General features: G+C 64.2%; 233 protein-coding genes and 2 tRNA genes (1 of these 235 cut by a window edge). 102 read left to right on the top strand and 133 right to left on the bottom strand.

Going from position 1 to position 221,822, the window contains the following annotated elements; translation table 11 throughout:
• Positions 1-455: 455 nt before the first annotated feature.
• Positions 456-689, top strand: coding sequence for a hypothetical protein (locus tag K1X15_RS20960; protein WP_220305458.1), 234 nt, complete (start codon positions 456-458; stop codon positions 687-689).
• A 196-nt stretch (positions 690-885) separates the two neighbouring features.
• Entirely contained in the window at positions 886-1,623 is a 738-nt protein-coding gene (locus K1X15_RS20955; RefSeq protein ID WP_220305457.1) for a hypothetical protein, read from the top strand.
• A gap of 150 nt (positions 1,624-1,773) precedes the next feature.
• On the opposite strand, the gene K1X15_RS20950 is transcribed toward K1X15_RS20955, so the two are convergent.
• From K1X15_RS20950 to K1X15_RS20925, 6 genes are all read right to left on the bottom strand, one after another.
• Entirely contained in the window at positions 1,774-2,829 is a 1,056-nt protein-coding gene (locus tag K1X15_RS20950) for an ABC transporter ATP-binding protein (protein ID WP_220305456.1), read from the bottom strand.
• A gap of 20 nt (positions 2,830-2,849) precedes the next feature.
• Complete coding sequence (locus K1X15_RS20945) at positions 2,850-3,929, bottom strand: Gfo/Idh/MocA family protein (protein WP_220305455.1); 1,080 nt, start codon at positions 3,927-3,929, stop codon at positions 2,850-2,852.
• Positions 3,926-4,945, bottom strand: coding sequence for a Gfo/Idh/MocA family protein (locus K1X15_RS20940; protein WP_220305454.1), 1,020 nt, complete (start codon positions 4,943-4,945; stop codon positions 3,926-3,928). The genes K1X15_RS20945 and K1X15_RS20940 overlap by 4 nt, the downstream gene beginning before the upstream one ends.
• 4 nt (positions 4,946-4,949) lie before the next feature.
• Positions 4,950-5,723: a carbohydrate ABC transporter permease gene (locus tag K1X15_RS20935; protein ID WP_420828385.1), complete on the bottom strand. Its 774-nt coding sequence runs from the start codon at positions 5,721-5,723 to the stop codon at positions 4,950-4,952.
• Between the two features lie 112 nt (positions 5,724-5,835).
• Complete coding sequence (locus tag K1X15_RS20930; RefSeq protein WP_220305452.1) at positions 5,836-6,777, bottom strand: carbohydrate ABC transporter permease; 942 nt, start codon at positions 6,775-6,777, stop codon at positions 5,836-5,838.
• A 3-nt stretch (positions 6,778-6,780) separates the two neighbouring features.
• Positions 6,781-8,055 (bottom strand): ABC transporter substrate-binding protein, encoded by a 1,275-nt coding sequence (locus K1X15_RS20925; protein ID WP_220305451.1) that lies wholly within the window; start codon positions 8,053-8,055, stop codon positions 6,781-6,783.
• A gap of 434 nt (positions 8,056-8,489) precedes the next feature.
• Between K1X15_RS20925 and K1X15_RS20920 the strand changes: the two genes are divergently transcribed.
• Entirely contained in the window at positions 8,490-9,437 is a 948-nt protein-coding gene (locus tag K1X15_RS20920) for a LysR family transcriptional regulator (protein WP_220305450.1), read from the top strand.
• Between the two features lie 57 nt (positions 9,438-9,494).
• Positions 9,495-12,410, top strand: coding sequence for an FAD-binding and (Fe-S)-binding domain-containing protein (locus K1X15_RS20915; protein WP_220305449.1), 2,916 nt, complete (start codon positions 9,495-9,497; stop codon positions 12,408-12,410).
• 190 nt (positions 12,411-12,600) lie between these two features.
• On the opposite strand, the gene K1X15_RS20910 is transcribed toward K1X15_RS20915, so the two are convergent.
• From K1X15_RS20910 to K1X15_RS20900, 3 genes are all read right to left on the bottom strand, one after another.
• Complete coding sequence (locus K1X15_RS20910; RefSeq protein ID WP_240549594.1) at positions 12,601-13,521, bottom strand: hemolysin family protein; 921 nt, start codon at positions 13,519-13,521, stop codon at positions 12,601-12,603.
• A gap of 200 nt (positions 13,522-13,721) precedes the next feature.
• Positions 13,722-14,198, bottom strand: coding sequence for an rRNA maturation RNase YbeY (ybeY, locus tag K1X15_RS20905; protein ID WP_220305447.1), 477 nt, complete (start codon positions 14,196-14,198; stop codon positions 13,722-13,724).
• Between the two features lie 35 nt (positions 14,199-14,233).
• Entirely contained in the window at positions 14,234-15,295 is a 1,062-nt protein-coding gene (locus K1X15_RS20900) for a PhoH family protein (protein WP_240549593.1), read from the bottom strand.
• 249 nt (positions 15,296-15,544) lie between these two features.
• Here K1X15_RS20900 and K1X15_RS20895 point away from each other — a divergent pair, with 249 nt between their 5' ends.
• Together K1X15_RS20895 and K1X15_RS20890 are read left to right on the top strand one after the other, a co-directional pair.
• On the top strand, positions 15,545-15,820 hold the full coding sequence (locus K1X15_RS20895; protein WP_220305445.1) for a BrnT family toxin: 276 nt from the start codon (positions 15,545-15,547) through the stop codon (positions 15,818-15,820).
• Positions 15,789-16,067, top strand: a complete 279-nt coding sequence (locus tag K1X15_RS20890; protein WP_220305444.1) for a helix-turn-helix domain-containing protein — start codon at positions 15,789-15,791, stop codon at positions 16,065-16,067. The genes K1X15_RS20895 and K1X15_RS20890 overlap by 32 nt, the downstream gene beginning before the upstream one ends.
• Positions 16,068-16,108: 41 nt before the next feature.
• Here K1X15_RS20890 and miaB read toward each other — a convergent pair whose 3' ends face one another.
• On the bottom strand, positions 16,109-17,518 hold the full coding sequence (gene miaB / locus K1X15_RS20885) for a tRNA (N6-isopentenyl adenosine(37)-C2)-methylthiotransferase MiaB (protein ID WP_220305443.1): 1,410 nt from the start codon (positions 17,516-17,518) through the stop codon (positions 16,109-16,111).
• 94 nt (positions 17,519-17,612) lie between these two features.
• Here miaB and K1X15_RS20880 point away from each other — a divergent pair, with 94 nt between their 5' ends.
• The 7 genes from K1X15_RS20880 to K1X15_RS20850 all read left to right on the top strand — a co-directional run bounded on the left by K1X15_RS20880 (position 17,613) and on the right by K1X15_RS20850 (position 24,724).
• Entirely contained in the window at positions 17,613-17,807 is a 195-nt protein-coding gene (locus K1X15_RS20880) for a hypothetical protein (protein WP_220305442.1), read from the top strand.
• A gap of 48 nt (positions 17,808-17,855) precedes the next feature.
• On the top strand, positions 17,856-19,562 hold the full coding sequence (locus tag K1X15_RS20875) for a sensor histidine kinase (RefSeq protein WP_220305441.1): 1,707 nt from the start codon (positions 17,856-17,858) through the stop codon (positions 19,560-19,562).
• A 145-nt stretch (positions 19,563-19,707) separates the two neighbouring features.
• Positions 19,708-19,977: a 30S ribosomal protein S15 gene (rpsO, locus tag K1X15_RS20870; protein ID WP_220305440.1), complete on the top strand. Its 270-nt coding sequence runs from the start codon at positions 19,708-19,710 to the stop codon at positions 19,975-19,977.
• A 314-nt stretch (positions 19,978-20,291) separates the two neighbouring features.
• Complete coding sequence (gene pnp, locus K1X15_RS20865; protein ID WP_220305439.1) at positions 20,292-22,436, top strand: polyribonucleotide nucleotidyltransferase; 2,145 nt, start codon at positions 20,292-20,294, stop codon at positions 22,434-22,436.
• A gap of 126 nt (positions 22,437-22,562) precedes the next feature.
• Entirely contained in the window at positions 22,563-23,144 is a 582-nt protein-coding gene (locus K1X15_RS20860; protein WP_220305438.1) for a dihydrofolate reductase family protein, read from the top strand.
• Positions 23,145-23,335: 191 nt separating this feature from the next.
• Entirely contained in the window at positions 23,336-24,028 is a 693-nt protein-coding gene (locus tag K1X15_RS20855; RefSeq protein WP_420828384.1) for a L,D-transpeptidase, read from the top strand.
• 171 nt (positions 24,029-24,199) lie between these two features.
• Positions 24,200-24,724 carry an AAA family ATPase gene (locus K1X15_RS20850; protein ID WP_220305437.1) on the top strand — a complete coding sequence of 175 codons (525 nt, stop codon included), beginning with the start codon at positions 24,200-24,202 and terminating at the stop codon, positions 24,722-24,724.
• A gap of 172 nt (positions 24,725-24,896) precedes the next feature.
• Here K1X15_RS20850 and infB read toward each other — a convergent pair whose 3' ends face one another.
• From infB to K1X15_RS20825, 5 genes are all read right to left on the bottom strand, one after another.
• Positions 24,897-27,674 (bottom strand): translation initiation factor IF-2, encoded by a 2,778-nt coding sequence (gene infB / locus K1X15_RS20845; protein WP_220305436.1) that lies wholly within the window; start codon positions 27,672-27,674, stop codon positions 24,897-24,899.
• Between the two features lie 5 nt (positions 27,675-27,679).
• The gene (locus tag K1X15_RS20840) at positions 27,680-28,369 is read right to left on the bottom strand and encodes an RNA-binding protein (protein ID WP_276315284.1); all 690 of its coding nucleotides are present in this window, start codon (positions 28,367-28,369) and stop codon (positions 27,680-27,682) included.
• Positions 28,370-28,397: 28 nt separating this feature from the next.
• On the bottom strand, positions 28,398-30,005 hold the full coding sequence (gene nusA / locus K1X15_RS20835) for a transcription termination factor NusA (RefSeq protein ID WP_220305434.1): 1,608 nt from the start codon (positions 30,003-30,005) through the stop codon (positions 28,398-28,400).
• Positions 30,006-30,632 carry a ribosome maturation factor RimP gene (rimP, locus tag K1X15_RS20830; RefSeq protein ID WP_220305433.1) on the bottom strand — a complete coding sequence of 209 codons (627 nt, stop codon included), beginning with the start codon at positions 30,630-30,632 and terminating at the stop codon, positions 30,006-30,008.
• A gap of 113 nt (positions 30,633-30,745) precedes the next feature.
• Positions 30,746-31,411: a ferredoxin reductase domain-containing protein gene (locus K1X15_RS20825; RefSeq protein ID WP_220305432.1), complete on the bottom strand. Its 666-nt coding sequence runs from the start codon at positions 31,409-31,411 to the stop codon at positions 30,746-30,748.
• Positions 31,412-31,654: 243 nt separating this feature from the next.
• Between K1X15_RS20825 and K1X15_RS20820 the strand changes: the two genes are divergently transcribed.
• Entirely contained in the window at positions 31,655-31,918 is a 264-nt protein-coding gene (locus K1X15_RS20820) for a PepSY domain-containing protein (protein ID WP_220305431.1), read from the top strand.
• A gap of 58 nt (positions 31,919-31,976) precedes the next feature.
• Here K1X15_RS20820 and K1X15_RS20815 read toward each other — a convergent pair whose 3' ends face one another.
• From K1X15_RS20815 to metK, 5 genes are all read right to left on the bottom strand, one after another.
• Entirely contained in the window at positions 31,977-32,333 is a 357-nt protein-coding gene (locus K1X15_RS20815) for a winged helix-turn-helix transcriptional regulator (protein ID WP_220305430.1), read from the bottom strand.
• A gap of 97 nt (positions 32,334-32,430) precedes the next feature.
• A complete protein-coding gene (gene trmB / locus K1X15_RS20810) occupies positions 32,431-33,141 on the bottom strand; it encodes a tRNA (guanosine(46)-N7)-methyltransferase TrmB (RefSeq protein ID WP_220305429.1) in 711 nt (236 codons plus the stop codon).
• A gap of 10 nt (positions 33,142-33,151) precedes the next feature.
• Positions 33,152-33,481 (bottom strand): DUF5615 family PIN-like protein, encoded by a 330-nt coding sequence (locus K1X15_RS20805; RefSeq protein ID WP_220305428.1) that lies wholly within the window; start codon positions 33,479-33,481, stop codon positions 33,152-33,154.
• A complete protein-coding gene (locus K1X15_RS20800) occupies positions 33,481-33,723 on the bottom strand; it encodes a DUF433 domain-containing protein (protein ID WP_220305427.1) in 243 nt (80 codons plus the stop codon). The genes K1X15_RS20805 and K1X15_RS20800 overlap by 1 nt, the downstream gene beginning before the upstream one ends.
• A gap of 68 nt (positions 33,724-33,791) precedes the next feature.
• Positions 33,792-35,048: a methionine adenosyltransferase gene (metK, locus tag K1X15_RS20795; protein WP_220305426.1), complete on the bottom strand. Its 1,257-nt coding sequence runs from the start codon at positions 35,046-35,048 to the stop codon at positions 33,792-33,794.
• 221 nt (positions 35,049-35,269) lie between these two features.
• Between metK and K1X15_RS20790 the strand changes: the two genes are divergently transcribed.
• The 7 genes from K1X15_RS20790 to K1X15_RS20760 all read left to right on the top strand — a co-directional run bounded on the left by K1X15_RS20790 (position 35,270) and on the right by K1X15_RS20760 (position 40,762).
• A complete protein-coding gene (locus K1X15_RS20790; RefSeq protein WP_220305425.1) occupies positions 35,270-35,884 on the top strand; it encodes a ribonuclease D in 615 nt (204 codons plus the stop codon).
• Between the two features lie 17 nt (positions 35,885-35,901).
• Positions 35,902-36,555: a hypothetical protein gene (locus tag K1X15_RS20785; RefSeq protein WP_220305424.1), complete on the top strand. Its 654-nt coding sequence runs from the start codon at positions 35,902-35,904 to the stop codon at positions 36,553-36,555.
• On the top strand, positions 36,552-37,010 hold the full coding sequence (locus K1X15_RS20780) for an LptA/OstA family protein (RefSeq protein ID WP_220305423.1): 459 nt from the start codon (positions 36,552-36,554) through the stop codon (positions 37,008-37,010). The genes K1X15_RS20785 and K1X15_RS20780 overlap by 4 nt, the downstream gene beginning before the upstream one ends.
• Entirely contained in the window at positions 37,007-37,762 is a 756-nt protein-coding gene (gene lptB / locus K1X15_RS20775) for an LPS export ABC transporter ATP-binding protein (protein ID WP_220305422.1), read from the top strand. The genes K1X15_RS20780 and lptB overlap by 4 nt, the downstream gene beginning before the upstream one ends.
• A gap of 122 nt (positions 37,763-37,884) precedes the next feature.
• A complete protein-coding gene (gene rpoN, locus K1X15_RS20770; protein ID WP_420828355.1) occupies positions 37,885-39,417 on the top strand; it encodes an RNA polymerase factor sigma-54 in 1,533 nt (510 codons plus the stop codon).
• 252 nt (positions 39,418-39,669) lie between these two features.
• The gene (hpf, locus tag K1X15_RS20765) at positions 39,670-40,248 is read left to right on the top strand and encodes a ribosome hibernation-promoting factor, HPF/YfiA family (RefSeq protein WP_220305421.1); all 579 of its coding nucleotides are present in this window, start codon (positions 39,670-39,672) and stop codon (positions 40,246-40,248) included.
• Between the two features lie 46 nt (positions 40,249-40,294).
• Positions 40,295-40,762, top strand: coding sequence for a PTS sugar transporter subunit IIA (locus K1X15_RS20760; RefSeq protein WP_220305420.1), 468 nt, complete (start codon positions 40,295-40,297; stop codon positions 40,760-40,762).
• Between the two features lie 171 nt (positions 40,763-40,933).
• Here the strand turns inward: K1X15_RS20760 and K1X15_RS20755 are convergent, their stop codons facing one another.
• Entirely contained in the window at positions 40,934-41,218 is a 285-nt protein-coding gene (locus tag K1X15_RS20755) for a DUF1150 family protein (RefSeq protein ID WP_220305419.1), read from the bottom strand.
• Positions 41,219-41,246: 28 nt separating this feature from the next.
• Positions 41,247-41,666 carry an Hsp20 family protein gene (locus K1X15_RS20750; RefSeq protein WP_220307648.1) on the bottom strand — a complete coding sequence of 140 codons (420 nt, stop codon included), beginning with the start codon at positions 41,664-41,666 and terminating at the stop codon, positions 41,247-41,249.
• Between the two features lie 118 nt (positions 41,667-41,784).
• Here K1X15_RS20750 and K1X15_RS20745 point away from each other — a divergent pair, with 118 nt between their 5' ends.
• The 7 genes from K1X15_RS20745 to K1X15_RS20715 all read left to right on the top strand — a co-directional run bounded on the left by K1X15_RS20745 (position 41,785) and on the right by K1X15_RS20715 (position 49,774).
• On the top strand, positions 41,785-42,630 hold the full coding sequence (locus tag K1X15_RS20745; RefSeq protein WP_220305418.1) for a glycosyltransferase family 2 protein: 846 nt from the start codon (positions 41,785-41,787) through the stop codon (positions 42,628-42,630).
• A gap of 140 nt (positions 42,631-42,770) precedes the next feature.
• Entirely contained in the window at positions 42,771-42,971 is a 201-nt protein-coding gene (gene rpmI / locus K1X15_RS20740) for a 50S ribosomal protein L35 (protein WP_035084480.1), read from the top strand.
• Between the two features lie 21 nt (positions 42,972-42,992).
• On the top strand, positions 42,993-43,397 hold the full coding sequence (gene rplT, locus K1X15_RS20735) for a 50S ribosomal protein L20 (RefSeq protein WP_220305417.1): 405 nt from the start codon (positions 42,993-42,995) through the stop codon (positions 43,395-43,397).
• A 111-nt stretch (positions 43,398-43,508) separates the two neighbouring features.
• Entirely contained in the window at positions 43,509-44,639 is a 1,131-nt protein-coding gene (gene pheS, locus K1X15_RS20730) for a phenylalanine--tRNA ligase subunit alpha (protein ID WP_220305416.1), read from the top strand.
• A 195-nt stretch (positions 44,640-44,834) separates the two neighbouring features.
• Positions 44,835-45,872 (top strand): ASCH domain-containing protein, encoded by a 1,038-nt coding sequence (locus K1X15_RS21540; protein WP_220305415.1) that lies wholly within the window; start codon positions 44,835-44,837, stop codon positions 45,870-45,872.
• A 12-nt stretch (positions 45,873-45,884) separates the two neighbouring features.
• On the top strand, positions 45,885-48,305 hold the full coding sequence (gene pheT / locus K1X15_RS20720) for a phenylalanine--tRNA ligase subunit beta (protein ID WP_220305414.1): 2,421 nt from the start codon (positions 45,885-45,887) through the stop codon (positions 48,303-48,305).
• Positions 48,306-48,484: 179 nt separating this feature from the next.
• Positions 48,485-49,774 carry a bifunctional folylpolyglutamate synthase/dihydrofolate synthase gene (locus tag K1X15_RS20715; protein WP_220305413.1) on the top strand — a complete coding sequence of 430 codons (1,290 nt, stop codon included), beginning with the start codon at positions 48,485-48,487 and terminating at the stop codon, positions 49,772-49,774.
• A 140-nt stretch (positions 49,775-49,914) separates the two neighbouring features.
• Here K1X15_RS20715 and K1X15_RS20710 read toward each other — a convergent pair whose 3' ends face one another.
• Positions 49,915-51,588, bottom strand: a complete 1,674-nt coding sequence (locus K1X15_RS20710; protein WP_220305412.1) for a glycoside hydrolase family 3 protein — start codon at positions 51,586-51,588, stop codon at positions 49,915-49,917.
• Between the two features lie 146 nt (positions 51,589-51,734).
• Between K1X15_RS20710 and K1X15_RS20705 the strand changes: the two genes are divergently transcribed.
• The gene (locus K1X15_RS20705; RefSeq protein ID WP_220305411.1) at positions 51,735-52,532 is read left to right on the top strand and encodes an alpha/beta fold hydrolase; all 798 of its coding nucleotides are present in this window, start codon (positions 51,735-51,737) and stop codon (positions 52,530-52,532) included.
• A gap of 27 nt (positions 52,533-52,559) precedes the next feature.
• Here the strand turns inward: K1X15_RS20705 and trxA (K1X15_RS20700) are convergent, their stop codons facing one another.
• The 15 genes from trxA (K1X15_RS20700) to K1X15_RS20630 form a co-directional block, all read right to left on the bottom strand.
• Complete coding sequence (trxA, locus tag K1X15_RS20700; RefSeq protein ID WP_420828383.1) at positions 52,560-52,886, bottom strand: thioredoxin; 327 nt, start codon at positions 52,884-52,886, stop codon at positions 52,560-52,562.
• A gap of 181 nt (positions 52,887-53,067) precedes the next feature.
• On the bottom strand, positions 53,068-53,391 hold the full coding sequence (gene trxA, locus K1X15_RS20695) for a thioredoxin (protein ID WP_220305409.1): 324 nt from the start codon (positions 53,389-53,391) through the stop codon (positions 53,068-53,070).
• Positions 53,392-53,561: 170 nt separating this feature from the next.
• On the bottom strand, positions 53,562-57,002 hold the full coding sequence (gene addA / locus K1X15_RS20690) for a double-strand break repair helicase AddA (protein ID WP_220305408.1): 3,441 nt from the start codon (positions 57,000-57,002) through the stop codon (positions 53,562-53,564).
• A complete protein-coding gene (addB, locus tag K1X15_RS20685; RefSeq protein WP_220305407.1) occupies positions 56,999-60,022 on the bottom strand; it encodes a double-strand break repair protein AddB in 3,024 nt (1,007 codons plus the stop codon). The genes addA and addB overlap by 4 nt, the downstream gene beginning before the upstream one ends.
• Positions 60,019-60,711, bottom strand: a complete 693-nt coding sequence (locus K1X15_RS20680) for a nucleotidyltransferase family protein (RefSeq protein ID WP_220305406.1) — start codon at positions 60,709-60,711, stop codon at positions 60,019-60,021. Before K1X15_RS20680 ends, addB begins: the two co-directional genes overlap by 4 nt.
• A 60-nt stretch (positions 60,712-60,771) precedes the next feature.
• Positions 60,772-61,752 (bottom strand): acetyl-CoA carboxylase, carboxyltransferase subunit beta, encoded by a 981-nt coding sequence (gene accD / locus K1X15_RS20675; protein ID WP_220305405.1) that lies wholly within the window; start codon positions 61,750-61,752, stop codon positions 60,772-60,774.
• A gap of 113 nt (positions 61,753-61,865) precedes the next feature.
• On the bottom strand, positions 61,866-62,690 hold the full coding sequence (gene trpA / locus K1X15_RS20670) for a tryptophan synthase subunit alpha (RefSeq protein WP_220305404.1): 825 nt from the start codon (positions 62,688-62,690) through the stop codon (positions 61,866-61,868).
• Positions 62,690-63,904, bottom strand: a complete 1,215-nt coding sequence (gene trpB, locus K1X15_RS20665; protein WP_220305403.1) for a tryptophan synthase subunit beta — start codon at positions 63,902-63,904, stop codon at positions 62,690-62,692. Before trpB ends, trpA begins: the two co-directional genes overlap by 1 nt.
• Before the next feature lie 44 nt (positions 63,905-63,948).
• The gene (locus K1X15_RS20660) at positions 63,949-64,596 is read right to left on the bottom strand and encodes a phosphoribosylanthranilate isomerase (protein WP_220305402.1); all 648 of its coding nucleotides are present in this window, start codon (positions 64,594-64,596) and stop codon (positions 63,949-63,951) included.
• Positions 64,597-64,653: 57 nt separating this feature from the next.
• Entirely contained in the window at positions 64,654-65,016 is a 363-nt protein-coding gene (locus K1X15_RS20655; RefSeq protein WP_220305401.1) for a lipopolysaccharide assembly protein LapA domain-containing protein, read from the bottom strand.
• A 53-nt stretch (positions 65,017-65,069) separates the two neighbouring features.
• Positions 65,070-65,351, bottom strand: a complete 282-nt coding sequence (locus K1X15_RS20650) for an integration host factor subunit beta (RefSeq protein ID WP_035099264.1) — start codon at positions 65,349-65,351, stop codon at positions 65,070-65,072.
• Positions 65,352-65,384: 33 nt separating this feature from the next.
• A complete protein-coding gene (gene sppA / locus K1X15_RS20645; RefSeq protein ID WP_220305400.1) occupies positions 65,385-66,323 on the bottom strand; it encodes a signal peptide peptidase SppA in 939 nt (312 codons plus the stop codon).
• A 72-nt stretch (positions 66,324-66,395) separates the two neighbouring features.
• Positions 66,396-66,908: a GNAT family N-acetyltransferase gene (locus K1X15_RS20640; RefSeq protein WP_220305399.1), complete on the bottom strand. Its 513-nt coding sequence runs from the start codon at positions 66,906-66,908 to the stop codon at positions 66,396-66,398.
• 70 nt (positions 66,909-66,978) lie between these two features.
• Positions 66,979-68,685, bottom strand: coding sequence for a 30S ribosomal protein S1 (gene rpsA, locus K1X15_RS20635; protein WP_220305398.1), 1,707 nt, complete (start codon positions 68,683-68,685; stop codon positions 66,979-66,981).
• 180 nt (positions 68,686-68,865) lie between these two features.
• The gene (locus K1X15_RS20630; RefSeq protein ID WP_220305397.1) at positions 68,866-69,519 is read right to left on the bottom strand and encodes a (d)CMP kinase; all 654 of its coding nucleotides are present in this window, start codon (positions 69,517-69,519) and stop codon (positions 68,866-68,868) included.
• 229 nt (positions 69,520-69,748) lie between these two features.
• Here K1X15_RS20630 and K1X15_RS20625 point away from each other — a divergent pair, with 229 nt between their 5' ends.
• The 3 genes from K1X15_RS20625 (at position 69,749) to K1X15_RS20615 (ending at position 71,457) form a co-directional block, all read left to right on the top strand.
• The gene (locus K1X15_RS20625) at positions 69,749-70,147 is read left to right on the top strand and encodes a TIGR02300 family protein (protein ID WP_220305396.1); all 399 of its coding nucleotides are present in this window, start codon (positions 69,749-69,751) and stop codon (positions 70,145-70,147) included.
• Between the two features lie 175 nt (positions 70,148-70,322).
• A tRNA-Ala gene (locus K1X15_RS20620) sits at positions 70,323-70,398 on the top strand.
• A gap of 285 nt (positions 70,399-70,683) precedes the next feature.
• Complete coding sequence (locus K1X15_RS20615; RefSeq protein ID WP_240549591.1) at positions 70,684-71,457, top strand: LEM-3-like GIY-YIG domain-containing protein; 774 nt, start codon at positions 70,684-70,686, stop codon at positions 71,455-71,457.
• A gap of 65 nt (positions 71,458-71,522) precedes the next feature.
• Here K1X15_RS20615 and K1X15_RS20610 read toward each other — a convergent pair whose 3' ends face one another.
• A complete protein-coding gene (locus tag K1X15_RS20610) occupies positions 71,523-71,738 on the bottom strand; it encodes a hypothetical protein (RefSeq protein ID WP_220305395.1) in 216 nt (71 codons plus the stop codon).
• Positions 71,739-71,787: 49 nt separating this feature from the next.
• Here K1X15_RS20610 and K1X15_RS20605 point away from each other — a divergent pair, with 49 nt between their 5' ends.
• Positions 71,788-72,993, top strand: coding sequence for a PAN domain-containing protein (locus K1X15_RS20605; protein WP_220305394.1), 1,206 nt, complete (start codon positions 71,788-71,790; stop codon positions 72,991-72,993).
• On the opposite strand, the gene K1X15_RS20600 is transcribed toward K1X15_RS20605, so the two are convergent.
• A complete protein-coding gene (locus tag K1X15_RS20600; protein WP_220305393.1) occupies positions 72,974-73,192 on the bottom strand; it encodes a hypothetical protein in 219 nt (72 codons plus the stop codon). The genes K1X15_RS20605 and K1X15_RS20600 overlap by 20 nt on opposite strands.
• A 197-nt stretch (positions 73,193-73,389) precedes the next feature.
• Here K1X15_RS20600 and K1X15_RS20595 point away from each other — a divergent pair, with 197 nt between their 5' ends.
• The 3 genes from K1X15_RS20595 (at position 73,390) to K1X15_RS20585 (ending at position 76,444) form a co-directional block, all read left to right on the top strand.
• Positions 73,390-74,484, top strand: a complete 1,095-nt coding sequence (locus tag K1X15_RS20595; RefSeq protein ID WP_220307646.1) for a winged helix-turn-helix domain-containing protein — start codon at positions 73,390-73,392, stop codon at positions 74,482-74,484.
• 262 nt (positions 74,485-74,746) lie between these two features.
• Entirely contained in the window at positions 74,747-76,054 is a 1,308-nt protein-coding gene (pncB, locus tag K1X15_RS20590; RefSeq protein WP_220305392.1) for a nicotinate phosphoribosyltransferase, read from the top strand.
• Positions 76,055-76,186: 132 nt separating this feature from the next.
• Positions 76,187-76,444: a hypothetical protein gene (locus K1X15_RS20585; RefSeq protein ID WP_220305391.1), complete on the top strand. Its 258-nt coding sequence runs from the start codon at positions 76,187-76,189 to the stop codon at positions 76,442-76,444.
• Between the two features lie 101 nt (positions 76,445-76,545).
• Here the strand turns inward: K1X15_RS20585 and K1X15_RS20580 are convergent, their stop codons facing one another.
• The 5 genes from K1X15_RS20580 to tsaB form a co-directional block, all read right to left on the bottom strand.
• Positions 76,546-76,806, bottom strand: a complete 261-nt coding sequence (locus K1X15_RS20580) for a hypothetical protein (RefSeq protein WP_220305390.1) — start codon at positions 76,804-76,806, stop codon at positions 76,546-76,548.
• 97 nt (positions 76,807-76,903) lie between these two features.
• On the bottom strand, positions 76,904-77,704 hold the full coding sequence (locus K1X15_RS20575; RefSeq protein WP_220305389.1) for a lysophospholipid acyltransferase family protein: 801 nt from the start codon (positions 77,702-77,704) through the stop codon (positions 76,904-76,906).
• Positions 77,701-78,099 (bottom strand): Fur family transcriptional regulator, encoded by a 399-nt coding sequence (locus K1X15_RS20570; protein WP_220307645.1) that lies wholly within the window; start codon positions 78,097-78,099, stop codon positions 77,701-77,703. The genes K1X15_RS20575 and K1X15_RS20570 overlap by 4 nt, the downstream gene beginning before the upstream one ends.
• Positions 78,100-78,189: 90 nt before the next feature.
• A complete protein-coding gene (gene rimI, locus K1X15_RS20565) occupies positions 78,190-78,669 on the bottom strand; it encodes a ribosomal protein S18-alanine N-acetyltransferase (RefSeq protein ID WP_220305388.1) in 480 nt (159 codons plus the stop codon).
• Positions 78,666-79,277 (bottom strand): tRNA (adenosine(37)-N6)-threonylcarbamoyltransferase complex dimerization subunit type 1 TsaB, encoded by a 612-nt coding sequence (gene tsaB / locus K1X15_RS20560; RefSeq protein ID WP_220305387.1) that lies wholly within the window; start codon positions 79,275-79,277, stop codon positions 78,666-78,668. The genes rimI and tsaB overlap by 4 nt, the downstream gene beginning before the upstream one ends.
• A 276-nt stretch (positions 79,278-79,553) precedes the next feature.
• On the opposite strand from tsaB, the gene lnt reads away from it, so the two are divergent.
• Both lnt and K1X15_RS20550 read left to right on the top strand, forming a co-directional pair.
• On the top strand, positions 79,554-81,170 hold the full coding sequence (gene lnt, locus K1X15_RS20555; protein WP_220305386.1) for an apolipoprotein N-acyltransferase: 1,617 nt from the start codon (positions 79,554-79,556) through the stop codon (positions 81,168-81,170).
• 18 nt (positions 81,171-81,188) lie between these two features.
• Positions 81,189-81,566 carry a VOC family protein gene (locus tag K1X15_RS20550; RefSeq protein WP_220305385.1) on the top strand — a complete coding sequence of 126 codons (378 nt, stop codon included), beginning with the start codon at positions 81,189-81,191 and terminating at the stop codon, positions 81,564-81,566.
• A gap of 57 nt (positions 81,567-81,623) precedes the next feature.
• Here K1X15_RS20550 and K1X15_RS20545 read toward each other — a convergent pair.
• Positions 81,624-81,708, bottom strand: a tRNA-Leu gene (locus tag K1X15_RS20545).
• A gap of 58 nt (positions 81,709-81,766) precedes the next feature.
• A complete protein-coding gene (locus K1X15_RS20540) occupies positions 81,767-82,120 on the bottom strand; it encodes a GFA family protein (protein WP_220307644.1) in 354 nt (117 codons plus the stop codon).
• A gap of 166 nt (positions 82,121-82,286) precedes the next feature.
• Between K1X15_RS20540 and K1X15_RS20535 the strand changes: the two genes are divergently transcribed.
• Both K1X15_RS20535 and K1X15_RS20530 read left to right on the top strand, forming a co-directional pair.
• Entirely contained in the window at positions 82,287-83,276 is a 990-nt protein-coding gene (locus tag K1X15_RS20535; protein ID WP_220305384.1) for a complex I NDUFA9 subunit family protein, read from the top strand.
• Positions 83,277-83,565: 289 nt separating this feature from the next.
• Complete coding sequence (locus K1X15_RS20530) at positions 83,566-84,273, top strand: PadR family transcriptional regulator (RefSeq protein ID WP_240549590.1); 708 nt, start codon at positions 83,566-83,568, stop codon at positions 84,271-84,273.
• Positions 84,274-84,370: 97 nt separating this feature from the next.
• Here K1X15_RS20530 and K1X15_RS20525 read toward each other — a convergent pair whose 3' ends face one another.
• The 4 genes from K1X15_RS20525 to K1X15_RS20510 form a co-directional block, all read right to left on the bottom strand.
• Positions 84,371-85,060, bottom strand: a complete 690-nt coding sequence (locus tag K1X15_RS20525; RefSeq protein WP_220305383.1) for a TetR/AcrR family transcriptional regulator — start codon at positions 85,058-85,060, stop codon at positions 84,371-84,373.
• Positions 85,008-86,534: a tripartite tricarboxylate transporter permease gene (locus K1X15_RS20520; protein ID WP_220305382.1), complete on the bottom strand. Its 1,527-nt coding sequence runs from the start codon at positions 86,532-86,534 to the stop codon at positions 85,008-85,010. The genes K1X15_RS20525 and K1X15_RS20520 overlap by 53 nt, the downstream gene beginning before the upstream one ends.
• 14 nt (positions 86,535-86,548) lie before the next feature.
• A complete protein-coding gene (locus K1X15_RS20515; protein WP_220305381.1) occupies positions 86,549-87,100 on the bottom strand; it encodes a tripartite tricarboxylate transporter TctB family protein in 552 nt (183 codons plus the stop codon).
• Positions 87,101-87,292: 192 nt separating this feature from the next.
• Positions 87,293-88,345, bottom strand: coding sequence for a Bug family tripartite tricarboxylate transporter substrate binding protein (locus K1X15_RS20510; RefSeq protein WP_240549589.1), 1,053 nt, complete (start codon positions 88,343-88,345; stop codon positions 87,293-87,295).
• Between the two features lie 221 nt (positions 88,346-88,566).
• On the opposite strand from K1X15_RS20510, the gene K1X15_RS20505 reads away from it, so the two are divergent.
• The 4 genes from K1X15_RS20505 (at position 88,567) to K1X15_RS20490 (ending at position 92,735) form a co-directional block, all read left to right on the top strand.
• Positions 88,567-89,313, top strand: a complete 747-nt coding sequence (locus K1X15_RS20505) for a sulfite exporter TauE/SafE family protein (protein WP_220305380.1) — start codon at positions 88,567-88,569, stop codon at positions 89,311-89,313.
• A gap of 120 nt (positions 89,314-89,433) precedes the next feature.
• Positions 89,434-90,585, top strand: a complete 1,152-nt coding sequence (locus K1X15_RS20500) for a Gfo/Idh/MocA family protein (RefSeq protein ID WP_220305379.1) — start codon at positions 89,434-89,436, stop codon at positions 90,583-90,585.
• A gap of 156 nt (positions 90,586-90,741) precedes the next feature.
• Positions 90,742-91,911, top strand: coding sequence for a dihydrodipicolinate synthase family protein (locus K1X15_RS20495; protein ID WP_220305378.1), 1,170 nt, complete (start codon positions 90,742-90,744; stop codon positions 91,909-91,911).
• Positions 91,908-92,735 carry a sugar phosphate isomerase/epimerase family protein gene (locus tag K1X15_RS20490; RefSeq protein WP_220305377.1) on the top strand — a complete coding sequence of 276 codons (828 nt, stop codon included), beginning with the start codon at positions 91,908-91,910 and terminating at the stop codon, positions 92,733-92,735. The genes K1X15_RS20495 and K1X15_RS20490 overlap by 4 nt, the downstream gene beginning before the upstream one ends.
• Before the next feature lie 65 nt (positions 92,736-92,800).
• Here the strand turns inward: K1X15_RS20490 and K1X15_RS20485 are convergent, their stop codons facing one another.
• The 3 genes from K1X15_RS20485 to K1X15_RS20475 form a co-directional block, all read right to left on the bottom strand.
• A complete protein-coding gene (locus tag K1X15_RS20485) occupies positions 92,801-93,190 on the bottom strand; it encodes a hypothetical protein (RefSeq protein WP_220305376.1) in 390 nt (129 codons plus the stop codon).
• 138 nt (positions 93,191-93,328) lie between these two features.
• Positions 93,329-94,522 carry a class I SAM-dependent RNA methyltransferase gene (locus K1X15_RS20480; protein ID WP_220305375.1) on the bottom strand — a complete coding sequence of 398 codons (1,194 nt, stop codon included), beginning with the start codon at positions 94,520-94,522 and terminating at the stop codon, positions 93,329-93,331.
• A gap of 245 nt (positions 94,523-94,767) precedes the next feature.
• A complete protein-coding gene (locus K1X15_RS20475; RefSeq protein WP_220305374.1) occupies positions 94,768-95,334 on the bottom strand; it encodes a NifU family protein in 567 nt (188 codons plus the stop codon).
• Between the two features lie 114 nt (positions 95,335-95,448).
• Between K1X15_RS20475 and K1X15_RS20470 the strand changes: the two genes are divergently transcribed.
• Complete coding sequence (locus K1X15_RS20470; protein ID WP_220305373.1) at positions 95,449-95,859, top strand: MAPEG family protein; 411 nt, start codon at positions 95,449-95,451, stop codon at positions 95,857-95,859.
• A gap of 86 nt (positions 95,860-95,945) precedes the next feature.
• Here K1X15_RS20470 and K1X15_RS20465 read toward each other — a convergent pair whose 3' ends face one another.
• The 8 genes from K1X15_RS20465 to K1X15_RS20430 form a co-directional block, all read right to left on the bottom strand.
• Positions 95,946-96,419 carry a universal stress protein gene (locus tag K1X15_RS20465; protein WP_220305372.1) on the bottom strand — a complete coding sequence of 158 codons (474 nt, stop codon included), beginning with the start codon at positions 96,417-96,419 and terminating at the stop codon, positions 95,946-95,948.
• 18 nt (positions 96,420-96,437) lie between these two features.
• Positions 96,438-97,478: a tryptophan--tRNA ligase gene (trpS, locus tag K1X15_RS20460; protein WP_220305371.1), complete on the bottom strand. Its 1,041-nt coding sequence runs from the start codon at positions 97,476-97,478 to the stop codon at positions 96,438-96,440.
• 85 nt (positions 97,479-97,563) lie between these two features.
• Positions 97,564-99,123, bottom strand: a complete 1,560-nt coding sequence (gene murJ / locus K1X15_RS20455; RefSeq protein WP_220305370.1) for a murein biosynthesis integral membrane protein MurJ — start codon at positions 99,121-99,123, stop codon at positions 97,564-97,566.
• Positions 99,124-99,306: 183 nt separating this feature from the next.
• On the bottom strand, positions 99,307-102,117 hold the full coding sequence (locus K1X15_RS20450; protein ID WP_220305369.1) for a [protein-PII] uridylyltransferase: 2,811 nt from the start codon (positions 102,115-102,117) through the stop codon (positions 99,307-99,309).
• Entirely contained in the window at positions 102,098-104,812 is a 2,715-nt protein-coding gene (gene mutS, locus K1X15_RS20445; RefSeq protein WP_240549588.1) for a DNA mismatch repair protein MutS, read from the bottom strand. The genes K1X15_RS20450 and mutS overlap by 20 nt, the downstream gene beginning before the upstream one ends.
• Positions 104,813-104,948: 136 nt before the next feature.
• Complete coding sequence (locus K1X15_RS20440; protein WP_220305368.1) at positions 104,949-105,764, bottom strand: DUF2189 domain-containing protein; 816 nt, start codon at positions 105,762-105,764, stop codon at positions 104,949-104,951.
• A 140-nt stretch (positions 105,765-105,904) separates the two neighbouring features.
• Positions 105,905-107,176, bottom strand: a complete 1,272-nt coding sequence (locus K1X15_RS20435; RefSeq protein WP_220305367.1) for an O-acetylhomoserine aminocarboxypropyltransferase/cysteine synthase family protein — start codon at positions 107,174-107,176, stop codon at positions 105,905-105,907.
• A gap of 110 nt (positions 107,177-107,286) precedes the next feature.
• Positions 107,287-108,909 carry a glycoside hydrolase family 43 protein gene (locus K1X15_RS20430; protein ID WP_220305366.1) on the bottom strand — a complete coding sequence of 541 codons (1,623 nt, stop codon included), beginning with the start codon at positions 108,907-108,909 and terminating at the stop codon, positions 107,287-107,289.
• 86 nt (positions 108,910-108,995) lie between these two features.
• On the opposite strand from K1X15_RS20430, the gene K1X15_RS20425 reads away from it, so the two are divergent.
• Positions 108,996-109,154, top strand: a complete 159-nt coding sequence (locus K1X15_RS20425) for a hypothetical protein (RefSeq protein WP_220305365.1) — start codon at positions 108,996-108,998, stop codon at positions 109,152-109,154.
• 151 nt (positions 109,155-109,305) lie between these two features.
• Here the strand turns inward: K1X15_RS20425 and xylA are convergent, their stop codons facing one another.
• From xylA to K1X15_RS20410, 3 genes are all read right to left on the bottom strand, one after another.
• On the bottom strand, positions 109,306-110,613 hold the full coding sequence (gene xylA, locus K1X15_RS20420; RefSeq protein ID WP_220305364.1) for a xylose isomerase: 1,308 nt from the start codon (positions 110,611-110,613) through the stop codon (positions 109,306-109,308).
• Entirely contained in the window at positions 110,610-112,073 is a 1,464-nt protein-coding gene (gene xylB / locus K1X15_RS20415; RefSeq protein WP_220305363.1) for a xylulokinase, read from the bottom strand. The genes xylA and xylB overlap by 4 nt, the downstream gene beginning before the upstream one ends.
• 90 nt (positions 112,074-112,163) lie before the next feature.
• Positions 112,164-113,207 (bottom strand): LacI family DNA-binding transcriptional regulator, encoded by a 1,044-nt coding sequence (locus tag K1X15_RS20410; protein WP_240549587.1) that lies wholly within the window; start codon positions 113,205-113,207, stop codon positions 112,164-112,166.
• 136 nt (positions 113,208-113,343) lie between these two features.
• Here K1X15_RS20410 and K1X15_RS20405 point away from each other — a divergent pair, with 136 nt between their 5' ends.
• Positions 113,344-114,354 (top strand): aldose epimerase family protein, encoded by a 1,011-nt coding sequence (locus tag K1X15_RS20405; RefSeq protein WP_220305362.1) that lies wholly within the window; start codon positions 113,344-113,346, stop codon positions 114,352-114,354.
• 99 nt (positions 114,355-114,453) lie between these two features.
• Positions 114,454-115,161, top strand: coding sequence for a helix-turn-helix transcriptional regulator (locus K1X15_RS20400; protein WP_220305361.1), 708 nt, complete (start codon positions 114,454-114,456; stop codon positions 115,159-115,161).
• Between the two features lie 100 nt (positions 115,162-115,261).
• On the opposite strand, the gene K1X15_RS20395 is transcribed toward K1X15_RS20400, so the two are convergent.
• A complete protein-coding gene (locus tag K1X15_RS20395; protein WP_220305360.1) occupies positions 115,262-116,671 on the bottom strand; it encodes a helix-turn-helix domain-containing protein in 1,410 nt (469 codons plus the stop codon).
• A gap of 150 nt (positions 116,672-116,821) precedes the next feature.
• Between K1X15_RS20395 and K1X15_RS20390 the strand changes: the two genes are divergently transcribed.
• The 3 genes from K1X15_RS20390 (at position 116,822) to cfa (ending at position 119,716) form a co-directional block, all read left to right on the top strand.
• Positions 116,822-117,049, top strand: a complete 228-nt coding sequence (locus K1X15_RS20390) for a hypothetical protein (RefSeq protein ID WP_220305359.1) — start codon at positions 116,822-116,824, stop codon at positions 117,047-117,049.
• A 143-nt stretch (positions 117,050-117,192) separates the two neighbouring features.
• Positions 117,193-118,488, top strand: coding sequence for an isocitrate lyase (gene aceA, locus K1X15_RS20385; protein ID WP_220305358.1), 1,296 nt, complete (start codon positions 117,193-117,195; stop codon positions 118,486-118,488).
• Positions 118,489-118,600: 112 nt separating this feature from the next.
• Positions 118,601-119,716: a cyclopropane fatty acyl phospholipid synthase gene (cfa, locus tag K1X15_RS20380; protein ID WP_220305357.1), complete on the top strand. Its 1,116-nt coding sequence runs from the start codon at positions 118,601-118,603 to the stop codon at positions 119,714-119,716.
• Between the two features lie 44 nt (positions 119,717-119,760).
• Here cfa and K1X15_RS20375 read toward each other — a convergent pair whose 3' ends face one another.
• The 5 genes from K1X15_RS20375 to K1X15_RS20355 all read right to left on the bottom strand — a co-directional run bounded on the left by K1X15_RS20375 (position 119,761) and on the right by K1X15_RS20355 (position 122,818).
• Positions 119,761-120,285, bottom strand: coding sequence for a DUF1294 domain-containing protein (locus K1X15_RS20375; RefSeq protein WP_220305356.1), 525 nt, complete (start codon positions 120,283-120,285; stop codon positions 119,761-119,763).
• Positions 120,275-120,424, bottom strand: a complete 150-nt coding sequence (locus K1X15_RS20370) for a cold-shock protein (RefSeq protein WP_220305355.1) — start codon at positions 120,422-120,424, stop codon at positions 120,275-120,277. The genes K1X15_RS20375 and K1X15_RS20370 overlap by 11 nt, the downstream gene beginning before the upstream one ends.
• 93 nt (positions 120,425-120,517) lie before the next feature.
• Entirely contained in the window at positions 120,518-120,973 is a 456-nt protein-coding gene (locus K1X15_RS20365; RefSeq protein WP_220305354.1) for an NUDIX domain-containing protein, read from the bottom strand.
• A 9-nt stretch (positions 120,974-120,982) separates the two neighbouring features.
• Positions 120,983-122,509 (bottom strand): YifB family Mg chelatase-like AAA ATPase, encoded by a 1,527-nt coding sequence (locus K1X15_RS20360; protein WP_220305353.1) that lies wholly within the window; start codon positions 122,507-122,509, stop codon positions 120,983-120,985.
• Positions 122,510-122,584: 75 nt separating this feature from the next.
• A complete protein-coding gene (locus K1X15_RS20355; protein WP_276315330.1) occupies positions 122,585-122,818 on the bottom strand; it encodes a winged helix-turn-helix transcriptional regulator in 234 nt (77 codons plus the stop codon).
• A gap of 144 nt (positions 122,819-122,962) precedes the next feature.
• Between K1X15_RS20355 and K1X15_RS20350 the strand changes: the two genes are divergently transcribed.
• From K1X15_RS20350 to K1X15_RS20335, 4 genes are all read left to right on the top strand, one after another.
• Positions 122,963-123,799 carry a glycoside hydrolase family 25 protein gene (locus K1X15_RS20350; RefSeq protein WP_220305351.1) on the top strand — a complete coding sequence of 279 codons (837 nt, stop codon included), beginning with the start codon at positions 122,963-122,965 and terminating at the stop codon, positions 123,797-123,799.
• Positions 123,800-123,885: 86 nt separating this feature from the next.
• Positions 123,886-124,893 (top strand): SPFH domain-containing protein, encoded by a 1,008-nt coding sequence (locus K1X15_RS20345; protein WP_220305350.1) that lies wholly within the window; start codon positions 123,886-123,888, stop codon positions 124,891-124,893.
• Positions 124,894-124,905: 12 nt separating this feature from the next.
• Positions 124,906-125,355, top strand: coding sequence for an NfeD family protein (locus K1X15_RS20340; RefSeq protein ID WP_220305349.1), 450 nt, complete (start codon positions 124,906-124,908; stop codon positions 125,353-125,355).
• A gap of 109 nt (positions 125,356-125,464) precedes the next feature.
• Positions 125,465-126,730 (top strand): outer membrane beta-barrel protein, encoded by a 1,266-nt coding sequence (locus K1X15_RS20335; RefSeq protein WP_220305348.1) that lies wholly within the window; start codon positions 125,465-125,467, stop codon positions 126,728-126,730.
• Positions 126,731-126,753: 23 nt separating this feature from the next.
• On the opposite strand, the gene galU is transcribed toward K1X15_RS20335, so the two are convergent.
• Entirely contained in the window at positions 126,754-127,638 is an 885-nt protein-coding gene (gene galU / locus K1X15_RS20330; RefSeq protein WP_220305347.1) for a UTP--glucose-1-phosphate uridylyltransferase GalU, read from the bottom strand.
• Positions 127,639-127,746: 108 nt separating this feature from the next.
• Here galU and galE point away from each other — a divergent pair, with 108 nt between their 5' ends.
• The 3 genes from galE to K1X15_RS20315 all read left to right on the top strand — a co-directional run bounded on the left by galE (position 127,747) and on the right by K1X15_RS20315 (position 131,192).
• Positions 127,747-128,733, top strand: a complete 987-nt coding sequence (gene galE, locus K1X15_RS20325) for a UDP-glucose 4-epimerase GalE (protein ID WP_220305346.1) — start codon at positions 127,747-127,749, stop codon at positions 128,731-128,733.
• A 14-nt stretch (positions 128,734-128,747) separates the two neighbouring features.
• A complete protein-coding gene (locus tag K1X15_RS20320) occupies positions 128,748-129,944 on the top strand; it encodes a lytic murein transglycosylase (protein ID WP_220305345.1) in 1,197 nt (398 codons plus the stop codon).
• 72 nt (positions 129,945-130,016) lie between these two features.
• Complete coding sequence (locus K1X15_RS20315) at positions 130,017-131,192, top strand: SGNH/GDSL hydrolase family protein (RefSeq protein WP_220305344.1); 1,176 nt, start codon at positions 130,017-130,019, stop codon at positions 131,190-131,192.
• Here the strand turns inward: K1X15_RS20315 and K1X15_RS21485 are convergent.
• The 6 genes from K1X15_RS21485 to rsmI form a co-directional block, all read right to left on the bottom strand.
• Positions 131,186-131,308, bottom strand: a complete 123-nt coding sequence (locus K1X15_RS21485) for a hypothetical protein (RefSeq protein WP_276315283.1) — start codon at positions 131,306-131,308, stop codon at positions 131,186-131,188. The two genes, K1X15_RS20315 and K1X15_RS21485, sit on opposite strands and share 7 nt — an antisense overlap.
• Before the next feature lie 123 nt (positions 131,309-131,431).
• A complete protein-coding gene (locus tag K1X15_RS20310) occupies positions 131,432-132,058 on the bottom strand; it encodes a MarC family protein (RefSeq protein WP_220305343.1) in 627 nt (208 codons plus the stop codon).
• A 68-nt stretch (positions 132,059-132,126) separates the two neighbouring features.
• Positions 132,127-132,498, bottom strand: coding sequence for a DUF2568 domain-containing protein (locus tag K1X15_RS20305; protein ID WP_220305342.1), 372 nt, complete (start codon positions 132,496-132,498; stop codon positions 132,127-132,129).
• 97 nt (positions 132,499-132,595) lie between these two features.
• Complete coding sequence (gshB, locus tag K1X15_RS20300; protein ID WP_220305341.1) at positions 132,596-133,540, bottom strand: glutathione synthase; 945 nt, start codon at positions 133,538-133,540, stop codon at positions 132,596-132,598.
• Positions 133,541-133,548: 8 nt separating this feature from the next.
• Entirely contained in the window at positions 133,549-133,935 is a 387-nt protein-coding gene (locus K1X15_RS20295) for a YraN family protein (RefSeq protein WP_220305340.1), read from the bottom strand.
• Positions 133,904-134,791 (bottom strand): 16S rRNA (cytidine(1402)-2'-O)-methyltransferase, encoded by an 888-nt coding sequence (gene rsmI, locus K1X15_RS20290; RefSeq protein WP_220305339.1) that lies wholly within the window; start codon positions 134,789-134,791, stop codon positions 133,904-133,906. The genes K1X15_RS20295 and rsmI overlap by 32 nt, the downstream gene beginning before the upstream one ends.
• Positions 134,792-134,897: 106 nt before the next feature.
• Between rsmI and K1X15_RS20285 the strand changes: the two genes are divergently transcribed.
• Entirely contained in the window at positions 134,898-136,106 is a 1,209-nt protein-coding gene (locus tag K1X15_RS20285; RefSeq protein WP_220305338.1) for a penicillin-binding protein activator, read from the top strand.
• On the opposite strand, the gene hemW is transcribed toward K1X15_RS20285, so the two are convergent.
• The 3 genes from hemW to rph all read right to left on the bottom strand — a co-directional run bounded on the left by hemW (position 136,103) and on the right by rph (position 138,759).
• Positions 136,103-137,263: a radical SAM family heme chaperone HemW gene (hemW, locus tag K1X15_RS20280; protein ID WP_220307659.1), complete on the bottom strand. Its 1,161-nt coding sequence runs from the start codon at positions 137,261-137,263 to the stop codon at positions 136,103-136,105. The genes K1X15_RS20285 and hemW overlap by 4 nt on opposite strands.
• Entirely contained in the window at positions 137,250-137,897 is a 648-nt protein-coding gene (locus K1X15_RS20275; protein ID WP_220305337.1) for a non-canonical purine NTP pyrophosphatase, read from the bottom strand. The genes hemW and K1X15_RS20275 overlap by 14 nt, the downstream gene beginning before the upstream one ends.
• A 145-nt stretch (positions 137,898-138,042) precedes the next feature.
• Positions 138,043-138,759 (bottom strand): ribonuclease PH, encoded by a 717-nt coding sequence (gene rph, locus K1X15_RS20270; RefSeq protein WP_220305336.1) that lies wholly within the window; start codon positions 138,757-138,759, stop codon positions 138,043-138,045.
• A 140-nt stretch (positions 138,760-138,899) separates the two neighbouring features.
• Here rph and hrcA point away from each other — a divergent pair, with 140 nt between their 5' ends.
• Together hrcA and grpE are read left to right on the top strand one after the other, a co-directional pair.
• Complete coding sequence (gene hrcA, locus K1X15_RS20265) at positions 138,900-139,985, top strand: heat-inducible transcriptional repressor HrcA (RefSeq protein WP_220305335.1); 1,086 nt, start codon at positions 138,900-138,902, stop codon at positions 139,983-139,985.
• A gap of 64 nt (positions 139,986-140,049) precedes the next feature.
• The gene (gene grpE / locus K1X15_RS20260) at positions 140,050-140,649 is read left to right on the top strand and encodes a nucleotide exchange factor GrpE (protein ID WP_220305334.1); all 600 of its coding nucleotides are present in this window, start codon (positions 140,050-140,052) and stop codon (positions 140,647-140,649) included.
• 202 nt (positions 140,650-140,851) lie between these two features.
• Here grpE and pncA read toward each other — a convergent pair whose 3' ends face one another.
• Together pncA and pabB are read right to left on the bottom strand one after the other, a co-directional pair.
• Positions 140,852-141,487: a bifunctional nicotinamidase/pyrazinamidase gene (gene pncA, locus K1X15_RS20255; protein WP_220305333.1), complete on the bottom strand. Its 636-nt coding sequence runs from the start codon at positions 141,485-141,487 to the stop codon at positions 140,852-140,854.
• Positions 141,484-143,280 (bottom strand): aminodeoxychorismate synthase component I, encoded by a 1,797-nt coding sequence (gene pabB / locus K1X15_RS20250; protein WP_220305332.1) that lies wholly within the window; start codon positions 143,278-143,280, stop codon positions 141,484-141,486. Before pabB ends, pncA begins: the two co-directional genes overlap by 4 nt.
• Positions 143,281-143,403: 123 nt before the next feature.
• Between pabB and K1X15_RS20245 the strand changes: the two genes are divergently transcribed.
• The 3 genes from K1X15_RS20245 (at position 143,404) to dnaJ (ending at position 147,562) form a co-directional block, all read left to right on the top strand.
• Positions 143,404-143,736, top strand: a complete 333-nt coding sequence (locus tag K1X15_RS20245; RefSeq protein WP_220305331.1) for a hypothetical protein — start codon at positions 143,404-143,406, stop codon at positions 143,734-143,736.
• A 220-nt stretch (positions 143,737-143,956) separates the two neighbouring features.
• Entirely contained in the window at positions 143,957-145,870 is a 1,914-nt protein-coding gene (gene dnaK / locus K1X15_RS20240) for a molecular chaperone DnaK (RefSeq protein ID WP_220305330.1), read from the top strand.
• A gap of 549 nt (positions 145,871-146,419) precedes the next feature.
• On the top strand, positions 146,420-147,562 hold the full coding sequence (gene dnaJ, locus K1X15_RS20235; protein WP_240549586.1) for a molecular chaperone DnaJ: 1,143 nt from the start codon (positions 146,420-146,422) through the stop codon (positions 147,560-147,562).
• Positions 147,563-147,694: 132 nt separating this feature from the next.
• Here the strand turns inward: dnaJ and K1X15_RS20230 are convergent, their stop codons facing one another.
• Positions 147,695-147,904 carry a hypothetical protein gene (locus K1X15_RS20230; RefSeq protein ID WP_220305328.1) on the bottom strand — a complete coding sequence of 70 codons (210 nt, stop codon included), beginning with the start codon at positions 147,902-147,904 and terminating at the stop codon, positions 147,695-147,697.
• 21 nt (positions 147,905-147,925) lie between these two features.
• Entirely contained in the window at positions 147,926-148,333 is a 408-nt protein-coding gene (locus tag K1X15_RS20225) for a VOC family protein (RefSeq protein ID WP_220305327.1), read from the bottom strand.
• Positions 148,334-148,448: 115 nt separating this feature from the next.
• Between K1X15_RS20225 and K1X15_RS20220 the strand changes: the two genes are divergently transcribed.
• Together K1X15_RS20220 and K1X15_RS20215 are read left to right on the top strand one after the other, a co-directional pair.
• Entirely contained in the window at positions 148,449-148,994 is a 546-nt protein-coding gene (locus K1X15_RS20220; RefSeq protein WP_220305326.1) for an NADPH-dependent FMN reductase, read from the top strand.
• Between the two features lie 2 nt (positions 148,995-148,996).
• The gene (locus K1X15_RS20215) at positions 148,997-149,602 is read left to right on the top strand and encodes a histidine phosphatase family protein (RefSeq protein ID WP_220305325.1); all 606 of its coding nucleotides are present in this window, start codon (positions 148,997-148,999) and stop codon (positions 149,600-149,602) included.
• A gap of 21 nt (positions 149,603-149,623) precedes the next feature.
• Here K1X15_RS20215 and K1X15_RS20210 read toward each other — a convergent pair whose 3' ends face one another.
• A complete protein-coding gene (locus K1X15_RS20210) occupies positions 149,624-150,061 on the bottom strand; it encodes a MarR family winged helix-turn-helix transcriptional regulator (RefSeq protein WP_220305324.1) in 438 nt (145 codons plus the stop codon).
• 152 nt (positions 150,062-150,213) lie between these two features.
• Here K1X15_RS20210 and pyrF point away from each other — a divergent pair, with 152 nt between their 5' ends.
• Positions 150,214-150,915 (top strand): orotidine-5'-phosphate decarboxylase, encoded by a 702-nt coding sequence (gene pyrF, locus K1X15_RS20205; protein ID WP_220305323.1) that lies wholly within the window; start codon positions 150,214-150,216, stop codon positions 150,913-150,915.
• Here pyrF and K1X15_RS20200 read toward each other — a convergent pair.
• Positions 150,912-151,916, bottom strand: coding sequence for an adenosine kinase (locus tag K1X15_RS20200; protein WP_220305322.1), 1,005 nt, complete (start codon positions 151,914-151,916; stop codon positions 150,912-150,914). The two genes, pyrF and K1X15_RS20200, sit on opposite strands and share 4 nt — an antisense overlap.
• A gap of 116 nt (positions 151,917-152,032) precedes the next feature.
• A complete protein-coding gene (locus K1X15_RS20195) occupies positions 152,033-152,593 on the bottom strand; it encodes a TetR/AcrR family transcriptional regulator (protein ID WP_220305321.1) in 561 nt (186 codons plus the stop codon).
• A gap of 60 nt (positions 152,594-152,653) precedes the next feature.
• Here K1X15_RS20195 and K1X15_RS20190 point away from each other — a divergent pair, with 60 nt between their 5' ends.
• Positions 152,654-153,109 (top strand): DUF2214 family protein, encoded by a 456-nt coding sequence (locus K1X15_RS20190; protein ID WP_220305320.1) that lies wholly within the window; start codon positions 152,654-152,656, stop codon positions 153,107-153,109.
• Between the two features lie 151 nt (positions 153,110-153,260).
• On the opposite strand, the gene nth is transcribed toward K1X15_RS20190, so the two are convergent.
• Entirely contained in the window at positions 153,261-153,935 is a 675-nt protein-coding gene (nth, locus tag K1X15_RS20185; protein ID WP_240549585.1) for an endonuclease III, read from the bottom strand.
• Positions 153,936-153,984: 49 nt separating this feature from the next.
• On the opposite strand from nth, the gene K1X15_RS20180 reads away from it, so the two are divergent.
• Positions 153,985-154,464: a DUF2244 domain-containing protein gene (locus K1X15_RS20180; protein ID WP_240549584.1), complete on the top strand. Its 480-nt coding sequence runs from the start codon at positions 153,985-153,987 to the stop codon at positions 154,462-154,464.
• A gap of 62 nt (positions 154,465-154,526) precedes the next feature.
• Positions 154,527-155,411: a methylated-DNA--[protein]-cysteine S-methyltransferase gene (locus K1X15_RS20175; RefSeq protein WP_220305317.1), complete on the top strand. Its 885-nt coding sequence runs from the start codon at positions 154,527-154,529 to the stop codon at positions 155,409-155,411.
• A 230-nt stretch (positions 155,412-155,641) separates the two neighbouring features.
• Here the strand turns inward: K1X15_RS20175 and K1X15_RS20170 are convergent, their stop codons facing one another.
• Complete coding sequence (locus K1X15_RS20170; protein WP_220305316.1) at positions 155,642-156,256, bottom strand: 2,3-bisphosphoglycerate-dependent phosphoglycerate mutase; 615 nt, start codon at positions 156,254-156,256, stop codon at positions 155,642-155,644.
• A gap of 55 nt (positions 156,257-156,311) precedes the next feature.
• Complete coding sequence (gene dapB, locus K1X15_RS20165) at positions 156,312-157,124, bottom strand: 4-hydroxy-tetrahydrodipicolinate reductase (protein ID WP_220305315.1); 813 nt, start codon at positions 157,122-157,124, stop codon at positions 156,312-156,314.
• A 176-nt stretch (positions 157,125-157,300) separates the two neighbouring features.
• Here dapB and K1X15_RS20160 point away from each other — a divergent pair, with 176 nt between their 5' ends.
• Entirely contained in the window at positions 157,301-157,651 is a 351-nt protein-coding gene (locus K1X15_RS20160) for a VOC family protein (RefSeq protein ID WP_220305314.1), read from the top strand.
• Here K1X15_RS20160 and coaA read toward each other — a convergent pair.
• The 8 genes from coaA to hisB all read right to left on the bottom strand — a co-directional run bounded on the left by coaA (position 157,648) and on the right by hisB (position 163,034).
• Positions 157,648-158,598, bottom strand: a complete 951-nt coding sequence (gene coaA, locus K1X15_RS20155) for a type I pantothenate kinase (protein ID WP_220305313.1) — start codon at positions 158,596-158,598, stop codon at positions 157,648-157,650. The two genes, K1X15_RS20160 and coaA, sit on opposite strands and share 4 nt — an antisense overlap.
• Positions 158,598-158,915 carry a phosphoribosyl-ATP diphosphatase gene (locus tag K1X15_RS20150; protein ID WP_220305312.1) on the bottom strand — a complete coding sequence of 106 codons (318 nt, stop codon included), beginning with the start codon at positions 158,913-158,915 and terminating at the stop codon, positions 158,598-158,600. Before K1X15_RS20150 ends, coaA begins: the two co-directional genes overlap by 1 nt.
• Before the next feature lie 59 nt (positions 158,916-158,974).
• The gene (hisF, locus tag K1X15_RS20145; RefSeq protein WP_220305311.1) at positions 158,975-159,784 is read right to left on the bottom strand and encodes an imidazole glycerol phosphate synthase subunit HisF; all 810 of its coding nucleotides are present in this window, start codon (positions 159,782-159,784) and stop codon (positions 158,975-158,977) included.
• Between the two features lie 94 nt (positions 159,785-159,878).
• Complete coding sequence (locus K1X15_RS20140) at positions 159,879-160,199, bottom strand: hypothetical protein (protein ID WP_220305310.1); 321 nt, start codon at positions 160,197-160,199, stop codon at positions 159,879-159,881.
• Positions 160,200-160,512: 313 nt separating this feature from the next.
• A complete protein-coding gene (hisA, locus tag K1X15_RS20135; RefSeq protein ID WP_220305309.1) occupies positions 160,513-161,241 on the bottom strand; it encodes a 1-(5-phosphoribosyl)-5-[(5-phosphoribosylamino)methylideneamino]imidazole-4-carboxamide isomerase in 729 nt (242 codons plus the stop codon).
• Positions 161,238-161,891, bottom strand: coding sequence for an imidazole glycerol phosphate synthase subunit HisH (gene hisH / locus K1X15_RS20130; protein ID WP_220305308.1), 654 nt, complete (start codon positions 161,889-161,891; stop codon positions 161,238-161,240). Before hisH ends, hisA begins: the two co-directional genes overlap by 4 nt.
• Positions 161,888-162,244, bottom strand: coding sequence for a DUF2628 domain-containing protein (locus tag K1X15_RS20125; protein WP_220305307.1), 357 nt, complete (start codon positions 162,242-162,244; stop codon positions 161,888-161,890). The genes hisH and K1X15_RS20125 overlap by 4 nt, the downstream gene beginning before the upstream one ends.
• Before the next feature lie 202 nt (positions 162,245-162,446).
• Positions 162,447-163,034: an imidazoleglycerol-phosphate dehydratase HisB gene (gene hisB, locus K1X15_RS20120; RefSeq protein ID WP_220305306.1), complete on the bottom strand. Its 588-nt coding sequence runs from the start codon at positions 163,032-163,034 to the stop codon at positions 162,447-162,449.
• 323 nt (positions 163,035-163,357) lie between these two features.
• Between hisB and hslV the strand changes: the two genes are divergently transcribed.
• The 3 genes from hslV to hslU are packed head-to-tail and all read left to right on the top strand — an operon-like array spanning position 163,358 to position 165,743.
• Positions 163,358-163,918: an ATP-dependent protease subunit HslV gene (gene hslV / locus K1X15_RS20115; protein WP_220305305.1), complete on the top strand. Its 561-nt coding sequence runs from the start codon at positions 163,358-163,360 to the stop codon at positions 163,916-163,918.
• Complete coding sequence (locus K1X15_RS20110; RefSeq protein ID WP_220305304.1) at positions 163,915-164,436, top strand: GNAT family N-acetyltransferase; 522 nt, start codon at positions 163,915-163,917, stop codon at positions 164,434-164,436. The genes hslV and K1X15_RS20110 overlap by 4 nt, the downstream gene beginning before the upstream one ends.
• On the top strand, positions 164,433-165,743 hold the full coding sequence (hslU, locus tag K1X15_RS20105; RefSeq protein WP_220305303.1) for an ATP-dependent protease ATPase subunit HslU: 1,311 nt from the start codon (positions 164,433-164,435) through the stop codon (positions 165,741-165,743). Before K1X15_RS20110 ends, hslU begins: the two co-directional genes overlap by 4 nt.
• A gap of 153 nt (positions 165,744-165,896) precedes the next feature.
• On the opposite strand, the gene K1X15_RS20100 is transcribed toward hslU, so the two are convergent.
• From K1X15_RS20100 to K1X15_RS20090, 3 genes are read right to left on the bottom strand one after another with little or no spacing between them, the layout of a single operon-like run.
• Positions 165,897-166,265 (bottom strand): helix-turn-helix domain-containing protein, encoded by a 369-nt coding sequence (locus tag K1X15_RS20100; RefSeq protein ID WP_220305302.1) that lies wholly within the window; start codon positions 166,263-166,265, stop codon positions 165,897-165,899.
• Positions 166,262-166,843 (bottom strand): Smr/MutS family protein, encoded by a 582-nt coding sequence (locus K1X15_RS20095; RefSeq protein WP_220305301.1) that lies wholly within the window; start codon positions 166,841-166,843, stop codon positions 166,262-166,264. Before K1X15_RS20095 ends, K1X15_RS20100 begins: the two co-directional genes overlap by 4 nt.
• Positions 166,844-166,863: 20 nt before the next feature.
• Positions 166,864-167,592 (bottom strand): Tim44/TimA family putative adaptor protein, encoded by a 729-nt coding sequence (locus K1X15_RS20090; protein ID WP_220305300.1) that lies wholly within the window; start codon positions 167,590-167,592, stop codon positions 166,864-166,866.
• A gap of 165 nt (positions 167,593-167,757) precedes the next feature.
• Here K1X15_RS20090 and K1X15_RS20085 point away from each other — a divergent pair, with 165 nt between their 5' ends.
• Both K1X15_RS20085 and secB read left to right on the top strand, forming a co-directional pair.
• Positions 167,758-168,219: an FxsA family protein gene (locus K1X15_RS20085; protein WP_220305299.1), complete on the top strand. Its 462-nt coding sequence runs from the start codon at positions 167,758-167,760 to the stop codon at positions 168,217-168,219.
• Positions 168,220-168,305: 86 nt separating this feature from the next.
• On the top strand, positions 168,306-168,824 hold the full coding sequence (gene secB, locus K1X15_RS20080; RefSeq protein ID WP_220305298.1) for a protein-export chaperone SecB: 519 nt from the start codon (positions 168,306-168,308) through the stop codon (positions 168,822-168,824).
• A gap of 63 nt (positions 168,825-168,887) precedes the next feature.
• Here the strand turns inward: secB and dnaQ are convergent, their stop codons facing one another.
• Genes dnaQ through K1X15_RS20060 form a run of 4 tightly spaced genes read right to left on the bottom strand, consistent with a single transcriptional unit; the run spans position 168,888 to position 171,645 of the window.
• Entirely contained in the window at positions 168,888-169,592 is a 705-nt protein-coding gene (gene dnaQ / locus K1X15_RS20075) for a DNA polymerase III subunit epsilon (RefSeq protein ID WP_220307639.1), read from the bottom strand.
• Positions 169,593-169,594: 2 nt separating this feature from the next.
• On the bottom strand, positions 169,595-170,188 hold the full coding sequence (gene coaE / locus K1X15_RS20070) for a dephospho-CoA kinase (protein WP_220305297.1): 594 nt from the start codon (positions 170,186-170,188) through the stop codon (positions 169,595-169,597).
• Positions 170,189-170,190: 2 nt separating this feature from the next.
• A complete protein-coding gene (locus tag K1X15_RS20065; RefSeq protein ID WP_220305296.1) occupies positions 170,191-171,021 on the bottom strand; it encodes a shikimate dehydrogenase in 831 nt (276 codons plus the stop codon).
• Positions 171,022-171,024: 3 nt separating this feature from the next.
• Entirely contained in the window at positions 171,025-171,645 is a 621-nt protein-coding gene (locus K1X15_RS20060; protein ID WP_240549583.1) for a Maf family protein, read from the bottom strand.
• A 422-nt stretch (positions 171,646-172,067) separates the two neighbouring features.
• On the opposite strand from K1X15_RS20060, the gene hemE reads away from it, so the two are divergent.
• The 8 genes from hemE to K1X15_RS20020 all read left to right on the top strand — a co-directional run bounded on the left by hemE (position 172,068) and on the right by K1X15_RS20020 (position 180,691).
• Positions 172,068-173,102, top strand: coding sequence for a uroporphyrinogen decarboxylase (gene hemE / locus K1X15_RS20055; RefSeq protein WP_220305295.1), 1,035 nt, complete (start codon positions 172,068-172,070; stop codon positions 173,100-173,102).
• Between the two features lie 11 nt (positions 173,103-173,113).
• On the top strand, positions 173,114-173,539 hold the full coding sequence (gene hemJ / locus K1X15_RS20050; protein ID WP_220305294.1) for a protoporphyrinogen oxidase HemJ: 426 nt from the start codon (positions 173,114-173,116) through the stop codon (positions 173,537-173,539).
• 211 nt (positions 173,540-173,750) lie between these two features.
• On the top strand, positions 173,751-175,016 hold the full coding sequence (gene rho / locus K1X15_RS20045) for a transcription termination factor Rho (RefSeq protein WP_198877763.1): 1,266 nt from the start codon (positions 173,751-173,753) through the stop codon (positions 175,014-175,016).
• A 22-nt stretch (positions 175,017-175,038) separates the two neighbouring features.
• Complete coding sequence (gene mnmE, locus K1X15_RS20040; RefSeq protein WP_220305293.1) at positions 175,039-176,331, top strand: tRNA uridine-5-carboxymethylaminomethyl(34) synthesis GTPase MnmE; 1,293 nt, start codon at positions 175,039-175,041, stop codon at positions 176,329-176,331.
• A 146-nt stretch (positions 176,332-176,477) separates the two neighbouring features.
• Positions 176,478-178,340, top strand: a complete 1,863-nt coding sequence (mnmG, locus tag K1X15_RS20035) for a tRNA uridine-5-carboxymethylaminomethyl(34) synthesis enzyme MnmG (protein ID WP_220305292.1) — start codon at positions 176,478-176,480, stop codon at positions 178,338-178,340.
• Positions 178,340-178,987: a 16S rRNA (guanine(527)-N(7))-methyltransferase RsmG gene (gene rsmG / locus K1X15_RS20030; RefSeq protein ID WP_220305291.1), complete on the top strand. Its 648-nt coding sequence runs from the start codon at positions 178,340-178,342 to the stop codon at positions 178,985-178,987. Before mnmG ends, rsmG begins: the two co-directional genes overlap by 1 nt.
• Positions 178,988-179,005: 18 nt before the next feature.
• On the top strand, positions 179,006-179,806 hold the full coding sequence (locus tag K1X15_RS20025) for a ParA family protein (RefSeq protein ID WP_220305290.1): 801 nt from the start codon (positions 179,006-179,008) through the stop codon (positions 179,804-179,806).
• A gap of 9 nt (positions 179,807-179,815) precedes the next feature.
• Positions 179,816-180,691 (top strand): ParB/RepB/Spo0J family partition protein, encoded by an 876-nt coding sequence (locus K1X15_RS20020; protein WP_220305289.1) that lies wholly within the window; start codon positions 179,816-179,818, stop codon positions 180,689-180,691.
• A gap of 60 nt (positions 180,692-180,751) precedes the next feature.
• Here K1X15_RS20020 and holA read toward each other — a convergent pair whose 3' ends face one another.
• A complete protein-coding gene (gene holA / locus K1X15_RS20015; RefSeq protein ID WP_220305288.1) occupies positions 180,752-181,774 on the bottom strand; it encodes a DNA polymerase III subunit delta in 1,023 nt (340 codons plus the stop codon).
• A gap of 3 nt (positions 181,775-181,777) precedes the next feature.
• Positions 181,778-184,387: a leucine--tRNA ligase gene (gene leuS / locus K1X15_RS20010; protein ID WP_220305287.1), complete on the bottom strand. Its 2,610-nt coding sequence runs from the start codon at positions 184,385-184,387 to the stop codon at positions 181,778-181,780.
• A gap of 136 nt (positions 184,388-184,523) precedes the next feature.
• Between leuS and K1X15_RS20005 the strand changes: the two genes are divergently transcribed.
• The 4 genes from K1X15_RS20005 to K1X15_RS19990 all read left to right on the top strand — a co-directional run bounded on the left by K1X15_RS20005 (position 184,524) and on the right by K1X15_RS19990 (position 187,170).
• On the top strand, positions 184,524-185,222 hold the full coding sequence (locus K1X15_RS20005) for a YggS family pyridoxal phosphate-dependent enzyme (protein ID WP_220305286.1): 699 nt from the start codon (positions 184,524-184,526) through the stop codon (positions 185,220-185,222).
• A 214-nt stretch (positions 185,223-185,436) separates the two neighbouring features.
• The gene (locus K1X15_RS20000) at positions 185,437-186,120 is read left to right on the top strand and encodes a response regulator transcription factor (RefSeq protein WP_220305285.1); all 684 of its coding nucleotides are present in this window, start codon (positions 185,437-185,439) and stop codon (positions 186,118-186,120) included.
• A gap of 110 nt (positions 186,121-186,230) precedes the next feature.
• Positions 186,231-186,683: a Crp/Fnr family transcriptional regulator gene (locus K1X15_RS19995; RefSeq protein WP_220305284.1), complete on the top strand. Its 453-nt coding sequence runs from the start codon at positions 186,231-186,233 to the stop codon at positions 186,681-186,683.
• Between the two features lie 28 nt (positions 186,684-186,711).
• Positions 186,712-187,170 carry a GNAT family N-acetyltransferase gene (locus K1X15_RS19990; protein WP_220305283.1) on the top strand — a complete coding sequence of 153 codons (459 nt, stop codon included), beginning with the start codon at positions 186,712-186,714 and terminating at the stop codon, positions 187,168-187,170.
• On the opposite strand, the gene K1X15_RS19985 is transcribed toward K1X15_RS19990, so the two are convergent.
• The 5 genes from K1X15_RS19985 to K1X15_RS19965 all read right to left on the bottom strand — a co-directional run bounded on the left by K1X15_RS19985 (position 187,167) and on the right by K1X15_RS19965 (position 190,966).
• Positions 187,167-187,979, bottom strand: coding sequence for an exodeoxyribonuclease III (locus K1X15_RS19985; protein WP_220305282.1), 813 nt, complete (start codon positions 187,977-187,979; stop codon positions 187,167-187,169). The two genes, K1X15_RS19990 and K1X15_RS19985, sit on opposite strands and share 4 nt — an antisense overlap.
• Positions 187,980-188,302: 323 nt before the next feature.
• Positions 188,303-188,851, bottom strand: a complete 549-nt coding sequence (gene rplS / locus K1X15_RS19980) for a 50S ribosomal protein L19 (protein WP_220305281.1) — start codon at positions 188,849-188,851, stop codon at positions 188,303-188,305.
• Positions 188,852-189,096: 245 nt separating this feature from the next.
• Positions 189,097-189,774 (bottom strand): tRNA (guanosine(37)-N1)-methyltransferase TrmD, encoded by a 678-nt coding sequence (trmD, locus tag K1X15_RS19975; protein WP_420828354.1) that lies wholly within the window; start codon positions 189,772-189,774, stop codon positions 189,097-189,099.
• Positions 189,774-190,310, bottom strand: a complete 537-nt coding sequence (rimM, locus tag K1X15_RS19970) for a ribosome maturation factor RimM (RefSeq protein ID WP_220305280.1) — start codon at positions 190,308-190,310, stop codon at positions 189,774-189,776. The genes trmD and rimM overlap by 1 nt, the downstream gene beginning before the upstream one ends.
• Before the next feature lie 56 nt (positions 190,311-190,366).
• Entirely contained in the window at positions 190,367-190,966 is a 600-nt protein-coding gene (locus tag K1X15_RS19965) for a DUF4893 domain-containing protein (RefSeq protein WP_220305279.1), read from the bottom strand.
• An 80-nt stretch (positions 190,967-191,046) separates the two neighbouring features.
• Here K1X15_RS19965 and K1X15_RS19960 point away from each other — a divergent pair, with 80 nt between their 5' ends.
• The gene (locus K1X15_RS19960; RefSeq protein ID WP_220305278.1) at positions 191,047-191,370 is read left to right on the top strand and encodes a hypothetical protein; all 324 of its coding nucleotides are present in this window, start codon (positions 191,047-191,049) and stop codon (positions 191,368-191,370) included.
• 26 nt (positions 191,371-191,396) lie between these two features.
• On the opposite strand, the gene K1X15_RS19955 is transcribed toward K1X15_RS19960, so the two are convergent.
• From K1X15_RS19955 to htpX, 8 genes are all read right to left on the bottom strand, one after another.
• Complete coding sequence (locus K1X15_RS19955; RefSeq protein ID WP_220305277.1) at positions 191,397-192,710, bottom strand: GGDEF domain-containing protein; 1,314 nt, start codon at positions 192,708-192,710, stop codon at positions 191,397-191,399.
• Positions 192,711-192,787: 77 nt separating this feature from the next.
• Positions 192,788-193,222: a metallopeptidase family protein gene (locus K1X15_RS19950; RefSeq protein WP_220305276.1), complete on the bottom strand. Its 435-nt coding sequence runs from the start codon at positions 193,220-193,222 to the stop codon at positions 192,788-192,790.
• Positions 193,213-194,619 (bottom strand): 3-isopropylmalate dehydratase large subunit, encoded by a 1,407-nt coding sequence (gene leuC, locus K1X15_RS19945; RefSeq protein WP_220305275.1) that lies wholly within the window; start codon positions 194,617-194,619, stop codon positions 193,213-193,215. The genes K1X15_RS19950 and leuC overlap by 10 nt, the downstream gene beginning before the upstream one ends.
• 107 nt (positions 194,620-194,726) lie before the next feature.
• Complete coding sequence (locus tag K1X15_RS19940; protein WP_220305274.1) at positions 194,727-196,088, bottom strand: lipopolysaccharide biosynthesis protein; 1,362 nt, start codon at positions 196,086-196,088, stop codon at positions 194,727-194,729.
• Between the two features lie 124 nt (positions 196,089-196,212).
• Entirely contained in the window at positions 196,213-197,814 is a 1,602-nt protein-coding gene (purH, locus tag K1X15_RS19935; protein ID WP_220305273.1) for a bifunctional phosphoribosylaminoimidazolecarboxamide formyltransferase/IMP cyclohydrolase, read from the bottom strand.
• A gap of 81 nt (positions 197,815-197,895) precedes the next feature.
• The gene (locus K1X15_RS19930; RefSeq protein WP_220305272.1) at positions 197,896-199,509 is read right to left on the bottom strand and encodes a heparinase II/III family protein; all 1,614 of its coding nucleotides are present in this window, start codon (positions 199,507-199,509) and stop codon (positions 197,896-197,898) included.
• A 111-nt stretch (positions 199,510-199,620) separates the two neighbouring features.
• Entirely contained in the window at positions 199,621-200,895 is a 1,275-nt protein-coding gene (locus K1X15_RS19925) for an RsmB/NOP family class I SAM-dependent RNA methyltransferase (protein ID WP_220305271.1), read from the bottom strand.
• Positions 200,896-200,966: 71 nt separating this feature from the next.
• The gene (gene htpX / locus K1X15_RS19920; RefSeq protein ID WP_220305270.1) at positions 200,967-201,950 is read right to left on the bottom strand and encodes a zinc metalloprotease HtpX; all 984 of its coding nucleotides are present in this window, start codon (positions 201,948-201,950) and stop codon (positions 200,967-200,969) included.
• A gap of 93 nt (positions 201,951-202,043) precedes the next feature.
• Between htpX and K1X15_RS19915 the strand changes: the two genes are divergently transcribed.
• Positions 202,044-202,259, top strand: a complete 216-nt coding sequence (locus K1X15_RS19915) for a DUF1674 domain-containing protein (RefSeq protein WP_220305269.1) — start codon at positions 202,044-202,046, stop codon at positions 202,257-202,259.
• 9 nt (positions 202,260-202,268) lie between these two features.
• Here K1X15_RS19915 and K1X15_RS19910 read toward each other — a convergent pair whose 3' ends face one another.
• The 6 genes from K1X15_RS19910 to ccmA form a co-directional block, all read right to left on the bottom strand.
• Positions 202,269-202,415 carry a Flp family type IVb pilin gene (locus K1X15_RS19910; protein ID WP_220305268.1) on the bottom strand — a complete coding sequence of 49 codons (147 nt, stop codon included), beginning with the start codon at positions 202,413-202,415 and terminating at the stop codon, positions 202,269-202,271.
• 69 nt (positions 202,416-202,484) lie between these two features.
• The gene (locus K1X15_RS19905) at positions 202,485-203,018 is read right to left on the bottom strand and encodes a DsbE family thiol:disulfide interchange protein (protein ID WP_220305267.1); all 534 of its coding nucleotides are present in this window, start codon (positions 203,016-203,018) and stop codon (positions 202,485-202,487) included.
• Positions 203,018-203,164, bottom strand: a complete 147-nt coding sequence (gene ccmD, locus K1X15_RS19900) for a heme exporter protein CcmD (protein ID WP_220305266.1) — start codon at positions 203,162-203,164, stop codon at positions 203,018-203,020. Before ccmD ends, K1X15_RS19905 begins: the two co-directional genes overlap by 1 nt.
• Complete coding sequence (locus K1X15_RS19895) at positions 203,161-203,931, bottom strand: heme ABC transporter permease (protein ID WP_240549581.1); 771 nt, start codon at positions 203,929-203,931, stop codon at positions 203,161-203,163. The genes ccmD and K1X15_RS19895 overlap by 4 nt, the downstream gene beginning before the upstream one ends.
• 9 nt (positions 203,932-203,940) lie before the next feature.
• The gene (gene ccmB / locus K1X15_RS19890) at positions 203,941-204,606 is read right to left on the bottom strand and encodes a heme exporter protein CcmB (RefSeq protein WP_220305265.1); all 666 of its coding nucleotides are present in this window, start codon (positions 204,604-204,606) and stop codon (positions 203,941-203,943) included.
• The gene (gene ccmA, locus K1X15_RS19885; RefSeq protein WP_220305264.1) at positions 204,603-205,229 is read right to left on the bottom strand and encodes a heme ABC exporter ATP-binding protein CcmA; all 627 of its coding nucleotides are present in this window, start codon (positions 205,227-205,229) and stop codon (positions 204,603-204,605) included. The genes ccmB and ccmA overlap by 4 nt, the downstream gene beginning before the upstream one ends.
• Positions 205,230-205,389: 160 nt before the next feature.
• On the opposite strand from ccmA, the gene acnA reads away from it, so the two are divergent.
• From acnA to K1X15_RS19870, 3 genes are all read left to right on the top strand, one after another.
• Positions 205,390-208,074: an aconitate hydratase AcnA gene (gene acnA / locus K1X15_RS19880; RefSeq protein WP_220305263.1), complete on the top strand. Its 2,685-nt coding sequence runs from the start codon at positions 205,390-205,392 to the stop codon at positions 208,072-208,074.
• Between the two features lie 218 nt (positions 208,075-208,292).
• Positions 208,293-208,994 carry a DUF1223 domain-containing protein gene (locus tag K1X15_RS19875; RefSeq protein ID WP_220305262.1) on the top strand — a complete coding sequence of 234 codons (702 nt, stop codon included), beginning with the start codon at positions 208,293-208,295 and terminating at the stop codon, positions 208,992-208,994.
• A gap of 331 nt (positions 208,995-209,325) precedes the next feature.
• Positions 209,326-209,709, top strand: a complete 384-nt coding sequence (locus K1X15_RS19870) for a DUF2794 domain-containing protein (RefSeq protein ID WP_420828353.1) — start codon at positions 209,326-209,328, stop codon at positions 209,707-209,709.
• A 36-nt stretch (positions 209,710-209,745) separates the two neighbouring features.
• On the opposite strand, the gene K1X15_RS19865 is transcribed toward K1X15_RS19870, so the two are convergent.
• The 3 genes from K1X15_RS19865 to K1X15_RS19855 all read right to left on the bottom strand — a co-directional run bounded on the left by K1X15_RS19865 (position 209,746) and on the right by K1X15_RS19855 (position 211,598).
• Entirely contained in the window at positions 209,746-210,216 is a 471-nt protein-coding gene (locus K1X15_RS19865) for a P-loop nucleotide/nucleoside kinase family protein (RefSeq protein WP_240549580.1), read from the bottom strand.
• Positions 210,217-210,220: 4 nt separating this feature from the next.
• Positions 210,221-210,718: a GNAT family N-acetyltransferase gene (locus K1X15_RS19860; protein ID WP_220305261.1), complete on the bottom strand. Its 498-nt coding sequence runs from the start codon at positions 210,716-210,718 to the stop codon at positions 210,221-210,223.
• Between the two features lie 154 nt (positions 210,719-210,872).
• Positions 210,873-211,598, bottom strand: a complete 726-nt coding sequence (locus K1X15_RS19855) for a Bax inhibitor-1/YccA family protein (protein WP_220305260.1) — start codon at positions 211,596-211,598, stop codon at positions 210,873-210,875.
• Between the two features lie 259 nt (positions 211,599-211,857).
• Here K1X15_RS19855 and thpR point away from each other — a divergent pair, with 259 nt between their 5' ends.
• The 6 genes from thpR (at position 211,858) to K1X15_RS19825 (ending at position 215,880) form a co-directional block, all read left to right on the top strand.
• Positions 211,858-212,397 carry an RNA 2',3'-cyclic phosphodiesterase gene (thpR, locus tag K1X15_RS19850; RefSeq protein WP_220305259.1) on the top strand — a complete coding sequence of 180 codons (540 nt, stop codon included), beginning with the start codon at positions 211,858-211,860 and terminating at the stop codon, positions 212,395-212,397.
• 222 nt (positions 212,398-212,619) lie between these two features.
• A complete protein-coding gene (locus K1X15_RS19845) occupies positions 212,620-213,141 on the top strand; it encodes an invasion associated locus B family protein (protein ID WP_220305258.1) in 522 nt (173 codons plus the stop codon).
• Positions 213,142-213,228: 87 nt separating this feature from the next.
• Positions 213,229-213,735 (top strand): invasion associated locus B family protein, encoded by a 507-nt coding sequence (locus tag K1X15_RS19840; protein ID WP_220305257.1) that lies wholly within the window; start codon positions 213,229-213,231, stop codon positions 213,733-213,735.
• A 222-nt stretch (positions 213,736-213,957) separates the two neighbouring features.
• The gene (gene rlmN, locus K1X15_RS19835; protein ID WP_220305256.1) at positions 213,958-215,166 is read left to right on the top strand and encodes a dual-specificity RNA methyltransferase RlmN; all 1,209 of its coding nucleotides are present in this window, start codon (positions 213,958-213,960) and stop codon (positions 215,164-215,166) included.
• 79 nt (positions 215,167-215,245) lie between these two features.
• Positions 215,246-215,482 carry a type II toxin-antitoxin system Phd/YefM family antitoxin gene (locus K1X15_RS19830; protein WP_220305255.1) on the top strand — a complete coding sequence of 79 codons (237 nt, stop codon included), beginning with the start codon at positions 215,246-215,248 and terminating at the stop codon, positions 215,480-215,482.
• Entirely contained in the window at positions 215,479-215,880 is a 402-nt protein-coding gene (locus K1X15_RS19825; RefSeq protein ID WP_220305254.1) for a type II toxin-antitoxin system VapC family toxin, read from the top strand. The genes K1X15_RS19830 and K1X15_RS19825 overlap by 4 nt, the downstream gene beginning before the upstream one ends.
• Here K1X15_RS19825 and K1X15_RS19820 read toward each other — a convergent pair whose 3' ends face one another.
• The 3 genes from K1X15_RS19820 to K1X15_RS19810 all read right to left on the bottom strand — a co-directional run bounded on the left by K1X15_RS19820 (position 215,881) and on the right by K1X15_RS19810 (position 217,957).
• The gene (locus tag K1X15_RS19820; RefSeq protein ID WP_220305253.1) at positions 215,881-216,729 is read right to left on the bottom strand and encodes a 23S rRNA (adenine(2030)-N(6))-methyltransferase RlmJ; all 849 of its coding nucleotides are present in this window, start codon (positions 216,727-216,729) and stop codon (positions 215,881-215,883) included.
• A gap of 14 nt (positions 216,730-216,743) precedes the next feature.
• Positions 216,744-217,421: a LysE family translocator gene (locus tag K1X15_RS19815; protein WP_240549579.1), complete on the bottom strand. Its 678-nt coding sequence runs from the start codon at positions 217,419-217,421 to the stop codon at positions 216,744-216,746.
• A gap of 71 nt (positions 217,422-217,492) precedes the next feature.
• A complete protein-coding gene (locus tag K1X15_RS19810) occupies positions 217,493-217,957 on the bottom strand; it encodes an Lrp/AsnC family transcriptional regulator (protein WP_220305252.1) in 465 nt (154 codons plus the stop codon).
• 126 nt (positions 217,958-218,083) lie between these two features.
• On the opposite strand from K1X15_RS19810, the gene K1X15_RS19805 reads away from it, so the two are divergent.
• The 3 genes from K1X15_RS19805 to typA all read left to right on the top strand — a co-directional run.
• Entirely contained in the window at positions 218,084-219,307 is a 1,224-nt protein-coding gene (locus K1X15_RS19805) for an argininosuccinate synthase (protein ID WP_220305251.1), read from the top strand.
• A gap of 135 nt (positions 219,308-219,442) precedes the next feature.
• Positions 219,443-221,569, top strand: coding sequence for a putative bifunctional diguanylate cyclase/phosphodiesterase (locus K1X15_RS19800; RefSeq protein ID WP_220305250.1), 2,127 nt, complete (start codon positions 219,443-219,445; stop codon positions 221,567-221,569).
• 247 nt (positions 221,570-221,816) lie between these two features.
• Positions 221,817-221,822, top strand: partial view of a translational GTPase TypA gene (typA, locus tag K1X15_RS19795; RefSeq protein ID WP_220305249.1) — the start only. Its footprint extends 1,809 nt past the window's final position; the window shows 6 of its 1,815 coding nt (coding positions 1-6); the start codon lies at positions 221,817-221,819; its stop codon lies beyond the right edge, outside the window.

Genomic DNA, 221,822 nt, shown 5'->3' with positions numbered 1-221,822 from the left:
AACCATAACCTGCCGCCTCCCCACCCACCGCGCGTCACCCTCGGCCTTGAGCCGAGGGCTCTTCACTTGACGATCTCGTCACAGAGGTCGCGCCCATTCAGACTTGTGTCGCTTCACAGCGCCCCTGCCAAACCCCCAAAGTACAGGGCCCTCGGCTCAAGGCCGAGGGTGACGACCTGAGGGGTGGAGACAATGAGGCAAATCGGGAGGACGGCTCACGACCTCGTTTCGGCCGTTAGCACCAACGACGCGGTTGCCCGAAACCTGCCATTGCGATCGGTGACGCAGACGGCCGGTTGCTGCTTGGCTGTCCAACTATGAAGGGGCCATTAAGCATGCGTTTGCCCGTCACTAGAAAGCTACTGCTAGGGTGTTACAACAATAGGCTTGAGGGACACCGCTTTCTGGGTGCAGGATCAACAGAAGTTTTTCATCAGTTTGGCACCGGAGGCGGCATGAACAAGGCCAGCTTTCCGTGGAATTGGTACTGGTTAACCTTAGGCGTTATCGCAGTCATCACGTTTGGACCAGCGGCCCTCTTTTTGGTTGCCATTCCAACTAATCGAATAGACTGGGCTTATACGGGGTTCTTTGGCTTCTTTTGGTACAGCTTACCGATTGGACTTACCCTTTCCGGAGTCTGGTTGGCTGCGCTGTGCCTCCACTTGGCACGAAGCCAACCAAAATGAGCCGAGAGCTCAGAATGCTCCGCTTTCCACGAGTTAACAGCCTAAAGCCGACGGCCGCTTCCGACCCCATGTCGGTCGATTCCTGCATGGCTACCCGACCATAAAAGCAGTCATTAAGCATGAGTTTGCACGTCACTAGAAAGGTATCGCCAGGGTGACGATAAGAAGCTTGAGGGCGCTGGTGCAGGTTCGGCAGATGTATTTCATCAGATACTTTGGCGTCATTCTGACGTTGGCCATCGGCTTCGTTGTTGCGACCGGCTTTCTGGTGGTCAATTTGGGCCTGCCGATCCTACGGCTCGCTGCAGACCGGGTAACTGTCACCTACGAGGTGACTGCGACGGTCCGAGTAAATGGCGAGCTGCGAAGCGGCTCCTCGCTGCAGCAGGGCATCATCTCCCGCAATGATTTCTTCGGTTCGCAGCGCTTGAACACCACCACTCGCATCCTAGGAGAAGCGGTTGCGGTGCCAATCACCGATCACAACTACCTGCTTTTCACTTTACACACCGTGCCTGGCAACAGATCCTATGAAGGGGTCATGACCTCACCGTGTCGGGATATCTTCGCCTATAGCGGTTCGGAAAGACCTACGGCAGATGCAATCTTGGCGAATGCTGCGAATTTCACGGGCCCTTGCGACCTATCTCCGGATAGAGTGCCGCTGATGCTGGCGGTAACAAACTCGTCAGAGCCAGTCGGATTTCAAGTTGCCACTCCCTCGACTTTGGCAGACGTGTTTGGTCGGCCTGTAGAGTTCGTCTCCCTTTCGTTCCGTCGGACCGAAGATCCGTTGCGGTTCGATCTAGATAAGGTCTTTCCGTGGCTGAAGACGGCACTAGGCCGGAAGGTCAACATGCCTGTTCCGTTAAAGCCCAACGGTCAACTTTCATCATTCTATATCTCATACATCAGCACCGGATCGGGCGAATGAACTGATCGAAGCTTCGGAATTGGTCAGCTTTTCGTCATCTCGAGCCGAAAACCGCCAGTCCGCTCTCCACCCCATTCCTGCCAAAGCAAAACACCCCCGGGCTGGGCCCGAGGGTGACGATGTCTGGTTGCGATGGGGTCTCACCCTGCCCTATCGCAGGGCCATGCCCTCGGCGTCGAAGATGTGGGCCTTGGCGGGGTCGACATAGGCGGCGACTTTCGAGCCGATTTCGACATTGCGCTGGCCTTCGAGCACGATGGTGAGCGCCTGCCCGTCGGTGGTGGTGGCATAGACCACGGTCTGGCCGCCGAGATTTTCGACCAGGTCCACCGTGACATCGGCGAATTTGACGCCCGAGCCATCGGCGATGGTGATGTGTTCGGGGCGGATGCCGAGCGTGGTGGCGCCGGCGACATTGCGCCCCAGATCGAGGTTGAGCCCACCGGTCTTGAGCGTGCCGCCCTCGGCGCTGGTGGTCATGAAATTCATCTTGGGCGAGCCGATGAAGCCGGCCACGAAGAGATTGCGCGGATTGTTGTAGAGCTCGAGCGGGGCGCCGGCCTGCTCGATGACGCCGCTACGGAGCACCACGATCTTGTCGGCCATGGTCATGGCTTCGACCTGGTCGTGGGTCACATAGATCATGGTGTTACCCAGATCGTTGTGCAGCTTGGCGATCTCGACGCGCATGGCGACGCGCAGTTCGGCGTCGAGATTGGACAGCGGCTCGTCGAAGAGGAAGATTTTCGGTTCGCGCACAATGGCGCGGCCGATGGCGACGCGCTGGCGCTGGCCGCCGGAAAGCTGCTTGGGCTTGCGCTTCAGAAGCGGCTCGATCTTCAAGATTTCGGCGGCGCGCTGGACGCGCTCGGCGATCTCGGCCTTGGGCATCTTTGCCGTTTCGAGGCCGAAGGCGAGGTTCTGGTAGACACTCATATGCGGATAGAGCGCATAGGACTGGAACACCATGGCAATGCCGCGGCGGGCCGCCGGCACCTCGTTCATGCGCTGCCCGTCAATCAGGAGGTCGCCACCGGTGATCGGCTCGAGCCCGGCGATCATGCGCAAAAGGGTGGACTTGCCGCAGCCCGAGGGGCCGACAAAGACGGTGAAGTCACCCGGCTCGATGGTCAGGTCCACACCGTGGATCACCTGCACATCGCCATAGGCCTTCTTGATCTGTCTGAGCTGGATGGAGGTTGCCATGGTCTTGTCTCCTGGCAGGGTCAGCGGAACTCGGCCGGGACCCAGCTCTCATAGAGCGGGTGATCGGGGCCGAGGGGCAGCGTGACTTCGGAATGGGTGGACGAGGAGTGATAGAAGGCGGTGACCAGCTCCAGCGCCCGGCGGCTGTCGGCGCTGGTGACGGGCAGTTCGCCCTTGCCGAAAATGGCATCGTGGAAGCGGGCCATCTGCGTCTGGAAGCGGCTGGGCACGTGCTGCCAATTGGCGAGCAGCGTGTCGATGCGGTCGCGCACCTCGTCATTGCGCGGCAGGATCTTCCAGAGTTCCTTGCCCGGATTATAGGGGGCGTGGTCGCTCTCGATGGTGACGTTCTCGAACTGCAGGCGGATGCGGGTGATCTCGTCGACCGAGCCCAATGTGGCGGTGAAGCTGGCCAGCGCCCCGGACTTCATTTCCAGCGAAGCGGAAATGGTGTCTTCGACCTCGATCGGGTTGACGCGGGTGGCGACGCGGCCAAAGACGCGGGCGATGTCGCCCATGAGATAGGTGAAGATGTCATGCGGGTGGATGGCGTGGCCCATGAGCACGCCGCCCAGCTCGGTCTTCCACTTGCCGCGCCAGGGCACGGCATAATAGGGGGCCTCGCGGCGCCACATGGTTTCCACCGTGCCGCAATAGGGCTTGCCGGCAATACCGGCATCGATGACGGCCTTGGCCTGCTCGATGCCATTGCCGAAGCGATACTGGAAGACCGGCATCAGCTTGCCCTTGGCGGTCTTTTCGACCTCGAGGATGGCATCGACATCCTTGAGCGAGCCGACCAGCGGCTTTTCGCAGACCACATGCTTGCCGGCTGCCAGTGCCTGGGTCACCATGGAGAAATGCGCACCGGGGGGCGTGCAGACGTCGATGATGTCGATATCGTCCATGGTGAGCAGATCGTCGAAATTGACGATGCGGCGCTCGATGCCGAATTCCTCGCCGACCTGGTCAAGCCGTTCGGGATTGAGGTCGCACAGGGCCAGGACCTTGAACTTGTCGGCATTGGGCAGATAGCCCTCGACGATATGGCTGCGACCAATGCCGCACCCGACGACGGCGACGTTCAATACCCGGCTCATTGTGCCCACTCCGTACCCTGTTCGGCCATCTGCTGCGCCGTCAGCGCCAGTTTCATGGCGTTGAAGCAGCGCTCCTGCGGCATGGCCGTCTCGGTGCGGTTGCGAACATCGTCCAGGAACTGGCGGCCGAACGGCAGGTCGACCCCGGAGCAGTCAACATGGCGGACACCCTGCCTGTCCACCAGGAAGAGGTGGTTTTCGCCGGGCCGGCCGGCGATATCGACATATTTGCGCAATTCGATATAGCCCTCGGTGCCCAGAATGGTCAGGCGACCGTCGCCCCAGGTGGGCAGGCCTTCGGGGGTGAACCAGTCGACCCGGATATAGCCCGAGGTGGTGGCGGTGCGAATGTGAGCGTCGCCCACATCCTGCAGGCCCGGCTTTTCCGGATGGCCGCGATTGGCGACGCTGGCCGAGACCACTTCGCCATCCATGGCGCCCGAGAAGAACAGGAACTGCTCGAACTGGTGGCTGGCGATGTCACACAGAATGCCGCCATAGCGCTTGCGGGTGAAAAACCATTCGGGGCGGTTGTTGAGCCGGAGCGAATGGGGGCCGAGGCCGACCGTGTTGACCACCTGGCCGATGGCCCCGCTGGCGATGAGATTACCGGCTTCCACGGCCGCAGGCACTTCGAAATGCTCGGAATAGAGCACCGAGAAGATGCGGCCGGTTTCCTTCTGGACGCGTTTGATCTCGTCGAACTGGGCAAAGGTGGTCATGCCAGGCTTGTCGGTCAGCACGTCCTTGCCGTGGCGCATGGCGGCCAGGCAGATATCGGCGCGGTCGCCGGGGATGGCGGCGGTAACCACCACGGCGATCGAGTCATCCTCGAGGATCGCGGCCGGGTCGGAAACCCTCCTGGCTTCGGGGAAGCGCTCGGAGAAGGTCTTGGCGAGATCGTCCTCGATGGCATGGAAGGCGACGAACTGGGCGCCGGCGCGCTTCAGGCACTCCACCTGGCCATAGATATGGGCGTGGTTGATGCCGATTGCGGCAAACTTGATGTCAGACATGGAATTAGCGTTTCATACCGGTCGTTGCGATGCCCTCGATGAGCAATCGCTGGAAGAGAAGGAAGAAGACGAAGATCGGCACGATCGAGAGCACGCTCATGGCAAACAGGCCGCCAAAGTCGCTCTCGCCGGTGGAATCCACGAAGGTCCGAAGGCCGAGCATGACGGTGTAGTCCTGCATGCGGTTGAGATAGATCAGCGGGCCAAAGAAATCGTCCCAGGTCCAGATGAAGGTGAAGATGGCGGCCGTCACCAATACGGGGACTGACAGCGGCAGCATGATCTTCCAGTAGATGCGCCAGGCACCGGCGCCATCCATCATCGCCGCCTCGTCCAGCTCGCGCGGAATGCCGCGGAAGAACTGCACCATGAGGAAGACGAAGAAGGCGTCGACGGCGAGGAACTTCGGCACCACCAAGGGCAGGATGGTGTTGACCCAGCCCAGGTCGCGGAACAGCACATATTGCGGGATGAGCGTGACCTGGCCGGGCAGCATCAGCGTCATCAGCATCAGCGCGAACCAGACATTGCGGCCCTTGAACTGCAGGCGGGCAAAGGCATAGGCGGCCATGGAACAGGCAATGAGATTGCCGACCACGCAGAGGAAGGCGATCACGAAGGAGTTCATGAAGAACACCGAGAAGCTCACCCGCATGGCGTTCCAGCCACGGAAATAGCTTTCGATGTCCCAGCTCAGGCTCGGCCAGATGCCGGACATGAAGATCTCGTTTTCCGGCTTGAACGACGCCGCGAGCAGCCAGAGCAGCGGATAGAGCATCAGGATCGACGCGGCGATCAGCACTATATGGGCGAGCACCGAGAAGATGCGCTTGCGCAGGCGAGCCGCCGGATCGTTTTCCGCGCCCGTCACCACGGTTAGTTTTGGGGCATCAATCGTCATAGTGCACCCAGTATTTGCTGGTGAGGAAGGAGAAGGCGGTGAAGCACGCAATCAGCAGCAGGAGGAACCAGGCCAGTGCCGAGGCATAGCCCATGCGGAAATAGCTGAAGGCCTCGTTGTAGAGATAGAGCGTGTAGAACAGGGTCGAATTGATCGGCGAGCCGGTGCCATTGGAGATGATGAAGGCGGGGGTGAAGCTCTTGAAGGCCTCGATGGTCTGGATGATGGCGTTGAAGAACACCACCGGGGTCAGCAGCGGCAGCGTGATCTTCCAGAACTGGCGCCACTTGCTGGCGCCGTCGAGGCTGGCGGCCTCGTACATGTCCTGGGGGATCTGCCGAAGGCCGGCCAGGAAGATGATCATGGGCGAACCGAACTGCCAGACCGAGAGGATGATCAGGGTCCAGAGCGAGAATTTCGGGTTGGAGATCCAGCTCGGGCCGATAATGCCGAAATTGGCCAGGAACTGATTGACCAGGCCGTCGCCGGCAAAAATCTGGCGCCACAGAATGGCAATGGCCACCGAAGCGCCCAGCAGGCTGGGCAGGTAGAACATGGCGCGATAGAGCGGGAGGCCCTTCATGCCCCGATTGAGCAGGATGGCGATGGCCAGGGCGAAGGCCAGCTTCAATGGCACCGAGAAGAGCACGAAGGTGAAGGTGACCTGCATGGACTGCGCAAAGCTGCGGTCATTGGTGAACATGCGCTGGTAATTTGCCAGCCCAACCCAGTCGGGGGAGGTCAGAAGGTCGAAATCGGTGAAGCTGAGATAGAAGGACGAGATGATCGGCCCGAGTGTGAGACCGAAAAACCCGATGAACCAGGGCAACAGGAAGAGATAGCCGGGGGCGTGGTTTTGCCACGCCCTCGACCATTTCGACGTGCCGGATGCGGCGTCTTGCGGAGCCGCTTCTGCCGCATGCACAGTCATTTGTTATGCGTTCGCCCGTGCGAGGATGGCGGCGGCTTCTTCGACGAAGTACTTGCCGGCGTCTTCGGCGGAACGGGCACCGAAGGCCACTTCCTGGCTGATCACGCGGAGCAGGTTGAGGTCGATTTCACCCGCAGCGGCCGGCGGCGACGGGGGCAGCGCGCCCACCAGGTCACCCAGATTGGCCACGAAGTTCAGAGCGATCTGGCTCTGTTCGTCGAGCGTCGGGGTGATGGCTTCACGCACGGCCGAGTTGCACGGAATACCGCGCTCGACGCCGAGAATCTTGCCGGCCTCTGCGTCAGTGACGAAGTAGTTGATGAAGGCCGCTGCCGCTTCCTTGTCGGCCGAGGAACCACCAACCGAGAAGAACATGGACGGCTTGCGATAGTGACCGCCACCCACACCGGGCGCGATGCGCGGATAGGAGGTGATGGTCAGCTCGTCGTCGTTGATCGACTGGTGAATCACCAGCTGGTTGGAATTGGAGGGCATCATCGCCGCCTTCTTGGTGGCGACCATGCTCGATTCCGGGGTGCCGGTATCGAGGGCCTGGGTTTCCGCGTCGACAATATAGCCCTTTTCGCGGAAGCCGTTCCACATGGCGAACCATTCGATCATGTCGTCGGCGCCGAAGCCGAGCTTGCCGTCGGCGGTATAGAGCGCCTGGCCGCGCTGGCGGAGCCAGTTGTCGAGCATCGGCTCGGTGCCCGAACCGTCGGAGAAGGCCTTCATGGTACCGGCGGCCTTGAAGGCTTCACCGAGGCGTTCAAGATCGGCATAGGTCCAGGAATTGTCCGGGGTCGCTTCGCCAATGGCCTCGAAGGCCGCCTTGTTGACCAGGGTTGCCACCGAGTTGGCGCCCAGCGAGATGCCGTAGAGCTTGCCGTCGACCTTGCCGCCTTCGAGCTGGTCGGCGTCGAATTCGCCCAGATCACCGATCACGTCGTCGAGCGGGGCAATGGCATTGCGGGTCGCGTATTCGACGATATAGCGGTAGTCCATCTGGATGATGTCGGGGGCGGTGCCACCGGCCGTCTGGGTCGCCAGCTTGGGCCAGTAGTCGTTCCAGCTCAGGAACTCACCGGCGATGTCGCCATGACCGCCTGACGCGTAAAGGTCGGTCACCGCATAGGTGCGGTCGGCGCGGGCCTGGCCGCCCCAGAAAATCAGGCGCAGGGCATTCTGGGCCCAGGCCGGGCTGATGCCAGCCGCACCCGCGGCCAGAAGAGCCGAAGATCCCATCAGGAACTGACGGCGTCCGAGTCGAATTGTCATGTCTTTCCTCCCATGAACAGTTGCCGTTCCGGTGTCCGGAACGAAGAGTGGCCAGCGGCCTCCCCGCCGCTAAATCACCAACTGGTTACTACGTTAGGGACCGTGTTGTGATTGTCAATCACTACAGACCCCGGGTTTTGTGCGGATGACGGCAATGCCAGTGCACAAATAACCAGCCAGTTACGCCCTTACCATACAAGCCGCGCCGGCGGCAACAATCTTGTATGGAAGTTATTCCGACACGGTAACCAGCATCTTCTCCTCTGTGGAGCCTGGTGGAACCGTGGGGAAATTGGGGGCTGGCCAGCGTGACCTGGCGGATGCCGTCTCCTCTCTCATAATCAGACTGGCGCAAAAATGACGATTGGAAAACTACGAAATTTCGGAGACATTATAGAAAATTTCTATAGGCAAAGTTCCGGAGGATCCGCGTCATGGACAAGCTACTGACCCAATTCCTGGCCGTTGCCGATGCCGGCTCGCTGAGCGGGGCGGCCACTGCGCTGTTCGTCACCCAGCCGACGCTGAGCTTCAACATGAACAAACTCGAACAGAGCGTGGGGGCGCCGCTGTTCGAGCGCTCGTCACGCGGCATGCAGCTGACCCGCTATGGCGAAACGCTCTACGAGAACGCCCGGCTGATGCAGCGGCTCTACGATAATACGCTCAACGCCATCGCCGCCCAGAAGCGCGGCACCGAGCGGGGCATCTCCATCGGCTCGGGCTATTCGTGGTGGACCATGTTCCTGCGCGACATGGTCATCCAATATCAGCGCGAATTCCCCAAGGCGCCGGTGCAGATCAGCCTTGGCAACCAATTGCGGCTGATGGACCAGATGCTTTCGGGCGACATTTCCATGTTCCTGGCCCATGAGATCGACGGGCTGAGCGGCGCCATCGGCACCGATTTCGTCCCCCTCACCCGGGTCTACAATGCCTTTTTCGTGCGCGAGGACCATCCGCTGCTCGGCCGCGCCCACAGCCTTGCCGAGATCGACAGCTACCCGATCGTCATCAGCTCGCTGGCCGAGAGCCGGCATGAGCGGTTTTTCGATCCGGCGCGGCGGCGCGCGCGGGTGGAAACCGTGTTCGACCGGACCAGCGTCGCCTTCCGCACCAATTCGCTGGCGGCCTGCGTGGACTATGCGCTGGCCACCGATGCGGTGCTGGTGCACACCCATGTGATGCGCGACGATTTCCGCCGGCGAGGGTTGTTCGAGGTCGAACAGCGCGACGAGCCGCGGCGGGCAGTGACCGGCATCTATGTGCTCAAGGAAAGGCGGGGCGAAGAGCGGGTAGAGGAACTGATCGGACGCATCACGGTGGCCTGCCAGGCGGTGCTGCCGGCCTGGCGGCAGGCTGAATTTGCCACGGCGGATTGAATAGAATCAGGCCTTATTCCGCTCCCATTCCATTTGCTAACATGTTAGCAAATGGACATGCAGCAAGCCTCTTTTTCGTCCCTACAGCCCCATGCTCCCACACCGGACCGTCTCGCCGCCGGCGAACGCGTTGCCGCCCGTCTCAAGGGCCAGGTGCGGGGCGCCATCCACACCGATCCGCTGATGACCTATGCCTGGAGCGGGGATGCCAGCTCCTACCGGCTGATCCCGGCGGTGGTGGTGTTCGTCAATTCCGAGGACGATGTGCGTGCCGTGTTCAAGGCGGCGCGGGCCGAGGGCCTGCCGGTGACCTTCCGGGCCGCCGGCACCTCGCTATCGGGCCAGGCGGTGACCGATGGCGTGCTGGCAGTGCTGGGCGATGGCTGGCGCAGGCTCGACATTCACCCGGGCGCCGACCAGATCACGCTGGGGCCGGCGATCATCGTGGCCGAGGCCAACAGGGCGCTGAAACCCTTTGACCGGAAGATCGGGCCCGATCCGGCCAGCCAGGCCACCTGCAAGATCGGCGGGGTGGTCAACAATAATTCATCGGGCATGTGCTGCGGGGTGGCGCAGAACACCTATCACACCATGGCGCGATTGCGCCTGGTGCTGACCGATGGCACGGCGCTGGACAGCGGCAATGCGGCCAGCCGCGACGCCTTCCGCGTGACCCATGCCGGCATGCTCGAGGCCCTGCACCAGCTGCATCACGAGGTGATGGACGACGCCGAGCTGGTGGCGCTGATCCGCAAGAAATACCGGATCAAGAATACGGTGGGCTATTCGCTCAATGCGCTGGTCGATTATCACGACCCGCTCGACATCCTGATCCACCTGATGGTCGGCTCGGAGGGGACGCTCGGCTTCGTCTCCGAGGTGACCTACAACACGGTGCCCGAGCACCCGTTCAAGGCGACGGGGCTCATCCCCTTCCCCGATCCGCAATCGGCGGGCCGGGCCATTATCGAAATGGCCAATGGCGGGGTGCAGGTGACCACCGGCATCACGGCGGCCGAATATATCGAGCGGCGGGCGCTGGCGACGGTCGAGCACCTGCCGCCCATGGCCCCGCTATTGCCCTGGCTGACCGAGACGTCGCCCGCCGTGCTCATCGACGTCACCGCGCCAGACGAGGCGACGCTGCTGGCCGAGATCGCCAAGACCGAAGAGCTGCTCAGGCGCCATGGGGCCACCCATATCGACCTCAGCCGCGACGAACATCGCAGCCATGCGCTTTGGGACATCCGCAAGGGCTTCTTCACCTCGGGCGGCGCCGCCCGGCCCAAGGGCACATCGATGCTGACCGAGGACGTCGCCGCGCCGATCGAGCGGCTGGCCGAGTTCGTGGTCGACATGCGCAACCTGCTCGACGCCCATGGCTATGAAGACGCGATCATTTTCGGGCATGCGCTGGCGGGCAATCTGCACTTCCAGATGAGCGACAATTTTGCCGAGGACGGGGCGGCCGAAAAATTCGACCGCTTCAACCAGGAGCTCTCGGAACTGGTCTCGGTGCGCTATGGCGGTTCGCTAAAGGCCGAGCACGGCACCGGCCGGGCCATTGCCGCCTTTGTCGAGGCGGAATGGGGCGCCAAGGCCTATGCGCTGATGCACCGGATCAAGGCCATCTTCGACCCCGAAAAGCTGCTCAATCCGGGCGTGCTGCTCAATGACGACCCCAAGATCCACGTCAAGAATCTCAAGGTCATGCCGCTTTCGGACGAGCTGGTGGACCTTTGCATCGAATGCGGGTTCTGCGAGCCGGCCTGCCCCAGCCACCACATGACGCTGACGCCGCGCCAGCGCATTGCCGTGACCCGCGAGCGGGCCCGGTTGCGCGCGACAGGCGAGGATCCGGCGCGGCTGGCCCGCTTCGAGGCCGATTTCCAATATGCCGGCATGGATACCTGCGCGGCGTGCAACCTCTGTTCCCTCAGATGCCCGGTGGGCATCGAGACCGGCACCATGATCATGGGCGAGCGCGCGAAGCGGCGCGGATCGACGGCCCATTCGGTGGCGCGGTTCGCGGCCGATCATCGCGGCGCGGTGGAAACGATGATGCGCGGCGGGGTGGCGCTGGCCGATGCGGCGCGTACGATCATCCCCGCGCCGGCGGTTGAAGCGATGACCGAGACGGCGCGTCGCCTGACAGGAAAGCGCGTGCCGCGGGTGTCGCGCGCGCTGCATCACGGCCCCGGCGCGGTCAAGGCCCGCGACAACCGGCAGGATCCGCGAAAGAGCGGCTTTCCGGTGCCCATTGCCCAGAGCGGGCGGTCCGGCATTGTCTATTTCCCGGCCTGCCCGAGCCGCATGTTCGGCGCGCCGAAAACCAGCCACGGCCTGCTCGATACGCCGGCAGCCATGATCGCCCTGCTCGAACGGGCCGGCTATGAGGTGATCGTGCCGGAGCACCTCAACGGCCAGTGCTGCGGGCAGCCCTTTCAATCGAAGGGGTTTCCGGAGCAGGCGGCCGAAGTGGGCGGGGCGCTGAAGTCCGACCTGTCAGCGCTCTCCGATGCCGGACGGTTGCCGGTGGTGACCGATGCTTCGACCTGTGCCAAGCATCTGAAGGAATTTCCCGGCGATGCGGTGGTGGCGGATTCAGCGCAGTTCCTGGCCGAGCATGTGCTGCCCAGGCTGACCATCACGCAGAGGCTGCAATCGGTGGCGGTGCATCACAATTGCTCGGCGCAGCGCCTGTTCGAGCAACCCATGACCGAAGCCATTGCCGCGGCCTGCGCCGAGACGGTTGCGGTGCTGTCCTCGATCACCTGTTGCGGCTATGCGGGCGACAAGGGGCTGTTCGTGCCCGAGCTCAACGCCCATGCCACGCGGCGGGTGGGCAGGGATGTGCCGCCGGGATGCGAACTGGGGGTCTCGACCGTCTCCACCTGCGCCTCGGGGCTGACCGAGCATGCCGGGGTGCCGTTCGTCAGCCTCGCAAGCCTGCTCGAATGGGCGAGCCGGTAGACTAGTCCCACCCTTGCGGACAGTCCGGCACCCCCACCCTTGATCCCTCCCCACAGGGGGGAGGGAGACGATGAACACGGACACGACGGCCCTGCGCCTCCCTCCCCTTGATGGGGAGGGAATGAGGGTGGGGTGACGGGCAGGTGCCAGCGCTCAAGGCGGGCGCTCGGCACTATTTTGGTCGGCCGCGCTATTCCGCCGCCAGTTTTTCCCCGAGGGAGCGCTGGTCGGTGATGGCCAGCGGTTCGATGGCAACGATCTGGTCGCGCTTGCGGTGGATGCGGAGCCGTTTGACGCGGCGACTGTCGGCGGCCAGCACTTCGAACTCGAAACCCTTGATGCCGTTGATCCGCTCGCCGCGCTTGGGCACGTGGCCAGCCAGGTCGAAGACCAGGCCACCAATGGTATCGACATCCTCGGCATGTTCGCCGGGGTCGAAATCCGGCCCGATCATGGCCTGGACGTCCTCGAGCTCGGCGCGTGCATTGGCGACAAAGACATCCTCGCCGACCTTGCGGATCAGCGCCGCCTCGGTCACGTCGTGTTCGTCCTCGATCTCGCCGACAACGGCTTCGAGCAGATCCTCGATGGTGACCAGCCCGTCGGTGCCGCCATATTCATCGACCACGATGGCCATGTGGGTGCGGCTGGCGCGCATGGATTGCAGGAGGTCTGCCGCCGGCATGAAGGTGGGCACGAACATGGCCGTGCGCATGATGCCGAGCTTGCCGATCTTCTGCCTCAGGGCCGTCGAGAGCAGTTTGACCGGCACGTCCTTTTCGGGGTCGGTCACCGGCTCGGTGATCTTTTGCAGCGCGTCCTTGATGTGGATGAAGCCCACGATGTTGTCGAGGCCATCCTCATAGACCGGCAGGCGCGAGTGCCCGACCTGGCGGAAGCGGGCCAGAAGCGTGCCCAGATTGATGTCGGAGGGCACGGCTTGGATGTCGGAACGCTCGACCATGACGTCGTCGATCGACACCTTGGAGAGCTTGAGCACATTCTGCAGGATCAGCCGCTCGCTTTCCGAGAAGTCGGCGGTTTCGGGGCTCCGGCTATCGTCCAGCGCCACCTGCAGATCATCGCGCAGGGAAACCGTGGTCCGGGCCATCAGGCTCCGGATGCGGTTCCACAGGCTCGGCCCCCGCGTTGCAGCGGAGGCGGGACTAGAGGGAGGCTCGGGGTTTTCGGCCACCCGGGGGGCACTTGTGTCGCTATCGTTCATTCATCTCGTGCCGCGCAGCTTGCGGCTTCTGTCTTTCCCATGAGACCGGAAATGCCCCAAGTGATGTGGGGGTTCCTGGCAGAAACTCAATCGGCATAGGGGTCATCAATCCCCAATCCTGCCAGTATCTGGGTTTCCAGCCCCTCCATTTGAAGGGCCTCGGCCTCATCGAGATGATCATACCCCAAAATGTGGAGAAATCCATGCACCATAAGGTGGGTGAAATGATCCTCGAGGCTCTTGCCCAGCTCGGCGGCCTCGCGCTCGAGCGTTTCACGCGCCAGGGTGATATCGCCCAGAAGGCCGATGACCGGATCGAAAGGCTCGATCTGGGGAAAGCTCAACACATTGGTCGAACTGTCTTTTCCGCGCCATTGCGCATTGAGTTCGCGCTGTTCGGCATCATCGGTCAGCAGCACCGAAATCTCGGCGGCGCCCTTGATCTTCGGCTTGGCGCCCGCCAAGGCCGCCAGCACGGCCTTTTCGGCCAGGGCGTCGAAATGATCGGGCCAGCCCTCCGCATTGCGGATGACGGCGATTTCCAGGGGCGGGGCTACCGGCATGGCGTGTTCTTCACCTCTTGAAGCTGAGCGCGGGCTCAGCTTCGCGGTGCAATGCCCAGTGTACGCGCCAGCCCTTCCTTGTCGCCGTCCTTCTGAGCCAGACGTCGTGCAGTGTCTGCCTCATAGGCCCGAACGATGCGGCCGACAAGCGCATGGCGCACCACGTCCTTGTCGCCGAAGCGGGACACATGGACCCCCTCGACCCCATCGAGCAGGCTGACGGCCTCGACCAGGCCCGATTTCTCGCCGCGCGGCAGGTCGACCTGGGTCGGGTCGCCGGTGACGATCATCTTGGAGTTCTCGCCCAGGCGGGTGAGGAACATTTTCATCTGCATGGAGGTGGTGTTCTGCGCCTCGTCGAGGATGACCACCGCATTGGAGAGGGTCCGGCCGCGCATGAAGGCGAGCGGCGCCACTTCGATAATGCCCGAGGTGATGCAGCGCTCGACATTTTCGGGCTTCATCATGTCGTAAAGCGCGTCATAGAGCGGCCGCAGATAGGGGTCGACCTTTTCCTTCATGTCGCCGGGAAGGAACCCCAGGCGCTCGCCGGCCTCGACGGCGGGCCGCGAAAGGATGATGCGGTTGATGTCGCCGCGCTCCAGCAGGCTCGCGGCATGGGCCACGGCCAGATAGGTCTTGCCGGTACCGGCCGGGCCGGTGCCGAAGACCAGCTCGCTCCGCTCCATGGCCCGCATATAGGCGTCCTGCGCCGGGGTGCGGGCGACAATGGTGGATTTGCGGGTGGCGATCTGGGCCATGCGCACCTTGCCCTTGCGCTCGAGCGTTGGGAGGGTGAGCTGGCTGTCCTCGGTCTCGATCATGCGGATGACCGCATCGACATCGGCAATGTCGATGGCGCGGCCCTCTTCGAGGCCGGCATAGAGCGATTCCAGCACCCGGCGCGCCTGATCGACCTTGGATGCCGCACCCTTGAGCAACACATGATTGCCGCGCGGCGTGGCGCTGACGGCAAGGCGCTGTTCGATGAGGGCGAGGTTCTGGTCGAAATCGCCATAAAGCTGGGCAGCCAGGCGATTGTCTTCAAAGGCGAGTTCGAGTTGCGATGCGAGGGCGTTATCGGCGGTGGGTGGCAAGTGCCTGCTCAAACTTTCTCGGCTCCCGAATGGGGCGCCGCGGAGCGCGTCGCCCTGACCACAACGAGGCTAGGCTGATTTGGGTTCGTTGTCTGTAGCAATATTGTGACGCTTGCCGCCGTCGCCAAGGGCGCAAATCGCTCCAGTGGAGCGATTTGAGGCGGCAAGGCCATGAGAGCTAAGCTCGAATGGCGGGCGAGTGATCGCATCGCGATTGCGGTTTATACGGAAATCCCGTATATATGAACGATGACGTCTGACAGGTTCGACCCCACCAAGGACGCGATCAACCTTGCCAAGCATGGGGTGTCACTGGCCTTTGGCGATCGAATTTTCGAGGACGAAAGCCACATGATTATGCCCTCGATCCGCGAAATAGACGGCGAAGAGCGGTTCAAGGTGGTGGGCCTGGTTGGCGGCAAGTTGTTTACCGGGGTCTTTGTCTGGAGAGTCGACCTGCCCCGCTTCATGTCGGTGCGAAGGAGCAACAGGAATGAAGAACGAAACTATAGTGCTGCCGGCTGATCCCAACGATCCCGAGGACTTCGACGTCACGGCCCAGGGATTAGAGCGTGGCCAGCGCGCCCGCCTGATCCGCAAGACGCGGACCGATCTGGGTCTGTCCCAGACTGAATTTGCCACCCGCTTCCGCGTGCCAGTTGGCACCTTGCGGGACTGGGAACAGGCGCGGGTCACGGCGCCTGATTTTGCCGTGGCCTATGTGAAGGTGATCGGGCGGCATCCTGAAATGGTGGCGCAGGCGGTGGCCTAGAGTACGGCGCTCGAAGCGTTGTTGATTGCTCCAGATTCCTGCTAAGCCGCCACGGCCTGCTTCAGCCGCCCGACCAGCGAATTGGTGCTGGTGCCGACAATCTCCACCTCATGGATGGCGCCGATGAGGTCGGGCGAACCATCCAGATGCACGGCCTGGAGATAGGGCGAGCGGCCACCGACCTGGCCCGGCATGCGGCCCTCGCGCTCGATCAGCACCGGCAGCGTCTTGCCCACGCAGGAGGCGTGGAAGTCGGCGGTCTGCTGGTTGACCAATTCCTGCAGGCGATAGAGGCGCTCGGTCTTGACCTCTTCGGCGATCTGGTCGGTGAGATTGGCGCCCGGCGTGCCGGGGCGGGCGGAATACTTGAAGGAATAGGCCGAGGCATAGCCGGTTTCGCGGATGATGCTCAGCGTATCCTCAAAATCCTGGTCGGTCTCGCCGGGGAAGCCGACGATGAAATCGCCCGACAGCGCCATGTCGGGGCGCGCGGTCTTGATGCGCTCGATCAGCGCAAGATATTCGGCGGCCGTATGCTTGCGGTTCATGGCCTTCAGAATCCGGTCCGAACCGGACTGCACCGGCAGGTGCAGATAGGGCATGAGCAGAGGCAGGTCGCGATGGGCGGCGATCAGCGCGTCATCCATGTCACGCGGATGGCTGGTGGTGTAGCGCAGGCGTTCGAGGCCTGGGATTTCGGCGAGGAGGAAAGCCAGTTCCCCCAGCCCCACATCGCGGCCGGCAGCGTCGATGCCGTGATAGGCGTTGACGTTCTGGCCGAGCAGGGTGATTTCCTTCACCCCAGCCTCGACAAGGCCCCGCGCTTCAGCCAGAACCTGGGCTACCGGACGGCTGACCTCGGCGCCACGGGTATAGGGCACCACGCAGAAGGAACAGAACTTGTCGCAGCCTTCCTGCACGGTGAGAAAAGCGGTCAGACCACGCTTGATGGTCACTTCCTTCTTCGCCGCCGGCAGATGCTCGAACTTGTCTTCCTCGGGGAAGTCGGTGTCGATCACGGCGCGCTTGAGCGCGGGATGCATGTGCCGGTTGGCCTCGGCCTTTTCCAGCATGTCGGGCAGGCGATGATAGGCCTGCGGCCCGAAGACCAGGTCGACCACCGGCGCGCGGCGCGCAATTTCCTCGCCTTCGGCCTGGGCGACGCAGCCGGCTACGCCGATCATCATGTCGCCGCCCGAAGCGCGCTTTTCGCCCTGCAATTCCTTGAGCCTTCCGAGCTCGGAAAACACCTTTTCGCTGGCCTTTTCACGGATATGGCAGGTGTTGAGCAGCACCAGGTCCGCCTCGCCGATTTCCTGCGTCGGCATATAGCCGTGCGGCGCCAGCGCGTCGGCCATGCGATCGCTGTCATAGACGTTCATCTGACAGCCATAGGTCTTGATGAAGACGCGTTTGGGCGCAGTCTGGGGCACGGTTTCGGTCTTGGTCATGTCGGGCTGTTTACCAGAGCCTGCAGACGGATTCCATGCCCCTGCAACCCGCTTGCCTCTCGTGTGTTGTACAAGTTCACAGGATGGCAAGCCCATGAGCAAAAAGCACAGCAATTCGGACGATGCAGCGGCACTGCGCAACGGGCGCAAGCCCGGCCCCAAGGATTCACCCGTCCAGGTCCGCAATTCAGGGCCGGACAGCATGAAGGACAAGCCCGACAACTGGGACGAAACCGACGAAGCGGTGGACGAAAGCTTCCCGGCCAGCGATTCCAGCGCCAAGTATTGAGTATAAGGCCGCAGTTGACGCAGCGGCCCAGAAGGAAAGCTGGGGCAAATGGTGGAGTCTGATGTCCCGAGGGGGGCACAAGCACCGCTGCGGCGCGGCAGGCCCATTGCGGTCTATCTGATCGCGCTGGTGCTCGTCATTCTCATTCCCGCGCTGATCGCGGCATTGGTGCTGCTCAACAGCACCAGTGCGGCCCAGCAAAAGGTGCTGGCGGCCCTGACCAATACGACAGTGCAGGCCATGGGCCACTCCGTCGATCGGGAAATCGCCGGCATGGCCACCACCTTGAGGGTGCTGTCCACGAGCCAGTCGCTGCTGGATGGCGATCTCGCTTCGTTTCACGACCGCGCCCTCAGCGCGCTGGCGGGAACCGGATCCTATCTGATTGCGGTAGACGAGACTTACACGCAATTGCTCAACACCCGCGTGGCATTCGGCACGCCGCTGGACGTCAGCTCGGATGCCGAGACGGCGGCGCGCGCCCTGGAGCGGGGCGTGGCGACCATTTCACCCCTGTTCTTCGGTCAGGTCGCGCAGGCCTATGTGTTCAATGTCTGGCTTCCGGTGAGCGATGCCGGCCGGGTCAAGCTGGTCACCATGACGCAGAACGCGCGCAATCTGGTGCCATCGCTGCAATCGCGGCAATTGCCGGAGGGCTGGCACGCCGCGCTCGTGGACAGCCACAACGCCATCATCGCCGCAACCAGCGACGCGGCCCTCGACATCGGCGACATCCTGCCGATCCGGCAGGCAAGCACGGATGTGCCGGGCGATGTGTGGGTTGAGGAAGAACTCAATAGGGAGCCGGTGGTGACGGCCGAATGGCGCTCGGGCTATACCGGCTGGCGCATCATCGCCTGGGCCTCGGCGGCCCAGGTGCAGAAGCCCTTGCAGGAATCGGTGGTCAAGCTGGGGGTCTGGGGCCTGGTAATCGCGCTGCTCGCCTCCGCAGTCGCGGCCATGATCGCCAGGCGCATCGGCGGCTCGGTCAAGGGCCTGCAGATGGATGCAATCCGGCTCGGGCGCGGCGAAGCGGTCTATCCCCGAAGCTATCCGATCGCGGAAATCGCGGAAGTCTCGCGGGCTCTCGCCGAAGCCTCCGAGCAAAGGCAGATTGCCGACCGCGACATCCGGTTCCTGATGCGCGAACTGGCCCATCGCTCGAAGAACCAGATGGCGGTGATTGCTGCCATGGCCAAGCAGACGGCGCGGGGCGCCACCGATATTTCCAGCTATGTCTCGGCGCTGGAGCGCCGCATCATGGGGCTGGCGCGCTCCACGGACCTGCTGCTGGCCCATGGCCGCGCCGGCGTCATGCTGGGCGAGCTGGTCAACCAGCAACTCGCGCCCTTCCGCCCGCCCGAAGCCGATCGCGTGACCATTTCGGGGCCGGATCTGCGCGTCAACCCGCAAGGGGCGCAGATCCTGGGCATGGCGCTGCATGAACTGGCCACCAATGCCACCCGCTATGGCGCCTTTGCCGAGGCCGAAGGACGGCTCGAGCTCCGCTGGCAGGCCGGGCCGGAGGCGCTGTCCATGCGCTGGCGCGAGCATCTGGGCCGGCCCCTGGTGGTGGGCGAGCGCTCGGGCTTCGGCACCATCGTGCTGCGCACCATGGTGGGCGGCGCGCTGGGCGCCCAGGTCGACCGGGTGACCCATGAGGACGGGGTGGAATGGCTGTTCGAGGTGCCGCTCTCGGCGCTCGATCCGGATTTTGCCGCGGCCCGTCCGGACGAGCCGGCCTCCAGCCAATAAATTCTGGCATTTCGCCCTCGATTGCCCTATAGCAGCGCCAGCCGGTTTCCGGGCCCTGTGCCTCGAGCCTGCCTTTACACGGCCCCACCTGGACGACATCCCGGCTGGGGCGGCCAACATCCTCAATTTCGAAAGGATATGCCCGATGTCGATTACTGCGGAACGCAAGACCCAGCTCATCAAGGAATACGCCACCACGGCCAATGATACCGGTTCGCCGGAGGTCCAGGTTGCGATCCTGTCCGAGCGCATTGCCAACCTCACCGAGCACTTCAAGGGCCACAACAAGGATAACCATTCCCGCCGTGGCCTGCTGAAGCTGGTTTCGACCCGTCGGTCGCTGCTCGACTACCTCAAGAAGGTGGACGAGAACCGCTACAAGACGCTGATCGAAAAGCTCGGTCTGCGTCGCTAAGGCGAGACGTTTCCGGCGCGGGAGGCAAGCCTTCCGCGCCGGTTGCCCTTTATGGGCCCGCCGGTCCCGAGGACCGGTGCCATAGGCCGGCGCCGCCGGGGCATGGCAGGATTATCGGCCTCTTCCGCCGCTGGAGAGGCTCATTGTCTTGTCCATGTTCTGTCTGTGCCAGACATGAACCCGTGCCTGATTTTGAGCCCGGCGCGCACATAGGGTGCGTTTGCCGAGTGCGGGCACACCGGAAACGTTCGTGGGGCGTTAGCCTAAGCCCCGCGTTCCCGCGCTTCCGGCAGAATGGAAAGACGAAACAAGAAATGTCGATCAAGTTTGATCACCATAAGGTCGAGCTCAACTGGGGCGGCCAGCCCCTGACGCTCGAGACCGGCAAGATGGCCCGCCAGGCCGATGGCGCCGTGCTCGCCACCCTGGGCGAAACCGTCGTGCTCGCCACCGTTGTCAGCGCCAAGTCGCCCAAGCCGGGCCAGGACTTCTTCCCGCTGACCGTCAACTACCAGGAAAAATACTTCGCCGCCGGCAAGATCCCGGGCGGCTATTTCAAGCGCGAAGGCCGTCCGACCGAAAACGAGACGCTGACCAGCCGCCTGATCGACCGTCCGATCCGTCCGCTCTTCCCCGATGGCTACAAGAACGAGACCCAGGTCATCGTCACCGTTCTCCAGCATGACATGGAGAACAATCCGGACGTCCTCGCCATGGTCGCCGCCTCGGCTGCGCTGACCATTTCGGGCGTGCCCTTCATGGGCCCGATCGGCGCCGCCCGCGTGGGCTATGTCGATGGCGAATACGTGCTCAACCTGCCGGTCGACCGCCGCGCCGACAGCAAGCTCGACCTCGTCATGGCCGGCACGCAGGACGCCGTGCTGATGGTGGAATCGGAAGCCAAGGAGCTGTCCGAAGAGGTGATGCTGGGCGCCGTGATGTTCGGTCACAAGGCTTCGGCCCAGGTGATCGAGGCCATCATCAAGCTGGCCGAGCTGGCCGCCAAGGAACCGCGCGACTTCACCGCCCCGGACTATTCCGAGCTCGAAAAGGAAGTCCTCGCCATTGCCGAGGCCGACCTGCGCGCTGCCTACAAGCTGACCGACAAGGCCGCCCGCTACGCTGCCGTCGACGCTACCAATGCCAAGGTCAAGGAAGCCTACGCTGCCAAGATCGAAGCCGGCGAAGTCTCCAAGGAAGACCTGGGCGAGGTGGTACACAACCTCCAGGCCAAGATCGTGCGCTGGAACATCCTGGACACCGGCAGCCGCATCGACGGCCGTGATCTCAAGACCGTCCGCCCGATCCTGGCCGAAGTCGGCGTCCTGCCGCGCACCCATGGTTCGGCTGTGTTCACCCGCGGCGAGACCCAGGCGCTGGTGGTGGCCACCCTCGGTACCGCCGAAGACGAGCAGTTCATCGACTCGCTGGAAGGCACCAAGAAGGAAAACTTCCTGCTGCATTACAACTTCCCGCCCTATTCGGTGGGTGAAGCGGGCCGCATGGGTTCGCCCGGCCGCCGTGAAATCGGCCATGGCAAGCTCGCCTGGCGCGCCATCAACCCGATCCGTCCTTCGATGGAAGAGTTCCCCTACACGATCCGCGTGGTCTCCGAGATCACCGAATCCAATGGCTCGAGCTCGATGGCAACCGTCTGCGGCACTTCGCTGGCGCTGATGGATGCCGGCGTGCCGATGAAGAAGCCGGTGGCCGGTATCGCCATGGGCCTGATCCTGGAAGGCGAGAAGTTCGCCGTTCTTTCGGACATCCTGGGTGACGAAGATCACCTCGGTGACATGGACTTCAAGGTGGCCGGTACGGAAGAGGGCGTGACCTCGCTCCAGATGGACATCAAGATCGCCGGTATCACCGAAGAGATCATGAAGCAGGCCCTGGCCCAGGCCAAGGACGGCCGCATCCACATTCTGGGTGAAATGGCCAAGGCGCTGTCGGCCTCGCGTGGCGAAGTGGGCGAGTTCGCCCCGCGCATCGAGACCCTCAAGATCCCGACCGACAAGATCCGCGAAGTGATCGGCACCGGCGGCAAGGTCATCCGCGAAATCGTGGAAAAGACCGGCGCCAAGGTGAACATCGAGGATGACGGCACCGTCAAGGTCTCGTCCTCGGACGGCTCGCAGATCGAAGCCGCCATCAAGTGGATCCGCTCGATCACCGACGAGCCGGAAGTCAACGCGATCTATCAGGGCACCGTGGTCAAGACCGCCGATTTCGGCGCCTTCGTCAACTTCTTCGGCGCCAAGGATGGCCTCGTGCACATCAGCCAGCTGGCAGACCAGCGCGTTGCCAAGACCACCGACGTGGTCAAGGAAGGCGACAAGGTCTGGGTCAAGCTGCTCGGCTTTGACGAGCGCGGCAAGGTCCGCCTGTCGATGAAGGTCGTCGACCAGGAGACCGGCAAGGAGATTGCCCGGGAAGCCAAGGACGACGCGGCCGAGTAAGGCGCCGTCTTCCCCGCAAAGAACTGCAGAGGCCCGGAGCGATCCGGGCCTCTTTTTTGCGCGCCCTGTCGAACTGGCCGCCGGTGTTCCGTCATCTGATAAGAACATCGGACGCGGAGGACTGGCATGGCACGGATCATATGGGACGTCTCCATGTCGCTGGATGGGTTCACGACCGGTCCCAATGTGCGCCCTGAGGCCCCCATGGGTGACGGGGGCGAGGCCCTCCATAGCTGGATGGCCGGCGAGGGACCCGGTGGCGCCACGGACCGGGCAGTTCTGGACGCGGTGAACGCCGATCTCGGCGCCACGATCATTGGCCGGCACACCTTCGACCTGGCCCTCACCATCTGGGGCGGCACGCCCTGGGCCGGCATTGACTGTTTCGTCATCACCAACCGCCCCCGCGCCGCGCTGGCAGGCGACAATGGCGGCACGTTCTTTTTCGGGGCGCTTGAGCAGGCTGCGGGAGGCGCCAGGGACATGGCGGGCGAGGACAATATCAATATCCTGGGCGCCAGCGTTGCCCGGCAATTGCTGCGCGCCGGACAGGTCGACCTCATCAGGCTGCACATCGTGCCGATCCTGCTCGGGGGCGGCACGCCGGCATTTGCCGGAGAGCGGGTTAAGCTGGTGCCAGAAGGCCCCCCGGCAAGCGGGTCGGTCATCCATCAGCTGCTGCGGGTCGAGAACGCAAAGGCGCGCTGAGGCGGCTTCGAAGACCCGAGGACCGGCGTCGCCGGTCCCCGGGGCGTTGCCAAACCGCAACACCTGTCCGCGCATCACATTGCGGCGAGGAACCGCCCCATTCAGGCCACGTTAAGGCCACGAAACGTTACTCAATGGCGTGACGCAAATTGGCGTCTGCCCGTCTCCCCGTTTGCCAGAGGTTGTTGCCTGTGATTTCCCGCCGCCTGTTCCTGCTCGGCCTTTCGGCCACCGCGCTTTCGGCCTGTTCCACCACCCGCCAGCCCGTGGTGCAGGAACCCATGATCGATCCCTATTACCAGCGGATGTATGGTCCGGTCACGGGCGAGCCCTATATGGTGGCCGCCATGGATCTGCGGCGCGTCGATCCCAAATGGTGGCGCCAGGAAGTGCCCTATTTCACCTCCGAGCGGCCCGGCACGCTGGTGGTCGATACCCCGGCGCACTATCTCTACCTCGTCATGGAGAACAACCGTGCCCTGCGCTACGGCATCGGCGTGGGCAAGGACGAGGCGCTGGTGTTCCGCGGCAATGCCACGATCGGCCGCAAGGCGACCTGGCCGCGCTGGACCCCGACCCGCTCGATGATCGAGCGCGAGCCGGACCGCTACGGCCCCTATGCCGATGGCATGGAGCCCGGCCCGCAAAATCCGCTTGGTCCTCGGGCGCTCTATCTCTACAAGGATGGTCGCGATACGCTGTTCCGAATCCATGGCACCACCGAGCCCTATACGATCGGCACCAATGTGTCCTCGGGCTGCATTCGCCTGATGAACCAGGACATTATCGATCTCTATGCCCGCGTGCCTGTGGGCACGCGCGTGACGGTGATCAATGCCGCGCCGGGTCTCGTGGCCACGCCGGGCTTTGCTCCCGCGGCCTGATCGCAATGCCGGGCAGGCCCCTGCCCGGGTAACAGATTCACGAATTGCTGGCGGCGGACCCCCACCGTAGTCACCCGCTTCCAGCAACACCAAGGCCCGCTTCGCAAGAGGCGGGCCTTTTGTTTGCCAAATTGAGCGCCAAGACTGCGGCAGAGACGCGCAGGGGGAGGCATGTTCATTCTACTCAACGGGTCCTTCGGGGTCGGCAAGACGACCACGGCCAGATTGCTCGCGCGGCAGCTGAGGGATGCGGCCATTTCCGATCCGGAACAGGTGGGCTATGTGCTGCGGCGCCTGCCGGCCTGGATGCTGGGTCTCAGGCAACAGCTCGGCGACTATCAGGATATGGCGCTGTGGCGCCGCCTGATCGTCACCCAGGCCCGGCTGGCGCATCTGCGCGCCGAAACGGTCATCGTGCCCATGGCCTTTACCAATCTTGCCTATCTCAGGGCCTTTGCCGCGGCGCTTGAGGAGACCGCACCGGTCCGGCGCATCTGCCTGGTCGCGCCGCTGGAAGTGGTGCGGGCGCGGCTGGGGGAGCGGGTCGCGCGGGAAGGCCGGGCGCTCAACGAATTCGAGTGGCGGCGGTCAGCCGAATGCGTTTCCGCCCATGCCGATCCGGCTTTCGGCGAACAAGTGGACGCGACGGGATCGCCGGAGACTGTCCTGGCGCGGATCGGTCGGCTGGTCGGCTGAGCCCGGATATGGATCTGAGCCCGGACCGCCGCCGCAGTCTGTGGCCATGCCCCTCCCTCGGTCGTTGTCCATAATGGTGGACAGGAGCGGAAAGTCCGGGCGTTGCATTGTTCGAAACAAAAAGGGCGCGACCTGCGCCGCGCCCTCTTCAATTTTCTGACTGGCGAAAGCCTTACAGCGAGCGCTGCACGGTCTCGACGCGGAAGCATTCGATGACGTCGCCGGCGCGGATGTCTTCGTAATTCTCGAAGGCCATGCCGCATTCCTGGCCGACGGCCACTTCCTTGACTTCGTCCTTGAAGCGCTTGAGCGTCTTGAGCTTGCCTTCGTGGATGACCACGTCGTCGCGCAGCAGGCGCACGCCGGCACCGCGTTCCACGATGCCTTCGGTGACCTGACAGCCGGCAACCTTGCCCACCTTGGTGATCTGGAAGACTTCCAGGATCTTGGCGTAGCCGATGAAGGTTTCGCGGCGTTCCGGCGCGAGCAGGCCCGACATGGCGCTCTTCACGTCATCCACGAGGTCGTAGATGATGTTGTAGTAGCGGATTTCGATGCCGTCGCGGGTGGCCAGGTCCTGCGCCTGCTTGTTGGCGCGGACATTGAAGCCGATGATGATGGCGTTCGAAGCCGAGGCCAGGGTGACATCGCTTTCGGTGATGCCGCCCACGCCGCTCATCAGGATCTGGGCCGAAACCTCGTCGGTCGAGAGCTTGTTGAGCGAAGCCACGATGGCTTCCACCGAACCCTGCACGTCGCCCTTGATGACCAGCGGGAACTTGGAGATGCCCGAGGCCTTGAGCTGGTTCATCATCTGCTCGAGGCTGGTGGCACCGCCGCCAGCGGTCTTTTCGCGGATGGCGCGCTGACGATATTCGGTCACTTCGCGGGCACGGGCTTCGCTTTCGACGACCGAGAAGCGGTCGCCGGCGCTCGGCACGCCCGAAAAGCCCAGCACTTCCACCGGCACGGAGGGGCCGGCTTCCTTGACCTGGTCGCCCTGGTCGTTGATCAGCGCGCGGACGCGGGCCATTTCGGTCCCGGCCACCACGATGTCGCCGACCTTGAGCGTCCCGCGCTGTACCAGCACGGTGGCCACGGCGCCGCGGCCCTTGTCGAGCTTGGCTTCGATGACGAGGCCCTCGGCGCGGCCGTCATGGGGCGCCTTGAGCTCGAGCACTTCGGCCTGCAGCAGGATGGTTTCGAGCAGCTTGTCCAGACCCGCCTGGGTCTTGGCCGACACTTCCACGTCCAAGACGTCGCCGCCCATGGATTCCACGAAGACTTCGTGCTGCAGCAGTTCGGTGCGGACGCGCTGCGGATTGGCTTCCGGCTTATCCATCTTGTTGATGGCCACGATGATCGGAACACCGGCCGCCTTGGCATGCTTGATGGATTCGATGGTCTGCGGCATGACGCCGTCATCGGCCGCCACCACCAGAACCGCGATATCGGTCGCCTGGGCGCCGCGGGCACGCATGGCGGTGAACGCCTCGTGGCCCGGGGTGTCGAGGAAGGTGATCTTGTTGCCGTTCTTTTCGACCTGATAGGCGCCGATATGCTGGGTGATGCCGCCGGCTTCGCCACTGACGACATTGGCTTCGCGGATGGCGTCGAGCAGGCTGGTCTTGCCGTGGTCGACGTGACCCATGATGGTCACGACCGGGGCGCGGTTGGCCAGGTCCTCTGCCTTGTCGTCGGACGGCAGGTCGAACAGGCCCTCTTCCACGTCGGATTCGGACACGCGCTTGACCGTATGGCCCAGTTCGGTGGCGATCAGCTCGGCGGTGTCGGCATCGATCACGTCGGTGATCTTGGCCATTTCGCCCTGCTGCATCAGCATCTTGATGACGGTTACCGAGCGCTCGGCCATGCGGTTGGCCAGTTCGCCCACCGTGATGACTTCGGGAATGATCACTTCGCGGCTCAGCTTGGGCGCATCCTGCTGGTTGCGGCCCATCTTCTTGTCGCGACGACGGCGCATGGCGGCCAGCGAGGGACCCCGATCGCGATCGTTCTCGGTGGTGGCGCTGGCAACGGTCAGGCGACCGCGGGAAGAGCCGTCATCGGCACGGCGCGTGGGGCGCTCGGGCTGGGCGCGCGAGGCGCGGCGGGCATTTTCCAGTTCCGCCTCGGTGGTCGGGCGATGCTGGGGCGCGCCGGTCCGGATCTTGCGGCCATCGGCTTCGCTGGGCGGGGCCGGCGGCACATTGCCGATCGGGGCCATGCCCGAACCAGGACGACGGTCACCCGTGGGACGACCGGCCGTACCGGCCGGGCGACGCTCGCCGGCCGGGCGGGCGCCGGCGGGGCCGCGTTCGCCATCGGGGCGACCCGTGGGCCGTTCGGTCCGCTGCGGACGCGGCGGCTGGCCGGGACGACCGGCCACGGTGCGCACGGTCGAGGGGCCGGGATTGCGCTGGCTGGCGGGCACGAATTCCTCGCGCTGAGCCGGTGCAGGCGACTGCTCGGGCTCGGCCTGGGGCGCGGCGGCCTGTTCGGCCTGGCGGGCCTCCTCGGCCCTGCGGCGTTCTTCCTCGGCGCGGGCGGCTTCCTCGCGGATCTGCCGGCGGCGATTGTCATCCTCGATGCGGCGCGCTTCCTCGGCAGCGAAGCGCTCCTTGTCCTCGGCCTGGCGGGCACCGGCCAGAGCCAGCGCCTGGCGGCGGGCCTCGGCTTCGGCCGCGCTCAGCCCCAGGGGCGCGCGGTTCTGCTGCTGCATCGGGCGTCCCTGCGGACGGCCACCCTGTGCACCCGGGCGGCCGCTACCGGCCGGCGCGGTGCCGGCGGGCTTGGGCACGATGCGGGTGCGTTTTTCCACGACCACGGTCGAGCGCGAAGGCCCGCGCGACATCCCGCCGGGGCGATTGCCCAGCCCGGCGCCACCCTTGAGGGTCAGAGTCTTCTTGGCGCCAGTGTCGTCGGAACGCTTGTCGTCGTTATCAGCCATACTTCCTATCGTCTTTCGTCCTGTTCCGCGGGCAAAAGCACACCGGACGCCGCGGAGCGGTCGGTGTGGTCTTGCATCGCTGGGGCGGTGTATCGGGCCAGTCTTCTGGCCTTCTCCACCGCCGATTGGGCAGCTGCCCCGGTCGTCAGGGCTGCATGTATCACATTTTCCAGCCCAAGTGCCAAACCCATTTGCGCACTTGAGAGCAATTCGAAATGCGGCACGTCCGGACCGGTTATCCCGGCCTCGCGGCGCGCATGGTTGAGGGCCTTGAGAGTCCCCAGCATCTTGTTGCGGCCGTCCTCGGCCGCATCGGTCGCCGTGAGCAGGGCCAGCGCCTGGCCGGACTGCAGGACGGTCTTGACCTTGGTGGCGCCGGTGACGAACTGGCCGGCCTTGCGGGCCATGCCCAGCGCCGAAAGCAGGCGCTGTTCCAGCCGCAGCCGGGTCAGGTCCGCCAGGTCGGGCGGCACGGTCACCGGCGCCTTGAGGCTGCGCGCAAACGCCTTTTTCTTCACCGCCTCGGCCACCGCCTCGTGGCTGAGCGAAATCCACACGCCCCGCCCTTCGGCACGCGCATCGACATCGGGCACGATAGACCCATCGGGCCCAAGCACGAAACGCACCAGCGCCTCGACCGGCTTTTCGAGCCGGGTCAAGGCACAGGTTCTAACCATGTCCGCGCTCCGGGCCATAAGCCGGTGCTCCCGAAAGGGGCGGTCCTTAGACCGCCGCCTCCTCGGAATAGCCCTCGCCATCGCCGTCATCGCCGGCGGGCAGGTCCTCGGCACTGATCCAGCCGGCCCGGATGCGGGCCTGCATGATCATGTCCTCGGCTTCCTCGCGGCTCACGGGGAAGTCCTTGAAGGTGCCGTCAAAGCGCTTGGTCTCACCATCCTTGCGTTCGGTCCAGCCGACCAGATCATCGGCGGCACAGCCGGCGAAATCCTCGACCGTCTTGATATCTTCCTTGCCCAGCGCCACCAGCATGGCGGCATTGAGGCCGGCGATCTCGTAGAGCTCGTCCTCGACGCCGAGCGCCTTGCGCTCTTCGTCGAACTTGGCGTCGATCTCGGCCAGGTATTCAGCGGCGCGGTTCTGGATTTCGGCCGCGGTTTCCTCGTCGAACCCTTCGATCGAGGCAATTTCGTTGGGTTCGATATAGGCCAGTTCCTCGACCGAGGAGAAGCCTTCGGAAGCCAGTAGTTGGGCAACCATCTCGTCAACGTCAAGGGCCTGCATGAACAGGGTCGAGCGTTCGGTGAATTCCTTCTGGCGCCGTTCGCTCTCTTCCTGCTCGGTCAGGATGTCGATATCCCAGCCGATGAGCTGGCTGGCGAGGCGCACATTCTGGCCACGGCGGCCGATGGCGAGCGAAAGCTGCTCGTCGGGCACCACGACCTCGATGCGCTCGGCCTGCTCGTCGAGAACCACCTTGGCGACGTCGGCCGGCTGCAGCGCCGAAACCACGAGGTCGGCAATGCTGTCGGTCCAGGGGATGATGTCGATCTTTTCGCCCTGCAGCTCGGCCACCACGGCCTGCACACGGCTGCCGCGCATACCCACGCAGGCGCCGACCGGATCGATCGAACTGTCATTGCTGGTCACGGCAATCTTGGCGCGCGAGCCCGGATCGCGGGCGATCGAGCGGATGGTGATCACGCCATCGTAGATTTCCGGCACTTCCTGCATGAACAGCTTGGCCATGAACTGCGGATGGGTGCGCGAGAGGAAGATCTGCGGGCCGCGCTGCTCGCGGCGCACGTCGTAGATATAGGCGCGGACGCGGTCGCCATAGCGGAACATTTCGCGCGGGATCAATTCATCGCGACGGATGATGGCTTCGCCACGCCCCAGGTCGACGATCACATTGCCGTATTCGACGCGCTTGACGGTGCCGTTGACGATCTCGCCGACGCGGCCGGAATATTCCTCGAACATGCGATCGCGCTCGGCGTCACGCACCTTCTGGACGATGACCTGCTTGGCCGACTGGGCGGCGATGCGGCCAAATTCCATGGGCGGCAGGGGCTCGGTGAGGAAGTCGCCGACCTTGGCGGTCGGGTTCTTGACCTGGGCGAGCTTGAGATTGACCTGGCGGGAGGGTTCCTCGACCTCGTCGACGATCTCGAGCAGGCGCCACATGCGGGTTTCGCCCGAGCGCGGATTGATCTCGACCTTGATCTCGGTCTCGGCGCCATAGCGGCCCTTGGCGGCCTTTTCCATGGCGTCCTGCATCGCCTCGATCACGACCATGCGGTCGATATTCTTTTCGCGGGCGACGGAATCGGCGATCTGCAACAGCTCGAGGCGGTTCGCGCTAACGGCCATTTATTTGGTCTCCTCGGAGATCGTTTCGTCATTGTCGGCGTCGGCATATTCGACCGTTTCGGTCTCGTCGTCGTCGATGGGATGCAGCTCCTGGTCGGCGCGCGCCATATCCATGAGCTTGTCGGTCATGACCAGCTTGGCTTCGGCGATATCGGCGAAGGCGAGCTTGTGGTCGGGGTCGGTGCCGCCGGGGGCGTCGGGCAGGTGGATGGTCACGCCCTGGTCGTCGACGGCGGCAATGTCGCCGCGGAAGCGCTTGCGGCCATTGATCATGTCGGAAAGCTCGACCTTGGCCTCGTGGCCGATGAAGCGCTCATAGTCGCGCTTGCGCACCAAGGGGCGGTCGATGCCGGGGGAGGACACTTCCAGGTGGTATTCGCGGTCGATCGGGTCCTCGACGTCCAGCACCGGGGAGAGGTCCTTGGAAAGGGTCTCGCAGTCGGTGATGGTGAAGCGCCCGTTCTCGTCCTCGGCCATGATCTGCAGGGTGCAGCCGTTTTCCGGAGTGATCTTGATGCGCACCAGGGAATAGCCCAGATCGTTGGCCACCGGCTCGACAATACGGGCGATGCGGGCTTCCAGGCCCGTTTCCTTGATGTAGCGCTTTTCGGTCAGGTCGAAAGCCATGAAGGTCCAGATAACAAAAAGAGCGGGGGCCGGTCAGGGCACCCACCCTCGTAAGAGAGCAATGATGTTGGCCCTCCTATAGACCCGCGAACCGTGAAAGGCAAGGGAGGGGACTATTTCTCCCAGGTGACGTTCGCCACGTCTGCCCCTGCCTCATCGAGCAGGCCGCGCAGGTCCTTGACCATGGGGTCCGGCCCGCAAAGGTAGAAGTTCTGCTTGAGGTCCTCGACATGCCGCGCAAGGAAGCCCCTGTCGATCCGCTCCTGGAGCAGCGATGACTTGGGGTCGTCGGTCAGCGTCCAGAGCACCTCCAGCCCCTCCATGGCCTCGAACTCGTCGCGCAGGATGATGTCCTTTTCGGTGCGGTTGGAGACGATCAGGCGGTTGCCGGAGATCTTTCCGGTGGCATTGAGGTGCCTGAGGATGGCGATGAAGGGGGTGACCCCGGCCCCGCCGGCAATGAAGGTCCCCGGACCCCGGTACTGGATGGTGCCCCACACATCGCGCAGGATCAGCCGGTCGCCGGCGCCAAGCGACCAGAGTTCGTTGGTGACGCCATTGTGGTCGAAATAGCTCTTGATGGTGAACTCGAGCGTTTCGGCATCGGGCAGGCAGGTGAAGGTGAACGGACGCTTCTTGTCCTGCCAGCCCTCCCGGTCGATGCTGACCTCGGTCGCCTGGCCGGGGGTGAACGAATAGCCACGGGGGCGCTCGACCCGGTAGTGGCGGACATTGTGGGTGACGGGGATGGTGTCGAGAATAGTGACGCTGGTCTGCATGTCGGCGCTCCTTTTCCAGCATCAACCGCCGGGCCCGCCACAGGGTTGCAGGGACCGGTCATCGGGGTGTGCGCTGGTTTCCCGGAAGAAACCGGGTTTCCTTCAAAGCCCTTGATTTCCCTGGACAAACCGTCGGTGGTCGAACCCGGGTTTCAAGGGCAAAAATCTGCAATTCGCCCGCTTGCAGGGTCGAAGGCGGGTGATCATTTCCGGTTCGTTCAAACCAGAAAGGATCATCCTCCCATGATCAAGAACACTGTTATCGCTTTCGCCACCGCCGCCGTTCTCGCCGGTTCCGCCCTGCCTGCCATGGCCAGCTCGCTGACCGCGACCACCGATTCCGACTTCGATGCGGACTACGTGCTGACGCAGGTCCAGGCCAAGGGCATCAATGCCGATTCCGTCGAGGAATGGGGCGACTATATCGTGGCCCAGGTCACCACCGAAGACGGCAAGCAGGCCGTGGTCTTCCTGCAGCCCACCACGCTCGAAGTGGTCAATCTCTGATCGACCCCAAGCCCGGCGCCGCCCCCAAGGCGGCGCCCGAACCGCGGCCTGGCGGCGTTCAGCCGGTCGTGGCGTCGAACAGCCGCCGTGCCTCTTCCACCGCCTGGCGATTGCGCAGGGCAAAATGCTGGAACTGCTCGGCCAGCACCAGAAGCTCCCGCCCCAGATCGGTGAGGTCGTAGTCCACCCGCGGCGGAATGGTGGCATAGGCGGTGCGGGTGACGAAACCGTCGCGCTCCAGCTCCCTCAGGGTCTGGCTCAGGGATTTCTGCGGCACGCCGCCCATATTGCGGCGCAACTCGTTGAACCGCATCGTGCCAGCGCGCAATTGCACAATCACCACCAGGGTCCACTTGCTCGGCCGCAGGACCAGCAGGTCGGCATCGGCCTCGGCGGCAGACAGGGCGTTTGGCATGAGACGGCTCCGGGACGCTTAAGCACCCGATATGGGGCATTGCGCGCCAAGGTCCAGAGACGAGACCGGCAAAAGTTTTTTCAGAGTGACCGCGAGGTTACGCGCCGCGCCGGGTGAAGCTGAAATAGAAACTGATCAACCGGCCCTCGCGCCGCGCCTTCTGCTCGTAGCGGGTCGGCTGCCAGCCGGGATAGGGTTGATGCCAGCTGCCCGGGGCCTCCGGCTCGAAGCTGAAACGCGGTTCGCGCACGATATGCGCCAGGGTCCAGTTGGCATAATCCTCGATATCGGTGGCGAAATGGAACTGCCCGCCGGGCCGGATCACCCGCGCCAATTGATCGAGCGTGGTCGGCGAAACGAAACGCCGCTTGTGGTGCCGCGTCTTGGGCCATGGATCGGGATAGAGCAGATAGACCGCGTCAACCGAGGCCTCGGGCAAGGCCATCAGCAGTTTCAGCGCATCATCGGTATAGAGCCGGACATTGGTGAGCCCCCGCGCCTCGATCGCCTGCACCATCTTGCCGATGCCGCCGGTAAAGACCTCGCAGCCGACAAAGCCGGTCTCCGGCTCCTCCGCGGCCTTGCGCGCCAGATGCTCGCCGCCGCCATAGCCGATCTCGATGACGATTTTCCGTGCATCGGGAAAGAGCGCCTTGGGGTCCAGCCTCTCGGGCAGGACGATCTCGACCTGCGGCAACAATTCGGCCACCTGCGCCTTCTGCCCACCATGCAGCTTCTTGCCCGAACGGCGGCCGAAAAAGGCGCGCGGTTCGCCGGTGCGGGTCTTGGGGAGTTCGTGGTCGGTCAACTACATGGTCCTAGCGGATTTCGACGATGCGGGCCTTGCGGCGCACCGCCGATACAACGTCATCCCAGGCTAGGTCCACCCTCAAGAGCAGTTCAGGCTTTTTGAGATTGGGGAGACGCACCTGCACCAGAGTGTGGTCAAGCAGGCCGCGATCGACCAAAGCGACAAAGTCCGCATCCTTGCTGACCACGCAGCATCCAAGCACATTGGCGAGGCGGGCAATCTCAACGTCCGCGGCCTGCGGATCAAGGTGCTCGAAGATATGCGTTGCCGGACAGCCTTTGGCCGATAGATGGGCGGCCAAGTGTGTGGGGAGTTGGGCATCAATCAAGAAGCGCACTATTCAGCGGCCTGAATGGCGGCACTTTCAGCGCTGTGAGCCGCATAAAGCAGTGCGGCCTTGATGTCGTCGTGAGTGAGCCACGGCAGAGATTCGACAATCTCGTCAGCGGTATCGCCAGCCGCCAGAGCCTCAAGAATATGAGACACACCCACGCGAGTTCCGTCCACGCGCGGGCGTCCACCCAGAATTCCGGGCGTCTGCACGATCCGCTTGAGCAGCAGCATGTCTTCTTCGGTCATGGCGAAACCTCCGGGCGGCATCGACCGCCCGGAGGATATACGATCTGGTGGCCAGAGATCAAACAGGCTCAGGCGACCGCGGCCTTGAGCGCCTTGACCAGGTCGGTCTTCTCCCAGGAGAAGCTACCATCGCGCCCGGCCTTGCGACCGAAATGGCCATAGGCCGAGGTCTTGGCATAGATGGGCTTGTTGAGGTCGAGATGGGTGCGGATGCCCCGCGGGGTCAGGTCCATGACCTCGGCCAGCGCCTTTTCCAGCACCGCCTCATCCACCTTGCCGGTGCCGTGCAGGTCGACATAGATCGAGAGCGGCTTGGCGACGCCAATGGCATAGGACAGCTGGATGGTGGCGCGATCGGCCAGACCGGCGGCGACCACGTTCTTGGCGAGGTAACGCGCCGCATAGGCCGCCGAGCGGTCAACCTTGGTGGGGTCCTTGCCCGAGAAGGCGCCGCCGCCATGGGGGGCCGCGCCGCCATAGGTGTCGACAATGATCTTGCGCCCGGTCAGGCCCGCATCGCCATCGGGACCGCCCACGACGAATTTTCCGGTGGGGTTGACGTGCCAGATGGTGTCATCCCCGATCCAGCCTTCGGGCAGGGCCTGGCGGATATAGGGCTCGACGATCTTGCGCACGTCGGACGAGGTCAGGGTCTCGTCCAGATGCTGGGTGGAGAGCACGATCTGGGTGACCCCGACCGGCTTGCCGTTTTCGTATTTCACCGTCACCTGGCTCTTGGCGTCGGGGCCAAGCTTGCCGGCCGGGCCATGATTGGCCTTGCGCGCCTCGGTTAGGGTTTCGAGGATCTTATGGGCATAATAGATCGGGGCGGGCAGCAATTCGGGGGTTTCCCGCGCCGCATAGCCGAACATGATGCCCTGGTCGCCAGCGCCCACATCCTTGTTGCCGGCTTCGTCCACGCCCACGGCAATGTCGGCGGACTGGCCATGCAGCAGCACGTCGATGCGGCAAGTCTTCCAGTGGAAGCCGGACTGTTCATAGCCGATGGCGCGGATGGCCTTGCGGGCGGCGGACTTGAACTTGGCCGGGTTGACCACGGGGTGGCCGGCGGCGTCGGTGACGATCTGGCCGTCCTTGCCCTTCTTGAGCAGGGTCTCGGGCACGCGCACTTCACCGGCGATGATCACGCGATTGGTGGTGGCCAGGGTTTCGCAGGCAATGCGCACGGCGCCTGCGTCCATGCCGGCCTTCTTGGCTTCCTTGAAGACCAGATCGACGATCTCGTCGGAAATCCGGTCGCAGACCTTGTCGGGATGGCCCTCGGAAACGGATTCCGAGGTGAACAGATAGGAGGATCGGGCCACGTTAAACCTCTTTGCAAGTGGCGAGGGCGCACGCGGTAGTGCGCGTGTGCGGACAGGATTCCACACACTTTCGGCGCTGTTTCTCGCAGGTCCGGGGACGGAAAGCAATAGCGATATAAAGAAAGCTTTATGTCGGACCGGAAGCCGCCTTGCGGCGCATGCCTTTTCTTGGCCACCGCTCTGTGCCAAGGAAGGGACAGTTTCAAAGCGGGACCAGATTCATGGCCATCCGAGTGCATCGCGGCGACTTGCCCAATCTTTCCAATTACGGCCGCGAGGTGGCGATCGACACCGAGACCATGGGGCTCCATCCCCATCGCGACCGGCTCTGCGTGGTGCAGCTGTCACCCGGTGATGGCAGCGCCGATGTGGTGCAGATTCCCCAGGACGCCAATGAAGCCCCCAATCTGGTGAAGCTTCTCTCCGATCCGGGCGTGACCAAGATCTTCCATTATGCGCGCTTCGATGTCGCGGTGCTGCAGAACCGGTTCGGGGTGGTGACCGGGCCGGTCTATTGCACCAAGATCGCCTCCAAGCTGGTGCGCACCTATACCGACCGGCACGGCCTCAAGGACCTGGTGCGCGAATTGCTCAATGTCGATCTCAGCAAGCAGCAGCAAAGCTCGGACTGGGGCGGGGAGAAATTGAGCGACGCCCAGCTCGACTATGCCGCGTCCGACGTGCTTTACCTCCACGACCTCAAGCGCCATCTCGACCGCATGCTGGCCCGCGAAGGCCGCACCGAACTGGCCCGAGAATGCTTCGACTTCCTCAAGACCCGCTGCGCGCTCGACCTGATGGGCTGGGAAGAAACCGACATCTTCGCCCATAGCTGACGGGTCGGACGGGAGCCATGCCAGCCCTAGCCGGCCCGCGCCAAAGCTATCAGCAACTCGCCCGCCGCAATGGCCGCGTGGCGATGCTGCGGCTGGCCGTGCCCTTGCTGGGCGCGCTGGTGCTGGGCGGGCTGATGGCACAGATCTACCTGGCCAGCCTTACCGGCCGGTTCGACATTGCCCATGTTACGGTCACCCCCGATGCCGTCGCCATCGAGGCGCCCGTCTATGTGGGGACGCTGGCAGACGGGTCATCCTACCGGGTCTGGGCGGAGCGCGCCCGGGCGGCCAGCACACAGAGCGAGCTGATCGATCTCACCGATGCGCATCTGGTGATCAACCGGATCGACGGCGTGCAATTGACCATGGAGGCCGCCGAGGCGCAGCTCGATACCGCCAGGCAGCTCACGCTGGTGCCGGGCCTGGCCGATGTCGCCGATTCCACGGGAACCGTCGGGACCTTGCGCGATTCCATCTTCGATTGGCAGGCCCAGCTGTTGACCACCCGCGGTCCGGTGGCCATCGACTATGCCGATGGCTCGACGGTGCGGGCCCAGGGCCTGGTCTATGACGCGGCCGCAGTCGACTGGACGTTCGAGCGCTCCGTGGTCACGCTGCCCTCGACCCCGGGCGAGGGTGACCCCGGGGCCATTGGAGACGAAACGCAATGAAGCGCAGCGCGATTGCCCTTGCGGTGATGCTGTTCCTCGGCATCGGCCCTGCCCTGGCGCAGAACCCGGTGGAGATCACTTCCGACCAGTTCGTGATGAACGAGACCGCGCATGAAGCGGTGTTCACCGGCAATGTCGTGGTGGTGCATCCCACTGTCACGGTCTGGGCACCCAAAGTGGTGGCGACCTATGGCGAAGGCGGCACCACCGACATCGAGACCTTCATTGCCTCGGGCGGCAATGTGCGATTGAAGACCAAGGACCAGGACGCCACCGGCGACCAGGCGGTCTATACGCCGGGCGACCAGCTGATGCGCCTGACCGGCAATGTCACAGTGGTCAATGCCAGCGGCACGGTCAATGCGACCGAGCTGGTGGTGAACATGGCGACCGGGGTTTCCACCTTCACCAGTGCCGGCGGCGGCAGGGTCACCGGGGTGTTCACCTCGCAATGACCCCCGATCCCCGCCCGCGCATCGACCAGACCGGCTGGCTGGTGGCCCACAACCTGGCCAAGAGCTTTGGCAAGCGCACCGTGGTGCGCGACGTGTCGCTGGCGGTCCGCCGCGGCGAGGCGGTGGGCCTGTTGGGTCCCAATGGCGCGGGCAAGACCACGGTCTTCACCATGATCATGGGGCTGGTCAAACCCGATGCCGGCAAGATCCTGCTCGACGGGCAGGACATCACCCGCCTGCCCCTGTTCCAGCGCGGGCAATTGGGCATCGGCTACCTGCCGCAGGAGCCCTCCATCTTTCGCGGCCTGTCGGTCACCGACAATATCATGGCGGTCTTAGAGAACACCGTGCGTGACAAGGCCGAACGCCAGCGGCGGCTGTCGGCGCTGCTGGAGGAGTTCTCCATCGGCCATATCGCCAGATCCAATGCGCTGGCGCTGTCGGGCGGGGAACGCCGGCGCGTCGAGATCGCCCGGGCGCTGGCGGCCGATCCGGGCTTCATGCTGCTCGACGAACCCTTTGCCGGCGTCGACCCGATCGCGGTGGCTGAGGTCAAGGGCCTGGTGCGGCAGTTGACGCGGCGCGGCATTGGCGTGCTGATCACCGACCACGCGGTGCGCGAGACGCTGGGCCTGGTGGACCGCGCCTATCTCATCCATGGCGGCAAGGTGATGATCCAGGGCAAGCCCGAGACCATCTCCGCCGACCCCGAAGCACGCCGCGTCTATCTGGGCGAGAGTTTTTCCATCTAGGGCATTGCACCAGTCGCTGGATTGCCGGTTCCATTGCCTCTGGAGCGCAATTGGCACGAAACTTGCCGCGCGCCGGAAATTGAGTCATGGTCCCGGCCGGGAAGCAGCCGTTCGCGGCTGAAATGTTTGCATCCAAGGGCCAATTACGCATGGCGCTATCGCCACGGCTGGAATTTCGTCAGAGCCAGAGCCTGACCCTGACCCCGCAGCTGATGCAGTCGATCCGGCTGCTGCAGCTCAGCCATCTCGAGCTCAACGACTTCGTCGATGCCGAATTGCTGCGCAATCCGCTGCTGGAACGCGAGGAAGGCGGCGGGGACGATGTGGGGCCCGAAGAGCCGCAGCACGTGCCGGCGGAAATGAGCGCCTATGAGGACACCGTCGCCTCGGGCGAACGCACCAAGGACGCCAGCGAGATTGCCGAGGGCTATGACACGGCCGTCGAGAACGTCTTTCCCGATGCCGGCCCGCAGGATCACGCCCAGGCCTCGGGGCCGGACCGCAATGGCAGCTTCGAAGGCGGGGAAGCCCCCGATCTCGACCAATATGTCGCCAGCCGCCCGCGTCTCTCCGACCATCTGGAGGCGCAGGCGCATATGCTGCTGCGCACCCCGGCGGACCGGCTGATTGCCCAGCATCTGATCGACGGGCTCAACGAGGCCGGCTATCTGGTGGTGGAGCCCGAGGCCGTGGCCGAACTGCTCGGCGCCGAGCTGGCCGATGTCGAGGCGGTGCTCGAAGTGCTCCAGACCTGCGATCCCATTGGCATCTTCGCCCGCAACGTGGCCGAGTGCCTCGCCATCCAGCTGCGCGAACGCGACCGGTTCGACCCGATCATGCAGAAGCTGATCGCCAATCTGCACCTCTTGGCCGAGCACAACATGGCCGGGCTGCTCAAGGCCGTTGGCTGCGACCGCGAGGACCTGGCCGACATGCTGGCCGAACTGCGCCAGCTCGATCCCAAGCCGGGGCTGGCCTTCGACAGCGCCCCGGTGGAAGCGGTGGTGCCCGATGTGTTCGTGCGCCCCGGCCCCGATGGCGGCTGGCAGATCGAGCTCAATACCGAGGTGCTGCCCAGGGTGCTGGTCAACCGCGTCTATTACGCGACGGTGACCAGGAAGACCCGCGACACGGCCGAGAAGAGTTTCCTCAGCGACTGCCTCAATACCGCCAATTGGCTGACCAAGAGCCTCGACCAGCGCGCCCAGACCATCACCAAGGTCGCTGCCGAAATCGTGCGCCAGCAGGACGGGTTCCTCACCCATGGCGTGGCGCATCTCAAACCCATGACGCTCAAGACGGTGGCCGAGGCCATCGACATGCACGAATCGACCGTCAGCCGGGTCACCGCCAACAAATACATGGCGACCCCGCGCGGGCTCTATGAGATGAAGTATTTCTTCACCACCGCCATTTCGTCCTCGGATGGCGGCGGAGACCATTCGGCCGAAGCGGTGCGCCATCGCATCCGCCAGCTGATCGATGCCGAGCCGGCCAATGACATTCTCTCCGACGATACGATCGCCGAGATGCTGCGCAAGGAGCAGGGAATCGATGTGGCGCGGCGCACCGTCGCCAAATATCGCGAGGGCATGAACATCCCCTCATCGGTGATCCGCCGGCGGCAGAAAAAGGGCCTCGAGCGCATCGCCTGACCACCGCCCGCGCCGGGACGACCACCCGTGATTCATGGCGCGCTAACGGTAAGTGGCAGGCTTGTGGCTGTCACCTGCTTATTCACGCCTATCCGCCCAGTTGCGCATGGACAGCCCCCCTCGGCCGGGACTAGCATCCCAGGTGTCGGCACCCCACATCTGGGGGGTCGGCAGACGCAGGTCCCGTTACAGCCGGGAAGCGGCTTTTCGGAACTCTCGCGTCGCGCCCAACGACCGAAAGGAACAAGAGCCATGACCCTACGCGTTTCGGGAAAGAACATGGATGTCGGCGATGCCCTCCGGGGCAAGGCGGAGGAGCATTTCGCATCCGTTGTCGGGAAATATTTCGACGGCGGCTATGACGGCCATCTCACCCTGACACCGGACGGCATCGGTTATCGCGCCGACTGCGTGGTTCATCTCGATTCTGGCGCCGTGCTGCAGGCCAGCGCCCAGGCGGGAGACGCGACCAGCGCCTTCGAGGTGATGGCGCTCAACATCGAAAAGCGGCTGCGCCGCTATAACCGCAAACTCAAGCAGCACCGCAAGGGCAATGGCGCCAATGGCGTGGACGGCGTGACTGCCCAATATACCGTGTTCGGCGCCTCGGACGCCATTGACGAGCTGGACGAGGACTATGCGCCGCCGGTCATTGCCGAGACGACCAAGAGCCTGCGCCAGATGAGCGTCGAGGAAGCCGTGATGGAACTCGATTTCTCTGGACAACAGGTCGTGATGTTCCGCCATGCTGGACATGGCGGGCTGAATGTGGTTTACCGCCGCGCAGACGGCAATATTGGCTGGATTGATCCGGCCCTGAGCGCGAATTGATCGGCGCTGGCAATGCCAAGACTTGGATAGATCCTAAGGCAGATTTATGGAATTGGCCGATATTCTGGCGAAGCACGCGGTGCTGACTTGCACCGGCGTGACCAATAAACGCCAGCTATTTGAAATCCTTGCACAAAAAGCTGCAGAGCTGACCGCATTCCCCAAGGAGGAAATCCTCTCGACCCTGACGGGCCGGGAGGAACTGGGCTCGACCGGCCTGGGCAATGGCATTGCCATTCCGCATGGCAAGATCAAGGGGCTCAAGGGCGTGACGGCAGCGTTTGCCCGCCTCGACCAGCCGATCGACTTCGACGCCGTGGATGATCAGCCAGTGGACCTGGTGGTCATGCTGCTGGCGCCCGTGGGCGCTGGTGCCGATCACCTCAAGGCCCTGTCGCGTGTCGCACGCCTGCTGCGCACCGAAAGCGTCACCGATCAGCTGCGCCGGGAGACGGACCCCGAACGCCTGCATGCCATCCTGACGGCGCCGCTGGAAACGACCTACGCGGCCTGAGCGATCGGGACATTGACGGATATGCAAACCCCTGCGGCCCGGCTGCGGGGGTTTTTGCTGGCATTGCCGGATCAGGCAGCCGTTGGGGAGGGGAGCAAAAAGCCTCCTCCCCTTTGCAGGGGGAGGAGGCGTCGCAATTCGTCCTGTCTTCAGCTGCCGAGCCAGCAGGGGTCAGTGCAGCGTCGCCAGCCCGATATTCTGGTCGCCCAGCCATTCGGTGACCGCCTCGGTGGTATCGGCCACCATCAGCGGCGTGCCATCGGCGGACATCACCAGCTGGTACTGGGTGGCCCCATCGAACTCGGCATCATGGATCATGGTCGACAGCACCAGGCCCGAGACCGGCTTGATATAGGCAACCGCGTCACCGCCGAGCGCCGCGAACTGAGCGCGCGTCAAGTGCTTGAGCGGGTTTGCGGCATCGATCATGTCTTCGGTATTGCGCTTATCCATCATTTTTCGGCCCTTTCTTTGTTCTCTTTCCTCACAAGGAGCGAATGTCGATCTGTCGGGCGATTTTGGGCGCGCGGGGGCGCTCAAGAGCAATAACGAGCATACCATGTCCCAAAGTTGCATCTTTGACCTGCATGCCGTCGGCAAGCAGAAAGTTGCGCTGGAACTGGCGCGCGGCAATACCGCGATGCAGGAAGTCCCGTCCGGGCTCGTCGGCCTGCCGGCCGCGCACCAGGAGCTGGTTGTCTTCCACGCTCACCTCGAGGTCGGTGCGGGCAAAGCCGGCCACCGCAATGGAGATCAGGAACCTCTCGGTCCCGTCCTCATCCAACGAGCGCTCGATATTGTAGGGGGGATAGCCTTCCGCCGATCGGGCCAGCCGGTCGATGCGCTCTTCAAAGCTGTCGAAGCCGAGCAGAAACGGGGCGGAAAACACCGAGATACGCGACATAATCAAAGCGTCCTTGATCATCAAGCAACGTCCACTGCGCGACCCGAACTCAGTGGCATCGCGCGTCTGGCCAAGATATGGGTCAGGCATAGCCAAGGTTCAAGCCAGAGGTCAAACCGTGCCCCAGACTGTCGCCATCATCACCCCGGCCTACAAGGCCCAGCCCACGCTGGCGGCGACCGTGCGCAGCGTGCTCGACCAGACCCATGCCGATTGGCAGCACTGGATCATCGCCGATGACGGCTTCGACTATGGCGCTTTCCTCAGTGAACAGGGGCTGAATGACCCGCGCCAGGTGTTCCTCACCAGCGGCGGAGTGGGCCGCGGCGCCTCGGTCACCCGCAATGTGGCGCTCGACCGGCTCGAGACGCCTTATGCGGCCATTCTCGATGCCGATGACCGGCTGAAGCCGCAAAAGCTCGAAAAGGCCGTTCTGGCATTGGAGCAATATGGCATCGTCACCACCGCGCTCGACGTGATGACCGAGGATTTCCGCCATCTGCGCTTTGTGGGCGACGGGCCGGACCGCGTCCTCGGCCCGGGCGCGCACAAATGGGTGAACCTGTCCATGGACGCCATGGTGGTCTGGGACCGGCGCCGCGGCGACGGGCGGTTCGACCCGGACATGAGCAACATGACCGATCTCGAATTCCTTTTGCAGCTCTACCGGACCATCCCCGAAAGCGTTCATATCGGCACGCCGCTGCACGACTACATCAAGCGTGACGGCTCGATGAGCAATTCGAAAGACGTCGCGGCCGGCATGATCGCCAGCAAGACCGAAATCCACCGCCGGCTCCTGGCCGGCCATTACGGTCTGGGCGAGGAAGAGGTTGCCGGGTTGATCGGCTTTCTCAATGTCTCGATCACAGCCGAAGCCGCCTATGGCGCGGCGCTGGCGGCCCGCCCGGGGCTGCTGTTCGAGGATCACATCGAGCCGATGCTGGCGGCAGCGCGTGCCTAGCCACCGCAAGGCTTGCCTTTCCCCGGCTTTCCCCTTATAGACCCCCATCTTCCGGACCGCCCGGCCAAAAGGCATGCCGTGGCGGTTCTTGAATGCGATGGGCCTCAATCCATCCGAATATTTCTATAAGGACCCGCAAAATGCCCAAGATGAAGACCAAGTCCGGCGCCAAGAAGCGTTTCAGCTTCACCGCCTCGGGTAAGGTGAAGGCCGGCGTTGCCGGCAAGCGCCACCGCCTGATCAGCCACAACGCCAAGTACATCCGCACCAACCGCGGCACCAAGATCCTGTCCAAGGGCGACGAGGGTCTGGTGAAGTGGTACATGCCGTACAACCGCTAAGAGCTGGAAGGACACTGAACAATGGCACGCGTTAAGAGGGGCGTAACCGCCCACGCTCGTCACAAGAAGGTCTTGAAGGCCGCCGAGGGCTATTATGGCCGTCGTAAATCCACGATCCGTATCGCCAAGCAGGCCGTCGAAAAGGCCGGCCAGTACGCGTATCGCGATCGTCGCGTCAAGAAGCGCAACTTCCGCGCTCTGTGGATCCAGCGCATCAACGCTGCCGTCCGCGATCACGGCCTGACCTATAACCGATTTATCGACGGCCTCAGCAAGGCTGAGGTTGCTGTCGACCGCAAGGTGCTGTCCGATCTCGCGATCACCCAGCCCGAAGCGTTCGCAGCCCTGGTCGCAAAGGCCAAGGCCGCTCTGGCGTATCTGGAAAGCGTGGACTCCGTCACCCACGCCCGCGTCACCGCCGCCTAACCTTTCAGCTTCGCTGAGGTCAAAAATCGCGCCTTGCGCCGCCCGGAAGGGCTGGCGCAGGGCGTTTTTGTTTGCTCTAACCGCGCCACAAAGTCCGAGTTGAGAATAAAGATGTCCCTGGAAGCCCAAATCGAAACCCTGCGCACCGAACTGTCCGCCGCCATTGCCGCTGCCGACAATGAGGCCGCGCTCGACGCCGTCCGCGTTGCGGCGCTGGGCAAGAAGGGCAGCGTTTCGGCCCTCCTCGCCACGCTGGGCTCCATGGCTCCCGAAGAGCGCAAGTCAGCCGGCCCGGCCATCAATGGTCTCAAGAACGAGATCGCCGGTCTCATCGAAGCGCGCAGCGAAGAGTTGAAGGCCGCGGCGCTCGAGGCTCGGTTGGCCGCAGAGACCGTCGACGTCACCCTGCCCCTCAAGCCCGCCCCCACCGCGCGCGGCCGCATCCATCCGATCTCGCAGACCATCGACGAGATCACCGCGATCTTCTCGGACATGGGCTTCTCGATCGCCGAAGGGCCCGATATCGAGACCGACTATTTCAACTTCACCGCGCTGAACTTCCCCGAAGGCCATCCGGCGCGCGAAATGCACGACACCTTCTTCATGAAGCCGGGTCCGGACGGGGTGAAGAAGGTTTTGCGTACGCATACCTCGCCGGTGCAGGTGCGCGTCATGCAAAAGACCAATGAAAAGCCGGCGGCGCCCTACATTACCCCGGCCATGGACCCGCCGATCCGCGTGGTCATGCCCGGCCGCACCTATCGCAATGATAGCGACCAGACCCACACGCCCATGTTCCACCAGGTGGAAGGCCTTGTCATCGACAAGTCGAGCCATATCGGCCAGCTGCGCTGGGTGCTCGAAGAGTTCCTGAAGGCCTTCTTCGAAGTGCCGAGCGTGACGCTGCGCTTCCGCCCGAGCTTCTTCCCCTTCACCGAGCCCTCGATGGAAGTGGACGTGCAATGCGACCGCTCGGGTTCCGAGGTGAAGATCGGCGAGGGCAATGACTGGCTCGAAATCCTGGGCTGCGGCATGGTCCACCCGAACGTCATCCGCAATGCCGGACTCGACCCCGATGTCTACCAGGGCTTTGCCTGGGGCATCGGCATCGACCGCATCGCCATGCTGAAATACGGCATGCCGGACCTGCGCGCCTTCTTCGACGCGGACCAGCGCTGGCTCGACCATTACGGCTTCCGCCCGCTCGACCTGCCGACGCTGTTCGGGGGGCTGAGCAGCTAGAATGCCGACAGGTCAACCCGTTCTTTGGGCTCCTGCGTCTCCCTCCCCCTTGTGGGGAGGGACGGCGCGCAGCGCCAAGGGTGGGGGTGTCTCGCCGCAGACACTGTGCTTGTGGCCTACCCCCACCCTCATTCCCTCCCCACAGGGGGGAGGGAGGCGATGGGTCATGCCTCGCGGGCAGGTTGAGGCATCCAGATGACCAGTACACCCGACACCAAGGGGCCCATCCGCTTCAGCTTCGGGGATTCCCCGGAGCTGGCTGACCGTCTGCTTGCGCTGGTGCTGGCGGGCAAGAAGACCGCGACCTGTGGCGCTTTGCGCGATATCGGCCGGGACGAGCCCATGCCCGAAATCGGGCGCCGCGATGTGGTGCTCAATGGCGCGGGCGAGGAAGTCTGTGTCATCGAAACGACCTCGGTCGAGGTGAAACGCTTCGACGATATCGACCCCAGCTTCACCGATCTCGAAGGCGAGGGGCCTTATGCCGAGTGGCGGGCGGGCCATGAGGCCTATTTCGCCCGCAATGGTGGTTTTTCGCCGGACATGGAAATCGTCTGCGAGACCTTCAGGCTGGTGACCGTGCTCCCGGCCGGGCGCGATCTCTATGCAAAGGTGGCGCGGCCGATCTTCATCGTCACCGATATCGAGAGCGACGGGCCGACGCCGCTGCACAATTCCATGCTGAGCTTTGCCTCCGTCGCCGTGGAGGCCGATGGCACCCGCCATGGCGAGTTCGAGGCGGTGCTGACGCCGCGTTCGGACAGGATGCAGAACGAAACCACCATGGCCTGGTGGGCGACCCAGCCCGAGGCCTGGAAGGCCGCCACCGAGGGCGCTGAAGACCCCGCCCTGGTCATGCCGCGCTTTGCCGATTGGGTGGAGTCGCTGCCCGGCCCGAAGGTCTTCGTGGCCGCGCCGATGATTTTTGATGGTCTCTGGATGGACCATTATCTCGACGAATATGCCGGCACCCGCGCCCTTTCCGGCCCCTTCAAGGGCCGCCAGATTTTTCGCGGCGGTGGCATCTGCCTCTATACGATGGCAGGCACTTTGCGCGGCGCGCCCTATCTCGATTGGGGGATGAGCAAGCTGCCGGCCGAATTCTACGGCCACATTCCCCACACCCACAGGGCCATCGACGACGCCAACGGCTTTGCCAATGTGCTGGTCGAACTCCTCAAACTCTCTTCCGCCCTGCCGCCGATCCAAGGCAGCAAGAGCGACTTCCGCTAAAAGGCTACACAGATGAAATTCACGCTCGACTGGCTCAAGGAACACCTTGAAACCACCGCATCGGCCGAGGAAATCGGCAAGGCCCTGACCATGATCGGTCTCGAGGTGGAAGGCATTGAAAGCCAGGGCAAGGCGCTCGAAGCCTTTGTCACCGCCCATATCGTCTCTGCCGAACAGCATCCCAATGCCGACAAGCTGCGCGTCTGCAAGGTCGACGCGGGCACCGGCGAATTGATCGACGTGGTCTGCGGCGCGCCCAATGCCCGCACCGGTCTCAGATCCGTCTTCGCCTTCCCCGGCACCTATATTCCGGGCAAGGACATGACCATCGGCAAGGGCAATATCCGCGGCCAGGTGTCGAACGGCATGCTCTGTTCCAATGCTGAGCTGGAATTGTCCGAAGACCATGACGGCATTATCGAGCTGCCCGAAGATGCGCCCATCGGGGTGAAATATGTCGACTATGCCGGCATGGATGGCGTGGTCTTCGACATTTCCATCACCCCCAATCGCGGCGACGCCACCGGCGTTTATGGCGTGGCACGCGATCTGGCCGCCTTTGGCCTCGGTACGCTGAAGACCACCGATTTCTCGCCCATCCCCTCCAAGGGCAAAAGCCCGATCGCGCCGCTGCCGCACCAGTTCGGCGCCGACGAGCCCAAGGCCATCCGCAAGTTCGCCGGGCGCTATCTGAAGGGCATAAAGAACGGTCCCTCGCCCGACTGGCTGCAGCAACGCCTGCGCGCGGTGGGCCTCAGGCCCATCAATACAGTCGTCGACATCACCAACCTCGTCTCGCTAGGCTGGGGCCGTCCGCTGCACGCCTATGACGCCGACAAGGTCGAAGGGCAGATGGTGCTGCGCAATGCGCGTGGCGAGGAATTCGATGCGCTGGACAACAAGATCTATACGCTCGACCAAACCATGACCGTCATCGCCGATGACAAGGGTCCGCTGTGCCTCGGCGGCATCATGGGCGGCATCCGTTCGGGCGTGACCGAAGAGACCACCAATGTCTTCATGGAATGCGCCAGCTGGGACCCCGATCTCATCGCCCAGTCCGGCCGCAAGACCGGCATTGTCTCGGACGCCCGCTATCGCCTCGAGCGCTCTGTCGATCCGGCCCTGACCGAGCCCGGCATGGAACTGGCGACGCGCCTCGTGCTCGAGCTCTGCGGCGGCGAGGCCATGGAGCCGGCCATTTCTGGCGAGGACGTGTTCCCTGACACGGTCGTCGATTTCCCGCTTGCCGAAGTCAAGCGCCTCACCGGGCTCGATATTTCTGCCGACCGTATTGCCGACATCCTCTCCCGCCTTGGCTTTGTCATGGAGGGCAATGGCCCGGTGCGGGCGGTGAAGGTCCCCTCCTGGCGCCCGGATGTGACCCAGAAGGCGGACCTTGTGGAAGAAGTGATGCGCATGGTTGGCGTCGACAATGTGCCAGTCGAGCCGCTGCCGCGCCTCAGCCATGTCGCCCCGCTCATGCTGACCACGATCCAGAACCGCCGCCGCATCGCCCGCCGCGCCCTGGCCGCGCGGGGTCTCGACGAGGCCGTCACCTGGAGCTTCATCTCACACGACGACGCCACCCGCTTCGGTGGCGGCACGGAAGACCGGCAATTGGCCAATGCCATTGCCTCGGACATGACCGACATGCGCCCCTCGCTGCTGCCGGGCCTCATCGCCGGTGCGCGCCGCAATGGCAATCGCGGCTTTGCCGATGTGGCCCTGTTCGAAGTGGGGCAGATCTTCCTCTCCGACCAGCCCGAAGGCCAGCACACCTATGCCTCGGGCATCCGCACCGGCACGGCCGGGATGGATGGCGCTGGCCGCCACTGGTCCGGCAAGGCCGAGAAGGTCGGCGTCTGGGATGCCAAGGCCGATCTGGCCGCCGTGCTCGACGCGCTGGGCGTCGATATCGAGAAGGTGCAGGTGCTGCCCGAAGCCGCCAGCTGGAGCCATCCGGGCCGTGGCGGGCGCATTGCCCTCGGGCCCAAGATCACCCTGGGCTGGTTCGGCGAGCTGCATCCGGCCCTTTGTGCCGAGCTCGACATCGAGGGGCCGGTGGCCGCCTTCGAGATCGATCTCGATGCCCTGCCCGAGCCGCGCAGGAAGGCGACCCGCACCAAGCCGGCGCTGGAGCTGTCTCCGTTCCAGCCGGTCAGCCGCGACTTCGCCTTTGTCATGGATCGTGCCGTTCCGGCCGCGTCCATCCTCAAGGCTGCGCGCGGCGCCGACAAGGGCCTGATCAGGCAAGTCGACATTTTCGACGTGTTCGAGGGCGCCCATGTGGGCGAAGGCAAGAAATCGGTGGCCATCGAGGTGACCCTGCAGCCGCGCGAGCGGACCCTGACCGACGAGGAAATCGACAAGGTTTCGGCAGCGGTCGTCGCGGCGGTAACCAAGACCACGGGCGGCGAGCTCAGGAAGTAGCTCTTCACCCTCCCCCTCGCGGGGAGGGCAGCGCAGCTTGCCCCAAAGGGGCTTAGCGTAGCTGGGTGGGGGATTGGCGGGCGCCGAATGCGTGTCGCACCCCCACCCAGCCTCCCCCGTCAAGGGGGAGGAGCCGGGCCGGTGGCGTGACCGGCAACGTGCCAACTTCGGAGACATAGATGTCCCGCACCGACGCCATCCTCAAACGCCTCAGCCAGCTCCATCCCAAGCTGATCGATCTCAGCCTCGATCGCATGCTGCCGCTGCTGGCGCGGCTGGGCAATCCGCAGGACCACCTGCCGCCGACCATCCACGTCGCGGGCACCAATGCCAAGGGCTCGACCATTGCCTATCTGCGCGCCTTTCTCGAAGCGGCGGGCAAAAGGGTGCATGTCTATAATTCGCCGCATCTGGTGCGGTTCAACGAGCGCATACGCCTCGCCGGTGAGCTGGTCGGCACGCGCAGGCTCAATGCCGCGCTGGAGCTGGTGGAAGCGGTCAATCACGGCGATCCCATCACCTTTTTCGAGGTCACCACCGTCACCGCGTTCAAACTCTTTGCCGAAACGCCGGCCGATTATCTCCTGCTCGAAACCGGCATGGGTGGCACCTATGACACCACCAATGTCATCTCCCATCCGCTGGGCACGATCATCACGCCGATCGATCTCGACCATCAGGGGTTCCTGGGCAATTCCGTGGCCGAGATTGCCGTCAGCAAGGCGGGAATTCTCAAGGCCGGCGCCCCGGCTGTCATGGGCATCCAGCGCGACGAGGCCCGTCCGGTGCTGGAGCGCGCTGCCCGGCGCCTGGGCGTCACCCCGCTCTGGCAGAACGAGGATTTCCACGGCTCCGAACAGGATGGACGGCTGGTGTTCCAGGACGAGTCAGGCCTCATTGACCTGCCACCGCCCGCCCTGCCCGGCCCGCACCAGTTCGACAACGCGGCCCTGGCCATCGCGGCAACGCGCCATTTCGGCCTGCCGGTGGACGCGGCGGCCCTGGCCGAAGGCCTCCGGCGCGTCACCTGGCCAGCCCGCATGCAGCCGCTCCGCGAGGGGAAACTGCGCGCCCTGCTGCCGCCGGGGCATGAACTCTGGCTCGATGGGGGCCACAATCCGCATGGCGCGGCGGCCCTGGCCCGTGCCATCGCCGCCATGCCGCCAAGGCCGCTGGTGCTGATCATGGGCATGATGAACACCCGCGCCCCGGAAGACTTTCTCGAGGCTTTTCGCGACCTGCATCCCGCGCAGGTGATCGCCCTGACCATCCCGGGCGAGGAGAACGCCCACAAGGCCGAAGACATCGCTGCCCGCGCCCGGGCCCAGCGCTTCCCGGCCAGGGCCGCGCGCTCGATCACCAGCGCCCTCAGGGCGGCGGCGGAAATCGAGAATGCCCGCGTGCTGATCTGTGGGTCGCTTTATCTGGCCGGGGACGTGCTGGCGAAGAACGGCACCCGGCCGGACTAGCGGCCACACCCCTCACCCGTCTCGGCCTTTGGCCGATCCACCCTCTCCCACAAGGGGAGAGGGGTGAGCCGGTGGTTGCGTCAACTCCGAGTCCCCTTCTCCCCTTGTGGGAGAAGGTGCCCGAAGGGCGGATGAGGGGGTCAATACTTCCCCTGCTCACTCCCGCAGAATGCATCCACCGGGCTCTTGCCCTCAAACGGCTTGCGGCCCATCAGGCATTCGACCACGGCGGCCTGCATGTCCTCGTTGGAGCCATAGGCGTTGACATAGGTGGGCACGCGCGGCGCGTCGTGGAGGTAATAGGGGAAGCCCAGCGACACCATGAGCGTCGGAACGTCGTGCCAATAGCGCTTCATGGCACCAAAGACATTGCCCGTAAGACCCTTCCAGTTGAGGAAGATGCGCTGCCGCGTCAGCAGCGTCTCCTCGGCCAGAAGGTAGAGCACCAGGTCAAAATCCTTGGCGTTGACCTGCATGTCGGGCGTGAACTCGGTGATCTCGAACCCCTCCTGCCGCAACAGGTCGGGCAGGGAGAGCGGCAGCGGCACCGGCGCGAAAGGCTGCACGGCCCCGGTCGAAAAGATCAGCACGCGCTTGTGGCGAGTGGGCGAGAGCGGCAGGAGGTTTGCCACGTCCTTGACCAGGGTGGGGACGCGCGCCGTGACAGCGGCAGCAGTCGCCTTGCTGTCGGCGCGCGCCATGATGACCTCGGCATTGGTGAGAGCCGGTTCGGGGCGGTCCGCCTTGTGAAGGCCCAGGGCCGCCTTCAGGGCCAATACGCGGGTCACCGCCTCGTCCACCCGCTCCTGGCTCAGCCGGCCATCGGCCACGGCCTTGACCAGATACATCAGGTCCGCATTGGGGTCGTCGGAAAACAGGATGACGTCGCAGCCCGATATCACGCATTGCGGGATGGTCTCGGAACGCGGGCCCCAATCGCCGAAACCGGCCATGGGCGTGGCGTCGGAGACGATGAGGCCGTTAAAGCCCAGCCGCTCGCGCAGCAGCGTCTGGTTGAGCACGGCGCTTTGCGTCGCCGGGCGATAGGCGTCGGCGCCAGCATCGGGGTCGAGTTCACGCACAAAGCCCGGGAAGGCGATATGGGCGGACATGACGCTCATCACGCCCGCATTGATGGCGGCGCGATAGAGGCGGCCAAAGGTCTTTTCCCATTCGGCGAGGGACAGCGGATTGACCGTGGTCACCAGGTGCTGGTCGCGGTCGTCATAGCCTTCGCCCGGCCAGTGCTTGACGGTCGCGGCGACGCCCTTGGCCTGAAACGCTTTGATCTGGGCCAGCGCATGGCGCTCGATCCGGTCCACGTCATCGCCATAGGAGCGGGTGCCGACAATGGCACTCTGGAAGGCCTTGTTGATGTCCACGACTGGAGTAAAGCTCCAGTTGAGGCCCACCGCCCGGGCCTCCTCGGCCATCAGCGTGGAAATGGCCGTGGTGGCCTCGACATCGTCCACGGCGGCCAGGCCCAGCGGATTGGGCACTTCGGTCCCGAAGGGCAGGCTCATGCGGCTGCCTTCGAGATCGGCGCTGACCGTCATGGGCACCGGGCCCGCGCTATCGATCTGGCGCATGAGGCCGATTTCCTCGGCCAGGTCGGGCGAGAAGATGCGGGTAATGCCGCCAGGCTTGAAGGCGCGGATCGCCTGCAGGGCCTCGTCGGGCGCCTCCCGCGAGAGCAGCACGAAGAGCTGGGCCAGCTTGTCGCGCGGGCTCAGGCGGTCGCGGGTTTCGTGCACCCAGGCCACCGCCTCGTCATCGAGATTGAAAGGGGCGGCGGTCAGATCGATGGCGGCCAAGGGCGCTGCTCCTCGTCTTGTTATGGTTATTGTTGTCCAATGCTTATCAGCAGCAAAGGGACAGGAACAAGGCGGGTGCGGGACCGCCGCGTCGAAAGCGGCGCATTTGGTTCGTCGTGTCGGTATTGCCACAAGGGAGACAGCTCATGGCCAGTGTCATATCGAAGGACGGTACGCGGATCGGCTACGACATGTTCGGGGAAGGACCGCTCCTGGTCTGCATTGCCGGCGCGACGCAATACCGGGCGATCGACCAGGACGGGACGCCCGGTCTCGCCCGGCTGCTGGCGCCGCATTTCACCATACTGATCTACGACCGGCGTGGACGCGGCGAGTCCACGGACACCATGCCCTATGCAGTCGCCCGCGAAGTGGAGGACATTGCGGCGCTGATCGACGCGCATGGGGGGCGCGCCAGCCTTTTCGGCATGTCGTCGGGGGCAGTACTGGCGGTCGAGGCCGCGGCTGCGCTCGGCGGGATGATCGAGGGCCTCGTGCTCTACGAGCCGCCGGTGGACCCGACCCGAAGCGCCGAGGACTACCGAGACGATCACGCGGCCATGGCCGAACTGGCCCGGGACGGCCAGTCCGAGGACATGATGATCCGGTTTCTTGAAGATGTGATGCCGGCAGAGGCGTTGGAGGGGTTCCGGCAGTCGCCGGCTTGGCCCGCCTTTGCGGCGGTCGGCCTGACCATCGAGCACGATTATCGCGTGCTGGCCGAGGCGCGGGAGCGCGATACGCCGCCCGCACGCTGGTCCGCCATCACCGCGCCGGCCCTCGTGGTGGATGGCGATCAGAGCTTCGATTTCATGAAGGCCGGCGCCGATTGGGTCGCCGGCGGCCTGCCCGGAGCGCAGCGTCGCACGCTGGCCGGGCAGGACCACGGCTATGATCCCGCGGTCCTGGCGCCGGTCGTCCTGGCCTTTCTCGGCCGGCAATAGCGGCGGCCGGGCGCGCCGTGCCCGAGTTCAGGCGGCGTGCTGCTCCAGCCACTTGATCAGCTGCACCCGGCTCTGGCCGGCGCCGACCTTCAGATCCACCGGCTGGCCGTCCTTGAAGATGATCAGCGTGGGCATGGAACGCACGTTGTACTGCACGGTGATGCCGGGATTGGAATCGACGTCGAGCTTGACGATCTTGACGCTGGCCGCCAGCTCCTCGGAGAGGGCCTCGATGGTCGGCTCCATGGCCTTGCAGGGCGGGCACCATTCGGCCCAGAAATCCACCAGCACGGGCTTGTCCGAGCCCAGCACTTCCTGGGCAAAATTGGCATCGGTCACGTTGAGCGCCATCAGTTTCCTCCATCGGCAACGGCCGATGACGCTAGGCCGAGTCGTCGCACGGGGGAAGGGATGGTTTTGCGTGTCACCACGATGGCGGAGTTCGGTTTGCCCCGCCCCCAGCGGGGCCGTCGAGACAAAAACACCGCTGGATCGCTCCAGCGGTGTCTTTCAAAAACCTGTGGTCAGGCCTGGCTCAGGCCGCGTGGCCTTCGAGCCATTTGGTCAGGCCCGCCTTGGGGGTGCCGGCGCCAATCTTCATGTCGGCCGCCTCGCCACCCTTGAACAGGATCATGGTGGGAATCGAGCGAACGCCATATTGGGCGGCAATGCCGGGGTTCTCGTCGACATTGAGCTTGACGATCTTCACCTTGCCCTCCAGCTCGGAGGAGAGCTCATCCAGAACCGGGGCAATGGCCCGGCAGGGCCCGCACCACTCGGCCCAGAAATCGACCAGGACGGGTTCATTGGAGCTCAGGACTTCCTGGCCGAAATTGGCTTCGGAAACGGCTTTGGTCATGGTTTTCATGCCTTTTTGTACTGTCGCGCCGACTGCGGGAGGCTGGGGCCGGGGCGAGGCGGCGCGCTTGAGTATGTCTGGTCCGGACAGCTGCAATAGATGCCCTGTCCGGAAGCGGCGGTCTGTTTGCTCCCAAAGCTGGTGAGAGTCCAGCCTTTGGGCAAGTCAGATCACCGCAGGGTGAAGTCCGCGCGGGCCTGTTCCATCAGCCCGTCCGGCAAATTCATCAACGATTCCAACTCTGTCCACAGGATTGCCGCACGCACGGGCCGTCCGGGGAAAAGCTGACCTGCAACCAACGCATACAATCCTAGCTGGGTGAGATAGTTCCCCGGCACGTCGGCGGCCCCATCGGGCACCAGCGCGTCGGATTTATAGTCCACCACCAGCACACCCGAGTCGTCAACCACCACGCGGTCCATGCGGCCGCGCAACCATACATGTTTCCCCCGCTGAATCGCCCGGACCCGGAAGGGCAGCTCGGCCCGGCTGGCGGGACCGAAGAGGTGGGCGAGTTCGGCCCGTGAGAGGATCGAGACCGCCTTGCTCACAACCCGTTCATGATCCGGCTCCTGGCCCGGCAGCAGCGCCTCGAGCGCGCGGGGCGCGACCCTCGGCCAGTCCGCCGGGGCAAGCCGGGTCAGGTGCTGCAGCAGCGCGTGCAGCGCCAGCCCCTCGCGCCGCGCCGCCTCGGCATCGCGGACCGCCTCGGCCCTGGTGTCCAGTCCGTCGCGGCGCCCCGATAATTTGGCGGCATAGGAAGGCTGTATCACCGCGGTCCCGCCGGGTGGCGGCACCGGACGCGGCTGCACCCGCTCTGGCGCTGTCGTGGCGGGCGGCGGGGCGGGACGGAAATGGGCCTGCATGGGGGCTGGAAAGACTTTTGCGACGACCTCCCCCGCCGCATCGACCACCGCGCCGGCGCGCGCCCCCAATCCGGTTTCTATGGCGTCATACCAGCTGCCCGACAGCTGGGTTTCGGCGGTCGATCCGGCCCGCAGCGGGCCGGTGACATAGAGTTCGTCCTCGGCCCGGGTCATCGCCACATAGAGCCGGCGCCAATATTCCTCGGCCAGGGTCGCGTCGATCCGGTCGCGCAGGGCCGCGGTGGCCGGCACGTGCTGGCCCCTGGAGGCCGCGTGCAGCAGAAGCGGCCCCGGCGCCTTGTCGAGCACATAGACCGGCTTGCCGGTCTGCTGGGCGCTGGGCTTGCCGGTGGCGTCGGCGAGAATGACGATGGGTGCTTCCAGCCCCTTGGCGCCATGCACGGTCATCACCCTTACGCCGCCACCGCTTTCGGCCAGTTCGCGCTTGATGGTCACGGCGCGGCGGCGCATGTCGGCGGCAAAGCCCTGAAGCGAGGGCTGGGTGCCCTGCTCATGGGCCAGGGCCAGGTCGAGCAGTTCGGAAAGCACATCGTCCACCTCGCCACCCAGCCGGGCATGGAAGCGCTGCAATCCGCCCTCGGCATAGAGCACGCCGGCCAGGAATTCGAAGGGCCGTTCCATGTCGAGCGCGGCGCGCCAGCGTCCCAGCCGTTCGGCCGCCGCCTGCGCAGCAATATCCGTCGTCGCAAACAGCGCCGACCACAGCGTTTGCCCCGGGGCCCGCGGCTGGGCCAGGGCAAACAGCTCGCTCTCGCCCAGATCGAACAGCGGCGAGCGCAGCAGGGCGGCCAGCTGCAGGTCGTCGGCCGGATTGAGCAGCACGTCGATCAGCGCCAGAAGGTCGAGCACGGCGATATGGCCGGTCACCGCCAGCCGGTCGGCGCCGGGCGTGGGCAGACCCTCGCTGCGCAAGGCGCGGATGATTTCCTGGAACAGGGCGGCGCGTTTCTGCACCAGAATGAGCACGTCGTCGGCCACCACCGGCCGGTTGCGCTCGCCCAGGATGCGGCCCTTGTCGATCCAGTCGCGGATTTCCCGGGCGATGCGCTGGGCGATCCGGCGATTGGCGCTTTGCTCGGCCTCGACCACTTCCACCGGCCATTGGCTGGTGTCGCGCGACGGTTTGTCATCCTGCACCGGCGGCCACAGGGTGACGCTGCCGCCCGCCTGGGCGCGGGCCGGCTGGTGGATGATCTTGTGGTCGGCGAGCAGGGCCTGCTGGATATCCTGGCGGTCGCAGACCAGGTCGACGGCCTCGAGAATGCTCCCCAGGGTACGGAAACTGGTGTGCAGCCTGACGCTCTCGAAGGGCTTGTCCGCGCCCGCGGCGCGCCGTGCCATATCCAGCCCGGTCTCACCGAACAGGGCCGGCTGCGCGCCCTGGAAGGAATAGATGGACTGTTTCTGGTCGCCCACCGCGAAAATAGAGCGTGGCCGGGCCACGGCGCCGGCCCCGGCGAAGAACTCCTCGGCCAGGGCTTTGACCACCCGCCATTGCTGCTCATTGGTGTCCTGGCTTTCGTCGACCAGGACATGATCGATGCCGGCATCGAGCTTGTACTGCACCCAGGGACCCAGCGCCTGGTCGGCCAGGAGATCGCCGAGCCTGTCGATGAGATCGTCGAAATCGAGCAGCGCATGACGGCGCTTTTCGGCCTCGTAGCGGGCGGCGATGGCTGCCACCACGTCGAGCACGGCCTCGCTGCGTTCGACCAGGAGGGCACCGGCCAGCTGGGCCTCCAGCGCAAAGACGCGATCGCGCTCATCTTCGAGCAGCGGCTGGAAAAGGGGCTTGTGCTTGCGCTGCTCGGCATTGAGCAGATTGGCGCGGGGGCGCTTCTCGCCGTCCTTTTCGGTGAGGAAGAGGTCGCAGATCTGGTTCGCGCTCAGCCGCTCCGGATCGAGCCGGGCGACCAGATCGATGAACCGCCTGGCCTTGGGGTCGGCATCGAAGCTGTCCATGATGTCCCGCCAGAGCGCGGGGGTCAGCGCGGTCTCGGACACGATCCGCGCCGCTATCTCGGTTGCACTGCCGATCACGCCGACTTGCGCGCGCAGGCGCGCCTTGGCGCCGGCGGGATCGGCCAGGACCGGCTTCAGGCGGGCGCCCTCGCCGAGCGCCGCGCCGATGGCCTTGGTGATGGAATCATCGCTCAGGAGCGCGAAGAGCGTCTCCACCGCCTCGGCATGGGCGCCGCCCCGGAGGCCTTCCGCGAGCACGCTTTCGCGCGCATTGAGCAGCATGCTGGCCTGTCGGTCGTCCTCGATGACGGCAAAGTCGAAGGGCACGCCGGCCTCGATGGGGAAACGGTGCAGCACCGCTTCGCAAAAGGCGTGGATGGTGAGGATGCGCAGGCCCCCCGGCGTTTCCAGCGCCCGGGCAAAGAGGGTTCGCGCCTCTTCGAGCAGGCGCGGTGCCGGCTCGTGCCCGACCAGTTCGCGGATCGTCCCGCGCAAGTCCCCAGCGTCCATCACCGCCCATTGCGCCAGCCGGTCGCCAACGCGCTTGCGCATCTCGGCGGCGGCCGCCTTGGTATAGGTGAGGCAGAGGATGGATTGCGGCTTCACCCCGGAGAGCAGCAGGCGCAGCACCCGATTGGTCAGCACGAAGGTCTTGCCCGACCCGGCATTGGCCTCCACCCAGATGGAATATCCGGGGTCGCTCGCCAGGGCCTGGCTCGCCCGGGTGTCGAAGGGGATATCGAGGTCGCCGCGATCGCTCATGGCTCGTCCTCCCCGTCCACCGCCGTCCATTCGGCGACCCGGGCCAGATGGTCATAGGCGCCGGCAAAGCGCTGGGCCTTGACCGGCAGCAGCCGCGACGGCAGCGGGGTTTCGTGCATCAGGAAATAGTCGATCTGGGCCTGCATGCGCGCGAACACGGCATCGGCCACCTCCATCACGCTCATGCCCTCGGGCAGGGCAAAGCTGCTGGAGCGGAAGGCGTCGGGCCCCAGCCCGATCTTGATATAGGTGAGCGCACTGGTATCGGCGGGGGCGATGTCCTTGAACCCGCCATGGACAGCCATCAGCGCTTCGACCGGCAATTGCGGCGCCTCGAAGGCCTTCATGGCGCCCGGGCTGGGCGGCGAGCCGGTCTTGAAATCGAGGATTTCAAGCGTCCCATTGGCGAGCCGGTCGACCCGGTCGGCCTGGCCGGTGATGGTGAAGGGCTCGACGAGCCGCAGGTCCCAGCGGCCGGAGACTTCGGCATGGCGAGCAGCCACCAGATGCGCCCGGCCCTGCTCGAACTCCAGGAATTGCGTGGCCGCGGTGGCGAAGCGCCTCAGCCAGATGTCGCGGCGCTCGCCAATGGCTTCGAGCCCGGCAAATTCCTCGGCGGCAATCGCCATCAGCCGGTTAAAGGCGTCGGGCGCGGCCGGGTCGATATTGTCGTCGACGAAGCGGGCGAAAATGGCGTGGATGATGGTGCCGCGTTCGCGCGCATCGGGGTCCTCGCCCAGCGCATCGAGTGGCTTCAACTTGAGGACGTGCTTGGCATAGAGGTCATAGGGCGAGCGCATCAGCGTCTCGATCTCGGTCACCGAGAGTTTGCGCGGACGCGCATGGACGGGCGGATTGGGTGCGGGCCGTGCGGCGGGCCGAACCGTCGCCACGGCGTCGAGCTGGCGGGCCTGGTCGATCCAGACGCGCCCCCGCGCGCGCAGCGCCTGGGCGGCCCCCTCACCCACAAAGGCATCGAGCCGCTGCACCAGGCGCGAGGGCAGGGACGGACTGGCACCCACCCGCTCGGCATAGGCCAGGATCACCTGGTGATTGCCCAGCCCTTGCGCAAAGTCGTGCGCGGCCAGTCCCTGCATGCGCTCCGGCGGTTCGAGACCGGCGCCGAGCCGCATGCCGCGGCTGAGCCAGGGGCCGGGATCGGCCGCGCCTGGCCATTTGTCCTCGTTGAGCGACGCCAGCACCAGCAGGTCCGGGCTCATCAGCCGGGCTTCGAGCTGGCCCCAGATAGCGATGTCGCTGCGTCGGTCCTCCGGCACGCGGTGGCGCACTTCGGCGCCGGTCATCAATGCTGCCAGCACGTCTTCGAGGCCGCGGGGGGCAAATCGGTGTCCCTGTCCTGCGAGCGTCCGCATGTCCTCGACCCAGGCCTGGAACGCCTCCCGGCCCGGCAGCGGCGCCTCCGGGCTGAGGGCAACAAGGCTCTGGCCCAGCGCCTCGGCCAGCTCGGACGCGGCCAGGAGCGGCGCCTGCAGGAGGACGAGGAGCGGCGCGATCGCGGCTTCCAGGCGGTCGAACAGCGCGGCGATTTCGGCGCCACGGGCCGGCGTCAGCTTGCGGGCCGGATATTTCAGTTTTCCGGCGAGATGGGCTGCCAGCATGGCGCGAAGGCCGGCCATGCCCGGGGCCGGCCGCTGGCCGCGCAACAGCCCCAGATCGATGTCGTCGGCGAGGGCCACCAGGGCGCCGCGCTCACCGTCGAGCGTGGTGGCCCGATTGCGCAGAAGCGCCAGGAGGTCCACCGGCGCGCAATTGCCACTGGCGAGGTTGAGGATCTGCCGGGCCAGGCGCCCGGCCGACGCGTGGAACAGGGGCGTGCCGGCGGCGTCGTCGACCACGATGTCGAAGCGTCTCAGTTCGGCGGCGATGCGGCGGGCCAGATTGCGGTCCGGCGTAACGATGCCCACGGTCAGTTCCCGCTCCAGCGCATCGCGACCGGCCAGGGCAATGGCACGCGCCTCCTCGTCCTCATTGCGGGCCTGGATGGTGGCGACGCCCGCCAGCGCCTCGGCGACCATTGCATCGGGCAGGCGCTGTTCGGACCACAGCGCGGTGCGGGCGGTGGGCGCGAGCGCCAGGTTGACCAGCGCGGTGCGTGGGTGGCTGGAGCGGCAGAGTTCGGTGACCTGCCCCACGCCGGCCCCGAAGCGGCGCAAGAGCTGCGCCAGGCCATATTGCGGGTGGCCATGGGGGTTGGTGGCGGGGTCGAGCAGCGCCTCGTGCATGTCCGGGCTCATGGCCATGTCGAGCCCGGGCAGCACCACGGCGCCCCGGGGCAGCTCGGCAATCGCCTTGAGCAGCCGGGCCGTGGCGGGAATCGAACCGGTCGAGCCGGCCGCAATGACGGGCCGGTCGCCGAAGAGGAAGCGGAGCGCATTGGCCTGCCGCTCGAGCCTCAGGCCCCGCAGGGACGCGGCGTCCGCCAGCTCCTGGTCCCTGAGCCAGGCCGGCCAGGCATTCAGCGCGATATCGAGGAATTGCAGCGTCTGTTGCCAGTAATTGCCCAGTTCCTGCGCCATCTCGCCGCCCAGGGCGCGGATATCGGCCGGGCTGCGCTCCTCGATGATCAGGTCGTCGATCAGCGTGCCCAGCGAATCGGCCATGGAGAAGATTTCCGCGGCCGTCGGCGGGGTCGAAAAGGCCGCGCGCCCCTCGACCGTGCTGGCCCAGCCCGCCACCAGGGCGGACAATTTCAGCCGCCGCTGCAACCGGCTGGCCGAGGCCGGCAGGGCCGGGGCCTCGAAGGGGGGCAGGAAGGGCTCTTCGTCCTCCACTTCGCCGCCAAAGGTGCGCATGTCGGGCAGGAGGCCGCTGAATTGGGGATGGGCGGCAAAGGCGTCGGCCAGCGCCTCGCGGGCGCGGCGGGTGGGCAGGATGATGGTGACGTCGCTCAGCCAGAATGGCCCGCTCCGGTCCCAGCCCCCCAGCAGGCGTCCATCCATCACCGCCTCGACGAGGCACGGCAGGAAGGGCGTATGCGGGGCGATGGAATAAAGGCTCATGCGCCCAGGGCCCGCTCGGCTGCGGCGAGGGCCTCGGGGTCGCCGACATGGAACCAGGGCGCGTCGAGCACCACGCCCTTCAGGCTCTCGCGCTCCAGCGCCGCCTCGAACAGGCGGTTGAGGGAGAAGGCGCCGTCCGGGGTCTCGTCGAACAGGCTCCGCCCCATCAGCGCCACCCCGGCATAGATTACCGGTGCGCCGTAATCGAGGGTGATGCGGCCCATGGGATCGAGGCAGAAATCATGGCTGCGGCCGAAGCCGGAGGCGCGATGCGGCTGTACGCAGAGCAGCACGATATCGTCGGTTTCGGCATGGCGCGCCTGCATGCGCTGGAGCGGCGCGTCGCTGCCCGCGGGCCAGAAGGCGTCGGTGTTCATCACGAAGAACGGGTCGGAATGCAGCATGGGCAGCGCCGCCTTCACTCCGCCGCCGGTGCCGAGCAGCTCGGCCTCGCGGTTGACCTTGAGGAGCCCGCCGAAATGGGCCAGCAATTGGTCAGCGCGGTAATGGGCATTGGCGACGAAGCGCGTCGCGCCCTCGGCCCGGGCATTGGCCATGATGCGCTCGATCAGCGGCACGCCGGCCACCGGCACCAGCGGCTTGGGCAGGGTCTCGGTCACCGGCCGCAGCCGTGTGCCGAGGCCGGCCGCCAGCAACATCACATCGGGGAATCGGGCAGTCTCTTGCATGCCCCGGATAGAACAGTTGCGGGCCGGACCTGTCCAGCCCGCAAGCGTTGTGGTGCCGGCCTATTCGGCGTGGGCAGCCGCGGCGGGTGGATCGATATCGTCATCGCCCTCGGCCGCCACGGCCGCGTCCCGCATGCTGGTTTGCGCGGTGATGGCCTTGGGGCTGAAGGCGGTGATGGCCTCATTGGGCGGCGCATTGGTCAGGATGGCCGCGAGCGAACCGATGGTCGAGCGCAGATTGTGGCGGTGCACCACCATGTCGACCATGCCGTGGCTATAGAGATATTCGGAGCGCTGGAAGCCCTTGGGCAGCTTTTCGCGGATGGTCTGCTCGATGACGCGCTGGCCGGCAAAGCCGATCAGGGCTCCTGGCTCGGCCAGATGCACGTCGCCGATCATGGCGTAGGAGGCGGTAACGCCGCCGGTGGTGGGATTGGTCAGCACCACGAAGAAGGGCAGGCCCGCTTCGCGCAGCCGCAGCACTGCCACGGTGGTGCGCGGCATCTGCATCAGGCTCAAAACGCCTTCCTGCATACGGGCGCCGCCCGAGGAGACGAAGAGCACGAAGGGGGTCTTGAGCCGGGCCGCGGTTTCCAGCCCGGTGATGATCCCCTGCCCGGCCGCCATGCCCAGCGAGCCGCCCATGAAATCGAAGTCCTGGATGGCGATTGTAACGGGACGCTCATAGAGCTTGCCGGTGGCCACGATGACGCTGTCGTCATAGCCGGTCTTGGCGCGGCTTTCGCGCAGGCGGTCGGTATAGCGCTTCTGGTCGCGGAATTTCAGCGGATCGACCGGCACGGCGGGCACCGGCACCAGGTCATACTTGCCCTCGTCGAGGAAAGTCGCCAGCCGGTCGGCGGGCTTGATCTTCATGTGATAGCCCGAATTGGGCACCACCCACTGATTGGCCTCGAGATCGCGGTAAAACACCATCTCGCCCGATTCCGGGTCCTTGACCCACAAATTCTCCGGCGTCTCCCGCTTGTTGGAGAGGAAGGAACGGATTTTGGGGCGGACGAAATTGTCGATCCAGTTCATGGCGCGGCCTTTCGCGGTGATCCAGTCAGGATCACGTAGTCGTCAATTGTGGCAAATCTTATCAGGCCCGGCGACGGGCCGCAAAGTGCGGGGCGGAGAGCCTGTGGACAGCGTTAACCCTTAGCCCGCCTGACCCCGGCAGCCAGATCGGCCACGAGGTCGCGCACGGCCGCAACCGTCCGGTCGGTGGCCTTGCCATCGTCCAGCGATCTGGCCACCGCATCGACCAGCACCGTGCCGACGACGACACCGTCCGAATGCTTGCCGATTTCGGCGGCGTCCTCGGCGGTCTTGATGCCGAAGCCCACCGCGACCGGCAGGTCGGTATGGCTCTTGATGCGCTGCACCGCCTCGCCCACGGCGGCGCGCGACTTGATCGCCGCCCCGGTAATGCCGGTCATGGAGACGTAATAGACAAAGCCCGAAGTGTTCTCGAGCACCACCGGCAGGCGCTTGTCGTCGGTGGTGGGGGTGGTCAGGCGGATGAAATTGAGCCCGGCCTTGAGCGCAGGGACGCAGAGTTCGTCATCTTCCTCGGCCGGCAGGTCGACGATGATCAGGCCATCGACGCCCGCTTCCTTGGCCGCCGCGATGAAGCGCTCGACGCCAAAGGAATAGATGGGGTTGTAATAGCCCATCATGACGATCGGGGTGGTCTCGTCCTTGCGGCGGAATTCCTCGACCATGCCGAGCACGCCGAGCAGGGTCTGGCCGGCTTTGAGCGCCCGCTGCCCTGCCATCTGGATGACGACGCCATCGGCCATGGGGTCTGAAAAGGGCAGACCCAGTTCGATCACGTCGGCCCCGGCCTGGGGCAGGGCATTCAGGATCGCCTGACTGGTGGCCAGGTCCGGGTCGCCGCCCATGACATAGGTGACCAGGGCGGGGCGGTTCTCGGCCTTGCACTGGGCAAAGCGCGTGTCGATACGGGTCGTCATTATTTCAGCAGCCCCAGATATTTACCGACGCTTTCCACGTCCTTGTCGCCGCGGCCGGAAAGGCACAGCACGATGGACTGGTCCTTGCCCATGCTGGGCGCGACCTTCATCAGCTGGGCCAGGCCATGGGCCGATTCCAGCGCGGGAATGATGCCTTCGAGCCGGGTCAGCAGCTGGAAGGCCTCCAGCGCCTCGGAGTCGGTGATCGGCGCATAGGTGACGCGCTTGCTGTCATGCAGGAAGGCATGTTCGGGGCCGACACCGGGATAGTCGAGACCGGCCGAGATGGAGTGACCTTCGAGGATCTGCCCATCGCTGTCCTGCAGCAGATAGGTGCGGTTGCCATGCAGCACGCCGGGGCGACCGCCGGTCATGGAGGCGGCGTGGCCGTTTTCGACTTCGATGCCATGGCCACCGGCCTCGGCGCCATAGAGGGCCACATCGGGATCATCGAGGAAGGCATGGAAGGTGCCGATGGCATTGGAGCCACCGCCCACGCAGGCGACCACCGCCTCGGGAAGCTTGCCCTCGGCCTCCTTGAACTGCGCCTTAAGCTCGGTGCCGATGACCGACTGGAAGTCGCGCACCATCTCCGGATAGGGATGCGGGCCGGCGGCGGTGCCGATCAGGTAATAGGTCGAATCCACATTGGTGACCCAGTCGCGCAGCGCCTCGTTCATGGCGTCCTTGAGCGTGCCGGCACCGGCGGTGACCGGCCGCACTTCGGCGCCCAGCATCTTCATGCGCAAAACATTGGGCATCTGCCGCTCGACGTCGGTGGCGCCCATGAAGATGGTGCAGGGCAGGTCGAACTTGGCGCAGACCGTGGCCGTGGCGACGCCATGCTGGCCCGCGCCGGTCTCGGCGATCACCCTTGTCTTGCCCATGCGCTTGGCCAGCAGGATCTGCCCCAGGCAATTGTTGATCTTGTGGCTGCCGGTGTGGTTGAGCTCTTCGCGCTTGAGCCACACCTTGGCGCCGCCGAGGTGCTGGGTCAGGCGCTCGGCAAAATAGAGCGGGCTGGGGCGGCCGGTATAGTGCACCGCCAGGTCCTGGAGCTCGGCCGCATAGGCCGGATCGGCCTTGGCGGCGCGATATTCCTTTTCCAGGTCCAGGATGAGCGGCATCAGCGTTTCGGCGACGAAGCGCCCGCCATAAATGCCGAACCGCCCATGCTCGTCCGGGCCGTTGCGCAGGGAATTGGTGCGGTCCATTTGGGTCCTCTCGGCGTCGCCGAGGGCAACCCGGCTTGCTGCTTCTATACGGCCGCCCGGGCGTTGCGGATGAACGCCTCGATCAGCTTTTTATCCTTGACGCCCGGCGCGCGTTCCACGCCCGAGGAGACATCCACCCCGAAAGGCTTCACCCGGGCAATGGCGTCGGCCACATTGTCCGGCGTCAGGCCCCCGGAAAGCATGAAGGGGATGGATGGGTCAAGGGCTTCGAGCAGGCCCCAGTCAAAGCTTTCGCCCAGCCCCCCCGGCCGGTCGGCACCCTTGGGCGGCTTGGCATCGAGCAGGATGCGGTCGGCGATCTCGGCGAAACCGGCCACCTGGGCCACATCGTCGGCCGAGCCGATGGGCAGGGCCTTGACGATTTCGACACCGGCTTCGGCGCGGATGGCTTCCACGCGGTGCAGGGATTCCGGGCCATGGAGCTGGATCCAGTCGGGCCCGAGGGCCGCCACTTCGGCGACGCTGGAATTGTCGGGATTGACCAGCACCACGCAGCTTTCGATCCGGCCGCGCGCCGCCGAGATCAGGCCGCCCAGCTCATCGATGGAGACGTGGCGGGGCGAGCGCGGAAAATGCATGAAACCCACCATGTCGGCGCCGGCTGCAATGGCCACGTCGAGCATGTCTTGGGTCTTGATGCCGCAGATTTTGACGATCAATGGATCGGCCATAGTCCTCAGGGGCTCAGCGGAACGGGATAAAACGGGAGAGCCGCACTGCGCCGTCCGTCATCGCAGTTCGAGCAGATCATCGACTTCACCGAGCGGCGCCGTGCCGCCCTGGCCATTGCGGCGGCGCAGGGTTTCGAGCTCCTGGCTCAGCTGCTGGGCTTCGCGCCGCCAGTGCCGTTCGCGGCGGCGGTGCGGCCCTTGTGCGAACCAGCTGGCGATGCCGCCCAGCAGCACGCCGATCAGCAGGACCACATAGAGCACCACGAAGAGCGGAATGCCATAGCCCGCAATGTCGCTGTCGAGCGGCGCGATGAAGGGATTGATATTGACGCTGACGAGCTGGCGATTGGCCAGCGCAAACACGATCAGCAATGCGCACAATGGCACCAGAACCAGCCAGCCGACTATCTTGTTGACCATAGGGGCTTTCCGTGGAGCCTGTGAAGCTCCGGTCCTTGTTCTGCCAGCGCGCTCTAGGAGCGGTTGAGCCGCTCGCGGATTTCCTTGCCGGCCTTGAACTGGGGAACGTATTTCTCCCCCACGTCAACCTGCTCGCCGGTGCGCGGATTGCGCCCGACCCGAGCCGGCCGGTTCTTTACCGAAAACGCCCCGAAACCACGCAGTTCCACGCGGTCCCCGCGCGCCATGGCATCACCGATCTCGTCCAGGATCGCATTGACGATATTTTCGATGTCACGCTGGAACAGATGCGGGTTCTCCGCGGCGAGCTTCTCGACAAGTTCAGACTTGATCATCAAAGGCTCCGGTGTCCACCCCTCGTCCCCATGTCAGGGGGTCTCAGCAACCTGCCAAAGCGAGACCAAACCGTCAAGCATCACAATAGTTTCGGCCGGCAACCCGAGGGCGCGCCGCATCGAGCTGCCCAGGAGGTCGCCGATCCAGCCCAGTTCGCTGGTTTCGACCGGCCAGGCGGTGACAATGGGCGTGTCGGGGTCGAGATCCCGTTCGGCGGCCAGCCAGGCCATGGCCTCGAATTCGCCGCCAATGGCATCGATCAGCCCGGTTTCGACGCCGATCCGGCCGGTCATGATCCGGCCATCGGCCAAAGCCAGCGTCTCGGGCCGCGTCAGCCCACGGCGCTCGGCCACGATATCGACGAACCAGGCAAAGCTGTCTTCCACCAGTTTGGTGATCGAGGCGCGCGGTGCGCCGGTCAGCGGCTCGTCATAATCCGGCTCGGCCTTGAGCGGGCCGGAGGCCACCTTGTCGAGATCGACCCCGATCGTGTCGAGCAGCTTGCCGGCATTGACATGCTGGTAGAGCACGCCGATCGATCCCACGATCGAGAGGCGCCGGGCAAAGATGCGATCGGTGGCTATGGCGGTCATATAGGCAGCCGAGGCCCCCAGCTCGTCGATGGTGGAGACCACGGGCTTGGCGGCGGAGAGCCGCCTGAGGTCCTCGTAGAGTTCCTCGCCCCCGGCCGTGGTGCCGCCGGGGGAGTTGATGGCGACGATGACGGCCTTGACCGCGTCGTCCTCGATCAGGGCATCGATGGTCTTCGAGCGCCCCGGATCGGTCGTGATGGTCCCGGAAATGATCAGCCGCGCGACATGCTCGCCCTGGGCCGGGTTGGGCCAGGCGAACCGCCCCAGCAGCGCCAGGATGGCGATCACGACCGCCACGAGGGCCAGGATGCGCCAGAGGCCGCGCGACCGGCGATAGCGGTCGGCGGCGAGATATTCATGCGGGGTCGGGTCGGTCACGGACGGGTCTCCACTCTTGCCTAGGAGGTAGCCCGATGTCCGGGCGTTGGCAACAAGCCCCCATGCGTGGCGCTAGCGCAGCGGCTTGAACATATAGCGCGCGGCCTGCTCATAGGCGGCGAGCTTGCCGGCCAGCTCGGGCCGGTCCTCGACGGCAAAGCCGTGCTTCTCCCAGAAGCCGAGCGAGCCGTTGACGGCCACCAGGCTCATGCTGGGATAGCCCATGGCCAGGGCATGCTTGGTGAGGGCCGCAACGATCTGGCGGGCGGCGCCGACCCCGCGGGTCAGCGGCAGCAGCGCCAGGTCGTGAATATAATAGGTATCGGCATCGGCCGGGATGGCGCCCAGCATCGTATCGAGGGCGGGCAGGCTACCCCGTGTCCAGGGGTGGCTCAGCACATAGCCGGCCGGCTTTTCCGAGACTTCAAGCAGGTAGCAGCCATTGCGGTAGAGTTCGAACTTCTCGGCCAGCACCGCCTCGGCCTCGAAGAAGCCCGGATGCACGCGATTGGCGATCTCGAACACGGCGCCGAAATCATAACCGCTCATGGCCCGCCAGGCGACATCGCGGAACTGGATCATCATCCAACCTCTTCACACGAAACGACCCGCACCAATTGGCGCGGGTCGCACATTTGCCAGAAGCGCGGGACGCTTACTTCTCGTCGCGACCCTTGAGGGCAGCGCCCAGGATGTCGCCGAGCGAAGCGCCCGAGTCCGACGAACCGAAATTGGCCACGGCCTCACGTTCCTCGGCGATTTCGAGCGCCTTGATCGAGAGCTGGATGCGGCCGGTCTTGCGGTCGTACTGGGTGACGCGGGCATCGACCTTGTCGCCCTTGGCGAAGCGCTCGGGGCGCTGGTCGTTGCGGTCGCGGCTGAGGTCGGCGCGGCGGATGAAGGCGGTCACGTCGCTGTCGGCGATGCGCACTTCGATACCGCCATCGTTGACTTCAACGACTTCGGTGGTGACCACGGCGTTCTTGCGCAGGCCCGAACCATCGGTGGAACCGGTATCGGCCAGGTCATCGGCAGCGAGCTGCTTGATGCCGAGCGAGATACGTTCCTTCTCGACATCGACGTCGAGAACCTTGGCCTTGACCATGTCGCCACGGTTGTAGTCGTCGAGAGCGACTTCGCCCGACTTCTGCCAATCGAGGTCGGAGAGGTGAACCATGCCGTCCACATCGCCTTCGAGACCAATGAACAGGCCGAATTCGGTCTTGTTCTTGACTTCGCCTTCGATGGTGGAGCCGACCGGGTTCTTCTCGGCAAAGGCTTCCCACGGGTTCTGCAGGGTCTGCTTGAGGCCCAGCGAGATGCGGCGCTTGTCCGGATCGACTTCGAGCACGACGACGTCGACTTCCTGGGAGGTCGAGACGATCTTGCCCGGATGGACGTTCTTCTTGGTCCAGCTCATTTCCGAGACGTGGATCAGGCCTTCGATGCCCGGCTCGAGCTCGACGAAGGCACCGTAGTCGGTGATGTTGGTCACGCGGCCGGTGAACTTGGCGCCGATCGGATACTTGGCCTCGATGCCTTCCCACGGATCGGCCTGGAGCTGCTTCATGCCCAGGCTGATGCGGTGGCTCTCGTGGTTGATGCGCACGATCTGGACCTTGATGGTCTCGCCGATGGTGAGCACTTCGGACGGGTGGTTGACGCGGCGCCAGGCAATGTCGGTGACATGCAGGAGGCCGTCGATACCGCCCAAGTCAACGAACGCACCGTAATCGGTGATGTTCTTGACCACGCCATCGACCACCTGGCCCTCTTCGAGCTGCTGGACGATTTCCGAACGCTGTTCGGCGCGCGATTCTTCGAGAATGGCACGGCGCGAGACGACGATATTGCCGCGACGCTTGTCCATCTTGAGGATCTGGAAGGGCTGCGGCACATTCATGAGCGGGGCGATATCGCGGATCGGACGGATGTCGACCTGCGAACGCGGCAGGAAGGCCACGGCGCCTTCGAGATCAACGGTGAAGCCACCCTTGACCTGGTTGAAGATGGTGCCTTCAACGCGCTCATTGGCGTTGTACTTCTCTTCGAGCTTGACCCAGCTCTCTTCGCGGCGGGCCTTTTCGCGGCTGAGGACGGCCTCGCCGGCGGCGTTCTCGACGCGGTCGACATAGACCTCGACTTCCGAACCCACGGTGATGGTGCCGTCGCGGCCGGCCTGGCCGAATTCCTTGAGCGGGACGCGGCCTTCGGTCTTGAGACCGACGTCAACAATGGCCAGGTCCTTTTCGATGGCCACGACCTTGCCCTTGACGACGGTGCCTTCGGCGGCATCGTTGTCGACAAAGGAGTCGAGAAGCATCGATTCAAAATCGTCTTTCGTCACAGTCTGCTGTGCCAAATCATTTCTCCGGTGCACCGGTGGTTGAGGTTTGCTGATCCTTGGCCGAACACAGGTCCGCTTCGGCAAATGCCGAAGCCGGCGCACGGAGCACCGGTTCTCTGCCAGGACGATTGGGTATTTCAAGTTCCGGGCCAGCGCCTGGGTGACTGATGACGCGGACGGGTGCCAAGGTGGAAATTAGGAGGACGTCTGTCCCCCTGCCTTGAGCGCCATGGTCCGGTCGACAATCGCGATGGCAGCGCGGAGTGCGGCCTCTATACCGAGTTGTGTGGTATCGAGCAAGTGCGCATCGGCGGCCTGGTAGAAGCCGCCATTGGGATTGAGCATGTCGCGGGCGTCGCGTTCCTCGATCTGGTGGAAGAGCGCATAGCGGTCCACCTCGACACCGCGCGCCTCCAATTGCCGCGCCCGGCGCTCCATGCGCGCCTTGCTGTCGGCCTGGATGAACAGTTTCACATCGGCATCGGGACAGATCTTGGTGCCGATGTCGCGCCCGTCCAGCACCGCACCGCCGGGCTGGGTGGCAAAATTGCGCTGGAAGTCGAACAGGGCCGAGCGCACCTCGGCAATGACGGCGACCTTGGAGGCCAGCACGCCGGTATCGGCCGAGGTCAGGCTGGCAAGGTCCTCGAGATGTTCGGCATCGAGCGCCCGCGCCGCGGCGATGGCAGCGGCCTCGAAACCGGGCGTGTCCACCCCGTCGGCCACCGCCAGGCCCACGGCGCGATAGAGCAGGCCGGTGTCGAGATGGGGCAGGCCATAATGCTGCGCCAGGCCGGCGGCCAGCGTCCCCTTGCCCGATGCGGCGGGTCCATCGACGGCGATGATCATGGGCTCGGTCCCTTTCGTCCCGGTGGGTCTCAAGCCGATAGCGGTGCCGGGCAGGCAGGGCAAGGGGCGGCGCCATATTGGCCGGGAAAGTCCGGGAATGGCGTCCCCGGGCCGCATCACCGCATTTTGCGTTTGACAGGGCCCGGCTTTGCCCATAACCGGACTGACCGAAATGGGCGCATGCGGCATAGGGCGCCCGATATTCTCCTTTTTCGAGAAGGCATGAGAGATGGCCAACGAACGCGGTACCAAGCGGACCGATCCCGATACCGGCAAGAAATTCTACGACCTCAACATGGACCCGATCGTCTCGCCCTATACCGGCAAGAGCTATCCGCGGTCCTTCTTCGAGCAGCTCACCGGCAAGGCCGGCCCCGCCACGGCCCGCAAGATCGATGACGAGGACGAGACCGAAGAAGAAGACGAGGTCGAGGATACCGCAGCGCCCGAGATCGTCAGCCTCGAAGAGGCCGACGCCGAAGAGAGTGGCGACGAGGTTCCTGATGACGTGGAAGATGTCGAGGTCGACGAAGAGCTCGGCGACGACGAGGACGACGTGTTCCTCGAAGAGGACGAAGACGAGGACGACAGCCTCGGCTTTGACGTCGGCGACGACGAAGACCGTTGATCTGATTGAACTTTTCCCGCCGGAAGGGGTTTTCCTCCGGCGGGATAAAAAAGTGTCATTTAGGCACTTGCGCCGCGCGGAATGATCCAATAGGTTCCGCCTCGCTTCGGACGGGCAGCGCCCCGGACGAACCCAAAACACTCGACAGGGCCTGCGTTTCGCCCCCTGTCCGGATGGGGCCATAGCTCAGCTGGGAGAGCGCTTGCATGGCATGCAAGAGGTCAGCGGTTCGATCCCGCTTGGCTCCACCAAATCCATTTTCTTGGAAAAAGCACAGCGAAATCAGTGGGTTATGTACCTGCTTGAATTGATTGCGTACCCCGCTGCGTACCCCAAGTGCGTACCCCTTTCGCGCCGTTGAGGGCGACAAGATCATGTACTTTGTCCGCAAAGCTGCTTGGGCCCCGCCCAGTTCGGACCAAGCATTCAGACCAACTCCCGCCATTCACTCGGTCGTGCCGCGCTGCGGTCCTGACATTGATTGTCGGCGTTTCGCCTCATAGAGGATAGATCGCTATCTCTGGAGGCCGCAAATCGTGCTGCACAACCGTTTCCCCGAAGAAGTCTGTCAGAAGCTCGGAAACTACGTCTATCGACTGATCGACCCGCGCAATGGTGAAACATTCTACGTGGGGAAGGGCAAAAACAACCGAGTGTTCGATCACGCCGCTGGCCTGCCGGAAGTTGCGGACGATGCTGACCAGAACATGGGCGCCAAGCTAGATCGCATCAGGGCGATCAAGAACTCCGGGCTTGAGGTCATCCATGTCATTCACCGGCATGAGATACCGGACGATTCGGTCTTCGAGGTTGAGGCGGCACTGATCGACGCCTATCCCGGCCTCACGAACACGCAAGGTGGGCATGCAAGCAGTTCCCGAGGCCCGATGAACCATGTCGAATTGATCGACAAGTACAGCCTTCCGGAGTTTCCCGAGAACCCCGAACACGCTCTTGTGCTCATCAACATCAATAAGCTGGAGGACCGTTATGACCGCCGCGCCATCTACAATCTGGTGCGCTATTGCTGGCGCGTCTCCAAGGAGCGTGTGGAGAGGGCTGAATACGTTCTTGCGGTGGTACGCGGCGTTGTTGTGGGAGCCTTCAAGCCGACACAGTGGATGAACGCCACGCCAGAAAACTTCCCCGACATTCCCTATGCCGATGGTCTGGAGAGCCACCGTATTGGCTTTGTTGGCGAGGAAGCGCCGCGAGCGATTTGGGATTTGTACGCTGGGCAACGTGGCAAGCGCGTCGCCAATCCCAGCCTCAAGCATGTTCAGAACCCCATCCGTTTCTGGAAATGCTAGTCTCGCCTTAGCGCGAAGGGCCCCGCCGGCACCCCCTAAGGGACACCGGCAGGGCCGCATTTGCCTTACTGTAGGATCGACGTGGGCATGGGGCTCCAGCTACCGAGGCCGATGCCCGTGCCGTTCAACTGCATATCGTTCCGCTGGCTGCTGATCTTGTCCAACTCCTCCTGGACCTTCTCAGGGGTCAGTTCGCGGAGGATGCGGTCGCGCTCGATGCGCTCGTTGAGGGTCCTCTCCTTGGTCGGCAATAGCACCAGAAAGAGCCTTAGCAACAACATTCTTGTGCTCCGCCACTGCGGCCGACTAATGTGCCTATGAGGGGGCAACATGCGACAGTCACTTGGTTTTTTGGCAACGCTGATAACGGTCGTGGTGATGCTGGTGCCCACGTCCTTGGCCGACGAACAGATCGGCGTATTCCGTATCTTTGACAGTCACCCGAACGTTGTTGTCCTCGACGGCGAAATCGGGATCAACACTCCGCTTGAGTTCAGACGGGCATTAGCCGCAAGGCCCGAGGCCACCGTCGTCGTGCTGAACAGCCCTGGCGGTCTTGTAGCAAGTGGGCTCATTCTGGCGAATGACATTCATGACCGCGGCTTGGCGACAACGATACCCGAAGGTGCCGGGTGCTACTCAGCATGCGCGTTCGTGTTTTTCGCGGGTGCCGAGCGCTTGGTGGAGGGTGAGCTTGGTGTCCACCAGATGTACGGAACCAACGACACCTCGGGTGTCCAGGCTCGTGTTTCAGACATTATCGAGGCCCTTGAGCAGTTCGGGACACCGACGGCCGTGGTCACGCGCATGTTCAGAACACCGAGCGACGACATGTATGTGTTTTCTCTGGGCGAAATCGACAGCCTCGCCATAAATGTGTTGGGTCCATCGGTGATGGCGGACCTAAGCGGCCTCGGCCTAGTCTCTCCTGCGTTCGGTACTGAAAATGCGCCTATGACCGCTACCTCGGCTCCTACTGAAGCAGAGCCGAATGGTGGCCTGAGGTTGGCGCTCTACGGCGGCCTCGATTTCTATGGGTCTGACGTTTCATCCCAACGCACGAAAGATGCCGTCGAGTGCGCTTCTATGTGCCTCTACGACGACCGATGCCTTGCCTTCACCTTCAACGCCAATCCCAGTGTCACTCGTGGGCCGAATTGCTTCTTGAAGGGGGGCATTGAGCGACTTGAGGCGTATGCAGACGCCATGTCGGGTATTTTTCTGTTCCCCGAAGATGGCGACGCGATCACTTACTCAATTGGCGCGATCGATCCGACACAGGATGTATTGCCACGCCAAGGCCTGAGTGGTCGCGATTTCAACACTTCACCGGAGCGCGGTATCTCGTCGCCCGGTGCATGTCGGATGGCTTGTGTGGATGACAATGCGTGCCGCGCGTTCACGTACGACTCGCGGCTCAAGCAGTGCTACCTGAAACACAATGTGGGTACGGCCTTTGCCTCCACCAACTTGACCAGCGGGATCAAACGAGGGGCAACCTTTCCGCCTATCGACGTTATCGATCTGTCCGAGTAATCGAACCGGTGGTGGTTTCGTCCACCGCGTCGAGATTGGCCGCGAACTCGCGCTGCGCCACCAAGAGCTTACGTTGCCACTCGCAGGGGTACTCACTGCTCATCTCTCCGGCACAAACTGGTTTCTTGGCCTTCATCTCGACGGCGCTCACCGAGACCAAGCTCAGGGCTGTCAGCAGTCCGACTATTGCGATGCGCATGGGTAGCCTTAGGGATTAGTTAACCAATCATCGATGCGCCGGGTAAAGAAATCCTTAACGTCAAAGCTGCGCTGACCGATCGCTCCTGACCCCGTTTGACACGCTCCCCTGATCTGACATCGTCTGTCAGACCTCAGGAATCACCCGTGCCGCGCAAACCGATCACCCTTTCCCCCGCCCAGGCCCGCGCCATCTGGATGCGCGCGCAGCGCCTTGATGAGATCGAACCTTTCGGGTCCGGCCCCGATGCGGTTGAGGCGGCGGTTCAGCAATTGGGCTATGTGCAGATCGATACCATCCATGTGATCGAGCGCTGTCACCACCACATCCTCTATTCGCGCATTCCGGCCTATAGGCGCAACGATCTCGCCCATCTGCAATCGGCCCGGAAATCGGTGTTCGAATATTGGACCCATGCCCTGAGCTATGTGCCGAGTGCCGACCTCCCCTATTTTGTCCCCGCCATGAAGGCTTATCGGGACAATCCCAGCGCCTGGTTCGGCTCGGTGACCAAAGAAGAGGTCAGCGCCATGACACGGCGCCTCAAGACCGAGGGGCCCCTCTCCATCCGCGACATCGACGATGACGAACTGGTGGACAAGACCCATCCCTGGGCCAGTCGCAAGCCGAGCAAGCGGGTGCTGCAGCTGATGTTCTATCAGGGCCTTGTGGCAATCTCCGCGCGCGAGGGCATGGTCAAGACCTATGACCTGATCGGCCGCCATTTCGGCTGGGAGAAGAGCCCCCGCCCGGCCAGCGAAAGGCAGGTCACGGCCTATCTGCTCGACCGGGCGCTGCGCAGCCAGGGGGTGGTGAGTCTGGATTCCATCTGCCATCTCAACGCCCCGGCCAAGAAGGCGGCGCGGGAATTGATCGAGGCGCGGGTCAAGCGCCGCCAGCTCGTCCCCGTCACCATCGAGGGTGCCGAAAAAGTGCCGCACTGGACGACGCGGGAGGCGCTTGAAACCGTGGCGTCGGCGCCCGCCAATCGGGTCCATATCCTCTCGCCCTTCGACCCACTGATCATCCAGCGCAAGCGTCTCAAATTGCTGTTCGGCTACGACCACATTTTTGAAGCCTATGTGCCCGCCGCAAAACGCCAATATGGCTATTTCGCCCTGCCGGTGCTGGTCGATGACAGGGTCGTCGCCGCCGTGGATATGAAGACCGACCGGCAGGCGGGCAAGCTGCTGGTGCAGAAATGGACCTGGCTCGAGGATATCGGGGCCGAGGCGAAAGCGGCGATTGATGCGGAGCTGGGCCGGTTCGAGCGGTTTCAAATGGGAGTGTAAACGCTACGCAAATCAGAGAAGCCGGCAGGATGCTCGATGCGGCTCCCTCCCCCTCGCGGGGAGGGATGGGGTGGGGGGCCAACTGGTCAAATGTCCGATCAGGCCACCAGTGCGCAGCGCACCCCCACCCATCCTCCCCCGTCAAGGGAGAGGCGTTATTCCGGTGCCCGTGACGCAATCGGTTCCGAACCCTTTGGCCGCAACCCGGCTTTCCTTTGTTTGCCGCATCGCGTTACAAACCTGCCGCGCATTGGGGACACACATGGCCACCTATACCGATATTGCCCGGCGGGTTTACAACCACACCTTCAAGCTCGATCCGATCATCCGGAGCCTGCTCGATACGGACTTCTACAAGCTCCTGATGCTGCAGATGATCTGGGGGCTCTATCCCAAGGTCGAGGCCACGTTCAGCCTGATCAACCGCACCACTTCGGTCCACCTGGCCGACGAAATCGACATCGACGAGTTGCGCGCCCAGCTCGATCATTGCCGGACGCTACGCTTTTCGAAGAAGGAGATGATCTGGCTGGCCGGTAACACCTTTTATGGCTCCAAGCAGATCTTCCAGCCCGGCTTCCTGCGCTGGCTCGAAAACTTCCAGCTCCCCGACTACCGGCTCGAGAAGCGCGATGGCCAGTTCGTGCTGGAATTTCCCGGCCTTTGGGTGGAAACCACCATGTGGGAAATCCCGGCCCTCGCCATCATCAACGAGCTGCGCTCCCGCGCCGCCATGAAGCGCTATGGCCCCTTCACGCTCGACGTGCTCTATGCCCGCGCCAAGGCCAGGATGTGGGAAAAGGTGGAACGGCTGGCCAAGCTGCCGGACCTGAAAATCTCCGATTTCGGCACAAGACGCCGGCATTCCTTCCTCTGGCAGCGCTGGTGCGTCGAAGCCCTCAAGGAAGGCATCGGCGCCAATATGACCGGCACGTCCAATGTCAAGCTGGCCATGGACAACGACCTCGAGGCCCTGGGCACCAATGCCCATGAACTGCCCATGGTGCTGGCGGCGCTGGCCCGATCCGACCAGGAATTGCGCGAGGCCCCCTACCGGGTGCTGCAGGACTGGAAGAGCTATTATGGCGGCAATCTGCTCATCGTGCTGCCCGACGCGTTCGGCACCGACGCCTTTTTACGCGACGCCCCCGATTGGGTGGCCGACTGGACCGGGTTCCGCCCCGACAGCGCCCCGGCCATCGAGGGCGGTGAGAAGATCATCGACTTCTGGCGCGCCCGCGGCCGCGACCCGAAGGAAAAACTGCTGATCTTCTCCGACGGGCTCGATGTTGACATGATCGAGGAGGCGTATCTCCATTTCGATGGCAAGGTGCGGATGAGCTTTGGCTGGGGCACCAATCTCACCAATGATTTCGAGGGCTGCGCGCCGGAGCCCAATCCGGGCCTCAGGCCCATTTCCATCGTCGCCAAGGTTTCCGAGGCCAATGGCCGCCCGGCGGTCAAGCTCTCGGACAATCCGGCCAAGGCCACGGGTGACAAATCAGAGATCGCGCGCTATCTGCGCATTTTCGGCAATGCGGGCATGGTGGAACACGCCGTCCGCGTCTAGCGCCCGGCCGTCCGGCCGGCAGCCATCACAAATATAGTCGTCCCTGTGGAGAACCCAGCGGGGGACGACCGCGTTAAGGCTCGATGAACCATCCGGCGCCAGTTTGGCCACGGGGGCTCTACGGAGCCAGTTATGAGTCTGGAATTGATCGATATTGCCCTGGCCGAGCGCCACCCTCACCCCACCCTGGCCGAACGGGTCACCGGAAAGGTCCGCGCCGTCCTGACCGAAACCATTGGCGGCCGGGATGTCCGCCACGAAATCATCGTGCCGGTCTGGATGGATGTGCATGACGGGATGAATGATGACGACATCGAACTGGGCCTGATGGTCAAGGCCGCCGATATCGTGGGCCGCCTCAAGCAGCATATGGGGCCGCTGGCCGGCTAGAGCGCATTCAGCAAAAGTGGACACCACTTTTGCGGTTCGAAAGCGTGACAAAACAAGGAGAATTGAGCTCCCGTTCTGAGTCTGTCAGAACGGGAATGGCTCTAGTTCCGGATGGCGTTGATGGCGCGGACGCGGCGCATCTCTTCGATGAACCTGCGCTGGATGTCGGTCAGGTCACGCTGGTCGGGATCGACGAGCGGCCGGGTCTGGACCGGTGCGCTGCGGTGCCGCCAGGCCGAACCGGTTGCATAGGCCCGCGCCCGCGCGTTCAACCGCGCGTCGTTCTGGCGGCGTTCGTCCCGCACGAACCAGACGATGGTCGCCGCGACGATGATCCATATTGCCACCAGTTCCCAGGCCATGACCGCCTCCGTTTTCGACGGGGCAGTCATAGCTAACGATCCGTTAATGGGAAAAGCCGGATCGCCTGTTAGGCTTAACGGGTAAAGTTGCGCCTATTCATGCGGCCGGATTGACCGAGCCGCCGCGATTGAGCGCTACCAGCATGGCGCGCACCTGGTTCTCGGCGGCCTTGCTCACCGCCTTGCGGTTGTCACCCTCATTGAGCGGCATGGGCGTGCCGAAGGCCACGGTGACGTCCTTGACCGGGCCCGAGAGGATTTCGCGGATGTTCTGCTTGACCGATTTGGACTTGATCCAGGCGATCAGCGAGCGCTCGTTGCGGCTCACCGGCAGGCCCTGCAGCCTGGTATAGGCAATGGTCAGGGGCTGGATCATCACGTCCTTGGCGCCCGCCTCGATCATGGCGTGCTGGGCCGCCCCGATCAGGGCGGAGCGGAAGGGCAGCACATGGGTGCCGATATCGGACTGGCCCTCGGCAAACAGCAGCACGGCATTGTTGCCGGCCATGTGCTGGCCCATGGCCTCGGCCGTGCGCCCGGCATCGGAGCGCCGCGTGCGGTCGACATAGATGGTGCGCTGCAGGTCGGCCATCATCCCCACGAACGGCCATTTGCCCACTTCGCGCTTGGCCACGAAGGTGACATCGGCCACCGAGCCGATGGCGACGATGTCGGTCCACGAAACGTGGTTCGAGACGAGAAGGGTGGGCCGCCCGGTGGAGGGCCGGCCGATGACGGTCACCCGCAGGCCCAGAAAGACGCAGCCCACCTTGTGGAAGAGGCGCGGCAGCACATTCCAGAACGGCAGCTTGAGCAGCAGCACCAGCGCCTGGAGCGGAATGACCACGATCAGAAAAGGCACGAAGACGAACAGGAAGAACAGCGTCCTGAAGATCATTTGGTCGGCACGTCCTTGTTGGCCTTGTCGTTGAGCGGCACCGCATAAAGTTCAAGGCGATGATCGACAAGCCTGTAACCAAGGCGCTTGGCGATCACTTCCTGAATGGCCTCGATCTCCTCGTTGCGGAACTCGATGACCTTGCCCGTGCGAATGTCGATCAGGTGGTCGTGGTGCTCGTCCGGGATCAGCTCGAAGCGCGCGCGGCCATCCTTGAAATCATGCTTGGTCACCAGCCCCGCCTCCTCGAAGAGATTGACGGTGCGATAGACGGTGGACAGCGAGATGCGCGGGTCGACCGCCGAGGCACGCCGGTAGAGCTCTTCCACGTCGGGGTGGTCGGAACTGTCCTCGATAACCCTGGCAATGATGCGCCGCTGGTCGGTCATGCGCATGCCGCGCGCCACGCAGGCTTCTTCCAGGGTGGGGTCGGAAGGGTTCCTGTTCACGCCGTCGCTCCCTGCCCGTTTGCGTTGGAAACCGGGTTAGCCAAGATCGCGCGCCATGACAAGCGCCGTGGCGGCGCTGCCGTCGGGCCGCGGATAATAGCCCTTTCGCGACGAGACCGTGGCAAAGCCGAGTTTCTCATAGAGGCGGATGGCTGCCGAATTCTGCTCGTCGACCTCGAGGAACATGCGGCGGGCCGGGGAGAGCATCAGATCGGCAAAGACCGCATCCATCAGCGCCCGGCCAACGCCCCTGCCCCGCCAGCGCGGTTCCACGGCGATGGTGAGCAATTCGGCTTCATCGGCGACGGTGCGGATCAGGGCGAAGCCGGCAACTCGGCGTTTCGCGTCGCAGGCGATATAGGCGGGAGTGTTGCGATCCTCGAGAAAGCTGACGAAGTCCGTGGTCGGCCAACCACGATAGAAGCTCTGGGCATGGATGCGGGCGAGGTCCTTTGCGTCCCGCGTCTCTGCCGGCTCGATATGCAGGCCCCCGGGGGCCATCCAGAACTTCATCATGATGCCCGCCTCGGAATGCGGGCCGCGTCCTGCGGCTTGGCGTCGGCGTCGCGCACATAGCTGGCATGGGGCGGATAGCGCGCCGGGTCGGCGGCGGCGGCGAAACGGGCAAGCGCGGCAATATCGACATAGGGCTGGTCAAGCAGTTGCGCCCCCGGCGGAATGGCGGCACGGGCGACATCGGCGGGCAACAGGCGTGGACCGTCTCCGACCACTCCGGGGGCCGGAAAGCTCTCGAAATAGGCCTCGCCGCGCCGAGCATCGAGCAGCACGGCCACTGGCCCGGCTTCGGCCGCAAGCGAGATGGCCAGAAGGCTCGGTATGCCCAGCACCGGCAGCTTGCGCGCCACACCGAGCCCCCGCGCGGCCGACAGGCCGATGCGCAGGCCCGTAAAGGAACCCGGTCCGGTGGTCACCGCGATTCTCTCGAGCTGGTCGTGGCCCAGGCCATTGCGGGACAGGAGCGCTGCGAGCCGGTCAAAGAGGATTTCGGCATGGCCCTTGGCAATGTCATCGACGATCACATCGACCTGCCCATCGGCACGCAGCAGCCCCAGCTGCAAGCGTGGCGCGGCGGTGTCAATGGCAAGGGTCACTGGTTGGGTCATGCTGGAGGCCCCCTCATCCGCCCTGCGGGCACCTTCTCCCAAAAGGGGAGAAGGGGGTGATTGTCGCGGTGCCGGTTTACCCCTCTCCCCTTGTGGGAGAGGGTGGATCGGCCGAAGGCCGAGACGGGTGAGGGGTCTCTGACGCTTCACCGCACTCCTAGCCCCGGCCCCGCGCCAAGTCCATCGCCAAAACTATTGCCAGTCCGACCGGCTTGACGCCCCCCGAGACCGCGACCACCTTGCCCCCATGCCCAGTGATTCGCATTTGTTTCGCCCATGACCTGGCTGGCCGAAACCGCCATGCTCAGCCATGGCTGGCGCCGCTTCGTGCTGCTGCTGCTGGCAGGGGCCCTGGCCGGCCTTTCGGTGCCGCCCTTCTTTGTGTTGCCGGCGCTGTTCCTGGCCATGCCCATCTGGGTCTGGGCGCTGGACGGCGCTGAGCGCGGGCGGGGCTGGCGCCGCCTGTTTGGCCCGGCCTTTGCCATCGGCTTTGCTTTCGGGCTGGGCTATTTCCTGGTCGCTTTCCACTGGCTGGGCGCCGCCTTTTTTGTCGATGGCGGCTGGGTGCTGGGCGCAATGCCCTTCGCCATTCTTGGCCTTTCGGCGTTGATCGCCGTGTTCTGGGGCCTGGCAAGCGCGCTGGCGCATCTGAGCTGGAGCCATGGCTGGTTGCGCATCCTCACCCTGGCATCGTGGCTGGCGGCCGCGGAATTCGCACGGGGCCACCTGTTCTCCGGGTTTCCGTTCGATCTCCTGGGCTATAGCCTCACCGGCACCGACGAGATGATGCAGCTCGCCTCGGTCATTGGCGTCTACGGCCTGACCGTCCTGGCGCCATTGCTCGCCATGACCCCGGCCCTAGTCTGGCCCGCCGATGGCCGGGCGCTGACGCAGCGCCTGGCGCCGGTATTCCTGGCCCTCCTGGTCGTGGCGGCGCAGCTCGGCTATGGCTGGAACCGCCTCAGCGGCACGGTGTCGACCGAGCGGCAGGACATGGCGTTGCGGTTGGTGCAGCCGCTGGTGCTGGAGCATGCCGATTTCGGCAATGTCGATCCGGTGGCGCTGATCGACCGGCTGTTGATGCTTTCGGACATGCGGATGGACCCCAATGACCAGGGGCTGAGCGACATCACGCATCTGGTCTGGCCCGAATCGAGCCTGCCCTTCTTCCTGGAGACCTATCCCGAGGCACTCGCCCGCATCGCCCGGCTGCTGCCCGAACAGGCGACGCTGCTCGCCGGCGTGCCGCGCCGCCCCTATGAGCTGGGTGCCGAGGCCGAGGCCGAGCCTCCCTACAATTCGGTGGTCGCGATCAACACCGATGGCGAGGTGGTGGCCAGCTATGACAAGGCACACCTGGTGCCGTTCGGGGAATATCTGCCATTTGCCGATTTCTTTGCCCGGCTGGGTATCAAGCAATTCGTGCCGGGCGCCGACGGCTGGTCCGCGGGCGATGTGCGGCGGCGACTGATGAGCCTGCCCGCCGCTCCGGCGCCGCTGGTGCTGGTCTGCTACGAGATCATCTTTTCCGGCGATTTGGGTGACGTTGCCGGCGCGCAGTTCCTGCTCAATGTCACCAATGACGCCTGGTTCGACGGCTCGGTGGGGCCCGCCCAGCATGCCCACCACGCCCGGTTGCGGGCCGTGGAGGAAGGCATGAGCCTGGTGCGCGCCGCCAATACCGGCCTGACCTTCGCCACCGATCCCCTGGGCCGGATCACGGCGCAACTGGCGCCCGCCGAAATGGCGGCTCTCGACGTGCGTCCGCATCAGCGTCTCGAGAGCACGGTGTTCCAGAGCGTGCGGCACTGGCCCTTTCTCATCGCGGTCGTGGCGGGCATTCTCGCCGGCTTCGTGGCCTCGCGAAGCGGCCGGAAGCGCCGGCCGCAATAGCAGATCAGGGAAAACAATTTGGGCCGGCTCAGGGATATCGTCATCGACGCCGACCACCCTGCCGCCCTTGCCCGCTTCTGGGCCGCGGCACTCGATGGCTATGCCATCTTGCCCTATGACGATACCGAAATCGCCCGGCTGGCAGCTTTGGGCCTGACCCCCGAGAGCGATACCAGCGTCATGATCGCAGGACCCGGCACGCGGCTCTGCATCCACCTGCGCACAGGCCCGCGCCCGACGCGCAATCGCGTCCATCTCGATATCACGGCCGATGATGTCGAAGCCGAAGTGGCGCGCCTTCTGGCCCTGGGTGCCACGAGGGTGCGCGACGGCGGCGGCTATATCGTGCTCAACGACCCGGAAGGCAATAATTTCTGCGTCTGCGCGGCAGGTTAGCCCCGGACCACAAAGCAAAACCCCGACTGCATTGCTGCAATCGGGGTTTTGAGAAATTGGTGCCCAGAAAAGGACTCGAACCTTCACGCCTTGCGGCACACGGACCTGAACCGTGCGCGTCTACCAATTCCGCCATCTGGGCGACGGCGGTGTGTCTATGGTGATGGCCGGGCATTGTCAATGCGGTTTCACGCACAAACTCAGAAGTTTGCACCATCCCAGTGTTTGATGGCGTTACGGTCCACCACCGGGGCGTCTTCCAGACAATTGACATTGACCATGACCATCTCATTGCCCTGGCCGTCACTGCCCCGCGCGAAGGACTCGATGCCGCAGGTCCTGCAGAACAGGTGGTCAATCTTGTCGGTGTTGAAGTGATAGAGCGTCAGCTGGTCCTCTCCCGATCTGAGGGTGAAGTCTCCGGCGGGAAGGGATTGCATGACCCAGCCCAGGCGCCGGCAACGGGAACAATTGCAGTCCCCCATGGACGACAGGTCGGTGCGGGCGGTGAAGCGCACCGCGCCACAATGGCACTGGCCGTGATAGTCGCGCATTTCGTTCACGATAGTTCTCCTCGGAAAGTTTGAGAACAAATAGAGAACGCTTGAACGCCCGAGTCAAGCCGCAGCGGTGAAAACGAGACCGCTGGAAGGCTCGACAGGAGCAAGCTGCCTGCGCTAGAAGCGGTTCCAAAGCAGTTTTGCCGCCCGGAGTGTCACCATGGATCGCAATGCCCCCAAGCTCGTCACCGTTTTCGGCGGGTCGGGATTTGTCGGCAATCATCTGGTGCAATTGCTGGCCCGCAAGGGCTATCGGATTCGCGTGGCGGTGCGGCGGCCGGATCTCGCCGGGGAAGTGCGCATGTTCGGCAGCGTTGGTCAGATCGTGCCGGTGCAGGCGAATCTGCGCAACGAGGCCTCGGTGCAGCGCGCGGCCGCCGGTTCGGATATCGTCATCAACCTGGTCGGCATTGGCCATCAGAGTGGCAAGCAGAGCTTTGAGGCCGTGCATGTCGAGGGCGCGGCCGCCGTGGCCCGCGCTGCCAAGGCGGCCGGCGCCAGCGCTCTGGTGCACATGTCGGCGCTGGGTGTGGAGCAAGCGGCTGAAGTCAGCGCCTATGCCGCCTCCAAGCTTGCCGGCGAAAAGGCCGTGCTCGAGGCGTACCCCAATGCCGTGATCGTTCGCCCCTCGCTGATGTTCGGGCAGGGCGATGGCTTCTTCAACCTGATGGGCACGCTGGCGCGCATGCTGCCGGTCATGCCGCTGATTGCGGGAAAGACCCAGTTCCAGCCCGTGTTCGTGGGCGATGTGGCCGAGGCCATCGCCCTGGCGGCCGAAGGCGCCGTCAAGGGCGGCCGCGTCTATGAGCTGGGCGGACCGGATGTGGAGAGCCACAAGGTGCTGATGCAGCGCATCCTGCGCGAGGCCGGGCGCAATCGGCCGCTGATCCCGATGCCATCGGGGCTGATGAAAGTCCTGGCGAGCGTGCTCGGCATCCTGCCGTTCAAGCCGCTGATCACAGCCGATCAGGTTGAACTGCTGGGCGTGGACAACATTGTTTCCGAGGCGGCCCGCAAGGACAAGCGCACGCTGGCCGGCTTCGGTATCACGCCCACCAGCATGGATGAGATCCTGCCCACCTATATGTGGCGCTTCCGCCGCCATGGGCAGTTCGACCGTGAGGGCGGCACCCCGGCCTATCCGGTGTGATTCCGGGCCCCCAATTTTCGTTCATCAAGAGACTCCTGGACCCGGTCCGGGAGTTTTTGTTTTTGCGGCGAAATGCCCATTTCTCCAACCAGTTACATCTGGCGGGATATGTCGCGTCTCTCTCGCCCTATGCGTCGTCCGCATGCGTGCGCAGCGGCCCGGTCGCCAACCGCCGGACCGGGCTGGGCTCCGTCCGTCCGGAAAGAATCTCAAGATATATCTTGAATTGCCGCGTCGCACTGCCGATCTCCAGATGCGAAGGGCTTTGTGATATATCTGGAGATAGGTCATGACCTACTGGAAGAATGGTGAGCCGAACTGGCGGCAGTTCGAGCGCATGGCGCGTCGCGGCTGGGGCCGCATGCAGCGCATGGCCGATGACGAATTCGGCAATATGGGTGGCAGCTTCCGCGTCGGGCGGATGCTGGCTTCGGGCGATCTTCGGCTGGTGGCGCTCTATTTCATCGAGCAGCAGCCGCGCCACGGCTATGATCTGATCAAGGCGGTGGAGGAGCGTTCCAACGGGGTCTATTCGCCCAGCCCCGGCATTGTCTATCCGGCCCTGACCTATCTCGAAGAAGCCGGTTACGTCACCTCTGCCGCCGACGGGAACAAGAAGCTCTATACCATTACCGACGAGGGCAAGGCGCATCTGGAACAGAATCGCGAGGCCGTCGGCTCGACGCTCGACTTCCTGGCGCGCACCGGCGACCAGATGAACCGGTTCCGCGAATTCGTGAAGGCTGACTGGCCCTTTGGCGAGGGCGCCAATCCCGAGCAGGGCAATGTGCCGCCCCATTGGGCCGAGCGCGAACCGGAGCGGGATCGGCCGATGCACGATGCCACGCCCGAGCTGGAAGCGGCGCGCAAGACGCTCAAGGACGCCATCAAGCGCGTCCGGCGAGGCGACAAGGAACAGCAGCGCAAGGCCGCTGCCATCCTGCAGCAGGCCGCCACCGCGCTCCATGCACTGGGCGATGACGAGGTGGATATCTGAGGCATTGGCCTCAAAACCTTCACCCTACGTGATCCGTCCTCGGGTTTGACCCGAGGGCGGCAGGGTGTCGTAACGAGGCAGGACGGCATAGTGACCCTCAGGCGCCCGGCTTGGTGCGCAGGAAGTCCAGCACCATCTGCACGGCATGGGCTTCGCGTTCCTGCACCATGTTGACGCTCGAGAGGTCGCGCTCGAAGATCACCGAAAGCGTGGCCGTGTTGGACACGTAGAAAAAGCCCAGGGCCGCGACGGAGATGTAGAGCTGCACCGGATCGACATCGCGGCGGAACACGCCCGAGGCGGCGCCGCGCTCGATGATGGCGGCGATCTGCCCCACCAAAGGTGAATGGAGCGCCTTGATGTCGGGCAGGGTCTTCAAAAACCGCGCATTCTCGATGTTTTCCGTGCCCAGAAGGCGCGGAAACCAGGGATTGGCGAGAAAGTGCCGGAAGGTGAAGCGCACCAGCCGGTCCATGGCCTGCACGGGGTCGTATTGATCCAGAGACAGCGCGCGTTCGCCACTGCGGATCTCCTGATAGGCGTCCAGCAGCACCGCGCGGTACAGCTCCTCCTTGTTGCCGAAATAATGGTAAAGCAGGCGCTTATTGGCGCCGGCCCTGTCGGCAATGGCGTCCACCCGCGCCCCCTCGAACCCCCGATCGGCGAATTCCACCCGCGCTGCGGCGAGGATGGAGGCCTTGGTCTTGGCCGAATTGCGCGGGCGCTTTGCCGCCTCAGCTTTGCGCCGAGGCGTCTCCACGACCGCGGGTGAAGATGGATCGGACACGAGTGGACACCGCCGGAATGGACATGAGGATGGTCAGGATGATGACGAGGCAGATAACAGCAGAGATGGGCCGGGTAAAGAACGGGCTGGGGTCGCCATTGGTCAGCAGCAGCCCGCGCCGGAGATTGAGATCGAGCAGATCGCCCAGGATGATGCCGAGCACCAGCGGCGCCATGGGATATTTCATCTCCCGCAGGATGAAGCCGACAATGCCGAAGCCGACCATGACCCAGACATCGAACATGCGCTGGGTGATGGCGAAGGACCCCACGACGCAGAGCACATAGACCACCGCCATCAGCCGTTCACGCGGCACCGACAGCACGGTCAGGAGCGGCCTGGTGAGGGTCAGCCCGAAGACCAGCATGGCGATGGTCGAGAACAGCAGGATCGCCACGATCTGATAAAGGAATTCGGGGTTCTCCGTCATCAGCAGGGGGCCCGGGCGGATGCCGTGAATGAACATGGCGGCGATCAGCACGGCGGCCGCCGCGGAGCCGGGCAGGGCCAGCGTCAAGGTCGGGATCATGGCGCCGGGAATGACGGCGGAATTGCCGGTTTCGGCGGCGATCAAGCCTTCCTGGCTACCCTTGCCGAACAGATGCCTCTCCTTGCTGGTGCGCCTGGCGGCCGCATAGGAGGCCCAGGCGCCCACATCCTCACCGACACCGGGCACGATGCCGACAAAGGTGCCGATCAGGCCCGAACGGATGATGGTCCACTTGTAGCGGAATATCTCGGAGAGGCGCGGAATGACGCGGTCTCCCGACGAGACGATGCGGGCCTGGGCGCTGCGCTTCATGACGCCGAGAATTTCAGCAAAGCCGAAGGCGCCAACCATGGCGGGGATGAGATCGACCCCGCCACCCAGCGCCGGTATGCCGAAGGTGAAGCGCTGATGCGCATGCAGGGTTTCCATGCCGACCATGGCGACCAGCAGTCCGAGAATGCCTGCAATATAGCCCTTGAGCGGGTCGTCCATGGCGGTGAGCTGGCCGGAAATGACGACACCGAACAGCGCCAGCCAGAAGAATTCATAGGTACCGAACTTGAGCGCTGCCTCGGCGAGGAGCGGCGCGATCAGCGCCAGGGCAAAGATGCCCACCACGGTTCCCAGGGCCGAAGAGGTGGTGGCCAGGCCCATGGCTGTGCCGGCCTTGCCCTGCAGGGCCAGGGGGTGTCCATCGAGCGTGGTGGCGGCACTGGCCGGGGTGCCGGGAATGGAGAGCAGGATGGCTGTGCGGCTGCCGCCATAGATGGCACCGCAATAAAGGCACATCAGGCACAAAATGGCCTGGTCGGGCGCCATCTTGTAGGTCAGCGTCACGAGCAGGGCCACGCCCATGGTGGCGGTGAGACCCGGCAGGGCCCCGATGACAATGCCCAGCAGGGTCGCCCAGGCAATGTTGAACAGCGAAAGCGGGGTGAGGAAATGGGCGAGCCCGCCCCCCAGCAGCAGCAATCCGTCGAACATGGTTCTGCCCCCTTCTATGGCAAGCGCACGAGGAAGGCGCGCTCGAACACCAGCGTCACCACGGTGGCAGTGACGAGGGCAAGACCGAGCGCCCAGGGCAGGGATCTGAGAAGCGGCTGGCGGGGCGTGGCCAGCCAGCACTCGAACACCAGGATGAAGGCGAAGACGAAAATGCCGGTCGCCGCCCAGAAGGGCAGGGTGCCAATGAGCCCCAAAGTGTAGATCAGGGCCAGCAGCATGACTGCCAGCGCCCGCCCGGCCGCGCCCGAGACCAGGGCGCCGGACAATTGCTGCCAGCCCCCCACGGCCGGCGTGCGGAGGGATCGGAAGGCCAGGATGGTGCCGCACAGGGTCAGCGCGATGCTGAGCAGGCCCGGCACCAGGCCTGGAACCGTCATGGGATTGATGCGCCGCACTTCCAACCGGTCCATGGTCCAGGCGCCGTAGAAGATGGCGAGCCCCAGGACGATAAAGACGAGGCCGGCCAGCAGGTCGGCCTTGATCATGCCCGGTTGCGGGGCGTCATCGGACGGCGTGGGGGTGTCGGTGGACGTGTCAGTGGCCATGGGGCGTTGTGTGTTGCTGCTTTCCAGAAAGGCCCCCTCACCCGGCGCTAAGCGCCGACCTCTCCCCAAGGGAGAGGTAGAAGGGAGTGGACATCGCGGCTCGGAACACCTCTCCCTTGGGGGAGAGGTCGCGACGAAGTCGCGGGTGAGGGGGCCTTTGAGACCAGCTTACCCCAACCCGCGAAGCATATCTTACATCCCCACTTCGGTGCGGGTTTCGCAGTCGATACCGATGGTGGAGGGGTCGTTGACCGCCTCGCCACGCTCGACCGAGGAACAGGCTTCGAGGATGACCACGGGCATGGCCAGCGCGCGGGCCTCGGCACCATAAGAGGGAGCGAAGACCGCACCGAAGGTCTCGGCATAGGTCTTGATTTCCTCGGAGTTCATCACCTTCTCGGCCCAGATCTTGTCCATGGTGGCAATGACCTCATCGGGCACGCCGGCCGGAATGAAGATGCCGAAATAGTCCGGCGCCAGGGGCATGTCGGGCAGCCAATTGGTGATCGGCGGGATCGGATCGACGCCGTCGAGTTCAAGGGGCTTGTCGGACAGAACGGCCAGGGGTTTGAGGCGCCCGCCGCGGATCAGTTCGGTCTGTTCCACCGCCAGCTGCGTGGTGGCCATGGCCTCGCCCGAGGCAGTGGCGATGGCGGCCGGCCCACCCCCGTCATAGGTGATCATGTTGTAGTTGAAACCCTCGGCCGCGTCGGACAGGGCCGCAATGGCCGTGCCGCCCGAGGAGGTAATGCCCGCCGTGGCCACGGTGATCTCGTTGCCACGGGTCTTGAGGGCTTCAAGGAGCTGCCCGAAATCGGTGAACTCGCTGTCGGCCGGCACCGAAACCACCGGCACGTTGGCAACCGAAAGATAGATGTGCCAGTCATCGATATCGGTGCCTTCAAGCAGGCCAGTCACCGAATAAGTGGCGTTGTTGGCAATGGCATTGGCGGTCCAGGTATAGCCATCGCGCGGGGCGTTGAGCACTTCCTGGGTGCCGATGGCGCCAGACGCGCCCGGCTGGTTGACCACCACGACCTCGACGCCCAGCGCCTCGGCCAGGATGGGGGCGGTAACGCGCGTCACCTGATCGGTCGAGCCGCCGGCGCCCCACGGCACGATCAGGTTGATCGGCCGATCCGGCTTCCATTCCTGCGCCTGGGCCATCTGGGCGAAAATCATGCCCGTCCCCAGCGTCAAAAGGGCCGAGCCCGACGCCAGGACGGTCCGCAGAGACTGCTTCATCGTCTTGTCCTCCCAATGTGTGCGGAACCTGTTCTTTTGGTTCTCGAGGGGAAGCTTGCGACCGATGCCGGGTCGAGTCAAGACAGAAGTAACCATACGGTGACCATTGCCAATGCTCGCAGACAGTCAGAAAATGCGTGGCAGCAATGGGTTCGAGTGGTAACAGGGTGGCATTCGTGCCGGTCCGAACCGGATCGTTCGCTGCAGCAGGGAGCGGGGCAATGGAGTTCGAAATCGGCCGAGCGGTCATCATGCTTCTGGCGCTGGGCGCCGGAGCCGTGGTCAAGGGCGCCACGGGCATGGGGCTGCCGTTGGTGGCGCTGCCGGTGCTGACGACGTTTTTCGGGCTGCAACATGCCGTAGGGCTGATGGTCATCCCCCTGATCTGCACCAATGCGTGGCAGGTCTGGCGTTTCCGCGCGGCCGCGCGGGACCATCGCATGGGCTTCCTGCCGCTGTTTCTCGCCGGTGGCGCCGTGGGCATCGGCCTTGGCACCTGGGCGCTGACCAGCCTGCCCGAACGGGCCCTGGTGCTGACGCTGGGCATCATTCTGCTGTGCTATTGCGCGTTGCGGCTTATCGCGCCGCATTTCGTGGTCGGGCCCGAACTTGCCCGCAAAGCCGGGCCTCTGGCCGGGATGGGCGGGGGCATGCTGCAAGGCGCGACCGGCATTTCGGCGCCGATCGGCGTCACTTTCATCCATGCCATGTCGCTGGAGCGGGACGTGCATGTCTTTGCCGTCTCCGCCATGTTCCTGCTCTATGCCAGCGTGCAATTGCCCGCCCTGGCCATTGCCGGTGTCATGCAGCCGCAATGGCTGCTGGACGGCGTCCTGGCCCTGGTGCCGATCCTGTTGTTCATGCCGGTGGGGCAAGCCATTGCCGGGCGATTGAGCCGCAAGGCCTTCGACCGCACGATCCTGATCTTTCTCGGCGCCATCGGCGTGAAGATGGTGCTCGGCCTCTAGTCACCGGGGCCGAGCAATTTCGATCGGTGCCGCATCGGAGCGCTTGACGGGAACCATCCGCCTCATATAGGTAAGTAACTAATCAGTTACACCGAATGCTGCGGCTTGGGAGGAATTCAGATGGCAGAGCAACGGCTTGGCATCATCATGCATGGCGTCACCGGACGCATGGGTTACAACCAGCACCTAGTGCGCTCGATCCTGGCGATCCGCGACCAGGGCGGCATCATGCTGAAAAATGGCGACCGACTTGTCGTCGATCCGATCATTGTCGGGCGCGACCGCGACAAGATCGAAGCGCTGGCCAAGAAGCACAATATTGCGCGCTGGGGCACGGACCTCGATGCGGCGCTCGCCAATCCCGAAGACGCTATCTTCTTCGATGCCGGTACGACGCTGATGCGCGCAGGCCTGCTGGAGCGGGCCCTGGCCGCCGGCAAGCATGTCTATTGCGAAAAGCCGACCTCGGACGATCTCGAGATCGCCGTGAACCTCGCCAAGACGGCCCGTGCCTCGGGCCTCAAGCATGGCGTGGTGCAGGACAAGCTGTTCCTGCCGGGCCTGATGAAAATCAAGATGCTCAGGGATAGCGGCTTCTTCGGCAAGATCCTGTCGGTGCGCGGCGAGTTCGGCTATTGGGTGTTCGAGGGCGACTGGCAGAAGGCGCAGCGCCCGAGCTGGAACTACCGCAAGAATGACGGCGGCGGCATCATCCTCGATATGCTGTGCCACTGGCGCTATGTGATGGACAATCTCTTCGGCGAAGTGCAGGCCGTCTCGTGCCTGGGCGCAACCCATATTCCGCAGCGCGTCGACGAGAAGGGCAATACTTTCGATTGCGACACCGATGACGCGGCCTATGCCACGTTCGAGCTGGAAGGCGGCATCATCGCCCAGATCAATTCGAGCTGGACCACCCGCGTGCGCCGCGACGACCTCGTGACCTTCCATGTCGATGGCACCCATGGCTCGGCGGTGGCGGGCCTGCACAAATGCTGGACCCAGCATCGCGTCAATACGCCCAAGCCGGTGTGGAACCCCGACCAGCCGCAGACCATGAACTTCTTCAACGATTGGGAAGAGGTGCCGGACAACTGGCCCGCGGATAATGGCTTCAAGGCCCAGTGGGAGATGTTCCTGCGCCACGTCGCCGAGGACGCCCCCTGGCCCTATGGGCTGGAAGCCGGTGCCAAGGGCGTGCAGCTGGCCGAACTTGGCCTGAAGAGCTGGGAGGAACGCCGCTGGCTGGATGTGCCGAAGCTGGAGTTTTGAGCTCGGACTTCTCCCAAGCACGGTGTCACCCCGGCCTTGAGCCGGGGCCCATCCTGAGCCCTGTCCACGCTCTGTGAACGTTGATTGACCTCAAGATGGATCCCGGCTCAAGGCCGGGATGACAGCCGGGTTCTTTGAGATTTCAAGGACACGACCATGACCACAATCAACCTGCCCAATCCCGACCGATCGGTCACGCCCTACACGCTTACCGGCGATCCGATCCCCTTCGTCAAATTCAAGGCAACCGACTTTCCGCGCATCGCCTATTCGGCGGCGCATGTGGTGGCCGACCCGCTGGCCAGCAACGATCCCTGGCTGACCCCGGCCATTGACTGGGACACGACGCTGAAATTCCGCCACCGCATGTGGGATCTGGGCCTGGGCGTTGCCGAGGCCATGGACACCGCCCAGCGCGGCATGGGCCTGACCTGGACCGAAGCGCAGGAGCTGATCAAGCGTTCGCAGGCGGAAGCGCGCACCCGCGATGACAGCCTCATCGCCTATGGCGCCGGCACCGATCATCTCGCTCCGGGCCCGGACGTGACCATCGATGACATCATCAGAGCCTATGACGAGCAGGTGGGCTTTGTCGAAGCCCAGGGCGGCCGCGTCATCCTGATGGCCAGCCGGGCGCTCGCCGCCGCGGCCAAGTCGCCGGACGATTATGCCCGCGTCTATGGCCATGTCCTTTCCCAGGTGAGGCAGCCGGTGATCATGCACTGGCTGGGCGAGATGTTCGACCCGGCCCTTGAGGGCTATTGGGGCAATGCCGATCACGGCAAGGCCATGGATGTCTGTCTCGACGTCATCGCGGCCAATGCAATACAAGTCGATGGCATCAAGATTTCGCTGCTTTCGGCAGAGAAGGAAATCAAGATGCGCCGCCGTCTGCCGGCCTCGGTCAAGATGTATACGGGCGACGATTTCAACTATGCCGAACTGATCGCAGGCGACGAGCAGGGCTATTCGCACGCGCTTCTGGGCATTTTCGACGCCATTGCGCCGGCGGCTTCGGCGGGCCTGGCGGCCCTGGGTCGTGGCGACAAAGCAGAGTTCTTTGACATCCTCGAACCCACGGTGCCGCTGAGCCGGCATATCTTTGCGGCGCCGACCCGCTTCTACAAGACCGGTGTGGTGTTCCTGGCCTATCTCAATGGGCTTCAGGACCATTTCGCCATGATCGGGGGGCAGCAATCGACCCGCTCGCTGCAGCACCTCAGCGAGCTGTTCCGCCTGGCCGACAAGGCACGCGTGCTGGCCGATCCGAACCTGGCCGTAGCCCGCATGAAGGCCGTCCTCGCCGTCCATGGAGTTTCCGCATGAGCGCCGACACCGTCATCTCGCTGAATCTGGCCACCACCCGCACGCAATGGGGCTTTCCCGAGGCCGTTGACGGGTGCCTCAGGGCCGGCATTACCGCCATTTCGCCGTGGCGCGACCAGATCGAGGCAATCGGGCTCGACGAAGCCGCCCGCATTGTCCGTGAGAACAAGATCCGCGTCACCGGTGTTTGCCGCGGCGGCATGTTCCCGGGCGTGGATGCGGCCGACCGGCAGGCGCGCATCGACGACAATTTGAAGGCCATCGACGAGGCTGCTGCGCTTAATGCCGATTGCCTCGTGCTGGTGGTGGGCGGCCTGCCCGGTTCATCCAAGGACCTGCCCGGCGCCCGCCAGCAGGTGACCGATGGCATTGCCGCCATGCTGCCCCATGCCAAGGCCTCGGGCGTCAAGATTGCCATCGAGCCGCTCCATCCCATGTATGCGGCCGACCGGGCCTGTGTGAACACGGTCGATCAGGCGCTCGACATCTGCGAGAAGCTGGGCGAGACGGTCGGGGTGGCGCTGGACGTCTATCACATCTGGTGGGACCCCAACCTTGCCAATGCCATTGCCCGGGCCGGCCGGATGAAGCGCATCTTCGCCCATCACATCTGCGACTGGCTGGTGCCGACCAAGGACATGCTGCTCGATCGCGGCATGATGGGGGACGGGGTCATCGACTTGAAGGCCATCCGCAAGATGATCGAGGACGCTGGATTTTTCGGGCCCCAGGAAGTCGAAATCTTCAGTCAGGACAATTGGTGGAAGCGCCCTGGGGACGAGGTCCTTCAGGTGATCAAGGAACGCGTCGCAACGGTCTGCTGAGCAGCATCGCCCGAAACAAAAAAGCCCCGGACCGATCCGGGGCTTTTGCATTCCACAGGGCCAGATTAGCTGGCTTTGTAGAAGGTGATCGACTGGCAGAGGATGCCCAGCTGGCAGCCGGTGATCTTGACGGCATCATTGGCCACCAGGGTCACCTTGGCACCGGCACTGGAGCCACCATAGTTGATGGTGCCTTCCCACTTGCCGGGTGCGGTCTGCTCGGCGACCACAACCTGCTGGTTCACGAATTGCAGGTTTTCCGGGGTGCGCGAAGCGCCCTGGATATCGTTGAGGACGCCGCACAATTCGGTGCCATCGCCGCACAGGCGGAAGGTGAAGCTGGTGCCTTCGGCATCGACCCAGGTCCCGTTGATCACGGCTTCCTGGGCAAGGGCGGGGGTGGCAAGAGCGCCCAGCAGGGCGCCGGCGGCAAGAATGGATCGCAGCTTGGTCAATTCAAGTCTCCTTCAGGTGGTCGCGCCCCTCCGCTCGCCACCACGTCAGTGATCAAAGTTAGAATGATGCCGCATATAACGCGCAAAATGCGGCGAAGTTGCGGGCAAGACCAAACCGGTATTGGCCAGGAGCTTGCGTCAGCGCCGAAACGTTGCCGCCAGCTCCACATGGGTCGACCACGCGAACTGATCCACTGCCACTAGACTGTTCAAGCTGAACCCAGCCTGAACGAGCAGGGCCGCGTCGCGGGCAAAGGTCCTGGGATCGCACGCCACCATCACCACGTGGCGCACCTTGGACAGTGCAATTTCCCTGACCTGCGCCTCCGCGCCGGCGCGGGGCGGGTCCAGCACCACGGTTTCGAAATTGAGCTCGAAGCGCGTGAGGGGATCGCGGAAGAGGTCCCGGGCCTTTGCGGTGACCGCCTTGAGACCCTTGGTGTGGCGCACTGCCTTATCCAGCGCCGCAATCCCGGCCCTGTCGCTGTCGGCGGCATAGACCGGGGCCCGCTTTGCGAGGCGCAAGGCAAACGGACCAATGCCACAGAACAGGTCGGCCACCGATTTCGCGGGACCCACCGCAGCCAGCACATATTCGGCCAGCACCTCTTCGGCCTCGGCGGTGGCCTGGAGGAAGCTGCCGATGGGCAGGTCGACTTCCGAGGCGCCCATGGTGACGCTGGGCTGCTGGCGCAGCAGGATCATCTCCTTGTCGAGCGCCAGCCGCGCCACACCCAAAGCATTGGCCAAAGGCACCAGTTTTTCGGCGCGTACACCCTTGGGCGCCTTGCGGACGCCCACATCGATACCGGCATTGGTGGCGGTGACGCTGATATCGCAATCGCCAATGGCGGCGCCGAGCGCGCGGGCGATGTCGGGCGCGCGCCTGAGTTCTGGCACCAGGATCGGGCAGGCATCGAGGTCGAGCAGGTCATGGCTCCTGAGCTGCATGTAGCCGGCGCCCGTCTTGCGGGCGTGCAGCGTGGCGCGGCGGCGCCCGGTGCCATGGGCGATGATGAAGCGTTCAACCTGCGTATCGATGCCGGCATGGCGGAGCGGGGCTTCCACGAGGCCGGTCTTGAACGCCTGGTAGCTCTGCGCATCCATATGCTGCAACTGGCAGCCGCCACAGATTCCGAAATGCGGGCAAAGCGGTTCCACCCGGTTCGGGGCAGGGGTCTTGATGCCGACCAGTGCGCCACGATCCCCATCCAACCTGATGTCCACGACTTCGCCGGGCAGCGCAAAGGGCACGAAAACCTTCTTGCCATCGATCAGGGCGACGCCCTCGCCCTTATGGCCAAGGCTTTCGATGGTAGCGGTGATGGTCATGGCGTTCCGGGGGCTTGCTGGGGCGGAAGTAGCGGTTTTGAGGGACTATGTCACCCCACCCTCAGTCCCTCCTCATCAAGGGGAGGGATGCAAAGGACCGAACCACCAGTGTTCATCGTCTCCCTCCCCCTTGTGGGGAGGGACCAAGGGTTGGGGTCCCAAATAGCATCCCAAATAGCCAGGGGCCCGATCATTTCTGATCAGGCCCCTGGCTTGCTGCTTAACTTTTTTGCCTTTGGCCGGGCTCAAACCTGCTGGACGGCTTCCACGCCCGGCACGAAGTGGCGGAGCAGGTTTTCGATACCGTTCTTGAGGGTCGCGGTCGAGGAGGGGCAGCCCGAGCAGGCGCCCTGCATATGAAGGAACACGGTGCCCTCCTTGAAACCCTTGAAGATGATGTCGCCACCATCCATGGCGACCGCCGGACGCACGCGGGTCGCGAGCAGTTCCTTGATCACCTCGACCATTTCCTTGTCGTCCGCGTCGAAGAATTCCTCGCCATTGTCCGAAACGGCACCGGCCGCCTGGCCCTCGGCGATGACCGGCTTGCCGGACAGGAAATGATCCATGATGACACCGAGAATGGCCGGCTTGATATGGGCCCAATTGGTGTCGTCCTTGGTGACCGAGATGAAGTCGGAGCCGAGGAACACGCCGGTGACGCCGGAAATGGCGAAGAGGCCCATCGCCAGCGGCGAGACCGCTGCGGCGTCGACCGACCGGAAATCGCGCGGCTCGCCCACCAGCACTTCGCGCCCCGGCAGGAACTTCAGGGTCGCCGGATTGGGCGTGGCTTCGGTCTGGATGAACATGGCGTTTTCCGCTGCGTCGGTACGATTAGAATGCTTCTAAAATAGACTTTTGGACTGCAAGCGCAAGGGCAATAATGCTAGCTCTGCGTGATCGTCAGCCAAGGGGTGCTTCGAATGTCCCTCGAATTCTGGACCCTGTTCGGCGCCATGATCCTGGGCCTCGTGCATCTGAGTGCGGCCTCCTTTGCGTTCAAGGCGCAGGTGGGAAACCTTTATACGGTCGGGGCCAGGGACGCCAATCTGCAGCCCGCGGGAGTGGCGGCCCGGCTGGAGCGGGCGCAGCGCAATTTCCTCGAAACCTTCCCCATTTTCGTCGCCGCGGTGCTGATGCTCGAATTTATCGGTGGCACGGGTGGCTGGCTCAGCGTCAGCGGCTGCCTGCTCTATCTCGCCTTCCGATGCCTCTATCTGCCGCTCTATGCGCTGGGCCTGCCCTGGATCCGCACCTTCAGCTGGAACGCCGCCACGGCAGGACTGGCGCTGGTCATGATCGCCATTCCTCTTGAGGCCCGTGGGGGCATTTGAGACCTTCCTGCCATTCGAGCACAGCTCTCATAGCCTGCCTCGCTCAAATCATGCCACCGGCATGATTTGGCCGCTGAGCGGCACACTCAGCAGATCGCGATGACTTCCTCGTCGCTCATACGGCCGGGGACGATGGTCAGGGGAATGGGCAGCACATTGGCGCGGGCCGCGAAATGGGTCACCAGGGGGCCCGGTCCCTCGGGCGACTTCGACGCCGCAAGCACCAGAATGGCGATGTCGTGATCCTTGTCGATGACGCGTTCGATCTGTTCGGGGCCATTGCCCTCGCGAATCACGGATTCAGTGCGGACGTCGCCGATTTCCCTGATGCGGGCCAGGCGCATGTCGAGATTGCGTTCGGCCTCCTCGACCGCCTCGGCCCGCAGCACATCCTCGACGCCCAGCCCGATGAATTCGGGCTTGGGGATGATGGTCATCAGCACCACCGTGCCGCCCGTGCGCTTGACCCGCCAGGCGGCAAAGGTCAGGGCGCGGTCGCATTCCTCGGTCTCGTCGATGACTACCAGGAACTTGCGCTTGTATTCGACTTGCGAAACCAAATGGGCCTCCGGGTTTCCTTAGCGAATGAAGCCGATGATAGAACGAACCTCTCGCATTGTCTGTTCGGCAATGACACCGGCGCGCTCGCCTCCATCACGCAGCACTGCGTCGATGGTTTCCGGATCATCGAGCAGGCGGCGCATTTCATCGGCCATGGGCGCCAGCACCGACACGGCCAGCTCGGCCAGGGCCGGCTTGAACTTGCCCCAGCCATGCCCGCCGAACTCGCCCAGCACATCCTGCTTGGACTTGTCCGACAGGGCGGCATAGATGCCCACGAGATTGTCGGCCTCCGGGCGATCCTTGAGCCCGTCGACCTCATGCGGCAGCTCCGCCGGATCGGTGGTCGCCTTCTTGATCTTCTTGGCGATGGCGTCAGCATCGTCGAGCAGGGAAATGCGCGACTGGTCGGACGGGTCCGACTTGCTCATCTTCTTGGTGCCGTCGCGCAGGCTCATGATGCGCGTGGCCGGGCCCGCGATCAGCGGCTCGGTGATGGGGAAGAACTGGCCCTCGACGGTCGCGACGCCCTCTGCGGCGATGGACGCGGCATAGTCATTGTTGAACTTGGCCGCGATGTCGCGCGTCAGTTCGAGATGCTGCTTCTGGTCGTCGCCGACCGGCACATGGGTGGCCTTGTAGAGGAGGATATCGGCGGCCATGAGCGAGGGATAGGCAAACAGACCCAGCGAGACATTTTCGCTGTTCTTGCCGGCCTTGTCCTTGAACTGGGTCATGCGGGCCATCCAGCCCATGCGCGCGACGCAGTTGAACACCCAGGCCAGCTCGGCGTGCTGGACCACCTGGGACTGGTTGAAGACGATCGAGCGCTTCGGATCAACGCCGGCGGCAATAAAGGCAGCCGCGACCTCGCGGGTGGCGCGGCGGAGCGCATCGGGCTCCTGCCAGACGGTGATGGCGTGCATGTCGACCACGCAATAGATGGTCTCATGCGTGTCCTGCAGGGGCACGAAACGACGGATGGCGCCGAGATAATTGCCCAGATGCAGGTCGCCGGATGGCTGGATGCCGGAGAAGACGCGGGGACTGAACGACATGGAGGCCTTCAACAGAAACGGGAGATTCCGGCCTCTTCTATACGGAGCGAGGCGCGATGAAAACCGCTAGAGCTCTTTGTCCTGTCTAGCCGCGCCTGAGGCGCCGCAGCAGCAGGCCGAGGGGCTGCGTGCCGCTGACGTGAATGAGCGTGAAATAGACCAGCACGCCAAAGCCGATCAATGACGCCAGCACGCCGGACTGGCGCCAGAGCGGCACCCCGCTCATCAGATGCGCCGCGCCTTGCCGCGCCAGCACCCAGAGCGCACAGCCCATGACGAGGCTGATCAGCGCGATGGCGAGCTGGCCCCGCCATTGCCGGCGCGTCAGCGCGAAATGGTGGCGGAGGGCCAATGTGCCGGCGAGCAGGAGCACGTTGAGCCAGGAGGAAGCGGCGGTGGCGATGGCGATGCCGACATGCAGGAAGCTGGGAAACAGAAGGAGCGAGATGGCGATATTAGCCACGACGCTGACCCCGGCGAATATTGTCGGCGTGACGGTGTCCTCGCGGGCAAAGAAGCCCGGCTGCAGCACGCGGATGAGCACATAGGCCGGCAGGCCCGTGGCGAAGGCGATGAGGGCCTCGGCGGTCTGGGTCGTCGCCAAAGCGTCGAAGGCACCGCGTTCGAACAGGACCCGCACGATGGGTTCGGCCAGCGCGATCAGCGCCACGGCGGCGGGCATGGTGAGCAGCATGGACACGAAGAGCGCCTGGTCCTGGCTGGCCCGCGCTTCGGCGTCGCGTCCGCCCTTGAGGTGCCGCGAGAGCTCGGGCAACAGCACCGTGCCGATGGCAATGCCGATAATGCCCAATGGCAGCTGGTAGAGCCGGTCGGCATAGGAGAGCACCGAAATGGCGTTGTCGGCGCCCGAGGCAATGATGGTGCCCACAAAAATGTTGATCTGGGTAATGCCGCCGGCCAGGATCGCGGGCACCGCCAGCACCCAGAAGCGCCTGACTTCCGGGTCGAGCCGGGGCAGCCGGAAACTGGGCCGGAAGCCGGCCCGTTCGATGGCCGCCCAGACCAGCACGAGCTGGGCGATGCCGCCGCCCATGGTGGCGATCGCCACCCAGATGGTCGCGTCGGCCGGCGCCTGGACCCAGACGGTGGCCAGTGGCACCAGCATGGCAATATTGACGATATTGAGCAGCACCGGCGCGAAGGCGGCCGCGAAGAAGCGCCCCAGCGTGTTGAGGATGGCGCCATAGGCGGCCATCAGCGACATGCAGGCCAGATAGGGGAACATGATCCGCGTCAGCAGCACGGTCAGCTCGTATTTGGCCGGATCGTCGGCAAAGCCCGGCACGAAGGCCAGCATGACCTGGGGCATGAAGATTTCGGCCAGGAGGGTGACGATGAACAACATCACCACCAGCCAGCTCATGATGCGGGCGGCGAGCAGCCTGGCCCCCTCTTCACCCTCGCGCTCCAGGGCACCGGAGAACATCGGCACGAAGGCGGTGTTGAAGGCCCCTTCGGCGAACAGGCGCCGGAACAGGTTGGGAAAGCGGAAGGCCGCAAAGAAGGCGTCGGCGGCCGGCCCGGTGCCCAGCACTGCCGCCATCAGCGCATCCCGGGCAAAGCCGGCCAGGCGGCTGAGCAGGGTCAGCGAGCCCACGGAAACGAAATTGCGGAAGAGACTCATGGGGTAACGCACCCCCACCCCAGCTTCGCTACGGCCCTTCGGCCGAGCTGCGCTACCCTCCCCACAAGGGGGAGGGAGGTGATGAACTCAAGCGCCTCGGCCCTGCGCCTCCCTCCCCTCGATGGGGAGGGATTGAGGGTGGGGTGGGGCCACGCACTCCAGTCTGGCGGCTCCCACAGCACGTCACCCATTGGCCTGCCTTTTGTCCTGACCCTTCTCCTCTTGCGGCCGCTTGAACACGGCCATCAGCGCGTCGTGAATCTTCTTCTGGCGTGACTTGACGTGGATCTTCTGGCCCGTGAGGTCGGTGACGTAGAAGACGTCCACGGCCTTTTCGCCATAGGTGCCGATATGGGCCGAGCCGATGGTGAGGTTGAGATCGGAAATCTCGCGGGTCAGCGCATAGAGCAGGCCGATGCGGTCGAGGCCGGAGACCTCGATGACGGTGAACTTTTCCGAGATGGCATTGCTGACAACGACCTGGGCCGGCAGGGCGAAGGGCCTGAGGCGCTTGTTGTGCCGGCTTTCCTTGCCCAGGTCGATCAGCACCTGGCGCTTGCCCTGCAGGAGCTGCTTGACCGTATCGATGATTCGGGTGGCGCGCACCTTCTCGTCCTCGTCCGACGTGAAAGTGCGGCGCAGGCGGAAGGTGTCGATGGCGCGGCCATCGCGAGTCGAGAAGATCTGCGCGCCGATGATCGAGGCATCCTGCATGGTGCAGGCACCGGCGATCAGCGAGAGCAGGCGAGGGTGATCGGGCGTATAGAAGCTGACCTCGGTGATCCCCTCGAAGGCCTTGACGCGGATCGAGCCGGCGAAGGGCTGGTCGCTGCTGTCGGCACTGCGGATCATCTTGGCGTGTTCGAGCTGCAGTTCGGGCTCGGCGCGCAGCCAGTAGTGATCGTAGTGCCGGGCGGTATAGGCCTCGATATCGGCCGGCGCCCAGTTGCTGAGCGCCTGGGTGAGCGCCTTGCGGGCCTCGTTGACGCGATCGGACTGGCTGACCTGGCTGTGGCCGCCCGAGAGCAGGGGCTCGGTGGCGAAATAGAGGGCGCGCAACAGGCTTCCCTTCCAGCCTGTCCAGGTGCCGGGGCCCACGGCCCGGATATCGCAGGCGGTGAGGATCATCAGCAGTGCCAGGCGCTGGGGCGATTGCACCACATCGGCAAAGCTCTTGGCGGTTTCGGGGTCCTGGATGTCGCGCGCCTGGGCGATCTCGCTCATCAGCAGGTGATATTCGATCAGCCAGGAGACGGTGTCGGTCTCGGCCTCGGTCAGGCCGAAGCGCGGGCAGAGCTTTCGGGCGATGCGGGCACCGGCGATCGAGTGATCCTCGGGGCGGCCCTTGGCGATGTCGTGCAGGAACAGCGCCACATAGAGCAGGCGCGTGTCGTTAAGCTGGGGCAGCAATTCATGGGTGAGCGGCAGTTCATTGCGGAGGCCGCCATTGGCGATCTCGGCCATGACGCCGACCGAGCGGATCAGGTGCTCGTCCACCGTGTAGTGGTGGTACATGTTGAACTGCATCAGCGCGACGATCTTGCCGAAGTCGGGCACGAACTTGCCCAGGACCCCGCTCTCGTTCATCTGCCGCAGGATACGCTCGACATAGTTGGGATTGGTGAGGATGGTCAGGAAATGCGCATTGGCCCGGGGGTCATTGCGCAATTTGTTGTCGATCAGGCGCAGGCTGTCGCGGATATGCTTGATGGCATCAGGATGGAACAGCAATTCCTCGCGGCCGGCCACCATGAAGGCGCGGATGAGATTGACCGGTTCCTTCTCGAACACGTCCGGCGAGGTGATGTTGAGCCGGCCGGTATCGACGATGAAGGCCGTCTCGCCCTTGATCCGGGTCTTGCCCGAGCGGAAGGGGGCGAGCACGCGCCCCACCAGATCCATGTCCTTGGCGTGATGGAATTCGAGAGATGCGCAAATGATGCGGGTTAGGTCGCCCACATCCTTGGCGACCAGGAAATAGCGCTTCATGAAGCGCTCGACCCCCAGCATGCCCAGCCGTTCGGCGTAGCCCATGCGGCGCGCCAGCTCGGGTTGCACGTCGAAGGTCAGCTTTTCGTCGGCCCGACCGGTTATGAAATGCAGGTGGCAGCGCACCGCCCAGAGGAAATCCTCGGCGCGCGAGAACAGCCGGTTCTCGGCGGCGCTCAACACCCCCTTGTCGACGAGGTCGTTGCTGGACTTGACCTGATAGAAGTACTTGCCGATCCAGAACAGGGTGTTGAGATCGCGCAGGCCGCCCTTGCCGTCCTTGATATTGGGCTCGACCACATAGCGGGTATTGCCCATCTGCTTGTGGCGCTCATCGCGCTCGGCCATCTTGGCAGCGATGAATTCGGGGCCGGTGCGCGGCATGATCTCGGTTTCGAACCGGTGCGTCAGCTGGTCGTAAAGCGCCCTGTCGCCAGTGAGGAAGCGCGCTTCGAGCGTGGCGGTCCGCACCGTCATGTCGGCGCGGGCCATGCGGATACACTCGTCGACCGAGCGCACGGCATGGCCGACCTTCTGCCCCAGGTCCCAGAGCATGTAGAGAATATATTCGGTAACCTGTTCGCCCCAGGGCGTCTGCTTATAAGGCAGGATGAAGAGCAGATCGATGTCGGAACCCGGCGCCAGCGTGCCGCGGCCATAACCCCCCACCGCCGAGAGGGCGATGGCTTCCGCGCCCGAGGGATTGTCCACCGGATAGACCCGCGTGGTGGCAAAGCGATGCACCGCGGTGATGATTTCGTCCTGCGCCGCACACAGGTTCTGGGCGCAGCGCGTGCCCTTGGAATTGGCCAGCAATTCCGCCTCGGCGCTGGTGCGGGCCTCCGCCAGGGTGTGGCGGATATGGGCCAGCACGGCTGCGCGGGCCGTGGGCGAGCGCGCCGGTTCCTCGCCCACCAGGGCGTCGAGTTCGGCAAGAATGGTGTCGGCGGTCTTGAGCGCGAACTGTGGCTTTCTGGGCCTGACCTCAGCTTCGGCGAGCGTCATCGCGGATTTTCTTTAGTTGATAGAGCGCTTCGATGGCCTGCAATGGTGTCATCTCGTCGGGGCGAACGGCGTCGAGCGCTTCATGGATGGGGTCCTTGCCCTTGGGCGCCGGGGCAGGCTGGTGGGCAAACAACGGCAGATCGTCTAGCACGCTGGCTTTCTGGCTGGAAGAGGCGGTGCCCGCCGAGCGCTGTTCGAGCACATCGAGCACCTGACGGGCGCGGGCAATGACCGGTTCGGGCAGGCCGGCCAGCCGCGCCACCTGGATGCCATAGGAACGATCGGCGGCGCCGGGGCCGACCTCGTGCAGGAACACCACCTCGCCCTCCCATTCGCGCACCTTCATGGTGACATTGGCAACGCGTGACAGGGTCTTGGCGAGGCTGGTCAATTCGTGAAAATGAGTGGCGAACAGCGCCCGGCAACCGGTGGTCTCGTGCAGCGCCTCGACCGCGGCCCAGGCGATGGAGAGGCCATCGAAAGTGGCGGTGCCGCGCCCGATCTCGTCGAGGACCACCAGCGATCGCCGGGTGGCGCGGTTGAGGATGGCGGCGGTCTCGACCATTTCGACCATGAAGGTCGAGCGGCCATGGGCAATGTCGTCGCTGGCGCCAACGCGGGAGAACAGCCGGTCGACAACGCCGATATGGGCGCTGTCGGCAGGCACGTAGCAGCCCATCTGCGCCAGGATGGCGATCAGCGCATTCTGCCTGAGAAAGGTGGACTTACCGCCCATATTCGGGCCGGTGACCAGCCAGAGCGACCCGCCGCCGATCTCTTCGCTACCCGAAAGATCGGCGTCGTTGGCAACAAAGCTCTGGCCTTCGGCCTTGACCATCAACTCCACGACCGGATGACGCCCGCCGGAAATGGCGAAAGCAAGGCTGTCATCGACGATCGGGCGGCAATAGCCGCGCTGGGCGGACACTTCGGCGAGAGCGGCGGTAACGTCGAGCTCGGCAAGGGCATCGGCAAGCCCCTGCAATTGCGCCGTCAGGTCCAGCACCGCATCGCGCAGGCGGGCAAAGATGTCGAGCTCGATCTCGAGCGCCGCGTCCTGCGCCCGCGCGATCCGGCCTTCGAGTTCGGCCAGTTCGGTGGTGGTGAAGCGCATGGCATTGGCCAGCGTCTGGCGGTGGATGAAGGCCTCGCGCCAGGGCGCCTCGAGCAGCTTCTGGCCGTGGGCGGCGGGCACCTCGACGAAGAAGCCGAGCACGCCATTGTGCTTGATCTTCAACGACCGGACATCGGTCTCGTCCATGAGGCGGGCCTGCAAGGCGGCCACCACGGCGCGCGTCTCGCGGCCAAGGGACCGTTCTTCGTCCAGCGTGCCGTCATAGGCGGGCCGCACGAAGCCGCCATCGCGGGTGAGCAGGGGCAGTTCGTCGTCCAGTGCCAGGGCCAGTTCGCTGGCCAGCGGCCGCGGCGCCGCGTCGAGAATGTCGGCCAGACCGGCCAGCACGCGCGGCAGATCGGGCTGGCCCTTGAGGTGGGCCGCCAAGTCCAAGGCCGCCGACACCGCCTTGCCAATGGCCATCAGGTCGCGCGGCCCGCCGCGTTCCAGCGCCAGGCGCGACAAGGCCCTGGCCAGGTCCGGCGCCGTCTTGAGGTCCTGGCGCAGCCTTGTGCGCAGCAGCGTGTCATCGACGAGCCTGCCGACCGCATCGAGCCGCTCATTGACCAGGTCGGCCCGGCGCAGCGGTGCTGCCAGCCGGCCGGCGAGCAATCGCGCCCCGGGCGCGGTGACCGTCAGGTCGATGGCATGGCGGAGCGAACCCTTGGCCTGCCCGCGCTGGGTCTGGAGGATTTCGAGCGAGGATCGCGTCGCCGCGTCAATGGCCATAACGGTTTCGGCGGCATTGCTGAGCGGCGCGCGGAGCGGGGCGGTACGCCCCTTCTGGCTTTCCCCCACATAGGTGACCAGCGCGCCAAGGGCGGCGCGGCCCGCACGGCTGAGGGCGCTGGGATCGAACCTATCGGCGGGAAAGGCCGCCCGCAACACCGGCATGGCCGCTTCGCTATCCGCCAGCGCCGCTGGAATGGCGGTGGCGATGCCAGACCAGGCCGGGGCGAACAGGTGCCGTTCCGTAAGCGCGGCGCGGGCGGCATCGGTGAGCAGCAGTTCGGCCGGCGCAATGCGGGCCATCTCGTCCTGCAGGGCATCGGCCGAAAGATCGGACACGAAAGTTTCGCCGGTCGAGATGTCCGCCCAGGCCAGGGCAAAATCGGTGTCGCCATGGCGCACCATGGCGAGCGCCGCAAGATAATTGGCCGAGCGCGCATCGAGGTGGTCGTCCTCGGTCAGCGTGCCGGGGGTGACGAGACGGACCACGTCGCGGCGGACGACGGATTTGGAGCCGCGCTTCTTGGCCTCGGCCGGGTCCTCCATCTGCTCGCAGATGGCGACGCGATGGCCCAGCTTGATCAGCTTGTTGAGATAATCATTGGCAGCGTGGATGGGCACGCCGCACATCTGGATATCCTCGCCCAGATGCTTGCCACGCTTGGTGAGGACAATGCCCAGGGCGGCGCTGGCGATCTCGGCGTCCTCGAAGAACAGCTCGTAGAAATCGCCCATGCGGTAGAAAAGCAGATAGCCGGGATTGACCGCCTTGATCTCGAAATATTGCGCCATCATGGGCGTCAGGGCCGCAGGGGCGGCGCCGGCTGTGGCCTCGAAGGGGGTCTGGTCCATGGGCGCGGGCGTCAGGGCTCGAAAATGAACCCGGACCTTAGGCGGTTCGCGCGCAAAATCCAACCGGGCCCGGGGGGTTTTCAAGTCCCGATATCATGCGGCTGGATCGCGCGCGATTGGAGCAGCGCAGCCCGCCTCAACTGCCCCGGATCATCGAGATGGGTTCGACCAGCTTGCGATAGAGGTGCCAGGTGGCGTGCCCGAAGATGGGCAGCACCACTGCCAGGCCGACGAACAGGGGCAGGGAGGCCAGGAACAGCCCCGCCCCCACGATGATGCCCCAGGCCAGCAGCGGCACGAGATTGTGGCGCACCGCCCGGAGCGAGGTTTCCACCGCCACATAGGCACCGACATCCCGGTCGAGCAGCAGCGGGAAGGCGATGACGCTGGTGCACAGCACCACCAGCGCAAAGAGCGCGCCAAGCCCGGTGCCGGCGACCAGCAATGTCATGCCGCCCGGTTCGCTGAAAATCTGGTTGGCAAGGCCGATAAGGGTGTGGGGCGGCGCCGCCCCGAAGAGGCTTTCATAGAGCGCCTGGGCGCTGGTGAGCCAGAGGGTGAACAAGACGAAGAGCATGGCGCCCACCGCCAATATGCTGCCAATGGCGGGGGAGCGCAGCACGCTCATGGCGTCGCGCCAGCTGGGATCTTCGCCGGCCTCGAGCCGGCGCGAGACTTCATAGAGTGGCAGCGCGGCGATGGGCCCGACGAGCGCAAAGCCGCCAACCAGGGGATAGAGCAGGGTCCAGGCGTGCCAGCCGTTCATCCACACCGTGAGCACAATGCCGATGATCGGATAGATCAGCATGAGCAGCACATAATGGCTGGGCTTGGCCCAGAAATCGGCCGCGCCGCGCCTAAGCACGTCGCCGAGATCGCCCAGTGTGATGGTTCGGATCGCCGGCATGTCCAGCTTTTCGCCGGGTCCGGCCATGATATGCATGCGGGCCATGGTCAACACTCCTCCGTACATTGGAGGCCGCAAGCTTTGCGAAAGCGCATGACCGGCGCGAGACGCAAGACTGCGACCGCTATGAAAGAGAGTCTACGCCCGCGCCGGGGACTTGTCGCCCCCGGCGCGGGATTTCTTGATCAAGCCTTGGCGAGGGCCTGGTCGATATCGGCGATGATGTCATCGACATGCTCGATGCCCACCGAGATGCGTACCAGGTCCTCGGACACGCCGGCGCGCTTCAATTCCTCGGGCGAGAGCTGGCGGTGGGTGGTGGTGGCGGGGTGGCAGGCGAGCGATTTGGCATCGCCGATATTGACCAGCCGCAGGATCATCTGCAGGGCGTCGATAAAGCGGGCACCCGCTTCCTTGCCGCCCTGGATGCCGAAGGAGAGGATGCCCGAACCGGACCCCTTCGAGATTTTCTGCGCCGTGGCGTGATATGGGCTGTCCTCAAGGCCGGCATAGTTCACCCAGGCCACCTTGGGATGGTTCTTGAGGTGCTGGGCGACCTTGAGCGCATTGGCGCAATGGCGCTCCATGCGCAGGCCCAGCGTTTCCAGGCCCTGCAGGATCATGAAGGCGTTCATGGGCGAGAGCGCCGCCCCGGTATTGCGCAGCGGCACCACGCGGGCGCGGCCGATATAGGCCGCCGGGCCCAGCGCCTCGGTATAGACCACGCCGTGATAGGACGGGTCGGGCTCGTTGAGAACCGGGAAGCGGGCTGCATTGGCCTTCCAGTCGAACCGGCCCGAATCGACGATGACGCCGCCGATCGAGGTGCCATGACCACCGATATATTTGGTCAGCGAATGCACGATGATATCGGCCCCGAAATCGAAGGCGCGGGTGAGATAGGGGGTCGCCACCGTATTGTCGACGATCACCGGCACGCCGTGGCGGTGAGCGATCTCGGCAATGCGCTCGATGTCCACTACATTGCCGGCCGGATTGCCGATGGATTCGAGGAAGACGGCCTTGGTCTTGTCGTCGATGGCCTTTTCGAAGCCCTCGTAGTCGTCGTGATGCACCAGCCGCGTCTCGATGCCCTGGCGGGGGAAGGAGTGGACGAACAGGTTATAGGTGCCGCCATAGAGCTGGGAGACCGAGACGATATTGTCGCCGACGCCGGCAATGGTCTGGATGGCATAGGTGATGGCGGCCATGCCCGAGGCCAAGCCCAACGCGCCGATACCGCCCTCCATCTCGGCGATCCGCGCCTCCAGAACCGCGGTGGTGGGGTTCATGATGCGGGTATAGATATTGCCCGCCACCTTGAGATCGAACAGGTCGGCCCCGTGCTGGGTGTCATCGAAGGTGTAGGAGGTCGTCTGGTAGATCGGTACGGCCGCCGCCTTGGTGGTGGCCTCCGATTCATATCCATGATGCAGGGCGATGGATTCGAGTTTCATTGTTGGCTCCCTTTGACTCGCGACAGCCAGACTCGCCGGTCAACCCGAAAATGACAAGGCGCGGAAGAGACAAGCCGTTCTCTCCCGCGCCTTTGATTGAGACGACGATGCTATTTGAGGCTGTCGATCTCGTAACGGTCCGAGGCATCGTGCTGCGGACGATAGAGGAAATAGTCAAAGCTGGCCGGGCTCGCGGTGCCGTTGAGGTCGCTGGCCGCCATGCCGACAAAGGCACCGGTGAAGCTGCCATGCGCCTGGTGACCACCGCACTCGTCCGAGAGAATGGACGCATCGAGCACCGGGCCGATGGGCTGCAGTTCCTGGCCTTCCAGCGCGTAGAAGAATTGCAGCGCCTTGCCGCGAATGGTCAGCGCGAGCTTCACCTTGCCCTCATTGGGGATCTGCACCGGATCGGCGGGGAAGCGAAGATTGCCGTCGGGCCAGGAGATTTCCGAGCTCATCAGCAGCAGTTCGCGCTGCCCGTCGGAGTGGGCGGTGACCGCGAGATAGAAGAAGTTGTAGCGGCTGTAATAGGCCGTCAGCCCGGCAAAGGTGCGCTCGTCGGTGGGAGCGAAGTCGACCACGGTCTCGGCATCATAGGAGAAATGCTGCTGACGCCGCGCCACCAGCGCCTGCTCGAACCAGGACCCGATGGATTCGCGCCCGAAAAGGGTCAGCTTGCCGCTGTCGGTCGAGAAGATACGTTCCGTCTCGGGCGTGCGCAGCCATTGGAAGTCGATGGGCAGGCCGTTCTCGAAGGTGTAGCGCTGCTCGGCCCAGTAGTTGGCCTCGTCGCGGGTGCCGGGCACCTCGACATGGAGCGAGGGCACCGGGCCGTTCTTGACATAGAGCCAGTCGTCCTCGCCCCAATAGGCTTCCTGGATCGCGGTTTCGCGACCGAGAACGCAGCGGCGTTCCTGGGTGGTCGGGCGACCGGTCAGGTGCACGAGATAGGTCTTGCCCTCCGGCGTCTCGACAATGTCGCCATGGCCGGCGCGCTGCAGGGCGGCCAGTGGCGCGTCCTTAGAGGTCAGGATGTGCTTGTCGGGATGGGTCTCGTAGGGCCCGTCGATAGTGCGCGAGCGGGCAAAGGTGCAGGCATGGTCATAGGCCGTGCCGCCTTCGGCGGTGAGCAGATAATACCAGCCATTGCGCTTATAGAGATGCGGGCCTTCGACCAGCTTGAGGTCTGTACCCTTGTAGATGTTCTTGATCGGGCCGACGAGCTTGCCGGCCTTGGGGTCGAATTCCTGCAAGACGATGCCGGCAAACAGCAGCGGCCGCCGGCGGTGGTCCCAGGTCATGTTGACGAACCACTTCTTCCCGTCGTCGTCGTGGAACAGCGAGGGGTCAAAGCCCGAGGAATTGACATAGACCGGGTCCGACCAGGGCCCTTCGATCTTGTCGGCCCAGACGATGTAATTATGCGCGTCCTTGAACGAGCCGTCCTTGCGCTTGACGTCGGTATAGACCAGCCAGAATTTGTCCCCGTCATGGGTGAGGCAGGGCGCCCAGACGCCGCAGCTGTCCGGATCGCCGCGCATGTCGAGCTGGCTTTTCCGGGTGAGCGGACGGGTGATCAGCTCCCAGTTGGCGAGGTCTTTGCTGTGATGGATCTGCACGCCCGGGAACCACTCGAAGGTGGAGGTGGCGATGTAGTAGTCATCGCCCACACGCAGAATGGACGGGTCCGGGTTGAAGCCGGGGAGAATGGGATTGGTGATGGTTGGCATTGCAATCTCACAAGTGTTTAGTCAGTCGGATTTTTCCAGCTGGAGCAGTCATCCGTCGCGCTGCGGTACCAGTCCTTGAGACTGGTATGCCGCTGCACGATCTCGAAGCCATTTCCCTGGCTGGTCCAACCTTGAATGAGCACCACATCATAGACGCCGCCACCGTGGTCACAGATGCAGGCACAGTCATCGGTATCCTGACGACGGGCGAAAACTATCAACGGGCGGTCCTCGGCGTGATTTGACCACCTGAGGTCCGCCCGAAAGATCTGGTCACTTGGTAGCAGATACCAAGGTTGAAGTTGGGTGGACGGCGCCCACCCAATCAGTTCGTCCCTGACCATCTCTCGGTAGTACGGATAGCGCGCCGACAGGTGGTCAGGTGACATAGGAGCCTCAAACGAACCGGTTGACCAGGTTTTCGAGATACTCCTGGCGGCCGGAGCGCGGCTGGGGATTGATGTTTTCGGCCAGCACCCAGTCTGAAATCTGCTCCAGTGTGCGGTCGCCCTTGAGCATGGCGGCGGCACCGGGCTGGTTCCAGCCGGCATAGCGTTCGTCCATGAGCGTATCGAATTCGCCGTCCTCGATCAGGGCCGCGGCGCCCTTGAGGCCCCGTGCCAGCGTGTCGAGGCCACCGATGTGACCATAGAGCAGATCGGCCGGGTCGAGCGACTGCCGGCGCACCTTGGCGTCGAAGTTGAAGCCGCCCTGGCCCAGGCCACCCTGCTTGAGGATGTAGTAGAAGGCCAAAGCCATTTCACCGGCATTGTTGGGGAATTGGTCGGTGTCCCAGCCGGACTGCAAATCGTTGCGGTTGGCGTCGACCGAGCCGAGCATGCCCAGCGAGGAGGCGACAGCCAGCTCGTGTTCGAAGGAATGACCCGCGAGGAAGGCGTGGCCGACTTCGATATTGCACTTCACTTCCTTTTCCAGCCCGTAGCGCTGCAGGAAGCCATAGACCGTGGCGACGTCGTAGTCGTACTGGTGCTTGCTGGGCTCCTGCGGCTTGGGCTCGATCAGGATCTGGCCCTTGAAGCCGATCTTCTTGGCGTGCTCGATGACCAGGGTGAGGAAGCGGGCCATCTGGTCCTGCTCGTGACCCAGCTTGGTGTTGAGCAGGGTTTCGTAGCCCTCACGGCCGCCCCAGAGCACGTAGTTCTCGCCGCCCAGCTCATGGGTCAGTTCGAGCACATTCTTCACCTGGCCGGCGGCATAGGCGAAGACTTCCGGATCGGGATTGGTGGCGGCGCCCGCCATATAGCGGCGGTTGGAGAAGAGATTGGCCGTGCCCCAGAGGAGCTTGGTGCGCTGGCTCTGCATCTTCCTGGCGAAAATCTCGCCGATGGCGCGGACATTCTTGTTGCTTTCCGCCAGCGTCTCGCCCTCGGGAGCGATATCGACATCGTGGAAGCAGAAGAAGGGAACGTCGAGCAGGTCGAAGAACTCGAAAGCCACATCGGCCTTGAGCCTGGCGCCTTCCATGCCCTTGTCATACCAGGGGCGGTCGAAGGTGCGGCCGCCGAACGGGTCGCCGCCCTCGGCGGCAAAGGTATGCCAATAGGCGATGGCCGGACGGATATGGTCTTCCATGCGCTTGCCGGCGACGATCTCGTCCTTGTTGTAGTGGCGGTAGGCCAGCGGATTCTTGCTGGCAGAACCTTCAAACTTGACCTGGTTCAGGCCCTTGAAAAAATCGGTCACGAACGTGCCTCCTCGATGGCAGGGTAGAGTGCGCGATAGCGCGTGTATTGATCGGTATAGGCGGCCGACAGCTTGTGGTCGGGCGCGATAATGGTCTTGATCGGCGGCATGGACATCACGTCCACTGGGTCGGCGCCGGTGGCAGCGCAAAGACCCAGGCGGGCCGCCCCCAACGCACCGCCGAAATCGCCGTCCTCGGGGAGGGCGATTTCCATGTCGAGATTGGTGGCCAGCATTTTCAGCCACAGGGCCGACTTGCTGCCGCCACCCACCGCCAGGAGGCGGTTGATGGAGGTGCCCGCATCGGCCAGGACGCGCTGGCAATCGCGCATGGCGAAGGTCACGCCTTCCATGACGGCCTGGGCCAGTTGGGCGGTGTCGGTGGACTGGCTGAGGCCCACAAAGGAGCCGCGGGCATCGGCATTGTTGTGCGGGGTGCGTTCGCCCGAAAGATAGGGCAGGAAAAGGGTCTCGCCCGGCCCCTTGAACTGCGCCTCGGCCTCACCGGACAGCTCGGCCTGCTTCTTGCCGGTGATGCGGCTCAGCCAGTTGAGGCTGTCGGTAGCCGAGAGGATGACGCCCATCTGGTGCCAGGTATCGGGGATGGCGTGGCAGAAGGCATGGACGGCGCCCTCGGTATTGGGGCTGAACTTCTCATTGGAGACGAAGAGCACCCCCGAAGTGCCCAGCGAGACAAAGCCCTCGCCGGGCCGGATGGCGCCGATGCCGCAGGCGGCCGCGGCATTATCGCCGGCGCCGCCAGCGACCACGACGGGCCCCGACATGCCCCAGCGGGCCACGAGTTCGGGCTTCAATTGGGCCGAGACAGCGGAACCTTCGACGAGGCGCGGCATGTGTTCGCGGGTCAGGCCGGTGACGCCGAGCAGGGCATCGGACCAGTCGCGCCGCGCCACGTCCATCCAGAGGGTGCCGGCGGCGTCCGACATGTCTTCCACATGTTCACCGGTCAGAAGCAGCCGGACATAGGCCTTGGGCAACAACACCTTGCGGATGCGCGCATAGATGTCCGGCTCATGCTTGCGCACCCAGGCAATCTTGGGAGCGGTGAAGCCCGGCATGGCGATATTGCCGGCAATCTCTCGAAGACGCGGCAGCTTGGCTTCCATCTCGGCGCATTCGGCGGCGGAGCGCCCATCGTTCCACAAGATGCAGGGCCGCAGCACGTCGTCATTCTCGCCGAGAAGCGTGGCACCATGCATATGGCCGGAAAGCCCGATGCCCTTGACCGCTGCAAGCTCCCTGGGATGGCTCTGGCTGAGCGCGTCGATGGCCCCCAGCGTGGCCGTCCACCAATCGGCAGGATTCTGCTCGGACCAGCCGGGACGCGGGCGCACCGGCTCGACGGCGGGCGCCGATGCATCGCCCAGGGCTCTGCCGTTCTCGTCGATCAGCAGCGCCTTGACGCCGGAGGTGCCGATATCAATACCCAGAAAGGTCATGAGGCACGTACCTCATGAAATCCGAACCTAAACATCGTAACGTCCTCCCGCCCTTTCAGGGCTACGCCGATTTGATGATTGGCGCGCTTCTTAGCGCAGATTGTCGCGCAGGAAAATCCCAATTTCAATGGGGTCAGTCGCGGCAACCCGGCTGGCATCGAGCGCCAGGGCGCGGGCCGCGGCAATGGCTTCGCGGATTTCGCCATCCGGGTTCTGGTCCAGCACGACGTCGATGGCGCCGCTGATGAGGCCGGCCCGGGTGGGCGCCGTCAGCTCATGGGCGATGACGCGCAGGGACCCGCTGCGGCCCGAGGCTTCCAGCGCCGTCACCAGCCCCGCATTGCCAGCGCCCAGATTGTAGAGCCCGGCAAGATCGGGATGATCGGCCAGCAGCTGGCGGATGATCTTGGCGGTTTCGGTGCGTTCGTCATGGCCCTCGAGCGGGCCGATAATGGCAATGCCGGGGAACTCCGAGGCCAGCGCTGCCCGAAAGCCCTCAAGACGTTCGGCATGATCGCGCAGATGCAGCGAGCCGGCCACCACGGCGACCTTGCCGCCCTGGGGCAGGAACCGCCCCATCAGCGAAGCGGCAGTGCGCCCTGCCGCGACATTGTCGATGCCGATGAAATTGCGGCGGGCCGATCCGGGCAGGTCGGACACCAGCGTCATGACGGCAATGCCCCGGCGATGCGCGGCATCGATGGCGGCAAGCACTTCAGGCTCGTCACTGGATACGATGACAGCGCAATCGCAGCTGCGCGGATCGAGCTGGTCGAGCCCGGCCGACAGGGCGGCGGGATCGAGCGCGCGCACCCGGCGCATGTCGAGATGGATGCGGTCTGCCAATGCCAGAGGCGACCGGCGATGCACCGCCTCGGCGAGACTATCCATGAACTCGTTGGAGCCATCGGGGATGAAGAACACGACGCTGAGGTCGCGTGCCCGCGCCATCAGCGACGCATTGAGATCGCGCGAGAAGCCGAGCCGCGCGATCGCTTCCTCGACCTTTTCGGCTGTGGCCGCGCGGACGCCGGGACGGCCATTGAGCACCCGATCCACAGTCGCCAGCGACACTCCTGCGGCCCTGGCCACATCATGGACCGTGGCCCGGCGTCTGATCGTTTCTTCGCTCAAACCTGTTCCCCTACCGCACGCGAATTGCGCCGCCGCACGATTGTGGGCGCAACACGAAAGGTCAAGTGCAGCGTTGCAGCCAGAGGGCGAATAGCGCTACAGCTCCGCCCCGATATATGGGGACGAGGGAACGATCATGGCCATCGCAGTTACCGGTTTCGGCGAGCATAACGGGCAACGGGTGGATCAATTCCGCCTCACCAGCGACACCGGCGTCACCGTCGACATTATCGGCTATGGCGTGGTCGTGCGGGACTGGCGCGTGCCGGTGGCCGGCAGCGAACGCAGTGTGGTGCTGGGTTTCGATCATTTCGACGCTTATCCCGCCCATAGCCCGCATTTCGGCTCGCTGGCCGGGCGCGTCGCCAATCGCATCAAGAATGCCAGCTTCGAGCTGGACGGGGTCACCTACCAGCTGCCGGCCAATGCCGGCGACCTGCAATTGCATGGCGGCGCCGAAGGGCTGGGGCGACAGGTCTGGCAGGGCCAGGCCGACAGCGCCAATAATGCGGTGCGCTTCACGCATTTTTCGCCCGATGGCGCCATGGGCTATCCCGGCAATGTCAATTTCGCGGCGACCTATACGCTGGCCGGCAACCGGCTGCGGCTCGAACTGACGGCCACGACCGATCGGGCCACCCCGATCAGCCTGGTGCAGCACCAGTATTTCAACCTCGGCACCACCGACACGGTGCTCGACCACACCATCCAGGTCAATTCGAGCGCCTATACCGAGCTGGGTGCGGACCTGGCGCCCACCGGCGCCATCCTGCCTTCGCGCGGCACCGTCTATGACCTGCGCCAGCCCCGCACCATGCGCGACGCCAATGGGGCACCGGTCGATTATGATATCGGCATGGTGCTCGACACCGGCCGCAAGACCGCCGACCCGATCGCCCATGTGGTCGCCCCGGATGGGGAGCTGACACTCAAGCTCTGGAGCGATCGCCCCGGCGTTCAGGTCTATAACGGGGTGTGGACCGATGTGCCGGTACCAGGTCTAGGCGGCAGGCACTATGGCAAGCATTCCGGCTTCTGCCTCGAAGACCAGGCCTTTGCCGATGCGGTGCACAATCCGCACTTTCCCAATGTCATCCACTCGCCCGACCGGCCCTATAGCCATTGGTGCGAAATCGAGATCGCCTGATCGGCGCAGCGTTAGCGGCTGGCTGCTGACGCGACCTGTCAGACCCTACGATCATTCTCCCGCCGGATTGCTGGCGGGGGCCGCGATGGAGGAATGCACATGGACAAGACCGAACGCCTGTTCTCGATCATGGATGCGCTCCGGCGCCATCGCCGGCCGATCACGGCCGCGGCCCTGGCGGAGGAGCAGAACGTGTCGGTGCGCACGCTCTATCGCGACATCCAGACGCTGATCGGGCTGGGCGCGCCCATCGATGGCGAGGCCGGCGTGGGCTATATGCTCAAACCCGGCTTCTTCCTGCCGCCGCTGATGTTCAGTCCCGAGGAGCTGGAAGCGCTGGTGCTGGGGGCACGCTGGGTCGAGACGCAGCCCGATGACGGATTGAGCGCGGCTGCCCGCAACGCACTGGCCAAGATCGCCACGGCCTCACCGGAGGATCTGCGCGACCGGATCAGCGATACCGCGCTCTGGCCGGTGGCGCTGTGGGGGCAACGCAAGCCCATTCCGGTGCTGGGCGATATCCGCCTTGCCATGCGGCAGGAGAAAGCCGTCACCATCGATTATGAGGACGAGCAGGGGCGCGCCACCAGCCGCACCATCTGGCCAGTGGGCCTGGCCTTCTATGAAGGCAAGCAGACCATTGCCGCCTGGTGCCTGCTGCGCCAGGATTTTCGCAATTTCCGCACCGACCGCATCGTCTGCCTCACCATTACCGAGGATCGCTATGGCAAGCGCCGTGCGGTGCTGGAAAAGGAATGGCGCGCCAGCTGGACGCATGACCGGCGCAGCCAGGACAGCGAGAACTAGAGCAGCTCCCGTTCTGATTGAATCAGAACGGGCGCTCTATTTCTTTGCTTTGTCGCGTTTTCGAACCGCAAAAGTGGGGTCCACTTCTGCTGAAAACGCTCTAACCCATTCGCGCATAAAGGCTTTCGGGGCGGATCGTCTCGTCGATGCGGAAGCGGTGGTCGGCCGGGGGATGGGCGCGCTGTCCGCATTCGAGGCGCGGGCAGATACGGCATCCGACCCCGATCGGCACCACCTGCTGATCGCTGGATAGGTCGATGCCGTCCGAATAGATCAATTCCTTGGCGTGGTGGATGGCGCAGCCCAGCCCCACCGACAGGTAGCGCCTTGGCGCGTTGTAGCGGTAATCGCCCTTGGTGATGGTGCGCGCGATGCAGAAGAAGCGCTGCCCATCCGGCATCTGGCTGACCTGGACACTGATGCGTTCGGGCGCGAGGAAGGCCGCATAGATGTTCCAGCGCGGGCAAGCGCCGGAATGGCGCGGAATATGAATGCCCGAGAGCGAGAAGCGCTTGGAGATGTTGCCCGCGATGTCGGTGCGCACCAGATGCAGCGGAATGCCGGACGCGCCCTTGCGCTGCAGCGTGGTCATGCGGTGGCAGACCTGCTCGAAACTGGCGCCAAAGCGCCGGCCCAGCCGCTCGATATCGTAGCGGTAATCGCGGCAGGCCTTGAGGAAGGGCGCATAGGGCATGATCAGCGCGGCGGCGAAATAGGCCGATAGCACGTTGCGGGCAAGGGCCGGGGCGTCGCCCTCGGGCAGATCGGAGGTGGCAATGATTTCGGCCATTTCCGCCTCGGCCGCCAATTGCCCGATCTGCTGGGCAAGCAGGAAGCTGGCGCTTTCGGCGGCCAGCAGATCGGAGACGAGCAGATGGCGTCGGGCCGCGTCGAGCTGGCGGGCGATGCCGTGGGGCAGGGAGGCCAGCCGCACTTCCAGGCCGAAGACGTTGAAGAGATAGGTGCGGATGGCCGTCTCGAAACTGTCTCCAGCATTGTCGATATCGGCGCGCACACGCTCGGCCGCATCCTCAAGGCTGGGGAAGTGGTTGGAATTGGCCTGCAGGAAATCGGAGATGGCATCGGTCGCCAGGTGGAAGGGCTCCGCGTCGCCTTCCTGCCTGGGAGCAGGGGCGCCCGAGGCCAGCAGGCGATAGCGGTCATAGAGCTTGAGCACCGCCCTGGCCGCGGCCGGATTGGCCTGGGCGAGATCGCGGATCTCGTGATTGGTCACGTCGCTGTCGGCGAAGATGTCGTCGCCGAAGGCCTCCATGAGGTCGCCCGCCAGCCGGCCCTCGTCACCGTCCACCAGTTCCCCCGGCTCCACCCCGAAATAGCCGGCAATGGAGAACAGCAGGGGCACGGTCACCTTGCGCCGATTGTGCTCGATCAGGTTGAGATAGCTTGCCGAAATGCCCAGCGACTGGGCCAGGTCGGCCTGGTTGAGGTGGCGCTGCCGCCGCAGCCGCTTGATGCGGCCGCCGATCTGGCCTTCAGCGGTGTCGACCATGTTTCCTCCTCCGCCGGATTTACAAGCTTTACAGCTTCTGTGCCGGAAATTGACCGCAGCTTTACAGCTTTACTGGCCTCTATTCGGATATCTCTTGCATATCTGACGCGTTTGTCAAATCTTTACAGACATCAGCGAGGAGGAACTCCAATGTCCCCGACCACAGAACAACGCGACGAATACATCACCATCATCGCCCCGACCGCCAATGAGGCCATGGCCCAGTTCAAGGCCCGCGGCCTGGCCGCCCAGGGCTTTGCCATTGCCGGGCGCATCGGCCGCCACCAGTTCACGCTGGTGGGTGGAGAAGATGCGCAGGAGCTGTTTTCCGGGGCCGGCATGATTGCCGCCACCTTCTCGCGGAAGGTGGCCGTCTAGCCATCCCTTCAGGAGGCGGCTTCCGCCACCACTCTGGCGCTAGCAGGCTGGCGCCGATCACACCCAGAAAGTTCCACGTGAATCATTGCCCTCCGCTGCATGCGGCGGAGTGGCGCCGCCATGTCCAGACGAGGAGACAAGACATGCTCGACAAGCCGAACAGCCCCGAAAGCTTCCCGACGCCGGACTATGCTCCGGATCGCTGGAAGACCATCGCCCGCAGCTATGCCCCGGCCGATGTCCGTCGCCTCAGCGGTTCGCTGCCGATCCGCCATACACTGGCCGAAAATGGCGCCAGGAAGCTCTGGCAATTGCTGCATTCGGAAGACTTCGTGCCGACCCTGGGCACCTTTACCGGCAACCAGGCGGTGCAGCAGGTGAAGGCGGGTCTCAAGGCCATCTACCTCTCCGGATGGCAGGTGGCGGCCGACGCCAATTCGTCAGGCAATATGTATCCCGACCAGTCGCTCTATCCGGTCGATAGCGTGCCTGCGGTGGTCAAGCGCATCAACAAGGCGCTGCAGCGTGCCGACCAGATCCAGGCCATGGAGAAGGCCGACGGCCTGGCGACGACCGATCTCGACTTCTTCGTGCCCATCATCGCCGATGCCGAAGCCGGGTTTGGCGGCGCGCTCAATGTGTTCGAGTTGATGAAGGCGATGATCGAGGCCGGGGCCGCCGCGGTGCATTTCGAGGATCAGTTGGCGAGCGAAAAGAAGTGCGGACATCTGGGCGGCAAGGTGCTGGTGCCGACCAGCCAGTTCGTGCGCACGCTCAATGCCGCGCGCCTGGCGGCCGACGTCATGGGCGTGCCGACGCTGATCATGGCCCGCACCGATGCCGAAGCGGCCCGTCTGATCACTTCTGATATCGATGACTATGACAAGCCTTTCGTCACCGGCGAACGCACGGCCGAGGGTTTCTATCGCCTCAAGGGCGGCATGGATTGCGCCATTGCCCGGGGGCTCGCCTATGCGCCCTATGCCGATCTCATCTGGTGCGAAACCTCAAAGCCGGACCTGGAGGAAGCGCGCCGGTTCGCCGAAGGCATCCGCCGGGAATATCCCGACCAGATGCTGGCCTATAATTGCTCGCCCAGCTTCAACTGGGCCAAGCATATGGACGAGGCCGCCATGGCCCGGTTCCAGCGCGAAATCGCCGCCATGGGCTACAAGTACCAGTTCATTACCCTCGCCGGCTTCCACAATCTCAGCCTTTCAACCTTCGAGCTGGCCCGCAGCTACAAGGAGCACGGCATGGCCGGCTATTCCAAGCTGCAGCAGGCCGAGTTCGCCGCCGAAGCCCATGGTTTCTCCGCCGTCCGGCACCAGCGCGAGGTGGGGACGAGCTATTTCGATGCCGTGTCGATGACGGTCAGCGAAGGCCAAAGCGCCACCACGGCGATGGCGGAATCGACCGAGACGGCGCAGTTCCACTAGCATTGCCGACACACCAGCTGCGGGCGGCCTTGGCCGCCCGTGCCCCCTCTTGAACGGCAAGGGCCAATGGGCTTAGGATTTTATCCTGTGTCCATAGGGCTTTGCCGTTATCATGACGTCATCTGCCAAACACTTCGTGCTCGACCAGCTTGCCAAGGCCGGCGTTACCGTCGCCCCGGCGCCGCATGCCGAGCTCAATGTTCACGACGAACGGCTTTACGCCCGCCTGCTGCGCGATGGCACGCTGGGCCTGGGCGAAGGCTATATGGATGGCTGGTGGGATGCCGAGCCGCTCGATGGCGTGTTGTTCAAGCTGGCCAAGGCGCAGGTGCATGACGCCTTCCCCCGCGACCTGCCGCTCCTGATCAGCGTCGCCAAGGCGCGGCTCCTGAACCTGCAGCGCCTGCGCGTACGCGAGGTCGGCGAACGGCACTACGATCTCGGCAATGATCTCTACGCCGCCATGCTGGACAGGCGCATGGTCTATTCCTGCGGCTATTGGGCCGAGGCGACGACGCTGGACGCGGCGCAGGAGGCCAAACTCGACCTCATCTGCCGCAAGATCGGCCTCGGGCCGGGCATGCGCGTGCTCGATATCGGCTCGGGCTGGGGCGGGTTTCTGCAATTTGCCGCGGAACGCTACGGCATTTCCGGCCTGGGCGTCACCGTCAGCAAGGAGCAGGCGGCCCTTGCCAATGACCGTGCAGACGGTCTGCCGATCGAGACCCGGCTCATGGACTATATGGACCTTGAAGGCACGTTCGACCGGGTGGTCTCGATCGGCATGTTCGAGCATGTCGGATACAAGAACTACCGCGCCTATTTCGAGAAGGCCCGATCCCTCGTCGCGCCGGATGGCCTGTTTCTCCTGCACAGCATCGGGGGCAATTTCTCGTCCACCCATGGCGACCCCTGGACCGAAAAATACATCTTTCCCAATGGCATGCTGCCCTCCATCGCCCAGATCGGGCAGGCGATCGAGGGCCTCTTCGTCATGGAGGACTGGCACAATTTCGGCGCGGACTATGATCGCACCCTGATGGCCTGGCGTGACAATTTCGACGCCGCCTGGGCAGGGCTGTCAGCGCGTTATGACGAGCGCTTCCGGCGCATGTGGCGCTATTATCTCTCGGTCTTTGCCGCCCTGTTCCGCGCCCGGCAGATCAATCTGTGGCAGGTGGTGCTCTCGCCCCGGGGCATCCAGGGCGGCTATCGGCGGGTCAGCTGACCGGCAAGCCGGCCGTGATTCACGTGAAACGCTTGTCCACAGACTTATCCACCGCGTTGTGCACCGGATGCCAGAAGCGAAGCCATTGACCTGGCGATGATATCGGCGTCGATCAGGCCGCCGGCAAAAGCCGCCAGCCAGAGCAGATGCGCGAGCAGAATCAGGGCGGTCGCGGCGACATAGCGCGGCTTTCGCGTCTTGTGCCGAAACAGCGTCTGGCCGAGAAGACCACCGACAAGGCCAAGGCAGAGATCGAGACCCAGAAGCGTCCCCTGGCTGATGCGCCACTGGCCGGTTTCCGCGAATGACTTGTCGAGGCGATAGGCCGTGAACGAAACCGCGCTAACAGCCGCGTATCCGGCAAGCAGCGCCCAGGGCAGGCGATCAAGAAGCGCGCCGGTCGCCATCAGCACGAGCAGCAGCAGGACACCGGCCAGGCGCCAGTCCAGGCCCGTTGACGTGGCGCCATGCCGTCGGGCGCCCGCCATCCCGACCGGATTGGCCCCCAGAATCCGGACACCCCTGGCCTGGGGCCGGCAATCGGCACCGAGACCGGGCTCAAATCTCACGCGGTCCCCAATGCGGGGTCGCGTGGCAAATACGGCCGATGGCGGATATATGCACGAAGTGGCGCCCGCCATCGCTGCCTTCGATGAAGCCGAAGCCACGCTCGTCGTTCCACTGCACCAGCTGTCCAGTTTCCGCCATGGCGCTCCGCCCCCATTTGCCGGGAGCGTAGTGCGCTCCCGATTAACGGGACCTGTAAATCGTCTTTCGGATTTGCAGATGGCGGGAAGGGTCTCAGAAGATCGACTGCTTGAGCGGCAGCTTGATGGGCGCGGGAAAGCCCGTCGCCAGGTCGTCCCAGAAGCGATCGCGCAGGATGTCGGGAAAGACGTGGCCCGCGGGCAGGCTGTCCCGCGCGAACCAGCCGGCCTCGCTGATCGCTTCGCCCTCGGCCGGATTGGCCGAGACGTCGATGTCGCCGGAGAGATAGTCGGCCAGGAACCAGAACTTGACGATGCGGCCCCAATCGTCGACCAGTTCATCGATATAGGCCATGACCCGCGCCTGGACCCGTACTCCCGCCTCTTCGAAGGCCTCGCGCTCGGCCGCCAATGGCAGTTCCTCGCTTCCCTCGACACCGCCGCCGGGACCGGCCCAGAAATCATGGACGCCGGGGCGGTAGTGCCGCACCAGCAGGATCCTGTCGTCGCGCAGCGCCAGGACGCCGGCGGAAATGCGATGCTTCATCATGGGGTCCGATCAGGCGGCACCGAAATTGAGCCGGTAGCTCAGGGCCTCGGCGACATGGGGCCGGGCAACCTTATCGGACCCGGCCAGATCGGCAAGGGTGCGCGCCACCTTGAGCACGCGATGATAGGCGCGGGCCGACAGGTTGAACCGCTCGGCGGCCTGGAGCAGCAAAGACTGGCTGCCCCGGTCCGGCTCGACCAGTTTTTCGATCAGCGCCGAGGGCGCCGCTGCATTGGTCAGCACCCGGGCGTGACCGGCATCGGCATAGCGCTGCCTTTGCCGCTCCCGGGCCGTCGCCACGCGGGCAGCGACGGCGGCGGAGCTTTCGGCCGGCGCACCGGGGGCGATCATGTCGGCAGCGGAGACGGCCGGCACATCGATGCGGATGTCGATACGATCCAGGAACGGACCTGAGACCCGGGCCTGGTACTCGCTGGCGCAGGCCGCGCCGCGCTTGCAGCTATGACCCGGCGTACCCGCCATGCCGCATTTGCAGGGGTTCATCGCCGCCACGAGCTGGAAGCGGGACGGATAGGAGACGCGGGCATTGGCGCGGGCAATGACAGTTTCGCCGCTTTCGAGCGGCTGGCGCAGGCTGTCGAGCACATTGGGGGCAAATTCGGGCAGTTCGTCGAGAAACAGGACGCCATTATGGGCGAGGCTCGCTTCCCCCGGCCGGACCTTGAGGCCGCCCCCGACCAGGGCCGCCATGGAGGCAGAATGGTGCGGGGCGCGAAACGGCCGCCGATCGGATAGAACGCCGCCCGCCAGCTCGCCGGCGATGGACTGGATCATGGAAATATCGAGCAGCTCGCGGGCCGAGAGCGGCGGCAAGATCGAGGGGAGGCGGGCCGCCAGCATGGATTTGCCGGCGCCGGGCGGCCCCACCATCAGGAGGTTGTGCCCACCGGCCGCCGCCACCTCGAGCGCGCGGCGGGCCACCGCCTGGCCGCGCACGTCGACAAGGTCGGGCAGGTCGCCGGCCGCCGCCAGATGCCGTCCCGGTTGCGGCCGCGCCTGCAATTGGTGGCCGGTCAGGTGATTGGCCAGGGCGATGAGACTGTCGGCGGCAATGATGTCGATGTCCTCGCCGGCCCAGGCGGCCTCGGGGCCGGAGGCCGCAGGGCAGATGATGCCCAACCCCTTGGCGCTCGCTGCCATGGCCGCAGGCAGGATGCCTCCGACGTGAGCCAGCCGCCCGTCCAGACCCAGTTCCCCGAGCGCCATGAACCCATCCAGCGCATCCTGGGGAATGGCGCCGAGCGCCCCCATCAGCGCCAGTGCAATGGGCACATCATAATGGCTGCCTTCCTTGGGCAGGTCGGCGGGGGCGAGGTTGATGGTGATGCGCTTGGGCGGCAGACCGAGACCGGATGCGGTGAGCGCCGCCCGCACCCGCTCGCCGCTTTCGCGCACCGCCTTGTCCGGCAGGCCGACCAGAACCAAGGCGGGAAAGCCCGGAGCAATATGCGCCTGCACATCGACCGCTACGGCCTCGATGCCCTGAAATGCCACGGTGGTAACACGCGCAACCATAGCTTTCGCCCCCAAGCTTCCCGGGGAGGCTAGCAGACCCACAAATCGTTAACAAGAACGAAGAGCGAACACCAATCAGTGCTGCAGTTGTGACCAGGCAAAGATGCCGGCCAATACGGTGACAAGGTCGCGTCCGGCCGGAGAAAGACAGTAACGGACGCGGCGGCGCGCGCCATCCTGGGTCAGGCGCAGGACAAGACCATCGGCCGTCAGCTCCTGGAGTTGCGCGGCGATAACCTTGCGGCTGGCGCCCGGCATGGCCCGCACCAGTTCCAGGAGATGCAACTGAAGACATATCAACTGGTTGATCCGCCATCGGCTTTGAACGAAGGGCGAACGAAAGAAGGAGTATTAACCATGCGGGCTGCCACAATGGTTACCCTAAATCTCCATTAACCGCGCCATGTTGAATCAAAGGTCAGGTTTAGTCTTGCGTACCGAGTGTCTTCAATCATGGCCCCGCTGTTTACCCGCTCCGTCTCCGCCCTTTTTCGTGGCGCCGTTCTGAGCCTGACCGTGGTGGCGCTGGCCGCCTGCGGCAGCATGGGTGGGCTCTACAATGCCATTCCCGGCGACAACCGGCCCCATGCCAAGGTCGACCGCGCCCGGGGCATGCCGATCCAGGGGATCGATGTGGCGCGGTACCAGGAGAATGTCGATTTCGACCGCGCGCGCGCCGGCGGCACGCATTTCGTCTTCATGAAGGCGACCGAGGGCAAGGACTATGTCGATCCCAATTTCCGCGCCAATTGGGAACGGGCCCGCGATGCCGGGATGCCGCGCGGCGTCTATCATTTCATGACCTGGTGTTCGCTGGCCTCCGAACAGGCCGCCTGGTTCACCCAGAACGTGCCCTATGATCCGAGCGCGCTGCCGCCGGTGCTCGACCTCGAATGGAACAATCATTCAAGCTGCAAGACCAAGCCGAACAAGGCCGATGCGCTCGAAAAAATCCGGCTGATGCTGGAGGTGATGGAGCGCCATACCGGTAAGCTGCCGATCATCTATACCGACATGACGTTCCACCGCGACATTCTGGAGGGCGAGTACTTCCCCAATGCCTTCTGGTTGCGCTCGACCGCCGCCGAGCCGCATGAGCGCTACAACAATCGCCCCTGGACCTTCTGGCAATATACCCAGACCGGGGTGGTGCCGGGCGTCCGGGGCGAGGTCGACCGCAATGTGTTCTATGGCTCGACCGAGGACTGGCTGATGTTCCTCTATACCGGCTGCGACCCGCGCGCCGTCGCCGCGCTGCAGGCCACCGGCCGTTGCCTGCCGGCCAAGTAGTTCTCCGCACGCCTTGAAATTGCCGCTACCCAAGGCCGGCCGCGCCGCATAAAGTTGCGGCGGGCGTGGGCTGGAGGGACAAGGCCATGGAATTTCTCAACGATTTTGGGCCCGACGGGTTGAGCGTCGTGCTGATCGGGCTGGGCATATTGGCGGTGCTGGTGCTGTTCGCCGGCGCCAAGACCGTGCCGCAGGGCTATAATTTCACCATCGAGCGCTTCGGGAAATATACCCGCACGCTCAAGCCCGGCCTCAATCTCATCGTCCCGTTCATCGATGTCATCGGCAAGAAGATCAACGTCATGGAGCAGGTGCTGGACGTGCCGCACCAGGAGGTCATCACCCGCGACAACGCCACGGTGACGGCCAATGGCGTCACTTTCTACCAGATCCTGGATGCAGCCTCGGCCGCCTATGAAGTGACCAATCTGGAAAATGCCATCCTCAACCTGACCATGACCAATATCCGCTCGGTGATGGGCTCGATGGACCTTGACGAACTGCTCAGCCATCGCGACGAAATCAACGACAAGGTGCTGCGCGTCGTCGATACCGCCGTCTCGCCCTGGGGCGTCAAGATCACCCGTATCGAGATCAAGGACATCGACCCGCCCAAGGACCTGGTGGAATCGATGGGCCGGCAGATGAAGGCCGAGCGCGAAAAGCGCGCCACCATTCTCGAGGCTGAGGGACGCCGCCAAGCCGCCATCCTCAAGGCCGAGGGCGAGAAGCAGGCGCAGGTGCTGGAAGCCGAGGGTCGCCGCGAGGCCGCTTTCCGTGACGCCGAGGCGCGGGAGCGCGCCGCCGAGGCCGAAGCCAAGGCAACCCAGCTGGTCTCGGACGCCATCGCCGCGGGCAATGTGCAGGCCATCAACTATTTCGTCGCCAACAATTACATCAAGGCGCTCGAAGGCATTGCCACTTCGCCCAACCAGAAGCTGCTGATGCTGCCGGTGGACGCAGCCGGCGTGATCGGCGCCATTGGCGGCATTGCCGAGATCGCCAAGGAGACGTTTGGTGGTGAAAAGCCCGCCGGGCAGCACCGCCCGACCAGCCGCCCACCCAATACCACGCCACCCGCCAGCGAACTGTGACCGGGGCCGGCCATGCAGATCATCGCCTTTCTGGCTGAAAACGCCCCCTGGAGCTGGATCATCGCCGGCCTGGTGCTGCTGGCGCTGGAACTGGTCGTGCCCGGGGGGTTCCTGTTGTGGATGGGCATTGCCGGCATTCTCACCGGACTGCTGGTGCTGTTCCAGCCGCTCGCCTGGCCGATCCAATGGCTGATCTTCGGCGTACTGTCGCTGGTCAGTATCCTGATCTGGGTGCGCCTGACGCGCAATCGCGCGGCCCAGACGGACCGCCCCCTCCTCAATCAGCGGGCAGAGCATTTCATCGGGCACGAGGCCGTGCTCGAGCAACCCATTGTCGGCGGCTTCGGCCGCCTCGCCCTGGGCGACACCATCTGGCGCATTGCCGGGCCCGATCTGCCGAGGGGACAGAAGGTGCGCATCGTCGGGGCCGAGGGCAATGTGCTGCGGGTCGAGGCGGCCTAGGGACATTCCCGCAAGCATTCATTAACCATAAGCTGAAAGGATGGCGGCGCAGCCCAGAGGGGCACCGCCGGCATGCGCACGCCTGTCGGTACCAGGGACGGGGCAGGACGTGATCCGGCGACAACTGACATTGCTGACCGTGCTGCTGGCCTCCAGCGCACCCGCCGGCCTTGCCCTTGCCGATCCGCTGGGGCCGGACGACGCCAAACTCGACAGCGAGCGATTGACGCCGGGCCTATATCCCGCAGCGCCGGTTCCCCAGGCCTTCGCGGTCCCGGCAGAACCGGGCACCCCGCCGTTCGAGCTCGACTGGTCGGTCGGCCTCAAGGGCAGCTATACGACCTCATCGGCTGGCGACAGCTTTGTCACCGCGCTGACCCCCGCAGTCACCGCCACCCACCAGGGCGTGCGCACCGATCTCACCGCCGCCGGCAGCGCCACCCTGGCGCGACAGGGTGATGGCACAATCACGGCCTCGGCCCTCAGCCTCGATCTCGACGCCCAGACGCGACTGGATCGCGACACCACGATTTCCGGCCACGCCGGCCTCGACCTGACGCAGGACCTGCCGGGCCTGCCGGGCAGCAACCCGCTGGTCACCAGGCCGCCGCAGGTGCTCACCGGCGCGATCGATGGCACGATCGAGCGCCGCTTCGGGCGCTTCAATCTCGGCCTCAAGGGATCGGTGGCCCGCACGCTCTATGGCCCCACCACCCGCACCGACACGGGCGTCACCGACAATTCGAGCCAGAATGTGTGGGAGGGCGATGCCAGCCTGCGTCTGGGGCTGCAGGCGACGCCGATCCTGGAAGTGTTCGGGGAAGCCTCACTGGGCCGCGACTGGTTCGACCAGGCTCCGGCCAGCGGTGTCAGCAGCAATGCCACAAGCCGGGCCCTGCGCGCCGGGATTGCCGGCGACTGGAACGGCGTCTGGTCCGCCAGCGCCTCGCTGGGCGTCGGCCTGCATGATTTCGACGATGCGAGCCTCAGCGACATCACCACACGGCTCTATGATGCCAGCCTCACCTATACGCCCGACGAGACGCTCAAACTCAGCGCAACCCTTGAAACCAAGGTGACGCCGACCGGTGCCGACACGCCTGGCACCGCCAGGGTAGCGCATGTGGCCACTGCCGATGTCGACTACACGGTCAATTCCTGGCTGCGCCTGCGCGCTTCAGCCGATTGGGGCTATTCCTGGCTCGAAGGGAGCAACGAGACCGAGCGCAGCCATGGCCTGGGCGCGGGTGCCGACTACAAGCTCAATTCCCACGCCATCGTATCCGCCGACTATGGCTATGCCCATCGCGACAACAGCAATAGCGGCGTGTTCGACAGCCATACGGTCAGCCTGGGCGTGACCATCAAGCGATAGCCGCGACCAAGCAGCCGACCCGGCTAGAGCTGGTCCTCGAGATCGAGCTTGCGCAGTTCCTCGACAAAGCCGGGGCGAATGTCGGGGCGGTCGAGCGCAAACACCACATTGGCGGTCAGGAAGCCCAGCTTGGAGCCGCAGTCAAAGACCTTGCCCTCATATTTCACGCCGGTGAAGCGCTGTTGCCCCATGAGCGTCTGCATGGCGTCGGTGAGCTGGATTTCGCCGCCGGCGCCGCGCGTCTGCTCGGCCAGGAGGGCAAAGATCTCGGGCTGCAGGATATAGCGGCCGGAGATGAAGAGGTTCGAGGGCGCCTCGTCGCGCTTGGGTTTTTCCACCATGCCATTGATGGCGAAACCTTCGTCGGGGCCATCGCCGCGCACCACCACGCCATAGGAGGAGACATCCTCCCAGGCGCATTCCTCGACGCCGATGATATTGCCGGCCCGTTCCTCATAGGCATCCATCATCTGCTTGAGCACGCCGGGCTTGGCCTTGAAGATCATGTCGGGGAGCAGCAGGGCAAAGGGCTGATCGCCGACAATATCGCGCGCGCACCAGACGGCGTGGCCGAGGCCCAGCGGTTCCTGCTGGCGGGTGAAGCTGGTGCGGCCGGCCGAGGGCAGGTCCTGCTGCAATTCTTCGAGCGCCTCGGTCTTGCCGCGGCTCTCCAGCGTCGCCTCGAGCTCGAACTGGCGGTCGAAATGGTCCTCGATCACGCCCTTGTTGCGCCCGGTGACGAAGACGAAATGCTCGATACCGGCCTCGCGCGCCTCGTCCACGGCGTATTGGATCAGCGGGCGGTCCACCACGGTCAGCATTTCCTTGGGCATGGCCTTGGTTGCAGGCAGGAAACGGGTTCCCAGACCTGCGACTGGAAACACGGCTGTACGGACACGTTTGGACACGCGATGCTCTCCTGAGTGGCTTTCGAGGTAGTCGGTGTAAACCTAAATCAACATCTGCCACATAATGTTGCAACCAAATAGCATTTCTATATCTGGGAGTTGGCGAATATGGCTGTCTTGGTTACCGGGGGCGCCGGATATATCGGCAGCCACATGGTGCTCAACCTGGCCGATGCCGGCGAGACCGTGGTGGTGCTCGACAACCTGGTTACCGGGTTCGACTGGGCGATCGACGGACGGGCCCTGTTCGAGACCGGCAATGCCGGTGACATCGACCTGGTTCTCAAGCTGATCGAGAAGCACGGCATCACCGAAATCGTGCATTTCGCGGGCTCGATCGTGGTGCCCGAGTCGGTCACCAACCCGCTCAAATACTACGCCAACAACACCGCAACCTCGCGCAACCTCATCGAGGCGGCGGTGCGGGGCGGGGTGAAGCATTTCATCTTCTCTTCGACTGCGGCGGTCTATGGCATGACCGGGCTGGCGCCGGTGATCGAAACCACCCCACTCAACCCGATGTCGCCCTATGGCCGGTCCAAGCTGATGACCGAATGGATGCTGGCCGACGTGGCGGCGGCCCATCCCATCACCTATGGCGTCCTGCGCTATTTCAACGTCGCCGGCGCCGATCCGGACAAGCGCTCCGGCCAGTCGACGCCCGAAGCCACGCATCTGATCAAGGTTGCGTGCCAGGTGGCGCTGGGCAAGCGCGAGAAGATGGACATTTTCGGCACCGATTATGAAACTCCCGACGGCACCTGCGTACGCGACTATATCCACGTCACCGACCTCATAGCCGCCCATGCCCTGTTGCTGGGCCATTTGCGCGGGGGCGGCGAGAGCACCACGCTCAACTGCGCCTATGGGCGCGGTTATTCGGTGCGCGAGGTGGTCGACACAGTGCGCAAGGTCTCCGGCGTCAACCTGCGCGCCGATGAAGGCCCGCGCCGCGCCGGCGATCCGGCCTCGATCACTGCCACGGGCGAGAAGGTGCGCCAATTGCTCGGCTGGGTGCCGCAGCACGACGACCTCAACGAGATCGTCAAGACCGCCTATGATTGGGAGCGCCATCTGCTGACGCGCAACAGGTAACGGGGACGAAGGCCATGCGGTGGGTTGCTCTGATCTGGCTGGCGCTGGTCGCCCCGGCAATAGCGCAGCCGCAGGAGAGCTTTTCCGTTTTTCTCGACCAGTTTCGCGCCGAGGCGGTCGCGGCGGGCATCGACGGCCAGTTTTATGACGCCATAGTATCGCAGCTGACCCCCGACCCCCGCGTTCCGAGCCTGGTGGAAACGCAGCCGGAGTTCACCACACCGATCTGGGACTATCTCGATGCCCGGGTCAGCGCGGGCCGCATCGAACGCGGCAAGGCGGCGCTGGGCCGCCACGGCACGCTCTTTGCGGCGATCGGCCAGCGCTATGGGGTCGATCCCTATGTGCTCGGCGCGATCTGGGGCATGGAGACCGATTATGGGGCTGTGCTGTCCAATGACAGCCTGATCCGTCCCATTGTACGGTCCCTCGCCACGGTGGCCTGGCAGCGCCGCAGCCGCTTTGCCGACGACAAGGCCGATTTCATCGCGGCGCTGAAACTGGCCGCCGCCAATGATGGTATATCGCCCATCGGCTCCTGGGCAGGCGCGATCGGACATCTTCAGGTCAACCCATCCAATGTGCTGGCCCATGGCACCGACGGGGACGGGGACGGGCGGGTAGACCTGCACAATTCCCTCGCCGATGCGCTGGCCACGAGCGCCATTTATCTGCGGCGCCTGGGGTACCAGCCGGGGCTGGACTGGGGCTTCGAGGTCGAAGTACCGGCGGGATTCGACTATCTGCTCGCGACCCGCGATCAGCTCAGGCCGGTGTCCTTCTTTGCCGAGCGCGGCATCACAAGGGTTGCCGGGCGGTCCTTTGCCGATCCCGACATGCCGGTCTTCCTCTATGTGCCGGCCGGCAAGCACGGCCCGAAATTCCTCATGACCGGCAATTACCTCGCCCTCAAGGGTTACAATTTCTCCGACAGCTATGCGCTGGCAGTGGCGCATCTGACAGACCGGCTGAAGGGCAGCGGCGCCTTTGTTGCGCCGTGGCCGCGCGACACGCAGTTTCCCAATCTGGCCCAGCGCCAGGCCATCCAGCAGGCACTGAAACAGCTCGGCCTCTATGACGGGGCGGTCGATGGCCGCCTCGGCCCGATCACCCAGGCAGCCTATGCCCGCTTTCAGGCCATGCAGGGGCAAGTCGCCGATGGCTTCGTCACTCGTGCCGCCTACGAGGCGCTGGCATCAGCGACGCAGTAACGCAAGCGGGAGCGCGTTGGCCTTGCGCCGGGGCCGGTGCTACAAGGCGGGAGTGTCGAAGCGGATTTGAGTATGAAGCGGCTCCTCCTCGTAATCCTTCTGGGTGTGCTGGTGCTGGCCGACGCGGGTCCCGTGCTGGCCCAACCGGTCATGGGCGAACGCATGCTGGTCGCGCAGAACGAGCAACCGCGCCGCCGGACCCTGTTCGACCTGCTTTTCGGCGAGGAGCCAGCCCCGGCCCCGCAGGTGCAGCAGACCCAGCCCCGGCAGCAGGCGGCCCCTGCGACACCACCGCCGCCGCCAAAGCCGCAGATCGACAAGGCTCCCGACGCCACGCGGCTGGCCGTGTTCGGCGATTCTCTGGCCATTGACCTCAGCAAGGCGCTGGAGCGCTTCTATGCCGAGGATCCCAATCTGGTGGTCATCGAGCAGGGCGTCAGCTCGTCCGGCTTCGTGCGGGACGATTATTTCGACTGGAACGCGGCCCTGGCCAAGGAGATCGCCGCCGACAGCTTTGACCTCGCCGTGGTGATCATCGGCATCAATGACCGGCAGGAAATCAGCGCCAATGGGCAGACCTATGAGCCATTGAGCGAGGGGTGGACCAACGCCTACCAGGCCCGGCTCAATACGTTTCTCGGGCAGTTGCGGGCGGCGCGCAAGCCGGTGGTCTGGATGGGCCTGCCGCCGATGTCGCGCAGCCAGTATTCGGCCGCGATGACGCAGATCAGCGCGCTACACAGGCTGGCCGCCTTTTCCGGCGGCGCGGAATTTGTCGACATCTATGACCGCTTTGCCGACGAAGACGGCAAATATGCTGCCTATGGACCGGATGTGAACGGGCAGAACGCGCTGATGCGCAAGGATGACGGCATCCATTTCTCCTCGGCGGGCTCGGACAAGCTGGCCTTCTACATCAGCCAGTCGATCCGATCCTTCTATCGGGGCGGACGGGTGAGCGTGGCCGTGGCCGACCCGCTGCAAGGCACGGATGCGGCCGGCCTGTTGCGGCCACCCTATCAGGGCCTGGGGCAGATCAGGCTGCTCGAAGTGGCCGGGGCGGTGATGCCGCTCAATCGGGCGCCCGACCGCGCCAGCGACCTGCTGCTGGCCACCGGCACGCCCGAGGCGCCGGCGGCTTTCCCGCTCGATGAACTGGTGCAGGCACCAATTGGCCGGGTCGATGCCTTCGGTGTCGGGATCACCGCCGAGACCGAAACGGGCCGGCCCACCGGAGCGGCTCAGTAGGCGGCCAGCCCCACAGCGACAGGCGTCAGCATTTCCGAACGCGCGGCGCCGGTTCCGGCCACGCTGGTGGCCATGATGGCAAAGATCAGCAGGAGCAGGGCGGCAGCCAGGCGCATTGGGGGACTCCCCGACAGGATTGCTGCGTATCTGTGCGCCCGGCAGCGCTCCGGTTCAATGACAGCGTTAAGGCTTGCTTAACGCCGACAATTTTCAGAAATTTTGCAGCAATTCCAGCACGCTCAGGCGCCCAGCAGACCGCTGGCCTTGATGCCGTCGAAGACGAACTGCACGGCCAGCGCGGCCAAGAGGATGCCCCCGATACGCGACACCACCGAGAGCCCGGTGAGGCCCAGGAGGCGCTGGATCGGGATGGCGATCAGCAGCGTAAGCCAGCACAGGGCGAGGATGACGACAATGGCCGCCAGCACCAGCCAGAAGTCGAGATCGGTCCTGGCACCGGTAGTGAGGAGGATGACGGCGCTGATGGCACCCGGGCCGGCCATCAGCGGCATCGCGAGGGGAAAGACCGAAATATCGTGGCTCTGCCGAGCCTCGATCTCTTCCTCGCTGGTGGTGCCGGTGCCACCCGAATGGCGGGCGAACACCATGTCGATGGCGATCAACAGCAGCAGGACGCCGCCCGCGGTGCGCAGGGCCGGGATGGTGATGCCGAACAAGTCGAGGATGGCATTGCCCAGGACGGCAAAGAACAGAAGAATCGCCAGCGCCACCAGCACGCCGCGCGTCGCAAAGATGCGGCGCTGGGCCGGCGTATTGTCCTTGGTCAGTGCCGCAAAGATGAAGGCAATGTCGGCCACGCCGACCGTGGCGAACAGCGTTGCGAATGCGACCAGAAAAGTGTTCATGCGTGCCCCCGGACCTGTGCCCCAGCACTAGGGCATTTCGGGGCGGGGAGCAAATGTGGGACGTCGCGTCACCGGCGGCCCGTGAGCATGGCGAAGGTGCGAGGGTAGTCGAGGCCGTAGTGCACGAGCAGAACCAGGACGAAGCCGACCGCCAGGTCCTGCCGGCCGAGCCCGAGCAGGGCAGCCACGGCAATAGCGAAATAGATCGCTTCGAGCAGTAGTCGCAACTGTCCCCCGATCTCCACCACCGGCGCGCCGCCATCATTGGCCATCCGGAAAACACCCCAGGCGGCGGCCATGGCTACAGGCAGCAGCAGTCCCAGCGCGATCCGCAGGAGCCAGTTGGAAGTCGTGGTGAAACCCCACCAGCCGACAGCAAGCAACGCTGCCAGTTCCAGCACCAATCTGAGCGCCATATTGGACCAGTAGAGCACAAGCATCTGTGTCGATCTCCGTTTCGGATGATCGCGTTCTACCCACGGCGCCCGGGAGTGGCGATTACCCAGAAAGCCATGACCGACCTACACAAATGAAGAGCTACCCCCGGCGCTTTTCAATGGCGTCCCAGATCAGCACCGCGATGTCGGGGCCGCCGAAGCGCTTGATCTCGCGAATGCCTGTGGGGGAGGTGACGTTGATCTCGGTGAGATAGCCGCCAATGACGTCGATGCCGACAAAGATCATGCCGCGCTCCTTGAGCGCCGGGGCGATGCGGGCGCAGATCTCCATCTCGCGCTCGGTGAGCGGGGAGAGTTCGGGGCGGCCACCCACATGCATGTTGGAGCGGGCCTCGCCCTCGGCGGGAATGCGGTTCAGGCCCATGACCGGCTCGCCATCGATGATGATGATGCGCTTGTCGCCCTTGCGCACGTCGGGCAGGTAGCGCTGCACCATGAAGGGCTCGCGATAGTTCTGCTCGAAGAGTTCGAGCAGGCTCGCCAGGTTGTGGTCGCCCTCCTGAATGAAGAACACGCCGGCGCCGCCATTGCCGTAGAGCGGCTTGACGATGATGTTGCCGTGCTCGCGGCGGAAGGCATGGATTTCGGTGCGATCACGGGTCACCAGCGTGGGCGGCATCAAGTCCGGAAATTCGGTGACGAGGATCTTTTCGGGCGCATTGCGCACGGCCGAGGGCGGATTGACCACTAGGGTCTTGGGGTGAATGCGCTCGAGCATGTGCGTGAGCGTGATGTAGTTCATGTCGAAGGGCGGGTCCTGACGCATCAGCACCACGTCCTGGGTGGAGAGGTCCACCCGCGCTGCCTCACCCAGCGTGAAATGCTGGCCCTTTTCGGCGTCGGTGACGGCAATAGGCTGGGCCAGCGCGCTCACCTTATTGTCGCGGAGGGCGAGCGTGTCGGGGGTATAGTGCAAGAGTTCATGCCCGCGCGCCTGCGCCTCGAGCATCATGGCGAAAGTGGAATCGCCGCGCGGATTGATGGTGGCGACATGGTCCATCTGGACCGCGACTTTGAGCTTCATGACACTTCTCAGTAAGCAGGAAAGGCGTTGATGAGATGGCGCGGCCAGCGGCCGGGTGCAAGCAGAATCACGTCAAAACGCAGATCGTGGCCTTGCGCATCGGGGTGGCGGGCCAGCCAGAGCTGTGCCGCGCGGGTGATGCGCTCCCGATTGATGGCGGCGAAAGTCAGCGCCTCCTCGGCATGCCGGGCGCGCTGCTTGACCTCGACAAAGACGATTGTGGCGCCTCTTTCGGCCACCAGGTCGATTTCGCCCAAGGGCGTTTTGAATCGCCGATCGCGGATACGATAGAGTTTCAATTGCAGCCAGATCGCGGCCAGCGCCTCGCCGCGATGGCCGCGCCGATAGGCCGCGACCCGACCCTTACCGGGCGTTCTTGAGGGCGAGCGCGGCATCGTAAACGTCCTTGCGCTTGAGGCCGTAGCGGGCCGCGATCTCGTCGACGGCGGCCCGGAGCGGCTGGACCGCCATGGCTTCGGACAAGGCCGCCTGCCAGTCCTCTGCCGCCGGCGCGCCGGGCTCGGCGGCGCCGGCCACCACGATGACGGCCTCGCCCTTGGTCTCCTCTGCGGCAAAACGGGCCGCCAGTTCGCCGACGCTGCCCCGAAAGCTGCGCTCAAACCGCTTGGTCAGTTCCAGCGCAACGACGGCCTGCCGCTCGCCCAGCACCTCGGCCATGGCGGTGAGACTACCCTCCAGCCGGCGGGGTGATTCGTAAAAGACCAGGGTTTCACGTGAATCCTTCAGCCGCTCCAGCGCATTGGCGCGGGCGCCGGCCTTGGGCGGCAGGAAGCCGTGAAAGGCGAAGGCGTCGGTGGGGAGGCCCGCGATCACCAGCGCGGATAGGAGGGCGGAGGCTCCCGGGACCGGAAAGACCGGCAGATTCTGCTCGGCCAGGGTCCGGATCAGCGGGAAGCCGGGATCGGAGAGCAGCGGCGTTCCGGCATCGGAGATCAGGGCTATGGCCGCACCGGCGGCGATCCGGGCGGCGATGGCCTCGGCCTTGTCGCGCTCATTGTGCTCATGCAGCGCCTCGCGCCGGCCCCTTATGCCATAGTGGTCGAGGAGCTTGGCGGAGGTCCGGGTATCTTCACAGAGCACGGTTTCGGCGGCCGCCAGGGTTTCGAGCGCCCGCAGGGTGATATCGCGCAGATTGCCGATGGGCGTGGCCACCACATAGAGACCAGACGCCAGGCTCGGTGCCTCAAAGCGCGTGCCGGCGATGAAATAGTCTCTTGTCTCGTCGGCCATCAGCGCGTTTCACCTCTTCTCAAACATTGGTTAACCATATGGCGCGACCTTGTTAACACATCGTGAGCATATGGGGCGCCCTGGCGTGGGACGTGAGGACAAAGCGGTGCTGTGGACACGCCGCTCGGCACTGGCCGGGCTGGCGGCACTCCTCTCGGCCTGCTCGCCGGGCAGTATGCAATGGGGATCGCGCAGCTTTTCTCTGCCCTGGGCGCAGGATGGCGCCGACAATGGCGGGCTGATGCCGGTCGCGACAACGCCGGCGGAACGCTTCGGCCGCGGCCGGGTCAATGTCGCTTTGCTGCTGCCGCTCTCGGGCAATGCGACCCTCAGCCAGCTCGGCCAGGCGCTGGCCAATGCGAGCCGCCTCGCCATCCAGTTCATCGAGGCCAATCCCAATATCGGGGAAAACATCACCATCTCGCTCCGTGATACCGGCGACAGCGCGGCCGGAGCGACCAGCGCGGCTAGTGCCGCGGTGGCCGAGGGTGCAAGGCTGATCCTGGGGCCGGTCACAGCCGAACAGGTGACGGCGGCGGGCGCCGTGGCACGCGCCAGCGGCATTCCGCTGATCGGCTTTGCCAATAATGGCAGCGTGGCGGGGCCGGGCGTCTATGTGCTCAATGTGCTGCCCGAAACCGAGATGAAGCGCGCCGCAAGCTGGCTGCGGGGGCAGGGCCGGCGCGGCCCGGCCGGCATCTTCCCCGCGACACCCTATGGCGAGGCGCTGGCCACGGCCTTCCGGCAACAGGCCATAGCCGCGGGGTTCAATCCCAGCGCGGTCTATACTTTCTCCGACATCAGCGAAGCCCCCTCGATCATTGCCCAGGCCAAGCCGCTGATCGATCGCGGCGTGCTCGATGCGCTGGTCATTCCCGACCGCGCCAGCGCCCCGACATTCGCCTCGCTGCTCGCGCAATCGGGGGTGACCGGTGAAACGGTACAGCTGGTCGGTTCGGCCGACTGGGCCAATGACCCGGGCCTGACGGCCAATCCGGCGCTTGCCGGTGCCATCTGCCCGGCCATTGATGAGGCCGGTCTCAACGCCATTCGCGCCGACTACCAGGCCCGCTTCGGCAGTGCGCCGCCGCAAATGGCCACCATTGTCTATACCGCCACGATCCTGGCCAATGTGAACACGCTGTCGCTGGCGACGCCGCCCTATGACGCCACCCTAATGACCAATCCGGCCGGCTTTGCCGGACGTGACGGGTTGTTCCGGCTCAATGGCAATGGAAGGAGCGATTATGCGCTGGTGATCAAGAAGATCGGGGCCGGCGGCGTTCTCACCACCGTGGATGGGGCGAAGCTTTAGGCTGCCAGGTCCGCCACCACCGCGTCGAGCACCGGAAAACCCTTGTCGGTGACCCGGATATTGCCATTGGGCAGGGTTTCCACAAAGCCATAGCCCTTGAGCGCGGCGATCTGCTCCTCGGAAATGCCGCGGCCCGATATGGACATGAAGCGGGATGGCGAAATGCCTTCCTTGAGCCGCAGGCCCATGACAAGAAATTCGTCGCCCTGTTCTTCCCAGGTGAGGACATCGTCGGTCACCATGCCGTGGCCAAACTCATTGACGAGCTTGAGCCACTCGAAGGGCAGTTTTTCCGTGGCGGTGGCATGGCGCTGGTGGTTGACCATGAGCCTGCCATGAGCCCCGGGGCCGATGCCGGCATATTCGCCATAGCGCCAATAGAGCATGTTGTGCCGGCTTTCCTGGCCAGGCACGGCATGATTGGAAATCTCATAGGCCGGCATGCCCGCCTCAGCGGTCAATTCCTGGGTCAGTTCATAGAAATCGGCCGCCAGATCCTCATTGGGCATCTGCAACTTGCCGGCCTGGTGCAGGTCGAAATAGCGCGTCCCCTGCTCGATGGTAAGCTGGTAGAGGCTGATATGGCCGCGGGCCAGCCATAGCGCTTCCTTGAGCTCGTCTTCCCAGTCTTCCAGCGTCTGCTTGGGGCGGGCATAGATGAGATCAAAGCTCGAGCGCTCGAAGACCGATTGCGCAATGCGCACGGCGGACACCGCCTCCTCGACCGTATGGCGACGGCCCAGCTCGGCCAACGGGCCGGGGCGCAGCGACTGCACACCGAGCGAGACGCGATTGATCCCGGCGGCTCGGAACCCCTTGAAGCGATCCACCTCGACACTGGTCGGGTTGGCTTCGAGCGTGATTTCAGCATCGCGGTCGATTTGCCACGCCTTGGCAATGGCATCGAGAACGGCGCCGACGGCCTTGGGGCTCATCAGGGAGGGCGTGCCGCCGCCAAAGAAGATCGATTGCACCAGCCGGCCGGGCGAGAGCGCCGCCATCTGGGCGATTTCTTTTCTATAGCCCTCGACAAAGGCCTCCTCGTCGAAGGGGCCGCGATGAACGTGGGAATTGAAATCGCAATAGGGGCATTTGGCCGCGCAGAAGGGCCAATGCACATAGACACCGAACAGATCGTTGGGGTTAACCTTGCTCAACCTGGTTCTCCACGAAGAGCGCAAAGGCGCGCGCCCGGTGCGACAGGCCCTTTTCGCCCGGCGACCAGGAATGCTTGGTCTCGGCGTCCATTTCGCCGAAGGTGACGTCATAGCCATCGGGCATGAACATCGGGTCATAGCCATGCCCGACATCGCCGCGCGGCGGCCAGACCAGCGTGCCGTCGCACTTGCCGACATAGAGCACATCACGCCCATCGGGGTGGGCCAGGCACAGCGTGGCGTTGAACGAAGCCCGGCGCTGGCCAGGTGAATTGGCCCCGGCCGCCTGCAGGGCATCCTCGACCCGCTTCATGGCGCGGTTGAAATCGCGCGGGACGCCGGCCCAGTCGGCCGTATAGACCCCCGGATCACCCCCCAAGGCGTCGACGCAGAGGCCCGAATCATCGCTCAGCGCCAGCATGTTGGCGCCCCTGGCCGCGGCATGGGCCTTGGTGCGCGCGTTCTCGGCAAAGGTCGTGCCGGTCTCTTCCGGTTCAGGCAGCCGCAATTCCCCCGCCGAAACCAGCTCCAGCCCGAACGGCGCGAACAATTCGCGAAATTCCTTGAGCTTGCCGGCATTGTGCGTGGCGATGCAGAGGCGATCGCCAGCATGGAGGCGGGGGATGCTGCTCACTTGCTCTGTCCTGTATTCGTGCCCAGGGCACGGGCTATGTCATTCCAGATGGCGCAATCCGGGCGCGGCGCCTTGCTAGTGCCAGCCTGCTGCTCGGCTGCTGCCGGGCGCTCGGCGGCTTCGGGTTGACGAACAGGCGCGGTCTTCATTGGCCCAGCACCGATTTCTGCATGCTGGACAGCTCGCCAATGCCCTTTTCCGCCAGGACCATGAGGGCGTCGAGTTCGGAACGGTCGAAGGGCGCGCCCTCGGCGGTGCCCTGGATTTCGACGAACTTGCCGGCGCCTGTCATGACGAAATTGGCGTCGGTATGGGCCTCCACATCCTCGAGATAGTCGAGATCGAGCACCGGGGTGCCGCGATAGATGCCGCAGGAGATGGCTGCGACGCTGTCGATCAGCGCCTTGCCGCGGGTGAGCTGGCGCTCCTCCATCCACTTGATGGCGTCGACCAATGCCACATAGGCGCCGGTGATCGAGGCGGTGCGCGTGCCACCATCGGCCTCGAGCACATCGCAGTCACAGGTGATCTGCACTTCGCCCAGCGCTTCAAGATCGACCACGGCGCGGAGCGAGCGGCCGATGAGGCGCTGGATTTCCTGGGTGCGGCCCGACTGCTTGCCTGCCGTCGCCTCGCGGCGGGTGCGCGAACCGGTGGCGCGGGGCAGCATGCCATATTCGGCCGTGACCCAGCCCTTGCCCTTGCCGCGCAGCCAGCCGGGGACGCTGGTTTCCACCGAGGCGGTGCACAGAACCTTGGTATTGCCAAAGGCAACAAGGCACGAGCCCTCCGCCTTCATGGCGACATTGCGCTCGAGAGTTACCGCCCGCATGTCGCTCGGCTGCCGTCCGGATGGCCGCATCGTGATTCCAGTCTTTGTTGCCGTTAACCGCCTCTTAACCCTCATCGACCCGCCTCACAAGCGCCCGGCGCTTGGCGGATGGGGAACAAGGGCCTAAATGAGGGAGCAGGGTTAAAGTCGACGAGTTTAATCAAACCAGCATGACCAGACCGTCCGAAGACTTCCTCTCCGTGCTCAATGCCCGCAGCCAGGACATTTTTCGTCGCCTCGTGGAGCGCTATCTCGATACGGGCATGCCGGTGGGGTCGCGCGATCTCTCGCGCCTGTTGCAGGTGGAACTCTCGCCTGCTTCGGTGCGCAACGTCATGGCCGATCTCGAGGATCTGGGACTGATCGCGGCTCCGCATACCTCGGCCGGCCGCGCGCCGACACAACAGGGGTTGCGCTTCTTCGTCGATTCCATGCTCGAGATCGGCGCCGTCAACGAAACCGAGCGCAGCCAGATCGCCCGGCATATCGAGGGCACGGCGGGCCATGCGCAGGTCGAGGACGTATTGACCGAAGCCTCTTCGCTGCTGTCCGGCCTCAGCCAGGGGGCAGGCGTCGTCATCGCCACCAAGGCCGACATGGTCCTCAAGCATATCGAGTTCGTGCGGCTCGACGCGACGCGCGCTATGGCGATCCTGGTGGGCGAGGACGGGCAGGTGGAAAACCGGGTCCTCGACCTGCCGCCCGGCTATACCGCCAGCGCCTTGCAGCAGGCCGGCAATTATCTCGCCCATTATGTGGTGGGTCGCACGCTTTCGGAGGCGCGCAAGGTGCTGCACGATCGCCGGGCCGAGCAACGGGCGGAACTGGACGAATTGACCCAGCGCCTGGTCGATGCCGGCATTGCCACCCTGGCCGAGCCGGGCGGCAACAATGCCCCCACAGTGATCGTGCGGGGCCGCGCCAATCTCATCAATGACACCATGGCCAGCGACGAGCTGGCGCGCATGCGGCAATTGTTCGACGAGCTGGAAAGCAAGGACGGGCTGCTCGAACTGCTCGGCGATGCCGAACGGGCCCAGGGGGTTCGCATTTTCATCGGCTCGGAGAACAAGCTCTTTTCGCTCTCCGGTTCCTCGGTGATCCTCAGTCCCTACAAGGACGCCAATGACCGGATCGTGGGTGTGCTCGGGGTCATCGGGCCGACCCGGCTCAACTATGCGCGCATCGTGCCGGTGGTCGATTATACGGCCAATGTCATCTCCGCGATGATGGCGCGGAAGCGCGGCAAGACTTGAATTAGCCGTCCGCTTGGCCGATATGGCGGGCAAGAGATGTTACCCACATGGGAAAGAAGACCAGATGAGCGACGAAAACGCCGCCCAGGGCGAAACGCCGGAAACCGAAAATCCCGCGACCGACACGCCTGAAGTCGATCCCGTCGAGGCGCTTGCTGCCGAGAACGCCGACCTCAAGGACAAGCTGCTGCGGACCATCGCGGAGATGGAAAACCTCAGGAAGCGCACCGAGCGTGATGTCGCCGACACCCGCTCCTATGCGATTGCCGGTTTTGCCCGCGACATGCTGACGGCCACCGATGCGCTGAGCCGCGCACTGATGGTTATTCCGGCCGAAACGCGCGAGACGGCCGACGGGTCGCTCAGGAGCCTGATCGACGGGATCGAACTGGCCGACCGCGAAATGCAGCGCCTGCTCGCCAAGCATGGGGTGAAACCCATCGAGGCCGAGGGCCAGAAATTTGATCCGCACAAGCACCAGGCCATGTTCGAGGTGCCCAACCCGAACGTGCCCGAAGGCACGGTGGTGCAGGTGGTGCAGACCGGCTTTGCCATTGGCGAGCGCGTGCTGCGTCCGGCCATGGTCGGCGTTGCCAAGGGCGGCGCTGCTGCCGCTCCAACTGCTGCGCCCGAGGGTGAAGAGGGCATCGACAAGAGCGCCTGAGCTTTTGCGATTTGAAGATTGGAGAGGGCGCTGCAAGGCGCCCTTTTTTGTTTGCGGGCAAGACAAGGCCCCCTCACCCGCCGGCTTCGCCGTCGACCTCTCCCCCAGAGGGAGAGGTAAGGGGGCGTCAACGTTGCGAAGCGACACCTCTCCCTAGGGGGAGAGGTCGGCCCGAAGGGCCGGGTGAGGGGGCCTTGCTGACCTACCCCAGAATCTCCCGGCTCATCACGCGGGCGACACCCGCCTCGTCCATGTCCGCCCAGGCCTTTTCCAGTGACCCATCGGCATTGATGGCGCGCGTCGCATCCTCGATCACGGTGACATCAAACCCCCCCGCTGCCCCATCCAGGGCCGTCCAGGCGACACAGAAATCAGTGGCAAGGCCCACCACGAACAGCCGGCCCACATCGCGCTCGTTGAGATAGCCGGCGAGGCCCGTCAGCGTTTCGCGGTCGGCCTCCTGGAAGCCGGAATAGCTGTCGATCTGCCGGTTGTAGCCCTTGCGGATGATGAGCTGGGCATGGGGAATATCGAGGTCCGTCGAAATCTCGGCGCCGCGCGTTTGCCAGACGCAGTGATCGGGCCAGAGGACCTGAATGCCGTAGTCGAGCTCGATCGTCTCGAAGGGGGCCTTGCCCGCGTGCTGGCTGGCAAAGGAAATATGGTCGGCCGGGTGCCAGTCCTGGGTGAGGACGACATTGCGGAATTTCTGCGCCAGTTTGTTGATCAGCGGCACGATCTCGTCGCCGCCGGCAACCGCCAGGCTGCCGCCGGGCAGGAAGTCATATTGCACATCGACGACGACGAGGACGTCTTCGGGCTGGATGGCGATGGTCATGTGGTCTCCCGGTCTACCCACTCGGCGCGGATGAGCCCGCGGACCGAATTGCCCAGCCAGATTGCCTCGGCAGCGCGCAGATCGGCAAGGGTCAGCACCTGCTCTTCTGCCTTGCCCTCAGCGATCAGCTCGGCCCTGAGCGTACCGGGCAGGAGGCCCGAGGACAGCGGCGGGGTGAGCAGCCTTCCGCCGATCTCGACAAAGAGGTTGGTGAAACTGCCTTCGGTCAGTTCGCTGCGCTCATTGAGAAACACCACTTCGTCGAGCCCGCGTTCATCATGCGCCTCCTGGCGTGGGCGGTCATAGAAGGCGCGATTGGTGGTCTTGTGCGCCGGCCACAGGCTGCTCGAATCAAGCCGCTCTGCAGCGATGGCGAAGCGGAAGATTTCGGGGCTCGGGGGCAGGGGCACCGCCGTCAGATCCAGGCCCGTTTCCGCCAGCGTCAGGCGCACGCGCATCGGCCCGCTCCAGTCCCGCGCCCGCTCGGCAAGGAAGTGAAACGCCGCATCGCGGGTATGGGGCAGTGCGAAATAGGTCGCCGAGGCGCAGAGCCGGTCGAGATGCCGGTCAAGGAGGGCATAGCCCCCTTCAGGTGTCCATTTGATGGTTTCGATCAGGGTCACCGGCGGGGCCGGATCGGAGAGGAATTTGAGCTTCAGCAGCGCCTCCTGATATTCATCCACCACATCGCTGTCGGCGACGATGCCGCCGCCAATGCCGATCGTGCCGTCGCCGTTCGCATCGATGACCGCGGTGCGGATGGCGACATTGAAGGCAAAGTCCCCATCGGGCGCCACATAGCCGATCGAGCCGGTATAGAGGCCGCGCGGTTCGGCCTCCACCTGGTGGATGATCTCCATGGCGCGCAGTTTCGGCGCCCCCGTCACCGATCCGCAGGGGAAGAGGTTTTCGAGCACCTCCAATAGCCCGATGCCCGGCTGTTTTCGGGCCTCGATGCCGGAGGTCATGGTGTGCAGGCTGCGATAGGTTTCGACGGTGAAAAGGTCCGTCACCCGCACCGAGCCCGTCTGGGCAATCCGCCCCAGATCGTTGCGCAAGAGGTCGACGATCATCAGGTTTTCGGCACGGTTCTTCGCATCAGCAGCCAGCGCGGTCCGGCCCGCGTCGTCCTCGGCCAGGCTGAGGCCGCGCTTGCGCGTGCCCTTCATCGGCCTCGCCCTGAGGCAGTCGCCTTGCCCGGACACAAACAATTCGGGGGAGCGCGACAGGACATGGTGGTCGCCGGCATGGATATAGGCGCCATAGGCCACGGGCTGGCTCTGTGCCAGCACGCGGTAAAGGCCCAGCGGATCACCTTCGAGGGCGAAGCGGGCGCGCAGGGTAAGGTTGACCTGGTAGGTGTCGCCGGCCTCGATCAGCGCCTCGACCGTATCGAAGGCCCGTCGATACGCGTCCAGCCCCAGCAATGGCCTGAGCCCGTTCGCGCGCCCGTCCGGAGCTGCGGCGAGCAGGGCGGCAATCTCACCGCCGGAGGGGCGTCGCGGCGCCTCAAAAAGGCCGAACCAGAGGAGCGGTGCCGGGCTGCGGTCGGGCAGCAGCGGGCGCAGGCGCTCCTCGAACAGAAAACCCAGTTCGTAGGCAAGGTAACCGGCGGCCCACAGCCCTTCTCGCCCTGCCGCTTCGATGCGCTTGAGGGCGGCCAGCGCGGTTGTGGCGTCATGGGCCACCAGCACTTGCCTGGGCTCGGAAAAGAGCAGGTTCTGGCCGTGGGGGTTGAGATTGTCGTGCAGCAGCACGGTGCCGGGGGTAATCATGCCCCGCTTGTAGTGCATCGGACCCCGCCGCGGCGCGAAAATTTTGCGCTTGACGATGGCGGGAGGCTTGGCGGCGACAGGCCGTAATGGCAGATAATTGCCGTCCGGCCGCGCCCTGCGGCCGGCTTGAGGGATCTCATCATGAAGACCAATCTGCTGGGCGGCCTCGTCGCCCTGGCGCTCGTGGCCGGCATTGCGCCTGCCGCGGCACAGACCGTGGAGTTCACGGTCATCAATAACAGCTCCTACGACCTGCATTATTTCTACACAACGCCGAGCAATCAGGACAGCTGGGGCGAGGACCTGCTGGGCGAGACCGGCATACTCGCTGCCGGCTACCAGGCCACCGCCACCATTGGCGACGGATCGGACCAGTGCCTCTATGACTTCAAGTTCGTGATGGACAATGGTGCCGAATTGATCGAACCGCAGATCGATATCTGCAGCCTCAATTCCTACACCATCAACGACTGATCGCCGCTGCCGCCCGGTCCGCCGGGCGGCCATCCCGGGCCGTGATCGGAAAATCTCCCGATACGCGTGCTTGAAGCCTCCCTGACACCCCCCTATATACCCCCCGAGGCCCCGAAAGGGGCGGTTTTCAAACCTACGAGGGACCCCGGCCCGTTTGGGCCAGGAAGCTGCTTTCGAAGAGAGGGCTTTGTGGCGGGTTCGCTGAAAGAGAGGCAGAGTAATGGCTAAAGTAATCGGCATCGACCTGGGTACGACCAATAGCTGCGTGGCCGTGATGGACGGCAGCAATCCCAAGGTCATCGAAAATGCGGAAGGCGCGCGCACCACGCCCTCCATGGTCGCCTTTTCCAAGGATGGCGAGCGTCTGGTCGGCCAGCCGGCCAAGCGTCAGGCCGTGACCAATCCGGAAAACACCCTGTTCGCCGTCAAGCGCCTGATCGGCCGTCGCTTCGACGATGCCGTGGTGGCCAAGGACAAGGATCTGGTGCCCTTCAAGATCACCCGCGCCGACAATGGCGACGCCTGGGTGGAGGCGGCCGGCGAGAAGTATTCGCCGAGCCAGGTTTCGGCCATGGTGCTGCAGAAGATGAAGGAAACCGCCGAGAGCTATCTCGGGGAGACCGTGACTCAGGCCGTGATCACCGTGCCGGCCTATTTCAACGATTCGCAGCGCCAGGCCACCAAGGACGCGGGCAAGATTGCGGGCCTGGAAGTGCTCCGCATCATCAACGAGCCCACCGCCGCGGCGCTGGCCTATGGCCTCGACAAGAAGAATTCGGGCACCATCGCGGTCTATGACCTTGGCGGCGGTACCTTCGACGTCTCGATCCTCGAGATCGGCGATGGCGTGTTCGAGGTGAAGTCCACCAATGGCGACACGTTCCTGGGTGGTGAAGACTTCGACATGCGTCTGGTCGATTACCTCGCCGACGAGTTCAAGAAAGAGCAGGGCATCGACCTGCGCAATGACAAGCTGGCTCTGCAGCGTCTCAAGGAAGCTGCCGAAAAGGCAAAGATCGAACTCTCGAGCTCGACCCAGACCGAAATCAACCTGCCGTTCATCACCGCCGACGCCTCGGGCCCGAAGCACCTGACCCTCAAGCTCAGCCGCTCGAAGCTCGAAAGCCTGGTCGATGACCTGATCCAGCGCACCATCGACCCGTGCAAGCAGGCGATGAAGGATGCCGGCGTCTCGGCCAGCCAGATCGACGAAGTCGTGCTGGTGGGTGGCATGAGCCGCATGCCCAAGGTGCAGGAAGCGGTCAAGCAATTGTTCGGCAAGGAGCCGCACAAGGGCGTCAACCCGGACGAAGTGGTGGCGCTGGGCGCTGCCATCCAGGGCGGCGTGCTGCAGGGCGACGTCAAGGACGTGCTGCTGCTCGACGTGACCCCGCTGAGCCTCGGCATCGAAACCCTGGGCGGTGTCTTCACCCGCCTGATCGACCGCAACACCACCATCCCGACCAAGAAGAGCCAGACCTTCTCGACCGCCGAGGACAACCAGAACGCGGTGACCATCCGCGTCTTCCAGGGCGAGCGCGAAATGGCGGCGGACAACAAGCTGCTGGGCAATTTCGACCTGGCCGGCATTCCGCCCGCACCGCGTGGCGTGCCGCAGATCGAGGTGACCTTCGACATCGACGCCAACGGCATCGTGAACGTCTCGGCCAAGGACAAGGGCACCGGCAAGGAGCAGCAGATCCGCATCCAGGCCAGCGGTGGTCTTTCGGACGCCGACATCGAGAAGATGGTCAAGGACGCCGAGGCCAATGCCGAAGCCGACAAGCGCAAGCGCGAAGCGGTGGAAGCCCGGAACCAGGGCGAATCGCTGGTCCATTCGACCGAGAAGTCGCTCAAGGATTATGGCGACAAGGTCTCGGCCGAGGACAAGGCCGCCATCGAAGCCGCCATTGCCGACCTCAAGTCGGTGCTGGAAGGCGACGATGCCGAAGCCATCAAGGAAAAGACCGCCACGCTGGCGGAAGCCTCGATGAAGCTCGGTGAAGCCATGTACAAGGCCAGCCAGGCGGAAGCCGAAGCCAAGGCCAGCGGCACCGCCGATGATGGCGATGACGACGTGGTCGACGCTGACTTCGAAGAGGTCAAAGACGACGACGACAAGAAGTCGGCGTAAGTTTGGTCTCGTGAATGACAGGGCCCCGGTGGAGACACCGGGGCTTTTTTGTTGTCCGGAGGCGGGGAGGCACCCCCACCCGGCCTCCCCTGCAGGAGGGGGGTCTGCCGCTGGGCGATTTGACGTCGGGTTGAATTCGATGCGCTCCTCCCCCTGTTTCAGGGGGAGGTTGGGTGGGGGTGCCGTCAGAGCCATTCGACCCTAGGTCATGGTCTTCCCCCTGAATCGCTCTACCGGAGCAATTTCGCCGCGCAGCGGCCGGCTCTGCCAGTCGCGTATGGCGTTCATGGCCTTTCCACCGGTCGGCTCTGCCATTCGAGCACAGCTCTCATGGCCTTCTCGCCTAAATTCGGTCCACTGGACCGAATTTGCCTCTCAGGTCCGGCTCGAAGTTTCACGTGAATCCTTGCTCGGTTGATCCAGACCGCGCCCCTTGCTAATACCCGCGGGCCTGCCCATATGCGCAGGTGCGAGCCGGCCTGGCCGGCATTTCCATATTCCAAACCAGCGCGACGACCAGACCGGCGCGACCGACAAAGAGAGTTCATCTTGGCCAAACGCGATTTCTACGAGGTGCTTGGCTGCCAGAAGGGCGCCGATGACGGAGCCCTCAAGAGCGCCTATCGCAAGCTCGCCATGCAGTTTCACCCCGACCGCAATCCGGGCAATGACGAGGCTGAGCACAGGTTCAAGGAAATCAACGAAGCCTACGACACGCTCAAGGACCCGCAGAAGCGCGCGGCCTATGACCGGTTCGGCCATGCTGCATTCGAAAATGGCGGTGGCGCCCGCGGCCCGGCTGGGTTCGGGCCGGAATTTGCCTCCTCCATGTCCGATATCTTCGAGGACATTTTCGGTGACTTCATGGGCGGCGGTGGCGGCGGACGCCGCGGGGGTGGCGGCGCGGCGCGCATGCGCGGCTCGGACCTGCGCTACAATCTCGAAATCTCGCTCGAAGAGAGCTTTGATGGCCGCACGGTCGAGATCGACGTGCCGACGCTCTCGACCTGCGAAACCTGCGACGGGTCCGGCGCCAAGCCAGGCACCGGCACCCATACCTGCCGGCAGTGCAATGGCCATGGCAAGGTGCGGGCCGCCCAGGGTTTCTTCACGATCGAGCGCACCTGTCCGGTCTGCCAGGGCCGGGGCCAGATGATGGATCAGCCCTGCACCGATTGCGGTGGCCAGGGCCGGCGCCAGCAGAACCGCAAGCTCTCGGTCGATGTGCCGCGGGGCATCGAGGATGGCACCCGCATTCGCCTCGCCAATGAGGGCGAAGCGGGCCTGCGGGGCGGCCCGCCGGGCGATCTCTATATTTTCGTTTCCATCAAGCCGCACGAGCTGTTCCAGCGCGACGGCGCCGATCTTTATGCCCGCGTGCCCATTTCCATGACTACGGCAGCGCTGGGTGGCGAATTCGAGGTGCCAACACTCGACAGCGCCCGCGCCAAGGTCAAGGTGCCCGCCGGGACCCAGCCGGGCCAGCGGGTGCGCCTCAAGGGCAAGGGCATGCCGGTGCTGCGGAGCAAGGATGTCGGCGACCTATATGTCCAGCTCGATATCGAGACGCCGCAGAACTTGTCCCGCAAGCAGCGTGAACTGCTCGAGGAATTCGCCCGGCTCGAGACTGGCGAGACCAGCCCCACATCCGACGGCTTCTTCGACAAGCTCAAGAAAATGTTTGAGGCTTAATCGCGTAGAAAAATCGCCCCGGTGGGGCGATTTTCGCGATTAAGGCCGTGAGAGTTGCGCTCGAATGGCACGAACGTTCCGCGCACTCGGACCCCTTACTTCGGCGGCGTCAGCCACCCCCACCTAGCTTCGTTAGGGCAGAACCCGGCTTGCCGTCTGCAGTTCGCTGACCAGTTCGGCGACCGCCTTTTCGGCTGCAGCTTCGATCTCTGCCAGCGCCGTGCCATAAGGCACTTCCAGACCAAGCCGTTTGCTCGGATCGTCCGTCCAGACGAAGGATACGAAACTCTTCTTCTGGGCGAGATCGTGTGTGAGGTGAGTGATGGTCATGCTGGCGGCCATAGGATGTCTCCTTCCGAGAGACTATTCCGACGGAAACTGGCTCATGTCCATCCAGGTATATTCCCAGACATGGCCGTCGAGATCGGCAATGGCGCGGCCATACATGAAGCCGTAATCGGTCGCGGCGCGCTGCTCGCGGCCGCCGGCCTTGAGTGCAGCCTCGGCGATGCTGTCCACCGCTTCGCGGCTGTCGCGGGAGAGAGCATAGAGGGCGCCGATCTCGGTCTTGGCGTCCGGGATGGGCGTATTGGTGAACTCGCGGAACTTGTCGTGGGTCAGCAGCATGACGTAGATGGTGTCGCTGATGACGATGCAGGCCGCTGTTTCATCGGTGAACTGCGGATTGTGATCGAAGCCAAGCGCCTTGTAATAGGCCATGGCGGCCCTGAGGTCGCGCACCGGCACATTGACGAAAATCATATTGGCCATTTTTGAACTCCCGTGTTGTGGGCAAGCCTAGACAAGCGGCTCATCCCTGCCAATTCACTTGCAGCGACGAGCGGCGCGCGGCAGGTTCGACATTGTCCACACATCCGGAGGCAATATGAAGACGGCACTCACCCTGTCCGGGTCCATCCGCAAGGGGTCCTATAACCGTGTCCTGCAGCAGCATATGGGGCGCAAGCTCGAAGAGGCGGGGGTGGCCGTCACCGCAATCGACCTAGGCGATTTCGACATGCCGATCTTCAACGAGGATCTCGAGCCCGACAATGTGCCCGAGGCGGCCGTTCGCCTCGCGGAGATGTGGCGCAGCCACGACATCGTCTTCATCGCCAGCCCGGAGTATAATGGCGGCGTGCCGCCGCTCCTGGTCAATACGGTCACCTGGCTTTCCCGCCAGAAGCCGAGCCCCTTCCGGCATGCCGTGTTTGGCATTGGCGGGGTCAGTTCAGGAAAGTATGGCACCATATGGTCCTTGAGCCATCTCCGGGACAGCCTGACCAAGGTGGGGACGCTGATCGTGCCGACATTGCTCGGAATCGGCCCTTCCGAAGAGGCGTTCGATGATAAGGGTGACCCCGTGGAGCCGGCCATCATCCGCAAGGTCGAGCAGATGGTCCATGAACTGACCCATTTCAGCCGGGGATAGAATTGCGCGCGCTCTACCTCACCCACCCCCAGGTCCGGATTGATGCGGCCGTGCCGGTGCCGCTCTGGGGTTTGTCGTCGCAGGGGCGGGCGCGCGCCGAGAGCTTTGTGGGCCGGGGTGTGATACCGGCAGGTGCCATTGTCTTTTCGAGCCGGGAAACCAAGGCACTGGAGCTGGCCGAGCTGCTGGCCGCCGCCGCCGGTACGCCGGTGCTGTCAGACCATGAGATGGGCGAGAACGACCGCTCCTCGACGGGGTTTCTGCCGCCGGCCCTGTTCGAAGCGCAGGCTGATCGCTTCTTCGCCCACCCGCAGCAGAGCGCCGATGGCTGGGAACGCGCCATTGATGCGCAGGCGCGCATCGTCGCCACAGTGCGCACCGCCCTGGCCTCGGTGCCGGCTGGCATGCCGGTGATCTTCTGCGGTCATGGAGCGGTGGGGACCTTGCTCAAATGCCGCATCGGCAATCGCCGCATCTCGCGCGAGGAAGACCAGGGCCGTATCGGCGCGCCCGGCGGCGGCAACGGTTTCCTGTTCGATCTGGCGGCGCGGCAGCTTCTCACCGACTGGACGCCGATGGAAGAGATCGGAGCCGACTGGCTCGCCTGACCCCCTCTCTTCGGGGACGGGCTACTTCCCCGTCCACGCCTCCAGCCCGAACAGGTCCACAGCGTCATTGAGCGCCGGGGCCAGGCGGTCGAGCCGCTCGGTTTCTCCCTCAACCTCGCGCAGCCGCATCGGACCGGCCATTGGCACCGCAGCGATCAGCGTCGTACCGGCCGCGGTGATGGCGACATTGCGCGCCCGGCGGTCCTCGGGGTTGGAGCGAACCTGGCACAGCCCCTTGCGGCGCAGGTCATCGATCGCCTGGCCGAGCGTTGCAGGATGGGCGAGCAGGGCCTTGCGCAGCGCGGCAAGCGGAATATGGGGCCGCTCGGCGACAATGTGGAGCACCGCCAGTTGCAGCGTGGTGATGCTGTGGTCGCGCTTCAACGCGGCCTCGAAGGCCTTGATCGCCTGATCGAGCCGCATCCAGGCCACCATGGCCTTCAATGCCTGTTGCTGCATGAAATGGTCCGCAAAAGGTAAGCGAGAGCGGCTTGATATGATGGCATAGAAATGCCGCGCAAGACTATTATGTCGGCATAGGATCAAGACAAGGCTTGCTCTTGAACGAAAGCTGTGCGAGCGGAGAACAAATCAGCGCAAGGAGAACACTCATGGCTGGCCAGTTGATCGTGGGCCTCGACGTTTCGTCACGCGCGCGCGCCGAAGAGATCATCTCGCTCCTCGGCGACAGCGTCGATTTCTACAAGATCGGCTATCAGTGCTTCTATGGCGCCGACGGGCTGGCCCTGGGCAAGGCGCTGCTGGCGGCGGGCAAGAAGGTGTTCTTCGATCTCAAGCTGCTCGACATCGACAACACGGTCGAAAAGGGTGTCGCGGCGATCGCCGAGACCGGCGCCACCATGCTCACCGTCCATGCCTATCCCAAGGCCATGCGCGCCGCGCAGAAAGGCGCGGAAGGCTCCGGGCTCTGCATCCTGGGCGTGACCGTCCTCACCTCGATGGACGACAATGACGTCAAGGAAGCCGGCTATGCCCGCGACGCGGCCGGGATGGTCGCGCTGCGGGCCCAGCAGGCCCGTGAAGCCGGCATTGGCGGGGTCGTCGCCTCGGCTCACGAGGCGGAGATGGTACGCACCATTGTCGGCTCGAAAATGGCCATCGTCACCCCCGGCATCCGCCCCGCCGGCGCGGCGCTCGGCGACCAGAAGCGCGCCATGACCCCGGCCGATGCGCTGGCGGCGGGGGCGAGCCACCTCGTCGTCGCCCGCCCCATCATTGCTGCCCCCGATCCCGCCGCAGCGGCAACGGCGATCCTGGCGGAGATGGACGGGAAACGGGTGAGCGTGGCTTAGACCGCCAGTCCGTGCTTCTGGGTCAGCTCTTCCAGATCAAGCTGCGGCCTTGCGCCGATATGGGTGATGACTTCCGACGCCGCCAGGCACCCGGTCTTCAGGGCCGCCTCCATGGTCTGGCCGCGGGCGAGGCCGAGCAGGAAGCCCGAGGCGAACAAATCGCCGGCGCCGGTGGCGTCGACGACCTTCTCCACCGGGAAGGCGGGGACGGAGACAACTTCGCCATTGAACACGGCCATGGCGCCGTCGGCGCCCATGGTGATGGCGGCCACTTCCGCATCCTTGGCGATTTCGCGCACCGCCGCGCCCAGATCGTCGGTCTGGTAGAGCGATTTCAGCTCATGCACATTGGCAAAAACATAATCGATGGTCTTTGAGCGGATGAGGTCGAGGAATTCGGCGCGATAGCGGTCGACGCAGAAGGGGTCGGACAGGGTGAAGGCGGCGGCGCGCTCGTGCTTGTGGGCATAGTGGGCGGCCAGCACGAAGGCCTTCTTGGCCTCCACCGGGTCCCACAGGAAGCCTTCCATATAGGTGATGGCCGAGCCGCCGATCTCATCGGGATGAATATCGCGCTCGGTCAGCTCGTGGCAGGCGCCGAGATAGGTGTTCATCGTGCGCTCGCCGTCCTCGGACAGGAAGATCATCGAACGCGCGGTCAGCGCGCCGCCCTTGAGGCGCGTGGTGTTGTAGTGGACGCCGATCTCGGTCAGGTCGGCATCGAACACGTCGCCCAACGGGTCGTCCGCCACTTTGCCCACAAAGGCAGCGCGGCCGCCCAGCGAGGCAACGCCGGCGGCGGTATTGGCGGCCGAGCCGCCGGAAATCTGCTGCCGGCCCAGCGGCATCTTGGCGTAAAGGTCCTCGGCCCGATCGGTGTCGATCAGGTGCATGATGCCCTCGGTCATGCCCTCGCGCTCGATGAAGCCGGCTTCCACCGGGGCGATGATGTCAACGATCGCATTGCCGATGGTCAGCACGTCGAAGCGGGTCTGGGTCATGGAGGGACGGTCCGGGTGTTCGCAAAAGGGCCGTGAGCCGGTTTAGAGCATGATCGGGCAGGGGGCAATTCTTTTGGCCCTTCCCCGGTCAGCCGGAGTACGGAGGCGTTTCGGACTCAAAGGCTCGAAATGATCTCGCCGATCAGCGCTTCGGTGTCCTCGCCGGCGCGGATGGCGATCTGTCCGTCGAGCAGCAGCACCGCCAGGCCATGCACCTTGGCCCAGGAGGCCAGTGCCTTGATCCGGCCGGTCTCAACGTCACCGCCCACCACGTGCCGCAGCGTGTCGAAAGCCGCGTCGGCCGCCATGGCCAGGCCGGGCCGGGCGTCCTTTTTCAGTTGCGGCGAGAACATCAGGCGGAAGAGATTGGCGTTCTGCAACGCAAAGACCACATAGGTCTTGCCCATGGCCGCCACGGGGTTCTCGGGCTCACTGGCCGCCACCGCCTCCATGCGCGCCGTAAAGCGCTGGAACCCGGTGACCGCCAGTGCTTCGAGCAGGGCGGCGCGGCTATCGAAATGCCGGTAGGGCGCGGCGGGCGAAACGCCCACCGCGCGCGCGAGATCACGCAGGCCCAGCCCCGCTTCCCCTTCCTTTTCGAGGATGATCAGCGCCGCCTCGAGCAGCGCCTGCCGGAGATTGCCGTGGTGATAGGGGCTGTTGGACGATGTTGACATTGATCACATAGTATCTCAGATATGTATGCATTGATTACATCAGTGCAGGCAGAAGTGCAAATGCCCGATCTCGATCTTATCCTGGCAGCGACCCATCACATTGCAGTTTTCTCGCTTGTTGCCATCTACGCGGCCGAGTTCGCACTGTTGCGGCCGGGCCTTGCGGGCCCCAGGATCAGCCAGCTGGCACGGATTGACGCGGCCTATGGCGCGGTGGCGGGGATCGTGGTCGTGGTTGGGATCGTCCGCGTGATCTTTGGCGCAGTCGGCTGGCAATATTACGTCGGCAACCAGTTCTTCTGGGCCAAGATGGCGGCCTTTGTGATCGCGGGGCTGCTGACCATTCCGCCGACCCTGGCGATCCGGCGCTGGGCAAAGGCGGGCAAAGGCAATCAAGACTACGCTCCGCCTGCTGGCGAGATCGCCGCCAATCGTCGGTTCGTCCACTTGCAGGCCGGCGTACTGCTTCTCATTCCCATTTTCGCAGCCGCCATGGCGCGCGGCTACGGCAGCTGAGAAACTGGGTGCCAGGGATCGCCCACCCCACCCTTGATCCTTACCAAGAGGGGAGGGAGACGATGACCACCAGCGCCTCGGCCTTGCGCCTCCCTCCCCTTGATGGGGAGGGAATGAGGGTGGGGTGACCCAGCGATTCCTGCGCGAAGCCTTACTTCCCCACCGGCAGCGGCGTCTTGGGCTCGAAGCGGCACCATTGGGCAATCGGACAGCGCCAGCACTCGGGTTTTCTCGCCTTGCAGATATAGCGGCCATGCAGGATCAGCCAGTGATGCGCATGCAGCATGAAGCGCTCCGGCACCTGCCTGGTCAGTGCCTGCTCTACCTCCAGCGGGGTCTTGCCAGGCGCCAGCCCGGTCCGATTGCCGACGCGGAAAAGGTGGGTGTCCACCGCGATGGTGGGCTGCCTGAAATAGATGTTCAGCACCACATTGGCGGTCTTGCGCCCGACACCCGGCAGTGCCTCAAGCGCCGCACGGTCGGCAGGGACCTCGCCGCCATGCCTGTCGAGCAGCATCTGGGACAGCGCATAGACATTCTTCGCCTTGCCGCGATAAAGGCCGATGGTCTTGATCAGCTCGGTGATCTGCTCCACCCCCAGGGCCACCATGGCTGCCGGACTGGGCGCCAGTTCGAAAAGCCGCTTGGTCGCCTTGTTGACGCCGGTATCGGTGGCCTGGGCCGAAAGCACCACTGCCACCAGCAGCGTAAAGGCATTGATGTAGTCCAGCTCCCCCTTGGGCTCGGGCTCGATCTCATGGAAACGGGCAAAGATCGCCTCGGCCTCGGCCCGGGTCAGCTTCTTCACTTTTTTGGCAGTCGGCATTCTCTCGGCCTCGATTCTCTGCCAGTATTTCGGGCAAGAGGCATGAGCGATGCAAGTCACCACCACAACCCCGCTATTCGCCGCAACCCTGCGGCCTGACCGGTCCCTGCGCATGGCCGGCGGCTGGATCGGTCTGGTGCTGGCCGGGATCGTGGGCGTCCCCATTCTCGTGGCCATGCCCGAATTCGTCTTGCCGGGCCTCGTCGCCTATGGCTGCGCCATCACGGGGCTCTTGGTAATGGGCCTTCGCCTGTCGCGACAGCGGCGGACCAGCCAGCAGGTGACGCTCTGGGCCGACCAGCTGGAAATCGTCGATACGGCACCGGGCCAGGACAAGATGCTGCGGCGCTTCGATCCCAAGGCGGTGAAGCTGCGTCTCGAACGCGACGGTTTCGAGCGCACCACCGGCGTGTTCCTGCGTCATGGCGAAGGGGAGATCGTTCTGGGCAGCTTTCTTTCCAATGCCGACAAATCGAGCTTTGCCAAGGCCTTCGGTGCCGCACTGCGCAAGGCCCGGCGGGCGGCCTGAAGGCGGTCAAATCCGGGTCGCCTACCCGCAGCCCAGACGCTAGACCCATGCCGGATCAGTTGATGAAAGAACCGGACATGAACCAGCACGCAAGTCTTGCGCCGGAGAGCGACTACGACACCATCCGCGCCGCCATCCGCTATCTCAGCGAAACCGGCCCCGATGCCACCGATCTCAAGCGGTTTGCGCGCGCCCTGGGCCTGACCGAGCGGCAATTGACCGACCTGTTCCGTCGCTGGTGCGGGCTCAGCCCCAAGAGCTTTGCCCAGGCCGTTGCGCTCGATCATGCCAAGAGCCTGCTGCGCGAACGGGCGAGCGTGCTCGACACCACCTATGAGGTGGGGCTCTCCTCGACCTCGCGGCTGCATGATCTCTTCGTCACCTATGAGGCGATGCCGCCCGGCGTGTTCCGGGCCGGCGGCGCGGGGATCGACATGGTGTGGGGCGTGGCCCCGTCGCCCTTCGGCCTGGCGGTGGTGACCGCCACCGAATACGGCATTTCCGGCCTCGGCTTCGCCGACGCGGAGATGAGCGTGGAGGATGCTTTTGCCGACCTCGCCAATCGCTGGCCCAATGCCCGCTTCACCCGCGACGACGCCCGCATCGCGCCCCTGGTGGCGCCGGTCTTCGAGCCGGGCCGCTGGTCGTCAGAACATCCGGTGCGGGTGGTGCTGATCGGCACCGATTTCGAGGTGAAGGTCTGGGAGACCCTGCTCAAGATCCCCTGCGGCCAGGCCACCACCTATTCCAGCGTGGCCGAGCGGATCGGGCGGCCCAGTGCCAGCCGCGCCGTGGGGGCCGCCGTGGGCAAGAACCCGATCAGCTTCGTGGTGCCCTGCCATCGGGTGGTGGGCAGCTCGGGCGCGCTCACCGGCTACCACTGGGGCGTACCGCGCAAGCGGGCAATCCTGGGCTGGGAGGCCGGGGTGGTGTCGGCCGCGCATTAGCCATTCGAGCGTAGCTCTCCTGACCTTCTCCCCTAAATTCGCTCCACTGGAGCGAATTTGCCTTTGGCACGGCTCCGAAGCTCCACGTGAATCAAAAGGCCCCCTCACCCGGGCCTGCGGCCCCATCTCTCCCCCAGAGGGAGAGGTGGGTGCCTGCCAATGTCGCGGAGCGACACCTCTCCCTTGGGGGAGAGGTCGACGCGAAGCGGCGGGTGAGGGGGCCTTTTCGACTAAAGCGTCACGCGCTCCACGAGCTTGCCGTCGGGGCCGATCTTGTAGGTGGTCGGCTCGCCAGTGCCGATCTCGCGGGCGAGAATCTCGTCCGGCGTCAGGCCCTCGATGGCCATGACCAGGGCGCGCAGCGAATTGCCATGTGCGGCCACCAGCACGGTCTTGCCGGCCTTGAGCTGGGGCAGGATTTCGCTTTCGTAATAGGGCAGGGTACGCGCCGCGGTGTCCTTGAGGCTTTCGCCGCCCGGCGGGGGCACGTCATAGGAGCGGCGCCAGATATGGACCTGTTCCTCGCCCCACTTTTCGCGCGCGTCGTCCTTGTTGAGGCCGGCCAGGTCACCATAGTCGCGCTCATTGAGCGCGATGTTGCGGGTGATGGTGACATTGTCGATGCCCATCTCCTCGAGCATCAGGTCCAGCGTGTGCTGGGCGCGGCGCAGCGCCGAGGTGTAATAGAGGTCCGGCACGATGCCGGCGGCCTTGAGTGCCTTGCCGGTGGCGCGCGCTTCCTCGATGCCCTTTTCGGTCAGGTCCGGATTGCGCCAGCCGGTGAACAGGTTCTTGAGGTTCCATTCGCTCTGGCCATGACGCACCAGGATCAGCGTACCGCTCATATTTGCTTCCTTGGATCGAGTTTGCGGTCGGGTGTGATGCCGACCCGAGAAAAGTTCAGTCGTTGAGGCCGAGCACGTCGGCCATGGAATAAAGCCCCGGCTTCTGCCCGGTAGCCCAGAGGGCAGCCCGCAGCGCGCCATTGGCATAGATGGTGCGGTCCTGCGCCCGGTGATTGAGCTCAATGCGTTCCGAGGGCCCGGCCAGGATCACCATATGATCGCCGATGACATTGCCGCCGCGCAGCGTGGCAAAGCCGATCGTGCCGGCCTCGCGCGGGCCGGTATGGCCATCGCGCACCCGCACCGAATGGTCCTTCAGGCTGATATTGCGGCCGCGTGCCGCCGCCTCGCCCAGCATCAGCGCCGTACCCGAAGGGGCGTCCACCTTCTTGTTGTGGTGCATTTCGAGCACCTCGACATCATAGTCGGGCAGCGCCCTTGCGGCCCGCTCGACCAGAACCGACAGCGCCACCATGCCGGGCGAGAAATTGCCCGACTTGACGATGCGCGCACCCGCAGCGCCGGCCGCTGCGATCGCAGTGTCATCGGCGTCCGAGCAGCCGGTGGTGCCGATGATATGGACAAGCCCCCTTTCGGCGGCCAGCTTCGCCAGCGCCACGCTGGCTGCGGGGGCGGTGAAATCGATGATCGCGTCGGCCTTGTCGAGCAGTGCCGCGGCATCATCGCTGACCGGCACGCCCAGCGCCTCGATACCAGCCAGGGTGCCTGCATCCTTGCCGATCGCGGTCGCGCCGGGGCGGTCGATCGCGCCCACCAGCACGACGCCGTCATGCGCCGCGACAGCCGCGATATTGGCCGCCCCCATGCGTCCGCCCGCGCCGGCCACGATGATGCGCAATTCCGTCATGACGCAAACTCCCTCACACTGCTCCCGCCTATAGCAGCGCCACGGCGCGCCGCCAACCGGGATGCCCGGATGGGCGGACTGTGCTACGATTCGCAATCGTGCATCGGGCCGGAGCGGGCGACGCCGTGGCCGGAAGGTGCGCAGGACAAGACCGCAAGACCAAGACGGACCCGTTCATGACCCTCACCAATGTGCTGGCCGGTATCGCCGTGGAGGACCTCGGCCATTCCCTCGTCTGGTACGAATATCTGTTCGGGCGACCCGCCGATGCGCGCACCATGGTCGATGTGGCCGAATGGAAGCTTCCGGGCGGTGGCTGGGTCCATGTGATGAGCGACGAGGACCGCGCCGGGGCCAGCGTGGTCATGCTGATCGTCGACGATATCGCCGAGGAACTGGCGCGGCTCGAACTGCATGGCATCAAGCCGGTGGCCAAGGCGATCGGCGATTTCTTCAAGACCGCCAAGCTGCGTGACCCGGACGGAAACCTGATTATCCTCAGCCAGCCGCAGCAGGGGACCTACTAGAGCCTTTTCAGCCTGACCTGTTCCACCCGGTGGTCCTTGCCCTTCTTGAGGACGAGATCGGCGCGGCCGCGGGTGGGCAGCACGTTTTCGAGCAGGTTGGGCAGGTTGATCGTCTCCCACACATTGCGCCCGAAAATGCCGGCCTCCTCCTCGCTCATTTCCGAGAACTTGCGGAAGAACGAGGTCGGGTCGCGGAAGGCGGTTTCGCGCAGGCGGAAGAAGCGCGTGAGATACCAGTCGCGCAGGTCCTCGACATCGGCGTCGATATAGATCGAGAAATCGATGAAATCGGACGCGAACAGGATCGGCTTGCCGTCGCGCGGCAATTCCCCCGGCTGGAGAATATTGAGCCCCTCGACGATGAGGATGTCGGGCTTGTCGATAATGACCTCCTCGCCCGGCACCACGTCATAGACCAGGTGTGAATAGACCGGCACGGCCACCTTGCCCTTGCCCGATTTGATGTCACCCAGGAAATTGACGAAACGGGCGCGGTCATAGCTTTCCGGAAAGCCCTTGCGCTGCATCAGCCCGCGCTCCTCGAGCACCCGGTTGGGGTGGAGAAAGCCATCGGTGGTGACGAGGTCGACCTTGGGGCTCGAAGGCCAGCGCGAGAGCAGCGCGCGCAGGATGCGCGAGGTGGTCGACTTGCCCACCGCGACCGATCCCGCCACGCCGATGATGAAGGGCACCTTGTCGCCCGGCGTATGGAGAAAGCGCGACGAGACGTGGTGCAGGCCCTGGATCGCCTCGACATAGTAGGAGAGCAGGCGCGACAGCGGCAGATAGACTTCCTCGGCCTCGGCCAGCGAGATCGGATCATTGAGGGAGCGCAGCCGATCGATATCCTCGGCCGTCAGCGTCATCGGCTGGCCGTTCCTGAGGTCGCCCCATTGCTGCTTGGTGAAGGTGCGATAGGGGTCGAGGGCGGTGCTGCGCTTGGTCATTATGGCTGGGTCCCCCGCGCCGCCTTTTCGGCCAGGCCCGACTGGGCCGTCCGCGCGTCGAGTTCGGCCATCACCTCGGAAAGCGGCACACCGGCCGCCTTGAGCACGACCAGCAGGTGGTAGAGGAGATCGGCGCTTTCCTTGACCAGCTCGGCGCGATCATGGGTCACGGCGGCGATCACCGCTTCGGTGGCTTCCTCGCCCAGCTTCTGGGCCGCCTTGTTGATGCCCCGGGCGATCAGCTTTGCGGTGTAGCTTTCTTCGGGCGAGGCAGCGGCGCGCTGGGCGATGCGCGCTTCGAGTTCTTCAAGGGTCATTCAGGCTGGTCTCCTCATTGCGGACCATTGGCGGAAAGCCGTTCCGCCTGCAATAGAACTTAAGCCGCCCTTCCGGCGCCCGTGTCCATCCGCATGGCAATCCCGTGCTCGGCCATATAGCGCTTGGCCTGGGGAATGGTGAAGGTGCCGAAGTGGAAGATGGAGGCGGCCAGAACGGCGCTGGCGTGACCCTCTTTCACCCCATCGACCAGGTGCTGCAGCGTGCCGACACCGCCCGAGGCGATCACCGGCACTTCGACGCTATCGGCAATGGTGCGCGTCAATTCGAGGTCGAAGCCGGATTTGGTGCCGTCGCGATCCATCGAGGTCACCAGCAATTCGCCAGCGCCCAGATCGACCATGCGCGCGGCAAATTCGACGGCGTCGATGCCGGTCGGCTTGCGGCCGCCATGGGTATGGATTTCCCATTCGGTGCGATTGTCGCCACCGACCTTTTGACCGAGCCGCTGCTTGGCATCGACCGAGACCACGATGCATTGATTGCCGAACTTGTCGGCAGCACGGGCGATGAAATCAGGGTCGTTCACGGCCGCAGAGTTGATCGCCACCTTGTCGGCACCGGCCAACAACAGCTTACGGATATCCTCGATTGTCCGGACACCACCGCCCACGGTCACCGGCATGAAGCAATGTTCGGCGGTGCGCGCCACCACGTCGAAAATGGTGTCGCGGCCCTCATGGCTGGCGGTGATGTCGAGAAAGGTCAGCTCGTCCGCGCCAGCCGCGTCATAGGCCATGGCGGCCTCGACCGGATCGCCGGCATCGACGAGGTCGACAAAGTTGACGCCCTTGACGACGCGGCCACCGGCGACGTCGAGGCAGGGGATGATACGGGTCTTGAGGCTCACCGGCGGCTTCCTTCCTTGATTTGCGCGTCCTCGCTGCGCTGCGGGCGTCGCGGGCGGGCCACATCGAGACAGGGAATGATACGGGTCTTGAGACTCATGGTGTCGCCTTCTGCATCCGCCCCCAGGCGATGCGATGAATGATGAGGATGACCAGCCAGACGATCAGCGCGCCGCCGCCCAGGGGCAAGGTGGCCAGCGCGAACCAGCCCATCACGAACAGCATATAGAGCGTGTCGCCCCAATCCGCCCCGCCGATCATGCAGGGATTGACCGAACCCTCATTGAGCACGCAGCCATTGGCTTCGGCCAGGACGCCGCCGAGCAGGACCGAGAAGACCGGTGCCAGCGCGAAGAGCAGGATCAGGGCTAGCAGTAGCCAATAGACCCACCAGGGGAAGCGTGCTTTCGCTGTCATTGGCTCCGTCCGTGCTGCCACCACCAGACGGTCCAGTGCAGCACAAAAGTGGTCAACACTCCAACGAAGGCCCAACTAACAAATGGCATGATAGGCATCGTCACAGTTCCGAAGCCCCACAACAGCCGTGTTACATACCCCCACGGCCCTCCATTTAGCATACAGTCATCAAATTGACCGGGGATCATCTTGCATCCGTTGGCTTGCGCGATAGTCAAGGATGTCATTCCGAAAAGGCCAGGCAACCCAGGAAACACGAGCAAAAAGGGAAGAGCCAAGCCATAAAACCGGGACGGAAACTTGGCCGGAATCTTCACGCCGCCCTCAACATGGCCAGTGCTTCACGTGAATCAATGCGCCCGTCATAGAGCGCCCGCCCGGAAATGGCGCCTTCGAGCACCTGGTATTCGGGCCGCGTCATGCGTTCGATATCGTCCATGGAGGCGAGCCCGCCCGAGGCGATGACCGGAATTGACGTCGCTCGCGCCAGCTCCAGCGTCGAATCCCAGTTGATGCCGGCCAAGACGCCATCGCGGTCGATATCGGTATAAATGATGGCCGCAACCCCAGCGCCCTCGAAGCGCTTGGCCAGTTCGATCACAGAAAGCTCCGAGGTTTCCGCCCAGCCTTCAACCGCCACCATGCCGCCCTTGGCATCGGTGCCGACCGCCACCTGGCCCGGCCACTTTTTCGCGGCTTCCTTGACCAGTTCCGGGTCGCGCACCGCGACCGTGCCGAGAATGACCCGGGCCAGGCCCTTGTCGAGCCAGCTTTCGATATGGGCCAGGGTGCGGATGCCGCCGCCCAGCTGCACCGGGAAATTGACCGTCTTCAGGATGGCTTCGACCGCCGCGCCATTGACGCTTTCGCCGGCAAAGGCGCCGTTGAGATCGACGACGTGGAGGTATTCGAAACCCTGGTCCTCGAACGACTTTGCCTGCGCAGCCGGATCGTCATTGAAGACGGTGGCCTGCTCCATGTCGCCGAGCTTGAGGCGCACGCATTGGCCGTCCTTGAGATCGATGGCAGGGAAGAGGATCATGGCGTCCAACCCAAAAAGTTCTCGATCAGTTTCAGCCCCAGCGCCTGGCTCTTCTCCGGGTGAAACTGGGTGCCGAAGATATTGTCGCGGCCAACGCAGGCGGTCAGCGCCCCGCCATAATCGGTCGTGGCAATCGTGTGCGCCGGGTCGTCGGTCTTCAAATGATAGGAGTGGACGAAATAGGCGTGCAGGCCATTGGGGCCCGTCTCGATACCCTCGAGCAGCGCGTGGGGCCGGGTCACCGAAATGGTGTTCCAGCCCATATGCGGGATTTTCAATGCCGGGTCGGAGGGCGCGATCTTTTCCACGGCGCCGGGAATCCAACCCAGACCCTGCGTCACCACCTTTTCGCGGCCTTCGCTGGCCAGCAATTGCATGCCGACGCAAACGCCCAGGAACGGCACGCCGCCCTTGATGACGCGCTCGTCCAGCACCTCGATCATGCCGGACACGGCCTTGAGGCCGGCCATGCAATCGGCAAAGGCGCCGACACCAGGCAGCATGATGCGGTCGGCCGCGCGGACCATATCGGGGTCGGCGGTCACGGTGATGACGTCACCCAGCCCGCGTTCGGCGGCGACCCGCTCAAAAGCCTTGGCGGCGGAACGCAGATTGCCCGCGCCATAGTCGATAATGGCAACCGAACTCACGCCTTGCCCTCCATGGCGGCCAGCCGGGCCGCATCCGTATCGATGGCAAAGCGATGCCCGGCGGGCAGAAAACCGCGGCGGCGCCAGGCACGACGCTGCGCCCCCGGCGCGGCAAAACCGCAGGCCAGTGCCAGAAGGATATAGAGCCAGATGGCGGCATCGGCGCCGACATAGGCCTCGCCCAGAACGATGACCACCAGCCCCACAAGGAACAGCGCCAGCTGGTCCCACAGGCGATGCACCAATGCATGCACCGGTGGCAAGAGGGCCGCGAACCAGGAGAATTTTTCCGCCACGGCCTGGGGCAGGGCAGCGCTGCCGGGCTTGGGCGTCAGGATAGCGTAGAGGGTCAAGGGGGACACTCCAAGGTCTGGATGGGGTCCACTTAGTGGAAAATCGGCCAAGGGGGAAGGGCGGAGCGTACCGCCTCGTAGTTCGAGGCTTCGCTCCGCTCCGCACCTCACCATGAGGCTCCCGAATACCCATTGCTTGCGGAGCCCTCATCCTGAGGCGCCGCGAAGCGGCCTCGAAGGGCGAGGGCGCCCTCCACCAAACCTAGAGCGTGCCCTTGGTGCTCGGCACCCGGTCGGCCGCGCGTGGGTCGATCTCCACCGCCTCGCGCAGGGCGCGCGCCACGGCCTTGAACATGGACTCGGCCAGGTGATGGTTGTTGTCGAAATAGAAGTTTTCGATGTGGAGCGTGATCCCGGCATTGACGGCAAAGGCCTGGAAGAACTCGCGGAACAGTTCGGTGTCGATCTCGCCGATCTTGGCCTGGCTGAATTCGGCCTTGAACACGAGGAAGGCGCGGCCGGACACGTCCAGCGCCGCCCGCGTCAGCGTGCCGTCCATGGGCAGGTCGCAGCTGGCATAGCGGCGGATGCCCTTCTTGTCGCCCAGCGCCTCGCGGATCGCCTGTCCGAGCGCGATGCCGACATCTTCCACCGTGTGGTGGAAGTCGATGTGCAGGTCACCCTTGCAGCTCACATCCATGTCGATCAGCGAGTGGCGCGAAAGCTGGTCCAGCATGTGATCGAAGAAGCCCACGCCGGTCTGCATGGCATGCGCGCCGGTGCCATCGAGATTGATCGAGACGGAAATCTCGGTCTCGTTGGTCTTGCGAGCGATCTTTGCGGTGCGCATGGGCTTGGTCTCCGGCGTTCGGCGGCTCTGTAGCACTTATGCGCAAACGCATAAAGATTGCGTTGAAACCTAGCAGCCACCTGACGTCACCTTCGGGCTTGATGTGTGACTCCCTCCCCCTCGCGGGGAGGGTTGGGGTGGGGGGCCGGGGCGCTAGATGTCTGCCGAAACCGCCAGTCCGTTGCACACCCCCTCCCATCCTCCCCCGTCAAGGGGGAGGAGCTTGGCCGGCGGATGTCGAAGCTTTGCGCTTCGCCCTGGCAGAGTTGCAATCCGCGCTCGCCCTCCTAAATATCAGCCAACAGTTCGGAGTATCTTCCCCAATGAGCGACAACAATTTTCCCGGCTGGCACGGGACCACGATCGTTTCCGTGCGCAAGGGCAACAAGGTGGTGGTGGCTGGCGACGGCCAGGTCTCCATGGGCCAGACGATCATGAAGCATGGCGCCAAGAAGGTGCGGCGGCTGGCCAATGGCGCGGTGATCGGCGGCTTTGCCGGCTCCACCGCCGATGCCTTCACCCTGTTCGAGCGGCTCGAAGGCAAGCTCGAGCAATATCCCAACCAGCTGATGCGCGCCGCCGTCGAACTGGCCAAGGACTGGCGCACTGATCGGTATCTGCGCAAGCTCGAGGCCATGATGATCGTGGCCGACAAGACCGATACGCTGGTCCTGACCGGCAATGGCGACGTGCTGACCCCGGACCATGGCGTCATCGCCATCGGGTCGGGCGGCAATTACGCGCATTCGGCGGCGCTGGCCCTGCATCAGGCGACCGATCTTGATGCCGAGGACATTGCCCGCCGCGCCATGAGAATTGCCGAGGAAATCTGCGTCTACACCAATTCCAATGTGACGGTTGAAACCATCGAGCTGGACGCGTGAGCTTTTCCATCCGACGCCTTGGGCTCGACGATGCCCCGGCCTACCGCGCCATACGGCATGAAGCTCTGGCCAATCATCCCGAGGCCTTCGTCTCGTCGGCCGAGAGCTTTGCGCAGAAGTCCGATGCCGATATCCGCGAGACGCTCTCGGCGCTCACCGTGTTCGGCGCTATCCTGCCCGACGGATCGCTGGGTGGCATCAATGCCTTCCTCAGGCCGGAGGGTATCAAGGAGCGCCACCGCGGCTGGATGATCCAGGTCTATGTGCGACCCGAGCATCGTGGCTCCGGCATGGCGCAGGCCCTGGTCGAACATCTGGTGCACCATGCCAGCCAACATGTGCTGCAGGTCCATCTCGGCGTCTGGTCGGAAAATGTCCCGGCTATCAAGCTTTATGAGCGGCTCGGGTTTGAAACCTATGGCACCGAGCCCCGCTATCTCTTCGTGAACGGTCGATTTATCGACGAACACCTGATGGTGCGCTTTCTCGACAAGGCACCAGGAAAGTCAGAACAATGAGTGAAACCAATTTTTCCCCGCGCGAGATCGTCTCCGAGCTCGATCGCCATATCGTGGGCCAGGCCGATGCCAAGCGCGCCGTGGCCGTGGCCCTGCGCAATCGCTGGCGCCGGCAGCAGCTTTCGCCCGAATTGCGCCGCGAGGTCAGCCCCAAGAATATCCTGATGATCGGGCCGACCGGCGTCGGCAAGACCGAGATTTCGCGCCGCCTCGCCCGCCTGGCGCAGGCGCCCTTCGTCAAGGTGGAAGCCACCAAGTTCACCGAGGTGGGCTATGTCGGCCGCGATGTCGAGCAGATCGTGCGCGACCTGGTCGAGGCCGGCATCACGGTGCTGCGCGACAAGCGCCGCCGCGATGTCGAGGCGCAGGCGCATCACAATGCCGAGGAACGCGTGCTCGACGCCCTGGTCGGCACCTCGGCTACGCCCTCGACGCGCGAAAGCTTCCGCAGCAAGCTTCGGAACAATGAACTCGATGACAAGGACGTTGAGATCGAAATGCAGCCCTCGGCCGGCACTGGCGGCTTCGAAATCCCCGGCATGCCCAATGGCGGCATCGGCATGATCAATCTTTCCGACATGTTCAAGCAGGCCATGGGCGGGCGCGGGGTGAAGCGCAAGATCAAGGTCAAGGATGCCTATGAACCGCTGATCGCCGAGGAAGCCGACAAGCTGCTCGACCAGGACCAGCTCAAGGCCGAGGCCATCGAGCTGGTGGAGAATCACGGCATCGTCTTCATCGACGAGATCGACAAGGTCGCCGCCCGCGAAGGCGGCGTGCAGGGTGGTCCCTCGCGCGAAGGCGTGCAGCGCGATCTCTTGCCGCTCATCGAAGGCACGACGGTCGCCACCAAATATGGGCCGGTCAAGACCGACCATATCCTCTTCATCGCCTCGGGCGCCTTCCATGTCAGCAAGCCGTCCGACCTCCTGCCAGAACTGCAGGGCCGCCTGCCGATCCGCGTGGAGTTGAAAGCGCTGACGCGCGAGGATTTCATCGGCATTCTCTCGGACACAGAGGCGAGCCTGATCAAGCAATATGTGGCGCTGATGGGCACTGAAGGGGTCAATCTTTCGATCACCCAGGACGCCATCGAGGCGATCGCCGATGCGGCGGTGCTGGTCAATTCGACCGTCGAGAATATCGGCGCCCGCCGGCTACAGACGGTCATGGAACGTCTGGTCGAGGAGATTTCCTTCGACGCGCCCGACAAGGCGGGCCAGACCATCACCATCGATGCGGCCTTTGTGAAGGACAAGGTCGGCGTCCTCGCCGGCGACACGGATCTGAGCAAGTTCGTATTGTAGCTTCGGAGAGCTCGATGGGGCTCCTCCCCCTTGACGAGGGAGGATGGGTGGGGGTGCGCAACGCGCTGGTAGACAGAGATGGCACCGTGCTCGCCGATCCCCCACCCCAGCCCTCCCCGCAAGGGGGAGGAAGTAGCATCGCGCCAGCCTCAGCTACCGCTTCTTTCCCGCTCTTTTGACCAGTTCATCGCGCAGGAATTTGAGGTCCTCGGCTTCCAGCCGGGCGATGTCGTCGCGCAGCCGGTTGGCCAGTTCCGTCGCCTCGGGCGTGAGCCCGCCAGTATCGATGGTCACCTTGGGGTCGGAGATTTCGGCCAGGCGCTGCAGCTCCTCGGCCTCGTCCCAGATGACATTGAAAAAGGCGATGATCCGGTGGAGCAGGAATGAGGTCGGCTGGCCGCGTCGGCCATGTTCCAGCGCCGAGAGATAGGCGCTCGAGACATTGAGCGCCGCGGCCATTTCCTTCAGGGAAATACCGCGGGCCTCGCGCAGGCTCCGCAATTTGGCACCCAGCGGGGTCATTGCCGCCTTAGGCGCACATACCACGCCCCCTCGCCGCCATGGCCGCGCGCCGCCACGCTCCAGCCCGAAATCAGATGCGCCAGCCCCGGCTCTGAGAGCCAGATGGGCAACATTGTGCGCAAGATGCCCCGCTCGGTCATGGCCGCGATATAGTCATTGTCGGTCCGCGCGCCTTTGCCGGTGATGACCAGCACCGTGCGGTCCCCGCGCGCCGCGCAGGCGGCGATATAGCGGCGCAGCGCCTCGCGGGCCACCGCCTGGGTCATGCCATGCAGGTCGATCCTGCCATCGATGTCGATGCGGCCGCGCCGGACCTTTTTATGAATGGCGGGGTCAACGGCCCTCTCGGTCACCGTGACCGGAGCGGACGGTGCCTGATAGGGCGGCAGGAAGGGTTTTCCGGGCTTGAGCGGCCGTGGCGGGGTCTTGACCGCCGGCTCCGGCTCGGCTTCCGGCACGGGCAGGGTCCCGGTGCCGAGGCGCATCAGCCCCTTGCGGCGCAGCGGTTCGACCGTTGCGGCCACGCTGGTCCACAGGTGGAAGTCATGCGGCAGGCGCCTGGAGCCTCGCTTGGTCATGGAACGGCCCGCCGCGAAAATCAGTCGAGCTGGCTGGTGGCCACGACTTTCCAGTTGGGATCGCGCGATTTGGGATTGCGGGCGAAAGTCCATTCGTCGGCGATGGTCTGTACCTGGTCGGCATTGCCCTCGACCAGATTGCCGTCCTTGTCGCGCGTGGCCGAAACTACCTCGGCATGGAAATCGACGGTCACGGTCACGTCCTTCTTGTCGAATTCGGCATCGACAATGGCGACCTTGGGCAGGCCGACAAAGGTGAAGGCGACCGTCTTGCCCTCGCTTTCGCGCTCGGCGATGGCGCGCTGGAAGCTTTCGAAGATTGGCTTGTCGAGCAGGTTCCTGAGCGTCTGGCGATCACCTTCGGCAAAAGCGGTCACGATCATTTCATAGGCCTGCTTGGCGCCTTCGAGGAAGCTCTTGGGCGAGAAGGTCGGATCGGCCTCGGCCACGGCCTTGAGGCCGGCGGCGAGTTCGGCATTGCCTTCGGCCGCCTGTTCGATCTCGGCTTCGAGCTTGCGCGCCCGCCGCTCGTCGTCGAGATCGGGCTGGGTGGGACGCGGGCGCATCTGCACCACCGTCTCGTCATTGGCCGGTGCATTGGCGTTCTTTTCGGTCGGCGTGGAGCGGCTGCGGTCCACCGGCGGGCGTTCATTGCCGGTACGGGTGCCCAGCACCGAGCGCAGCCGGAACAGTACGAAGACGGCAACGGCAATGGCAATCAGCGTCGGCAGATCGAGAAAGTCGTCCATGAAAAGGGCACCTTGCGCGGGAGGCGTCGACAAAAATGTTGGGTGGCGCTCGTTCTGCGCCATCTGTGGCCTATATATAGGCAAAGCTTTAGCTCGAAACCAGTTCACGATGGGGCGAGTGGCGTTTTTGCCGCGCGCCCTGCTGCCAAAGACAAGGAAGAGACCTTGGCCCGCCTGATAGCTTTCAGTTTTCTGCTGCTGCCGCTGATCGAGATCGCATTGTTCATCGTTGTCGGCCGCGCCATTGGTCTATTGCCAACCCTGGCGCTGGTGATCCTGGCCGCCATCATGGGCGCCGTGCTGCTGCGCCAGCAGGGCCTGGGCGTCATCACCCGCATGCGCAACAGCGTCAATGCCGGCACGGTGCCGGGCCGCGCCATGTTCGACGCCATGCTGATCGGTGTTGCCGCGGTGCTGCTGGTGCTGCCCGGCTTCCTCAGTGACATCGTGGCGCTGGCGCTGCTGATCCCGGCGGTGCGGGGCGTGATCTTTGCCAATCTCGCCGGCCGCTTCACGGTGGTGGAAACCACCACCAGCTACCGCCGCCATCCCAACCCGCACGACCCCTGGGAGAGCCAGCCCAAAGCCATCGATCTCAAGGACGAGGATTGGCGCGAGGACCGCTAGGGCGCCCTTCGGCTTGTTCGGCTTGGCCAAAAGTGCTAGCCACACCGCCACAATTGCCTGAATTTTGCATCTAGAAGGACCAGATAATGGCCGATGATACCCAGGGCGCGGCAGCGCCGCAGCCCGGCAATGCGCCCAGCATGAACCTTGTGGGTCAGTATATCCGTGACCTCTCCTTCGAGAATCCCGGTGCGCCGGGCACGCTGCTTGGCGGCGGTGCCAATCCGGCCTTCAACGTCTCGATCTCGGTCGGCGTGAAAAAGCAGAATGACGAGATCTATGCGGTCGAGCTGACGCTCAATGCCAAGGCCAATCGCGACGAGACCGTGCTGTTCAATGTCGAATTGGTCTATGGCGGCATCTTCCGTTTGAAGAACGTGCCGGAAAACCAGCTATCGCCGCTGCTCATGATCGAATGCCCGCGGCTGATCTTCCCCTTTGCCCGGCAGGTGCTGGCCAGCGTCACCCAGCAGGGTGGCTTCCCGCCGCTGATGATGGAGCCGGTCGATTTCTCGGCCATCTATCGGCAGAACCTGGCCAAGCTGGCCGCCCAGCAGGGTGGCGCAGCGGCGCCGGAAGCCGGCGAAGCCCCCAAGCCGAACTGATCGGTTCGGCCATCCAGAATCAGGAGCCCCGATTTGCGCCGGGGCTTTTTGTTGGCTGCGGGATTATTGGGCCGCGTCTGCGGCGTATTGAGCCCAGATGGCACTTTCGCCCATTTTGGCCACGAAGGCGGCATGGGCCTCGGCTTCGGCGGCGCTGATCCGGCCCGGCAAGGGCACCGGCCGCTGGGCCACCGCGATGCGCGCGGCCATCTGGCCAGTCGAACTGGTCTCGACCTCGGCCACCAGCGCCAGGCTCACCTGCTTGCCACCGATCAGCTCGAGATAGACTTCGGCCAGGATCTCGCTGTCGAGCAGCGCGCCATGCAGGGTGCGGCGGGAATTATCGATGCCATAGTGCTTGCACAGGGCATCGAGGCTGACACGAGCGCCCGGATGCTTCTGCCGGGCCACCATCACCGTGTCGATCACCTCATTGGTCAGGCGTGGCAGGCCAGCCCATTCCAGTTCGGCATTGAGAAAGCCCATGTCGAAGGGGGCGTTGTGGATGACCAGCGTCGCGTCGCCGATAAAGGCCCGGAAATCCTCGGCCACCGCCTTGAACACCGGCTTGTCGGCCAGGAATTCATCGCTCAGACCATGCACCCGGAAGGCTTCTTCGGGCATGGACCGTTCGGGATTGATATAGACGTGGTGGGTCTTGCCGGTGGGGATATGGTTGATCAGCTCGACGCAGCCGATTTCGACCAGCCGGTCCCCGCCTTGCGGCGAAAGTCCCGTGGTTTCGGTGTCGAGTACGATTTCCCTGATCATCAATCCTGCCGTTTCGTACGGATATGGGCCACAAGGGCCGCGATTTCGGCGTCGATCTCCGCCGGGGATCGCCTGGTATCGAAGAGCCAGGTGGCCCGGTCTTTCTTTTCGGCCTGCGGCATCTGCCGGGCAAGCAGGCTCTCCATCTTTTCCACGGTCATACCCGGCCGCGCCATTATGCGCTGGCGCTGCACCGCCTCATCGACATAGGTCACGGCAATGGCATCAAAACCATAGTCGTAGCCGCTTTCGAACAGGAGCGGCACTTCCACTGCCGCCAGGGCATTCCCGGCCTGTTCGGCACCGTCGAGAAACTGCGCGATGCGCTCGCGCACCAGCGGGTGCACCACCGCTTCGAGACGCTTGAAGCCTGAGGGGTCGGCCGCGAGCCGCTGCGCCAGTGCCTGCCGGTCAATCACGCCATCCCGCGCTATTCCAGGAAACAGCGCCTCCACTTGTGGGACCGCAGCGCCGGCATAGAGTTCTGCAACGGCCGCGTCGGCCGAGAAGACCGGCACTCCCAGCTTCCTGAAGCCTTCGAGCAGGGTCGACTTGCCCGTTGCGATGGAGCCGGTGATGCCGATCCTGAGCATGATCAATGATCCAGCGTTGCTTCGACCCGGGCCCGCAATTGCGGCGTCACTTCGGGCCGGACGCCGAACCAGGCCTCAAAACCCGGCACCGCCTGATGCAACAGCATGCCCAGACCATCGACCGTGCGCAGGCCGTGCGCGCGCGCTTCGGCCAGAAGGGGGGTTTCGAGCGGGGTATAGACGATGTCGGTGACCAGCGCCGTCTTGGGCGGGAGGCTCATGTCGAGCCAGTCGAACCTGGTCCCGTGCATGCCGATGGCGCTGGTATTGACGACCAGGCCAATGCGCGGCGCCAGGGTGGCAAAGTCCTCAAATCCATGGGCCGAAAAGGGGCCGTCGATCTCCTCGACCAGGGTTTGTGCATTCTTGAGCGTGCGGTTGAGGACATGCACCTTGCCGCCATTGCGGCGGCGCAGGGCCACCAGCACGGCGCGGGCGGCGCCGCCGGCGCCAATGATCATCGCGTCATTGGGCCCATCGGACCATCCGGGCGCATTGGCGTCGAGATTGCCAAGAAAACCGAGATAGTCGGTATTGGTGCCATGCACCTTGCCGTCGCGCACCACCAGCGTGTTGACCGCCCCGATCGTACGCGCCAGGTCATCGACGCTGTCGCAAAGGGCAAAGACCGCTTCCTTGTGAGGAACGGTGACATTGCCGCCTGCGAACTCGCCCGAGCGCAGGCGTTCGAAAAAAGCCGGCAGGTCGGCCGGTGCCACATCGATAGCCTCGTAGGAGCCATCAATATCGTGTTCGGCCAGCCAGGTGCCGTGGATCAGCGGCGAGCGCGAATGGGCAATGGGATGCCCGATGACAAAGGCCTTGGTGGTCAACGCTTAATCCTGGGGCTCGAGAAGCTCGGGAGCGATATCGCGCAAAGCGGCGAGCAGGGGAAGCAGGGGCAGGCCGAGAATGGTGAAATAGTCGCCGGTTACCGTCTCAAAGAGCCGAATTGAGGGGCCCTCAAGTCGGTAACTGCCGACAGAACCCAGGATATCGTTACCCTCGAGCTCGAGCACCTGGTCGCGCTCCGCCGCGGAAAATTCCCGCATGGTCAGTTCGGCCGTCTGCATGTCGGACCACAGCAGGACCCCATCGCGCACCAGGGTCACGGCCGCGTGCAGGCGATGTGTCTTGCCGCGCAAATGATCGAGCTGCGCGATGGCCTCGGCGCGGGACCCCGGCTTGTGCAAAAGTTCTGGCCCCAGGGACAAGGTCTGATCAGCGCCGATCACGACATCGGCAGGGTGATGGGCCGAGACGGCGGCCGCCTTGTGCCGCGCCAGGAGCAGAGCCACGTCCCGAGCGTCGCCGCCGGCGGCAAGCGCCTCGCTTTCCAGTGCCCGCTCGTAGACATTGGCGACATGGGTGGCGAAACGCAGCCCAGCCTTGGCCAGCAAGGCTTTACGCGTGGCAGAGGCGGAGGCAAGGATGAGCATGGAGAGAAGTTTTTCCACACAGTCATCCCCAGCTCAAGGCCGATCTGTGACTTTGTCAGGCAAGTTTGGGGCGCCCGCCAAGTTGTGCGACTTGGCTAATAATTTGTTAACAGCTCGTTTCAGCCGGCGCTCGAAAACCGGCGTGGAAAGGTCTGGGGAAAGCGGCGGTGCCGGCAAATTGGATTTCCGCAGGGTCATCCACAGCAGGAATCGAATCATTGACTCGGCAAGCGCCGGGTTAACCTTTCGTTAATCAATTGGGCGGGGACCGCGAACTGTGATCCCCACAGGCTGGATTCACATCTCGTTAACCATGGTCTGCGCGCAAGTGTCACCGGGCGGTGCGATTGTGGAGCACGATGAATTGCAGCTAAACACCGCCATAAAGATAAAGAAGCGAAGCAAGAAAGACTCTTTTGGGGTCTGGAAGGGATGAACGGATGGCTCCGGTGACGCATAAGCCACTTCTGCACACTGTCCTTGGACAGCGGCAGGAACGCCCTCCGATCTGGATCATGCGGCAGGCGGGTCGCTACCTGCCCGAATATCGCCAGACCCGCACGCAGGCGCGTGACTTTCTCGAGCTGTGCTACACGCCTGAGCTGGCTGTCGAGGTGACCCTGCAGCCCCTGCGGCGCTTCGATCTCGATGCGGCAATCCTGTTTTCCGACATTCTGGTCATTCCCGATGCGCTGGGACAATCCGTCCGCTTTGCGACCGGGGAGGGGCCGTTGCTCGAGCCGCTTGATGCCAAGGGGATTGAGGGCCTCGATCGTGACCGTGCCATGAGCCATCTGGCGCCGGTGCTAGAAACCGTCAGGCGCCTTCGGGCGGCCCTGCCACCGGAAAAGACCCTGATCGGGTTCTGTGGAGCCCCCTGGACGGTGGCGACCTATATGCTGGGTGGTCGCGGCTCTCCGGATCAATGGACGGCCCGCAAGTTCGCCCTGGAGCATCCCGGGGCTTTCGAAAAGCTGATCGATGTGCTGGTGGACACCTCGATCGATTATCTCGCGGCGCAATTCGAGGCGGGTGCCGATGTGGTCCAGCTCTTTGAAAGCTGGGCGCTCAATCTGGACGATGCGGCTTTTGCCCGCCAGGTCATGGAGCCCAATCGCCGTATCGTGGAGGGGTTGCGCCGGCGCGTGCCCAACGCGCCGGTGATCGGCTTTCCGCGGGGGGCGGCGGGTAATCTCCGCCGCTTTGCCGAGGCCACCGGTGTTAACGCGCTGGGTATCGATTTTGCCACGCCGGTCGATTTCGTGCGGCAGCACCTGCCGGCCCATCTCCCGGTCCAGGGCAATCTCGATCCGCTGCGCCTTGTGGTTGGCGGCGAGGCCATGGACAATCAGGTGCGCGCGATTCTGGCCGGCTTTGCCGATCGGCCGCATATCTTCAATCTGGGCCACGGCATCGTGCCCGAAACGCCGATCGCCCATGTCGAGCGGCTGATCGCGCTGGTCAAAGGGGCTTGAGGGATTATCTCATGATCGAATGGTTCAAGGCATTGCATGTCATCTCGGTGATCGCCTGGATGGCGGGCATGCTCTATCTGCCGCGGCTTTTCGTCTATCATTCGGTGGCCGAAACCGGCTCGGTGCAGTCCGAGACCTTCAAGGTCATGGAGCGCCGACTGTTGCGCGCCATCACCACCCCGGCGATGATCGCCACCTGGATTTTCGGCCTCGCCATGGTGGGGCAGGGCATTATCGACTGGGGTTCGGTCTGGCCCTGGGTCAAGGCCGCCCTGGTGCTGGCGCTCTCGGGCTATCATGGCCTCCTGGTGCGTCACACCAGGGCCTTCGCCGAGGATCGCAATGACCGGCCGCAGAAATATTTCCGCATGATCAACGAGGTACCGACCGTTCTGATGATCGGCATCGTCATCATGGTGATCGTCAAGCCGTTCTAAATGGCGTGGTCGCATCCGCGTTGATCGAGACGAAGTTTCACGTGAATCGGGGTGCGATCTTGTTTCAACCTTGAAACACCGGCCGGATCACGCTACATGGGGGCAAGGCATCCCCTGATTGCGCGACCGCCCGGTTGCTGCGCGGTGCCGAACTTCCCCAATCCTTCGACTGCCCAGTCTCTTCGATATCCCTCAAGGGTCGTTTCGCTACATGCAGAATATCAAGCTCAGTGAGCTCAAGGCCAAGTCCCCGGCTGAACTCTTGGCCTTTGCCGAGGAACTCGAGGTCGAAAACGCATCGACCATGCGCAAGCAGGAGTTGATGTTCGCCATCCTCAAGGAACTGGCAGCCCAGGACATCAACATTGTTGGCGAAGGCGTGGTCGAGGTGCTCCCGGACGGGTTCGGCTTCCTGCGCTCGCCCGATGCGAACTATCTCCCCGGTCCTGACGACATCTATGTCAGCCCCAGCCAGATCCGCCGCTTCGGCCTCCGCACGGGCGACACGGTCGAGGGCGAGATCCGCTCTCCCAAGGAAGGCGAGCGCTACTTCGCCCTCCTCAAGGTCTCGACAATCAATTTTGAAGACCCCGAGGCGGTCCGCCACAAGGTCAATTTCGACAACCTCACCCCGCTCTATCCCGAAGAGCGCCTGCGCATGGAACTGCCCGATCCCACCATCAAGGATCGTTCGGCGCGCCTGCTCGATCTGGTTGCGCCGCTCGGCAAGGGCCAGCGCGCGTTGATTGTTGCGCCGCCGCGTACCGGTAAAACCGTATTGTTGCAGAATATCGCACAATCGATCGCCACCAATCACCCCGAATGCTATCTCATCGTTCTCCTGATCGACGAGCGTCCCGAAGAAGTGACCGACATGCAGCGCTCGGTGCGCGGCGAAGTCATTTCATCGACCTTTGACGAGCCGGCCTCGCGCCACGTCCAGGTCGCCGAAATGGTGATCGAAAAGGCCAAGCGCCTGGTCGAGCACAAGCGCGACGTCGTCATCCTCCTCGATTCCATCACCCGTCTCGGCCGCGCCTACAACACCGTCGTTCCGAGCTCGGGCAAGGTGCTGACCGGCGGTGTGGATGCCAATGCCCTGCAGCGCCCCAAACGCTTCTTCGGCGCGGCGCGCAATATCGAGGATGGCGGCTCTTTGACCATCATCTCCACCGCGCTGATCGATACCGGCAGCCGCATGGACGAAGTGATCTTCGAAGAATTCAAGGGCACCGGTAACTCGGAAATCGTGCTCGACCGCAAGGTTGCCGACAAGCGCGTCTTCCCGGCGATCGACATCAACAAGTCCGGCACCCGCAAGGAAGAGCTGCTGGTCGAGCCCGATATCCTCAGGAAGATGTATGTATTGCGCCGCATCCTCAACCCGATGGGCACGATCGACGCGATGGAATTCCTCACCGATAAGGTGCGGCAGACCAAGACCAATTCGGATTTCTTCGATTCGATGAATACCTGACCGGGGCGCTCGGGAGCCGAACATGCAGGCGGGCGACACCATCATGGCGCTCTCCTCCGGCTCCCTGCCGGCAGGTGTTGCCGTAATCCGCCTGTCCGGGCCATTGGTCCGGGGGGCCCTCGATGCCCTTGCCGGCGGCGTCCCCAGGCCACGTGTCATGAGCCTGCGTCATATCGGTCAAGGCCAGCGGCTCGATCAGGGCCTCGTCGCCTTCTTCCCGGCGCCCAACAGCTTCACCGGCGAAGATTGCGCCGAATTGCAGGTGCATGGATCGCCGGCAGGTGTGAAGGCCATCCTCAGCGAACTGCGGAGCCTCGGACTGCGCCTGGCCGAAGCGGGTGAGTTCAGCCGGCGCGCCTTTGAAAATGGCAAGCTCGACCTCGTCGAAATCGAGGGTCTGGGCGATCTCCTCAATGCCGATACCGAGAAACAGCGCCAGCAGGCGCTGGCGCGCTATGACGGGCGGCTGACTGACCAAATCGACCATTGGCGCGATACGCTGCTCGACCTGCGCGCCGAAATCGAGGCGCGGCTCGACTTTTCCGACGAAGGCGATGTGGCCGAAGACCTGCCGGAGAGCTGGCAGCGACAGCTGTCGGATCTCGAAGTGGCCATCGCCGCGGCGCTGGCCTCGGTGGAGTCGGGGCGCATCGTCCGCGAAGGTATTCGGGTCGCGCTGGCCGGCGCGCCGAATGCCGGCAAATCGAGCCTTATCAATGCCCTGGCCCGGTCGGACATCGCCATTGTCTCGGACGAGGCCGGCACCACCCGGGACGTGCGCGAAGTGCCGCTCGATATTGGCGGGCAATTGTTCATCCTGCTCGACCTGGCAGGTCTGCGGGAAACCGAAAGCCGTGCGGAAGCCGAGGGCATTCGCCGGGCCGAGCGAGCCATCAACGAAGCCGATATCGTGCTCTGGCTCCGTGCGCCGGACGCTGAGGATGTAGCGCAACCCGAAACGCGGGGGCGGCTTCTGACCATCGGCACCAAGGCCGATATTGGCCCGGTCAAGGGCCAGGACCTCTCCGTATCGACCGAGACCGGGCAGGGGCTTGAAACCCTCATCGAACGCCTGGGTCGTCTCGGTGACGGCATGGCGGGTGGCGAGCCGGCGCTGGTGAGCCATACGCGGGACCGTGATGCGCTGGTTGCCGCACTTGAGGCGCTAGCCGAGACCAGAGCCGCGCTTGGAGATTGGGAGCTGGCTGCCGAGTCGCTGCGCCGCGCCTCGGCCGCCCTTGAACGGTTGATTGGTCGCATCGATGCCGAAGGCGTATTGGATCGGCTCTTCTCCAGCTTCTGCATCGGAAAATGATCCACAGCCGTGATTCACGTGAAGCGCGAACCCGCCTGTCCGCTGCAAATTGATTCACGTGAAACATTGACCGACAACCCCCACGCAGGTCCGCAATTGATTCACGTGAAACATTGGCCTATGTCAGGCGCCTCGGAGAAATTGCCATGACTGACTATGCCGTCATCATTGTCGGCGGGGGCCATGCCGGGTCGGAAGCCGCTTCGGCCTCGGCTCGCCTGGGCGTCCCAACGGCGCTGATCACCCATCGCTTCGCGACCATTGGCGAAATGAGCTGCAATCCTGCCATTGGTGGATTGGGCAAGGGCCACCTCGTGCGCGAGATCGACGCCTTGGACGGGTTGATGGGCCGCGTCGCCGATCAGGCCGGCATTCAGTTTCGCGTGCTCAATCGGCGCAAGGGTCCAGCGGTTCGCGGACCGCGCGCCCAGGCCGACCGCAAGCTCTATCGCGAGGCCATGCAGGCGGCCATCAGCGCCCAGCCAAATCTCGACGTGATTGAAGGCGAGGTCGACGACCTGGAAGTCACCAATGGCGTCATCTCCGGCGTGCGCCTGCTCGATGGCCGCCGCTATGGGACCAAGGCTGTGGTTCTTACCACCGGCACCTTTCTGCGTGGTCTCATCCATCGCGGCGAAGAAACCGTTCCTGCCGGCCGTGTCGGCGAGAAGCCGGTGCTCGGCCTCTCCACCCGTCTGGAGGCACTTGGCCTACAACTGGGTCGGCTCAAGACCGGGACGCCGGCGCGGCTCGAGGGCAAGTCGATTGACTATGCGGTGCTTGAAGAGCAGCCGGGCGATAATCCGCCGGAGGCGTTCTCGGCCCTGACCACGGCGATCACGACGCCGCAGATTTCCTGCCATATCACCCGCACGACGGCCGAAACCCATCGCATCATCGCCGACAATCTGCATCGCTCGGCGATGTATTCAGGGCGCATCCAGTCGCGCGGCCCGCGCTATTGTCCGTCCATCGAAGACAAGATCGTCCGCTTTGCCGATCGCGACAGCCACCAGATCTTCCTTGAACCCGAGGGTCTGGACGATAGCACCGTCTATCCCAATGGCCTTTCCACCTCGCTGCCGGCGGATGTGCAGGAGGCCTTCCTTCGTTCCATGCCGGGTCTCGAACAGGTGCAGATCATCCGGCCGGGCTATGCCATCGAATATGATTATGTCGATCCGCGCGAATTGCGGCCGACACTGGAAGTCAAGAAGCAGCCGGGTCTTTACCTGGCCGGCCAGATCAATGGCACGACCGGCTATGAGGAGGCGGGCGCCCAAGGGCTTTTGGCTGGGGCCAATGCTGCCCTGGCGGCCAAGGGCCGCGATCCGATGATCCTTTCCCGCACCGAAAGCTATCTCGGCGTCATGGTGGACGACCTGGTTACGCGGGGCGTGAGCGAGCCCTATCGCATGTTCACCTCGCGGGCCGAGTTCCGCCTGCATTTGCGGGCCGACAATGCGGACCAACGCCTGACCGGTCTGGGGCTTGAAAAGGGCCTGGTGGGTGAGGCGCGGGAAGCGGCCTATCGGCAGAAGTCAGCGGCCCTGAAGTCCGGGCGTGCCCTGCTCGACACCCTGTCGGCATCCCCCAATGAGGCCCGCAAGGCCGGGCTGATGGTCAATGAGGATGGCAAGCGACGCACGGCTTTTGACCTCCTGTCCTATCCCGATATCGAAATTGACGACCTGACTCGGCTCTGGCCGCAGCTGGGGGACATTCCGATGTCGATCATGGAACAGGTTTCCATCGATGCCCAATATGCGGTCTATCTCGATCGGCAGAAGGCCGATATCGAGAGTGTCCGGCGCGACGAACAGCGCGTCATTCCTGATGCACTGGACTATACGTCTATTCCCGGGCTCTCCATGGAGCTGCGGCAGAAACTCGAACAACACCGGCCGCAGACCATCGCCCAGGCCCAGGCCATGGACGGCATGACGCCGGCGGCCATCACGCTGCTCCTCGCCGTCATCCGTCGTGGCGATTTGCGCAGGGCTGGTTGATGGCTGATCTCTCCGTCATTCAACCCTATGCCAGCCGTTGCGCTCGTCCCATCGAGGCGGTGGCAGCCGATCTAGAATCCTATGCCAAGCTCTTGGCAAAATGGCAGAGCGTACAGAATCTTGTTTCACGTGAAACACTCGGACAGGTCTGGACACGTCATTTTGCAGACAGCCTGCAGGTCCTTGCCCTGACGCGACCAACCGATCGCCTGTTCCTGGATTTCGGCAGTGGCGGCGGCTTTCCGGCTTTGCCTATGGCCATTGGCTCGAAGGGGAGCGACCGGCATTTCGTGCTGATCGAGCCGACGGCCCGCAAGGTCAGTTTTCTACGCACCGTCGCCCGCGAACTCGGACTCAATGTTACGGTGATTGGTCGCCGCAGCGATGAGACTGATTCACGTGAAACAGGCGTCCCGGATGTCATCACCTCGCGTGCCCTAGCCGCCTTGCCGCAATTATGTGCCTGGATGGCCCCGTTTTTCGGGCCCAATACCCGTGCTTTACTGCACAAAGGGCGGGAACATGTTGAAGAGCTGACGGAATCGGGTGCGCAGTGGCATCATGACGTGTTAATAACCAGAAGTGACACCGATCCGGGCGGCGTGATTGTCGAAATCACGAATTTGCGCGGAAAATCAGTGAGTTAGCGGCACACGGAGGCCAATTTGGCACCCCGGATATTGACTTTGGCCAATCAGAAGGGCGGCGTGGGCAAGACCACGACGGCCATTAACCTGGCGACGGCGCTTGCCGCGATCGGCGAGCGCGTGCTGATTGTCGACCTTGACCCGCAGGGCAATGCCTCGACGGGGCTCGGCATTTCGCGCACGGATCGCGCCCTGTCCGCCTATGACGTGCTGGTGGGCGAAGCCAGTGTTCCGCAGGCAGCGATCATGACCAGCGTGCCGAATGTGGCTATTGTGCCATCGACCATGGATCTGTTGGGCGTCGAGCTCACCATTGCCGGGCAGGCCGATCGCGCGTTCAAATTGCGCAATGCTTTCAAGCAGATGGACGAGCTGCGCATCAACGACCAGTCAGTCAGCTATATCCTGATCGACTGCCCGCCTTCGCTCAACCTGCTCACCGTCAATTCCCTCGTCGCGGCGGACGCGGTGCTGGTGCCGCTGCAATGCGAGTTCTTTGCACTGGAAGGCCTCAGCCAGCTGCTGCAGACCATTGAGCAGATCCGCTCGACGCTCAATCCACGCCTCTCGATCCAGGGCGTGGTGATGACCATGTTCGACAAGCGCAACAATCTTTCCGAGCAGGTGCTGCACGACGTGCGCAGCGAGATGGGCGATCTCGTCTATGAGACCGTTATCCCGCGCAATGTCCGCCTCAGCGAAGCGCCATCTTACGGAAAGCCGGCACTGCTCTATGATCTCAAATGTGCGGGAAGCCAGGCCTATCTGCGCCTTGCCACCGAAGTCATTCGCCGCGAGCGGCGATTGAATGCTGCCTAGGAGCCGATAATGACCGACAAACCCACTCGACTTGGCCGGGGCCTGGCGGCGTTGATCGGCGACATGGCCGCCATGGAAGGCGCCCGCGTGACCGAAACGGGGTCCGGCAGCAAGAAGCTGCCGGTCGATTTCATCATCGCCAACCGCGCCAATCCGCGCCGCAGCTTCGATGCCGAGCAGCTCGAGGAGCTGACTAACTCGATCCGCGAAAAAGGCGTGATGTCGCCGCTCCTGGTGCGACCGACAGACGATCCGAATATTTTCGAGCTGATCGCCGGCGAGCGCCGCTGGCGCGCGGCCCAGAAGGCCGGCCTGCACGATGTGCCGGTCATCATCCGCGAGGTGGATGACAAGGAGGCGCTGGAACTCGCCATCATCGAGAATGTGCAGCGTGCCGATCTCAATCCGCTCGAAGAGGCCATGGGCTATGGCCAGCTGATCGAGCAGTTCGATTATACCCAGCAGGACCTGGCCCAGGTGATCGGCAAGTCGCGCTCGCATGTGGCCAATACGCTGCGCCTGTTGCGCCTGCCCGAGGATGTGCGCGGCATGGTGGCCAGCGGCACGCTGACGGCCGGCCATGCGCGGACGCTCATCACGGTCGAGGATCCGGCGGGTCTGGCCCGGCAGATCGTTGACAAGGGGCTGTCGGTCCGCGAGGCCGAAGCCCTCAGCCAGCAGCGCGACCTGCCCAAGCGCAAGCCGACGACGGAAAGCACCCCGCGCGACGCCGATACACTGGCCCTGGAACGGCGTTTGGCCGATGCCCTTGGCCTCAGCGTGGCGCTCAATCACTCCGAGCGCGGGGGCCGCATCGAAATCCGTTACAAGACGCTCGAGCAGCTCGACGACATATGCCTTCGTCTGACCGGCCGGACCAACTAAGCGCTTGATAGAAAAGCTGTTCCACGTGAAACCGCCCCTTCGGGGGCGGTTTTTCATTGTCTAATGCGTCGCGGCCATCATGCAGAGCGCCAGCGTGGTGCGGCGCAATATGGCATCCGCCAATGCAGGACGACGCCGCGTGTCGGAAACCGCGTTCAGGAGTCGTTCATTCGCGGTGGCCAGGCTGGCATCCGTCCACAACCGCAATTGCTGCTCCAGATTACCGATGCGCGAAAAATGCGGCTTGGGGCGCTGGCCCTCCAGCACCGCGCGGGGCGGCTTGCCCGCGTCCACCTCGACCCGCCAGCGCCGGAGATTGGCGAAATGGGTGTTCAGCATGGCCAGCAATTGCTGCGGGTTGACGTTGGCCGCCAGCGCCCGGTTGAGCGCCAGCTCGAGCCTTTCGGCATGCCCGCCGCCGGTAGAATCGAGAATGGAATCAATGGCTAAGGCGCCATTGTCGGCGCAGAGCAGCAGCACGTCCTCGCGGGTCAACACGTTGCTGGCGGCGGCATAGAGGGTGAGTTTTTCGAGTTCCCGGCGCGTAACTTCGCGGTCATTGCCGAGAATTTCGCGCAGCGTCGGTACCACATCGCTGTCGGTACGGATGCCGGCCTGGTTGAAAGTCTCGCGCATCAGCGCCATCAGGGTTTCGTCGGTATCGGGGTAGCAGGGCAGGGCCCGGCCGAATTTCGCCTGTTCCACCAATGCTCTAAGGGCATCGCGGGGCGTGAGATTATCGGCCTCAAGGACGATGGCGGTGCCCCCGGGATCGTCGCGCAGCTCGGTCAGCGGCATGACCAGCGCCTTGGTGGCATTGCGCACGCGAATGATGCGCTTGCCGCCGAACAGCGAGACCGAACGGGCTTCGAGGACCAGCAGGGACGGATCGGCCTGCAATTCCGGCCCGTCGAAAATGGTCACATTGGCCGAAGCCGGATCGTCACCGCTCAGATGCCGAATGAGCCTCTGCGCCGTCTCGCGCACCAGCCCGCCATCGGGCCCATAGGCGAGGAAAATGCCCTCGCCGAGATCCGGGCGCGCCAGGAAGCGCGCCACTTCATGGGCCTTGAGCGCGGTCACCGCCTAGACAACCAGGTTGACGATGCGGTCCTGCACCACAACCACCTTCTTGGGCGCCTTGCCATCGAGCGCCTTTTGTACGGCTTCAAGCGCCAGGACCAGGGTCTCGACCGCCGATGCGGCCATGCCCTTGGACACGGTGATCTCGGCGCGGCGCTTGCCATTGATCTGCACCGGCAAGGTGACCTCGTCGTCAATCAGCAGCGCCGGATCGACCTCCGGCCACAATGCATCCGCCACAAGTCCTTGTTTCCCAAGCACTTCCCAACAAGTCTCGGCCAGATGCGGCATCATCGGGTTGATCAGCTGTACCAGCTTTTCGACACCTTCGCGAAGCGCCGATGCCAGCGCGGGGTTCGGCCGGCTCTCCTTGGCTTTCACCAGGGCATTGGTCAGCTCGTAGATGCGGGCGACGGCACGGTTGAAGCCCAGGCCTTCAATATCCTGGGCCACGCCTGCGACCGCGCGATGGATGATCTTGCGCAGGGCAGTTGCATCACCACATTCTGCCGCAACAGTCTCTGCAGATTGTTCGGTCATTGCGACCGTGTCATTGACCAGTCGCCAGACGCGCTGCTGGAAGCGGCTCGCGCCCTCGACCCCCGATTCGGTCCACTGCACGTCGCGTTCCGGCGGCGAGTCGGAGAGCATGAACCAGCGCGCGGTGTCGGCGCCATAGCTGCCGACAATCTCATCGGGGTCGATGACGTTCTTCTTGGATTTGCTCATCTTTTCGACTGAGCCAATGGCGATCGGCGAGCCGGTGACGGCGTGGCGGGCGCTGCGCTGGTCGCCATTGGCCTCCAGCACCACTTCGGTCGGATTGATCCATTCGCCCTTGTCGTTGCGATAGGTCTCGTGGGTCACCATGCCCTGCGTGAACAGGCCCTTGAAGGGTTCGTCCAGGGCCACATGACCGGTGGCCTTCATGGCGCGGGTGAAGAAGCGCGAATAGAGCAGGTGCAGGATCGCGTGCTCGACGCCGCCGATATATTGGTCGACCGGCAGCCAGCGATTGGCCACCTCGGGAATGGTCGGCGTATCGGCCTGCGGGGCCGTGAAACGCGCGAAATACCAGGAACTGTCCACGAAGGTATCCATCGTGTCGGTTTCGCGCCGCGCCGGCGCGCCGCATTGCGGGCAATGGACATGCTTCCAGGTGGGATGGTGGTCGAGCGCATTGCCCGGCTTGTCGAAGCTGACATCCTCGGGCAGCACCACCGGCAGGTCCTTCTTGGGCACGGGAATGGTGCCGCAGACCTCGCAATGGATCACCGGAATGGGGCAGCCCCAATAGCGCTGGCGCGAAATGCCCCAGTCGCGCAGGCGGTAGTTGACCTCGACCGTGCCCTGCGGCCGGCCGTCGACCATGCGCGCGCCAAAATGCTCGGCGATCGCCTTCTTGGCGTCGTCGATAGAGAGACCATCGAGGAAGTCGGAATTGAAGATGTTGCCAGCGTCAACATAGGCCTCATTGCCAACGGCAAAACTGGCCGGATCGGCGTCTGGCGGCAACACGACAGGGGTGACCGGCAGATCATATTTGCGGGCGAAGTCCAGGTCTCGCTGATCATGCGCCGGGCACCCGAAAACAGCACCGGTGCCATAATCCATCAGCACGAAATTGGCGACATAGACGGGCAGCGTCTCGCCGGCGAGCACCGGATGCTTGACGCGAAGGCCAGTGAACACGCCCTTTTTCTCGGCCTTCTCCAGCGTTTCGGTGGCCGTGCCCTGGCGATGGAACTCGGCAACGAATTCGCTGAGGCCGGCATTACCGGCGGCCAGTGCGGCCGTCAGCGGATGGTCGGGCGACAGTGCGATGAAGGAGGCGCCGAAAATCGTGTCGGGCCGGGTGGTGAAGACCTCGATGCTGGTCGCATCGGTCTTTTCGCTCGGCTCCAGTTCGAACAGCAGTCTGAGGCCCTCGGACTTGCCGATCCAGTTGCGCTGCATGATGCGCACCTTTTCGGGCCACTCGGTCAGCCCGTCCAGGGCCTCGAGCAGCTCCTCGGCAAAATCGGAAATCTTGAAGAACCACTGCGTCAGTTCGCGCTGTTCGACGACGGCGCCCGAGCGCCAGCCCTTGCCGTCGATCACCTGCTCATTGGCCAGCACGGTCATGTCGACCGGGTCCCAATTGACCTTGGAACTCTTGCGGGTGACCAGGCCCGCTTCGAGCATGTCGATGAACATGGCCTGCTGGTGCTTGTAGTAGTCAGGCGAGCAGGTGGCGATTTCGCGCGTCCAGTCGATGGACAGGCCCATCGATTTCAGCTGCGCCTTCATCGCCTCGATATTCTGGTAGGTCCAGGAGCCGGGGTGGGTCTTGCGCTCGATGGCGGCATTTTCCGCCGGCAGGCCGAAGGCGTCCCAGCCCATGGGGTGCAGCACATTCTTGCCGCGGGCGCGATGGTAGCGGGCCACCACGTCGCCCATGGCATAGTTGCGCACATGGCCCATATGGATGCGGCCGGAGGGATAGGGGAACATCTCGAGGACGTAATAGGGATCGCGCGGATCGTCATTGGCGGTGACGAAGCTCTGGCGCTCGTCCCACACCTTCTGCCATTTCGGTTCGCTTTCGCGCGGATTGTAGCGTTCGCCGCTCACTGGATGCTCGTCCTTGCAAGATTTGACGCGGCTGGCCTGCCGCAAAGGGCGGCGCAGCTTGCGTTTTCGAGGGTTTTTGGCTAGCTGGACCATCACCAGAAATCCCCTGTCAGGTCAACAGAAACGGGGCCGAGAGATGGCCGAGAGCCCTTCGGGCGCGCAAACTGCGCTCGACTATATTCGCAGCCGCATGGAAAAGGCCCGTCGCCGCTTCGGTGCGCCGCCGGACACGGTCGAGCTTGTTGCCGTTTCCAAGACCTTCCCGGCCGATGCAGTCGAACCGTTTCTCCGGGCCGGGCAGCGCGTCTTTGGCGAAAACCGCGTGCAGGAAGCCAAGGATAAGTGGCCGGTCCTGCGCACCCGCTATCCTGATCTCAAACTGCACCTGATCGGCCCATTGCAGACCAACAAGGCGCGCGAGGCAGTGGCGCTGTTCGATGTCATCGAGACGGTGGATCGCGACAAGCTGGCAGGCGTTCTGGCTGCCGAAATGGCGCGCGCGGACCGGCGCCTGCCCTGCTTCGTGCAAGTCAATATCGGCGGGGAGGCGCAGAAGGCCGGCATTCCGGTCGCCGAGGCGGTGGATTTCGTGCGTCGCTGTCGTCAGACGCATGGCCTCGAGATCGTGGGCCTCATGTGCATCCCGCCCGAGGGCCAGCCGCCGGGCACCTATTTTGCCCTGCTGGCCGAGCTCGGCCGCGCCGCGGGGGTGACGCAGCTTTCCATGGGCATGAGCGGCGATTTCGAAACCGCCATCGCCATGGGTGCCACCCATGTGCGGGTGGGGTCGGCGCTGTTCGGGCGACGGGACACGTCTGTCCCCGCTGCCGGCTGAAGGCGCAGTGACTGCTGGCGCCAGCGCGGCCTCGGTTCTGCTCCCTGGGGGGCTTCGCAACGATCCGGCAGGCGCAGTCGACTGCTCCCAATGCAACTTTTGTCATTGTGGCGCGTTGCTTGCGGTTGAATAACGCCGTTGTGATTGGCTGGCCAAAAACGGGTCGCAATAGTGTGACCTTGGTCGGTCCAGACGGAAAAGACCGGAGAATACAATGAACAAACGACGCATTCTGGTCGTGGACGACGACGCGGACCTGCGCCAGACCCTGGTCGAGCAGCTGCAGGGCGAGCCCGATTTTGACATTCTCCAGGCCGGCAATGCCAATGATGCCCTCAAGGCAGTTCGCGAAAACAATGTTGAACTGACCATTCTCGATGTCGGCCTGCCCGACATGGATGGGCGCGAGGCGGTCAAGCTGATGCGTCAGGAGGGCTACAAAAGCCCGGTGCTGATGCTGACCGGCCACGATACCGACGCCGACGAGATCAAGGGCCTCGAGGCCGGGGCCAATGACTATCTGACCAAGCCGTTCCGCTATCCGGTGCTGCTGGCCCGTATCAATGCAGCGTTGCGCCAGCGCGACCAGAGCGAGGACGCCACCTTCACCATCGGGCAATACAGCTTCCAGCCCGCGGCCAAGGTGCTCGAGACCAATGACGGGATCAAGGTGCGGCTGACCGACAAGGAAACCTCGATCCTCAAATATCTCTATCGGCAGGGTCCCAAGACCATCACGCGCGACGTGCTGCTCAAGGAGGTCTGGGGCTATAATAACCGGGTCACCACGCATACGCTCGAGACGCATATCTATCGCCTGCGCCAGAAGATCGAGCGCGATCCTTCCAATGCGCGCTTGTTGGTCACCGAGGATGGCGGCTATCGGCTTGTCCCCTGATAAAGGGACAAGGGCGTTCATTTCCGCTCCGAACTGACTTATAGCTTGCTGAACGGGCCGCCCACGCCGGATGGGCGGCTATTGGCGCATCGGGTCTGGGGCTCATGAGAATGGACGATGCGGCCGGGGTCTTGGCCCGAGCCGACTTCTTCGACATCTGTGATGACGAGCAATTGCGCATGCTCGGCTTTGCCGGCGACCGCAAGCACTTCGAGGCCGATGCCGTCATCTACAAGGCCGGCGACGTACCCCCGGGCGCTTTTGTGCTCATCGAGGGAACGGTCAAGGCGAAGCATGAAGGGGCCGAAGCGGGCAAGCCCTATGCCCTCAGCGAGCCCGGCAGCGTCATCTCGCCCACGGCGCTCATTCTCGAAAAGCCCCGCCCGGTCACCTTCACGGCCGTTACCGATTGTGAATTGCTGTTCGTGCCGCGCCACGCATTTCTCAAGCTGGCCCGGCAATATCCTGACCTGGCCCAGCGGGCTGCCGAACGCATCGAGCAGGATCTGGGGCGCTACATGCATGCGCTGGAGCCGCTCAAGGGCAAGATGAAGGGCGCCTGAGCCTCAAGGCTTCACGGAGACCAAGCCGTTGATCATTCGCCCCGCGCAACCGGCTGACGTCGAAGCCATTTTCGATGTCCGTACCGCAGTGACCGAAAACATCCTCGACCGGTCTCAGCTCGCTGAGATGGGGATCACCCCTGCCACCATCACCAAGATGATCCGACAGTCTGCCTGTGCTTGGGTGGCTATCGAGGATGATCGGGTCGTCGGGTTTTCGATGGCCGATCTCGAAGGTGGTTCGCTATTCGCAGCGTTCGTGCTGCCTTCCCGCGAGGGGCAAGGAATCGGCAAGACACTGGTCGCGGTTGCGGAAAACGCGCTGTTCGAGCGGCATGCCGTGATCTGGCTGGAAACCGGAAAGACGACTCGCGCGGCTGGTTTCTACCGGCACCTTGGCTGGGCCAACCCTGTCGAGATCACCGAGTGGGACATCAGGCTGGAAAAATCGAAACCCGCCGCTGAGGCTCCCTCCGCTCGTCCCTAAGGCTTCACGAAGCGGGCAATCACCGGCACGTGGTCGGATGGCTTGTCGGTCCAGCCGCGGGCCGGCCGGATGATTTCGGCACCGACAGAGCGTTCGGCGACATCGGCGGTGGACCAGATATGGTCGAGGCGGCGTCCCTTGTCGGCCAGGTCCCAGTTGGCGCTGCGATAGCTCCACCAGGAATAGAGTTTCTGGTCATGAGGCACGTGCTTGCGCACCAGGTCCACCCAGCCATGTCCGCCTGAAAGCAAGGCATCGAGGGCCTCGGTCTCGACCGGGGTGTGACTGACGACCTTGAGGAGCTGCTTGTGGCTCCAGACGTCGTTCTCGTGCGGGGCGATGTTGAAGTCGCCGGCGATCAGGTGGCCGCGCTGGAAGACCGGTTCGCTGAACCAGGTCTTGAGCTCGTCGAGGAACCCCAGCTTGTGCTTGAACTTGGGATTGAGCTCGGGATCGGGCTCGTCGCCACCGGCAGGGATGTAGAAATTGTGCAGGGTAAAGGGCCCGTGGCCGAGATCGATCAGCGCCGAGACGTGGCGCGATTCGGGGATTTCGCAGAACACGCGGCTCGAGATATCGGTCAGCGGGAATTTCGAAACAATGGCGACGCCGTGATAGCCCTTCTGCCCGTGCACCGCCATGTGCGGATAGCCGGCCTCGATGAAGGCATTGCGCGGAAACTGGTCATTGGTGCACTTGATCTCCTGCAGCATCAGCACGTCCGGCTGATACTGGGCCAGGAAGTCCAGCACCATGGGCAGGCGCAGGCGCACCGAATTGATGTTCCAGGTGACGACGGAATGGGTCATGGGGGCGTCCGGATGAGGCGTGGTGCGGCGGGCAGGGCTTCTTATCGCCAACTGGGCTTGCTGGGTAAAGCCGGAAATGGCCGTCTGAGGTTCAGTTGCTGACAGCGGGTGGCAGCATGGCTGGATGGCCGAACTCCGCCGCTCCGTCCTCGGACTTGATCCAAGGACCAATCCGAACAGCTCGGATGATGGTGACCGGCCCTCGGGTCTGGCCCGAGGGCGGTACCTTGGTGGAACTCGATCCCAGTGTTCCACGTGAATCCAAGCAAACAAAAAGCCCGGCGCAATGGCCGGGCTTTTCAATTCGGTGAGCGCTAAGGCTCTTATTCGCTCTTGGCTTCGCCTTCAGCGGCAGCGGCCTGTTCGGCGGCAGCAGCGGCGGCCGCGGCTTCAGCGTCCTTGGCGGCCTGTTCAGCGGCAAAGGCCTCGGCGGCAGCGATCTTTTCGGCTTCGCGAGCTTCGCGGGCGGCCTGGGCGGCAGTGCGCTCGGCGTCCTGGATCTTCTTGGTGCGCGAATTGGTCGATTCGAAAATACGGGCCGACTTACCGCGACGATCACGCAGGTAGTAGAGCTTGGCGCGACGCACCTTACCGCGCTTGATCACTTCGATCGAAGCGATATTGGGCGAGTAGATGGGGAACACGCGTTCCACGCCTTCGCCATAGGAAATCTTGCGGACGGTGAAGCTTTCCATGATGCCGCCGCCGGAGCGGGCGATCACCACGCCTTCATAGGCCTGCAGGCGTTCCTTGTCGCCTTCGCGGATCTTGACCCAGACCTTGACGGTGTCGCCATGGGTGAATTCGGGAAGGTCGCGGTTGGCAGCGAGCGCGGCGGCCTGTTCGGCCTCGAGCTGTTCGATGATGTTCATTTTTCGATCCGTTCTGATCTTTTCACAGGGACGACTCTTGGTGGGCCTTTGGCCCCGTCATCCGGTCTTGGTTGGTAACGGAAGGGCAGTCTTCTTGGTCTTGATGCGGCCGGTCCGATACGCCGGGCACGCGAATGGGCGGCTCATAGGGGAATTTTGCCCCAGAGTCCAGTGGTTTTGGCCCGTGTCGGACCTCTGAGACCCTCCAGTCCGCGGACGGCCTGGGAAAGGATATGGCCTCCGACCTATTTCAGCAGGTCCGGCCGCCTTGTCCTCGTCAGGTCGAGCGATTGCTCGTGCCGCCATTTGGCGATCCTGCCATGGTCGCCCGAGGTCAGGACGGGTGGAATGTCGCGACCTTCGAAACTCTGTGGCCGGGTGTATTGCGGATATTCGAGCAGGCCGTTCTCGAAGCTTTCCTCGTCGCGGCTGTCGAGGGCCCCCAATACGCCGGGAATGAGCCTTACAACGGCCTCCAGCAGCACCATGGCGGCAACTTCCCCGCCGGCCAGCACATAATCGCCGATGGAAATCTCCTCGAGCTGGCGGGCTTCGATGACGCGCTGGTCCACGCCCTCGAAACGCCCGCAGACGATGACGGCGCCGGGGCCCGTCGCCAGGTCATGGGCCCGTTGCTGGGTGAGTGGGGCGCCGCGCGGCGACATCAGGATGCGCGGGCGCGGGTCGTGGGGCGGGGATATGGCGTCGATGGCGCTGGCCAGGATGTCGGGCTTGAGCACCATGCCGGCGCCGCCGCCTGAGGGCGTATCGTCCACGGTGCGGTGGCGGTCGGTGGCAAAGTCGCGCAATTGCGTGGCGCGGAGCTGCCATAGCCCGTCCTTGAGACCGCGCCCGAGCACCGAGGCGCCAAGCGGTCCCGGGAACAGCTCGGGAAAGAGCGTGATGATATCTGCCGAGAACATCAGTCGGGGATTTCCTCGCCGGGATCGGCATCGAGCGGCGGGGAAATGACCAGATATCCTTCGGCAATGCGGATTGTGGGCACGACCGCCTTGGTGAAGGGGTAGAGATAGGTGTCGCCCGAGCGCGGATCACGCACTTCGAGAATATCGCCCGCACCATGATCGTAGATGGCGCTGACAGCGCCGATGGAGACACCGCTTTCCAGCCGCGCGTCGAGCCCGATCAGGTCGGCGTGGTAGAAATCATCCTCGTCCTCGATCTCGGGCAGGCGGGCACGATCGACATAAAGCCCGACGCCATTGAGCAGTTCAGCCGCGTTGCGGTCGCGCACCCCCTTGAGGCGGGCAATAAGCACGTTCTTCTGCAGCCGCGCCGATTCGATGGTGATGATAAGGCCCGGCCGGTCGGTCTCGAGCGGGCCATATTCGGCGATCGCTTCGGGGTCCTGGGTGTGCGAGGTGATGCGCACTTCGCCCTTGATGCCGTGTGCGGCGCCGATCGTGCCCATCAGGATGCGGGAATGTGTGTCTGCCATCGCTTGCCCATTGTTTTTCTGGTCCATAGCAGCGCCTGCAATGGGCGCAAGTCTGTTCAGCGCGCTGGCACCAGTTCGATAACGTCGTGGGTGGATTCAAAGCGCGGAAACGGCAGTTCCAGCCGGTAACGGACCGGCTTGCCGCTGACCCGGACGAGGCAGCCGACCTGGTTGCGTTCCGCCTCCGCACCATAGGCCATGGGCTGCTCATCTCCATAATGCAGGGCGCCCCAATAGAACAGTCCGCCATCGGAGGCTACGAGCTGGCCCTTGAAGCGCTGCGACCCGGTGCGTTTCTCGATGGTGGCGCCATTGTCCGAAACGGCGCAATCGAAAAATCCATAGGCGGTGAGGGGCAAGAGGCCGCCCAGCTTGATGGTACGACAGCGATAGTCACCATCGGGCAAGGTGGAAATGGGCGTCTCGCCGGCGGCAAAGAGCGCCGAGACGATCGATCTGTCCCCGGCGCTATCGGACAGCAGCGCCTCGCCGAGGCCGCGCGTCCGGGCGGCGTCGAAACCGGTCATGCGGTCGCCATCGAATTGGTCGATCGGCGCGGTATCGGGCACCATGCAGGCCCAGGACACGCCGGCCGGCAGCGCAGTGAACGCGACAAGGACGATGGCCACGCGGCGCAGGCAAGAATTGCGGAACATCGGACACCTCCCTTGCTCAAGATCAAGGAACCTTGCACGCCGCTGGCGCTTACTCAAGGAAGACAGAATGGAGGCGTCACATGTCGCAGATACTGACCAATCGCGAAGCGATCCGCCAATGGGTGGCGGCGCGAGGCGGAAATCCCCTCATGATGGATGTGCCCGATGGCACGCATAACCGCACGATCCTGCAATTGACCTTCGGACAGCAGGCCCTGAACGCGGAAGGCAATGAGGGGCCGGACCGCGTGGGCGGCTTCCGGCTGGCGAGCTGGGAAGAATGGTTCACCGCCTTGGAGGAGGGTGGGCTGGCCCTGCGGGTTTCCGATGATCCCTCGGGTGGGAACGAAGCCGAGTTCGAATTCGTATCGCGCGATGAAGAGGAAACCACCCGTTCGGCCTAGGAACCGGACGCGTCCAATAGCGGGATCTAGATGCCGATTCCCAGGCGGGCGCGCATCCGGCGCGGCCGGGCTTCGGCCGGATCCGGCGCCATCACGACCCGATCCCGCCCATCGGATTTGGCCGTGTAAAGCGCCTCGTCGGCACGCGCCATCAACTCATTGAGCGGCTCGCCGGGCAGCCTTTGGGCGACGCCCGCGCTGACGGTCACCGGCCAAGTCAGGTCCGGCCCGAAGGTTTCGGCGGCCAAGCCAGTGCGGATGGCTTCAGCGAAGAGCCGCACCATGGTTAGGTCGGCACCGCCGAGGACCACGGCGAATTCCTCGCCGCCAATGCGTCCGGCAACGCTGCGCAACAGGGTCATTTCGCCCACGAGCCGGCCGAGCCGGGCAATCACCCGGTCGCCCATGGCGTGCCCACAGGTGTCATTGATCTTCTTGAAGTGGTCGATATCGAACAACACGACACACACCGCCTGGTCTGGCGTGCTGTCGAGCAATTCCCTGGCGCGCTCGTCGAAGGTGGCGCGGTTGAGCAGGCCGGTCATGTAGTCGGTGGTCGAGCGCTCACGCATGCGCGCCACGCTGGCCAGGACATCGCGCAGCACAAGGATGGCTGCCAGCGCCAGGAGGGCGCCGATGGTGATCAGCGCGATCGTCAGGGGCTGTTCCACAGGGGGGCGCCCAGACAGCGGTGGTCTGAAATCGAGAAGGGCCTCGGGTCCCGGTGCGCTTCCAGGTCCAGGCCGCGGTCCTACCGGCAGACGTTCAGGCGGGGCTCCTCCAGGTATGAGGGCGCCGCGCAGGGAAGGGCGGCGGATCGGACCCATCTGCACCAGGTCATTGGCAAACCAGAGTGCGCGGATGCCGATCACCGCGATGCCGGCGGACAGCGCCAGCGCGTAGCCCCAGGCGCCGGTCCGCAGAACGGGGATAATCGACCAGGCCATCAAGACCATGGTCGGGACCGGACCGAGCAGGAACCACATATGCGGTGGCGCCTCCCTCCCGATAAGTGCCGAGGCTATCCCCACATAGAGCACCGCGCCGGCGAGGATGCGCAGCCAGGGGTTGGTCCGCATCGCGCCTTCCCTGTAAAGGCCGAAGGCAATGAGACAGGCGGCGGCATAAAAGCAGGCCCAGCTCACACACTTGATCCAGTAGGACGGGCCATCGAAGCGCAGCGTCACCGTGGCCATGGCAATGGCGAGCAGGCCGAAGCTGGCTGCCCACCAGCGAAAGGCGGTCAGGTTGCGATTGACGCCATAGGCGATCAGCAGCCCCGCCGCCAGCAGCAGCGCCGTCACCGAGCCAGCAAAAGAAAACACGTCGATCTGGGCCAAGGCGTCCACTCCTTCCGCGCGGGGCAGCATAGAGGGCGGGCGTTAACGCAAGCTTTGGCTCCGGCACATTTGACGGATCATGCCGGGTCGTGATCGGCCTGGGCCTCGATGGCTTCCATGTCCTCGTCGGAAAAGCCGAAATGGTGTCCCAACTCGTGAATCAGCACATGGGTGACGATCTCACCCAGCGTGTTGTCGTCGTGCTCGGCCCAATAGTCGAGAATGGCGCGACGATAGAGATAGACCGTGTTGGGCAATTGCCCGGTCTGCGGCACGGCGCCGTCCTCGGTCATGCCCACGCCCGAGAACAGGCCCATCAGCTCGAACGGGCTATCCATGCCGAAGCCCTGGAGCACGTCATCCTCGGCGAATTCGGCGACCGAACAGGTCACGTCGGCGGCCAGGGACGCGAAAGGCTCCGGCAAGTCGCGGAGGGCCGCGCTGGCCAGAGCCTCGATATCGTCCAGGGTCGGGGCGTAGGACCCCGACCAGTCGGTTGTGGTCACTGCCACTCGCGGATGTCGACGAAATGGCCGGCAATGGCGGCGGCGGCGGCCATGGCCGGGGACACCAGATGCGTGCGTCCCTTGAAGCCCTGGCGGCCCTCGAAATTGCGGTTCGAGGTGGAGGCGCAGCGCTCGCCGGGGGCCAGCTTGTCCGGGTTCATGGCCAGGCACATCGAGCAGCCCGGTTCGCGCCATTCAAAGCCGGCATTCTTGAAGATCACATCGAGACCCTCGGCCTCGGCCTGGGCCTTCACCAGGCCCGAGCCGGGCACGACCATGGCCGAGACGTGGCCAGCCACCTTGCGGTCGCCGATCACGGCGGCGGCGGCGCGCAGATCCTCGATGCGGCCATTGGTGCACGAGCCGATGAACACGCGGTCGAGCTTGATATCGGTGATCGGCGTGCCGGGCTTGAGACCCATATAGTCCAGCGCCCGCCACTTGGAGGCGCGCTTGTTCTCGTCGGCAATGTCGTCGGGATTGGGCACCACACCCTGAACCGAGATCACGTCCTCGGGCGAAGAGCCCCAGGAGACGATGGGCGGCAGCTTGGCGGCGTCGAGCACGACCACCTTGTCGTAATGCGCCCCTTCGTCGGTGTGCAGCGACTTCCAGTAGTCCAGCGCCATGTCCCAGGCCTTGCCCGTGGGCGCGCGGGGGCGATCCTTGACATAGGCGAAGGTCTTCTCGTCCGGCGCGATCAGCCCGGCGCGGGCGCCACCCTCGATGGTCATGTTGCAGACCGTCATGCGGCCTTCCATGGACAGCGAACGGATCGCCTCGCCGGCAAACTCGATCACATGGCCGGTGCCGCCGGCCGTGCCGATCTCGCCGATGATGGCGAGGATGATATCCTTGGCGGTGACGCCTTCGGGCAGCTGCCCGTCGACGCGCACCAGCATGTTCTTGGCCTTCTGCTGGATCAGCGTCTGGGTGGCCAGAACGTGCTCGACCTCCGAGGTGCCGATGCCGTGCGCCAGGGCGCCGAAGGCACCATGGGTCGAGGTATGGCTGTCACCACAGACAATGGTCATGCCGGGCAGGGTGAAACCCTGTTCCGGGCCCACGATATGCACGATGCCCTGGCGGTTGTCGAAGGGATCGTAATATTCGATGCCGAAATCCTTGGTGTTCTCGGCCAGCGCCGCGATCTGGATGGCGCTTTCCGGATCGGGATTGGGCAGCGAGCGGTCCGTGGTGGGGACGTTGTGGTCGACCACGGCCAGGGTGCGCTCCGGATGGCGGACCTTGCGACCGTTCATGCGCAGGCCTTCGAAGGCCTGGGGAGAGGTCACTTCATGCACCAGGTGCCGGTCGATATACAGAAGGCTCGTGCCGTCCTCGTTGTTCTGGACGAGGTGGTCGTCCCAGATCTTGTCGTAGAGCGTGCGCGCCTTGGTCATAGTCGTGGGGTCCGGGGCAGGAATGAAGATTGGAAGAGGTTCTAAGCCCAAGCCGGGGCGGGGGTCAAGCATAACCGTACTCACGGGTACGGCAGCTGATATGCCGGTCAGGTCGCTTGTGCGTCGCGCAGGCGGGCTATGGCAAATACGCCGACCAGGCTGGTGTCGAGGCCGATGCGATAGCGGCACCAGAGCGCGATGCCGAGCTGGGCCACCACCCGCGAGGCCATGTTGAGCGCGGCGGCGCCCACGAGACCCCAGACCGGAATGACAAGGATCTGCAGCAGGAAGCCCAGACCCATGATGGCGCCGAAGATCGCCACATAGGGGCGCTCGTGGCCGGTCATCATCATCACGATCTTGGAGGGCCCGGTGATGGCGTCGAAGAGGAGGCCGAAGGACAGCAGCATCAGGATCAGCCAGCCATCGGCATAGGTGGCGCCGAACAGGCCCAGGATTTCGTCGCCGAACAGGGCGAAGCCGCCGAAGATCACCAGCGAAAAGGCAAAGCCGGCCCAGGCGCAGAGCGCGGTGATGGCCTGGGCCTTGCGCATATTGCCGGCGTGGAAGTGCTCGGCCACCATGGGGGCAATCACCAGTTCGATGGCGAATGTGAACAGTGTCATCAGCCCGGCCGTGCGGAAGGCGTTGAAATAAAGGCCCGAGCTTTCGAGGTCGAGCATCAGCCCCACGAGGATGATGTCGGCATTGAGCGCGGCGGTCTCGATCAATGCGCCGAGCAGCAGCCAGCGGCTGAGCCCGCCCCATTGCCGCCAATGATCGCGGATCGGCGCCAGGCCGCGCGCTGGCAGGATGGCATAGCCGCGGCGGGTGGCGGCGAGCATCTGTAGTCCGAGGACCCCCAGGAGCAGCGCCGCCGACAGCACCAGCGCATCGGGACCGCTCAGCACGATGCCGATGGCAAACAGTCCAAGCACAAGGCCGGGCAGGGCCAGGCGCCAGAAAATGTCGCGGGGCAGCAGCGCCGTCCAGAGCGACCCCTGGGCGCGCAGGGCCGAGGAATTGTATTCCGACAGGGCCAGGGGCAGGATCAGAATGGCGGCGCCAAAGAAATGGTTGGCGGTGTCGCTAGGCGCGAGGAAGGGTAGATAGACCAGCGTTGCCAGGCAGAGCAGTCCGGCAACGGCGAGCCCCGCGAGCAGGGTAATGCCCGATCCTGCCGCCACTGCCTGTTCCGCGCCGGCCGCATCGCCCTTGCTGCGCCGTTCTGCCCAGAGGCGCAGAATCGCCATGGGCTGGCCCGCACCGGCCAGGATGGCGAGCACGGTTGCCAGCGCCAGGCCAAAGGCGAAATGGCCATATTCGTCATTGGTCTGGGTGCGCGAGAGCACCACATAGGTCAGGTAGGTCAGCCCGGCCGTTGCCACCTTGATGCCCAGCGAGCCGACCGAACGCAGCAGTCCGGCCTGCAACAATCCGTTGAGATCACTGGGTATTCTAAGCCGCATTGGCATGCCTCTTGCGCCGCGCCAGACGAGGTGCGGCGCGGGAACCATGCCACAACGATCTCAAGAAGCCCTTACCTGCCGGAGGTGCACAAATTACTTTTCCGTAATCTGAGTCACCTGCCGCCTAATGCCGGAAGTGGCGCATTCCGGTCATCACCATGGCGATGCCGGCGGCGTCGGCAGCGGCAATGACCTCGTCGTCGCGCATCGAGCCGCCCGGCTGGATGACGGCGGTGGCGCCGGCCGCCACCAGGGCCTCCAGGCCGTCGGCAAAGGGGAAGAAAGCGTCCGAGGCGACCACCGAACCTTCGGTCAGTGCGCCCTCGAGCCCGGCAGCCTGGGCGGCGTCGATCGACTTGCGATGGGCGACGCGGGCCGAATCCACCCGGGACATCTGTCCGGCGCCGATACCGGCGGTGGCCCCGTCCTTGACATAGATGATGGCGTTGGACTTGACGTGCTTGGCCACCTTGGCCGCGAGCTTGAGATCGACGAGCTCCTGTTCGGTGGGCTGGCGCTTGGTGACAACCTTGAGATCGCAATCATCGACACTCTTGTTGTCGCGACCCTGCACAAGCAGGCCGCCGGCGACCGACTTGACCAGAAGGCCATCGGCCTTGGGGTCGGCCAGACCACCGGTCAGCAGCAGGCGCAGGTTCTTTTTGGCGGCGATGATCTCTTGCGCTTCCGGCGTGGCGGAGGGCGCCACGATCACCTCGGTGAAAACCTTGACGATCTCGGTCGCCGTTTCGGCGTCGATCTCGCGATTGGTGGCGACAATGCCGCCAAAGGCCGAGACCGGATCGGTGCGCAGCGCCTTGAGGTAAGCCGTCTTGAGATCACCGGCCACGGCCACGCCGCAGGGGTTGGCGTGCTTGATGATGGCAACGGCTGCGGTCTCTTCGGACGCGAACTCGCTGACCAGCTCGAAGGCGGCGTCGGTGTCGTTGATATTGTTGTAGGAGAGCGTCTTGCCCTGCACCTGGGTTGCGGTGGCGACGCCGGGGCGGTTCTCTCCGGTCTTGTAGAAGGCGGCCCATTGATGCGGGTTCTCGCCATAGCGCATGACTTCGCTCAGGGTGCCGGCAAAGCTGCGATAGCTGACATCGGCAAAGTCGATTTCCTTGGCGAACCAGCTCGAAATCGCACTGTCATAAGCGGCGGTGCGGGCATAGGCCTTGGCGGCGAGGCGCTGGCGCATCTCGAAGGGAATGCCGCCCGCCTTGATCGCTTCCAGAATTGCCGGGTAGTCGGCGGGATCGACCACCACGGTCACGAAGGCATGGTTCTTGGCCGCCGAGCGCACCATGGCCGGACCACCGATGTCGATGTTCTCGATGATCTCGTCATAGGATGCGCCGGAGGCGACGGTCTTTTCGAAGGGGTAGAGGTTGACGGCGACGAGATCGATCGGGCCGATTTCGTGTTCGGCCATCGAGGCCTGGTGCTCGGGATTGTCGCGCACCGCCAGCAGGCCTCCATGGACCTTGGGGTGAAGGGTCTTCACCCGGCCATCCATCATTTCGGGAAAGCCGGTCAGGTCGGAAATATCGCGCACTGGCAGCCCGGCCTCGCTGATCAGGCGGTGGGTACCGCCGGTGGAAACCAGTTCCACCCCGGCCTCGGAAAGCCCCTTTGCGAAATCGGTCATGCCCGACTTGTCGAATACCGAAAGCAGCGCCCGCCCGACCGTCACCGTCTTGCCCATGAGAATATGTCTCGCCATCAATGGAGGAATTCGCGCGCTCGCTAGCACGAGAAACGCTTAAGGCCAATCGCTTTGCGCCGACCGGCTGCCGATTCCGGCCTATTGCTGCTCGAGCGTGAAGATCCAGGCCACTTCGGTGTCGCTGGCCACATTGGTCTCCAGCACCAATTGCCGCGTGCGGTGAAAGCCGAGATAGGCCGACTGACGTACGCTATCCTCTTCGCGGAATTGCGCGCCTTCCCAGAGAAAGCTCCAGACGGCCCCATTGGGCAGGACCAGCCGGGCAATGCCCTCGCCCGTGGTGCGGCGCACCTTGATGCCGGGCGCCAGGTGGAAGCGCAGGGTCAGCAGGCCTTGTGGCTCCCCCTGGGGCAGGACTCTATCCTGGCCCACCAGGGTGGTGCCTTCCGAAAGCAGGGTCAGGCGCCGTTCGATCTCGGCGCCGAACCGCCCGGCATAGCCGGTACTGGTCATGGTCAGCATGTGTTCGCCGCTGTCCAGCGCCATGGGCTGCGATCGAGCGTTGCGTCCCGGCCGTTGCGCAGCCCCCTCGGCGTCGATGGTGGGCGCGGAATGGGCCACGGCCTGGCGGAACAGGCTCTGGCTGTCGGGCAGGTCGGAGGGCGCGGGTCCGCAGGAGCCGACAATCAGTTCGCTGCCATGGGCAAACTCGAAGGCGAGGGCACCGTCATGGGCCTCGGCGTCGAAGCCCGGTGGGGGCCGTTGCCCGCCATCGCCGATGATCACCGTATCGCCGGCGCGCACGATGCCGTAGCCACCGAGAAGCCGGGAGCTGCGCGAGGCAGAGGGGCCATTGGCCTGGACGGCCACCAGCACGTCATGCGGCACCTGCCCGCAGCCGTTGAAATAGACGGGTTCGCCGCTGGAAAGGGTCAGCGCGTCGAGCGCCTCGTGCATGCGGTCGATGCGATTGGCCAGTTCGGCCATGGCCGGGCTACCATGCCGGCCGACTGCGCGCCGCAGGCTCGCCAGTTCCACCAGCAGGGTCAGCTGCAGCCTGGGATTGCGCGAAAGATGCAGGCCATCGCCGTCGAGTTGCTGGCCCAGCAGGGCCTCGAGCAGGCCGACATGGGTGTCGATATCGGGCACATCGCCCACATTGCACAATTCAGCGCCCAACAGGCCAATGGCGGCAAACAGCGCTTCGACCGGGTCGGCGGCCAGGGCACCGCGCACGCGCAAGCTCTGCACCTGCGTTCCCAGGCTGCGCTGAATGGTGCGGGTCTGGTCGAGAGTGGCGCCGTCAAGCACCAGTGTCAGGTGGCGAAGCCAGTTGAGCACCCGCTGTGCCGTCAGGGTCAGGGTCCAGCTATCGGCCTCGAACTGGCCCTCGCGGCCGATCCAGTCCAGCACCAGCGTCCGCGCAAAGAGCTTTTCGCCCGGGTCACGACAATCGCGGAAATGGCGGAGCCAGGAGAAGCTGTGGAGGTTGTTCCACCAGTCGGGGTGGTCGACATCGAGCGAGAAGGGGGACGCGCCGCCCGTGTCGAACAGCTTGGAAGCCAGCAGATAGCGCCCCGACATCATTTCGCGCACGGCCTCGCGGTCCGCGGGCCGGAAGTCGGGCAGGTCGCCGGCAAAGGCATAGTCGGCCTGGCCGCGCCAGGTCCAGCGCAGCAGCGGCATGGTCACCACCGAATCGGCAAGGCCCAGCGCGAAGCGGCGCCCGGCCGTCACCAGCCGCCCGCTCAATTCCCTGCCTCCGCCCGGTCGGGAGCGAAGGCCATTATGCTGTCGTGCCTGAAGTCCAACCGTTTCTTCCTCGCCGGTGCCGCTTTTTTCGGCAGCCGCATCTTCCGCCCTTTAGCCTGTTCGGCGGAATCGCGCCACGAAGAACCCGTCCATGCCCGCATTTCCATTGCCCGGGGTCATGGCCGGGTGGGTGCGGACGAGGCCGCGCGGGGTGACCGCCTGCTCCAATCCGGCCAGTTCTGCCGCGCGGATCGGGGCCAATTCGAGCCCGGGCAGTGCATCAAGGGCCCAATCGACCTGCTCCTCGCCTTCGGAGGGTTCCAGCGAGCAGACGCAATAGATCAGCGTGCCACCGGGGGCCAGGCAGCGATAGGCATTGGCCAGCAGGGCCCGTTGCAGCCGGACGCGGCCGGCAATGTCGCCGGCATTGCGGCTCCAGAGCACTTCGGGATGGCGGCGGAAGGTGCCGGTGGCCGAACAGGGCGCGTCCAGCAGCACGCCATCGAAGGGGGTGGCGGGATCGAAATTGGCGGCATCCGCTTCGATGACCTTGGGCGAATAGCCCAGTCGCGCCATGTTCTGGCGGAGGCGTTCGAGCCGGCCGGCATCATTGTCGAGCGCGGTCACCCGGTAGCCGGCCTTGATCAGCTGTGCGGTCTTGCCGCCGGGCGCGGCGCAGACATCGAGAACGGCCTTGTTCGGGTCGAGGACCATCAGGCGGGCGGGAATGGCCGAGGCCGCGTCCTGCACCCACCAGCGGCCTTCGTCATAGCCGGGCAGGGCTTCCACGGGGCGGTCGCGGCTTTCGAGGCGCACGCTATCGGCAATCAGGCGCTCCGCGCCGAGCGCCTCGACCAGTTCGGGATCGTCATCGCGCAGGGTCAGGTCGAGAGGCGCGCCCTCGACCAGCGCCTCGGCAAAGCCGGCCACCGCCTCGGCGCCGTAGGCTTCGGTCCAGCCCTTGGCGAAGGCGGCCGGCAGCAGGGTCGCGTCATCCATCAGCCCATAGCGGGCCGAATTGGCCTGGGCGCGGCGCAGTACGGCGTTCATCAGGCCCGAAAGGTGCCTCGCCTTGCTGTCGCGCTTGATGGCTTCGACGGCCAGGAACAGGGCGCTGTGCGCGCCCAGGTCGGGCAGGAAAACCAGCTGGGCCAGCGACAGGCGCAGTACGGCCTCGAAACTGCCGGAGCGCGGCGGCAGGCCCTTGTCGAGCAGGTCCGCGAGCATGGTGTTGATCTGCCCATGCCGGCGCAAGGCGGTGGTGATCAGCCGGTTGGCCAGGGCACGGTCGCGCCCATCGGCCAGTTCACCCGTGCCGAGCGGGCTGAAATGATCCCCGCCCAGCACGGCCTTCAGCCGTTCGGCGGCCACAAGGCGAAGCTTCAAGCCCGCCGGTTCGGTCCGTTGCGCCAATTCGTCAACTCAGTTGCGGCACGCCTCCTCTGGATGGCGCGCATCTATCCCCAGGGTCCGCGGACGTTCCCGTCTTGCTCGGTGCGTCCCGCGGTGGGCACTCGCCAGCCGCCGCCGGTGTCGCGGCCGCTCGAAGCGGGGCGCGGGCGGGGCTGGGGCCTGCGCCCCTTATCGTCCACGCTCATCTCTGCGGCAAGCCTTTGCAGGGCCTGGATGCGGTTGCCGGTATCGGGATGGGTGGAAAACAGATTGTCCATGCGCTGTCCGCTGAGCGGATTGACGATGTACATATGGGCCATGGCCGGGTTGCGTTCGGCCGCCATATTGACCTGCCGGCCGGCCAGGGAAGCAATCTTGTTGAGCGCCGAAGCCAGGGCCAGCGGATCGCCCGAGATTTCGGCGCCGTGCTTGTCGGCTTCATATTCGCGGGTGCGGCTCACGGCCATCTGCACCATCATGGCGGCGACAGGGGCCAGAAACACCATCAGCAGCGCGCCAATGCCACCGAGCGGATTGTCGCGATTATTGCCGCCCCCGAAGAACAGGCCGAACTGGGCCAGCGCCGAAATGGCACCGGCCAGGGTGGCGGTGATGGTCATGGTGAGGGTGTCGCGGTTCTTGATATGGGCCAGTTCATGGGCCACCACGCCCGCCACCTCGCGGGTTTCGAGCTGGCGCAGTAGACCGGTGGACACGGCCACGGCAGCATTGTTCGGGTCGCGCCCCGTGGCAAAGGCGTTGGGCTGGTCGGTCTCGATCACATAGACGGCCGGGGTCGGGATGCCGGCGCGCCGGGAGAGCACATCGACCATGTCATAGAGCTCGGGCGCGCGGGACCGCTCGACCGGCACCGCGTTCTGCATGCGCAGGACCAGCTTGTCGGAGTTCCAATAGGCGAACACATTGGTCACGGCGGCAAAGGCCAGGGCAATCATCATGCCGCCGGTGCCGCCGATGAAATAGCCCACCACCATGAACAGCGCCGTCATCCCGGCGAGCAGGACGAAGGTGCGGAACATATTGAACATTGTCGAACCCCTTGGGTTGGATGCTTCAGCCAACTATGTTGTGTGCCTTGAGGTTCCGCGCAAGCGGGTGACAGAAACGTAATGGAAACCGAGATGGACGACGCACCCGACCAGGTCGAACAGCCCGAGGCCACCGCGCCGAAGATCCTCAGCCCGGCGGCGCAGCGCGCATTGGCCGAGGCGGAAGCGCGCCGGCAGGCGATCGACGCCAAAGGGGCCATGGCACCGCAGGAAAGGGGTGGCCGCGGTGGGCTTGAGCCGGTGCGCTATGGGGATTGGGAGATCAAGGGTCTCACCAGCGACTTCTGAGCCGTCCGGTCAGCCGGGGAAGAAATCGGTGATGTTGTAGCCGGCGGCGGACACGGCAAAGGTCGTCGCGACGGTGATGATGGCCGCAATCAGCGCATATTCGATCAGGGTAACCAGTTTCTGATGGCGCAGATGGGTCAGAACGCGACGAACCATTTCAGTCTCTTCCGATAAGCGAAGACGGCTGCAAGATGCCGCGAACAAGATGAACGGGGGCTGAACGGGTCAGCCGCCCAGCTTTTCTAACGCCGGAAGGACCTCGGTTTCAATGGCCTCGGGCGTCAATGGGCCCACATGCTTGTAGACAATGGTGCCATCCGCATCGACCAGGAAGGTCTCGGGCACCCCATAAACGCCCCAGTCGATCGAGACGCGACGGTCGCGGTCGGCGCCCACCGCATCATAGGGATTGCCCAGCTCCGCGAGAAACGCGCGGGCGTTTTCCGGAGCGTCGGAGTGGTTGATGCCATAGAGGCGCACCCCGGTCCTCGTCTTGAGCGCCTCGAGCAGGGGATGCTCGTCGCGGCAGGGAATGCACCAGGACGCAAAGACATTGACCAGGGTGGGCTCCCCTTGGAGGGCAGCCGTGTCGAAACCCGGCACGCCAAGGCCTTCGACCGCTTGCAGGGTGAATTGCGGCACGGGCTTGTCGATCAGCACGGAGCGGACGAGGCTGGCGTCCCGGTCGATGGAAAAGGCGAAGACCGACACCAGGGCAACAAGCAGGATCAGCGGCAGGGCGAAGAGGACATAGCGCATCAGCCGCGCTTGTCCCCGAGTTCGGCCAGTCGGGCCTTGATGCGGCGACTGTCGGCGACGATCCAGAAGATCAGGGCCAGTAGGCCCAGGAAAACCCCGCCATAGGCGGCGATGATGAATTCGGCATGTTCCCCGAGCCCGATCATGCGGCGTCTCCCCGCACGGTCCGGCGTTCCAGCGTCATCACCCGGCGGCGGCGCACTTCGGTATGCATGGCCACCAGCTGCAGGGTGATGAAGAGGAAGGTGAAGGCAAAGAACATCACGAAGAGCGGCGTCAGCAGCGAGGGCGGCATTTTCGGGCCTTCGGCGGTAAAGACGCTGGCCGGCTGGTGCAGGGTCGACCACCAGTCGACCGAGAACTTGATGATCGGCACGTTGACGGCGCCCACGAGAGTGAAGATGGCCACCACGCGGGCGGCGCGCAGCTGGTCGTCGAAGGCGCGCCACAGGGCGACAATGCCGAGATAGATGAACAGCAGGATCAGGGTCGAGGTCATGCGCCCGTCCCATTCCCAGAAGGTGCCCCAGGTGGGGCGGCCCCACATCGAACCGGTGAACAGCGCCATGGCGGTGAAAGCGGCGCCGAGCGGCGCGGCGGCTTTCATCGAGACATCGGCCATGGGGTGGCGCCAGACCAGCGTGCCCAGGGCCGAGACCGCCATGGTGGCATAGACGAACTGGCTGAGCCAGGCGGTGGGCACATGCACATACATGATGCGCACCGTGTCACCCATCTGGTAGTCGGCCGGGGAGTTGAAGAAGGCGAACCACAGCCCGATGGCGAATAGCAGCGCGGTCAGGCCGGCCAGCGGCCAGACCAGCGGACGTGTCCAGCTCACGAACTGGCCGGGATGGGCCAGCCGGTTCCACCAGCTCATTTTGGGCGTGTCGTCGATGCTGTTGGTGTTCATGGGCGCGCTCTACTCTTCTCCCCAGACTATCGCAAGCGCGGCGACAAAGGGAGAGAGGGCCAGGGCCATGAGACTGAGTGCCGCAAGGAACAGCATTGCGGCGCTGGCCTGGTCGGGTCCGCCCAGCGGGGCAATGGCGCCGACGCCAAAGATCAGGACCGGGACCGAAAGCGGGGCAATCAGGATCGGGGCCAGCAACCCGCCGCGGCGCAGGGCCACCGTGACTGCTGCCCCGAAGGTGCCGAAAGCCGCCAGCGCCGGCGTGCCCAGTGCCAGGGAGAGCAAGGTGCGGCCCAACGTGGGCCCGTCCATGCCCAGGATCAGCGCCAGGAAGGGCGATGCCAGGATCAGCGGCAGGGCCGAGGTCAGCCAGTGCCCGATCACTTTTGCGGCAAGAATGGCCGCCAGCGGTGTGTCGGCCAGGCGGTAGAGTGCCAGCGTGCCGTCCTCGCGGTCGGGCCGCAGCAGGCGATCGAGACCAAGCAGCATGGCGAGAAAGGCGGCGATCCAGACGATGCCGGGGGCAATGCGCGCCAGCAGCGCCTTGTCGGGCCCCACGGCGAAGGGCACCATGGCGCCGACAATGATGAAGAACAGCACCAGGGTCAGCACCTCGCCGCCTCCGGCCAGGGCCAGGCGCAAATCCCGCCGCAACACGTTCCAGAACCCGTTCATGCCGCCCGCCCCAGGGTGAGCGTGTCCAGCCCATCAAGGCCGATTTCGTCATGGGTGGCGATGATGGCGAGGCCGCCCTGTGCCAGATGCTCGGCCAGGAGCCTGGCCAGGAGCGCATGGCCGTCCACGTCAAGCGCGGCGGTGGGTTCGTCGAGCAGCCAGAGGGGGCGGCTTGATACCAGCAGCCGCGCCAGGGCCAGCCGGCGCTGCTGGCCCGCCGAGAGATAGCCGGCATCGAGCCGGGCGGCCCGGGCCAGGCCGACCCTTTCGAGCGCCTCATGGGGTGGGAGACCGGTCGGACCATTGATGGCGGCCCAGAACGACAGCGTTTCGAGGACCGAAAGGCGCGCGCGCACGGCGTTTCGATGCCCGCAATGATGCAGGGCCGGTCCGTCTTCCGGATCGTGACCCTCGATGGCCACCGCCCCGGCGAGGGTCGGCAGCAGCCCGGCCAGGGTCAGCAGCAGGGTGGATTTGCCTGCGCCATTGGGGCCGCGCAGCAAGAGGCCATGCCCACCGGCAACAGAAAACGACAAATCGCTGAGCAACGCGGCGTCACCGCGGCCCACGGCAAGGCCCTCTGCCTTAAGACAAACTTGCGGAAAGACTTGCCTTTGCGTCATGGCCCCATCTCGTATTGGACCCATGGTCGTACTGGCAAGGGCTTTGGTGATTGACTATAAGCCCAGAGAGACTGGAGTCATTCCAGAAAAGCGCGGCATTTTCTCCGGCCCCATGCCCTGAGGAAGATGCGCCACAAGCAGCAAGAAGGGCGGAGCACAAGTGACCTCGATAGACAGCTTCAAATCAAAGTCGACGCTGACGGTCGGCGGCAAGACCTACACCTATTATTCGATCCTGGAAGCGGAGAAGAACGGCCTTGCCGGCGTATCCAAGCTTCCCGGTTCGATGAAGGTGGTGCTGGAAAACCTGCTGCGCTTCGAAGACAACCGCACGGTGACCAAGGCCGATATCGAGGCCATTGCCACCTGGCTGGTGACGCGCCAGTCCGACCATGAAATTTCCTATCGCCCGGCCCGCGTGCTGATGCAGGACTTCACCGGCGTGCCCGCCGTGGTGGATCTGGCGGCGATGCGCGATGCCACTGCCAAGCTCGGCGCCGATCCGCAGAAGATCAACCCGCTGGTGCCGGTGGACCTCGTTATCGACCACTCGGTCATGGTCGACAATTTCGGCACGCCGCTGGCCTTCAACCAGAATGTCGAGCTCGAATATGAGCGCAATGGCGAACGCTACGAATTCCTGCGCTGGGGCCAGTCGGCCTTCGACAATTTCCGCGTCGTCCCCCCCGGCACCGGCATCTGCCACCAGGTGAACCTGGAATATCTGGCCCAGACCGTCTGGACCAAGGACGAGAATGGCGAAACCGTCGCCTATCCCGACACGCTGGTCGGCACCGATTCACACACCACCATGGTCAATGGCCTGGCCGTTCTGGGCTGGGGCGTGGGCGGCATCGAGGCCGAGGCGGCCATGCTGGGCCAGCCGATCACCATGCTGATCCCAGAAGTCGTGGGCTTCAAGCTGACCGGCAAGATCAATGAAGGCATCACCGCCACGGACCTGGTGCTGACGGTCACCGAAATGCTGCGCAAGAAGGGCGTGGTCGGCAAGTTCGTCGAATTCTACGGCCCCGGCCTCGATCATCTCAGCCTCGAAGACCAGGCGACCATCGCCAATATGGCTCCCGAATACGGCGCCACCTGCGGCTATTTCCCGGTCGATGCCGATACACTGAAATTCCTCTCGACCACCGGCCGCGATGCCGACCGCGTGGCGCTGGTTGAGGCCTATTCCAAGGCCCAGGGCATGTTCCGCACCACCGACACGCCCGACCCGGTCTTTACCTCGACGCTCGAACTCGACCTTTCCACCGTCGTGCCCTCGCTCTCGGGCCCCAAGCGCCCGCAGGACCGCGTGGCCCTCAAGGACGTGACCCCGGCCTTCGCCAAGGCGCTGCCCGATCTGGCCGCCGGCCGCGACGAGATCGCTCCGGGCACGCAGTTCCCGGTCAAGGGCGAGGACTTCCAGGTTGGCGACGGCTCGGTCGTGATCGCCGCCATCACCTCGTGCACCAATACCTCGAACCCCTCGGTTCTGGTGGCCGCCGGTCTCGTCGCCCGCAAGGCGCGGGCGCTGGGCCTCGACAGCAAGCCCTGGGTCAAGACCTCGCTGGCGCCCGGATCGCAGGTGGTCACCGATTACCTGACCGCTGCGGGCCTGCAGGACGATCTCGACGCCATCGGCTTTAACCTGGTCGGTTATGGCTGCACGACCTGTATCGGCAATTCCGGCCCGCTGCCGCAGCCGATCTCGGATACGATCAACGAGCACAAGCTGGTCGCCGCCTCGGTGCTGTCGGGCAACCGCAATTTCGAAGGCCGCGTGAACCCGGACGTGCGGGCCAACTACCTGGCCTCGCCGCCGCTGGTGGTGGCCTATGCGCTGCTCGGCACGCTCAATGTCGATATCACCACCGAACCGCTGGGCACGGGCAAGGACGGCAAGCCGGTCTATTTGAAGGATGTCTGGCCCACCAATCACGAGATCGCCGAGATCGTGCGCCAGCACGTCAATGCCGACATGTTCCGCAAGCGCTATTCGGACGTGTTCAAGGGCGACCAGCACTGGCAGTCGATCGCCGTCGAAGGCGGCGAGACCTATGGCTGGAATTCGTCCTCCACCTATGTGCAGAACCCGCCCTATTTCGAGGACCTGACCATGGAGCCAAAGCCGGTGACCGATGTGGTCTCGGCCCGCGTCCTGGCGCTGTTCCTCGATTCGATTACCACCGACCACATCTCGCCTGCCGGTTCGTTCAAGGCGGCGACGCCGGCCGGCAAGTACCTCACCGAGCGCCAGGTGGCCCCGAAGGATTTCAACTCCTACGGTGCCCGCCGCGGCAATCACGAGGTGATGATGCGCGGCACCTTCGCCAATATCCGCATCAAGAACATGATGCTCGATGGCGTCGAAGGCGGCTTCACCAAGGGTCCCTCGGGCGAGCAGATGCCGATCTACGACGCGGCCATGGCCTATCAGAAGGCCGGCACGCCGCTGGTGATCTTCGCCGGCAAGGAATATGGCACCGGCTCCTCGCGTGACTGGGCAGCCAAGGGCACCAATCTCCTCGGCGTCAAGGCCGTGATCGCCCAGAGCTTTGAGCGTATCCACCGCTCGAACCTGGTCGGCATGGGCGTCATCCCGCTGCAGTTCAAGGATGGCGACAGCTGGCAGAGCCTGGGCCTCGACGGCACCGAGACCGTGGACATTGCCGGGGTCGAAAGCATCGAGCCGCGCGCCATGGTCAACGTCAAGATCACAAGGCCGAACGGCGAAGTGCTCAATGTCGAAACCCGCTGCCGCATCGATACGGCCAATGAGCTCGACTATTTCAAGAATGGCGGCATCCTGCACTATGTGCTGCGGAGCCTCGTGGCCGCGTAAGCAGCGCTCACATCCAAGGCATTTGCAGCGGCGGCCCCACGGGGCCGCCGTTGTTCTTTCGAGCCATGGTGCGGCCGGCGCGGAACAGATCGCGTCGTGCGACGCCCAGGCGGGGGACGAATCCGCTCTTTCACCCGCTTTTGACTAGGCAGCGGTCTTCATCACGGCTTACAAAAGCGCCCATGATTTTGTGCCGTTCTTCCAGGCTTATTGCCGGTGTGATCTTGGGACTGGGGCTGGCTGGCGCCGCTTCGGGCGAAAGCGTGCGGACTGGTCCGCGGGCCGTGGTGGAGCTGTTCACCAGCCAGGGCTGCTCGTCCTGCCCGCCCGCCGACGCGCTCCTGACCAGCCTCGCCGATCGGGACGATGTGGTGGCGCTGGCCTATCACGTCGACTATTGGGACTATATCGGCTGGGAAGACACCTTTGGCGACAAGGGCTTTTCCGATCGCCAGCGGGCCTATGCCAAGAGCTGGGGCTCGTCGCGCATCTTCACCCCGCAAATGGTGATCAACGGCGCCGAGGGCGTGGTCGGATCGCGGCGCGACGAGGTGCAGGATGCCGTCACCTCCGCCCAATTGCCGCTGGCCGTCACCCTGGCCGCAGAGGATGACATGCTCAAGCTGCGCGTGCCCGCCGACGCAGCCCTGGAGGATGCCACCATCTGGCTGGTTCGCTATCTCGACCGGGCCGACGTCGCCATCGACAAGGGCGAGAATGCGGGAAAGTCCATGGTCTATACCCAGGTGGTGGTCGACCGTCAGGTGGTGGGCATCTGGGAGGCCGATGCCGGCGCCGAGATCAAGCTGCCGCTCGACCAGTTCCAGAACGAGGACAATGGCGGCCTTGCCGTTCTGGTGCAGCAGGAACGCAATGGGCTGCCCGGTCCCATCCTGGGCGCCGCTACCTATCGCTTCTGATCGCCTGTCCCGGAACAAGAAAACGCCCGCTCCGGGGGCATGGAGCGGGCGCGACTGACCTTGGTCAACTCAAATAAGGGGCGGCTGGCAGTCGGGCCTACTGGTTTGGGGGCTCGTCGGCCTTCCTGCCAGCCACTGGAGGCAATGGTTGAACACTGGTTGCGCAATTGGGCGCGCAAATGGACAAATCATGGCCGAATTGGGGTATTTCGTGCCCCTTGCCAAGGCGGGCAAATGCGCCGATCATGACACTTGTATGGCGCTTCCGAACCGCAGGGCTGGCGACATTTTTGCGGGAAGCGCCTTGGTGAAGACAGGGCGTTGAGGCGGCGTGCAGGGTCCTCCTGACGAAAATCGAAGCAATCTGGCGCTGGTGCATGTGGGCGAACCCGCTGCGCAGCCCAGCCGGCCCGCGCAACCGATCGTGGCCTTCGAGCGCAAGGAGCTCATGCAGATCCTGTCGGTCTATGGCCGCAAGGTCGCCTCTGGCGAGTGGCGCGACTACGCCATGGATTTCCTCAAGGACCGGGCGCTGTTCTCCATCTATGCCCGCGTGTCCGAGCGGCCGCTCTTCGTGGTCGAGAAGAACCCAAAGCTGCGCAACCGCCAGGGCCAATACATGGTCACCAACCAGCAGGGCCGCATCCTCAAGCGCGGCCATGACCTGGCGCAGGTGCTGCGCGTGCTCGACCCGGACCTGATGGTGGTGGGTTAGCCGCCTTCCGGCTGTCGCCGGCTTGCGGCCCAGGCCCTAGCCACCGAACCGTCCCTCCAGTTCATCGGCATCGGGCGCTTCGAATACCCGGGCCCAATTGCGCAGGACTTCGATGGGGATCACGAAATGACCCCCCTCATCCTGGTTGCGCGCGGCAACGCGCCGCTCCAGTTCGTCCAGCGGGACGTCATCGAACCTGATCTGGCAGGTGGCGCCAAGCGCAGCGGCCCTGGCCGCAAAGTCGGCCCGTTCGGCGCGCGTCCAGAAACCGAAATCGAGGATGACATCGCCGCCGCATTGAAGGATATGGGCGGCGATCTCCCACATGATCGCCTCGATTTCATCGTGCCGCCGGTCATGGTCGGGATGGTGCATGTCGTCGTCGAAAAGCCGGGTCTGCCATTCATCCGGCGTGAGCCGCAGCGCCCCGGTCCTCGCCGCCAGCGCCCTGGCCCGGGTGGTCTTGCCGGAGCCGGGCAGGCCGACCATCAGGGTCAGTACCGGCACCGGTTCACAGCGCCTTCTGCAGGTGCACGATGTCGTGCCAGCGGTCGAACTTGAAGCCGACCCCGGTATAGTAGCCGACCCGCTCGAAGCCGAATTTTTCGTGGATGGCGATGGAGTTCGCCGTGTCGGCGGTGATCACCGCCAGCATCTGCCTGAAGCCGAAGGCTTTCGAGCGGGCCAGCAATTCGGTCAGCATCAGCCGCCCCAGGCCGCGGCCGGTCTCGTTGGGGTCGAGATAGATCGAATCCTCGCAGGTGAAGCGATAGGCCGCGCGGGGGCGATAGAAGCTCGCATAGGCATAGCCGACGACCTGGCCGGCCCGTTCGGCGATGATCAGCGGGTGCCCGAGCCTTTTAAGGCCCGCATATTTCTCCGCGATTGCCTCTTCGCCCGGCGCTTCGGTGTCGAAGGTGATGGCGGTGTTGTCCACATAGTGACGGTAGATCGCGGTGATGGCGGGGACGTCGGACCAGGAAAAGGGACGCAGGAGATAATCGGACATGGCGAGAGCGTTTCCAGCAAAAGTGGCAACGGTTTTGCGGTTCGGAAACGCGGCAAAACGTGGGCAAAAAGAAAGGACCGCAGCCCTTGTAAGCTGCGGTCCCTTTTTTCGTCCAACCAAATTCCTTGATCGTGCGATCAAGGAAGGCGTTCATTTACTCGCGATTGCCGAACAGGCGGAGCAGCATCATGAACAGGTTGATGAAGTCGAGGTAGAGCGAGAGGGCGCCCATGATGGCGTTCTTGGCCATCACGTCGGCACCATAATGCTCGGAATAGCTTTCCTTGATCTTCTGGGTGTCATAGGCGGTGAGACCGGTGAAGATCAGCACGCCCAGGACCGAGATCGCGAAGTCGAGCATGGACGAGGCCATGAAGATGTTCACGATCGAGGCGATGATGATGCCGATCAGGCCCATCATCAGGAAGTTGCCCATGCCGGTCAGGTCGCGCTTGGTGGTGTAGCCGTAAAGGCTCATCGCGCCGAAGGTGGCGGCAGTGATGAAGAACACCTTGGCGATCGAGGCGCCGGTATAGACCAGGAAGATGGACGACAGCGACAGGCCCATCACGGCCGCGAAGGCCCAGAAGACGCCCTGGGCCGCGCCCACGGAAAGCTTGTTGATGCCGAAGCTCAGCACCAGCACGAAGGCCAGCGGCGAGAGCATGATCACCCAGGACAGCGGGCTGGTGTAAAGCAGCTCGGCATTGGCCTGGCTCGACATGGCCCACTGGCTGGTGAAATAGGCGACGACGCCCGTTACCACCAGGCCGAGGCCCATATAGTTGTAGACACGCAGCATATAGCTGCGAAGGCCCTCGTCGATGGCCAAGGCCGAGCCGGCCCGCGCACCGAGGGTCTGACGGTCATATTCAGCCATTCTTTGGTTCCCTTTCCCAAATAGACTTGCGGTCTTGTCACCGCCGGGGGCAATTGGCGTTGCCACTTGGCGAGGAATATGGGGACCCATCCCCGGATTGACAAGGACAATCGGGCCCCCTGCGACACCGGGTCTGGTCCGATAAAGCGTTTGTGTTAGGGTCAGGCACGCGAATCGTGCGGACTTGCGCATCGCGCGGAAAAGTGGAACCCGGTTTTCCGCCCAGGTGATGCGGCAACAAATGCCAGGGAGGGACGCCATGCCCCGGCTCTTTACCGGTCTCGAAATTCCCGCCGATGTGGGTTTTGCCCTCTCGCTCAAGCGGGGCGGATTAAGCGGCGCGCGCTGGATCGATCCCGAGAACTACCACATCACCCTCAGGTTCATCGGCGATGTGGATGGCAATACGGCCGACGAGGTCGCCGACAGTCTCGACCGGCTGTCGAACTCTCTGCAGTTTCCCATTCGGCTGACGCATCTGGGCAGCTTTGGCGGCGACAAGCCGCGGGCGCTCTATGCCGGGGTGGAACCGTCGGAGATGCTGAACCGGCTGCAGGCGGCGCATGAGCGGGTGCTGCAGCGTGCCGGCCTGCCGCCCGAAGGTCGCAAATTCGTGCCGCATGTATCGCTGGCACGATTGCGCGGCACCGCCGCCGAGGAGCTCGCCCGGTTCATGGCGGAATCGGCGCGCTTCGAACCGCTGACCTTCGTGCCGGCCCGCTTCGTGCTGTTCTCCAGCCGCGATTCGGTGGGGGGCGGGCCCTATCTGGTGGAGCAGAGCTATCCGCTTGCGGCCTGATCACACCCTTGTTAGGCGCAGCTTAACCCTTTCCCGACCACATCGGGCTCTGCGTGGGCAAGGTGCCGCATTCCCGCCGCCTTTGCCTTTCATTTGAAGCAAAAGCCCGGATATCAGCGGTGGGGAGAAGTCGGGTTTTGACACCTTGGTAACCATGTTCGGGGCACACTGACCGGGCAGGACGCCCCACGAACGGCAGCAAGACAAGAGGAAGAATTGGCGATGACGACGAAAACCGGTGGCCTTGCACTCGGGCTCGCGGTCGCGGCAGTCATGGCACTGGCGCCCGCCGCGCAGGCGCAGGAGGCCACGGAGCTGGGCACGTTCAACGCCTGGTCCGCCTATACGGCGACCGACCAGAGCGGGCAGCTTTGCTTCATCATTGGCGAGCCGCAGCAGAGCGAACCCAGCGGGGTCAACCGCGACCCGGTCAAGTTCCTGATCGTGCACCGCAAGGGCATGGGCTCGAAGAACGAGGTGCAGACCCAGATCGGCTATCCCTACAACACCACCGACGCCAAGGCATCGGCGGCCGTGGACGGGAAGAGCTATGTCATGGCGGCGCGCGGCTCCACGGCCTGGCTGGCATCGAGCAGCGATGAGCCCGGTTTTGTTGCCGCTTTCAAGGCCGGCAGCCAGATGGTGGTGCGCGGCACCAGCCAGCGTGGAACCAATACGGTCGACACTTATTCCCTTTCGGGCGCTACCGCGGCGATGAATGCCATCGACGCCGCCTGCCAGTAGGGGCTTGCTCCGGCCGCCTGAACATCTGTAACTGGGCGCCGGGGATCAGCAGCCCCGCGCCCCGTTCTGCCAAGAGAACCAGACTTGATGATCCGTATTTCAGCCCTGCCGCTTGCGTCCCTCCTGATCCTGGCCGCTCTTGCGCCGGCCCAGGCCCAGTCGGCGCGGGTGCTCGGTGATTTTCGCGACTGGTCGAGTTATGCGGCCGATGATGGCAGCGGCACGGTCTGCTTTGCCATGACCAAGCCCAAGACCACCGAACCGACGCCCGACGGCTATGGTCAGGCCTATCTCTACATCACCAATCGCCCCGGCGAGGACGTGGTGAACGAGTTCAATGTCGTGGCCGGCTATACCTTCCAGACCGGTTCCACCGCCACGGCCAGCGTGGGCGGGCAGGATTTTGCCCTCTTCACCCAGAACGATGCGGCCTGGCTCGATGACAGTGCGCAGGCGGCCAATCTGGCCGCCGCCATTCGCGCCGGCTCGAGCATTTCCATCACCGGGACATCGGCGACCGGCTCGCGGATCGTGCAGTCCTATTCGCTCTCGGGCGCCACCGCGGCGCAGCAGGCGATCGGGGCCGAGTGCTGATTTTTCAACATTCTCGGTTCCGTCCTCGGGCTTGACCCGAGGACCACTTGAGATTTGCGCCGGCGGGATTTGGCCCTCGGATCACGTCCGAGGGCGGCGCGGTGTCTTGGACCGTCCCGCATCCACCGCCGACCTGCCTCCCGCCGGTGTGACTTTGCCAAGTTCCCGCACCTGTGCTACACGCGCGCACTTCCCGCATTTCCGGAACCCGATGTGCCTGCCATGAGCATTGCGCTGAACCTTGACCATTCGACCGCCATCCGCCCGGCCTCCGCCGCGCGGCCGAGCCTGATCGGCCTTTCCAAGGCCGGGCTGGCCGAGGAGCTGGTCAGCCATGAGGTCGTCTCGGAAAAGGAAGGGCGCATGCGCGCCTCCCAGCTCTGGAACTGGCTCTATGTGAACGGCGTCACCGATTTCGACCGCATGACCAATGTGGCCAAGCCGGTGCGTCAGAAACTTGCCGACACCTTCAATCTCGATCGCCCCGAGATCGTCACCGAGCAGGTGTCGGTGGATGGCACGCGCAAATGGCTGTTCCGCTTCCGCGATCCGGCCAATCCCAACATGCCGGCGGTGGAAGTCGAAACCGTCTATATCCCGGAGAGTGATCGCGGGACGCTTTGCGTCTCGTCCCAGGTGGGCTGCACGCTGACCTGTTCGTTCTGCCATACCGGCACGCAGAAGCTGGTCCGCAACCTCACCGCCGGGGAAATCCTTGGCCAGATCCTGATGGCGCGCGAACGTCTCGGCGACTTTCCAGGTGGCTCGCGCCCCGATGACGGCGGGCTGGTGCCGGGCGGGGAAACCCGCGCCATCACCAATATCGTGGTGATGGGCATGGGCGAGCCGCTCTATAATTACGACAACGTCAAGCAGGCGCTGCTCATCGCCTCGGCCGGCGATGGCATGTCCATTTCCAAGCGGCGCATCACGCTCTCGACCTCGGGCGTCGTGCCCTATATCGAGCCGACCGGCCGCGAGATCGATGTCATGCTGGCCATTTCGCTCCACGCCGTGCGCGACGAATTGCGCGACGTTCTGGTGCCGATCAACAAGAAATGGCCGCTCAAGGAATTGCTCGAGGCCTGCAAGAACTATCCGGGCCTCTCCAATGCCCGCCGCATCACCTTCGAATATGTGATGCTCGACGGCATCAACGATTCGGACGCCGAGGCACGCGAACTGGTGCGGCTGCTGGCCGGCATTCCCGCCAAGATCAACCTCATCCCGTTCAACCCCTGGCCCGGTTCGAACTATGGCACTTCGCCGTCTTCGCGCATCGAACGCTTCGCCGACATCGTCAACAAGGCCGGCTATGCCTCGCCCGTCCGCACCCCGCGCGGCCGCGACATCTTCGCCGCCTGCGGCCAATTGAAGAGCGAAAGCGAACGGATCAGCAAGAAAGACCGCGACGCGCTCCTGGCGCTGTGATCGAGCCCAACAGGGCGGCGGGACGAGGCGATCTGGCGGTTGCCGGTCCTCTGCGCTATGTTGAGTGTATGGAGGCAACATGAAAGTTTCCGTACAGACCGCCCGGGACGAGCTTTCCGATCTCATCGACGCGGCCTTGTCTGGTGAGGAAGTCATCATTGACAAGGCTGACGGTACAGCCGTGCGAATGGTTCCTGTTACCTCACCTTCCAAGCGCGAATTCAAGTTTGGTCTGCTGAAGCACCTAGGTCCGGGCCCGGATTTCTTCGAACCTATGAGTGAAGAAGATCTCGCAGCGTGGGAAGGCGCGGCTTGAGCCACATTCTGCTCGACACCCATGTGTGGGCTTGGTCCCTCGCGGGTCCCGATAAGTTGCCCGCCGGGGCCGTAGCGGCAATTGGCGCTGCTGAGACAGTGTCTGTCAGCGCCATAAGCTTCTACGAGATTGGGCAGAAAGTTAGGCTGGGCAAGTGGCCGCAGATGCAGCCATATCTCTATGAATTGTTGGATATCGCAGAGCAGCAAGGGGTGACACTGTTGCCCGTTTCACCAACAATCTGTACAGCGGCGGCGGAGTTTCCTTGGGATCATCGTGATCCGTTTGACAGAATAATTGCGGCATCGGCAATAGTTGGCCGCTTGGAGCTAGTTTCGGCCGATAGCGCTTTTGACGCGTTTGAAGGTAATGATTTCTGGCTCGGCCGCGTCTGGTAGCTACTCCCCCGCCACCCAGTCCACGCTCCACTTGCCGCGCCCCTCATCGCTCAGCAATTCTGCCAAAAACGGCAGGAGCACCCGCATTTCCTGCTCCAGCACAAAAGGCGGATTGACGACGACCATGCCGGTGCCATGCAGGCGCGGCGGCTCGGAGGGTTGGCGGATGGTCAGCTCGATCCGCAGGATCTTGGGAATGCCTGTCGCCTTGAGGGCCTTTGCATAGGCGTCCACCTCGCCCGGCTCCTTGATCGGATACCAATAGGCATAGGTGCCGCCGGGCCAGCGCTTGTGCCCTTTTTCAAGGCTTTGCACCATGCGTGAAAACTCGCCCTTGTCCTCGAAGGGCGGATCGACCAGCACCAGGCCGCGCTTTTCCTTGGGCGGCAAATGGGTGCCAAAAATGTCCCAGGCGTCGAGTTGGGTTATTCTGGTCTGGAAGTCGCCGGCGAAGTTTTGCCGGAGGCGGTCTGCATCGATCGGGTGCAGTTCAAAGCCCATCAGCCGGTCCTGCGGTCGCAGCATGTGCCGGGTGATGAAGGGCGAACCGGGATAATAGCGCAGCGCCCCATCCGGGTTCTGCGCCCTGACGGCGTCGAGATAGGGCGTCAGCAGCTCGGCCACGTCATCGGGAAGTTTCACGTGAATCAGCCGGCCGATGCCGTCCTGCCATTCGCCGGTCTTTTCCGCCTGGTCCCCGAAAAGGTCGTAGAGCCCCAGGCCAGCATGGGTGTCGATCACCCGGAAGGCGGCGTCCTTCTTCATGAGGTAGGCGAGAATGCGCGTGAGGATGGTGTGCTTGACCACATCGGCGAAATTGCCGGCGTGAAAGGCGTGCCTGTAATTCATGCCACCGGGTCCAGCTAGTGCCGCGCCTGGGCTGTCAGGATGGTCGCCGCAAAGGCGGTGAAGATGGCGGCAAAGCTCCAGTTGAGCGCCCGCTCCACCCATTTGGAAGCGCGGAACAGGGCCGCCAGTCTCTCGGCCGCCAGCACCGTCACCACCCCGAGCGGGATGGACAGCGCCACGAATTCGAGCCCGAGGAAGATCAGCTTGCCGGTGGCGCCGGGGTCGTGGGCATCGACGAACTGGGGCAGAAAGGTCACGAAGAACAGCACGACCTTGGGATTGAGCAGGTTGATGCCGATGCCGGTCATGAAGCTCTGCTTGACCGTCGGGGGTTTGCGCGCGGCCTCGGCGAGGCGCAGCCCGCCGCCATGGAACACGGCCTGATAGGCGAGATAGAGCAGATAGACCGCCCCGGCGATCTTGAGCGCCAGGAACAGCGGTGGCGCGGCAATGATCAGGATGGAAATACCGAAGGCAACCAGCATGGTATGGACGAGAATGCCCGCCATGGCCCCGAACATGGCGGCCAGCCCATGCGCCCGGCCGTAATTGATGGCGCGGCTCATCTGCAGGGCCATGTCCGGCCCCGGCGTGATGGCGAGGACAATCGTGGCCAGCGCGAAGGCAAGGATGACGGGCAGGTCGGGGAGGAAAGCGGGCATGGCGGTCTCGAAGCGATTGGCCCGAACCATCGCATTTTTCGTGCGGCGGGGGTAGGGCGTTCAGAAGCGGCCGAAATCCGTTCATCCGAGGGGTCCAGGCCCTAGACCGGCAACTCCCGCCCGGCCTTGATCGTTTCCATGGGCACATCGGTCTTGACCGACTGCACCGATGGAATACGCATCAGATGATCGGATTGGAACCGCCAATAAGCGTGCAGGTCGGTGGTGACTACGCGCAGGATCGCATCGCACTCCCCGGTGGTCAGGTAGCATTCGATGACCTCGGGATAATTGCGCACCGTTTCAGCAAACTGATTGGTGGTTTCGGCATGCTGGGTCTTGAACCAGATGCGGGCAAAGACCGTGAGGCCCAGCCCGAGCTTGGGCCCGTTGAGCACCGCAACGTATTGGTCAATAACGCCCTTTTCCTCGAGCAGTTTGACGCGCCTCAAACAGGGCGAGGGCGACAGGCCCACGGCATTGGCCAGTTCGACATTGGACATGCGGCCATTGCGCTGCAATGCTCGCAAAATCCGGCGATCGATCGCGTCCAGCGTTTCTGGCATTTTTGGTCCTAGGACGAAGTCACGTTGGCAGATTGTGCTACTAGGTGGCAAAATCCTGCGATGATCGCAACAGAATTGCGTGAAGAGTGGCGTATCGTGGCAGCATCAAACTTGAGACGGACTTCCATGGGACAAGACATCAAGAAGGTCGTGCTGGCCTATTCGGGCGGGCTCGACACCTCCATCATCCTGAAATGGCTGCAGGAAACCTATGATTGCGAAGTGGTGACCTTCACCGCCGACCTTGGCCAGGGCGAAGAGCTCGAGCCGGCGCGCAAGAAGGCCGAGATGTTCGGCATCAAGGACATCCGCATCGAAGACCTGCGTGAGGAATTCGTGCGCGACTTCGTCTTCCCCATGTTCCGCGCCAATACGGTTTATGAAGGCCAGTATCTGCTCGGCACCTCCATTGCCCGGCCGCTGATTTCCAAGCGCTTGGTTGAAATCGCCCAGGAAACTGGCGCCGACGCCATTTCCCATGGCGCCACCGGCAAGGGCAATGACCAGGTCCGGTTCGAATTGACCGCCAATGCGCTCGATCCCTCGATCAAGGTGATCGCACCCTGGCGCGAATGGGATCTCAGGAGCCGTACGGCACTGCTCAGCTATGCCGAAAAGAACCAGATTCCGATCGCCAAGGACAAGCGCGGCGAAGCGCCGTTCTCGGTCGATGCCAATCTCCTGCACACTTCCTCCGAAGGCATGGTTCTGGAAGATCCCGGCGTGCCCTTCCCCGATTATGTGCCGCAACGCACTGTCGATCCCGAAAAGGCGCCAAACGAGCCCGAAATCATCACCATCGGCTACGAGAAGGGCGATCCGGTCTCGATCAATGGCGAAAAGCTGTCGCCGGCGGCCCTGCTCACCCGGCTCAACGCGCTGGGCGGCAAGCATGGCGTTGGCCGGCTCGACCTCGTTGAAAACCGCTTTGTCGGCATGAAGTCCCGCGGGCTTTATGAAACCCCCGGCGGCACCATCATGCTGGTGGCGCACCGTGGCATTGAATCGATCACGCTTGATCGCGGTGAAGCCCATCTCAAGGATGAGCTCATGCCCAAATATGCCGAGCTCATCTACAACGGCTTCTGGTTCTCGCCCGAGCGCGAAATGCTGCAGGCCCTGATCGACAAGAGCCAGACCTATGTCACCGGCGAAGTGACCGTCAAACTCTACAAGGGTTCGGCGACCGTGATCGCCCGCACCTCGCCCCATTCGCTCTATTCGATGGACCTGGTGACCTTTGAAGAGGGCGCGGTGGCCTATGACCACAAGGACGCCGAGGGCTTCATCCGCCTCAATGGCCTGAGGCTCAAGACCTGGGCGGCGCGCAACGCCAAGGCACGGGGCTGACACATCCAGACTGGCGGGACTGTCTTCCCGCCAGTTCACCTTTTTCATGTGAACGTCGCGATTTAATCCCGCGTTAAGCCCGTCTCATTACCGTTCGCGCAGCGTCGGGGATTGGCTTTTGGACTGGGGGGTTCGATGCGCTCGGAAGACGCCACAAATCTAGGGGAAGTGGCCGAAAAGCTGCTGCTCGATGCAGCGCTGGAAAGCATTCCCTATGGCTTTTGCGTCTGGTCGCCCCAGTTCCGCCTGTTGATGTGGAACAAGCATTATCGCGATTTTTATGGTTTCTCCCAGGAAGCGATCCACCGCGGCATGACGCTGGAGGATGTGGTGCATCTCTCGGCGCGGCTGGGCAATCATCCCGGCCAGAGCCCCGAACAGTTCTACGAGCACTATACGAGCGAGCTGCTGGCCAATCGCAGTGGCGCGCGCCACAAGGCGCAGGAAGTGGTGCATGGCGGCCGTATCATCGAGACGGCCCATGTCTATTCCGAGCAATTGGGCTGGGTGGTCACCCATGAGGACATTACCGACGAGATTGCCCGGTCCGAAAGCCAGCAGAAGCGCAAGCTCGAGCTGGAGCGCCAGAACATCCGGCTCGATGCGGCGGTCAACAATATCTCGATCGGCCTGTGCATGATGGATGCACGCGGCCGGCTGGTCATCTGCAACGAGCCCTATGCCCGCATCTACAACCTGCCTATCGAATTGCTGAAACCGGGCAGCCAGCTCGAGGATATCCTGGCGCATCTGTTTGACGAGGGCATGTCCACCGGCGGCACCAAGGAGGAATATATTGCCTGGCGCCGCGAGGTCATTTCACGCCGCGAATATGGCAAGAACATCCACGAGCTCAATGGCCGCACCATCCTGATGCAGCACCATCCGATGAAGGATGGCGGCTGGGTCTCGACCCATGAGGATATTACCGAGCAGCGCCAGGCCGAGGCGCGCATCCAGCACCTGGCGCGCCATGACGCCTTGACCGACCTGCCCAACCGCATCGAGTTCCTCGAGCAGATGGCGCGGGCCGAGGCCGGTCTCAAGCGCGGTGAAATGGCCGCCGTGCTCTATATCGACCTGGATCATTTCAAGGCGGTCAATGACACGCTGGGCCATGCCGTGGGCGACGAGGTGATCAAGCAGGCCGCGGTCCGCCTCTGGGGCACGACCCGCGAAACCGATCTCCTGGCCCGGCTGGGCGGCGATGAATTCGCGCTGCTCCTGCGGCCCATCGACGGCATCGACATGGCCGCCAAGGTGGCCGATCGCATCGTCAAGGCGATGCGGGCGCCGATGAATATCGGTGGCCAGCAGATCGAGATCGGCGCCTCGGTCGGCATTGCCGTGGGGCCGGGCGATGGCATCACCACCGATCAATTGGTCAAGAATGCCGATCTGGCGCTCTACAAGGCCAAGTCCGAAGGGCGTTCGACCTATCATTTCTTCGAAACGGGCATGGATGCGGAATTGCAGCAGCGCCGCTCGATCGAGGCGGGCCTCAGGCTCGCCATGCAGCGCGAGGAAATGCGGCTGATGTTCCAGCCGCTGCTGGGGCTCGACGAAAACCGCGTCACCTGCGTCGAGGCGCTGTTGCGCTGGGACCATGACGATCGCACCGTCTCGCCGGTCGAATTCATCCCGGTGGCCGAGGAGACCGGGTTGATCGTGCCCATTGGCGAGTGGGTGCTGCATGAGGCCTGCAAGGCGGCGTCGGCCTGGCCGGGCGATGTGCGCGTGGCGGTCAATCTCTCGCCGGTGCAGTTCCGCCACAAGGACCTGGTGGCCCAGGTCAAGGCCGCCCTGAGCGAGGCCGGGCTCGAGCCGACCCGGCTGGAGCTGGAAATCACCGAAAGCCTGCTGCTCAATGACAGCGAGAATACTCTCGCAGCCCTCCACGAATTGCGCGGCATGGGCGTGCGCATTTCGATGGACGATTTCGGTACGGGCTATTCCTCGCTGAGCTATCTCAGGAGCTTCCCCTTCGACAAGATCAAGATCGACAGATCCTTCATGGCCGATGTCACCACGAGGGCGGATAGCCAGGCCATCATCCAGGCGGTGATCGGCCTGGGCAAATCCCTTGGAATGTCGACCACCGCCGAGGGTATCGAAACCGAGGAGCAATTGGCCATGGTGCGGGCCCAGGGGGTGTCGGAGGTGCAGGGCTTCCTGTTCTCGCCGCCCCTCCAGCCCGCCGCATTGGCCAATCTGCTGCATTCGGAAGCGGTCAAGGCGCAGGCCCGCAAAAAGGCTTCCTAGCCGTTCCGGCGAAGAAAGCCGCCCATGCCGGGTGCTCTGGAGCCGGGCCGGCTTCGCTTCGCATCGCACCCCTGCGTCTGCCGCCCTTGTGAAATTGGCCCTCTTGCTATATGCAGCGCGCGACAAGGCCGGGCCTCTTCCCAATTTGGCGTCGGCACATTCATACCGCATGGTCCGTTTCTGACCGCCCCCCGAGAGCGCTCCCGTGGGTTGGTTTCGTGGATCATGCCAAAAAGGCTGACCCCATATGTCC

The organism is Devosia salina, from assembly GCF_019504385.1.
Lineage (GTDB): Bacteria > Pseudomonadota > Alphaproteobacteria > Rhizobiales > Devosiaceae > Devosia > Devosia salina.
Note: the sequence above shows the minus strand (reverse complement) of the source record. Positions and strands in the feature narration are given on the sequence as shown.

Excerpts from the sequence above, each read along its gene's own strand:
- K1X15_RS20960 (WP_220305458.1), top strand. The coding sequence starts at position 456 with ATGAACAAGGCCAGCTTTCCGTGGAATTGGTACTGGTTAACCTTAGGC.
- K1X15_RS20955 (WP_220305457.1), top strand. The coding sequence starts at position 886 with ATGTATTTCATCAGATACTTTGGCGTCATTCTGACGTTGGCCATCGGC.
- K1X15_RS20950 (WP_220305456.1), bottom strand. The coding sequence starts at position 2,829 with ATGGCAACCTCCATCCAGCTCAGACAGATCAAGAAGGCCTATGGCGAT.
- K1X15_RS20945 (WP_220305455.1), bottom strand. The coding sequence starts at position 3,929 with ATGAGCCGGGTATTGAACGTCGCCGTCGTCGGGTGCGGCATTGGTCGC.
- K1X15_RS20940 (WP_220305454.1), bottom strand. The coding sequence starts at position 4,945 with ATGTCTGACATCAAGTTTGCCGCAATCGGCATCAACCACGCCCATATC.
- K1X15_RS20935 (WP_420828385.1), bottom strand. The coding sequence starts at position 5,723 with ATGCTCTATCCGCTGCTCTGGCTGCTCGCGGCGTCGTTCAAGCCGGAA.
- K1X15_RS20930 (WP_220305452.1), bottom strand. The coding sequence starts at position 6,777 with ATGACTGTGCATGCGGCAGAAGCGGCTCCGCAAGACGCCGCATCCGGC.
- K1X15_RS20925 (WP_220305451.1), bottom strand. The coding sequence starts at position 8,055 with ATGACAATTCGACTCGGACGCCGTCAGTTCCTGATGGGATCTTCGGCT.
- K1X15_RS20920 (WP_220305450.1), top strand. The coding sequence starts at position 8,490 with ATGGACAAGCTACTGACCCAATTCCTGGCCGTTGCCGATGCCGGCTCG.
- K1X15_RS20915 (WP_220305449.1), top strand. The coding sequence starts at position 9,495 with ATGCAGCAAGCCTCTTTTTCGTCCCTACAGCCCCATGCTCCCACACCG.
- K1X15_RS20910 (WP_240549594.1), bottom strand. The coding sequence starts at position 13,521 with ATGGCCCGGACCACGGTTTCCCTGCGCGATGATCTGCAGGTGGCGCTG.
- ybeY (WP_220305447.1), bottom strand. The coding sequence starts at position 14,198 with ATGCCGGTAGCCCCGCCCCTGGAAATCGCCGTCATCCGCAATGCGGAG.
- K1X15_RS20895 (WP_220305445.1), top strand. The coding sequence starts at position 15,545 with ATGACGTCTGACAGGTTCGACCCCACCAAGGACGCGATCAACCTTGCC.
- K1X15_RS20890 (WP_220305444.1), top strand. The coding sequence starts at position 15,789 with ATGAAGAACGAAACTATAGTGCTGCCGGCTGATCCCAACGATCCCGAG.
- miaB (WP_220305443.1), bottom strand. The coding sequence starts at position 17,518 with ATGACCAAGACCGAAACCGTGCCCCAGACTGCGCCCAAACGCGTCTTC.
- K1X15_RS20880 (WP_220305442.1), top strand. The coding sequence starts at position 17,613 with ATGAGCAAAAAGCACAGCAATTCGGACGATGCAGCGGCACTGCGCAAC.
- K1X15_RS20875 (WP_220305441.1), top strand. The coding sequence starts at position 17,856 with ATGGTGGAGTCTGATGTCCCGAGGGGGGCACAAGCACCGCTGCGGCGC.
- rpsO (WP_220305440.1), top strand. The coding sequence starts at position 19,708 with ATGTCGATTACTGCGGAACGCAAGACCCAGCTCATCAAGGAATACGCC.
- pnp (WP_220305439.1), top strand. The coding sequence starts at position 20,292 with ATGTCGATCAAGTTTGATCACCATAAGGTCGAGCTCAACTGGGGCGGC.
- K1X15_RS20860 (WP_220305438.1), top strand. The coding sequence starts at position 22,563 with ATGGCACGGATCATATGGGACGTCTCCATGTCGCTGGATGGGTTCACG.
- K1X15_RS20850 (WP_220305437.1), top strand. The coding sequence starts at position 24,200 with ATGTTCATTCTACTCAACGGGTCCTTCGGGGTCGGCAAGACGACCACG.
- infB (WP_220305436.1), bottom strand. The coding sequence starts at position 27,674 with ATGGCTGATAACGACGACAAGCGTTCCGACGACACTGGCGCCAAGAAG.
- K1X15_RS20840 (WP_276315284.1), bottom strand. The coding sequence starts at position 28,369 with ATGGCCCGGAGCGCGGACATGGTTAGAACCTGTGCCTTGACCCGGCTC.
- nusA (WP_220305434.1), bottom strand. The coding sequence starts at position 30,005 with ATGGCCGTTAGCGCGAACCGCCTCGAGCTGTTGCAGATCGCCGATTCC.
- rimP (WP_220305433.1), bottom strand. The coding sequence starts at position 30,632 with ATGGCTTTCGACCTGACCGAAAAGCGCTACATCAAGGAAACGGGCCTG.
- K1X15_RS20825 (WP_220305432.1), bottom strand. The coding sequence starts at position 31,411 with ATGCAGACCAGCGTCACTATTCTCGACACCATCCCCGTCACCCACAAT.
- K1X15_RS20820 (WP_220305431.1), top strand. The coding sequence starts at position 31,655 with ATGATCAAGAACACTGTTATCGCTTTCGCCACCGCCGCCGTTCTCGCC.
- K1X15_RS20815 (WP_220305430.1), bottom strand. The coding sequence starts at position 32,333 with ATGCCAAACGCCCTGTCTGCCGCCGAGGCCGATGCCGACCTGCTGGTC.
- K1X15_RS20800 (WP_220305427.1), bottom strand. The coding sequence starts at position 33,723 with ATGACCGAAGAAGACATGCTGCTGCTCAAGCGGATCGTGCAGACGCCC.
- K1X15_RS20790 (WP_220305425.1), top strand. The coding sequence starts at position 35,270 with ATGGCCATCCGAGTGCATCGCGGCGACTTGCCCAATCTTTCCAATTAC.
- K1X15_RS20785 (WP_220305424.1), top strand. The coding sequence starts at position 35,902 with ATGCCAGCCCTAGCCGGCCCGCGCCAAAGCTATCAGCAACTCGCCCGC.
- K1X15_RS20780 (WP_220305423.1), top strand. The coding sequence starts at position 36,552 with ATGAAGCGCAGCGCGATTGCCCTTGCGGTGATGCTGTTCCTCGGCATC.
- lptB (WP_220305422.1), top strand. The coding sequence starts at position 37,007 with ATGACCCCCGATCCCCGCCCGCGCATCGACCAGACCGGCTGGCTGGTG.
- rpoN (WP_420828355.1), top strand. The coding sequence starts at position 37,885 with ATGTTTGCATCCAAGGGCCAATTACGCATGGCGCTATCGCCACGGCTG.
- hpf (WP_220305421.1), top strand. The coding sequence starts at position 39,670 with ATGACCCTACGCGTTTCGGGAAAGAACATGGATGTCGGCGATGCCCTC.
- K1X15_RS20760 (WP_220305420.1), top strand. The coding sequence starts at position 40,295 with ATGGAATTGGCCGATATTCTGGCGAAGCACGCGGTGCTGACTTGCACC.
- K1X15_RS20755 (WP_220305419.1), bottom strand. The coding sequence starts at position 41,218 with ATGATGGATAAGCGCAATACCGAAGACATGATCGATGCCGCAAACCCG.
- K1X15_RS20750 (WP_220307648.1), bottom strand. The coding sequence starts at position 41,666 with ATGTCGCGTATCTCGGTGTTTTCCGCCCCGTTTCTGCTCGGCTTCGAC.
- rpmI (WP_035084480.1), top strand. The coding sequence starts at position 42,771 with ATGCCCAAGATGAAGACCAAGTCCGGCGCCAAGAAGCGTTTCAGCTTC.
- rplT (WP_220305417.1), top strand. The coding sequence starts at position 42,993 with ATGGCACGCGTTAAGAGGGGCGTAACCGCCCACGCTCGTCACAAGAAG.
- pheS (WP_220305416.1), top strand. The coding sequence starts at position 43,509 with ATGTCCCTGGAAGCCCAAATCGAAACCCTGCGCACCGAACTGTCCGCC.
- K1X15_RS21540 (WP_220305415.1), top strand. The coding sequence starts at position 44,835 with ATGACCAGTACACCCGACACCAAGGGGCCCATCCGCTTCAGCTTCGGG.
- pheT (WP_220305414.1), top strand. The coding sequence starts at position 45,885 with ATGAAATTCACGCTCGACTGGCTCAAGGAACACCTTGAAACCACCGCA.
- K1X15_RS20715 (WP_220305413.1), top strand. The coding sequence starts at position 48,485 with ATGTCCCGCACCGACGCCATCCTCAAACGCCTCAGCCAGCTCCATCCC.
- K1X15_RS20705 (WP_220305411.1), top strand. The coding sequence starts at position 51,735 with ATGGCCAGTGTCATATCGAAGGACGGTACGCGGATCGGCTACGACATG.
- trxA (WP_220305409.1), bottom strand. The coding sequence starts at position 53,391 with ATGACCAAAGCCGTTTCCGAAGCCAATTTCGGCCAGGAAGTCCTGAGC.
- addA (WP_220305408.1), bottom strand. The coding sequence starts at position 57,002 with ATGAGCGATCGCGGCGACCTCGATATCCCCTTCGACACCCGGGCGAGC.
- addB (WP_220305407.1), bottom strand. The coding sequence starts at position 60,022 with ATGAGCCTTTATTCCATCGCCCCGCATACGCCCTTCCTGCCGTGCCTC.
- K1X15_RS20680 (WP_220305406.1), bottom strand. The coding sequence starts at position 60,711 with ATGCAAGAGACTGCCCGATTCCCCGATGTGATGTTGCTGGCGGCCGGC.
- accD (WP_220305405.1), bottom strand. The coding sequence starts at position 61,752 with ATGAACTGGATCGACAATTTCGTCCGCCCCAAAATCCGTTCCTTCCTC.
- trpA (WP_220305404.1), bottom strand. The coding sequence starts at position 62,690 with ATGACGACCCGTATCGACACGCGCTTTGCCCAGTGCAAGGCCGAGAAC.
- trpB (WP_220305403.1), bottom strand. The coding sequence starts at position 63,904 with ATGGACCGCACCAATTCCCTGCGCAACGGCCCGGACGAGCATGGGCGG.
- K1X15_RS20660 (WP_220305402.1), bottom strand. The coding sequence starts at position 64,596 with ATGGCCGATCCATTGATCGTCAAAATCTGCGGCATCAAGACCCAAGAC.
- K1X15_RS20655 (WP_220305401.1), bottom strand. The coding sequence starts at position 65,016 with ATGGTCAACAAGATAGTCGGCTGGCTGGTTCTGGTGCCATTGTGCGCA.
- K1X15_RS20650 (WP_035099264.1), bottom strand. The coding sequence starts at position 65,351 with ATGATCAAGTCTGAACTTGTCGAGAAGCTCGCCGCGGAGAACCCGCAT.
- K1X15_RS20640 (WP_220305399.1), bottom strand. The coding sequence starts at position 66,908 with ATGATGATCCAGTTCCGCGATGTCGCCTGGCGGGCCATGAGCGGTTAT.
- K1X15_RS20630 (WP_220305397.1), bottom strand. The coding sequence starts at position 69,519 with ATGATCATCGCCGTCGATGGACCCGCCGCATCGGGCAAGGGGACGCTG.
- K1X15_RS20625 (WP_220305396.1), top strand. The coding sequence starts at position 69,749 with ATGGCCAACGAACGCGGTACCAAGCGGACCGATCCCGATACCGGCAAG.
- K1X15_RS20610 (WP_220305395.1), bottom strand. The coding sequence starts at position 71,738 with ATGTTGTTGCTAAGGCTCTTTCTGGTGCTATTGCCGACCAAGGAGAGG.
- K1X15_RS20605 (WP_220305394.1), top strand. The coding sequence starts at position 71,788 with ATGCGACAGTCACTTGGTTTTTTGGCAACGCTGATAACGGTCGTGGTG.
- K1X15_RS20600 (WP_220305393.1), bottom strand. The coding sequence starts at position 73,192 with ATGCGCATCGCAATAGTCGGACTGCTGACAGCCCTGAGCTTGGTCTCG.
- K1X15_RS20595 (WP_220307646.1), top strand. The coding sequence starts at position 73,390 with ATGCGCGCGCAGCGCCTTGATGAGATCGAACCTTTCGGGTCCGGCCCC.
- pncB (WP_220305392.1), top strand. The coding sequence starts at position 74,747 with ATGGCCACCTATACCGATATTGCCCGGCGGGTTTACAACCACACCTTC.
- K1X15_RS20585 (WP_220305391.1), top strand. The coding sequence starts at position 76,187 with ATGAGTCTGGAATTGATCGATATTGCCCTGGCCGAGCGCCACCCTCAC.
- K1X15_RS20580 (WP_220305390.1), bottom strand. The coding sequence starts at position 76,806 with ATGGCCTGGGAACTGGTGGCAATATGGATCATCGTCGCGGCGACCATC.
- K1X15_RS20575 (WP_220305389.1), bottom strand. The coding sequence starts at position 77,704 with ATGATCTTCAGGACGCTGTTCTTCCTGTTCGTCTTCGTGCCTTTTCTG.
- K1X15_RS20570 (WP_220307645.1), bottom strand. The coding sequence starts at position 78,099 with ATGCGCATGACCGACCAGCGGCGCATCATTGCCAGGGTTATCGAGGAC.
- rimI (WP_220305388.1), bottom strand. The coding sequence starts at position 78,669 with ATGATGAAGTTCTGGATGGCCCCCGGGGGCCTGCATATCGAGCCGGCA.
- tsaB (WP_220305387.1), bottom strand. The coding sequence starts at position 79,277 with ATGACCCAACCAGTGACCCTTGCCATTGACACCGCCGCGCCACGCTTG.
- lnt (WP_220305386.1), top strand. The coding sequence starts at position 79,554 with ATGACCTGGCTGGCCGAAACCGCCATGCTCAGCCATGGCTGGCGCCGC.
- K1X15_RS20540 (WP_220307644.1), bottom strand. The coding sequence starts at position 82,120 with ATGCGCGACTATCACGGCCAGTGCCATTGTGGCGCGGTGCGCTTCACC.
- K1X15_RS20535 (WP_220305384.1), top strand. The coding sequence starts at position 82,287 with ATGGATCGCAATGCCCCCAAGCTCGTCACCGTTTTCGGCGGGTCGGGA.
- K1X15_RS20530 (WP_240549590.1), top strand. The coding sequence starts at position 83,566 with ATGACCTACTGGAAGAATGGTGAGCCGAACTGGCGGCAGTTCGAGCGC.
- K1X15_RS20520 (WP_220305382.1), bottom strand. The coding sequence starts at position 86,534 with ATGTTCGACGGATTGCTGCTGCTGGGGGGCGGGCTCGCCCATTTCCTC.
- K1X15_RS20515 (WP_220305381.1), bottom strand. The coding sequence starts at position 87,100 with ATGGCCACTGACACGTCCACCGACACCCCCACGCCGTCCGATGACGCC.
- K1X15_RS20510 (WP_240549589.1), bottom strand. The coding sequence starts at position 88,345 with ATGAAGCAGTCTCTGCGGACCGTCCTGGCGTCGGGCTCGGCCCTTTTG.
- K1X15_RS20505 (WP_220305380.1), top strand. The coding sequence starts at position 88,567 with ATGGAGTTCGAAATCGGCCGAGCGGTCATCATGCTTCTGGCGCTGGGC.
- K1X15_RS20500 (WP_220305379.1), top strand. The coding sequence starts at position 89,434 with ATGGCAGAGCAACGGCTTGGCATCATCATGCATGGCGTCACCGGACGC.
- K1X15_RS20495 (WP_220305378.1), top strand. The coding sequence starts at position 90,742 with ATGACCACAATCAACCTGCCCAATCCCGACCGATCGGTCACGCCCTAC.
- K1X15_RS20490 (WP_220305377.1), top strand. The coding sequence starts at position 91,908 with ATGAGCGCCGACACCGTCATCTCGCTGAATCTGGCCACCACCCGCACG.
- K1X15_RS20480 (WP_220305375.1), bottom strand. The coding sequence starts at position 94,522 with ATGACCATCACCGCTACCATCGAAAGCCTTGGCCATAAGGGCGAGGGC.
- K1X15_RS20475 (WP_220305374.1), bottom strand. The coding sequence starts at position 95,334 with ATGTTCATCCAGACCGAAGCCACGCCCAATCCGGCGACCCTGAAGTTC.
- K1X15_RS20470 (WP_220305373.1), top strand. The coding sequence starts at position 95,449 with ATGTCCCTCGAATTCTGGACCCTGTTCGGCGCCATGATCCTGGGCCTC.
- trpS (WP_220305371.1), bottom strand. The coding sequence starts at position 97,478 with ATGTCGTTCAGTCCCCGCGTCTTCTCCGGCATCCAGCCATCCGGCGAC.
- murJ (WP_220305370.1), bottom strand. The coding sequence starts at position 99,123 with ATGAGTCTCTTCCGCAATTTCGTTTCCGTGGGCTCGCTGACCCTGCTC.
- K1X15_RS20450 (WP_220305369.1), bottom strand. The coding sequence starts at position 102,117 with ATGACGCTCGCCGAAGCTGAGGTCAGGCCCAGAAAGCCACAGTTCGCG.
- mutS (WP_240549588.1), bottom strand. The coding sequence starts at position 104,812 with ATGGACCAGACCCCCTTCGAGGCCACAGCCGGCGCCGCCCCTGCGGCC.
- K1X15_RS20440 (WP_220305368.1), bottom strand. The coding sequence starts at position 105,764 with ATGGCCCGCATGCATATCATGGCCGGACCCGGCGAAAAGCTGGACATG.
- K1X15_RS20435 (WP_220305367.1), bottom strand. The coding sequence starts at position 107,176 with ATGAAACTCGAATCCATCGCCCTGCATCATGGATATGAATCGGAGGCC.
- K1X15_RS20430 (WP_220305366.1), bottom strand. The coding sequence starts at position 108,909 with ATGCCAACCATCACCAATCCCATTCTCCCCGGCTTCAACCCGGACCCG.
- K1X15_RS20425 (WP_220305365.1), top strand. The coding sequence starts at position 108,996 with ATGCCGCTGCACGATCTCGAAGCCATTTCCCTGGCTGGTCCAACCTTG.
- xylB (WP_220305363.1), bottom strand. The coding sequence starts at position 112,073 with ATGACCTTTCTGGGTATTGATATCGGCACCTCCGGCGTCAAGGCGCTG.
- K1X15_RS20405 (WP_220305362.1), top strand. The coding sequence starts at position 113,344 with ATGGCCATCGCAGTTACCGGTTTCGGCGAGCATAACGGGCAACGGGTG.
- K1X15_RS20400 (WP_220305361.1), top strand. The coding sequence starts at position 114,454 with ATGGACAAGACCGAACGCCTGTTCTCGATCATGGATGCGCTCCGGCGC.
- K1X15_RS20395 (WP_220305360.1), bottom strand. The coding sequence starts at position 116,671 with ATGGTCGACACCGCTGAAGGCCAGATCGGCGGCCGCATCAAGCGGCTG.
- K1X15_RS20390 (WP_220305359.1), top strand. The coding sequence starts at position 116,822 with ATGTCCCCGACCACAGAACAACGCGACGAATACATCACCATCATCGCC.
- aceA (WP_220305358.1), top strand. The coding sequence starts at position 117,193 with ATGCTCGACAAGCCGAACAGCCCCGAAAGCTTCCCGACGCCGGACTAT.
- cfa (WP_220305357.1), top strand. The coding sequence starts at position 118,601 with ATGACGTCATCTGCCAAACACTTCGTGCTCGACCAGCTTGCCAAGGCC.
- K1X15_RS20370 (WP_220305355.1), bottom strand. The coding sequence starts at position 120,424 with ATGGCGGAAACTGGACAGCTGGTGCAGTGGAACGACGAGCGTGGCTTC.
- K1X15_RS20365 (WP_220305354.1), bottom strand. The coding sequence starts at position 120,973 with ATGATGAAGCATCGCATTTCCGCCGGCGTCCTGGCGCTGCGCGACGAC.
- K1X15_RS20360 (WP_220305353.1), bottom strand. The coding sequence starts at position 122,509 with ATGGTTGCGCGTGTTACCACCGTGGCATTTCAGGGCATCGAGGCCGTA.
- K1X15_RS20350 (WP_220305351.1), top strand. The coding sequence starts at position 122,963 with ATGGCCCCGCTGTTTACCCGCTCCGTCTCCGCCCTTTTTCGTGGCGCC.
- K1X15_RS20345 (WP_220305350.1), top strand. The coding sequence starts at position 123,886 with ATGGAATTTCTCAACGATTTTGGGCCCGACGGGTTGAGCGTCGTGCTG.
- K1X15_RS20340 (WP_220305349.1), top strand. The coding sequence starts at position 124,906 with ATGCAGATCATCGCCTTTCTGGCTGAAAACGCCCCCTGGAGCTGGATC.
- galE (WP_220305346.1), top strand. The coding sequence starts at position 127,747 with ATGGCTGTCTTGGTTACCGGGGGCGCCGGATATATCGGCAGCCACATG.
- K1X15_RS20320 (WP_220305345.1), top strand. The coding sequence starts at position 128,748 with ATGCGGTGGGTTGCTCTGATCTGGCTGGCGCTGGTCGCCCCGGCAATA.
- K1X15_RS20315 (WP_220305344.1), top strand. The coding sequence starts at position 130,017 with ATGAAGCGGCTCCTCCTCGTAATCCTTCTGGGTGTGCTGGTGCTGGCC.
- K1X15_RS21485 (WP_276315283.1), bottom strand. The coding sequence starts at position 131,308 with ATGCGCCTGGCTGCCGCCCTGCTCCTGCTGATCTTTGCCATCATGGCC.
- K1X15_RS20310 (WP_220305343.1), bottom strand. The coding sequence starts at position 132,058 with ATGAACACTTTTCTGGTCGCATTCGCAACGCTGTTCGCCACGGTCGGC.
- K1X15_RS20305 (WP_220305342.1), bottom strand. The coding sequence starts at position 132,498 with ATGCTTGTGCTCTACTGGTCCAATATGGCGCTCAGATTGGTGCTGGAA.
- gshB (WP_220305341.1), bottom strand. The coding sequence starts at position 133,540 with ATGAAGCTCAAAGTCGCGGTCCAGATGGACCATGTCGCCACCATCAAT.
- K1X15_RS20295 (WP_220305340.1), bottom strand. The coding sequence starts at position 133,935 with ATGCCGCGCTCGCCCTCAAGAACGCCCGGTAAGGGTCGGGTCGCGGCC.
- rsmI (WP_220305339.1), bottom strand. The coding sequence starts at position 134,791 with ATGGCCGACGAGACAAGAGACTATTTCATCGCCGGCACGCGCTTTGAG.
- rph (WP_220305336.1), bottom strand. The coding sequence starts at position 138,759 with ATGCGGCCATCCGGACGGCAGCCGAGCGACATGCGGGCGGTAACTCTC.
- hrcA (WP_220305335.1), top strand. The coding sequence starts at position 138,900 with ATGACCAGACCGTCCGAAGACTTCCTCTCCGTGCTCAATGCCCGCAGC.
- grpE (WP_220305334.1), top strand. The coding sequence starts at position 140,050 with ATGAGCGACGAAAACGCCGCCCAGGGCGAAACGCCGGAAACCGAAAAT.
- pncA (WP_220305333.1), bottom strand. The coding sequence starts at position 141,487 with ATGACCATCGCCATCCAGCCCGAAGACGTCCTCGTCGTCGTCGATGTG.
- pabB (WP_220305332.1), bottom strand. The coding sequence starts at position 143,280 with ATGCACTACAAGCGGGGCATGATTACCCCCGGCACCGTGCTGCTGCAC.
- K1X15_RS20245 (WP_220305331.1), top strand. The coding sequence starts at position 143,404 with ATGAAGACCAATCTGCTGGGCGGCCTCGTCGCCCTGGCGCTCGTGGCC.
- dnaK (WP_220305330.1), top strand. The coding sequence starts at position 143,957 with ATGGCTAAAGTAATCGGCATCGACCTGGGTACGACCAATAGCTGCGTG.
- K1X15_RS20230 (WP_220305328.1), bottom strand. The coding sequence starts at position 147,904 with ATGGCCGCCAGCATGACCATCACTCACCTCACACACGATCTCGCCCAG.
- K1X15_RS20225 (WP_220305327.1), bottom strand. The coding sequence starts at position 148,333 with ATGGCCAATATGATTTTCGTCAATGTGCCGGTGCGCGACCTCAGGGCC.
- K1X15_RS20220 (WP_220305326.1), top strand. The coding sequence starts at position 148,449 with ATGAAGACGGCACTCACCCTGTCCGGGTCCATCCGCAAGGGGTCCTAT.
- K1X15_RS20210 (WP_220305324.1), bottom strand. The coding sequence starts at position 150,061 with ATGCAGCAACAGGCATTGAAGGCCATGGTGGCCTGGATGCGGCTCGAT.
- pyrF (WP_220305323.1), top strand. The coding sequence starts at position 150,214 with ATGGCTGGCCAGTTGATCGTGGGCCTCGACGTTTCGTCACGCGCGCGC.
- K1X15_RS20200 (WP_220305322.1), bottom strand. The coding sequence starts at position 151,916 with ATGACCCAGACCCGCTTCGACGTGCTGACCATCGGCAATGCGATCGTT.
- K1X15_RS20195 (WP_220305321.1), bottom strand. The coding sequence starts at position 152,593 with ATGTCAACATCGTCCAACAGCCCCTATCACCACGGCAATCTCCGGCAG.
- K1X15_RS20190 (WP_220305320.1), top strand. The coding sequence starts at position 152,654 with ATGCCCGATCTCGATCTTATCCTGGCAGCGACCCATCACATTGCAGTT.
- nth (WP_240549585.1), bottom strand. The coding sequence starts at position 153,935 with ATGCCGACTGCCAAAAAAGTGAAGAAGCTGACCCGGGCCGAGGCCGAG.
- K1X15_RS20180 (WP_240549584.1), top strand. The coding sequence starts at position 153,985 with ATGCAAGTCACCACCACAACCCCGCTATTCGCCGCAACCCTGCGGCCT.
- K1X15_RS20175 (WP_220305317.1), top strand. The coding sequence starts at position 154,527 with ATGAAAGAACCGGACATGAACCAGCACGCAAGTCTTGCGCCGGAGAGC.
- K1X15_RS20170 (WP_220305316.1), bottom strand. The coding sequence starts at position 156,256 with ATGAGCGGTACGCTGATCCTGGTGCGTCATGGCCAGAGCGAATGGAAC.
- dapB (WP_220305315.1), bottom strand. The coding sequence starts at position 157,124 with ATGACGGAATTGCGCATCATCGTGGCCGGCGCGGGCGGACGCATGGGG.
- K1X15_RS20160 (WP_220305314.1), top strand. The coding sequence starts at position 157,301 with ATGACCCTCACCAATGTGCTGGCCGGTATCGCCGTGGAGGACCTCGGC.
- coaA (WP_220305313.1), bottom strand. The coding sequence starts at position 158,598 with ATGACCAAGCGCAGCACCGCCCTCGACCCCTATCGCACCTTCACCAAG.
- K1X15_RS20150 (WP_220305312.1), bottom strand. The coding sequence starts at position 158,915 with ATGACCCTTGAAGAACTCGAAGCGCGCATCGCCCAGCGCGCCGCTGCC.
- K1X15_RS20140 (WP_220305310.1), bottom strand. The coding sequence starts at position 160,199 with ATGACAGCGAAAGCACGCTTCCCCTGGTGGGTCTATTGGCTACTGCTA.
- hisA (WP_220305309.1), bottom strand. The coding sequence starts at position 161,241 with ATGATCCTCTTCCCTGCCATCGATCTCAAGGACGGCCAATGCGTGCGC.
- hisB (WP_220305306.1), bottom strand. The coding sequence starts at position 163,034 with ATGCGCACCGCAAAGATCGCTCGCAAGACCAACGAGACCGAGATTTCC.
- hslV (WP_220305305.1), top strand. The coding sequence starts at position 163,358 with ATGAGCGACAACAATTTTCCCGGCTGGCACGGGACCACGATCGTTTCC.
- hslU (WP_220305303.1), top strand. The coding sequence starts at position 164,433 with ATGAGTGAAACCAATTTTTCCCCGCGCGAGATCGTCTCCGAGCTCGAT.
- K1X15_RS20100 (WP_220305302.1), bottom strand. The coding sequence starts at position 166,265 with ATGACCCCGCTGGGTGCCAAATTGCGGAGCCTGCGCGAGGCCCGCGGT.
- K1X15_RS20095 (WP_220305301.1), bottom strand. The coding sequence starts at position 166,843 with ATGACCAAGCGAGGCTCCAGGCGCCTGCCGCATGACTTCCACCTGTGG.
- K1X15_RS20090 (WP_220305300.1), bottom strand. The coding sequence starts at position 167,592 with ATGGACGACTTTCTCGATCTGCCGACGCTGATTGCCATTGCCGTTGCC.
- secB (WP_220305298.1), top strand. The coding sequence starts at position 168,306 with ATGGCCGATGATACCCAGGGCGCGGCAGCGCCGCAGCCCGGCAATGCG.
- coaE (WP_220305297.1), bottom strand. The coding sequence starts at position 170,188 with ATGCTCAGGATCGGCATCACCGGCTCCATCGCAACGGGCAAGTCGACC.
- hemE (WP_220305295.1), top strand. The coding sequence starts at position 172,068 with ATGGCTCCGGTGACGCATAAGCCACTTCTGCACACTGTCCTTGGACAG.
- hemJ (WP_220305294.1), top strand. The coding sequence starts at position 173,114 with ATGATCGAATGGTTCAAGGCATTGCATGTCATCTCGGTGATCGCCTGG.
- rho (WP_198877763.1), top strand. The coding sequence starts at position 173,751 with ATGCAGAATATCAAGCTCAGTGAGCTCAAGGCCAAGTCCCCGGCTGAA.
- mnmE (WP_220305293.1), top strand. The coding sequence starts at position 175,039 with ATGCAGGCGGGCGACACCATCATGGCGCTCTCCTCCGGCTCCCTGCCG.
- mnmG (WP_220305292.1), top strand. The coding sequence starts at position 176,478 with ATGACTGACTATGCCGTCATCATTGTCGGCGGGGGCCATGCCGGGTCG.
- rsmG (WP_220305291.1), top strand. The coding sequence starts at position 178,340 with ATGGCTGATCTCTCCGTCATTCAACCCTATGCCAGCCGTTGCGCTCGT.
- K1X15_RS20020 (WP_220305289.1), top strand. The coding sequence starts at position 179,816 with ATGACCGACAAACCCACTCGACTTGGCCGGGGCCTGGCGGCGTTGATC.
- K1X15_RS20005 (WP_220305286.1), top strand. The coding sequence starts at position 184,524 with ATGGCCGAGAGCCCTTCGGGCGCGCAAACTGCGCTCGACTATATTCGC.
- K1X15_RS20000 (WP_220305285.1), top strand. The coding sequence starts at position 185,437 with ATGAACAAACGACGCATTCTGGTCGTGGACGACGACGCGGACCTGCGC.
- K1X15_RS19995 (WP_220305284.1), top strand. The coding sequence starts at position 186,231 with ATGGACGATGCGGCCGGGGTCTTGGCCCGAGCCGACTTCTTCGACATC.
- K1X15_RS19985 (WP_220305282.1), bottom strand. The coding sequence starts at position 187,979 with ATGACCCATTCCGTCGTCACCTGGAACATCAATTCGGTGCGCCTGCGC.
- rplS (WP_220305281.1), bottom strand. The coding sequence starts at position 188,851 with ATGAACATCATCGAACAGCTCGAGGCCGAACAGGCCGCCGCGCTCGCT.
- trmD (WP_420828354.1), bottom strand. The coding sequence starts at position 189,774 with ATGTTCTCGGCAGATATCATCACGCTCTTTCCCGAGCTGTTCCCGGGA.
- rimM (WP_220305280.1), bottom strand. The coding sequence starts at position 190,310 with ATGGCAGACACACATTCCCGCATCCTGATGGGCACGATCGGCGCCGCA.
- K1X15_RS19965 (WP_220305279.1), bottom strand. The coding sequence starts at position 190,966 with ATGTTCCGCAATTCTTGCCTGCGCCGCGTGGCCATCGTCCTTGTCGCG.
- K1X15_RS19960 (WP_220305278.1), top strand. The coding sequence starts at position 191,047 with ATGTCGCAGATACTGACCAATCGCGAAGCGATCCGCCAATGGGTGGCG.
- leuC (WP_220305275.1), bottom strand. The coding sequence starts at position 194,619 with ATGACCAAGGCGCGCACGCTCTACGACAAGATCTGGGACGACCACCTC.
- K1X15_RS19940 (WP_220305274.1), bottom strand. The coding sequence starts at position 196,088 with ATGCGGCTTAGAATACCCAGTGATCTCAACGGATTGTTGCAGGCCGGA.
- purH (WP_220305273.1), bottom strand. The coding sequence starts at position 197,814 with ATGGCGAGACATATTCTCATGGGCAAGACGGTGACGGTCGGGCGGGCG.
- htpX (WP_220305270.1), bottom strand. The coding sequence starts at position 201,950 with ATGTTCAATATGTTCCGCACCTTCGTCCTGCTCGCCGGGATGACGGCG.
- K1X15_RS19915 (WP_220305269.1), top strand. The coding sequence starts at position 202,044 with ATGGACGACGCACCCGACCAGGTCGAACAGCCCGAGGCCACCGCGCCG.
- K1X15_RS19910 (WP_220305268.1), bottom strand. The coding sequence starts at position 202,415 with ATGGTTCGTCGCGTTCTGACCCATCTGCGCCATCAGAAACTGGTTACC.
- K1X15_RS19905 (WP_220305267.1), bottom strand. The coding sequence starts at position 203,018 with ATGCGCTATGTCCTCTTCGCCCTGCCGCTGATCCTGCTTGTTGCCCTG.
- ccmD (WP_220305266.1), bottom strand. The coding sequence starts at position 203,164 with ATGATCGGGCTCGGGGAACATGCCGAATTCATCATCGCCGCCTATGGC.
- K1X15_RS19895 (WP_240549581.1), bottom strand. The coding sequence starts at position 203,931 with ATGAACACCAACAGCATCGACGACACGCCCAAAATGAGCTGGTGGAAC.
- ccmB (WP_220305265.1), bottom strand. The coding sequence starts at position 204,606 with ATGAACGGGTTCTGGAACGTGTTGCGGCGGGATTTGCGCCTGGCCCTG.
- ccmA (WP_220305264.1), bottom strand. The coding sequence starts at position 205,229 with ATGACGCAAAGGCAAGTCTTTCCGCAAGTTTGTCTTAAGGCAGAGGGC.
- K1X15_RS19860 (WP_220305261.1), bottom strand. The coding sequence starts at position 210,718 with ATGTCCGATTATCTCCTGCGTCCCTTTTCCTGGTCCGACGTCCCCGCC.
- K1X15_RS19855 (WP_220305260.1), bottom strand. The coding sequence starts at position 211,598 with ATGGCTGAATATGACCGTCAGACCCTCGGTGCGCGGGCCGGCTCGGCC.
- thpR (WP_220305259.1), top strand. The coding sequence starts at position 211,858 with ATGCCCCGGCTCTTTACCGGTCTCGAAATTCCCGCCGATGTGGGTTTT.
- K1X15_RS19845 (WP_220305258.1), top strand. The coding sequence starts at position 212,620 with ATGACGACGAAAACCGGTGGCCTTGCACTCGGGCTCGCGGTCGCGGCA.
- K1X15_RS19840 (WP_220305257.1), top strand. The coding sequence starts at position 213,229 with ATGATCCGTATTTCAGCCCTGCCGCTTGCGTCCCTCCTGATCCTGGCC.
- rlmN (WP_220305256.1), top strand. The coding sequence starts at position 213,958 with ATGAGCATTGCGCTGAACCTTGACCATTCGACCGCCATCCGCCCGGCC.
- K1X15_RS19830 (WP_220305255.1), top strand. The coding sequence starts at position 215,246 with ATGAAAGTTTCCGTACAGACCGCCCGGGACGAGCTTTCCGATCTCATC.
- K1X15_RS19820 (WP_220305253.1), bottom strand. The coding sequence starts at position 216,729 with ATGAATTACAGGCACGCCTTTCACGCCGGCAATTTCGCCGATGTGGTC.
- K1X15_RS19815 (WP_240549579.1), bottom strand. The coding sequence starts at position 217,421 with ATGGTTCGGGCCAATCGCTTCGAGACCGCCATGCCCGCTTTCCTCCCC.
- K1X15_RS19810 (WP_220305252.1), bottom strand. The coding sequence starts at position 217,957 with ATGCCAGAAACGCTGGACGCGATCGATCGCCGGATTTTGCGAGCATTG.
- K1X15_RS19805 (WP_220305251.1), top strand. The coding sequence starts at position 218,084 with ATGGGACAAGACATCAAGAAGGTCGTGCTGGCCTATTCGGGCGGGCTC.
- K1X15_RS19800 (WP_220305250.1), top strand. The coding sequence starts at position 219,443 with ATGCGCTCGGAAGACGCCACAAATCTAGGGGAAGTGGCCGAAAAGCTG.